Annotated in this window: 228 protein-coding genes and 1 tRNA gene; 63 read left to right on the top strand and 166 right to left on the bottom strand. The window is 43.6% G+C overall.

Going from position 1 to position 230,686, the window contains the following annotated elements; genetic code table 11:
• Positions 1-80 precede the first annotated feature (80 nt).
• The 33 genes from NHH16_RS03295 (at position 81) to rsfS (ending at position 28,815) form a co-directional block, all read left to right on the top strand.
• A complete protein-coding gene (locus tag NHH16_RS03295) occupies positions 81-1,139 on the top strand; it encodes a sensor histidine kinase (protein ID WP_262068173.1) in 1,059 nt (352 codons plus the stop codon).
• 8 nt (positions 1,140-1,147) lie between these two features.
• Positions 1,148-1,768 (top strand): response regulator transcription factor, encoded by a 621-nt coding sequence (locus NHH16_RS03290; RefSeq protein WP_262068172.1) that lies wholly within the window; start codon positions 1,148-1,150, stop codon positions 1,766-1,768.
• Between the two features lie 13 nt (positions 1,769-1,781).
• A complete protein-coding gene (gene coaD, locus NHH16_RS03285; RefSeq protein ID WP_262068171.1) occupies positions 1,782-2,285 on the top strand; it encodes a pantetheine-phosphate adenylyltransferase in 504 nt (167 codons plus the stop codon).
• Positions 2,275-2,898: an ATP synthase subunit B family protein gene (locus tag NHH16_RS03280; protein ID WP_262068170.1), complete on the top strand. Its 624-nt coding sequence runs from the start codon at positions 2,275-2,277 to the stop codon at positions 2,896-2,898. Before coaD ends, NHH16_RS03280 begins: the two co-directional genes overlap by 11 nt.
• A 261-nt stretch (positions 2,899-3,159) precedes the next feature.
• On the top strand, positions 3,160-4,611 hold the full coding sequence (locus NHH16_RS03275; RefSeq protein WP_262068169.1) for an aminoacyl-histidine dipeptidase: 1,452 nt from the start codon (positions 3,160-3,162) through the stop codon (positions 4,609-4,611).
• Between the two features lie 10 nt (positions 4,612-4,621).
• On the top strand, positions 4,622-5,995 hold the full coding sequence (locus tag NHH16_RS03270) for an RsmF rRNA methyltransferase first C-terminal domain-containing protein (RefSeq protein WP_416389385.1): 1,374 nt from the start codon (positions 4,622-4,624) through the stop codon (positions 5,993-5,995).
• Positions 5,989-6,657 carry an HAD family hydrolase gene (locus tag NHH16_RS03265; protein ID WP_262068167.1) on the top strand — a complete coding sequence of 223 codons (669 nt, stop codon included), beginning with the start codon at positions 5,989-5,991 and terminating at the stop codon, positions 6,655-6,657. The genes NHH16_RS03270 and NHH16_RS03265 overlap by 7 nt, the downstream gene beginning before the upstream one ends.
• Entirely contained in the window at positions 6,654-8,534 is a 1,881-nt protein-coding gene (locus NHH16_RS03260; RefSeq protein WP_262068166.1) for a YgiQ family radical SAM protein, read from the top strand. Before NHH16_RS03265 ends, NHH16_RS03260 begins: the two co-directional genes overlap by 4 nt.
• A 6-nt stretch (positions 8,535-8,540) precedes the next feature.
• A complete protein-coding gene (locus tag NHH16_RS03255; protein ID WP_262068165.1) occupies positions 8,541-9,320 on the top strand; it encodes an SDR family NAD(P)-dependent oxidoreductase in 780 nt (259 codons plus the stop codon).
• Positions 9,321-9,332: 12 nt separating this feature from the next.
• Positions 9,333-9,908: a hypothetical protein gene (locus NHH16_RS03250; protein ID WP_262068164.1), complete on the top strand. Its 576-nt coding sequence runs from the start codon at positions 9,333-9,335 to the stop codon at positions 9,906-9,908.
• Positions 9,909-9,915: 7 nt separating this feature from the next.
• Positions 9,916-10,929 carry an RluA family pseudouridine synthase gene (locus tag NHH16_RS03245; protein WP_262068163.1) on the top strand — a complete coding sequence of 338 codons (1,014 nt, stop codon included), beginning with the start codon at positions 9,916-9,918 and terminating at the stop codon, positions 10,927-10,929.
• Positions 10,887-11,420 (top strand): Holliday junction resolvase RecU, encoded by a 534-nt coding sequence (locus NHH16_RS03240; RefSeq protein ID WP_262068162.1) that lies wholly within the window; start codon positions 10,887-10,889, stop codon positions 11,418-11,420. Before NHH16_RS03245 ends, NHH16_RS03240 begins: the two co-directional genes overlap by 43 nt.
• Positions 11,421-11,499: 79 nt before the next feature.
• Entirely contained in the window at positions 11,500-12,717 is a 1,218-nt protein-coding gene (hisZ, locus tag NHH16_RS03235) for an ATP phosphoribosyltransferase regulatory subunit (RefSeq protein WP_262068161.1), read from the top strand.
• A 13-nt stretch (positions 12,718-12,730) separates the two neighbouring features.
• Positions 12,731-13,366: an ATP phosphoribosyltransferase gene (gene hisG, locus NHH16_RS03230; protein WP_262068160.1), complete on the top strand. Its 636-nt coding sequence runs from the start codon at positions 12,731-12,733 to the stop codon at positions 13,364-13,366.
• Positions 13,367-14,668, top strand: a complete 1,302-nt coding sequence (hisD, locus tag NHH16_RS03225; RefSeq protein ID WP_262068159.1) for a histidinol dehydrogenase — start codon at positions 13,367-13,369, stop codon at positions 14,666-14,668. It begins immediately after the preceding gene.
• Between the two features lie 2 nt (positions 14,669-14,670).
• Positions 14,671-15,255, top strand: a complete 585-nt coding sequence (gene hisB / locus NHH16_RS03220; protein WP_262068158.1) for an imidazoleglycerol-phosphate dehydratase HisB — start codon at positions 14,671-14,673, stop codon at positions 15,253-15,255.
• Positions 15,255-16,538 (top strand): bifunctional phosphoribosyl-AMP cyclohydrolase/phosphoribosyl-ATP diphosphatase HisIE, encoded by a 1,284-nt coding sequence (gene hisIE / locus NHH16_RS03215; RefSeq protein WP_262068157.1) that lies wholly within the window; start codon positions 15,255-15,257, stop codon positions 16,536-16,538. Before hisB ends, hisIE begins: the two co-directional genes overlap by 1 nt.
• Before the next feature lie 9 nt (positions 16,539-16,547).
• Positions 16,548-18,440 carry a TIGR03960 family B12-binding radical SAM protein gene (locus NHH16_RS03210; RefSeq protein ID WP_262068156.1) on the top strand — a complete coding sequence of 631 codons (1,893 nt, stop codon included), beginning with the start codon at positions 16,548-16,550 and terminating at the stop codon, positions 18,438-18,440.
• Positions 18,427-19,134, top strand: coding sequence for a TIGR03936 family radical SAM-associated protein (locus tag NHH16_RS03205; RefSeq protein ID WP_262068155.1), 708 nt, complete (start codon positions 18,427-18,429; stop codon positions 19,132-19,134). Before NHH16_RS03210 ends, NHH16_RS03205 begins: the two co-directional genes overlap by 14 nt.
• Entirely contained in the window at positions 19,109-20,011 is a 903-nt protein-coding gene (locus tag NHH16_RS03200) for an SPL family radical SAM protein (protein ID WP_262068154.1), read from the top strand. The genes NHH16_RS03205 and NHH16_RS03200 overlap by 26 nt, the downstream gene beginning before the upstream one ends.
• Before the next feature lie 9 nt (positions 20,012-20,020).
• Positions 20,021-20,497: a Cys-tRNA(Pro) deacylase gene (gene ybaK, locus NHH16_RS03195; RefSeq protein ID WP_262068153.1), complete on the top strand. Its 477-nt coding sequence runs from the start codon at positions 20,021-20,023 to the stop codon at positions 20,495-20,497.
• Between the two features lie 74 nt (positions 20,498-20,571).
• On the top strand, positions 20,572-21,891 hold the full coding sequence (locus NHH16_RS03190; RefSeq protein WP_262068152.1) for an aspartate kinase: 1,320 nt from the start codon (positions 20,572-20,574) through the stop codon (positions 21,889-21,891).
• Positions 21,892-22,072: 181 nt separating this feature from the next.
• Entirely contained in the window at positions 22,073-22,735 is a 663-nt protein-coding gene (locus NHH16_RS03185) for an amidohydrolase family protein (RefSeq protein WP_330643439.1), read from the top strand.
• A 4-nt stretch (positions 22,736-22,739) separates the two neighbouring features.
• Entirely contained in the window at positions 22,740-23,639 is a 900-nt protein-coding gene (locus NHH16_RS03180; RefSeq protein ID WP_262068150.1) for a DMT family transporter, read from the top strand.
• Positions 23,623-24,507 carry a DMT family transporter gene (locus NHH16_RS03175; RefSeq protein WP_262068149.1) on the top strand — a complete coding sequence of 295 codons (885 nt, stop codon included), beginning with the start codon at positions 23,623-23,625 and terminating at the stop codon, positions 24,505-24,507. The genes NHH16_RS03180 and NHH16_RS03175 overlap by 17 nt, the downstream gene beginning before the upstream one ends.
• Positions 24,508-24,632: 125 nt before the next feature.
• Positions 24,633-24,944: a 50S ribosomal protein L21 gene (gene rplU, locus NHH16_RS03170; RefSeq protein WP_262068148.1), complete on the top strand. Its 312-nt coding sequence runs from the start codon at positions 24,633-24,635 to the stop codon at positions 24,942-24,944.
• A gap of 25 nt (positions 24,945-24,969) precedes the next feature.
• Positions 24,970-25,302, top strand: a complete 333-nt coding sequence (locus tag NHH16_RS03165; protein WP_262068147.1) for a ribosomal-processing cysteine protease Prp — start codon at positions 24,970-24,972, stop codon at positions 25,300-25,302.
• 3 nt (positions 25,303-25,305) lie between these two features.
• Complete coding sequence (gene rpmA, locus NHH16_RS03160) at positions 25,306-25,590, top strand: 50S ribosomal protein L27 (protein ID WP_262068146.1); 285 nt, start codon at positions 25,306-25,308, stop codon at positions 25,588-25,590.
• An 81-nt stretch (positions 25,591-25,671) separates the two neighbouring features.
• Positions 25,672-26,952, top strand: a complete 1,281-nt coding sequence (obgE, locus tag NHH16_RS03155; protein WP_262068145.1) for a GTPase ObgE — start codon at positions 25,672-25,674, stop codon at positions 26,950-26,952.
• 19 nt (positions 26,953-26,971) lie between these two features.
• Positions 26,972-27,265, top strand: coding sequence for a ribosome assembly RNA-binding protein YhbY (gene yhbY / locus NHH16_RS03150; protein ID WP_262068144.1), 294 nt, complete (start codon positions 26,972-26,974; stop codon positions 27,263-27,265).
• A 3-nt stretch (positions 27,266-27,268) separates the two neighbouring features.
• Entirely contained in the window at positions 27,269-27,880 is a 612-nt protein-coding gene (gene nadD, locus NHH16_RS03145) for a nicotinate-nucleotide adenylyltransferase (protein WP_262068143.1), read from the top strand.
• Entirely contained in the window at positions 27,881-28,474 is a 594-nt protein-coding gene (gene yqeK, locus NHH16_RS03140) for a bis(5'-nucleosyl)-tetraphosphatase (symmetrical) YqeK (protein ID WP_262068142.1), read from the top strand.
• Complete coding sequence (gene rsfS / locus NHH16_RS03135) at positions 28,474-28,815, top strand: ribosome silencing factor (protein ID WP_262068141.1); 342 nt, start codon at positions 28,474-28,476, stop codon at positions 28,813-28,815. The genes yqeK and rsfS overlap by 1 nt, the downstream gene beginning before the upstream one ends.
• Before the next feature lie 68 nt (positions 28,816-28,883).
• On the opposite strand, the gene lexA is transcribed toward rsfS, so the two are convergent.
• On the bottom strand, positions 28,884-29,501 hold the full coding sequence (gene lexA / locus NHH16_RS03130; protein ID WP_262068140.1) for a transcriptional repressor LexA: 618 nt from the start codon (positions 29,499-29,501) through the stop codon (positions 28,884-28,886).
• A gap of 158 nt (positions 29,502-29,659) precedes the next feature.
• On the opposite strand from lexA, the gene NHH16_RS03125 reads away from it, so the two are divergent.
• The 3 genes from NHH16_RS03125 to NHH16_RS03115 all read left to right on the top strand — a co-directional run bounded on the left by NHH16_RS03125 (position 29,660) and on the right by NHH16_RS03115 (position 31,224).
• Positions 29,660-30,007: a LysM peptidoglycan-binding domain-containing protein gene (locus tag NHH16_RS03125; RefSeq protein ID WP_262068139.1), complete on the top strand. Its 348-nt coding sequence runs from the start codon at positions 29,660-29,662 to the stop codon at positions 30,005-30,007.
• A 159-nt stretch (positions 30,008-30,166) separates the two neighbouring features.
• Complete coding sequence (locus NHH16_RS03120) at positions 30,167-30,514, top strand: hypothetical protein (RefSeq protein ID WP_262068138.1); 348 nt, start codon at positions 30,167-30,169, stop codon at positions 30,512-30,514.
• The gene (locus NHH16_RS03115) at positions 30,511-31,224 is read left to right on the top strand and encodes a M15 family metallopeptidase (RefSeq protein ID WP_262068137.1); all 714 of its coding nucleotides are present in this window, start codon (positions 30,511-30,513) and stop codon (positions 31,222-31,224) included. The genes NHH16_RS03120 and NHH16_RS03115 overlap by 4 nt, the downstream gene beginning before the upstream one ends.
• A gap of 12 nt (positions 31,225-31,236) precedes the next feature.
• On the opposite strand, the gene NHH16_RS03110 is transcribed toward NHH16_RS03115, so the two are convergent.
• Positions 31,237-31,821, bottom strand: a complete 585-nt coding sequence (locus tag NHH16_RS03110; RefSeq protein WP_262068136.1) for a hypothetical protein — start codon at positions 31,819-31,821, stop codon at positions 31,237-31,239.
• An 83-nt stretch (positions 31,822-31,904) separates the two neighbouring features.
• On the opposite strand from NHH16_RS03110, the gene tnpA reads away from it, so the two are divergent.
• The 9 genes from tnpA to NHH16_RS03065 all read left to right on the top strand — a co-directional run bounded on the left by tnpA (position 31,905) and on the right by NHH16_RS03065 (position 40,226).
• The gene (gene tnpA / locus NHH16_RS03105; protein WP_262068135.1) at positions 31,905-32,315 is read left to right on the top strand and encodes an IS200/IS605 family transposase; all 411 of its coding nucleotides are present in this window, start codon (positions 31,905-31,907) and stop codon (positions 32,313-32,315) included.
• Positions 32,316-32,450: 135 nt separating this feature from the next.
• The gene (locus NHH16_RS03100) at positions 32,451-33,149 is read left to right on the top strand and encodes a Crp/Fnr family transcriptional regulator (RefSeq protein ID WP_262068134.1); all 699 of its coding nucleotides are present in this window, start codon (positions 32,451-32,453) and stop codon (positions 33,147-33,149) included.
• 70 nt (positions 33,150-33,219) lie between these two features.
• Positions 33,220-33,990 carry a formate/nitrite transporter family protein gene (locus NHH16_RS03095; protein ID WP_262068133.1) on the top strand — a complete coding sequence of 257 codons (771 nt, stop codon included), beginning with the start codon at positions 33,220-33,222 and terminating at the stop codon, positions 33,988-33,990.
• A complete protein-coding gene (gene asrA / locus NHH16_RS03090; RefSeq protein WP_262068132.1) occupies positions 33,990-35,006 on the top strand; it encodes an anaerobic sulfite reductase subunit AsrA in 1,017 nt (338 codons plus the stop codon). The genes NHH16_RS03095 and asrA overlap by 1 nt, the downstream gene beginning before the upstream one ends.
• Positions 34,999-35,790 (top strand): anaerobic sulfite reductase subunit AsrB, encoded by a 792-nt coding sequence (gene asrB, locus NHH16_RS03085; protein ID WP_262068131.1) that lies wholly within the window; start codon positions 34,999-35,001, stop codon positions 35,788-35,790. The genes asrA and asrB overlap by 8 nt, the downstream gene beginning before the upstream one ends.
• Positions 35,791-35,800: 10 nt before the next feature.
• A complete protein-coding gene (gene asrC, locus NHH16_RS03080) occupies positions 35,801-36,778 on the top strand; it encodes a sulfite reductase subunit C (protein WP_262068130.1) in 978 nt (325 codons plus the stop codon).
• A gap of 354 nt (positions 36,779-37,132) precedes the next feature.
• Positions 37,133-37,366, top strand: coding sequence for a hypothetical protein (locus NHH16_RS03075; protein ID WP_262068129.1), 234 nt, complete (start codon positions 37,133-37,135; stop codon positions 37,364-37,366).
• 992 nt (positions 37,367-38,358) lie between these two features.
• Positions 38,359-39,420 (top strand): tyrosine-type recombinase/integrase, encoded by a 1,062-nt coding sequence (locus NHH16_RS03070; protein ID WP_262068128.1) that lies wholly within the window; start codon positions 38,359-38,361, stop codon positions 39,418-39,420.
• Between the two features lie 59 nt (positions 39,421-39,479).
• Positions 39,480-40,226, top strand: a complete 747-nt coding sequence (locus NHH16_RS03065; RefSeq protein ID WP_262068127.1) for a tRNA 2-thiocytidine biosynthesis TtcA family protein — start codon at positions 39,480-39,482, stop codon at positions 40,224-40,226.
• Here NHH16_RS03065 and NHH16_RS03060 read toward each other — a convergent pair.
• The 31 genes from NHH16_RS03060 to NHH16_RS02910 form a co-directional block, all read right to left on the bottom strand.
• Entirely contained in the window at positions 40,177-40,695 is a 519-nt protein-coding gene (locus NHH16_RS03060; RefSeq protein ID WP_262068126.1) for a pentapeptide repeat-containing protein, read from the bottom strand. The genes NHH16_RS03065 and NHH16_RS03060 overlap by 50 nt on opposite strands.
• Before the next feature lie 266 nt (positions 40,696-40,961).
• Complete coding sequence (locus NHH16_RS03055) at positions 40,962-41,594, bottom strand: cytidylate kinase-like family protein (protein ID WP_262068125.1); 633 nt, start codon at positions 41,592-41,594, stop codon at positions 40,962-40,964.
• 65 nt (positions 41,595-41,659) lie between these two features.
• The gene (locus tag NHH16_RS03050; protein WP_262068124.1) at positions 41,660-42,574 is read right to left on the bottom strand and encodes an RluA family pseudouridine synthase; all 915 of its coding nucleotides are present in this window, start codon (positions 42,572-42,574) and stop codon (positions 41,660-41,662) included.
• A complete protein-coding gene (gene lspA, locus NHH16_RS03045) occupies positions 42,537-43,052 on the bottom strand; it encodes a signal peptidase II (RefSeq protein ID WP_316043920.1) in 516 nt (171 codons plus the stop codon). The genes NHH16_RS03050 and lspA overlap by 38 nt, the downstream gene beginning before the upstream one ends.
• Positions 43,053-43,062: 10 nt before the next feature.
• Positions 43,063-43,800 (bottom strand): YlmH family RNA-binding protein, encoded by a 738-nt coding sequence (locus NHH16_RS03040; protein ID WP_316043919.1) that lies wholly within the window; start codon positions 43,798-43,800, stop codon positions 43,063-43,065.
• A 27-nt stretch (positions 43,801-43,827) separates the two neighbouring features.
• Entirely contained in the window at positions 43,828-44,385 is a 558-nt protein-coding gene (locus NHH16_RS03035) for a cell division protein SepF (RefSeq protein WP_262068121.1), read from the bottom strand.
• Between the two features lie 30 nt (positions 44,386-44,415).
• Positions 44,416-45,105: a YggS family pyridoxal phosphate-dependent enzyme gene (locus NHH16_RS03030; RefSeq protein WP_262068120.1), complete on the bottom strand. Its 690-nt coding sequence runs from the start codon at positions 45,103-45,105 to the stop codon at positions 44,416-44,418.
• Between the two features lie 9 nt (positions 45,106-45,114).
• Positions 45,115-46,491, bottom strand: coding sequence for a biotin/lipoyl attachment domain-containing protein (locus NHH16_RS03025; protein ID WP_262068119.1), 1,377 nt, complete (start codon positions 46,489-46,491; stop codon positions 45,115-45,117).
• Positions 46,475-47,428, bottom strand: a complete 954-nt coding sequence (gene mnmL / locus NHH16_RS03020; RefSeq protein ID WP_262068118.1) for a tRNA modification radical SAM protein MnmL/YtqA — start codon at positions 47,426-47,428, stop codon at positions 46,475-46,477. Before mnmL ends, NHH16_RS03025 begins: the two co-directional genes overlap by 17 nt.
• A 4-nt stretch (positions 47,429-47,432) precedes the next feature.
• Complete coding sequence (locus NHH16_RS03015) at positions 47,433-48,404, bottom strand: D-alanyl-D-alanine carboxypeptidase family protein (RefSeq protein ID WP_262068117.1); 972 nt, start codon at positions 48,402-48,404, stop codon at positions 47,433-47,435.
• Complete coding sequence (gene mgsA, locus NHH16_RS03010; protein ID WP_262068116.1) at positions 48,388-48,783, bottom strand: methylglyoxal synthase; 396 nt, start codon at positions 48,781-48,783, stop codon at positions 48,388-48,390. The genes NHH16_RS03015 and mgsA overlap by 17 nt, the downstream gene beginning before the upstream one ends.
• Positions 48,780-49,943 carry an FtsW/RodA/SpoVE family cell cycle protein gene (locus NHH16_RS03005; RefSeq protein WP_262068115.1) on the bottom strand — a complete coding sequence of 388 codons (1,164 nt, stop codon included), beginning with the start codon at positions 49,941-49,943 and terminating at the stop codon, positions 48,780-48,782. The genes mgsA and NHH16_RS03005 overlap by 4 nt, the downstream gene beginning before the upstream one ends.
• A 10-nt stretch (positions 49,944-49,953) precedes the next feature.
• Positions 49,954-50,718: a nucleotide-binding protein gene (locus tag NHH16_RS03000; protein WP_262068225.1), complete on the bottom strand. Its 765-nt coding sequence runs from the start codon at positions 50,716-50,718 to the stop codon at positions 49,954-49,956.
• 21 nt (positions 50,719-50,739) lie between these two features.
• A complete protein-coding gene (locus tag NHH16_RS02995; protein ID WP_262068114.1) occupies positions 50,740-53,646 on the bottom strand; it encodes a penicillin-binding transpeptidase domain-containing protein in 2,907 nt (968 codons plus the stop codon).
• Complete coding sequence (gene mreD, locus NHH16_RS02990; protein WP_262068113.1) at positions 53,639-54,175, bottom strand: rod shape-determining protein MreD; 537 nt, start codon at positions 54,173-54,175, stop codon at positions 53,639-53,641. The genes NHH16_RS02995 and mreD overlap by 8 nt, the downstream gene beginning before the upstream one ends.
• Positions 54,172-55,038 (bottom strand): rod shape-determining protein MreC, encoded by an 867-nt coding sequence (gene mreC, locus NHH16_RS02985; protein WP_262068112.1) that lies wholly within the window; start codon positions 55,036-55,038, stop codon positions 54,172-54,174. The genes mreD and mreC overlap by 4 nt, the downstream gene beginning before the upstream one ends.
• Positions 55,039-56,061 (bottom strand): rod shape-determining protein, encoded by a 1,023-nt coding sequence (locus NHH16_RS02980; protein WP_262068111.1) that lies wholly within the window; start codon positions 56,059-56,061, stop codon positions 55,039-55,041.
• 2 nt (positions 56,062-56,063) lie between these two features.
• A complete protein-coding gene (radC, locus tag NHH16_RS02975) occupies positions 56,064-56,756 on the bottom strand; it encodes a RadC family protein (protein WP_416389383.1) in 693 nt (230 codons plus the stop codon).
• Positions 56,757-56,796: 40 nt separating this feature from the next.
• On the bottom strand, positions 56,797-58,398 hold the full coding sequence (locus tag NHH16_RS02970) for an NAD(P)/FAD-dependent oxidoreductase (protein ID WP_330643437.1): 1,602 nt from the start codon (positions 58,396-58,398) through the stop codon (positions 56,797-56,799).
• Complete coding sequence (locus NHH16_RS02965; protein ID WP_262068108.1) at positions 58,382-59,626, bottom strand: BaiN/RdsA family NAD(P)/FAD-dependent oxidoreductase; 1,245 nt, start codon at positions 59,624-59,626, stop codon at positions 58,382-58,384. Before NHH16_RS02965 ends, NHH16_RS02970 begins: the two co-directional genes overlap by 17 nt.
• Positions 59,627-59,656: 30 nt before the next feature.
• Positions 59,657-60,910 (bottom strand): methionine gamma-lyase family protein, encoded by a 1,254-nt coding sequence (locus tag NHH16_RS02960; RefSeq protein ID WP_262068224.1) that lies wholly within the window; start codon positions 60,908-60,910, stop codon positions 59,657-59,659.
• 17 nt (positions 60,911-60,927) lie between these two features.
• Entirely contained in the window at positions 60,928-61,863 is a 936-nt protein-coding gene (gene miaA, locus NHH16_RS02955) for a tRNA (adenosine(37)-N6)-dimethylallyltransferase MiaA (RefSeq protein WP_262068107.1), read from the bottom strand.
• A complete protein-coding gene (gene mutL, locus NHH16_RS02950; protein WP_262068106.1) occupies positions 61,860-63,746 on the bottom strand; it encodes a DNA mismatch repair endonuclease MutL in 1,887 nt (628 codons plus the stop codon). The genes miaA and mutL overlap by 4 nt, the downstream gene beginning before the upstream one ends.
• Position 63,747: 1 nt before the next feature.
• The gene (mutS, locus tag NHH16_RS02945) at positions 63,748-66,396 is read right to left on the bottom strand and encodes a DNA mismatch repair protein MutS (RefSeq protein ID WP_330643435.1); all 2,649 of its coding nucleotides are present in this window, start codon (positions 66,394-66,396) and stop codon (positions 63,748-63,750) included.
• A gap of 1 nt (position 66,397) precedes the next feature.
• Complete coding sequence (gene miaB, locus NHH16_RS02940; protein ID WP_262068105.1) at positions 66,398-67,828, bottom strand: tRNA (N6-isopentenyl adenosine(37)-C2)-methylthiotransferase MiaB; 1,431 nt, start codon at positions 67,826-67,828, stop codon at positions 66,398-66,400.
• Positions 67,825-68,019: a DUF4250 domain-containing protein gene (locus NHH16_RS02935; protein WP_262068104.1), complete on the bottom strand. Its 195-nt coding sequence runs from the start codon at positions 68,017-68,019 to the stop codon at positions 67,825-67,827. The genes miaB and NHH16_RS02935 overlap by 4 nt, the downstream gene beginning before the upstream one ends.
• Positions 68,000-68,560 (bottom strand): 5-formyltetrahydrofolate cyclo-ligase, encoded by a 561-nt coding sequence (locus NHH16_RS02930; RefSeq protein WP_262068103.1) that lies wholly within the window; start codon positions 68,558-68,560, stop codon positions 68,000-68,002. Before NHH16_RS02930 ends, NHH16_RS02935 begins: the two co-directional genes overlap by 20 nt.
• Positions 68,523-68,759, bottom strand: a complete 237-nt coding sequence (locus NHH16_RS02925; protein WP_262068102.1) for a DUF896 domain-containing protein — start codon at positions 68,757-68,759, stop codon at positions 68,523-68,525. Before NHH16_RS02925 ends, NHH16_RS02930 begins: the two co-directional genes overlap by 38 nt.
• A 17-nt stretch (positions 68,760-68,776) precedes the next feature.
• Positions 68,777-70,432: a putative polysaccharide biosynthesis protein gene (locus tag NHH16_RS02920; RefSeq protein ID WP_262068101.1), complete on the bottom strand. Its 1,656-nt coding sequence runs from the start codon at positions 70,430-70,432 to the stop codon at positions 68,777-68,779.
• Positions 70,433-70,443: 11 nt separating this feature from the next.
• A complete protein-coding gene (gene ybeY, locus NHH16_RS02915; protein WP_262068100.1) occupies positions 70,444-70,932 on the bottom strand; it encodes an rRNA maturation RNase YbeY in 489 nt (162 codons plus the stop codon).
• Positions 70,929-71,918 carry a PhoH family protein gene (locus NHH16_RS02910; protein WP_262068099.1) on the bottom strand — a complete coding sequence of 330 codons (990 nt, stop codon included), beginning with the start codon at positions 71,916-71,918 and terminating at the stop codon, positions 70,929-70,931. The genes ybeY and NHH16_RS02910 overlap by 4 nt, the downstream gene beginning before the upstream one ends.
• Positions 71,919-72,240: 322 nt before the next feature.
• Here NHH16_RS02910 and NHH16_RS02905 point away from each other — a divergent pair, with 322 nt between their 5' ends.
• Positions 72,241-74,733: a helix-turn-helix transcriptional regulator gene (locus tag NHH16_RS02905; protein ID WP_262068098.1), complete on the top strand. Its 2,493-nt coding sequence runs from the start codon at positions 72,241-72,243 to the stop codon at positions 74,731-74,733.
• Positions 74,734-74,823: 90 nt separating this feature from the next.
• On the opposite strand, the gene rlmH is transcribed toward NHH16_RS02905, so the two are convergent.
• The 14 genes from rlmH to NHH16_RS02835 form a co-directional block, all read right to left on the bottom strand.
• Positions 74,824-75,303 (bottom strand): 23S rRNA (pseudouridine(1915)-N(3))-methyltransferase RlmH, encoded by a 480-nt coding sequence (rlmH, locus tag NHH16_RS02900; protein WP_262068097.1) that lies wholly within the window; start codon positions 75,301-75,303, stop codon positions 74,824-74,826.
• Positions 75,304-75,308: 5 nt separating this feature from the next.
• On the bottom strand, positions 75,309-76,697 hold the full coding sequence (gene gltA / locus NHH16_RS02895; RefSeq protein WP_262068096.1) for an NADPH-dependent glutamate synthase: 1,389 nt from the start codon (positions 76,695-76,697) through the stop codon (positions 75,309-75,311).
• Complete coding sequence (locus tag NHH16_RS02890) at positions 76,697-77,587, bottom strand: sulfide/dihydroorotate dehydrogenase-like FAD/NAD-binding protein (RefSeq protein WP_262068095.1); 891 nt, start codon at positions 77,585-77,587, stop codon at positions 76,697-76,699. The genes gltA and NHH16_RS02890 overlap by 1 nt, the downstream gene beginning before the upstream one ends.
• A 123-nt stretch (positions 77,588-77,710) precedes the next feature.
• A complete protein-coding gene (locus NHH16_RS02885) occupies positions 77,711-78,892 on the bottom strand; it encodes an iron-containing alcohol dehydrogenase (RefSeq protein ID WP_262068094.1) in 1,182 nt (393 codons plus the stop codon).
• Between the two features lie 169 nt (positions 78,893-79,061).
• Positions 79,062-80,288 (bottom strand): FN3 associated domain-containing protein, encoded by a 1,227-nt coding sequence (locus NHH16_RS02880; RefSeq protein WP_262068093.1) that lies wholly within the window; start codon positions 80,286-80,288, stop codon positions 79,062-79,064.
• 39 nt (positions 80,289-80,327) lie between these two features.
• Entirely contained in the window at positions 80,328-81,998 is a 1,671-nt protein-coding gene (locus tag NHH16_RS02875; protein WP_262068092.1) for a formate--tetrahydrofolate ligase, read from the bottom strand.
• A 5-nt stretch (positions 81,999-82,003) separates the two neighbouring features.
• Positions 82,004-84,286 (bottom strand): FtsK/SpoIIIE family DNA translocase, encoded by a 2,283-nt coding sequence (locus NHH16_RS02870; RefSeq protein ID WP_262068091.1) that lies wholly within the window; start codon positions 84,284-84,286, stop codon positions 82,004-82,006.
• A 10-nt stretch (positions 84,287-84,296) separates the two neighbouring features.
• Positions 84,297-85,595, bottom strand: coding sequence for an O-acetylhomoserine aminocarboxypropyltransferase/cysteine synthase family protein (locus tag NHH16_RS02865; RefSeq protein WP_262068090.1), 1,299 nt, complete (start codon positions 85,593-85,595; stop codon positions 84,297-84,299).
• A 29-nt stretch (positions 85,596-85,624) separates the two neighbouring features.
• Positions 85,625-86,389, bottom strand: a complete 765-nt coding sequence (locus NHH16_RS02860) for a CFI-box-CTERM domain-containing protein (protein ID WP_262068089.1) — start codon at positions 86,387-86,389, stop codon at positions 85,625-85,627.
• A gap of 5 nt (positions 86,390-86,394) precedes the next feature.
• Positions 86,395-87,120 (bottom strand): YebC/PmpR family DNA-binding transcriptional regulator, encoded by a 726-nt coding sequence (locus NHH16_RS02855; protein ID WP_262068088.1) that lies wholly within the window; start codon positions 87,118-87,120, stop codon positions 86,395-86,397.
• Between the two features lie 3 nt (positions 87,121-87,123).
• Complete coding sequence (locus NHH16_RS02850; protein ID WP_262068087.1) at positions 87,124-87,915, bottom strand: hemolysin family protein; 792 nt, start codon at positions 87,913-87,915, stop codon at positions 87,124-87,126.
• Between the two features lie 20 nt (positions 87,916-87,935).
• Complete coding sequence (gene alr, locus NHH16_RS02845; RefSeq protein WP_262068086.1) at positions 87,936-89,099, bottom strand: alanine racemase; 1,164 nt, start codon at positions 89,097-89,099, stop codon at positions 87,936-87,938.
• A complete protein-coding gene (locus NHH16_RS02840; RefSeq protein ID WP_262068085.1) occupies positions 89,096-90,625 on the bottom strand; it encodes an NAD(P)H-hydrate dehydratase in 1,530 nt (509 codons plus the stop codon). The genes alr and NHH16_RS02840 overlap by 4 nt, the downstream gene beginning before the upstream one ends.
• A gap of 65 nt (positions 90,626-90,690) precedes the next feature.
• On the bottom strand, positions 90,691-91,344 hold the full coding sequence (locus tag NHH16_RS02835; RefSeq protein ID WP_262068084.1) for a redox-sensing transcriptional repressor Rex: 654 nt from the start codon (positions 91,342-91,344) through the stop codon (positions 90,691-90,693).
• 138 nt (positions 91,345-91,482) lie between these two features.
• On the opposite strand from NHH16_RS02835, the gene NHH16_RS02830 reads away from it, so the two are divergent.
• Positions 91,483-93,375, top strand: coding sequence for an ABC-F family ATP-binding cassette domain-containing protein (locus tag NHH16_RS02830; protein WP_262068083.1), 1,893 nt, complete (start codon positions 91,483-91,485; stop codon positions 93,373-93,375).
• Positions 93,376-93,434: 59 nt separating this feature from the next.
• Here NHH16_RS02830 and NHH16_RS02825 read toward each other — a convergent pair whose 3' ends face one another.
• The 12 genes from NHH16_RS02825 to mgtE form a co-directional block, all read right to left on the bottom strand.
• Positions 93,435-94,631 carry an NADP-dependent isocitrate dehydrogenase gene (locus tag NHH16_RS02825; RefSeq protein WP_262068082.1) on the bottom strand — a complete coding sequence of 399 codons (1,197 nt, stop codon included), beginning with the start codon at positions 94,629-94,631 and terminating at the stop codon, positions 93,435-93,437.
• A 10-nt stretch (positions 94,632-94,641) separates the two neighbouring features.
• Positions 94,642-95,853: a threonine ammonia-lyase gene (ilvA, locus tag NHH16_RS02820; RefSeq protein WP_262068081.1), complete on the bottom strand. Its 1,212-nt coding sequence runs from the start codon at positions 95,851-95,853 to the stop codon at positions 94,642-94,644.
• A 19-nt stretch (positions 95,854-95,872) separates the two neighbouring features.
• Positions 95,873-96,736 (bottom strand): signal recognition particle-docking protein FtsY, encoded by an 864-nt coding sequence (gene ftsY, locus NHH16_RS02815; RefSeq protein WP_262068080.1) that lies wholly within the window; start codon positions 96,734-96,736, stop codon positions 95,873-95,875.
• 5 nt (positions 96,737-96,741) lie between these two features.
• Positions 96,742-100,302, bottom strand: coding sequence for a chromosome segregation protein SMC (gene smc, locus NHH16_RS02810; protein WP_262068079.1), 3,561 nt, complete (start codon positions 100,300-100,302; stop codon positions 96,742-96,744).
• Positions 100,303-100,311: 9 nt separating this feature from the next.
• Positions 100,312-101,004: a ribonuclease III gene (rnc, locus tag NHH16_RS02805; RefSeq protein WP_262068078.1), complete on the bottom strand. Its 693-nt coding sequence runs from the start codon at positions 101,002-101,004 to the stop codon at positions 100,312-100,314.
• 51 nt (positions 101,005-101,055) lie between these two features.
• On the bottom strand, positions 101,056-101,289 hold the full coding sequence (acpP, locus tag NHH16_RS02800; RefSeq protein ID WP_262068077.1) for an acyl carrier protein: 234 nt from the start codon (positions 101,287-101,289) through the stop codon (positions 101,056-101,058).
• A 29-nt stretch (positions 101,290-101,318) separates the two neighbouring features.
• Positions 101,319-102,317, bottom strand: coding sequence for a phosphate acyltransferase PlsX (gene plsX / locus NHH16_RS02795; RefSeq protein WP_262068076.1), 999 nt, complete (start codon positions 102,315-102,317; stop codon positions 101,319-101,321).
• A gap of 100 nt (positions 102,318-102,417) precedes the next feature.
• Entirely contained in the window at positions 102,418-102,597 is a 180-nt protein-coding gene (gene rpmF / locus NHH16_RS02790) for a 50S ribosomal protein L32 (protein ID WP_262068075.1), read from the bottom strand.
• Positions 102,598-102,600: 3 nt separating this feature from the next.
• Positions 102,601-103,101, bottom strand: coding sequence for a YceD family protein (locus NHH16_RS02785; RefSeq protein ID WP_262068074.1), 501 nt, complete (start codon positions 103,099-103,101; stop codon positions 102,601-102,603).
• Positions 103,102-103,160: 59 nt separating this feature from the next.
• Positions 103,161-104,354, bottom strand: a complete 1,194-nt coding sequence (locus tag NHH16_RS02780) for an acetate kinase (protein ID WP_262068073.1) — start codon at positions 104,352-104,354, stop codon at positions 103,161-103,163.
• Positions 104,355-104,376: 22 nt separating this feature from the next.
• Positions 104,377-105,375, bottom strand: a complete 999-nt coding sequence (gene pta, locus NHH16_RS02775; RefSeq protein ID WP_262068072.1) for a phosphate acetyltransferase — start codon at positions 105,373-105,375, stop codon at positions 104,377-104,379.
• 137 nt (positions 105,376-105,512) lie between these two features.
• On the bottom strand, positions 105,513-106,850 hold the full coding sequence (gene mgtE / locus NHH16_RS02770) for a magnesium transporter (RefSeq protein WP_416389384.1): 1,338 nt from the start codon (positions 106,848-106,850) through the stop codon (positions 105,513-105,515).
• Between the two features lie 108 nt (positions 106,851-106,958).
• Here mgtE and NHH16_RS02765 point away from each other — a divergent pair, with 108 nt between their 5' ends.
• Entirely contained in the window at positions 106,959-108,155 is a 1,197-nt protein-coding gene (locus NHH16_RS02765; RefSeq protein ID WP_262068070.1) for a nucleotidyltransferase, read from the top strand.
• On the opposite strand, the gene NHH16_RS02760 is transcribed toward NHH16_RS02765, so the two are convergent.
• Genes NHH16_RS02760 through NHH16_RS02690 form a run of 15 tightly spaced genes read right to left on the bottom strand, consistent with a single transcriptional unit; the run spans position 108,148 to position 121,180 of the window.
• Entirely contained in the window at positions 108,148-108,999 is an 852-nt protein-coding gene (locus NHH16_RS02760) for a DegV family protein (RefSeq protein WP_262068069.1), read from the bottom strand. The genes NHH16_RS02765 and NHH16_RS02760 overlap by 8 nt on opposite strands.
• 16 nt (positions 109,000-109,015) lie before the next feature.
• Positions 109,016-110,380, bottom strand: a complete 1,365-nt coding sequence (locus tag NHH16_RS02755; RefSeq protein ID WP_262068068.1) for a PFL family protein — start codon at positions 110,378-110,380, stop codon at positions 109,016-109,018.
• Between the two features lie 23 nt (positions 110,381-110,403).
• Positions 110,404-110,676 carry an ACT domain-containing protein gene (locus NHH16_RS02750; protein ID WP_262068067.1) on the bottom strand — a complete coding sequence of 91 codons (273 nt, stop codon included), beginning with the start codon at positions 110,674-110,676 and terminating at the stop codon, positions 110,404-110,406.
• Positions 110,677-110,693: 17 nt separating this feature from the next.
• Positions 110,694-111,491, bottom strand: coding sequence for an MBL fold metallo-hydrolase (locus tag NHH16_RS02745; protein ID WP_262068066.1), 798 nt, complete (start codon positions 111,489-111,491; stop codon positions 110,694-110,696).
• A 16-nt stretch (positions 111,492-111,507) separates the two neighbouring features.
• Positions 111,508-112,101, bottom strand: coding sequence for a dephospho-CoA kinase (coaE, locus tag NHH16_RS02740; RefSeq protein WP_262068065.1), 594 nt, complete (start codon positions 112,099-112,101; stop codon positions 111,508-111,510).
• 17 nt (positions 112,102-112,118) lie between these two features.
• Complete coding sequence (gene polA / locus NHH16_RS02735) at positions 112,119-114,683, bottom strand: DNA polymerase I (protein WP_262068064.1); 2,565 nt, start codon at positions 114,681-114,683, stop codon at positions 112,119-112,121.
• 60 nt (positions 114,684-114,743) lie between these two features.
• The gene (locus tag NHH16_RS02730) at positions 114,744-114,974 is read right to left on the bottom strand and encodes a carbon storage regulator (RefSeq protein ID WP_262068063.1); all 231 of its coding nucleotides are present in this window, start codon (positions 114,972-114,974) and stop codon (positions 114,744-114,746) included.
• Positions 114,974-115,381, bottom strand: a complete 408-nt coding sequence (locus NHH16_RS02725; RefSeq protein WP_262068062.1) for a flagellar assembly protein FliW — start codon at positions 115,379-115,381, stop codon at positions 114,974-114,976. Before NHH16_RS02725 ends, NHH16_RS02730 begins: the two co-directional genes overlap by 1 nt.
• The gene (locus NHH16_RS02720) at positions 115,368-115,985 is read right to left on the bottom strand and encodes a DUF6470 family protein (RefSeq protein ID WP_262068061.1); all 618 of its coding nucleotides are present in this window, start codon (positions 115,983-115,985) and stop codon (positions 115,368-115,370) included. The genes NHH16_RS02725 and NHH16_RS02720 overlap by 14 nt, the downstream gene beginning before the upstream one ends.
• Positions 115,986-116,004: 19 nt before the next feature.
• Complete coding sequence (locus tag NHH16_RS02715; RefSeq protein WP_262068222.1) at positions 116,005-116,982, bottom strand: flagellin N-terminal helical domain-containing protein; 978 nt, start codon at positions 116,980-116,982, stop codon at positions 116,005-116,007.
• Between the two features lie 30 nt (positions 116,983-117,012).
• Positions 117,013-118,566 (bottom strand): flagellar hook-associated protein FlgK, encoded by a 1,554-nt coding sequence (gene flgK, locus NHH16_RS02710; protein ID WP_262068060.1) that lies wholly within the window; start codon positions 118,564-118,566, stop codon positions 117,013-117,015.
• Between the two features lie 12 nt (positions 118,567-118,578).
• Entirely contained in the window at positions 118,579-118,974 is a 396-nt protein-coding gene (locus tag NHH16_RS02705; RefSeq protein WP_262068059.1) for a hypothetical protein, read from the bottom strand.
• Positions 118,967-119,287: a flagellar biosynthesis anti-sigma factor FlgM gene (locus tag NHH16_RS02700; RefSeq protein WP_262068058.1), complete on the bottom strand. Its 321-nt coding sequence runs from the start codon at positions 119,285-119,287 to the stop codon at positions 118,967-118,969. Before NHH16_RS02700 ends, NHH16_RS02705 begins: the two co-directional genes overlap by 8 nt.
• A 47-nt stretch (positions 119,288-119,334) precedes the next feature.
• Positions 119,335-120,459, bottom strand: a complete 1,125-nt coding sequence (locus NHH16_RS02695) for a nucleotidyltransferase family protein (protein ID WP_262068057.1) — start codon at positions 120,457-120,459, stop codon at positions 119,335-119,337.
• A complete protein-coding gene (locus NHH16_RS02690; protein ID WP_262068056.1) occupies positions 120,413-121,180 on the bottom strand; it encodes a cell division ATP-binding protein FtsE in 768 nt (255 codons plus the stop codon). Before NHH16_RS02690 ends, NHH16_RS02695 begins: the two co-directional genes overlap by 47 nt.
• Before the next feature lie 87 nt (positions 121,181-121,267).
• Between NHH16_RS02690 and NHH16_RS02685 the strand changes: the two genes are divergently transcribed.
• Entirely contained in the window at positions 121,268-121,930 is a 663-nt protein-coding gene (locus tag NHH16_RS02685; protein ID WP_262068055.1) for a C39 family peptidase, read from the top strand.
• Here NHH16_RS02685 and NHH16_RS02680 read toward each other — a convergent pair.
• The 37 genes from NHH16_RS02680 to NHH16_RS02500 form a co-directional block, all read right to left on the bottom strand.
• Positions 121,894-122,256: a hypothetical protein gene (locus NHH16_RS02680; protein WP_262068054.1), complete on the bottom strand. Its 363-nt coding sequence runs from the start codon at positions 122,254-122,256 to the stop codon at positions 121,894-121,896. The genes NHH16_RS02685 and NHH16_RS02680 overlap by 37 nt on opposite strands.
• Entirely contained in the window at positions 122,253-122,618 is a 366-nt protein-coding gene (locus NHH16_RS02675; protein WP_262068053.1) for a flagellar export chaperone FliS, read from the bottom strand. Before NHH16_RS02675 ends, NHH16_RS02680 begins: the two co-directional genes overlap by 4 nt.
• Positions 122,619-122,641: 23 nt before the next feature.
• Positions 122,642-125,005 (bottom strand): flagellar filament capping protein FliD, encoded by a 2,364-nt coding sequence (fliD, locus tag NHH16_RS02670; RefSeq protein ID WP_262068052.1) that lies wholly within the window; start codon positions 125,003-125,005, stop codon positions 122,642-122,644.
• Positions 125,006-125,036: 31 nt separating this feature from the next.
• On the bottom strand, positions 125,037-125,501 hold the full coding sequence (locus NHH16_RS02665) for a late competence development ComFB family protein (RefSeq protein WP_262068051.1): 465 nt from the start codon (positions 125,499-125,501) through the stop codon (positions 125,037-125,039).
• Between the two features lie 9 nt (positions 125,502-125,510).
• Entirely contained in the window at positions 125,511-126,278 is a 768-nt protein-coding gene (locus NHH16_RS02660) for a ParA family protein (protein WP_262068050.1), read from the bottom strand.
• Between the two features lie 13 nt (positions 126,279-126,291).
• Positions 126,292-127,491 carry an EAL and HDOD domain-containing protein gene (locus NHH16_RS02655; protein WP_262068049.1) on the bottom strand — a complete coding sequence of 400 codons (1,200 nt, stop codon included), beginning with the start codon at positions 127,489-127,491 and terminating at the stop codon, positions 126,292-126,294.
• 1 nt (position 127,492) lies between these two features.
• The gene (locus NHH16_RS02650) at positions 127,493-128,398 is read right to left on the bottom strand and encodes a chemotaxis protein (protein ID WP_262068048.1); all 906 of its coding nucleotides are present in this window, start codon (positions 128,396-128,398) and stop codon (positions 127,493-127,495) included.
• A 12-nt stretch (positions 128,399-128,410) separates the two neighbouring features.
• On the bottom strand, positions 128,411-128,893 hold the full coding sequence (locus NHH16_RS02645; protein WP_262068047.1) for a chemotaxis protein CheD: 483 nt from the start codon (positions 128,891-128,893) through the stop codon (positions 128,411-128,413).
• Positions 128,886-129,494, bottom strand: a complete 609-nt coding sequence (locus tag NHH16_RS02640; protein ID WP_262068046.1) for a chemotaxis protein CheC — start codon at positions 129,492-129,494, stop codon at positions 128,886-128,888. The genes NHH16_RS02645 and NHH16_RS02640 overlap by 8 nt, the downstream gene beginning before the upstream one ends.
• Before the next feature lie 4 nt (positions 129,495-129,498).
• On the bottom strand, positions 129,499-130,209 hold the full coding sequence (locus tag NHH16_RS02635) for a flagellar hook-basal body protein (protein WP_262068045.1): 711 nt from the start codon (positions 130,207-130,209) through the stop codon (positions 129,499-129,501).
• A 16-nt stretch (positions 130,210-130,225) separates the two neighbouring features.
• A complete protein-coding gene (locus NHH16_RS02630; RefSeq protein ID WP_262068044.1) occupies positions 130,226-130,975 on the bottom strand; it encodes a flagellar hook-basal body protein in 750 nt (249 codons plus the stop codon).
• On the bottom strand, positions 130,956-131,744 hold the full coding sequence (locus NHH16_RS02625) for a sigma-70 family RNA polymerase sigma factor (protein ID WP_262068043.1): 789 nt from the start codon (positions 131,742-131,744) through the stop codon (positions 130,956-130,958). The genes NHH16_RS02630 and NHH16_RS02625 overlap by 20 nt, the downstream gene beginning before the upstream one ends.
• 11 nt (positions 131,745-131,755) lie before the next feature.
• Positions 131,756-133,813, bottom strand: a complete 2,058-nt coding sequence (flhA, locus tag NHH16_RS02620) for a flagellar biosynthesis protein FlhA (protein WP_262068042.1) — start codon at positions 133,811-133,813, stop codon at positions 131,756-131,758.
• A gap of 3 nt (positions 133,814-133,816) precedes the next feature.
• Entirely contained in the window at positions 133,817-134,878 is a 1,062-nt protein-coding gene (flhB, locus tag NHH16_RS02615; protein WP_262068041.1) for a flagellar biosynthesis protein FlhB, read from the bottom strand.
• Positions 134,879-134,893: 15 nt separating this feature from the next.
• Positions 134,894-135,667 (bottom strand): flagellar biosynthetic protein FliR, encoded by a 774-nt coding sequence (gene fliR, locus NHH16_RS02610; RefSeq protein WP_262068040.1) that lies wholly within the window; start codon positions 135,665-135,667, stop codon positions 134,894-134,896.
• An 11-nt stretch (positions 135,668-135,678) separates the two neighbouring features.
• Positions 135,679-135,942: a flagellar biosynthetic protein FliQ gene (locus tag NHH16_RS02605; protein ID WP_262068039.1), complete on the bottom strand. Its 264-nt coding sequence runs from the start codon at positions 135,940-135,942 to the stop codon at positions 135,679-135,681.
• Positions 135,943-135,960: 18 nt separating this feature from the next.
• Positions 135,961-136,626, bottom strand: coding sequence for a flagellar type III secretion system pore protein FliP (fliP, locus tag NHH16_RS02600; RefSeq protein ID WP_262068038.1), 666 nt, complete (start codon positions 136,624-136,626; stop codon positions 135,961-135,963).
• A gap of 4 nt (positions 136,627-136,630) precedes the next feature.
• Positions 136,631-136,966 (bottom strand): FliO/MopB family protein, encoded by a 336-nt coding sequence (locus NHH16_RS02595; RefSeq protein WP_262068037.1) that lies wholly within the window; start codon positions 136,964-136,966, stop codon positions 136,631-136,633.
• A 12-nt stretch (positions 136,967-136,978) separates the two neighbouring features.
• Complete coding sequence (fliY, locus tag NHH16_RS02590; protein ID WP_262068036.1) at positions 136,979-138,109, bottom strand: flagellar motor switch phosphatase FliY; 1,131 nt, start codon at positions 138,107-138,109, stop codon at positions 136,979-136,981.
• Positions 138,110-138,125: 16 nt separating this feature from the next.
• A complete protein-coding gene (gene flgC / locus NHH16_RS02585) occupies positions 138,126-138,557 on the bottom strand; it encodes a flagellar basal body rod protein FlgC (RefSeq protein WP_262068035.1) in 432 nt (143 codons plus the stop codon).
• An 11-nt stretch (positions 138,558-138,568) separates the two neighbouring features.
• A complete protein-coding gene (locus tag NHH16_RS02580; RefSeq protein WP_262068034.1) occupies positions 138,569-138,931 on the bottom strand; it encodes a response regulator in 363 nt (120 codons plus the stop codon).
• A complete protein-coding gene (locus NHH16_RS02575) occupies positions 138,924-139,934 on the bottom strand; it encodes a flagellar motor switch protein FliM (protein WP_262068033.1) in 1,011 nt (336 codons plus the stop codon). Before NHH16_RS02575 ends, NHH16_RS02580 begins: the two co-directional genes overlap by 8 nt.
• A 12-nt stretch (positions 139,935-139,946) precedes the next feature.
• Entirely contained in the window at positions 139,947-140,702 is a 756-nt protein-coding gene (locus NHH16_RS02570) for an OmpA/MotB family protein (protein ID WP_262068032.1), read from the bottom strand.
• Between the two features lie 11 nt (positions 140,703-140,713).
• Entirely contained in the window at positions 140,714-141,550 is an 837-nt protein-coding gene (locus tag NHH16_RS02565; RefSeq protein ID WP_262068031.1) for a motility protein A, read from the bottom strand.
• Between the two features lie 3 nt (positions 141,551-141,553).
• Positions 141,554-141,760, bottom strand: a complete 207-nt coding sequence (locus tag NHH16_RS02560) for a flagellar FlbD family protein (protein WP_262068030.1) — start codon at positions 141,758-141,760, stop codon at positions 141,554-141,556.
• A gap of 14 nt (positions 141,761-141,774) precedes the next feature.
• Positions 141,775-142,674 carry a flagellar hook-basal body protein gene (locus NHH16_RS02555; RefSeq protein ID WP_262068029.1) on the bottom strand — a complete coding sequence of 300 codons (900 nt, stop codon included), beginning with the start codon at positions 142,672-142,674 and terminating at the stop codon, positions 141,775-141,777.
• Positions 142,675-142,763: 89 nt separating this feature from the next.
• Positions 142,764-143,156: a TIGR02530 family flagellar biosynthesis protein gene (locus NHH16_RS02550; RefSeq protein ID WP_262068028.1), complete on the bottom strand. Its 393-nt coding sequence runs from the start codon at positions 143,154-143,156 to the stop codon at positions 142,764-142,766.
• Positions 143,157-143,174: 18 nt separating this feature from the next.
• Positions 143,175-143,690 carry a flagellar hook capping FlgD N-terminal domain-containing protein gene (locus NHH16_RS02545; RefSeq protein WP_262068027.1) on the bottom strand — a complete coding sequence of 172 codons (516 nt, stop codon included), beginning with the start codon at positions 143,688-143,690 and terminating at the stop codon, positions 143,175-143,177.
• A gap of 18 nt (positions 143,691-143,708) precedes the next feature.
• On the bottom strand, positions 143,709-144,635 hold the full coding sequence (locus NHH16_RS02540) for a flagellar hook-length control protein FliK (protein ID WP_262068026.1): 927 nt from the start codon (positions 144,633-144,635) through the stop codon (positions 143,709-143,711).
• 68 nt (positions 144,636-144,703) lie between these two features.
• Entirely contained in the window at positions 144,704-145,153 is a 450-nt protein-coding gene (gene fliJ, locus NHH16_RS02535; RefSeq protein ID WP_262068025.1) for a flagellar export protein FliJ, read from the bottom strand.
• Between the two features lie 9 nt (positions 145,154-145,162).
• Positions 145,163-146,464: a flagellar protein export ATPase FliI gene (gene fliI / locus NHH16_RS02530; RefSeq protein ID WP_262068024.1), complete on the bottom strand. Its 1,302-nt coding sequence runs from the start codon at positions 146,462-146,464 to the stop codon at positions 145,163-145,165.
• An 11-nt stretch (positions 146,465-146,475) separates the two neighbouring features.
• A complete protein-coding gene (locus NHH16_RS02525; protein WP_262068023.1) occupies positions 146,476-147,192 on the bottom strand; it encodes a FliH/SctL family protein in 717 nt (238 codons plus the stop codon).
• A complete protein-coding gene (fliG, locus tag NHH16_RS02520; RefSeq protein WP_262068022.1) occupies positions 147,176-148,201 on the bottom strand; it encodes a flagellar motor switch protein FliG in 1,026 nt (341 codons plus the stop codon). The genes NHH16_RS02525 and fliG overlap by 17 nt, the downstream gene beginning before the upstream one ends.
• Complete coding sequence (gene fliF / locus NHH16_RS02515; protein ID WP_262068021.1) at positions 148,179-149,777, bottom strand: flagellar basal-body MS-ring/collar protein FliF; 1,599 nt, start codon at positions 149,775-149,777, stop codon at positions 148,179-148,181. The genes fliG and fliF overlap by 23 nt, the downstream gene beginning before the upstream one ends.
• Positions 149,777-150,082, bottom strand: coding sequence for a flagellar hook-basal body complex protein FliE (locus NHH16_RS02510; RefSeq protein ID WP_262068020.1), 306 nt, complete (start codon positions 150,080-150,082; stop codon positions 149,777-149,779). Before NHH16_RS02510 ends, fliF begins: the two co-directional genes overlap by 1 nt.
• A gap of 11 nt (positions 150,083-150,093) precedes the next feature.
• Positions 150,094-150,486, bottom strand: a complete 393-nt coding sequence (gene flgB, locus NHH16_RS02505; protein WP_262068019.1) for a flagellar basal body rod protein FlgB — start codon at positions 150,484-150,486, stop codon at positions 150,094-150,096.
• On the bottom strand, positions 150,470-152,029 hold the full coding sequence (locus NHH16_RS02500) for a bifunctional diguanylate cyclase/phosphodiesterase (protein ID WP_262068221.1): 1,560 nt from the start codon (positions 152,027-152,029) through the stop codon (positions 150,470-150,472). Before NHH16_RS02500 ends, flgB begins: the two co-directional genes overlap by 17 nt.
• 294 nt (positions 152,030-152,323) lie before the next feature.
• On the opposite strand from NHH16_RS02500, the gene NHH16_RS02495 reads away from it, so the two are divergent.
• Entirely contained in the window at positions 152,324-154,138 is a 1,815-nt protein-coding gene (locus tag NHH16_RS02495; RefSeq protein WP_262068018.1) for a methyl-accepting chemotaxis protein, read from the top strand.
• Positions 154,139-154,174: 36 nt separating this feature from the next.
• On the opposite strand, the gene NHH16_RS02490 is transcribed toward NHH16_RS02495, so the two are convergent.
• Together NHH16_RS02490 and NHH16_RS02485 are read right to left on the bottom strand one after the other, a co-directional pair.
• Positions 154,175-154,441, bottom strand: coding sequence for an EscU/YscU/HrcU family type III secretion system export apparatus switch protein (locus NHH16_RS02490; RefSeq protein WP_262068017.1), 267 nt, complete (start codon positions 154,439-154,441; stop codon positions 154,175-154,177).
• Positions 154,428-155,837, bottom strand: a complete 1,410-nt coding sequence (locus tag NHH16_RS02485) for a hypothetical protein (protein ID WP_262068016.1) — start codon at positions 155,835-155,837, stop codon at positions 154,428-154,430. Before NHH16_RS02485 ends, NHH16_RS02490 begins: the two co-directional genes overlap by 14 nt.
• Before the next feature lie 119 nt (positions 155,838-155,956).
• On the opposite strand from NHH16_RS02485, the gene NHH16_RS02480 reads away from it, so the two are divergent.
• From NHH16_RS02480 to NHH16_RS02455, 6 genes are all read left to right on the top strand, one after another.
• The gene (locus NHH16_RS02480; protein WP_262068015.1) at positions 155,957-157,972 is read left to right on the top strand and encodes a chemotaxis protein CheA; all 2,016 of its coding nucleotides are present in this window, start codon (positions 155,957-155,959) and stop codon (positions 157,970-157,972) included.
• Between the two features lie 3 nt (positions 157,973-157,975).
• Positions 157,976-158,401 (top strand): chemotaxis protein CheW, encoded by a 426-nt coding sequence (locus NHH16_RS02475; RefSeq protein ID WP_262068014.1) that lies wholly within the window; start codon positions 157,976-157,978, stop codon positions 158,399-158,401.
• Positions 158,402-158,404: 3 nt separating this feature from the next.
• A complete protein-coding gene (locus NHH16_RS02470) occupies positions 158,405-159,223 on the top strand; it encodes a CheR family methyltransferase (RefSeq protein ID WP_262068013.1) in 819 nt (272 codons plus the stop codon).
• Between the two features lie 30 nt (positions 159,224-159,253).
• A complete protein-coding gene (locus tag NHH16_RS02465) occupies positions 159,254-159,832 on the top strand; it encodes a CheB methylesterase domain-containing protein (RefSeq protein ID WP_262068012.1) in 579 nt (192 codons plus the stop codon).
• Positions 159,833-160,057: 225 nt separating this feature from the next.
• Complete coding sequence (locus tag NHH16_RS02460; protein WP_262068011.1) at positions 160,058-160,900, top strand: flagellin N-terminal helical domain-containing protein; 843 nt, start codon at positions 160,058-160,060, stop codon at positions 160,898-160,900.
• A gap of 102 nt (positions 160,901-161,002) precedes the next feature.
• The gene (locus NHH16_RS02455) at positions 161,003-162,328 is read left to right on the top strand and encodes a glycosyltransferase family 2 protein (RefSeq protein WP_262068010.1); all 1,326 of its coding nucleotides are present in this window, start codon (positions 161,003-161,005) and stop codon (positions 162,326-162,328) included.
• Between the two features lie 65 nt (positions 162,329-162,393).
• Here the strand turns inward: NHH16_RS02455 and NHH16_RS02450 are convergent, their stop codons facing one another.
• The 11 genes from NHH16_RS02450 to NHH16_RS02400 all read right to left on the bottom strand — a co-directional run bounded on the left by NHH16_RS02450 (position 162,394) and on the right by NHH16_RS02400 (position 174,303).
• Positions 162,394-164,232 (bottom strand): aminotransferase class I/II-fold pyridoxal phosphate-dependent enzyme, encoded by a 1,839-nt coding sequence (locus NHH16_RS02450; protein ID WP_262068009.1) that lies wholly within the window; start codon positions 164,230-164,232, stop codon positions 162,394-162,396.
• A 34-nt stretch (positions 164,233-164,266) separates the two neighbouring features.
• On the bottom strand, positions 164,267-165,211 hold the full coding sequence (locus tag NHH16_RS02445; protein ID WP_262068008.1) for an ornithine cyclodeaminase: 945 nt from the start codon (positions 165,209-165,211) through the stop codon (positions 164,267-164,269).
• A 1-nt stretch (position 165,212) separates the two neighbouring features.
• On the bottom strand, positions 165,213-166,790 hold the full coding sequence (locus NHH16_RS02440) for a hypothetical protein (protein WP_262068007.1): 1,578 nt from the start codon (positions 166,788-166,790) through the stop codon (positions 165,213-165,215).
• A gap of 157 nt (positions 166,791-166,947) precedes the next feature.
• Positions 166,948-167,030: transfer RNA gene (locus NHH16_RS02435), tRNA-Leu, on the bottom strand.
• 63 nt (positions 167,031-167,093) lie between these two features.
• Complete coding sequence (locus NHH16_RS02430) at positions 167,094-167,753, bottom strand: hypothetical protein (RefSeq protein WP_262068006.1); 660 nt, start codon at positions 167,751-167,753, stop codon at positions 167,094-167,096.
• 55 nt (positions 167,754-167,808) lie between these two features.
• Positions 167,809-169,074, bottom strand: coding sequence for a diaminopimelate decarboxylase (locus tag NHH16_RS02425; RefSeq protein WP_262068005.1), 1,266 nt, complete (start codon positions 169,072-169,074; stop codon positions 167,809-167,811).
• The gene (locus NHH16_RS02420) at positions 169,055-169,783 is read right to left on the bottom strand and encodes a TrmB family transcriptional regulator (RefSeq protein ID WP_262068004.1); all 729 of its coding nucleotides are present in this window, start codon (positions 169,781-169,783) and stop codon (positions 169,055-169,057) included. Before NHH16_RS02420 ends, NHH16_RS02425 begins: the two co-directional genes overlap by 20 nt.
• A 165-nt stretch (positions 169,784-169,948) precedes the next feature.
• On the bottom strand, positions 169,949-170,767 hold the full coding sequence (locus tag NHH16_RS02415; protein ID WP_262068003.1) for a carbohydrate ABC transporter permease: 819 nt from the start codon (positions 170,765-170,767) through the stop codon (positions 169,949-169,951).
• Positions 170,768-170,784: 17 nt separating this feature from the next.
• Positions 170,785-171,693, bottom strand: a complete 909-nt coding sequence (locus tag NHH16_RS02410) for a carbohydrate ABC transporter permease (RefSeq protein WP_262068002.1) — start codon at positions 171,691-171,693, stop codon at positions 170,785-170,787.
• A 14-nt stretch (positions 171,694-171,707) separates the two neighbouring features.
• Positions 171,708-172,994 (bottom strand): ABC transporter substrate-binding protein, encoded by a 1,287-nt coding sequence (locus tag NHH16_RS02405; protein WP_262068001.1) that lies wholly within the window; start codon positions 172,992-172,994, stop codon positions 171,708-171,710.
• 19 nt (positions 172,995-173,013) lie between these two features.
• A complete protein-coding gene (locus NHH16_RS02400) occupies positions 173,014-174,303 on the bottom strand; it encodes a Gfo/Idh/MocA family protein (RefSeq protein WP_262068000.1) in 1,290 nt (429 codons plus the stop codon).
• A gap of 155 nt (positions 174,304-174,458) precedes the next feature.
• Between NHH16_RS02400 and NHH16_RS02395 the strand changes: the two genes are divergently transcribed.
• A complete protein-coding gene (locus tag NHH16_RS02395; RefSeq protein ID WP_262067999.1) occupies positions 174,459-175,391 on the top strand; it encodes an AraC family transcriptional regulator in 933 nt (310 codons plus the stop codon).
• Positions 175,392-175,404: 13 nt separating this feature from the next.
• Here the strand turns inward: NHH16_RS02395 and NHH16_RS02390 are convergent, their stop codons facing one another.
• Both NHH16_RS02390 and NHH16_RS02385 read right to left on the bottom strand, forming a co-directional pair.
• The gene (locus NHH16_RS02390) at positions 175,405-176,520 is read right to left on the bottom strand and encodes a phosphotransferase enzyme family protein (protein WP_330643427.1); all 1,116 of its coding nucleotides are present in this window, start codon (positions 176,518-176,520) and stop codon (positions 175,405-175,407) included.
• Positions 176,517-177,422, bottom strand: a complete 906-nt coding sequence (locus NHH16_RS02385; RefSeq protein ID WP_262067998.1) for a nucleotidyltransferase family protein — start codon at positions 177,420-177,422, stop codon at positions 176,517-176,519. Before NHH16_RS02385 ends, NHH16_RS02390 begins: the two co-directional genes overlap by 4 nt.
• Before the next feature lie 157 nt (positions 177,423-177,579).
• Between NHH16_RS02385 and NHH16_RS02380 the strand changes: the two genes are divergently transcribed.
• Positions 177,580-178,485 carry an AraC family transcriptional regulator gene (locus NHH16_RS02380; protein WP_262067997.1) on the top strand — a complete coding sequence of 302 codons (906 nt, stop codon included), beginning with the start codon at positions 177,580-177,582 and terminating at the stop codon, positions 178,483-178,485.
• Here NHH16_RS02380 and pyk read toward each other — a convergent pair.
• Positions 178,475-179,911 carry a pyruvate kinase gene (gene pyk, locus NHH16_RS02375; protein ID WP_262067996.1) on the bottom strand — a complete coding sequence of 479 codons (1,437 nt, stop codon included), beginning with the start codon at positions 179,909-179,911 and terminating at the stop codon, positions 178,475-178,477. The two genes, NHH16_RS02380 and pyk, sit on opposite strands and share 11 nt — an antisense overlap.
• Before the next feature lie 13 nt (positions 179,912-179,924).
• Entirely contained in the window at positions 179,925-180,803 is an 879-nt protein-coding gene (locus NHH16_RS02370) for a rhomboid family intramembrane serine protease (RefSeq protein WP_262067995.1), read from the bottom strand.
• A gap of 164 nt (positions 180,804-180,967) precedes the next feature.
• Between NHH16_RS02370 and NHH16_RS02365 the strand changes: the two genes are divergently transcribed.
• A complete protein-coding gene (locus NHH16_RS02365; protein WP_262067994.1) occupies positions 180,968-185,215 on the top strand; it encodes a 2-hydroxyacyl-CoA dehydratase in 4,248 nt (1,415 codons plus the stop codon).
• 93 nt (positions 185,216-185,308) lie between these two features.
• On the opposite strand, the gene NHH16_RS02360 is transcribed toward NHH16_RS02365, so the two are convergent.
• The 3 genes from NHH16_RS02360 to NHH16_RS02350 all read right to left on the bottom strand — a co-directional run bounded on the left by NHH16_RS02360 (position 185,309) and on the right by NHH16_RS02350 (position 189,430).
• Positions 185,309-187,393 (bottom strand): polyribonucleotide nucleotidyltransferase, encoded by a 2,085-nt coding sequence (locus NHH16_RS02360; protein ID WP_262067993.1) that lies wholly within the window; start codon positions 187,391-187,393, stop codon positions 185,309-185,311.
• A gap of 151 nt (positions 187,394-187,544) precedes the next feature.
• Entirely contained in the window at positions 187,545-188,429 is an 885-nt protein-coding gene (locus tag NHH16_RS02355; RefSeq protein WP_262067992.1) for a LysR family transcriptional regulator, read from the bottom strand.
• A gap of 53 nt (positions 188,430-188,482) precedes the next feature.
• Positions 188,483-189,430: a TDT family transporter gene (locus tag NHH16_RS02350; RefSeq protein WP_262067991.1), complete on the bottom strand. Its 948-nt coding sequence runs from the start codon at positions 189,428-189,430 to the stop codon at positions 188,483-188,485.
• A gap of 161 nt (positions 189,431-189,591) precedes the next feature.
• Between NHH16_RS02350 and NHH16_RS02345 the strand changes: the two genes are divergently transcribed.
• Positions 189,592-190,830, top strand: a complete 1,239-nt coding sequence (locus tag NHH16_RS02345) for a GGDEF domain-containing protein (protein WP_262067990.1) — start codon at positions 189,592-189,594, stop codon at positions 190,828-190,830.
• A gap of 49 nt (positions 190,831-190,879) precedes the next feature.
• Here the strand turns inward: NHH16_RS02345 and NHH16_RS02340 are convergent, their stop codons facing one another.
• The 13 genes from NHH16_RS02340 to NHH16_RS02280 form a co-directional block, all read right to left on the bottom strand.
• Positions 190,880-192,052 carry an NAD(P)-dependent malic enzyme gene (locus NHH16_RS02340; RefSeq protein WP_262067989.1) on the bottom strand — a complete coding sequence of 391 codons (1,173 nt, stop codon included), beginning with the start codon at positions 192,050-192,052 and terminating at the stop codon, positions 190,880-190,882.
• 104 nt (positions 192,053-192,156) lie between these two features.
• A complete protein-coding gene (rpsO, locus tag NHH16_RS02335; protein WP_262067988.1) occupies positions 192,157-192,423 on the bottom strand; it encodes a 30S ribosomal protein S15 in 267 nt (88 codons plus the stop codon).
• A 131-nt stretch (positions 192,424-192,554) separates the two neighbouring features.
• Positions 192,555-193,451, bottom strand: coding sequence for a bifunctional riboflavin kinase/FAD synthetase (locus tag NHH16_RS02330; RefSeq protein WP_262067987.1), 897 nt, complete (start codon positions 193,449-193,451; stop codon positions 192,555-192,557).
• A complete protein-coding gene (gene truB, locus NHH16_RS02325; RefSeq protein ID WP_262067986.1) occupies positions 193,451-194,365 on the bottom strand; it encodes a tRNA pseudouridine(55) synthase TruB in 915 nt (304 codons plus the stop codon). The genes NHH16_RS02330 and truB overlap by 1 nt, the downstream gene beginning before the upstream one ends.
• Positions 194,358-195,326 (bottom strand): DHH family phosphoesterase, encoded by a 969-nt coding sequence (locus NHH16_RS02320; RefSeq protein ID WP_262067985.1) that lies wholly within the window; start codon positions 195,324-195,326, stop codon positions 194,358-194,360. Before NHH16_RS02320 ends, truB begins: the two co-directional genes overlap by 8 nt.
• On the bottom strand, positions 195,316-195,681 hold the full coding sequence (gene rbfA / locus NHH16_RS02315; RefSeq protein ID WP_262067984.1) for a 30S ribosome-binding factor RbfA: 366 nt from the start codon (positions 195,679-195,681) through the stop codon (positions 195,316-195,318). Before rbfA ends, NHH16_RS02320 begins: the two co-directional genes overlap by 11 nt.
• A 16-nt stretch (positions 195,682-195,697) precedes the next feature.
• On the bottom strand, positions 195,698-198,427 hold the full coding sequence (gene infB, locus NHH16_RS02310; protein ID WP_262067983.1) for a translation initiation factor IF-2: 2,730 nt from the start codon (positions 198,425-198,427) through the stop codon (positions 195,698-195,700).
• 15 nt (positions 198,428-198,442) lie between these two features.
• Positions 198,443-198,754 (bottom strand): L7Ae/L30e/S12e/Gadd45 family ribosomal protein, encoded by a 312-nt coding sequence (locus tag NHH16_RS02305; RefSeq protein WP_262067982.1) that lies wholly within the window; start codon positions 198,752-198,754, stop codon positions 198,443-198,445.
• The gene (gene rnpM, locus NHH16_RS02300) at positions 198,741-199,013 is read right to left on the bottom strand and encodes an RNase P modulator RnpM (protein WP_262067981.1); all 273 of its coding nucleotides are present in this window, start codon (positions 199,011-199,013) and stop codon (positions 198,741-198,743) included. The genes NHH16_RS02305 and rnpM overlap by 14 nt, the downstream gene beginning before the upstream one ends.
• Positions 199,006-200,178 (bottom strand): transcription termination factor NusA, encoded by a 1,173-nt coding sequence (gene nusA / locus NHH16_RS02295; protein ID WP_262067980.1) that lies wholly within the window; start codon positions 200,176-200,178, stop codon positions 199,006-199,008. Before nusA ends, rnpM begins: the two co-directional genes overlap by 8 nt.
• 23 nt (positions 200,179-200,201) lie before the next feature.
• Positions 200,202-200,669, bottom strand: a complete 468-nt coding sequence (gene rimP / locus NHH16_RS02290) for a ribosome maturation factor RimP (RefSeq protein ID WP_262067979.1) — start codon at positions 200,667-200,669, stop codon at positions 200,202-200,204.
• A gap of 132 nt (positions 200,670-200,801) precedes the next feature.
• The gene (locus NHH16_RS02285; protein WP_262067978.1) at positions 200,802-203,042 is read right to left on the bottom strand and encodes a DNA gyrase/topoisomerase IV subunit A; all 2,241 of its coding nucleotides are present in this window, start codon (positions 203,040-203,042) and stop codon (positions 200,802-200,804) included.
• A 12-nt stretch (positions 203,043-203,054) separates the two neighbouring features.
• On the bottom strand, positions 203,055-204,977 hold the full coding sequence (locus NHH16_RS02280) for a DNA gyrase/topoisomerase IV subunit B (protein WP_262067977.1): 1,923 nt from the start codon (positions 204,975-204,977) through the stop codon (positions 203,055-203,057).
• A gap of 212 nt (positions 204,978-205,189) precedes the next feature.
• Here NHH16_RS02280 and rpsT point away from each other — a divergent pair, with 212 nt between their 5' ends.
• A complete protein-coding gene (rpsT, locus tag NHH16_RS02275; RefSeq protein ID WP_262067976.1) occupies positions 205,190-205,456 on the top strand; it encodes a 30S ribosomal protein S20 in 267 nt (88 codons plus the stop codon).
• 71 nt (positions 205,457-205,527) lie between these two features.
• Here the strand turns inward: rpsT and NHH16_RS02270 are convergent, their stop codons facing one another.
• The 18 genes from NHH16_RS02270 to NHH16_RS02185 all read right to left on the bottom strand — a co-directional run bounded on the left by NHH16_RS02270 (position 205,528) and on the right by NHH16_RS02185 (position 220,944).
• On the bottom strand, positions 205,528-206,169 hold the full coding sequence (locus NHH16_RS02270; protein WP_262067975.1) for an orotate phosphoribosyltransferase: 642 nt from the start codon (positions 206,167-206,169) through the stop codon (positions 205,528-205,530).
• Between the two features lie 94 nt (positions 206,170-206,263).
• The gene (ilvC, locus tag NHH16_RS02265) at positions 206,264-207,283 is read right to left on the bottom strand and encodes a ketol-acid reductoisomerase (RefSeq protein WP_262067974.1); all 1,020 of its coding nucleotides are present in this window, start codon (positions 207,281-207,283) and stop codon (positions 206,264-206,266) included.
• 12 nt (positions 207,284-207,295) lie between these two features.
• Positions 207,296-207,802 (bottom strand): acetolactate synthase small subunit, encoded by a 507-nt coding sequence (gene ilvN, locus NHH16_RS02260; protein WP_262067973.1) that lies wholly within the window; start codon positions 207,800-207,802, stop codon positions 207,296-207,298.
• A gap of 94 nt (positions 207,803-207,896) precedes the next feature.
• Positions 207,897-208,478 carry a helix-turn-helix domain-containing protein gene (locus NHH16_RS02255; protein ID WP_262067972.1) on the bottom strand — a complete coding sequence of 194 codons (582 nt, stop codon included), beginning with the start codon at positions 208,476-208,478 and terminating at the stop codon, positions 207,897-207,899.
• 16 nt (positions 208,479-208,494) lie between these two features.
• On the bottom strand, positions 208,495-209,208 hold the full coding sequence (locus NHH16_RS02250; protein ID WP_262068219.1) for a DUF554 domain-containing protein: 714 nt from the start codon (positions 209,206-209,208) through the stop codon (positions 208,495-208,497).
• Between the two features lie 11 nt (positions 209,209-209,219).
• Entirely contained in the window at positions 209,220-209,741 is a 522-nt protein-coding gene (locus tag NHH16_RS02245; RefSeq protein WP_262067971.1) for a cysteine hydrolase family protein, read from the bottom strand.
• 75 nt (positions 209,742-209,816) lie between these two features.
• Positions 209,817-211,205, bottom strand: coding sequence for a TrpB-like pyridoxal phosphate-dependent enzyme (locus NHH16_RS02240; RefSeq protein WP_262067970.1), 1,389 nt, complete (start codon positions 211,203-211,205; stop codon positions 209,817-209,819).
• 362 nt (positions 211,206-211,567) lie between these two features.
• Positions 211,568-211,924 (bottom strand): 50S ribosomal protein L20, encoded by a 357-nt coding sequence (gene rplT, locus NHH16_RS02235; RefSeq protein WP_262067969.1) that lies wholly within the window; start codon positions 211,922-211,924, stop codon positions 211,568-211,570.
• Positions 211,925-211,957: 33 nt separating this feature from the next.
• Positions 211,958-212,155, bottom strand: coding sequence for a 50S ribosomal protein L35 (rpmI, locus tag NHH16_RS02230; protein ID WP_262067968.1), 198 nt, complete (start codon positions 212,153-212,155; stop codon positions 211,958-211,960).
• A gap of 33 nt (positions 212,156-212,188) precedes the next feature.
• Positions 212,189-212,683 carry a translation initiation factor IF-3 gene (infC, locus tag NHH16_RS02225; protein ID WP_262067967.1) on the bottom strand — a complete coding sequence of 165 codons (495 nt, stop codon included), beginning with the start codon at positions 212,681-212,683 and terminating at the stop codon, positions 212,189-212,191.
• 211 nt (positions 212,684-212,894) lie between these two features.
• Positions 212,895-213,758 (bottom strand): DegV family protein, encoded by an 864-nt coding sequence (locus tag NHH16_RS02220; protein WP_262068218.1) that lies wholly within the window; start codon positions 213,756-213,758, stop codon positions 212,895-212,897.
• A 77-nt stretch (positions 213,759-213,835) separates the two neighbouring features.
• Entirely contained in the window at positions 213,836-214,351 is a 516-nt protein-coding gene (locus NHH16_RS02215) for a dUTP diphosphatase (RefSeq protein ID WP_262067966.1), read from the bottom strand.
• Positions 214,344-214,832 (bottom strand): anaerobic ribonucleoside-triphosphate reductase activating protein, encoded by a 489-nt coding sequence (gene nrdG / locus NHH16_RS02210; protein WP_262067965.1) that lies wholly within the window; start codon positions 214,830-214,832, stop codon positions 214,344-214,346. The genes NHH16_RS02215 and nrdG overlap by 8 nt, the downstream gene beginning before the upstream one ends.
• Before the next feature lies 1 nt (position 214,833).
• Positions 214,834-216,966, bottom strand: a complete 2,133-nt coding sequence (gene nrdD / locus NHH16_RS02205) for an anaerobic ribonucleoside-triphosphate reductase (protein ID WP_262067964.1) — start codon at positions 216,964-216,966, stop codon at positions 214,834-214,836.
• A 185-nt stretch (positions 216,967-217,151) separates the two neighbouring features.
• Positions 217,152-218,564: an alanine/glycine:cation symporter family protein gene (locus NHH16_RS02200; RefSeq protein ID WP_262067963.1), complete on the bottom strand. Its 1,413-nt coding sequence runs from the start codon at positions 218,562-218,564 to the stop codon at positions 217,152-217,154.
• Between the two features lie 260 nt (positions 218,565-218,824).
• Positions 218,825-219,673 (bottom strand): bifunctional 5,10-methylenetetrahydrofolate dehydrogenase/5,10-methenyltetrahydrofolate cyclohydrolase, encoded by an 849-nt coding sequence (locus tag NHH16_RS02195; protein WP_262067962.1) that lies wholly within the window; start codon positions 219,671-219,673, stop codon positions 218,825-218,827.
• A 13-nt stretch (positions 219,674-219,686) separates the two neighbouring features.
• Complete coding sequence (locus NHH16_RS02190) at positions 219,687-220,316, bottom strand: cyclodeaminase/cyclohydrolase family protein (protein ID WP_262067961.1); 630 nt, start codon at positions 220,314-220,316, stop codon at positions 219,687-219,689.
• Positions 220,317-220,332: 16 nt separating this feature from the next.
• A complete protein-coding gene (locus tag NHH16_RS02185; RefSeq protein ID WP_262067960.1) occupies positions 220,333-220,944 on the bottom strand; it encodes a DUF3841 domain-containing protein in 612 nt (203 codons plus the stop codon).
• Positions 220,945-221,096: 152 nt separating this feature from the next.
• Here NHH16_RS02185 and NHH16_RS02180 point away from each other — a divergent pair, with 152 nt between their 5' ends.
• The gene (locus NHH16_RS02180) at positions 221,097-224,243 is read left to right on the top strand and encodes an ABC transporter ATP-binding protein/permease (protein WP_262067959.1); all 3,147 of its coding nucleotides are present in this window, start codon (positions 221,097-221,099) and stop codon (positions 224,241-224,243) included.
• 89 nt (positions 224,244-224,332) lie between these two features.
• Here NHH16_RS02180 and lon read toward each other — a convergent pair whose 3' ends face one another.
• Positions 224,333-226,603, bottom strand: coding sequence for an endopeptidase La (gene lon / locus NHH16_RS02175; protein ID WP_262067958.1), 2,271 nt, complete (start codon positions 226,601-226,603; stop codon positions 224,333-224,335).
• A 167-nt stretch (positions 226,604-226,770) separates the two neighbouring features.
• Between lon and NHH16_RS02170 the strand changes: the two genes are divergently transcribed.
• Complete coding sequence (locus NHH16_RS02170) at positions 226,771-227,166, top strand: winged helix-turn-helix transcriptional regulator (protein WP_262067957.1); 396 nt, start codon at positions 226,771-226,773, stop codon at positions 227,164-227,166.
• Between the two features lie 91 nt (positions 227,167-227,257).
• On the opposite strand, the gene metA is transcribed toward NHH16_RS02170, so the two are convergent.
• The 3 genes from metA to NHH16_RS02155 all read right to left on the bottom strand — a co-directional run.
• Complete coding sequence (metA, locus tag NHH16_RS02165; protein ID WP_262067956.1) at positions 227,258-228,196, bottom strand: homoserine O-acetyltransferase MetA; 939 nt, start codon at positions 228,194-228,196, stop codon at positions 227,258-227,260.
• A 12-nt stretch (positions 228,197-228,208) separates the two neighbouring features.
• Positions 228,209-230,134, bottom strand: coding sequence for a threonine--tRNA ligase (thrS, locus tag NHH16_RS02160; RefSeq protein WP_262067955.1), 1,926 nt, complete (start codon positions 230,132-230,134; stop codon positions 228,209-228,211).
• A 54-nt stretch (positions 230,135-230,188) separates the two neighbouring features.
• A partial coding sequence (locus tag NHH16_RS02155) for a hypothetical protein (RefSeq protein ID WP_330643424.1) occupies positions 230,189-230,686 on the bottom strand: 498 nt, incomplete at its 5' end.

Below are 230,686 nucleotides of genomic sequence, written 5' to 3'. Positions count from 1 at the left end.
CATTCGTTGTACTTGTAGTATACTTTGGCCTTGTATATAATAGAAGTGTTGCAAGTAATAAGATGAGGGTGACATTTGTCATGATGATAATTATCGAACTAGGTATCTTGTTTATATATTGTTTGGGGAGTTTGTTCTTTACGAGAATAAGCGCCTCTTTTCTGGTAGCCCTATTGCTTCAAATTACCTATAGCTGCTTAGGGCAGTATCGGCAAGACAAGAGCTTTGCCATCCTCAGTACGATTATCTACGGAGTGTTTTCGCTTTTTTTACCAGAGGCATTGCTTTTTTTGCCTTTGCTCATTTATAATCTAGTAACGAAAGAGCAGCTGCTACTGACAGGCCCTTTCGTTTTGCTTTTCTTTTATTTCTGGCACGATACGGGTATATTCCCGATGATTTTCACCGGCTTTGGCGTTCTTCTTAGCCTTTTTATCTGCTATCAGAAGCGGCAGATGCAGGATTTACAGGAGCGCTATTATAAAGAACGGGATGAAGGCCGGGAGCGAGAACTACTCTTAGAGCAGAAGAATCAGGCCCTAAGTACAGGGCAGGATGCCGAGATTGTCATGGCCACGCTTACCGAGCGTAATCGGATCGCCAGAGAGATTCACGACAATGTCGGACATTTATTATCCAGAGGGATTCTCATGACCCAGGCACTAAAGGTAAGCGAAAAAGATTCCCAGCAAACGGAAGCGCTAGAGGCCCTAGGGGAGACTTTAACAGAGGCTATGAACTCGGTACGCAGTAGCGTTCACGATTTACATGAGGATTTCTTAGATTTAGACATAGCGGTTCGGGAGCTAGTAAAAGACTTTACCTTCTGCCCGGTTACCTTAGAGATTGGCAACCACGGTCATATTCCCCGGGATGTAAAGTATGGATTTTTGACCTCCATTAAGGAAGGACTTAATAATATCATACGACACAGTAAAGCAACGGAGGCGCGGATAATTATTCAGGAACACCCTGGCCTTTATCAGCTAATTATCAGTGATAATGGGCCAGTTATAAATGACGATGAAGAAAAAGGAATCGGACTTTTAAATATGGAAGAAAGAGTCCGAAATTTAAAGGGAACACTACGAATTTTAAGAGCCGAGGGCTTTCAAATTCAGATTGCTATCCCTAAATAGGAGAGCCCATGAAAATACTGATTATTGACGATGACAAACTGGTAAGTGGCGCCCTTAGCACCATTATTGGTGCCGCAGAAGATACTAGTGTGGTGGCAACTGGCAGTAGTGGTGAGGCGGCAATTGCTCTTTACGACGAGACGGCGCCCGATGTGGTGCTGATGGACATCCGGATGGGAGAGATGACGGGGATTGAGGCAGCGAAAAGAATCCTTGAAAAGGACAAAGAAGCTAAAATTTTATTCTTAACCACGTTTACCGATGGCGAGTATGTAACGGAAGCGATCACATGCGGAGCTAAGGGCTATATATTAAAGCAAGACTACGAAAATATCGTGCCGGCGCTTAGGGCGGTGTATTTAGGACAGACGGTCTTTGGTAGCGATATTGTGAAAAGTCTTCCAGAGCTTTTAAAGGGCGGTAAGAATTACGATTACGGCGCCAAGGGAATCAGCGAACGGGAGCTAGAAGTCCTTGAGCTAGTTAGCGAAGGGCAAAGTAATAAAGAGATTGCCGAAAGCCTTTATTTAAGTGAGGGCACGGTACGCAATTATATAAGCAGTCTGTTAGACAAGCTAGAACTACGAGACCGTACCCAGTTGGCGGTATTCTACTTAAAAAATAGCTAGGAGGAAGAGAATTATGAATAGAGCAGTATATCCAGGGAGTTTTGATCCTGTGACTTTCGGGCATTTGGACATCATTAAAAGAGCAGCTAGAAGAGTTGACGAACTAATTGTGGGAGTGCTGAACAACAATGCGAAAATTCCGTTGTTTTCAGTAGAGGAACGTGTTAAAATGTTAGAGGAAGTAACGAAAGATATAGAAAATGTGAAAATCGTACCTTTTTACGGTCTATTAGTTGATTTTTTAGAAGATGTAGATGCAGGTATGATTGTTCGTGGTTTACGAGCGATCACCGACTTTGAGTATGAATTACAGATGGCCCAGACGAATCACCGGATGAATCCTGAGATTGAGACCATCTTTCTTTCTACGAACGTGGAGTATTCGTACCTTAGTTCCAGTATGGTGAAGGAGATTGCGGAGTTTAAGAGGGATGTATCTCCCTTCGTGCCAGAGATGGTAGCCGGGAGACTTAAAGAGAAAATAATTAAAAAGGAGAGTGCACGAAATGAGCAGTAGAATTGAACAGATTATTGAAGAAATTGAGGAGTACATTGATAACTGTAAGTTCCAACCATTATCAAGTACGAAGATTATTGTAAATAAAGACGAAATCGACGAGCTTCTGCGAGAGCTGCGGATGAAGACTCCTGATGAGATAAAGAGATATCAGAAGATTATCGCTAATAAAGATGCGATTTTAGCTGATGCAAAAGCGAAAGCTGAAGCGATGATCGAAGAGGCGAAGGTACAGACGACGGAAATGGTAAGCGAGCACGAGATTATGCAGCACGCTTATACTCAGGCCAACGAGGTGGTAACCACCGCTTCTAAGCAGGCTCAGGAAATCCTCGACAACGCGACGAACGATGCAAACGATATCCGAGTAAGCGCCGTTCAGTACACGGACGACTTGCTAGCAAATGCTGAGGGCTTATTAGGCAATGCATTAGAATCTTATACCACCAAGTACGATGGCCTCGTAAACTCCCTACAGGAGAATTACGATACGGTTCGCTCTAATCGTGCAGAATTAGACGTGCCTCAGCGTTCTTCAAGAAGTGTTAGTACTAGCTATGAGGAAGAGGTTAGCGAGAACGATTTTCTCGATACCGATGAGGATATGCTATAAACATTCTTTAAAAGGTGATAAATAGAATTTGCGCTCGGCAAATTCTTGCGCCTTCGGCGTGTGCGGTTGCACAAAGTTCCTTTCGCCGAAGTGCGCATCCTTAGCGGAGCGCTTCTATAGTATTAGGAGATTTTTTAAAATCTTCTAATACATAGAATGAGGCTCTATATCCATAGTGGTATAGGGTCTTTTTTCCTTGCTTTTTGGGGCCAAACGTCTCATAATGGAAGAAGAATAAAATGGTACGGGAGGTAGAATTAAATGAGTGTTTTAAATGGGTATGAACCACAAGTAGTTTTTCATTATTTTGAGGAGTTGAATAAGATTCCTAGGGGGACTTATAACTGCCAAGCAGTTAGTGATTACTGTCTTAAGTTTGCGAAGGATTTGGGGCTTGATGCAAAACAAGACGAAACGTTAAATGTGATTGTAAAGAAGCTGGGAACAGTCGGTTATGAAAATGCAAAACCAGTTATTTTACAGGGACACTTGGATATGGTGTGTGAAAAGACACCGGAATCCACCCATGATTTTGAAAAAGACGGTATTGAAATGTACGTAGAAGACGGCTTTGTTAAGGCCAAAGACACGACTCTTGGCGCTGATAACGGCATTGCCGTTGCCTATATTATGGCTTTACTCGCCGCTAAAGACATCCCTCATCCACCGCTAGAGGTTCTCCTTACAGCGGATGAAGAGACCGGCATGTCAGGGGCGATGGGAATCGATATGACCCAGTTTGCGGGAACGAATTTAATTAACTTAGACTCTGAAGAAGAGGGGATTATTACGGCTGGCTGCGCTGGTGGGGTGCGGGGTGAATATCAGATTGACATTCGCCGAGAAGCGTATTCAGGAACCACCTTTAAGATTAAGATTCACGGCCTTTTAGGTGGCCACTCGGGCTCAGACATTCACCTCCAAAGAGGAAATGCCCACAAGATGATGGGACGTCTTTTAGACTTCTTACGCACAGATATTGATTTGCGCCTTGTAAGCGTGGATGGCGGTTCAAAGGATAACGTTATCTCTACCATCAGTGAAGCGCTCGTAGTCTTTCCTGAGAATGAACGAACGGCCCTAATTGAAAAAGTGGCAAAAATGAAAGCTATCTGGTTAGATGAGTTTATGGGTGATGAGCCAGGCCTTTGCGTAGAAGCTCTAGAAGTTTCCGAGAGGGCGTTTGAACCGATGACTAAAGAAAGCGGTGACCGGGTGATTGATGTGATGTTTGGTATTCCTAACGGCCCTATGGGCTTTTCTCGTAAGCTAAAGGGATTAACGGAGACATCGATGAATACCGGTGTTTTCAGCACTAGTACCCAACAGGTAACGGGCAAAGTTTTAATCCGGAGCTCTGTAGAATCTAAAATCGAAGAGATGAAAGCCCTTGTGAAAACGGTAGTAAAAGGATTAACGGGCGCGACAGTTAACTACCACGACCAGTACCCAGCTTGGCAATTTAGACCAGAGTCCGAGCTACGGGACGTGTTAGTTAAAGAGTACGAGAATCTATTTGGTAAGACACCAGAGGTTTCGACGATTCACGCTGGCCTTGAATGTGGCCTCTTTGTGGGTAAGAACCCTGCCCTTGACTGTGTTTCTATCGGTCCGGAAATGTTCGACGTCCATTCGGTCAACGAGCGCTTAAGCATCGCGTCTACAGAGACTACTTGGAAATATTTACAAAGCATATTAAAGAATTTAAGGTGAACATTAGATGATACAATTACCAGCTGCGTTTAGCGCCAAAATGAAGAGGATTTTACAAGGAGAATACGAAGATTACCTAGCTTGTTTTGACGATGAACGGCTATATGGACTGCGGGTAAACGAAGGCAAGATTTCCGTAGAAGAGTTTCTTGAAATATGTCCTTTTGAGCTACGGAAGATTCCGTGGATTCACAACGGCTTCTTTTACGACGGGGAAAGTGTTTCTCCGGCTAAGCATCCGTATTATCACGCTGGACTATATTATCTACAAGAGCCTTCAGCCATGACTCCGGCTAGTCGCCTACCGATCGAGGCTGGTGATAAGGTGCTGGACTTGTGTGCCGCACCTGGAGGGAAAGCTACTGAATTAGGAGCTAAGCTTAAGCGCACGGGAATGCTAGTAGCCAATGATATTAGCAATTCTCGGGCCAAGGGGCTTCTTAAAAACATAGAAGTTTTTGGAATTGGCAATGTCCTGGTTCTTTCAGAAGAGCCGGGACATCTTATAGAGTTCTTTCCCCATTTTTTCGATAAGATTTTGATTGATGCTCCTTGTTCGGGAGAGGGTATGTTTCGCAAAGACCCGAAGATGATCAAAGCGTGGAGTGAAGAATCTCCAGAATTTTTCGCAGGTCTTCAGCGGGGAATCCTCGCCCAGGCTCTAGCTATGCTAAAACCTGAGGGAATGCTGCTTTATTCAACTTGTACCTTTGATGAACGGGAAAATGAGCAAATGATTGAAGAGCTTTTAATTGCCCATCCTTCCTTAAGTCTAAAAAATATTACTCCGAATTATGAGGGCTTTACTAATGGCTTCGTTACCCTTACAAAGACCGAAATGCCAGAGATTGCTAAAAGCGTTCGAATCTTTCCTCATAAGATGGCAGGGGAAGGCCATTTTCTCGCCCTTTTAGAAAAGAAAGAAGAGAGCAGGCCCTTGAGCTATGAAGAGGCTACGTATCAGGGAAAACTGCCAGTGGAAGCGAAAGAGTTCCTCGATCTTTTAGGGATTTCTTTCGATAAGTCGCGGCTATCCCTCCAAAAAGAGCGTTTGTTTTATATGCCCGAGGGTGTACCAAGGCTGAAAGGACTGCGCTTCCTACGTTCCGGTCTCCTATTAGGAGAGTGTAAGAAGAATCGCTTTGAGCCCAGTCAGGCGTTAGCGATGTATCTAAAGAAAGAAGAGTATCCTTTCGTCCTCGATTTAAGTGCCACTGATGAGCGGGTTTTACGGTATTTAAAAGGAGAGACGATTGCTGCGCCAGAGTTAAGCGAAAAAGGGTATTATCTCGTCTGTGTAGACGGATACCCACTAGGGTGGGGAAAGCTTGTAAACCGAATGCTTAAGAATAAGTATTTACCAGGATGGAGAATGTCATGTTAACAGATAAAAATGCCGTAATCTTTGATCTAGATGGAACCTTAGTGGATTCTATGTGGGTATGGCGAGCGGTGGATGATGAATTTTTGGCTCGTTACAACCAAGTAAAGCCAGAGGATTTAGAGTCTCGTATGGAAGGGATGAGTTACCGGGAGGTAGCCCAGCTTTTTCTGGACTCTTTTCCTGAATTACCCCATGATTTGACCATGATTATGGATGAATGGCAGGAGATGACGTATACAAAATATTGCGAAGAGGTGCCCCTAAAGCCAGGCGTACCGGAATTTTTAGAGGCGATGAAAAGGGCCGGTAAAAAGATGGGGATTGCCACTAGCAACTCGGAGGAGCTAGCTAGGGCCGTTCTCGAAGCTAGAGGAATTGCCTCTTACTTTGACGCAGTCTGTACCGCTGATGAGGCGAGAAAAGGCAAACCAGCCCCAGATGTCTACTTGCTTGCTGCCAAAAAGCTAGCAGTTTTACCGGAGCGCTGTCTTGTCTTTGAGGATGTACCCATGGGAATCTTAGCGGGCAAAAATGCCGGGATGCAAGTGTGTACGGTAGCCGATGATTTTTCTAAAGAACAAATACAACGAAAACGTGAATTGGCGGATTACTATATTACCGATTACTTTGATGTAATGGAAGGGACTTTTGAGATTATATGAGCAAACAATTTTTGCCAATTACGAGAGCAGAGATGGAAGAGCGAGGATGGGACGAAGTAGACTTCGTCTACGTAAGCGGGGATGCCTATGTAGACCATCCTTCTTTTGGTGCGGCGATTATAACGAGACTACTTGAGTCCATGGGCTTTCGCGTAGGTGTCATCGCTCAACCAGACTGGCGCGACCCGGCTAGTATTGCAGTCTTTGGCAAGCCGAGGCTAGGTTTCTTTGTCTCAGCCGGCAATATGGACTCCATGGTAAATCATTACTCTGTCTCCAAGAGACGGCGTAGTAAAGACTCCTACAGTCCTGGCGGTGAGATGGGAAGACGTCCGGATTATGCCTGTGTGGTGTATGGGAACTTAATTCGCCAGACTTATAAAGATGCGGCAATTGTGTTAGGCGGAATCGAAGCCTCCTTGCGTCGTCTGGCTCATTACGATTACTGGTCAGGCAAGCTTAAGCGCAGCATCCTTCTAGATTCTGGCGCTGATTTAATTTCTTACGGAATGGGTGAACGCTCTATTAGAGAGATTGCCGAAGCCTTAGAAAGCGGACTTAATATTCGGGATTTAACCTTTATTCCGGGAACGGTTTACCGGACTAAAAGTTTGGATAATCTTTATGACTACACGGTGCTTCCAAGCTATCAGGAGATGAAGAAAGATAAGCTTCTATATGCAAAGAGCTACCAAGTACAAAACCAAAATACGGATCCTTTTACAGCCAAGATCTTAGTAGAACAGTATAAGGAGCAGGAATACGTGGTGCAAAACATTCCATCCGCTCCGCTTACCATGAGGGAAATGGACGCTTCTTACGGCTACCCTTATATGCGGACGTATCATCCAAGCTACGAAGAGACTGGCGGCATTCCGGCGATTAGTGAGGTGAAGTTTTCCCTAATTAGCAACCGAGGCTGTTTTGGTGCTTGTAGCTTTTGCGCCCTAACCTTTCACCAAGGACGTATTATTCAGGCCAGAAGCCATGAATCTTTGGTAAAAGAAGCGGAGAACTTTGTTTGGGAGCCGGATTTTAAAGGCTATATCCACGATGTTGGCGGACCGACAGCCGACTTCCGGGAGCCAGCTTGTGAAAAGCAAATGAAATACGGGGTTTGTAAGGATCGTCAGTGTCTGTTCCCTACGCCTTGTAAAAATCTCCAGGCAACCCATCAGGATTATCTAATCCTCTTGCGGAAGCTGCGGGAGATTCCTAAGGTGAAAAAGGTCTTTATCCGTTCCGGTATCCGTTTCGATTACGTGATGGCCGATAAAGACGATACGTTTTTTTATGAATTGTGTGAGCACCACGTAAGCGGTCAATTAAAGGTGGCCCCAGAGCACGTTAGCGATAAGGTGTTAGAGGTCATGGGGAAGCCGAAAAACCATGTGTATGAAGGGTTTGTTAAGAAATATAAGAAGATAAATAAGGAGATTGGGAAGGAACAGTATCTGGTACCGTATCTCATGTCTTCACATCCTGGTTCCGACCTTAAGGCGGCGATTGAATTAGCGGAATATCTGCGGGATTTAGGATATATGCCTGAACAAGTACAAGACTTTTATCCGACTCCGTCCACCCTTTCGACGGTTATGTACTATACCGGCGTGGATCCGCGTACTGGAAAATCCGTCTATGTGCCCAAAGATCCTCATGAGAAGGCGATGCAGCGAGCGCTTATTCAGTACCGCAATCCTAAGAACTACCATTTGGTAATGGAAGCCCTTAAGAAGGCGGGCCGAGAGGATTTGATCGGTTTCGGTAAAGGCTGTCTGATTCGCCCGGCTTACACTGGTAAGCCAAAGGGTAAAACCAAACCGCAAAAGAAAAAGACCATTAGAAACGTCCATAAGAAGAAAACGAGCAGGAGGTAAGAGCGTATGAGAATAGCAATCGTAACGGGAGCGTCATCAGGAATCGGTCGCGACTTTGTCAGAAATATTCCAAAAGTATACCGCCACTTAGATGAAATTTGGGTTTTTGCCAGGAGAGAAGACCGTCTTTTAGAACTTCAAAAAGAGCTAGAAAAGAAAAAGACGGTTAAGCTACGACTATTTACCGGTGATCTTATGAGAGACTATATCTATGAGCGTCTAGCAAAGGAGCTTGCCACAAATAACGCCGATGTGCGGATGTTAGTTAATGCGGCAGGCTTTGGTAAGTACGGTTTGATCGAGTCTTTAAAAGAAGAGGATATGCTAGGGATGATAGATCTTAATTGTCAGGCGCTAACGAAGATGACCTTAAAGGTTCTTCCCTTTATGTCAAAAGGCAGTCGTATCATTCAAATGGCTTCGGCCGCCGCCTTTACTCCCCAACCTTACTTTACGGTGTATGCAGCTACGAAGAGTTATGTAAAAAGCTTTTCCTTCGGTCTGCGTAATGAAGTGAGAAAAATGAAAATCAGCGTGACCTGCGTCTGTCCTGGCCCGGTGCGGACAGAGTTCTTTGGTCTGGCTGGTGAAGCTAGCAAATATACGAATCCGCGGATGATGACGACTAGCGTCCACGTGGTGAGAGAAGCGCTTATTGGCGCCATTAGAAGACAGGCCGTTATTACGGTGGGTCCTTATATGAAGGTTTCGCGAGTGCTTGCGAAATTTATTCCTGATGGGATTACGGCATATGGATTTCAGATTTTTAACAAATACAATAATTAGGATTGGTACTACATGAAGTTAATCAAAGGAACACATGAATACTTAAAAAGAAAAAAACGGTTATACCTGTTACTGACGATTCTTGAATTTGGTGTGGTTATTGGCTTGGTGGTAACTGGCATTATTGCTACCGGCGATCGCCTTAACGTCTTAACGGTAGTTGCTGCTGTAGGCTGTCTACCGGCGGCAAAGATGCTGGTGCAGTTTATCGTGATGATTCCCCACCGTTCTTTAGAAACTGAGAAGGTGGCGGAGCTAGAAAGTGAAGCAAATTATATTACTAAGATCTATGATCTGGTGATTACCAGCAAGGACCGTACCATGCCCATCCAAGTTCTTTGCCTGTATAACAATACCATTTGCGGATATTCTGAAAGTGAGAAGTTAGACCCTGATAAGACCGCTCAGTATTTGAAAGGCTTTTTGGAAAAAAACGGCTATCCCAAGATGACCGTTAAGATCTTTAAGGATTTTAAGGCGTTTTTAATGCGAGCAGAAGTTATGAATAACATTGCTACCGTTGAAAAGAAAGATTCGAGTCGCTATGAGAATAAGCTAAAGGCCCTCCTTCTTTCCCAATCACTCTAGGAGCACCATGAAAGAATTTACAATCGATGAGAAAAGAGCCGGTCAACGCTTTGATAAATACTTGCAAAAGCTATTAAAAGAAGCCGGGACCGGATTTCTCTACAAGATGCTAAGAAAAAAGAATATCGTTCTAAACGATAAAAAAGCCTCCGGGAAAGAGATTTTAGAAGCAGGCGATGTGATTAAAATCTATTTAGCCGATGAGACGTATGATAAATTTGCTGGCCCGCCCTTACGGGTTCCTTTAAAGACTAGCCCGAAGAAAGGCAGGCGCCTAGAGGTGATTTATGAAAATAAGGATGTCCTCCTTCTTAATAAGCCAAGGGGCGTACTGTCTCAAAAGGCCAAAGGAGGGGACTATTCTTTAGTAGAGATGCTAAGAGATTACCTGCTTGCTAGTCAGGCGCTTTCGCCTCAAGACTTACAGAGCTTTTCCCCAGGGATTTGCAACCGCTTAGACCGCAATACCTCTGGTCTTGTAATCGCCGGTGCTAGCGTCTACGGCCTGCAGCAGATGAGCGAACTGCTGCGTACCCGCCACGTGGATAAGTACTATTTAGCTCTGGTTCACGGCTGTCTTAAAGACTCCCTGACCATCAAAGGGTTTCTGACAAAAGATGAGAGGAAGAATCTCGTTACCATTTCGGAAACGGCAGGCGAGTCCTACATTGAGACGTATTATGAACCCTTAGCCTTTCGTGAAGACTTGACCCTATTAAAGGTTAAGCTCATTACCGGTAAGACCCATCAGATTAGAGCCCATTTACAAAGCATTGGTCACGGTCTTGTGGGGGATTATAAGTACGGTGGCAGCGTACGAAATGATAAGTATAAGAGGCAGTACGGTTTAAGTGCTCAGTTTCTTCATAGCTATGAAGTGGTCTTTCCCGAGCTACCGGAGCGTTTAAGCGATTTATCTAGACAAAGCTTTCAGGCACCGTTACCAACTCTTTATAAAACGATTTTGGAGGATATACAGTGGCAACATGGAATTCCCGCGGTCTCAGAGGTTCTACGCTAGAAGAATTCGTAAACCGCACCAACGAACGCTACCAAGAATGCAACCTAGCCTTAATTCAAAAGGTGCCAACCCCTATTACCCCGGTTCGCATCGATCAGGAGACCCGCCAGATAACACTGGCCTACTTCGATCAGAAGAGTACCGTTGACTATATTGGCGTGGTCCAAGGAGTGCCCCTTTGCTTTGATGCAAAAGAGTGCAACAACGGTACCTTTCCCCTACATAATATTCATCAACACCAAGTGGATTTTATGACGGACTTTGAAAAACAGCAAGGTGTTTCTTTTATCTTAATTTACTTTAGCAATAAGAATATCGCTTATTATATGCGTTTTTCGGAGCTTTCTACCTTTTGGGAGCGGGGCTTAAACGGTGGCCGAAAAAGCATCCGTTTTGAAGAGCTAGACGAGAATTATTTTCTCGAAGTAAAGAGCGGCTTCTTTATTCCGTATCTAGATGCGCTTAATCAAGATCTAAACCAGCGGCCTTAGCTTGACAATAAAGGAAGAAATACGTATAATAAAGAACGATTTAGCGTGGTAGCACGCTAAAGTGAAAGGAGAAATACCTATGAAACAACTGTTGCATACTCCGGAAGGTGTGAGAGATATCTATAATGGGGAATGTGGGAAGAAACTGGCCCTTGAGGACCGCCTCCACGAAACCTTAATGCATTATGGCTATACCGATATCCAGACACCAACCTTCGAATATTTTGACGTATTTCGTAAAGAAATCGGAACCATTCCTTCGAAAGAGCTCTATAAGTTCTTTGACCGGGAAGGGGAGACCCTGGTACTTCGTCCCGATTTTACCCCAGCGATTGCGCGGGTAGCGGCCACTATTTTTGCAGATGAAAAGATGCCGATTCGTTTATGTTACACTGGGAATACGTTTATTAATCACACCAGTTATCAGGGGCGGTTAAAAGAGAACACTCAGATGGGCGCCGAGCTAATCGGCGATGATAGCGCGGCTGCCGATGCGGAGATGATCGCTCTCGTTGCCGCTTGTCTTCTAAAGGCCGGCTTAAGGGACTTTCAGCTTAGCGTTAGCAACGTGGATTTTCTAAAAAGCCTAATTGAAGATGCTGGTCTTGATGAGGATCAGGAACAGGAACTAAAGGAGCTGATTAAGAATCAAAACTTCTTCGGTATCAACGAGCTTTTAGAGGGACTAACCGTTAGCCGTAGCGCCAAGGCGTCTTTTAAGCAGTTAGACGAGCTGGTTGGGGGCTATGAAATCCTAGAAAAAGCCCGGGACGTAGCCCCCAGTACCAAGGGGATTTTGGCGATTAAAAGATTGGAAAAAATATACGATATTCTGTGTTATTATGGAATGGAAAAATACGTTACCTTTGATCTAAGCATGAGTAGTGGTGCCTACAACTACTATACAGGAGTAGTTTTTAGAGGCTATACCTTTGGTTCAGGTGATGCAATTGTCAAAGGCGGACGTTATGACACGTTAATTGAAAAGTTTGGCAAAGAAGCGCCTTCCATTGGTTTTGCCATCGTGGTGGATGAACTCCAAAGCGCTCTTTCTAGGCAGCATATTACGCCGGTTCTACAGCCTGAGAAGACCCTTGTGTTATACGCTGGTGGTCGCGAGGAAGAAGGCATTCGCCTAGCCAGTGAACTGAGAGAAAAGGGTGAGCGAGTGGTGCTAATGAAAAAGGAAATGAGCAAGTCGCTAGAAGACTATCAAGAGTATGGACGAAGAAGTGAGATTTGCCAGCTTTATTACATCGCTCACGATAGAGACGTGACTGAGTATTCGTTATCGTAAAAAGGGGGAGACCATGAGGTATTTAACAATTGCCCTGACGAAGGGCCGCTTAGCTAGTTCGACGTTAGCATTATTTAATAAAATCGGTATTACTTGCGAAGAGATCGAGGATAAGAGCTCACGGAAGCTAATTTTTACCAATGATAATTTGAAACTTCGGTTCTTTCTGGCAAAGGGTCCCGATGTTCCTACTTATGTGGAATACGGAGCTGCCGATATTGGTATTGTAGGGAAGGACACTATCTTAGAAGAAGGACGAAGTGTACATGAGGTGTTAGACCTTGGTTTCGGAAAATGCCGGATGTGTGTCTGTGGAAGCGATAAGGGGAGAGAAGCGCTTAACTCTCGGGAACTGATTCGCGTGGCCACAAAGTATCCTAAGATTGCGAAGCATTATTTCTTTAATAAAAAACACCAGACGGTCGAGATTATTAAGCTAAATGGCTCCATTGAGCTAGCGCCCATCGTCGGGCTCTCGGAAGTGATCGTAGATATCGTCGAAACCGGCTCGACCCTCCGGGAAAATGGCCTAGGGGTTCTTGAAGAGGTTTGTGATCTTTCGGCGAGAATGATTGTAAACCCTGTCAGTATGCGGATGGAAAACGAACGCATTAAGGAAATGGTGAACAAACTAAAACAGGTGGTATAGATGAGAATACAAAGGATTGATGATAACAATAGCATCAGCGAAGTATTAGCTGCCCTTTTAAAACGTAGCCCTAATAATTATGGGGAGTATGAACAAGTGGTGGCAGAAATTCTCGCGGATGTAAAAGAGAATAAGGATCAGGCGTTATTCGCCTATACGGAGAAGTTTGATAAGGCACAGATTCAAGCGGGTACCATTCAGGTTAAGGACGCGGAGATTGCCGAAGCTTATGAGCAGACCTCGCCAGAACTAATCGCGATTATCCGTAAGGCGAAAGAAAATATTCTTGACTTCCACGGAAAGCAAAAGCAAAATAGCTGGATTGATACGAAAGAAAACGGCAGTATGCTAGGACAAAAGGTAACTCCTCTGGACCGAGTAGGCGTCTACGTTCCTGGTGGTAAGGCCGTCTATCCTTCTTCGGTACTGATGAACGTATTACCGGCGAAAGTCGCTGGTGTAGGTGAAATCGTAATGACCACGCCACCAGGACCGGATGGGAAAATTTCACCTCATACATTAGTCGCTGCGAAAGAAGCCGGAGTAGACGTGATTTATAAAGCAGGAGGAGCCCAGGCCATCGCTGCCTTAGCTTATGGTACCGAGAGCATTCCCAAAGTGGACAAGATTGTCGGCCCCGGTAATATTTTTGTGGCTCTTGCTAAAAAGGCAGTCTACGGTCACGTCAATATCGATGCGATTGCTGGCCCCAGTGAGATTTTAGTCCTTGCCGATGAAAGCGCAAATCCGCGTTTTATCGCTGCTGATTTATTGTCACAGGCGGAACATGATGAGCTGGCTTCGGCCATTCTCGTTACGACAGACGAAGGGCTAGCAGAGGCTGTATCTATAGAAGTAGACCGTTTTATAGAGGTCTTGCCACGCCGTGAAATCATTCAAAAATCTATCGATAACTACGGCTACATTCTGTTGGCGAAAAATGAAGAGCAGGCCATTCACATTGCCAATGAAATCGCCTCGGAGCATTTGGAAATCATGACGAAGCGTCCCTATGAGACAATGACCAAGATTCGTCATGCAGGTGCTATCTTTATCGGTGACTACGCCAGCGAACCCTTAGGAGATTATTTTGCCGGGCCCAACCACGTGTTGCCAACCAATGGAACCGCTAAGTTTTTCTCACCCCTTGGTGTAGATGATTTTATTAAGAAATCTAGTATTATCGGGTATTCTAAAGAAGCTCTGCGGGAAGTGTATAAAGACATTGAGAAATTTGCTATGGCTGAAGAATTGTCAGCCCACGCCAATTCGGTGACGGTACGTTTTGAGGAGGAAGAATAAGCATGAAGATAAGTGAAATAACGAGAGAGACAAAAGAGACCAATATTCAGTGCACCCTTAATCTAAACGGAACAGGGAAGACAGAAATCTATACCGGTATCGGTTTCTTTGATCATATGTTAGACGGGTTTGCCAGACACGGGCTATTCGACTTAAAGCTCAAATCTGTAGGCGATTTAGAGGTGGATTCACACCATACCGCCGAAGATACAGGTATTGTCTTAGGGACGGCGATTAAGGAAGCGGTAGAAGATAAGGCTGGCTTAAAGCGCTTTGGTCACTTTACACTACCAATGGATGAAACGTTAGTACTGTGTGCTCTTGATTTATCCGGACGGCCGTATTTGGGCTTTGATGCCAAATTTACAGTCGAAAGCCTAGGCGGTCTTGAGACAGAGCTGATCAATGAATTTTTCTACGCCTTATCCTATAGTGCCATGATGAATATTCATCTAAAGGTGCTGGAAGGGCAAAATAACCACCATATGGCTGAAGGGCTATTCAAAGCTTTTGGCCGGGCGCTTGATATGGCAACGACAATAGATGAACGGGTAAGCGGAGCCTGGACGACGAAAGGAAGCTTGTAATGGGTTTAAAACGAATAATTCCCTGCCTTTTTTTGAAAGATAAGAAGGCGGTTAAATGGTTTGATGACGAGACGGTAGTTGCCGAAAATGTCCTCGAACTCGTAAAAACATATAACGAAAATGGTGCCGATGAACTGCTCATTTTCAATCTAACCGACAATGAAGACGATAAGGATGAAGCGGTTCATTTTCTAAAGAAGATTAAGAAGAATCTCTTTATCCCCATGATTGTCGCCGGTAGCATCGACAACCTAGAAGACGTAAAGAAGGTTCTCTACGCTGGGGCTAACCGGGTGGTAGTCAATATGGCTAAGCCCAATGCAGATAAGCTGATAGAAGATGCTGCTACACGTTTTGGGAAAGAAAAAGTAGCCGTTTCGATTAACGATTTTGACACCATGTTTAAACATCAGCGTTTGATTAATGAATTTGCTAAGGACGTTCTCCTTCTTCACCAGATGGACCTTAATTCGGTGACCAATGTTAGTGAAAGTGAGCTAGTCGTCTTTACAAAGCTAGAAGATATGGACGTAGTACTTTCGTTTTTAGAAAACGAAAAGGTTCGCGGTGTAGTCGGCCCCGTCTTTAGCGCCGCCGATGCCAAACTGACGAAGATAAAAGATATCTGCGTAGAGCGGGGGATTGAAGTATCCTCCTTTGAGGCGAATATCGAATTCTCGGAATTTAAAACCGATGACCAGGGGCTAGTCCCTGTTGTGGTTCAGAACTATCGAACCCAAGAGGTCTTGATGGTAGCTTATATGAATGAAGAAGCTTACTATAAAACCATTAAAACGGGAAAAATGACGTATTACAGTCGCTCCCGTCAGGAATTGTGGGTAAAGGGCGAGACCAGTGGTCATACCCAGTACCTAAAGTCTCTGGATATCGACTGTGATAAGGATACTCTTCTAGCCAAGGTGGATCAAGTGGGAGCCGCTTGCCACACAGGCAGTCCCACCTGCTTTTACACCCGAATATCGGGAGAGACTGAGGCGACTTCCAATCCTCTATACGTTTTCAAACACTTGTATGACGTAATTGTGGATCGCCGGGAAAACCCGAAAGAAGGCTCATATACGAATTACCTATTTGATAAAGGGATTGATAAAATTCTGAAAAAGGTTGGGGAAGAAGCTTCAGAAATTATTATTGCCTCAAAGAATCCTAGCACCGAAGAAATTAAGTATGAGATCGCTGACTTCCTCTACCATATGACGGTTTTAATGGTAGATAAGGGCATTTCATGGGACGAGGTTATTAACGAACTAGACGATAGATAGGGAGATGTCATGAGAAAAACTGCACTCAGTGATGAGGTTTTAATGGCGGTAGAAAAGCCGGCCAGATACATCGGTAACGAAGTGAATTCCGTAATGAAAGATAAAGATAAAGTGGATATTCGCTTTGCCATGTGTTTTCCCGATGTTTACGAAATCGGGATGTCTCATCTAGGAATTCAAATTTTATATAATCTGTTTAATGCCAGGGAAGATACTTGGTGTGAACGAATCTATTCGCCGTGGTTTGATTTGGATCAGAAGATGAGGGATGATAACATCCCTCTCTTTGCGTTAGAATCCCAAGATCCGGTGATAGATTTTGATTTTTTGGGGATTACGATTCAGTATGAAATGTGCTATACCAATATTTTGCAAATTTTGGATTTAGCAGGCATGCCGTTGCGTGCTAAAGACCGGGATGAAAGCTATCCTCTTGTAATCGGCGGCGGACCTTGTGTATATAACGCCGAGCCGATTGCTGATTTCTTTGATTTTTTCTATATCGGCGAAGGGGAGACCTCATACGATGAACTTCTGGACTTATATAAAGACCACAAGCGTAAGGGTTACTCCAAAAAGGCTTTTCTTGAAGCCGTTGCCCAGATGCCAGGGATGTACGTACCGTCTCTCTACCAGGTGATTTACCACGAGGATGGTACCATTCAGGAGTTTGTAAAGCTTTCCGAGACGGCTCAGTTTCCCATTAAGCGCTTAATGGCTAGCGATGTGTCGACTCTCCCGTATCCAAAGGCACCGGTAGTGCCTTTTATTAAGGCTACCCAAGATCGAGTGGTTCTCGAAATTCAAAGAGGATGTATTAGAGGCTGTCGCTTTTGCCAAGCTGGGATGATTTACCGACCTGCTAGGGAAAAGGATGTGGAAGTTCTAAAGGAATACGCCCGAGAAATGCTAAAAAATACTGGCCACGAAGAGATTTCCCTGTCTTCTTTAAGCTCTAGCGATTACCATGCATTAAAGGAGTTAGTGACTTTTCTAATAGAAGAATTTAAAGATCAAGGAATTAATGTTTCCCTGCCCTCTCTACGAATCGATGCCTTTGCCTTAGATGTGATGAGCAAGGTCCAAGATGTGAAAAAGAGCAGTATGACCTTTGCACCGGAAGCGGGTTCTCAGAGACTTCGGGACGTGATTAATAAAGGGCTTACAAGAGACGATATCCTAAACGGTGCCGGTGAGGCTTTTGCCGGCGGCTGGACGAAGGTTAAGCTTTACTTTATGTTAGGACTACCGACGGAGACCACAGAAGATATGGAGGCGATTTCCGAACTAGCCGATGCCATCGCTAGACGCTATTACGAAATCCCTAAGGATGAACGGGTAGGTAAGTGTCAGATTACCGCCTCTTCCTCGTTCTTTATCCCCAAACCCTTTACCCCCTTTCAGTGGGCACCGATGTTGACTCGCGAAGAGTACCGCGAAAAGGCTCGTTTTGTTAAAGAAACCTTTAATCAGCAACTGAATCGCAAGAGTCTCCGTTATCAATATCACGATCCGGAGACCACGATTATCGAAGGCGTTCTCGCTCGTGGCGATCGTCGCTTAAGCAAGGTAATTGAAGGGGTTTACCGCCGAGGATGTCTATTTGAATCATGGACCGAACACTTTGATTATCAGGTCTGGGATGAGGAAATCACCCGTCAAGGATTGACCATTGACTTTTATAACCGCCGAGAACGCGGAAGTGATGAAATCTTTCCTTGGGACTTAATTGATATTGGCGTGACGAAGGGCTTTTTAATGAACGAATGGGAGCGGGCAAGGGAAGGAAAAGTTACGCTTAACTGTAAAGAAAGCTGCAGTGGCTGCGGCATGGCAAAAGAAATGGGAGTGGCAGAGGAAGATTCATTTCCGAAAAGGGGGGCGATCTGTGTTGAAAGTTAGGCTAAAATTTTCTAAAAATGGCGTAATGCGCTATATCGGTCATCTAGATTTGATGCGTTACTTTCAAAAGGCGATGCGCCGTGCAAATGTGCCCGTAGCGCTATCTGGCGGCTATTCCCCCCATATGATTATGTCTTTTGCCCTTCCTCTTTCGGTAGGACAGACGGCCGACGGAGACTATATGGATATTGCCCTAAGTGAAGAGATTGATTTTCACCAGACGATTGCGGATTTGAACCAGGTAATGGTGGAAGGAATAGAAGTACAGGATATCGTTCCCGTTAGCGATGACAGACGCCAAGGAGGGATGGCAATTGTGGCAGCTGCCTCCTATCTAGTTTCCTTTAAAGAGACTCAGGAAATCCCCGCCGATTGGAGCGAAAAGTGTCAATCCTTTATGGCAGAGGACGAGATTCGGATTGTCAAAAAGACGAAACGCAGCGAAAAGGAAGTGAATATTCGTCCCTTTATTTTCGAAATGAGAGTAGAGGAAGGCGGTATTTATCTGCTTTTAGCCGCGGGAAGCAGCGCTAATCTTAAGCCAGACCTAGTTTTAAAAGCGTTCCTAGATTATGTAGGCGCAGCTGTAGATACACCTATGCATTTTCACCGTCTAGATTTATACTATAGAGAAGCAGATGAGTTCAGAGCTTTAGGAGATGTGAAAGATGACAGGAAACGTTCCTTATCTTGATGCCAAAACGATTATCACCCGTGCCGGAAACCCTGGTGCGTGGTTTGGTATGGACTATAATATGAATATTTATCGGGGCTGTTCTCACGGTTGTATCTACTGTGATAGCCGTTCGGATTGCTATGAGATTACGAATTTCGATCAAGTACAGGTAAAAAGAAATGCGTTAAAGATTATTCGGGAAGAGCTTAAAAGGAAAAAAAAGAAGGGTGTGGTGGCAACAGGAGCCATGAGTGACCCCTACAATCCTCTAGAAAAAGACTTGGAACTTACAAGAGGCGCCCTTACGCTCCTCAGCGAGTACGGCTTTGGGGCAGCGATTGCCACAAAAAGCGGCTTGCTAGAAAGAGATATCGATATCTTAAAGAAGATAAAGGAAGAGGCGCCGGTTATCTGTAAGGTGACGATTACTACGGCAGACGATGAACTCTCAAAGCAGATTGAACCGGGAGCATCCACTTCTTTTGAACGGTTTGACTTAATTAGAGCCTTGGCAGATAACGATATTTTTAGTGGGATTTTATTAATGCCGGTGTTACCTTACTTGGAGGATACGCCGGAGAATATTAGAGAAGTGGTGCGCCTCGGGGCCGAATGCGGGGCTAAGTTCGTCTACCCTGCCTTTGGCATGACGCTGCGAGGCAATCAGCGGGAGCATTATCTTCATAAATTAGATACGCTTTTCCCTGAGAGAGGCTTAAGAGCTCAGTATCATGCCGAGTTCGGTACGAAATATCAGTGCGTTTCCCCTCGGGCGAAAGAGCTATGGCAGGCCTTTAAGGAAACATGTGAGGAAAAAAATATCGTTTATCGCATGAACGATATTATCGATGGTTATCAGAAACCGTATGAGATTCAGCAGTTGAGTTTATTTTAGGAGCTTAAGATGGCAAAAAAAGAGATGAAAACAAATGCTATGCGCATTTTAGAACGGGAAAAGGTTCCTTTTGAGCTGGTCACTTATGAGTGTGAAGAGTTTCACAGCGGTACGGAAGTGGCCAAGCTACTAGGGCAACCGGTAGATGAGGTTTATAAAACGCTAGTAACGGTCGGAAAGTCAAAACAATATTACGTCTTCGTTATTCCCACAAACGCCGAAATCGACTTTAAAAAGGCGGCAAAAGCGGTAGGAGAGAAGTCGCTAGAGATGATTCCTCTTGCGGATTTAACCAAGGTTACCGGCTATATTAGGGGCGGCACCACGGCCGTAGGCATGAAAAAGCAATTTCCCACGATTATACAAGAAGATGCAAAAGCAAAGACTTTGATTTATGTCAGTGGCGGTAAGCCAGGCACTCAGATGCAGCTTAGACCAGATGATCTATTGCGAGTTGCGAGAGCAAAGTACGACGATGTAATATAATTCTCTGTTGCGTTAACGTGCTACATAGGGTAAAATAAAAAAACAAAATTTATAAGAGGAATGAGGCAGGTATCATGATAAAAGTTGTAAAATTTGGTGGCAGTTCACTGGCAAGTGCAGAACAATTTAAAAAAGTTGGCAAAATTATTAAAAAGGATGAAGACAGACGCTTTGTCATTCCTTCAGCCCCAGGGAAACGCTTTCCTGATGATACCAAGGTTACCGACATGCTTTATAGCTGCTACGGTCAAGCGATGGTAGAAAATGATTTTGACAAGCAACTAGAACAGATAAAAGAGCGTTACAATGAGATTATTGCCGGTCTAGGACTCAGCCTTAAGCTAGATCAAGAGTTTAAAGTAATTAAAGAAAACTTTAGCAAGAAAGCCGGTAGGGGTTATGCCGCTTCTAGAGGTGAGTATCTAAACGGAATCATTATGGCGAATTATTTAGGCTATGATTTCGTGGATGCGGCAGAGGTGATTCGCTTTAAAGAGGATAAGAGCTTTGATGCAAAGACGACGAATACTCTTCTAGCCGAGTGTTTAAAAGGCAAGAAGAACGCCGTTATCCCCGGATTTTACGGTGCTAGAGAGGACGGTAAAGTAGTAACCTTTTCTCGAGGTGGCTCCGATGTTACTGGTTCCTTGGTGGCGCGAGCAGTCTTTGCTGATATGTATGAGAACTGGACCGATGTCTCTGGTTTCTTAGTATCTGATCCACGAGTAGTGAATAATCCCAAAGCGATTGAGGTGATTACTTACAGAGAGTTACGGGAGCTTTCTTATATGGGCGCTTCCGTGCTTCACGAAGAAGCAATCTTCCCTGTTCGCAAGGAAGGTATTCCCATCAATATTCGCAATACCAATTGCCCAGAGGATAAGGGAACTTTGATTGTTGAAGGTACCACGAGAAAACCTCGCTTTACCATCACCGGTATTGCCGGTAAGAAGGACTTTGCTTCCATTACCGTAGAAAAGGCCATGATGAATAACGAGATTGGTTTTTGTCGTAAAATCTTAGAGGTCTTTGAAAATAACGGCATATCTATTGAACATATGCCTTCGGGAATCGACACGATGACGATCTTCGTTCACCAAGACGAGTTTGCGGAGAAGGAGCAGAAGGTAATCGCTGGTATTCACCGAGCTGTAGAACCAGATTTGATTGAACTAGAGTCAGACCTTGCTCTAATTGCTATCGTTGGTCGCGGTATGAAGGCTACAAGAGGAACCTCCGGTCGTATCTTCTCTGCCCTAGCTCATGCCAATGTGAACGTGCGGATGATTGATCAAGGAAGTAGTGAGCTCAATATTATCGTTGGGGTTAGGAACCACGATTTTGAAAATGCTATTCGCGCAATCTACGATATCTTTGTTACGATTCAAATTTAAAGATAAAAGGAGCGAATGAAGGGGGGACGAATTGAGTCCCCTCTTTTAAAAATTTATGATAATTGATTTTCACACCCATGTTTTCCCTGATAAAATAGCTGAGAGAGCAATTTCAAACCTAGAAAATGTTTATGGTGGAAAAGCTTTTCTAAGAGGCAAAAAGAACGAACTGCAGGAATCAATGGAAAAAGCAGAGATTGATTTAAGTATCGTCTTACCGGTAGTTACTGATGTTCGCCAAACGGCTTCGGTAAATGAGTATGCGGTAGCGATTGCTGGCGATGGCCTTCTTTCTTTTGGTGGTATTCATCCAGAAGATAGTAATTATAAGGATACCCTTCGCCAGATACGACAATCCGGACTAAAGGGCATTAAGATACACCCTGACTACCAAGGTGTCTACATTAATGACCTGCGTTATAAACGAATTATTGAGCAGGCAACGATAGAAGACTTAATCATCGTTACTCACGCCGGCGTTGATCCTTTAAATCCTAAGGATATTCACGCAACTCCAGAGATGCTTAAAGAAGTAATTACGGAAGTCGCCCCTGAAAAGCTGGTCCTCGCTCATCTAGGCGGTTTTCAGTTGACGGAGCAGGTGTTAGAGTTATTAGTCGGCAGAAATGTCTATTTTGATACGGCGGTAATACTAGATAAAATGAGTGAAGAGCAGATTACGACTTTAATTCATCAGCACGGCGCTGATAAAATTCTCTTCGGTACCGATTCACCTTGGGCTGAACAAAAAACCTTTGTCGATATCCTAAAAAGCTTTTCGCTATCTGAAGAGACAAAAGCACGGATTTTTGCCGGGAATGCCCAAGCACTATTAGGAGTGTAGAATAATGAAGAAAGTAGCCCCCTTATTTATCATTGCCGCCACCCTTCTCTGGGCGGCAACGGGAGTTGTTACTCGTTATATAGCGACTACTGGTCTAACTACAGTGGAAATAGCCGCTCTTAGAGTGGTATCTTCGGCGATAATTTTCTTTATAATTCTTTTGCTTTTTTATCCCGATAGACTTAAAATCAAAGTTAGAGACTTAGGCTGGTTTGCAGGGATTGGTCTTGGAAGCCTTTTCCTTAATAACCTGGCCTATTCAGAGACCGTTCAGCGTGCCTCCCTATCTATGGCCGTGATTTTACTGTATACTTCACCTTTCTTTGTGACGATTATGGCCAGAATCTTTTTCAAAGAAAAGATTACCACTAGAAAGCTTTTCGCTTTAACCCTAGCTTTTATCGGTTGTCTCTTCGTAGTGGGAGTTAGCAAGGCGGGCCTAGAGGAAGGGATTGTGCTAACGATTCTGATTGGTATGTGTGCTGGGTTTGGGTTTGGCTTGTATTCCATTCTTGGAAGTGTGCTTCTTAAGCGTTATGATTCACTGACCGTGGCCTTTTACGCGATTCTATTTGCGGCTCTCGGAACCGTTGTTCTCACTAAGCCAGCAGCAGTAGTAACTACGTTAATGGCCTCACCTTCGAAGCTTCCGCTATGTATAATCGGTAGCTTTGTAACGGTAGCCCTGCCTTATATATGCTATTCTCTGGCGTTAAAGTATATGGAGGCTGGCAAAGCTTCCATCATTTCTTCCTTTGAGGTGGTGGCCGCTAGTCTTTACGGAGCCGTATTATTTGGGGAGCGGCTTCAGTTAAAAAATATTTTGGGAATTGTTTTGGTATTAACCGCGCTGATTTTGCTACAGTTAAAGCCTAAGGAGAGAGGAAATGTTAAAGAAAATTAGTCCGTTACTGGTTATCTGTTCTACCTTATTGTGGGGTGGGATGGGGATTGTTATTCGCTACGTGGGCACCATGGAAGCGAATACCTTTCAGATTGCTGCCATTAGACTTTTGATTTCAGCAGTCTTTCTAGTCCTTGTACTTTTAATTGTTGACCGTAATAAACTTAAAATCAAATTAAAGGATTTCCCCTGGTTCTTACTGACAGGGATAGTGTCTTTGTGTCTTAATAATATAGCCTATTCGGAGACGACCCGCCGAGCGAACCTTTCTGTGGCGGTGGTTCTCCTTTATACAGCGCCCTTTTTCGTCTTGATAATGTCTATTCTTATCTTTAAGGAGAAGCTGACCTGGATAAAAGCACTGGCGTTACTCCTGTCCTTTGTGGGGTGTATGTTTGTGGTAGGCGTCTTTACCAGTGGCATGGAAGTAAAAGCGACCACGATTTTAATCGGACTCGTAGCTGGGTTTTGCTATTCGCTTTACACGGTAATTGGTAAGGTCCTGCTTAAAAAATACGATTCCTTAACGATTGTTACGTATACGTTTATCGTAGCGGCGGTGACTTCTTCATTAATTGCCGGACCTAGCGCGACTTTTACGGTCATTAGTAATCACCCAGAGAAGCTACCGCTAGCGATTATCGGGAGTATTTTAACGGTGGCCCTGCCTTATATCCTATATTCAAAGGCGCTAACCTATATGGAAAGCTCTGCGGCCTCCATTATTGCCTCCTTTGAAGTGGTAGCAGCTAGCCTTTACGGGGTCGTTTTATACAATGAACACCTGCATATTACCAACATCTTAGGAATCGGGATGGTCGTTGGGGCTATTATCCTCTTAGAAGCGCGGTTTCTCAAAAAGAATTAGATTGCATTTGTTGTTGACAGTCATTCTTCCTGTATGATAAAATATACCAGTATGCCGCACGACGAGGTAGTAAGCATTGCGAAGCAATCACCATAGTCGGCGAGTAATTATTTAGGAGGTGCCATATGTACGCTATTATTGCAACAGGTGGTAAACAGTACAAAGTAGAAGAAGGCGACATCATCAGAGTAGAAAAGCTCGGTGTAGAAGCTGGAGAAACTGTTACATTTGATCAAGTATTAGGAGTTTGTAACAGAAAGCTTAAAGTAGGAGATCCTACAGTAAGCGGTGCAACTGTTGAAGGTACAGTAGTTGAAAACGGAAAAGGTAAGAAAGTTATCGTTTACAAATACAAACCTAAAAAGACTTATCACAAAAAGAATGGTCATAGACAACAGTACACAGCAGTAAAGATTGACAAGATCAACGTAAAATAGTCAAGCGAATAGAAGAGGATATAAGATGATCCGTATCACCGTACTTAGAAATGCAAAGAGAGAGATACTTGGTTTTGATTCTATCGGTCACGCCGGTTACGACGTGTGTGGTAAGGATATTGTGTGCTCAGCGGCGTCGATATTGATTATTAACACTATCAATGCCATTGAAAAGTTCACCAAAGACAAAATCAATTATGTCAATGATGAGTCCGAAGGCAAGTTGGAATTTCGCTTTGCCGGAACGCCTAGTAAGGAAGCTGATTTGCTTTTTTCTACTATGCTTCTGGGACTAAATGACTTGGTGCGTGATGAGAACTATTCTAAATACATTGAATTAACATACGAGGAGGTGTAAACCATGATGAAACTTAACCTTCAATTTTTTGCTCATAAAAAGGGAGTAGGTTCTACCAAGAACGGTAGAGATTCTGAATCAAAAAGATTAGGTGCGAAAAGAGCAGACGGTCAGTTTGTTAAAGCTGGAAATATTCTTTACAGACAAAGAGGAACAAAGATCCATCCAGGAGTTAATGTAGGTCGCGGTGGCGATGATACATTATTCGCTTTGGTAGATGGCATTGTTCGTTTTGAAAGAAAAGGAAGAGACAAGAAACAAGTGTCTATCCGCCCAGAAGCACAATAAGACTTTTAAGAAGCTCCGGATTTTTTCCGGGGCTTTTTTGTAAAGAAGCGCAGCTTTCATTGCAAAAAGAGAGGATACAATATGTTTGCAGATAGAGCAAAAATAATAATAAAATCGGGAAGCGGCGGCGAAGGCCACGTAAGTTTTCGCCGGGAGAAATACGTACCCAACGGGGGACCTGATGGTGGTGACGGCGGTCGCGGTGGCGATGTAGTCTTTGAGGTAGAAAAGGGACTGAATACCCTTGTAGACTATCGCCACAAACGAAAGTTTCGAGCCCAGGACGGAGAGCAAGGCGGTAAGCGCAACTGTAGTGGTGCTGCTGGCGCTGACCTTATTTTAAAGGTTCCCGAAGGCACCTTGATTAAGGATGCTGCTAGCGACAAGGTGATTGCCGATATGTCTGGTGAAAACACGCGCCAGATTATCTTGCGCGGCGGTCGTGGCGGCCTCGGAAATCAACATTTCGCCACCTCCACGATGCAGATTCCTAAATTCTCTAAACCAGCTGGCACCGGCCAGGAGATGGAAGTTAAATTGGAGCTAAAAGTCATCGCCGATGTGGGACTTATCGGTTTTCCAAACGTAGGAAAATCTACGTTTTTATCTCGAGTAACGAATGCCAAACCGAAAATCGCCAATTATCATTTTACCACTATTCGACCAAATCTTGGGGTAGTAGACCTTGAGGGTAAAGGCTTTGTCATTGCTGATATTCCGGGACTAATCGAGGGTGCTTCTGAAGGAGTCGGCTTAGGGCACGATTTCTTACGACACGTAGAGCGGACACGAATGATGATTCACATCCTCGATGCTTCTTCTATTGAAGGGCGCGACCCCGTTGAGGACTTCTATAAGATCAATGAGGAGCTTACTAACTACAACAAAGAGTTGGCCCAGCGTCCTCAAGTAATTGCGGCGAATAAAATCGACTTACTTTATGATAACAAGGACGAAGTCATTGCTAAGTTAAAAGCGGAGTTTGAGCCTCAAGGAATCCGAGTATTTCCTATTTCCGGGGTAACTGGTGAAGGGATTCATGAACTTTTGTATTTCGTTGCTGATAAGATTAGCACGATGGAAGTGAAACCGATTATCTTCCCACAGGAATACTTCCCCGAAGAGGAGCTGATTAATGTGGATCTTCCTTATACGATTGAAGTAGAAGATAATGTCTATGTGGTCGAAGGACCGAAGATTGATCGTCTATTAGGATACACAAATCTCGATTCTGAAAAGGGCTTTGCTTTCTTCCAAAGGTTCTTAAAGGATTCGGGAATTTTGGATGAATTAGAAGAAAAAGGAATTGAAGAGGGTGATACCGTTAAGATGTATGGTCTTCAGTTTGAGTATTTCAAGTAAAAGAAAGCAGGATAGATAAATGACAACGAAACAAAGAGCGTATTTAAAAGGCTTAGCGATGAAATTAGAGCCCGTTTTCCAGATTGGTAAAAGCAGTGTGACACCAGAATTCGTCACCGCCATCGATGAGGTTATCGCTAAGAAGGAATTAATAAAAATAAGCGTCTTAAAAAATTGCCTAGACGATCCTAAAGAATTGGCTCAGGTTATCGCTGAGCGCACCCATTCTCAGGTAGTTCAGGTCATTGGCAAGAAGATCGTTCTTTACCGTGAAGGTAAAGATAAGAACAAAAAAATCGATTTACCGAGGTAGTTTATGAGAGTTGGTATTATGGGTGGTACTTTCGATCCTATTCATAATGGACATCTACATATTGCGAAAGCCGCTTTGGCACAATTTTCTTTAGATGAGATTTGGTTTTTGCCTAATGGCAATCCCCCTCATAAGGATGCTAGCGTGATAAAATCTAAGGTGGCGGACCGGGTGGCCATGATTGCCTTAGCAATTGCTGACCAGCCATATTTTTTGCTGAATGAATACGAAAGCAACCGCTCAGACGTTTCTTATACGTATCAAACGCTAGAGCATTTTAAAAAGCAGTATCCCTATCACGAGTTTTACTTTATTCTAGGTGCAGATTCACTACAAAATCTAGAAAAGTGGAAGTGCCCGGAACGGGTCTTTGCCGCTGCTAATTTTCTCGCGGCCTACCGGGATGAAATGGATACACGCTCAGAAATGGAGGCTTGTATTCGCTACCTAGAGGATAAATATCAGGCCCATATTAGCCTGTTAATTGCTCCGCCGGTAGATATTTCTTCAAGTGATATCAGGGAAGCGCTAAAAGAAGGGCGCGAAATCACCGGTTTGGTACCGGATAAGGTCTATGATTATATTAAAAGCCAAGCTTTGTATAGGAGTCTTTAGATGAATAGGGAACTTAATGATTTGTCGGCAGAGATAAAAAAAGAATTGACGAAAAAGCGTTTTTTGCATACCGTTCGCGTAACTGTAACCGCTCAAGCTTTAGCTATGAGTTATGGTATGGAGACGGAAACGGCGGGGATTGCCGGTATCCTACACGACTGTGCCAAATGTATTCCCGACGATGAGAAGTTAAGTCTGTGTAAGCAGTATGGGCTTGGGATTAGCCCATCAGAAGCGGCGTACCCAGATTTGCTACATAGTAAATTAGGCGCTTTTCTAGCAGCTAAAAAATATGGGATTACGGACGAAGATGTCCTGGCAGCGATTACCTACCATACCACGGGACGTCCAGAAATGACGTTTCTAGAGAAAATCATCTTTGTAGCCGATTATATCGAGCCTGGAAGACCAGACTTACCGAAGATAACCGAAATAAGAGAACTGGCTTTTCACAACCTGGATAAATGTGTATACTTAATTATGGAAAACACCCTTAATTATCTGGAAGCAGAAAAGCAGACTATCGATAAAATGACCATTGCTGCTCGGGATTATTACCGAGAGCAAGTAGAGAAACAGGAGAGTATTGATTAATGGATGAATCAAAGAAAATGTTAGAAATTGCCTATAAGGCTCTAGAAGATAAGAAGGGCGAGAGCATTCTGGCTCTTGATATCACCGGCATCTCGATTGTGGCGGATTACTTTCTGATTACCAACGGTAATTCAGATGCTCAGAATCGCGCTCTAATGGAAGCCGCTGAAGAAGCTTTAGAAAAGGCTGGATATACCCCTAAGCAAATCGAAGGAAATCATCACAGTGATTGGGTTTTAATGGATTATGGCGATATTATTATCCATATTTTCACCAAAGAAAGTCGTGATTTCTTCGACCTTGCCAGAATCTGGAGTGACGGCAAAAGAGTAGAATTATAAATATACAAGGCATCATAAAAGGCGGGAACTTTCAATTTACGGAAAGTTCCCGCCTTACTTTTATACTTTTATCTAAAAAATCTAAAGACGCCAATTACTTTACCGAGAATCTCGACTTCTTGAACAATAATCGGCTCCATATCCGGGTTTTCCGGCTGTAAACGGAAAACGCCTTCTTCCTTATAAAAGGTCTTAACTGTGGCACCATCTTCAATCATCGCCACCACCATATCACCGTTGCTAGCGACATTGCCTTCTTCAACTAAAACCATATCACCGTCAAGAATACCGGCTTCAATCATACTTTCGCCTTTAACACGCAGCAAGAATGCTTGCTTATTACTTAGAAAATCCACAGGGATAGGGAAGTAATCTTCGATATTCTGTTCCGCTAGAATCGGATCACCAGCGGCTACACGCCCGAGAATAGGAATATTAGACATCTCACGACGATTGAAGTTAAATGATTCGTCTAAAATCTCGATTGCCCGGGGCTTAGTCGGGTCGCGTCTGATATAACCGTTCTTTTCTAAAGTTTCTAAGTGGGCGTGAACAGAAGAGGTGGACTTTAATTTTACCGCCTCACAGATATCCCGAACAGAAGGTGGAAACCCACGTTCTAAAATTTGTGATTTGATATATTCTAAAATTTCACTTTGCTTTTCGCTAATGGTACCTTTAGCCATATATTTGCCCTCCGCTTAATCTCTTTTTTTTAGTTTATCATAGCAGTCGTGTAAAAGCAAACAAAAGTTCCGAATTTATGTTCGATTACCTCTTGACAAACATTTGTTCGTTTGCTATATTCTTATTAAGAACATTTGTTCCTCGCGGAGGTAGTAAGATGAAAAGAGTAAATTCAAAACGTTCAACGATTAAAAGAAGAAGAGAAGTATATATTAGAAAAGTAATTTGTAGCCTAGTACTTATAGCGATATTTGCCGCTGTAGGCACCGGTTACAGTATAAAGAATGTTGAAGCTAAGGACAATGGCTTAGAAGTGGAAAAGTACTATAAGAGCATTCAGATTACTTCTGGAGACACCCTTTGGGATATTGCCAATGAATACCGAGGCAATCAAGAAATCAAGTCCTATATTAAAGAGATTAAAAAGATGAATAATCTAAAATCGGATCAGATAAATGATATGAGCTATTTGACCATAATGTACTATGAACAAGATCCAGCATAGATCAAATTTACCAAGGGCAATCTGTAAAAGGAGTGCCTTTTTTACTTACTAGGAAAGTCCATTTCATAATTTGTATCCCTTATCTTCATAAAATCTTCACTTTGGCACGCGTAATACTTAAGATACGTTCCCTATAATTAGCAATATAAGGGAGGAGTGATGATTGTGAAGATAAAGAAAGTAAATAAATATATAGCCGTCATAATACTCGTCTGTTTGTCATTCTTAGTTCTGGCCAATGCATTACTACGCCCTGTGAGAGCGGAGAGTGCCATTACAGGAACGAAACAACCACTAATTACGATTTCAATAGGAGATGAGTATGAACAAAGAAAAGAGAGGTTATCGCTTCAGGACTATTTCGAAAATAAAGCAAGCACTTATGAAAAGATTCCTCATCGTGGCTTTGCTAAGCTACTACAAACAGTGGGCCAGATAACGGAGCTCTTGGACATTCAAATGACGGTGAATAAAATCGTGCGAGAAATTATGCGAGGCTTCATATGAGACGACGTAATCGAAGGCTTAGACAAAAAAGACTTAGAATAGCAATGATTATTCTCTTAACCGTGTTAGTTATTGTGGCAACCTTTATGTTTATCTCTAAGCTTGTAGTTACAAAAACTAAGGCTACAGCGAAGAATATTACCACAGAAAGCACCAGTAAAGAGAATGACTGGAAATTAATTCTTGTAAATAGGGATAATTATATTCCTGAAGATCATACGGTGGAACTTATAAGATTATCAAATGGTGAGAGTGTAGATGCAAGAATTTACCCAGAACTCCAAGAGATGTTTGACGCCGCTCGCTCAGAGGGACTTAATCTTCTCGTAGTCGCAGGCTATCGCACCGAAGACGAGCAACAGCAGCTCCTTGTTCAAAAGAACGAGGAGTACATACATCAAGGATACTCCCGAACTGAGGCAAAGGAACTGGCCGAAAAGTGGGTAGCTATTCCCGGAACTAGCGAACACCAGCTGGGTATTGCAGTTGACATAAATGCCGACACTACCATAAGTTCAAGTGACACAGTATATAGCTGGCTTGCAAATAACGGACACAAATACGGCTTTATCAAGCGTTATCCCGAAAATAAAACCGCCATAACTGGTGTCATTAATGAACCTTGGCATTATCGATATGTAGGAAAAGAAGCTGCTAGTGAAATATATTCTAAGGGATTTTGTTTGGAGGAATACTTGGGTAAAAAGTAATTTAGGAAGTCACTATAGCTCTGACACCTTATTTTTAAAAATGAATAATGCAGTAGAAAAAGTAACAATAGCCACCAATAAGATTTGTGGCAGAGACTCTTGATTGGTAACGTTTTTACTGATAACCACTTGGCGAATAAAAATAACAAGTAGCGAAGTGACAATTGTTGTAGGTACAGATTTTCGAATCATGCCAATGATAAATGGCCATACTGATAGAATTGTACATACTATTACAGTGGTAATGGCCATTGGTGTCCAGGCTTTCAAGAATGATGTTGTGAATGTTCCTTTCAATAGATTGAAATATCTATCAACCCATATAATATAGACACTACAACAGATGTATCCAATTATAATTGAAATTGCCGTGTAAACCATAATAATAATGAGCTTGCTGGCAATCAGTTGGTATGGCTTTATAGGTCTTAGCACGTCGGATATTTGCCTTAATCCTTGCGGTAAGTTCGATTTCACGTTTTGTTTGGCTTTATGACCCTTCGTCATGACGGAGGCAAGAAAGCCTAAGTTCTCAAGGTAAGTATACAGTTCGGGCTCTTTCCTCTTAGATATTAATATTTGCTTCGATTTATACATATGGTTGACTCATTGATAACCCTTTGTTTCTATAGTATAATTATACCATTATCACAAACGGATGTAAAGGAGGAAAGGAACGTATGTTCAAGAAGAAAAATCAACCTTATTATACCAATAGGCACTCTTGTTTCCTGCTTCAATATCACCTTGTCTTAGTCACAAAGTACCGAAAACCGGTCTTGACTGGCCCAGTTAAAGATTATGTGTACCAGCTAATTAGAGAGATCTGTAATGAGCGAGGATACAATATCCTAGAGTTAAATGGGGAAGAAGACCATCTACATTTGTTATTTGAAGCTACACCTCAGATGGCACCAACGGAATTTGTCAATGTGATTAAAACTAAGACTGCAAGGTTCGCTAGGCGCGATTACCCAGCAGAAGTAGGAAAGTATTATTGGAAACCTTATTTTTGGTCAAGTAGCTATTTTGTTGCTACCGTTAGTGAGCAAAGTCTTACTTTAGTACAAGAGTATATTAAAAATCAGTAGCATTCACCCCCGCCCATGCAGGTTTTATGGACGTGGTACTCTGCTTACGATTATAGATAGAGTTGCGTGTTTGTATAATTTGAGTAATAATATAATTATCAGTGAGACTGGACAAATGGAGAATTGGAGGTAAGGATGGATAATAGAGAAGCTTTAAGAGAAAAAATTTTATCTTGTCATGCAATGAAAGATGTTCACATCTCTTCTCTAGTTGTCCTAAATGAATATGCCAAAATTCATAGGCTTAAGAAGGGTGAACATCTCTTTCATGACCGCGACACGGTAGAGAATATCTACTTCGTAACGAAGGGCCACGTCTCTTTGTATAAGCTCAATTATGACGGCAGTAAGAAGGTGATGTTTGTCTATGGTGCTAGGGAGATGCTAAATGAGGTGATTCTTCAGAATTGGACGGCTTCGATTAGCGCAGAAGCAATGGGTGATGCCGAAGTAATCTATTTTCCCCAAGAGATATTTCTCCAAGTAATGGAAGCGGATTTTGTCTTTACAAAAGCAGTCATGGATTCCATGGCAAAGAAAATCAGGCGATTGTACCGTCAACTTAAGAATACGACCGGGTCGCTTCGAGGCGATCGCCGAATTGCGGCCAAGCTATGGAAGCTTTCTCTCGATCATGGATGTCCTACGAAAGAAGGTGTGCGCATCGATTTAGAACTTTCCGTTACGTATCTTGCAGATATGTTGGGAGCCAAGCGGGAAACCGTCTCACGCCAATTAAAATTGCTTCTTGAAGAAGGTCTGATTATTCAAAAGAACGGTTATTTCACCGTTGTTGACCAAGATAAAATAAAAGAATACTTTGCTAGGCCGTGATATATATCACAGTAACCTCCTCATTCCCGTGTTATGCTACAAAAAACATGAGAGTGAAGGAGGTTTTTGTATGTACAAAGAAGAAGTAGATGCGGTAGCAGAGGGAGCAAAGAAAAAGGTGACTTTACTAAATAATAACCCTGTCGGCTATTTTATCGCTTCCATGCTAGCTGGAATGTATGTGGGCTTCGGTATCTTATTAATCTTTACCATCGGTGGTCAACTACAAGGCGCCCCTTACACAAAAATAATTATGGGGATATCCTTTGGCATTGCTCTTAGTCTAGTGGTTATCGCTGGTAGTGAGCTCTTTACCGGTAATAATATGGTGATGACCTTAGGCCTAATGAATCGCAAGGTAAGTCTGCTAGAAGCGATCAAGCTATGGCTCGTGTGTTGGCTAGGGAATCTAACTGGCTCTGTGTTGCTAGCGATTATCTTTTGGTTAACAGGATACGCTAAAGGAGATGTGGGTTCTTTTATCGCCACTGCTGCGGCCGCCAAGATGAGCGCACCTATTATTGAATTATTGACCCGAGGGATACTCTGTAATGCTCTCGTCTGTCTCGCAGTCTGGTGTGCTCTTAAATGCAAAAGTGAAAGCGGTAAATTAATTATGATCTTTTGGTGTCTCTTTGCCTTTATCACTTGTGGTTTCGAGCATAGTGTGGCAAACATGACCCTGTTATCGGTGGCACTGCTGGCACCTCTTGAGGCTGGTATCAGCTTAGGTGGTTTTTTCTACAATCTACTCATTGTAACTATTGGTAATATGCTAGGCGGTATTCTACTGGTGGCGCTCCCCTATCAGTTAATCGCTGGTAAGAAGGAGGTGGCCTAATGGGTTATCGTATGGACCAAGCCGGTATAAACCGGGTATTCAACGGACTAGCAAAAGAGTATCGACTCTTTGCGCCAAAATGCTTTGAGTACGAAGGCGCGTTTTCTGACACAGATTCCATTCATTACGGGGAAGTACAGACAATCGAAGAAATAGAATTAATGAAAAAAAGTAACCACAGCTTTAAGGATGCACTGTTGCCAATTTCGGAGACTCTATTTTACTTTACGGAAGATGAAGTCAAAGTGGCTGATGCACCAGCCAAAGGAGCACTTCTTTTTCTACGGAGTTGTGATCTTCACGCTTTAAAACGATTAGATGCTATCTATCTGCAGAATGGGGAAAAGGATTTTTATTATAAGCGGTTAAGAGACAAAATCAAGATAGTCCTAATTGGTTGTGAGCAGGCTTTTGAAAGTTGCTTTTGTGTAGATATGAACACCAATAGAAGTGAAAATTATGATCTTAGCTTAGATACAATCGACGGCGAATATTATCTCAATTGTCAGTTTCGTGAGTGGGATATGCTATTAAAAGAAAATGCTCTTGAAGAGACCATCGTAATGCCCAAGCATGTTACAGAAACGGTTACCAAAGTTCACGTTCCCGATAATTTAACGGCAGCTGTTGCCGCTAGTACTATGTGGGATGAATACGATGCCCGCTGTATCGCTTGTGGACGCTGTAATTTCAGTTGTCCCACTTGTACTTGTTACACCATGCAAGATATCTTCTATACCGATAATGGGAAAGTGGGAGAACGACGCCGAGTACAAGCGTCTTGTATGGTAGATGGCTTTACCGATGTGGCTGGTGGCGGTAGTTATCGCAAAAAGCATGGTCAACGGATGCGCTTTAAAACCTTGCATAAAATGCTAGACTTTAAGCAGCGCTTCGGTTATCAAATGTGCGTAGGTTGTGGCCGGTGCGATGACGTCTGTCCAGAATACATTAGCTTTTCTAACATCGTCAACCGCCTAGATTCTGCTACCCAGGAGGTGTCTAAGAATGAATAACGAATACATCCCTTTTTCTTCTGAAATACTAGAAGTTATTAAACATACAGATATAGAATATACCTTCCGCCTCGCTTATAAAGGAGAAGTACGCCCAGGACAATTTTTTGAAGTTTCCCTTCCTAAATACGGTGAAGCGCCTATCTCGGTTTCTGGAATTGGAGAAGAGTGTGTTGATCTAACTATCCGCCGAGTAGGGAAAGTTACCAACGAGATTTTCGAGCACTACGTAGGAGACAAACTACGCCTGAGAGGCCCTTATGGTAACGGTTTTGATATTGAGCAATATAAAGGTAAGGAGCTGGTTGTAGTGGCTGGTGGCACAGGGCTTTCACCTGTTCGCGGTGTAGTGGACTATTTTGCTTCCCATCCTGATGAAGTGGAAAGTATGACCCTAATTGCTGGTTTTAAAACAGTAAAGGATATTCTTTTTCTTGAGGATTTGGCAAGGTGGCGACAATCTATTGAAATCATTCTCACGGTTGATTGCGGCGAAGCCGATGCTGTTTGTCAAGTAGGACTAGTTACTGAGCATTTGCCAAAGCTTAAGAATAGAAACATTCAAAACGCTGCCGCAATAGTCGTAGGACCACCGCCAATGATGCGATTTACCTGTTTGGGGTTACTTGAGCTTGGTTACCTTGAAAGTAATATCTGGGTCAGCCAAGAACGCAAAATGTGCTGTGGTATCGGTAAATGCGGACATTGTAAGATTAACGATGTGTATGTATGTGTGGATGGTCCCGTCTTTAACTATACGAGAGCTAAACACTTAATCGATTAGGAGGTGAATTATGAGCCAAGATATCAATACTAAAAAACTTAAAAAGAACGCCTTTCGGGTAACGAAGGTGCGGGGCAAAACCGCTTCTCGTATTCGTATTCCCGGTGGTTACCTACCTGCCTCGCTTTTATCAGAATTGCAGGACATCGCTCAGACTTACGGCAACGGTTCTCTTCATATTACCTCCCGTCAGGGCTTTGAAATTCCAGGAATTGACTTTGCCGATATGCCTACCGTTAATGAGAAACTACAACCTCTCATTGAAACTCTAGAAATCAACCAAACTGCACCGGGAACAGGATATCCCGCTGCAGGAACACGAAATGTCACTGCCTGCATTGGTAACCGTGTCTGTCCTTATGGATGTTACGATACGGTAGGCTTTGCCTCTCGTATTGAAAAAGCGATTTTTCCTAATGACCTGCATTTTAAAGTGGCCTTAACTGGCTGTCCCAATGACTGCGCGAAAGTACGGATGCATGATTTTGGCATTATCGGCATGACCTTGCCTCACTTCGATGAAAATCGCTGCGTATCATGCAAAGCGTGTGAAAAATATTGCCGTCGCAAATCAGTACAAGCCATCTCGATGGTAAATGAACGCCCTGTTAGAAACGAAGAGAAATGTATTGGCTGTGGGGAATGTGTAATAAACTGCCCAATGCGCGCTTGGACTCGGGGAGAAGGAAGTAAGAAACGGTACCGCCTTACTTTATTCGGTCGCACAGGCAAACGAAACCCTCGCTTAGGGGAAGACTTTATCAAGTGGGCAGACGAGGAAAGTATTATCAAAATCATCCTTAATACCTACGATTATGTAGCTGAATATATTGACCGCGATGCCCCCGAAGGGAAGGAACATATCGGCTATATCGTAGACCGGACAGGATTTGAAGAATATAAAAAATGGGCTTTAAAAGATGTAGAGCTGCCATCAGAAGCAATTGTATACAGCCCTCTTTACTGGCACGGTCCGAAATATATGTGAAATAAGTTAATTTTTTAAAGAGAATAGGTTTATATAAACAAAAGCAGATACACCTTCATGGGAGTTGGAACCTCTTGAAAGTGTATCTGCTTTTGTTTACATGGTTTACTTGCTAACTGTGAGGGGTTATCGTTGCATAAAACAGATATTGAAAAAAATGGTAAAAGAATTTACAATATAAATAATTGGAAATGGGGTTTTTCGACCGCTACAAAAGTTGAACATACTGGCAAGGTAAGCCGATATATAACTAAGGAATTATATGATGTAATAGTCGGTCGCATGCAATCAAAGAAATGTCCAATAGCGGGGCAGAAGATAACGTACGTTGAGATGGACTATTAGGGGGAGCTTATGAAAAGTATTCAACGAAAAGACTTTGAAAAACAATTAAAGAAGCTTGCAAAAGAAAATAAAAAAACAAAGAAGATTGTCGCAAAACAAAAGGAACAGCTTGATAAAAAGATAATGAAGCAAGCGAAAAAACCTTATAAGGAACCTAAGAAAATATTGACAATGGAAAGAGTTTTTTTCTTTTACGCTGTTGTTATTGTTATCTTGTTAGTAGTATTTAAAATCAGATTGTAATGTACAAAGAAGAGAATGTTTAGAGCATTCTCTTTTTTTGTTGTTGACAAATTCGGGGTCCTCTTACTTGACAATAGCAACACTCAAACGTCAGTTTGTTGAAAAGGGGACGCGGTGGAAGGCAATCAGCCAGAGAGGTAAAGGCAGTAAATACAAGGGATACACCAATCTATACGTCAAATACAGCAGGTTTTATTAAAAGATTGCAAATGCTATTAAGAAAACGGGTATTTGCCGTACTAGATGGAAGAGTTGAACTTGAAATTCATGTGTCTGAACCCTTTAGAAAAGGGTTCCCTTTTGTTGATGTGTCGGCAACTGTCAAGGGCGGTACAGGTTTTATTGTACCGCTTGCCTTGCCCTTGACGTTGGATAGGGTTGTACGCTCTAAAAAAAGGAAAGGAGGGTTTCCCCCTTTCCGTGCCATGGGAGTGCAACTCCCTGTTGGGGTCAAGCAACCTTTGCTTGCTGGGGTTTGGGGCAAGCGCCCCTAGAAAAAACAAATAAAAAATTTAAACAAACAAACTAACATTTTTTAAAATCAACTAACAAACAAAAGAACATTAGCATTCATGATGCGTAGCATCATATCACGCATATTGCACACAACAAAACACACACATAAAAATACACAAATAATATAATAATATTGCTCAAAAAGGGAAATAACGCTTTTAGCGGTACATATAGCGCACTGGGCACGCGGGCGATTTTGGGGTGTTGGGGTCCCCTTGAGCGCGTGCGCTCGGTGCACTAGTGAGGTGCTAAATCGGGTTTGCCTATACTTGACAATAGCAACACTTAACAGTCACTTGTTAGAAAGGGGGTTGCACAAGCCAACACGTAGCTAGAGAGGTAAAGCTAGTAAATACAAGGGATACACCAATCTATACGTCAAATACAGATTTAGAGTAGACAGATAGGTGAAAACATGATATACTTAACACAATTACGTTAACCCCTGTATTTATCAGGACTTTGGAGGTATTCTTATGGCTGAAAAACTATCGTATCATCAAGAATTAACTATTAAATATACACTGCAGCTTCGTGAGGTTCTTAAAACGCTACCATCTTTTGCAAAGGATTATTTCCGGGCAATCGAACCGACTACATCAGCAAAAACAAGAATTAGTTATGCATATGACCTACGGGTATTCTTTAACTTCCTAAAGGAATGCAATCCAACGTATCGTAAATATTCCATGGAGCAATTTACACCGGCTGATCTTGATCGCATTCAAGCGGTTGATATTGAAGAATATATGGAGTATTTGAAGGTTTATAAGGATGAAAAAGGCGATATTCAGACGAATACTGAGAAAGGCTTGGCCCGTAAAATGTCCGCTCTTAGAAGCTTTTATGCTTATTACTTTAAGCGCCAGGTGATTAAAACCAATCCCACGCTATTAGTTGATATGCCTAAGCTTCACGATAAGGCGATTATTCGCCTAGATGCCGATGAAGTGGCCGAACTCCTTGATTTCGTAGAAAATGCTGGTAATACGCTGACCGGACAAGCGTTAACGTACTATAACAAAACCAAGGATCGGGATTTAGCCATCTTAACCTTGCTTTTAGGTACAGGAATTCGTGTCTCTGAATGTGTTGGTCTTAATATCTCTGATGTAGATTTTAAAAATAACGGCATTACCGTTACCAGGAAAGGCGGTAGCCAGATGGTTGTCTATTTTGGTGATGAAGTCGAGGCGGCTTTAATGAACTATTTGGAAGTAGTTCGTAACAATACCACTCCTCTTCCATCCGCTGAAGATGCACTTTTCCTCTCTACTAGAAGAACTCGCATGGGTGTGCAAGCAATTCAAAATATGGTTAAGAAATATGCAAAACAGGTAACCCCTAATAAGAAGATTACCCCTCATAAACTACGCAGTACCTATGGCACCTCACTCTATAAAGAAACCGGTGACATCTATCTAGTTGCGGATGTCCTTGGCCATAAGGATATTAATACTACTAGGAAGCATTATGCGGCTATTGATGATGAAAGACGCAGAAAGGCAGCAAATATTGTTAAATTACGAGAAGATTAAGCATTTTTATGCTATAATCTGCTTTGGAATTAAATTTAGATTGCTGAGGAAAAATTAAAATGAAAATGCAACAAATATTAAGTTTAACGCGAAAAGCCGTCGACGAATATAATTTAATCGAAGAAGGTGACCATATTGCTGTCGGTTTATCCGGTGGCAAAGACTCCTTGACCCTTCTCTATGCCATGAAGGGCTTGCAACGTTTTTACCCTAAAAAGTTTGAATTAAGTGCGATTACTGTGGATTTAGGTTATGACAATGTGGATTTTAGCGCTCTGGTTACAATCTGTCAGGATTTAGACATCCCTTATCAGATTGTCCCTTCGGAGATTGCCAAAATTCTATTTGAGGATCGTAAAGAAAAGAATCCTTGTTCACTCTGTGCGAAGATGAGAAAAGGAGCCCTGAATCAAGCAATTAAGGAGATGGGCTGTAATAAGGTGGCATATGCCCACCACAAGGACGATATTATTGAGACGATGCTACTCTCTCTTCTGTTTGAAGGTCGGTTTCACTCCTTCTCACCGAAGACTTACTTAGACCGTATGGATTTAACGGTAATTCGACCACTGATGTTTATGGACGAGGCCGATATTATCGGTTTTAAGAATAAGCAAGGACTACCCGTTGTGAAAAGTCCTTGTCCAATTGACGGCTATACAAAGCGAGAATACGCAAAGAACTTGGTAAAGCAGCTAAATACGGAACACCCTGGTGCAAAGCAGCGGATGTTCTCGGCCATTCTTAATGGCGATATTAGCGGTTGGCCACTTCGCCAATCACGTTCTCAAGATGACACTCAGTAAAGGTTTCCGTGGTATAATGAGCGCCTGTTAAGGATGCCTTAGTAAAGTCGCATTCTTTAAAAGAGGTCCCCGCAAGGTCACAGCGATTCAGAAGGCACTGCTTAAATTTACAGTTGTAAAAGTTGCAGCTTAATATCTGTGAATCGGAAAAATCCGTCATCGAAAAATCAATATTGCGAAAAGTACATTCTGTTAGGAGACATTGTCTAAGCGACTCGCCTTTTAATTTAAAGTTGGCGAGGGTGGCATTCGACAAGTCTCCTTCTTTCAATTGTTCAATTAAAAGTTCGATATGCCTTAGTTCTTTTAAGATAAAAGCCAGAACATAAGCTGGTGGCGTCTTGGCCCCCCTCTCCCAGTCCCTGATACTTGGTAAAGGAATAGGTGGGTCGATAATTTTAGATAGATCACTACCGGTCATTTGCAGTTTTTTTCTTAAGAAGATTACTTCTCTTATTTGTGCATTCATAAAACTTCCCTTTTTATAATTTACTATCTATTAGATAGTTTTAGTATACGATAAACAGTTTTACTATGCAACAGAAAGTATTTAATAATGATGTAAAATAGAATTTGCGCTGGGCAAATTCTGGCGCCTTCGGCGTGTGCATACGCACAAAATACATTACGCCGAAGTGCGCATCCTAGCGGAGCGCTTTTTATGTAACAGGAAAGTTCTTTGAACTTTCCTGTTACATAAAAAGCTGCGAATAAATCGCAGCTTTTAAAGGTTTATTATAAAATCACTTCTTTAAGACTTTCTTTGGTCTCTACTAATTTAAGGATGGCATCAGCGGTTCCGTCGATACCGAAGATAGAGCTATCGAGGCAAGCGTCGTAGGTCTCGGCATTTCCCCATTTTTTATTGGTGTAATAGTTATAATAGCTAGCTCTTTTCTTATCGGTCTTATGGATCTGCTCTCGCGCTTTTCCTTCTGTCAAATCGTAAAGACGGCTAATCCGCTTTACTTTCGCGTCCATATCCGCATGAATAAAGACACTTAAAACGTTATCGAATTCTTCTAGTGCATAGTCTGCACAGCGTCCTACGAGAACACAGGGACCTTCTGAAGCGATCTTCTTAATGGTCTCATATTGCGCTAAAAAGATCTTGTAGTTGATTGGCATATCAGAATAAGCGGTAGAATACCCTAAAGAATAGGTGTCCATTACCAAGGAATAAAGGAAACTACTACTCGGCTTTTCGTCGTGTGTCTCGAAGAGTTCTTCCGCCAAACCGCTCTCTTTTGCCGCTCTATCAAGCATTTCCCGGTCATAAAGCTTTATTCCTAACTTATCTGCCACTTTATAGCCGATTTCCCGGCCGGCGCTTCCGTATTGTCTACCGATTGTTATAATTGTATTCATAATCTGTACCCCCTTTATTGTTATCTCTATTATATAGCAAATAATGGTGAAAGGCTAGAGGCTAACTAGCCCATTATTTCTAAAAGTTTGCTAAAGTAATCCGGTAAGGGCGCTTCAATCTCTAAGTGTTCTCCCGTAGTCGGCTGAAGAACTCCAAGGATTCTCGCGTGTAGAGTCTGGCCTTGCAAGTTCTTAAAGGGCGCGTTCTTTGGCCCGTATAAAGAGTCCCCTAAAAGCGGGTGCCCGATACTTTTTAAATGGACGCGGATTTGATGGGTGCGGCCTGTTTCTAACTGACATTTAATGTAGGTGTAGTCGCCAAAGCGCTTAAGTACCTGAACGTGAGTCACGGCTTCCCTTGGCGTCTTAGAATGAATGCTCATTTTCTTTCGGTCTTTTATATCTCTGCCGATAGGCTTGTCAATGGTCAGGGTGTCTTCCTTTATATTACCCGTCACAATTGCCTCATAGACTCGCGTAATCGAGTGCTCCTTTAGTTGTTCTGATAAAGCAGCATGAGCCTTGTCATTCTTACAGACAACCAGTACACCGGTGGTATCCATATCGATTCGGTGCACAATTCCAGGACGGAGTTCACCGTTAATACCTGAGAGCGAATCCTTAAAATGATACATGAGGGCGTTAACCAAGGTGCCTGTGTAATGGCCTGGGGCCGGATGCACCACCATTCCTTTGGGCTTATTCACAAAGATCAAATCATCGTCTTCATAAAGAATCTCCAGTGGAATATCTTCCGCAGGGATTTCTGGCTCCTTAAGGGCAGGGATTTCTAAAGCTAGCTCATCTCCTGCCTGTAGGATATAGCTGGCCTTAGCTGTCTTACCGTTAATGCTTAAGCAACCGTCCTTAATTAGCTTTTGAATCCGGGAACGGGAAATGTCTTCCAACTCTTCGCTTAAAAACTTATCAATGCGCTCATTATCACTTTCTGCTACTGTGAAGTATTTTTTCAAGATCATCCTCCTTGTAGTAGAAAAAAATCAGTAATACTAAGACGATTACCGAAACGGTAACATAAATATCGGCAACATTAAAGATGGGAAAATCAATCAGCTTAAAATAGATAAAGTCAATAACGTATTGAAAGCGAAGGCGATCAATCATATTTCCCAAAGCCCCTGCCATAATAAAGAGAATACACGCTCTTAGGGGCAAAAATTGCTTCGTCAACGGCACGCGTCTAGCAAACATAACGAATAGAAAAATGACGACGATAAAGCTTATTAAAAAGAAAATAATTTTTCCTTGAAGGATACCAAAAGCGGCACCTGAGTTTTCTAAATAATAGAATTCTAGGACATTGTCAATCAGCACAACCGGCGCTTTATCTTTTAGAAAGTGCACTGCCAATACTTTTGTTAGCTGGTCGAGCGCTACCAAAGCGGCAAGGCCCAAACATGAGATGAGATAGTATTTAATTCTTGAGTTTTTTTCCATCATGCACTCCTTATATATACTTCAGAACTTGAATAATTTGCTTGCCTTTTTTAGAAGTCCCTTGGGAACCTAGGTATTTTAACCGCCCGTGGCCTCTCACGGAGATAATGTCGCCATCTTTAAGAGAATAGCCATTACTGGTGATTAACTTACCGTTTACATAGACCAGACCACCCTCGATTAAAGGGGTCAGCTTGCTTCTTGATAAGGGAAAGGCTGTTGCGAGCACCGCATCCAAACGGACGGATTTGACCGAACCGGAGATTTCCTGAGTACGCGGCTCATAATGAATGTCTGCTGTATCAAGAACCTGGCACTTAACGGAAGTATGTCGAACTTTTGAAAGTTTTTCACAGATAAAAGCGGCGATCTCCCGGGTGACAAAAATATACGTTACCGTCTCAGTAATCACGATATCACCGAACTTTTCTCTAACGACTCCAAGATTCATTAGCGAACCGAGGTAGTCGCGGTGGCTTAAGTCTTCCGCAAAGCGCTTATTCACCGGGGTGATGGCAAGAACTTGGAGCGGCGGCGATATTTCTTCATAATAAAGAGCATCAGGGGAAAATCTAGCCATCTGACGCTCTGGGTTATCATAGCCACCAATCAAAGTATAAGAACTGGCAAACAGCCCTTTCGGGGTGCTATGAAGTATATTCTGTTCATTAAGACCGAGAAAGTCAGAGTAAACGGCGATATTACGAGAATACGCCCACTCTGAAAGCTCAATCAAGCGATTTTGCAATAACTGCTCTTCCTTCGTCATATCAAATTAGAAGCGATTCCTCATTGAGGAATTGTCAAAAGAAGTATTTAAGAGATCTTGTAAATCTCCGGAAATATCTACGTTGCTTGGGGTTACTAGGAAGATATAGTTAGATATCTTCTGTAAATTACCACCAATGGCGAAGGTCGCCCCGGAAACAAAGTCAATAATCCGCTGAGAAACTTCAATATCAAGACCTTCCATATTTAGAATTACCGTTCTGCCTTCTAAAAGGGTCTCAGTAATCTCACGTGAATCTTCAACAGAAGTTGGTTTGATAACACAAACTTCCATGGATTTGTTGCTTTTACGCGGAGCACTAGAACGCATCGGGGTTACATTGTTCCCTCTGCCTGCTGGGCTAGAGGATGAGTAATCCTCGTCTTCATAATCGTCTAGCTTAGAACGACTACTTTTCTTGCTACCGCCGAAGAGGCTCTTTTTGGGCTTGTCTTCGAAGTCATCACTATCTACAAAATCATCGTCTTCATCAAAGAAGTCGTCTTCGTAGTCATCATCATCTGTCATCTTAATTATGTCTAAAAATTTGTCAAGAACTCCCATATTTAATACTCTCCTATATTAAGTGTATTATTAAGCATAATTTCTTTCACCGAAGATCTCTGTACCCACTCGAACCATGGTGGCACCCTCTTCAATAGCAATTTGATAGTCATTGGACATACCCATCGAAAGTATACTCACATTAACATTATCAAGGTTTTCCTCCTTGATGTCAACTAATAATTTGCGTAAAGTGGCGAAAACAGGGCGATTTTCCTCAGGATCGCTGACATAAGGGGCGATCGTCATCAATCCCTTCACCTCGATATTTGTAAATGATTGAAGAGATTTTACAAAGGGAAGCGTTTCTTCCGGCTTAAGGCCAAATTTGCTCTCCTCACCAGCCACGTTTACTTCGATCAGAATCGGCACCACTACCCCTTTTTTCTTCGCTTCCTTATCGATGGTCTCGGCGAGTCTTAGGGATTCCACTGAATGAATTAGGGCCACCTTATCGACGATATACTTCACCTTATTACGCTGTAAATGTCCAATCATGTGCCAACGGATATCCCCTGGCAAGCGTTCGCTTTTATCGTCCAACTCCTGAACCTTGTTTTCGCCAAAATCCCGGACACCTAAGTCGTAAACGCTTTTTACCACCGGAATCGGTTTGGTCTTACTGACGGCGATTAAAGTGATTTCTTCTAGGTTACGCCCGGCTTTCTCGGCTGCCTTAGCGATTTTTTCCTGTACTGCTTTTAAATTCTCGTTTATCATAGCTCTCCTTTAAAATACAACTTCATTCTCTACCACCGGACCACTATCAAGGGCGATGTGATCGTAATTGCTGATGCCGTAAGCGTTGCCACTAGTGACGATATAGTAGTCGTCATTCTTAGCCTTAACTTCGATTTTTCGAAAAGTGGCATACCCTCTATTGATATTGTAAACCCCTTCCAAATCTTTGGTCTTTTCTAAGGTATACGTTTCTTTCGAGGTGGTCTTTACCAAGGTCTTTTGATTGCTTTCGAAAACGGTAGGATCGATATAGGAAAGTTCTTTCTCCTCGTCCTTCGCGTAGATGTTTACCGGAACAAAGGTGGGATTGTCGCTGCCATTATCCACTAAAACACCAGTTGCTGTTGAATTACCGCCCTTTGTTAAATACTCATCAGGAACCTCGTAAAAACTTTTCTTTGTAACTGCCGATACGGGGATTTTAAGACCCTCGGCGTTGGCAAGGATTAAGTCTAAGTCCACGTAGCGCTCGTTATAGTAACGAACCATGCCTTTATTGAAGGATAAAATAGCAATATTTGCTTCCTTTTGAGTAAAGACCTGAATACCAGCAACATCCGTTACCCCATCTTTGGCAAACTTAACAGATACGCTTTTCTTATCGATTAATTCCTGAGCGGTATCATCATCAATTAAAATGGCTACTTTCCAGGCATCATCGGTAATAACCTTATAGACCGGGTTCGCTGCTTTAACCTGTTCTTGATCTAGCAGCTCTTCCCTTTGATACTCCTTCTTCTCAATCATGTCTTTTGTCAGCTCTTCTACGCTTAAGGTTTCATAACCGTCTATCTGATAGCTAATAATGCCTTCATGAGCCGCATTATAGAGATTTAAGCCCGGAGTTGCGGAAGCGCTTAAGCCATCGATTTGCATTTTTTTACTATTGGTCGAATTGGTCTCGAAGGCGGTGTCAATTGAGCCTTTCAGCTGATAGACATCACTAAAGCTAGAGGTCGTAAAATGACTGCTAAAGGCCTGAATCTTCGCATATAAATCCTCGCTTTGTTCTTTCGACAAATCATTGATTTCCTCTTCTTTAGCCTCGGCGAAAGTAAGCTTTTCATCAGTCATCGCATAAACCAGCGTCCGCGCGCCTACTCTTGAGCCTTCAACGGCCAGTTGGCTAACGTAGCCATCACGGTCGGTCTGGACAACCATCTCTTGGCGAAGGACTAAGCCGCTATAGGAGGTGTCGCGGTAAATCGAACCCTGCCTAACCTCGTAAATCGTCACATTCTTATCCATAAAGAAGGTAATGATGTTAGCAAAGATATAGAAAAAGGCCAACCCAAAAAGAACAAGGCCGATGTTAAACCCTGTTTTTTTGTGATATTTTTTTATGTTACTAACTGTTCCTGTCATTTATAAACTCCCTTACGGCACGACCGCCGAGATAATTACATAAATCCCCTTGTTTCGCCTGATAGGCGGCCATTTTATCATTAAACTCATCTTTTAGCTTCCACCAGCTTGTCTGCCAATTAGAAAAGAGGCAGTCCTGTTCCGGAATCCGGCTAAAAAGCCGTTCCACTACCATCTCCTTCTTTAGGTGACGGATAAAAAGAACTAAACGCTCTAGATATTCCTCCTTACTGCAAAGAGAAAGCTCGCCCTTTTCATATAGCTGGGCCAGTGGGGTGTTCTTAGCGATATAAAGAGAATGGATCTTGACGATATCGTTCTTCATCGCTGAAAGGACCTTGGCGGTCTCTAGCGCGTCCCGGTCTGTATCCCCTGGTAAATTTAAAATCACGTGGGTACACAAGGTAAAGCCATAGCTTTTAATAAGCTGGGCAGCCTCTAAATATTCTGCCAGAGAATGCCCCCGCTTAATCTGATCTAAGCTATGGTAGTTAACGGTCTGTAACCCTAGCTCAATGGTGACTTCTAAGTGGTGAAGTGCTGCCTGCTCCTTTAAGATATCCAAGTACGCGGCGGCGATGGCATCCGGTCTGGTAGAAACGGAAATCTCCACAATATTAGGAAAAGCTGCCGCCTCTTCGATATACTTGGCAAACTGGGATAACGGCAAATACGTATTCGTATAGTTTTGGAAATAAGCGATATACTTATTAGCCTTATATTTTTTCTGGATTATCGTTACTGTTCCTTCTAATTGGTCTTTCACGGAAAAGGTAGCCGCCATCGCCTCAAACCCTGTGCCTACGTCAGCGCAAAAGGAACATCCAGGTCCGTCTACTTTATTGGGGCAGGTAACGGGAATGTTTAGCGGTAGCTTGTAGACCTTCTCCCCATATTTTTCCTGCAAATAACGAGAATACGTCTTGTAATACTCCATGAAACTAACCTCTAGGAACGGTGGCAAACATACCGTTCATATTCTCATAGACCAGACTTTTATCGCCAGCCCCTAAGACTAGGCAAATATAAGGCTTGTCTTCTACGGTGCCATAAACCAAAAGACAGTTTCCGGCTTCATCGGTAGTGCCAGTCTTACCGCCTAAAATATGGACTCCTTGGGGCTCTTCCACATTCCCGTTTAAATAGTAAATCGTGGATTCCCACTCTTCCTCGCGGCTTCCGCTATTTACGTTCTCAATCGTAGGCTTGTAGCTTCGCTGCTCGATAATCTGACAAAAATCCGGTGAAGCCAGACACGCATTAAAGATTAAGTATAAATCATAGGGGGTGGTATAGTGATTAGGGTCATGAAGACCGTGAGCATTGACGTAATGGGTACTAGTGGCCATCAAAGAAGCGGCCTTATCATTCATCATCTGAATAAAATTTTCAATGGTCCCCCCTACGTGAAGTGCAATCGCATTGGCCGCATCGTTTCCCGAACTGATTAACATGCCGCTAAGCAGATCGCGCAAACTGATAACATCCCCTACCTGAAGGTTACAGACGGAGGAGTAGCTAGGAATATCTAAGGCTTCCGGGGTGATGGTCACCATCTCGTCGAGATTGCCGTTTTCGATGGCCACAAGGGCCGTCATTATCTTGGTAATACTAGCAGGATAAACCATTTGAAATAAATTTTGTCCGTAAAGGACTGTTTCTCCGTCTAAATCAAAGAGAGCGCTGCCACTTAAAGGACTGACGGGATTTACACCGGTCAAGTTCACATCTGTAGGGGCAACGCATAAGCCCGGGCTATACTTAAACTCATAAGTAAGCTGGGCTTTCGTAAACGTAGCTTGTTCATATGCGTGGATAACCTCGCTGGTACTGATGCTCTCCTCTTTCTGACAGCCAGAAAGCAAGAGTATCAAGGCTATGCAAAATACATAGACTTTATTTATAGATTTCACGCCAATCCAAATCTCCTCTATCAATTGCTAAGATAATCAGTTCTGCCGTCGCCAAATTAGTGGCCATGGGAATATTATACAAGTCACAAAGCTTGATAACATCATTTACCTCTGGCTCGTGAGGCTTCGGGTTTGTCGGCTCTCTTAAAAATATTAAGGCATCAATGCCATTTTGGGCAATCTGAGCGCCTAACTGTTGTTTTCCCCCTAGCGGTCCGGCTAAGTATTTGTGAATGGAGAGATTTGTTACATCCTCCACTAAACGCCCAGTGGTATCCGTGGCGAATAAATTATGTTTGCTAAGTATTCCGCGATAAGCAATGCAGAAATTCTGCATCAGTGATTTTTTTGAATCGTGTGCGATTAATCCTATATTCATTTCTTGAGTACCAATCCTCTCTTGCTATAGTTGCCTACTTGTAGACCAACATTCAGTACCATTCCTACGCCGGCAAATAAACTAACCACCGAGCTTAAGCCATAGCTGACAAAAGGAAGTGGTACTCCGGTATTCGGAAGTACTTGTGTGGCTACCCCAATGTTGATAAAACTTTGAAGACCTATCCAAGCGCCCACGCCGGCACAGATTAACTTGCCGGTAAAGTCAGGGCTTTTTAATCCTATTCTTATACATTGTATCACACATATTATTACTAAGGCAATAATCAGCATACAACCGACAAAACCTAATTCTTCACCGATAATAGCAAAGATAAAGTCCGTCTGTGGCTCGGCAATAAAATTACCATTTTTTACCGAGGCAGTAGTATTGCTATTTAAACCTTTGCCGGTAAGTTGTCCCGAACCAATAGCAATCACGGAATTGTTTTGTTGATAGGCTGTATCCGTAGCATACTCCTCCGGTTCAAAAAAAGCCATAATGCGATTGCGCTGATAAGGTTCGATAAGCTTCTGATCTTCCCTTACCACAATGCTGAGAAATATCACCGCTAGCGGAATAATCACCAGGAAGGCTCCACCGATGATTTTATAGCTAAGGCCACCAACAAAGACGATTGCCATCACAATCAGAAGCACCGTAATCGTACTGGACATGGAAGGTTCCTTATAAATCAAAAACGCAGGAACTAAAATCAAGATTCCCAAGCCCCCAAGAACCGGCCATGTATTTAGGCGCTCACGGTACTTGGTGATGTACGTAGAAACAAAGATAATCAGAAAAAGTTTAGCTAGCTCTGACGGTTGAATGGTAATTGGTCCCACATCGATCCAGCGCCTAGCCCCATTTACCACATTTCCAAAAAGTAGAACGAGAACCAAGGCGACATTAGTGACCCCGTAGATTATCCAATAGAATTTGGTAATCCATTTATAGCTGATAAGGGACATAATCGTCATTCCTACTACGCCTAAGCACACCCCCACTAATTGGCGTAGCTGAAGGCTTGGCCTTGCACTTCCAACTGCCATTATTCCAATTGCCGACAGGATAAGAACGCAAATGATAAGTATAAAATTATAATTACGAAAATCATAGGCTTTTGTCAGTCTACGAAAGGTTTTCTTTAAAGATTTCATAAATTCTCCACTACCATTTTAAGAATAATAGGCTGTTTTTGTTTAGGTTGATAAAAGGAATCTCTTCGCCTTCCAGACGTCGACTAATATTTTTTAAAGCTCGTGCTGACATTTTCTTACTATCGGCGCGAATTAGCGTTCCTTGTTCCATAGCGATATTTAAAGTATCTTCAAAAGGGATGATGCCCCAGACGTTAATGGGGAAACGCTCGCTCACTTCCTCAAGTGAAGGATAGACGCCCCTTTTAATTAAATCCTGACGAACCATATTAAAGATAATTCCCACTTCTTGGATTCTGTGCTCTCGAAAGATGCTGTAGATTTTATCAGCATTACGAATTCCCGTCTGGGTTATCGTGCTGACAATAAGCGAAAAGTCGCTTGCGTTTATCGCCATCTTTAACAGAGTCATACTTCCTACCGGCAAATCGAGAAAGATATAGTCATAGTGCTCTCTCGCTTCTTTTATTAATTCCTTAAAAGCTTCATCCTCGATGCAACTAGCATCCTTAGTCCAAGAGGCAGAAAGCAGCTGTAAATCCTCACAGTCCTGATGTGGAATAGCCGCCTCTAGTAACTTTATTTTCCCGGATAAAACATCCATAATATTAGTGGTAGCTAACACTTCGTCACCCATTAGTAAGTCCAGGGTACGTAGCCCCATATTTAAATCGATCAGTAAAACTTTCTTTCCCTGACGAGCATAGATGCCGCCAAGATTAAGGGCGATGCCCGATTTGCCTACACCACCGCTTCCCGATAGAAATGATATCACCTGTTTCAATAATTTTCTCCTTTAGTCGTTATGCGTAGAGTCTACAGAAACGCTCTTTGCGGCTCCGGTAATGACTTCCTCCCGTGGTTTTGTATTATAATAGATACTCAACATATCTCCCGCCACTTCGGCTGCATACGTGGAAGAATACCCGTTGGTAATCCGAATAGCAAATGATACTTCTGGGTCAGCTGCCGGGGCAAATCCCACAAAAAGAGCGTGGTCAGCACTGGTCTTGCTTTGCTGAGCTGTACCGGATTTTCCTGCTACGGTAATGCCGTTGCTAGTAAGGGAAGCAAAAGGTGCAATAAAGTTTTGGGGAATTACTTGCTCCATTCCCTGATGAACGCTATCCCAAGATGAATCGGCCACGCCTTCTACGACAGTCTCCTCTTTGTCGTCAAATTCTTTAACTACATTCTTATCGGTATCAGTCACATTATTTAAAAGAGTCAAGTCCTTAACCACTCCGCGATTGGCCACGCCACCGATATACTTTACTAGCTGGCTAGTGGTAAAGTTATTCGTTCCTTGACCAATCGCTGAAGGTACAGAGGCTTCATCGGAAATCTTCGGTTCACTCTCTGGTAGCTCCAACCCGGAGACTTCATCTAGACCAAACTGGGTGGCGTATTTCTTCAAGGTATCCGTTCCTAAAGAGGAAGAATATTGTTCCTCGCCTGTCTCGCTAGGCTCTAGGCTCATCTGGTAACCGGCCTCATAAAAGAAAATATTACACGAATGGGCAATCGCTCCCGTTACATTAAGAGCACCGTGTGCCCCAGGATAAATCCAGCATTTGGGATTAGGGTTTACTTTTTCATACGTTCCCGTACAGTTGACAATCGTACTGGTATCCACAACCCCTTCTGTTAAGGCCGCAATCGCCGTTACCGGCTTATATGTAGAACCAGGAGCCGTCGCTTCTTGCGTAACTTTATTATAAAATGGCGTACTTTGATCCTGAACTAGCTTATTGTAATAATTGGAGTCCATAGTATTGGCCAAGCGATTGTTATCATAACCTGGATAGGAGACACAGGCCAGTACGTTCCCCGTCTTGTTTTCCGTTAAGATTAGGGAACCGGTACAAGGCTCTAGGGCTAATTGTCCCGGCGTAATGCTTAGAGTTTCTATTTTGCCCCGTAAGAAATCATAAGCACCAAGAGAAGAATCCGCTAAGCGGTTGTACTGATCCTGATCAAAAGGCAGCACATTTTGCTCGTAAAGAATCATACAAAGCTGACGTCCCGTTACGGCTCCGCTCTTTATTAAATAGCGATAAACTAGCTTATTAAGGGTATTGTCATTATCGATCGCCTGAATTATATAATCCACTAGACTGTTGTATAGTTCGCTAGAGTCAGAATACTTGTTGGTGCTCTCTTCGGCCTGTATCTTCGAAGCGTCAATCCAGTTTTTGCCGATGGCGTGATTTAAATACGTATAGATATTGACGCTCCCCTCGTCGTGCCACTGTTTATAAACCTCGTCGTTGCGGTCAATTGCGGAACTTACCAGTATCTGATACCTAGAGGTTAAGACCGTGTCGGTAATATGATTTAGATACGCCTTTACCTCTTCACTAGAGCCCTCGTAACTAGCCGCCCCAGGATCCCTTAACAGAGCTTCTATCGCTCCTAAAACTTCGGCTTTTTTGCCCTCAAAAATGCCATTCACTTCTACTTCTGTTGCTCCCGCCCCCTCTTCTGTCATATGGCGGATGCTAAGAACGTCGTTAGACACTAAAGCGTCGTAGGCATCACCGATAGGCACGATAAGCTCGGAAGCATCTTCCACACTCTCCCGGTCGTAGTCAAGAATATTTCGCAGCCTAGATAGCAGTACTCCCGCCACTTCTTGCTCCAAAACATTATAGGCTGCCACCTGTAAGTCCAGATCTAGCGTTAAGTGAACGTCATTACCGGCCTTGGCTTCCTTAGTCTCGGCGGTTTCGACAATCTTACCTTCATTATCTACAAAAAGCTTAACACTTCCCGATTCGCCCTTTAAATACGTTTCCAGCTCGGCTTCTAAGCCGGACTTGCCAATCTCGTCCGTTAGAAAGTAGCGCTTTTGCTCGTCCTTTTCCATCTCGTTATACTCCTCTTGGGAGATACCACCGGTATAACCAATCACCGAGGCAAAAGCGTACGGCTCATTATAGCGCCTTAGGGATTCTTCCTTAATATCTACCCCTTGTAGATGGCTCATATTTTCCATGATTTCTGCCACCGTCTCCTTAGAAACGTCTTCAGCGATGGTGGTTTCGATATATTTCTGGAAACTGTTAAGGGAAATGGCGTAGCGGACGTTTACCAGCTTCAAGACCTGAGCCTTGTCCATTTTTTTCATATTGATGCCATATCCGTACTGTTCATTCGTACAAAGATACTTCATGATATCATCAGCAGTACTGTTTTGCTGTTCCTCGGAGAGGTCTTCAATATACGTCTTTCCATAGACATCGGCGATAAACCGTAACAGTTGCGTATCATTAGTAGCCACAAATTTATAGTTGTTGGCAGCATCTAAGATGATGCCAAAGTTATTAATGACCACGTCGCCGTTTCGCTCCACGATTTCCATCGTCGTTTGAATGGTCGCGTTTAGTTCCTTGTTGAAATCAACTAGGCTATCGTATTCGCCGTTATCTTCAATAGTTACTGAATAGGCCAATTCGTTATAGGCGATGATCTTTCCATTGCGGTCGTATATATTCCCCCGTGTCCCCCCCGTATTTTTAGTCTTTTGAATCTGCATGGTAAACCCGTCCAAGTATTCCTGACCATTCACGATTTGTAGCACAAAAAGACGTCCTATCAGAATGACAAATAGGACAATAATTATAAAAATAGCAACTAAGAGACGGTTAGCAACAATCCCTTGAAGACGGTTTTTAGCATTTGTAAATATTCGTTTAAACAAATCGACTAGCACTCCTTTGTTCGGCACTGGCAAGACGGTGACTAATATAAAGAATAATCGGGTATAAAACAATGGCAATCACCATCGTATAGATTGTTTCTGGTAAGATAATCCGCAGTAAATAATACCCAAAGCGAAAATCTCCGGCTAGCATAAAAGCGATAAAATAAAAAACTAGACCGTAGGCTAAATCACTAAGGGAAATTAAGATTATCGGCAATTTAATATCGTCGTCGAAGAAAATTCGACTAAAGATGCCATTAATGTATCCTAGTAAAGTATAAAAAATCATATGAAAACCGGCTACCGTACCAAAGGTATTATCTAGCAAAAAACCGGCGAAAAAACCCACCAACATCCCCGTTCTTTTGCCCCCCATAAATCCATAGGCTGACACCAAGATTACCAAAAGATTCGGTTTGATCCGGGCAAACGTTAAATGAGGAAAAAGACATGTTTGCAAAATATAGCAGACAAAAACGATAAGACCAGTAATCAGTATTCTTTTTACATTGAATCGCTTCTTCATTCGCTCTCCTTGCTTCCTACTAAATCCTCTTTTGTCTCGGTAATCACTAGCACCTCGTAGAGAGTACTAAAATCTGCCACCGGTGTAATATAGCCAGATCTGGTCAAGTTATTGGCATCGACCTCAATTTCCGATATCTTACCGATTAACAGCCCCTGAACAAAGTAAGGGCTAATATGAGAAGTTACCACTTCATCGCCAATCTTGACTTCGTTATCGTTATTCGCTAGTTTCTCAAAGCGAATTTTGCCACTGGCGATATCCTGCAAGTCTCCCCGAATCACACACGTATCGGAAGTAGTTAGCACCATGCCGCTAATATTCATATTATTAGCGATAATCGTCTCCACTCGAGCCGTATTTGGCGTTACTTCCGTAACAATCCCCACCAGTCCTTGACCGGCTAAGACGTTGGCATTGACCTTTATGCCGTCATTTGAGCCCTTATCGATAGTAAAGTCCGCGTACCAATTTGAGGAGTTATTGGCGATAACCCTAGCACCTACCTTCTCGTAATCCAAATAGTTATCATCAAGCTTAAAAAGCTCCCGCAACCGTTCTAGTTCAAAGGTGTCTTGACGCAAAGTGGTATTTTCGTTCTTTAACTCCTCCACTTGCGCTTCTAAATGTTGATTTTTTTTCTGAAGTTCCTCTAACGTTTGGAAGTTATCCTTTAAGTCCGACGTCCATTTCCCAATTTTGCTGACCCCTTCTTGAAAGGGAAGGACCGTATAGGCAGTTAAGTAACGCAGCGGCGTCTTACCGCCGGTGACGCTGTCCACCGTGATAATCAGGAGGGACACCAGTATCAAAATCAAGAGCCAGTATTTACTTTTTACTCGATGTCTGTTCTTCTTTTCCATTTATCTCATCCACCTGTAGCCTTCATCAATCATCGAATACGCCAATGTCTTTAGTTCTTCGGAATTAATAATTTTCTTAAGTCCTTTTACCACGCTAAGAGCTGGTTTCGGAGCACACCGGGTCCGTAAGTTAATCGTGCGACCAATATAGCGGTCGATACCCACCGTTTCCGCCACGCCACCGGTTAAGATAATCCCGGTCTTAATAATCGATTTTCGCACCTCAGGCGGCGTTCTATCAAGAATGGTATAGATGCCTTCTAGGACCTCCGCTAAAGACTCTTTCACGGACGCTCGCACCACATTTACCGTAATGTTCTTTTGCATTGGTAAGCCCGTAATCAGATCCCGGCCTGCCACCATGGTGCCAAGACCGCTATCATCGGTAAAAACGTTAAAGTTCTTTCGGAGGTTTTCTGCGGCTTTTTTACTAATTAAAAAATCCTGTGAACGCTTAATTAAATTGATAATCCCCTGATCTAGATGGGAACCGCCGACCTTAATTAAACGATCAAGAACAATGCCTCCTTCGGCGATTACCGAAATCTCGGTGGTCTCCCCGCCTAGATTTACCATCATTAACCCCTTCGTCTTCGCCACATCCAGATTAAGACTTACCCCATCTGCAATGGCCCGCTCCACAATATTTACCTCGCCCGCCTTAGCATTGGAGTGGATAACCAGATCGAAAAAGGCTTTCTTTTCTACCTCTGTCACATCAGTAGGCACCGCCACTACGTATTCCGCTCCCTTTGCATAGGACGAGGAACGCTTTAATAAGGTCGCCAGCAGAAACTGCAGGTTATCAAAGCGAGAAATCGCACCCTCTTTCATCGGATAGACGACCTCAATCGCATCAGGAACCCGTCCGTACATATCATCAGCCTCTTTGCCCATGGCGATTACTGTCCGTTTATCTTCAATCGCCAGCACGGTTTTCTCACTCCAAATTTTATCACTTTTTTTATCGTAAATCTTAATCTCGGTGGAACCAAGATCAAGACCAAATACGTTTTTTGACATAGTTACAGTTTCTCCTCTTGCCTAAAGCTTACATAGCGACAATCACCAATGATAATATGATCTAGTAATTCGATTCCTAGGAGCGTACCGGCTTCCTGTACTCGTCGGGTTACCTTAATGTCCTCGCGACTAGGAGTCGGGTCTCCGCTAGGATGGTTGTGAAGTAAAATAATGCTCACCGCCCCAGCTCCGAGAGCTTCAAGAAAAATCTCTCTCGGTGAGACGAGACCAGCGTTAACGGTACCGACAGAAATATCCTTTTCGGCAATTAACGCGGCTTTGGTATTAAGCATCAATAACTTTAAAATTTCCCGAGACTGATGCCGCAAATCTTCCATGTAATGGGCAGCAACTGTTCGGGGTTCATTAAAGCACAAAGGTATCTTTGTGCGCGCTTTCGAGAGTCGTTTGCCAAGCTCAATTAGGCACAGAATTTGGATGGCTTTCACACTGCCAATCCCTTTTATTTTAAGGAGCTTTTCATATGAATAGCCATGCAGGTCTAGAAGACCTGTCCGCCCCTGACCGTATAGAATACGCCCGGCTAATTCTAGGGCATTCTCTCCCTTGGTGCCGCTTCTTAGAATAATGGCTAAAAGTTCCCGATCACTTAGGGCTTCTCCACCGTATTGGTGAAACTTTTCATAAGGCCGTTCAGGGGTAGCCAACTCTCTCATTCGATTATTTTCTTTCATTTCATAATTTGAATTCGTACTAATTCAAGTTTCTATTTTATCATATTCGGTAACGGCTTGCAATAAAGCTGGCTACCCGCAGGCCATCCATTCCGGCCGAGGTGATGCCACCGGCGTATCCTGCCCCTTCTCCGCAGGGATAAAGCCCTGCTAAGTTCGAGATACCCTCTTCATTTCGCTCGATTCGCACCGGCGAAGACGTCCGGCTTTCTACTCCTGAGAGGATGGCTCTAGGGTCGTCAAACCCTTTTATTTTACGGCCAAAGGCTTCTATCCCTTCCGTTAGCGTCTCTTTTATCTCCTTGGAAAAAAGTTCATGGAGAGGGGCCTCTTTATAGGCACCTTTAATTTGCGGAAGAAAGCCTATAGACTCGCCATTCATTTGATTATTCTTAAAATTTTCATAAGTTTGAATTGGTACGCTACCCTTTCCGAGAGAAAAAGCCTTGGCTTCAAGTTGACGCTGATATTCTACACCGGCTAAGACATCATTACCGGGGAAGTCTTCTGGGGTAACGGTCACGACAATGGCCCCATTGGCATTTTTCCCGTCTCTAGCTGCGTAGCTCATACCGTTTACAGCAATTTTTCCCTCTTCCGAAGAGGCGTTTACCACATACCCGCCTGGACACATACAGAAGCTATAGATGCCGCGGCCGTTTTTAGCTGTCGTGGCCAGTTTATAATTTGCCGCTGGCAGAGCATACTGCTCATAACCCCTGCCGTACTGAGACAAATTAATTAACTCCTGTGGGTGTTCGATTCTTAATCCGACGGCAAAAGCCTTAGGGCTCATCTTCACCCCTTCCTCTTTTAAGGTATAAAATGTCTCACGAGCACTGTGACCAGTGGCGAGAACGGCAATGGTACAGGGAAGGGTCTGCGTTTTCCCCGTCTTAACATGAAGTAGCTTTAGTCCTGTAAGGGACTGCTCCTTCTGAATAAAGCCCGTTACCTTCGTGTCAAAGCGCACTTCGGCGCCTAAGCGTTTGATTTCCTCACGCATATTCTTTACAACTGTGACTAGGATATCCGTACCGATATGGGGCTTTTGCTCATAAAGAATTGCTGGCGGCGCGCCAAAGCGGACAAAGGTCTCAAGGACAAAGCGCCCCATTCCCGTTTTGTCCTTAACTAACGTATTCAACTTCCCATCGGAAAAAGTCCCGGCACCGCCTTCGCCAAATTGGACGTTGGAATACGGGTTTAATTCACCCGTTTGCCAGAAGTTGTCTACTTGCTCTATGCGCTCGTCCACCCGGCTCCCCTGCTCCAACATGCAAGGCTTAAAACCGGCCTTGGCTAGCGCTAGGGCCGCAAAGAGGCCGGCCGGTCCGCTGCCGATAATTACTGGCCGATCGGTTAGCTCCTCACAGCCGGTTACCGCCATATCATAGCATTTGCGTTCTGGATTAAAAACTAGGTTCTTTACCTTTTTAAATCGCTCTCGTCTTTCGTCCTTTAAACTGGCATCTAAAGTATAGACGTAGAATAGCTCTGGTTTTTTACGAGCATCTAGGGAGCGCTTGACAATCTCTAGGGAAAGGATTTCTTCTACTACTACTCCTAGTTCCCTAGCCGCAATCTCGTTTAGCGAACGGGTCTCTTTTAAGCTTACCTTTAAATTAGTAATTCGAATCAATGGTTTCATCCTTTCTCACTGCCATTCGCCCCGCGATTATACCACTGGTAAAGGCGAAATGGAGGTTGTACCCACCACAAAGGCCATCCACATCAAGTAACTCTCCGGCTATATATAAGCCGTCCACCCGTTTTGATTTCATTTCTAGAGGGTCTACTTCCGTTGTCAGAACACCGCCGGCACAGACCTGAGCGCTGGCAAAGCCTTTGGTGGCACGAATGGTTACGGGCATAGCTTTTACCGTCCGCAAGAGGGTAGTGATTTCTTCCTCCCTTAGCTCATTTGCCAAACGACTTTTCTTAATTCCCGCTAGGGATAAAAGCGCTTGAATCAGTTTTTCTGGCAATAAGGAATTGAAAATCCCCGCTACCGAAAAATAGGGGAAGCGCTTGATTTGTTCCTTAAATCTTATCATTACTTCTTCATCAGGGTATTCGGGAAGAAAATCCAGTTCGATAATGGCGCGCTTCTTGGCTTCTAAAGCCTTGCTAACGTGCCGGCTTAACTGAAAAATCATAATCCCAGAAAGACCGTTATCGGTAATTTGTAACTCTCCCACTGAAGTATAGTTCTCACATCCGGCAATGTGACAGGTAGCCCGTGCCCTTGTCCGGACACCGCTGGCTTTAGCCAGAACCTTGCCACTAGTTAAAAGGGGGACTAACGCCGGTGTGACGCAACTCACGTGATGCCCCATTTCTGTGGCCAGCCCATAGCCACTTCCGTCTGAACCCAGTACCGGGGCCGCCTGCCCACCAGTAGCCAAAATTACCCGGTCAGCGTGAAAAACTTTTCCCGCGTCAATGATAAATTCTGCGCCCTCTTTGTGAATCCTCTTCACAGAATTGTTATTCTTAAGAGTAACACCTAGATGAAGACACATCCGCTTAAGGGCGTCTTTTATTGCCGCCGCTTGTTCTGAGCGGGGGTAATAGTATCCCTCTTTTACTACGGGAACCACGCCTATAGAATCCATAAACTCCAGTAAAACGTCGCGACCGTTAGCAGCAAGAAAAGTTTCGATAAACGCGGGATCATCACCATTGTAAAAGGAAGATGTGATTTCCTCGTTGGTAAAATTACATCTTCCATTCCCGGTGGCTAAGATTTTCTTGGCCACATCTTCTTTCCTCTCGTAAACTGTAACTAGCGCACTACTATTTTCTCTTTTCGCGCTAATGGCGGCGGCAAGTCCCGCCGCACCACCACCAATAATGGCAATTCGCATCTGTTTTCCTCCTAGCATAAGAGATATGTTTTAAAGAGTAACGAGTCCTGCTTTTACCAGATGATCAAGGGAAGAGATAATCCCTAGCTTACTGTGAGCCCAGGTCAGTCCTCCTTGAAAATAGACATTATACGGCTCCTTAATCGGACCGTCGGCGCTTAGTTCAATGGATGACCCTTGAATAAAGGCGCCTGCCGCCATAATCACATCGCAGTCGTAACCAGGCATGGGCCAAGGCTCAGGGGTTACGTACGCATCCACCGGAGCAGCGGCCTGAATTCCCCGACAAAAAGCAATGACTCGCTCTTTATTTTCTAAAGTTACCGCTTGAATAATATCGTAGCGCTCCTCGCTGCCGTTTGGAACTACCGAAAAGCCTAGTTTTTCGTAGATGTTCGCCGCAAAAATAGCACCTTTAAGGGCGCTGGCAACCACCGTGGGGGCAAAGAATAGCCCTTGGTAAAAGCTCCGCATCACATCAAGGGAAGCACCCACTTCTTTTCCCAGACCCGGCGTCGTTAGGCGATATGCCGCGTTCTCCACGCAGTCGGCGCGACCACAGATATAACCGCCGATAGGTGCCAGACCGCCACCAGGGTTTTTGATTAGCGACCCCACCACCATATCTGCGCCCACTTCGCTAGGCTCTGTTTTCTCTACAAATTCACCGTAACAGTTATCTACCATGCAGATAACATCCTCGCGAATACCTTTAATAAATGCGATTAACTCGCCAATCCTGGCCACCGATAGCGTGGGTCTGGTCTGATATCCTTTTGAACGCTGAATGGTAACGAGTTTCGTCTTCTTTGTAATCGCTGCTTTTATTCCTTCATAATCAAAGCTACCATCCGCTTTTAAGTCTACTTGACGATAAGAAATACCGTATTCTGCTAAAGAACCCTTGGCTTCTTTGATACCGATAACCGAAGCTAACGTATCATACGGCTTTCCCACCGGCGAAAGAAGTTCGTCACCGGGACGTAAGTTGCCAAAAAGTGCCGTACTTAGGGCATGGGTTCCGCAGGCGATTAACGGGCGGACCAAGGCATCCTCTGTCTTAAATAGGCTAGCGTAGACTTTTTCTAGCGTATCTCGGCCTACATCGTCGTAGCCGTAGCCACTGGCGTAGTGAAAACAATCGGCATTGACCCGATTATCCTGCATCGCCTTGATTACTTTTAGTTGATTGTATTCCGCAATTTCATCGATTTTTGCAAACCGCTCTTTCAAATCCGGTAATACACCTTCACAGTAAGCTGCTACACCGGGGTCTATTTTCATCTCTTCGTATAGATTATTCATGCTAAAATTTCCTTTGTCTTTTCTAGTATGGTGGCAAACTCCTGCCCATCCTTTTCTACCATAATCACCTCTTTTTCCCGGCGGAACCAAGTAAGCTGACGCTTAGCAAAGTGCCGCGTATCTCGCTTAATTAGGTACACTGCCTGAGAAAGAGGAATTTCACCATCTAAGTAGGCAAGAATTTCTTTGTACCCTAATCCTTGCATAGATACTTGTCCTTTGTGATAACCTTTGTCCCTTAAACCTTTTACTTCTTCGACTAGACCAGAGCTTAGCATCTGCTCTACCCGCTGGTCAATCCGTTCATACAGCACCTCTCGGGGCAGATTTAGGACAAAGTAGCGATAATTATAAGGGGATTCTTTTTGGCGTTCCCGGTCATTGTGCACCGATATTTTTTCGTGATTTAACTCCCAGTACTCTAGTGCCCGAATCACCTTTTTCACGTTGTTCGGATGAATGGTCGCGGCCGACTCAGGGTCTACCTCCTGGAGACGCCTATGTAGGGAGTCATTCCCTTCTTTGATAGCAAGGTTTTCTAACTCTTTACGAACCTCTCCCTTAGAAGCCTCTTCACCTTCTGGGGTAAAGTCGATATCGTATAAAAGGGCTTGGATATAAAAGCCTGTACCGCCAACAATAATTGGTACCTTGCCCTGGGCGTAAATCTCCGCTAAGGCTTCCGTTGCCATTTCTTTAAAGCGAGCCACGTTAAAGTCTTCACTGGGATCGAGAACGTCCACTAGGTAATGAGGAACGCCCCCCATCTGTGCCGCAGATATTTTGGCAGAGCCAATGTCCATCTGGCGGTAGACCTGCATGGAATCGGCGCTTATTATACTGCCACCGATGGCCTTTGCTAACGCAATCGATAATTCAGTTTTTCCAACAGCCGTAGGCCCTGAAAGCACTACTAATGGTTTTTTTCTCATACTATCCTTTTAAACTTCTTTTCTATTTCCCGCTTCGTCATGGCGATAATCGTCGGACGTCCGTGAGGACAATGATAAGGATTATCTAATTTCAACAATTCATCAATCAGTTCCCGCATCTCTTTCTCGTTAAGCTGCATATTGCCTTTAACTGCTGCTTTACAAGATATACTGGCAATCTTTTCATCAATCAGAGAAGTGGTTGTGCGTCTGTTAAATTCCTCAGAAAGCTCATCTAGCATTTCGAGTAAAAGGTCCTTTTTCCCAACGGAAAACAAATTGCCGGGAACGCCGCTCACTTTATAGCTATCCGGTCCAAAGGCTTCTATTTCAAAACCGATTTTAAGAAAACTATCTAGGTTTTCCTGAAGTAACTGAGCCTCCTTCATACTTAAGTTCAGTACAATTGGCGGCGAGATCATCTGGGTGGTATAGTCCCGATTTCTCATTTCTTTTAACGTTTTCTCATATAAAACTTTCTCATGAGCCGCGTGCTGATCGATAATATAAAGGCTTTCCTGATACTGAATTAACCAATACGTCTCAAAGAGCTGGCCGATAAACTGATAGGTGCTAGCTGCTTTTGGCTGAATAAACTTCTCTTGAAAAAGATTAAGCTGTTCGTTTACTTCCGGCTTTTCCCGGATGACTTCAGGCATCGACCAAGAAGGTGCTACCCCTTCCTCCCGTTCAGGAATTGGTGGTGCTACCTGTGTCTTCTCATGGTAGGCACTGACCCGGCGCTTCATCTCCTCCAAGTAATATTCAAGGTCACGCTCTTCTTTTGCTGGTGGCGCTTCTCTAGTAATCGTCGGTGCCGCATTCAGCACTGACTCACCGCTATTCTCGGCGGTGGTTTTAACTGGCAAAGGCGCTTCCACTTGGGGAATATGCTCTTCTATTTTGAGAGTTTGATGAACAGCCTCATAGACGTCTTCATACACCTGCTGAGTATTGGCAAAGCGGACTTCCATTTTCGTCGGATGCACGTTTACATCCACTAACTCCGGATCGCAACTTAACAGAAGACAGGCAAAGGGATAACGGTGCTGCATCGTGTACTCTTTATAAGCGTCTTCAATAGCCTTGCTAATCAAGTTGCTCTTAATATAACGACCACCTACAAAGAAGTTTTCAAAATTCCGGTTTCCCCTATTAATACTTGGATTCCCTACGTAACCAGTTACCTGCAAGTTCTTACCGGTAAAAGTGACCGCCCGAATATTACTAGCCACCTCCCTACCATAGAGGTGATAAATCACGTCCTTTAAATCACCACTTCCGGTGGTGTGGAGCTTTACTTGATTATTATTGATAAATTGAAAGGATATCTCCGGATGAGAAAGGGACAGCCTTGTCAACAAGTCGCTAATATGGGAGGCTTCGGTAATCGGCGTCTTTAAAAACTTACGTCTAGCAGGCGTATTGTAAAAGATTTGCTGAATCTCAAAGGTTGTTCCATTCGGTGCCCCTACTTGACTAAGTGATGCTTCACTGCCACCGTTTATTTCATATAAAGAGCCATAATCCCTATCATGGGTCTTTGTGGTTAAGCGAACCATGGAAATCGCAGCAATACTCGATAAGGCTTCCCCGCGAAAGCCGAGGGTCGCAATCGTCGTCAGATCTCCGGCATCGCTGATTTTACTAGTAGAATGGCGCAAAAAAGCTTTGCGGATATCCTCTTCGGCAATTCCCTCGCCATCATCGATGACCCGTATCGAACTGATGCCGCCATCGGTTATCTCTACGGTAATCGTCGTCGCCCCAGCATCAATGGCATTTTCTACCAACTCTTTAACGATGGATGCAGGACGCTCTACCACCTCACCGGCGGCAATTTTATCGATTGTTATTTGATCTAATACATTTATCTTTGCCATCTTACCACCTGTTTTTTAGCTTGTTTTGGAAACGATGGAGCATATTAAGAGCTTCTAGAGGCGTTAAGGACTCCGTATCTAGCTCTTCAATCTCCTTTAGGACATCATCATCGGTTACGGTATCAAAAAGGGACATCTGACTTAGATCCACCTCGTCGTAGAGGGGTTTCTTCGTCCGACTCTTTCTACCGGCATTTACCTCAATATCCTTAATTTTATTGGTTATGTCCGCCTGGTCTAGCTCGTTAACGATGACCTTGGCCCGTTCAATTACACTACTGGGTACCCCAGCCAGCTTCGCCACCTGAATACCGTAGCTTTTATCGGCACCGCCCTTCACTATTTTTCTCAGAAAGACGATATCGTCGCCTTTTTCCTTAACGGCGATACAGTAATTATTCACATTCTCGATTTTGCCCTCCAGTTCCGTTAACTCGTGGTAATGGGTGGCGAAGAGGGTCTTTGCTCCAAGGAGTTTGCTGTCGCTAATATGCTCCACCACCGCCCAAGCGATACTAAGACCATCAAAGGTACTGGTACCACGACCGATTTCATCTAAAATGAGAAGGCTCTTACTGGTGGCATTGCGTAAAATGCCAGCCACCTCGGTCATCTCAATCATAAACGTACTCTGCCCTGAGGCCAAGTCATCAGAAGCGCCGACTCGAGTAAAGATACGGTCTACCAAACCGATCTTGGCACTTTTTGCGGGAACGAAGGAACCGATTTGGGTCATCAGCACAATCAGAGCCGTTTGTCGCATATAGGTGGATTTACCCGCCATATTTGGACCGGTAATTACCGAAATCCGCTGCTTCTTATCGTTGAGATACGTGTCGTTGGGAATAAAGCTGCCTCCCGGGATCATTTTTTCCACTACCGGATGACGACCGTCCTTGATATCTAGTTCTCCGTTTTCATTAATCGTCGGACACACGTAATTATTCTTTTCGGCCACGTAAGCTAGGGAACAGAGAACATCCAGCGTAGCTACCGCCTTCGCGCTTTTTTGAATCCGCACAATATTATCGGCAATGGTCCGGCGAATTTCCTGAAATAACTCATATTCCAAAGCGTAGAGCTTATCTTCGGCCCCTAAAATCGTGTCTTCTAGCTCTTTTAGTTCAGGAGTGATATAGCGCTCAGCATTAGCAAGTGTCTGTTTTCTCGTGTAGTAATCCGGGACCTGTCCCTTATAGGAATTGGTTACTTCTAGGTAATAGCCAAACACCTTATTGTATTTTATCTTGAGGTTCTTAATTCCGCTCTTTTCTCGTTCCTCTTCTTCTAGTTTAGCTAACCATTCCTTGCCTTCACTTTTGGCTGCTCTTAAGCGGTCGACTTCCTCGTTATAACCTGTCCTGATAATCCCGCCCTCTTTCATGGCAAGAGGCGCTTCTTCCTGAATACCGTTTGCCAGTAAATCGTGAAGGTCTCTAAGATCATCTAGCTCGTCTTCTAGTTCTACTAATAACGGCGCCGAAAACTCTCCCAATAACCCTTTGATAAAAGGTAGCATGTAAAGAGAATTCTTAAAAGCCAGTAAATCCCGGGGATTGGCACTACCAAAGACTACCTTACCGATTAGCCGCTCAAGGTCATAAATAGGTCCTAGGTACTCTCGCAATTCTTCTCGGTTAATCATTTGGTTTTTTAGTTCTTTGACGCTTTCTAAGCGCTTCGTAATCAGTTCTTTAGAAAGGAGTGGCTCTTCGATGTATTTCCGTAAAAGCCGGGCACCCATAGCCGTTTTCGTCTTATCTAACACCCATAGAAGACTTCCTCTTTTTTGTTTTTCTCTTAGTGTTTCCACCAACTCAAGATTTCGCCTCGTGGCATTATCAAGAATCATATAGTTGCCTGTCGTATAGACCGAAATTCCGGTAATATGGGATAAATCCGTTTTCTGGGTCTCCTGGAGATAAGAAAGCAAGGCGCCAGAGGCGATTTTAGCACAGGCAAACTCTCCTAATCCCAAGCTATCCACAGTACTTACTTTGAACTTTTCAAGCAACACCTTTGTACAGATGCTTTCGCTAAAATACCAGGAATCTAAGGTAGAAACGCTAGCATCACAGCGATTTTCCAGCTCTTCCTGGGAAATACTACTCATATGTAAAGATTCGTTGCAAATCACTTCTGAAGGCGCGTATTTACAGATTTCATCCAAGGCCTTGTCGCTACTATCAAATTCCGTTGCAAAAAACTCACCTGTCGTTACGTCTGCTAAAGCCAGACCAAAACGATCCGTCAAGTAAACGATAGCACACAGATAATTGTTCTTCGTCTCATCAAGAGCCGCCGTATCTAAGTTGGTACCGGGAGTAACGATTCTGACCACTTCCCGCCTAACTAGACCTTTGGCTTCCTTGGGGTCTTCTACTTGCTCACCGATTGCCACCTTGTAGCCTTTGGCTACCAGACGACTTAAATAGCTATCCACCGCGTGATAAGGAACACCGCACATAGGGGCCCGCTCTTCTAGTCCGCAGCTCTTTCCTGTTAGGGTGATTTCCAGCTCTTTCGAAGCGGTAATCGCATCTTCAAAGAACATTTCATAAAAATCACCTAAACGGTAAAAAAGAATACAATCAGGGTATTCTTTTTTTGTTTCCATATATTGTTTCATCATGGGAGTTAATTCTGCCACTTTATTCTCCTTGTTCAAGTTTTTCACCGAGGTAATAGAACCCCTTACATTCGCTGAGTTTGACGGGAACAATCTGACCGATCAAATCCTCACTGCCAGGAAAATGCACCAGTAGATTGTTGCTTAAGCGTCCTGTTAGGTACTGAGGATCGTGCTGATTCACTTCTTCTACGAGAACATCCAGTACCTGCCCTGTAAAACGCTGTGTCCGCTCGTGAGCGATCTCCTGTACCTCTTTTAAGAGACGGTCAAACCGCTCTTTGGCGATATCTTCGGGAACTTGATCCGTCATCGTCGCCGCTGGTGTATTGCTTCTTTTCGAATACAAGAAAGTGAACGCGCTATCGTAGCGCACCTCTTTTACCACCGCTAACGTTTCTAAAAAGTCTTCTTCCGTTTCCCCAGGGAAGCCAACGATAATATCCGTGGTTAGGGATATATCCGGTATTTTCTCCCGAAGCTTCTTCACTAAGGTAAGATAACCCTCTTTCGTATAGATTCGATTCATCTTCTTCAAAACCCGACTACTACCCGCTTGGACCGGTAAGTGCAAATGATTGCAAATCTTTTCTTCTCTGGCCATTACCTCAATCAGTTCATCCGATAAATCCTTGGGGTGGGAAGTCATAAAGCGAATCCGCTGAATTCCAGGGATGGCAGCAATCTGCTCTAGTAGTTTGGCAAAGGTAATCTCTTCGGGGAGACCTCTCCCGTAGGAATTGACGTTTTGGCCTAGTAGCATGATTTCGACTACGCCTTCACTAGCTAATCTTTTGATTTCGCTAAGAATAGCCTCCGGACGCCTTGAGCGCTCCCGGCCGCGAACGTAAGGAACGATGCAATACGTGCAGAAATTATTACAGCCAAACATAATATTAACCCCTGACTTAAAGGGGTACTTGCGCTCTGTTGGCAAGTCTTCCACTATTTTATCCGTGTCTTCCCAGATATCGATAATCATATCTTTTGATTCAAAACGCATAACCAAAAGTTCCGCTAGCTTATAGACATTGTGGGTACCAAAAATCAAATCCACAAACCGGTAGCTATCCTTTAGCTTGTTTACCACTAACTCCTCTTGCATCATACAGCCGCACAGACCAATCATCATGTGGGGATTTTTCTTTTTAACTGGCTTTAGTCGTCCCAACCGACCATACACCCTGGTATTGGCGTTTTCTCTGACCGTACACGTATTAAAGATGACCAAATCAGCCATCTCTTCGCTACTTTCTTCATAACCGATTTCTTCTAAGACACCGAGAAGCTTCTCCGAGTCTTTAGAATTCATTTGACAACCGAAAGTTGTTATACAAGCCCTGGGCGTTCTCCCGAGCGCCTCCCCTAACTGACGGACGTAGGTTCTGGCCTTATCTATAAAATAATATTGTCGATCCGGTTCGTTAACCGGCACCATCTGTAATGTACTCATATAAATTGATTCCTCTTTTCATCATAAGTGTAATTGATGAGAGCTAACCTATCGACTAGCCCCTGCTTATCTAGGTTACGGTCCTCACAGAGGGCATCTAAGCTTGGATAAAAATCACGAAGATCGGTATTAATTACGCTTAAGAGCATCACCGGATCGCTGGGCAAAACTTTAGTTACACACACACTCATACATCTCCTTCTGGGTAAAAATTAAATCTAAGGGTACATCTCGTGCATCCGTTGGTACCCGTTCTATTCTTTGCAATTCATAGGCAAGGCCTATTTTGTTCATATTGTTATGGCTGGCAAAAAAGCGATCGTAATAACCGCCACCATATCCTAAGCGTCTTAGTTCTTTATCAAAGGCTAAAAGGGGCGTGATCACTAGACCTTCCTCTCCTTGATACGCTTCCCGCGAAAGAGGCTCACGGACGCCGAAATGCCCAAGTTCTACCTGGTCTAATGCCCGTAACCGATAAAAAACCATCTCCTGCTGACAGACTTTGGGAATATACACCTTCTTCCCTCTTCGTAAGCATTCGCTAATCAGCAAATCTGTACCCACTTCATCCGGTAAACTTAAGTAGCACAGAATGGTTTCACTCTTTATAAAGAACGGATGCTCGTATAGGCGCTTATGAATCTCCAGGTCCCATTGCTGGTGATCGGCAACGGGGACCTGGGCTCTCTTCTTAAGAGCAATTGTTCTTATCTGTTTCTTTGCTTCCATATTTTTCACCTAGGTCCGTAATGGAGCCATCCGCTTCCTCAATCGAAATATTATTAAGCTGAGAGCGCAGATTTGCTTTAAAGCTCTCGACGTACTCCTTGCGCAAAACCTTTTGTTCCTTGCGCTCTTCCTCGGTTAAACCAACATCTTTCGCTTTATGATAGAGCTCATTAATGCGAGCTACTTTTTTGTCATCCATAGTATTATCCTACTTTCCTAACGATACAAGTGTAATTTGCGACATATTTTTATCAACAGGTGTCCCTTTGGCATTCCCTTCATTTCAGACTCCTTGATTCCCCCAAGGAGAATCAAGACCACGAAATAAACGATTACGGCGACCATGCAGGTAATCAGCGTTGCCACTTTCCCTGGTAGGAAAAGCTCCAGGACAAGCTGAGAAAAGAAGGCGATAATACCCATTATCGCTGCTGAAATCCCGGGAATCACATACGTTCGCTTCTTTTCCTGAACGTAACCGATATAGCGGCGCACGTCCTTGGCATTTAGATAGCTTGCCGTCATCCCGTAGATAATACGGCTAATAATCACGCCATAGATGCCCAGCTTTAGCACCACCAACATAAAGAGTTGGGCTACCACATAGACAATCAAGGCGATAAAGGCATTCTTAACCGTTGCCCCCATCTCATCGATTCCCTGGAGAACGGCGTTAGAGACCATCATATAACCGAAGAACAGAATAGACAGTGCCCCTACTCGGAGCATATTGGCCGCTAAGGTATTATCCCCAGAAAAGAGCAAGTCGAGAATCGGCCGCGCCAGCACGAAAAGAGCCACGGCGCAAGGTATCATTACGATCATATTAAAGCGATACGTACTTTCAATTTTACCGAAGACCTCTTTCTTATTTCGAGTTTGCATAGATGCTACCAAACTGGGAATAAAAGAGGCCGCTAGAGCGGAACCGATGGAAATAGGCACAGCGATTAAGGTGGAATAGCGCCCACCAAAAACACCGTAAATATCGATATAGTCTTTCTTCGCCATTCCCTGGGCGGCCATTACGTTATTAAAAATCGTCCCATCTAGGAAGTCATTCATATTGGTGATGGTGGCACTAATCAAAATAGGGGTAATCGTTAGCAGTAATATCTTTAGAATATAGCGGGTATCCTCGCTTTTTTTCGTTCCATCCCGCTTCATTTTTCGCTTAAAATACTTCTTATACGCCACAAATACCAGGAGCATAAAAAGTAAGGCGACGAAGGCTCCTAGGACCGTACCGATGGTACCGCCGGCAGCGCTGTAAGCTGCGCCATAAGAAGTACCTTCAGCGGTTTTTCCTAATTTCTTCCCAATGTTAAAGAGCACGTAAGCTCCGGCGATACTGGCGATAGCGTTAACAATTTGCTCAATAATCTGGGATACGGCCGTTGGTACCATCGAGCCAATCCCCTGAAAAAAACCACGAAGCGTTCCCAGCACAGACACCACAAAAATACAGGGCGCTAAGACGCGAATCGCATATACGGAAAGGTCTGATTTCATAACCACCGAAGCCAAAGTATTTGCAAACAAAAAAAGAAGGATGGAAACTGCCCCGCCAACACCTACGGCTAAAGACATAGCACCCCTGAATACTTTGTATGCGTTTTTATACTGTCCTTTGGCAATTCTTGCCGATACCAGCTTCGAAACAGCCAGTGGTAAGCTATAAGAGGTTAGCGTCCAGAAAACAATATAGATGCTAAAGGCCATGGAATAATAGCCGTTTCCTTCTTTTCCTAAGATATTATTAAGAGGTACCCGGTACACGAGACCAATGATTTTGGTGATAATCCCCGCTACCGCGAGAATCGATCCCTGTACCAGGAAATCATTACTTTTATTTTGCTTATTGCCTGCCATAGTTTACTCCATTAACGTCTAATTTCCAGAAAGTCGAGAATCTCTTTTTGCTTCTCTTCCATCACTTTCCGTTCCCCTTCTTCTAAATGGTCATATCCTAGTAAGTGTAACACAGAATGGATAATTAGAAAAGCGTATTCTCGCATCGACTCATGCCCATACTCGGCGGCTTGAGAGAGCACTTTTTCCTTGGAAATTACAATATCGCCTAGTAGCAATTCCCCCGATTCAGGATTGAAGGACAGATGCTCTTCGGCGGTAAAATCGAGAGGCACTGCAAAATCATTCATAGGAAAGGACAAGACATCCGTCGCCTTGTCGATTTCCCTAAATTCTTTATTTAAGCTCTTTATCTGCTCGTTATTCGTCAGCAGTAAATTAACCTCACACTCAAAAGGAACGCTTAAGTAGTCTAGCGCTCCTTCTATTACCGCGAAAGCGGTCTCTTCCCCATCTAATCCTAACGATATCTCGCTTTCATCTTCATAAAATAAGGTCATCGTCTTCTTCCTCTCGCTCTCTCTTTACCCTTTGTTTGCTTTGCCTCATAATTCTCGTAAGCTTTGACAATTCGCTGTACCAGCGGATGTCTCACTACATCCTTAGAAGTTAATGTGCAAATTCCAATATCATCGATTCGCTCCACTACCTTAATGGCTGTATCCAGTCCTGATAGCTGTCCTTTTGGCAAATCCTTCTGGGTCAAATCGCCAGTCACAACTACTTTCGAACCAAAGCCGATTCGCGTTAAAAACATCTTCATTTGCGCCGGTGTAGTATTCTGAGCTTCATCGAGAATAATAAAGGCGTTGTCAAGAGTCCGTCCCCGCATATAAGCTAAAGGCGCTACCTCAATTAAGCCTTTTTCCGAATTGCGGATAAAGCTTTCTGCTCCCATAATCTGATACAAAGCGTCATATAAGGGACGCAAATAGGGATCAATCTTACTCTGTAAATCTCCAGGCAAGAACCCCAGCTTTTCACCGGCTTCGATTGCCGGCCGGGTCAGGATAATTCGACCTACTTCATCTTTTTTAAAGGCGTTTATCGCCATGGCCATCGCAAGATACGTCTTTCCTGTACCAGCTGGTCCCACTCCAAAGGTAATCATATTCTTTTTGATGGAATCGATGTATTTCTTTTGTCCTAAGGTTTTCGGTTTGATCGGTTTTCCTTGTAAGGTGTGGTTTACCACCTCACTATCGATATCCACAAGACTCTCATTACTTCCTTCCATTACGAGAGATAGAGCGTAATCAACATTTTGCTCGCTGATAATATTGCCCTTTTCCGATAGCGCTACTAGTTGCTCTAGAACCTTTTTGGCGCTGATTGCGTGATTTTCTTCACCCATTATTTTAACGATACCATCCCGCATAATCAAAGTAACCCGCAAGGTCCGTTCAATCTTTTTAGCGAAGACATCGAACTCCCCAAAGACATTGCTTTCGTGTTGAGCGGGAATCGTGGTGGTTATATCTGTCATGAAACATCCTTCTTTCGTAAATTCGTTACTACTATTCTACTTAAAATTTGCTGATAATACAAGAAAAAAGACTCTTTCGCTATCAAGGAAAGAGTCTTTTTTCTCATATGGTCTACTAATCTTATTTGGGGATAAGTGTAGGTGTGACATACCAATGTTCACATGGACCATAAGACAGTTTTACTGTCTGAAGTCATTATATTAGCTTCTCCTAAGTTAAGAAGTGCCCCTTTGTCACTTTTTACTTAATTTATCACTACCCGTTTGGGTAGTTTTTTGCAAAAGCTCTATGGTAGTATGGGATTATAAAGGAAGTGATTTAATGAATTATAAGATAAAAAGACCGAAGCTAGACGAGCTTTTAGAAAAGTCTTTATCTACCCCGCTAACCACGGTAGTGGCCGCTCCCGGTTACGGAAAGACCACTGCAGTTACCAGCTTTGCTGAAAGCGTAGACATTCCCGTTCTCTGGATAACCCTATCTGAACTGGACAATGACCGCGAATACTTTTGGAAAAGCTTTATTCACGCTGTTACCGTTTCCGATGAGACGTACGCCAGGCATTTTGAAGGCCAGTCCTTTCCTACAGACACGGAGAATTTCTTAACTATCTATTTAAACCTATTAGAGCAAAGAGATACCCTGATCCAGGATGTATTAATCGTTTATGATAACTTTGAACTCCTAGAAAACCCTGATATTATGTCTTATATTGGGAAAAACCTAACGCTTACCAACCTACGTTTGCATCATATTCTTATTAGCAATGAGAAGATGGATAAGGTCAAGAACCCTTTTTACATGCAATACTTAACCCCAGGAGACTATAACCGCATTACCGAGGCTGACTTGATTTTCAACGTCGATGACGCCGAAAAACTCCTCTCCCTCTACAACTTAGAAGGTGGTGAATATAGCGCTACGGAACTGGTGGAGCGCTCGGATGGTTGGCCAATTTTTATCTCCCATTACTGTGAATGCGGAAATATTAATAAGACTTACTTAGTCTTATACGAGCTTTTTGAAAACCACTTTTTTAGTAACTACCCGCTTTCTATGCAAATGGCCCTAATAAAAATCTCCATCCTTAGCGACTTTGATTTAAACTTAGCAAACGAGGTCCTTCGGAGCGAAGGAGACGAAACCTTAACAAGTCTTACCAGAAATATCTTTATCTACTATAATTTCGATTTAGAAACCTTCCATATGCAGAAGGTTTATCGTCATTTTTTGCAAAACAAAATTATTATTTTCGACGAAGAAGAACGGCGGCGTATCTGGAACCTAGCCGCTGACTACGCTCTTCGAAACGATAACCCTGATGGCGCTATCGAATACTACATGTTGGCGAAAAACTTCGAAAACTTATTGGAGTGCCTTTCTGAGGCTCGAGACACTCTCCACTGTGTCTCTAAATCTGCCAATATTCAGGCTTTCTTTAGCGAAACGCCTTCGGGACTAAAAAAGAATAATCCGCGAATCGACTTTTATATTGCCTACACCTACGTAAGCTGTAGTCAAGTAAACTTTGCCAAACTTAAATTTGAGGAGCTTTTAGACGAAGAATTGTTAAAGAAAGTGCCCAATCACAAGTTGATTGCGGAAATCCACCGCTCTCTTGCCGATATCAGTCTTATCAAAAATAACCTAGAGGGCATGGAGCACATTCAGAAAGCCGCTGCGATTGTCGAGCGTGAATTGCCAGTCTTTACCCAATCTCCTAGTATGGTGGATGAAAACCACCTCTTCTTTTTGCCTGATGGTGATGAACATACTCCGAAAGACATGATTGCCTATATAGACCAATATATGTGTTATCGAAATATCGTTTGTAAAAATAGCGATTTTGGTTACGAACACCTCTTTGAAGCAGAAGCCTTTTACTATAGCGGCAAGTTTCGCGAAAGCAAGGTGGCGGCCAAGTTGGCAATTTCTAAGTCCCTGTTAATAAAGCAGTATAATATCGCCATGCAAGCACACTACCTGCTCTCTCTAATCGCTTTATCGGAACGGGATTACGCTACTATGTTCCAAGAGGCAGAACAGATTAACAATTACTTTACCCACGATGAAGCCTCGCCTTATCGCCAACTTAGAGACATTTTAAATGCCTCCTTTTACCTAGAGGTAGACGACTCCCAGCGGATTGAGTCCTGGATAAAGGAAAATAACTTTGATGCCTACGAAGAACATCCGCTAAAGAAAGGACGTAATTATTTAGTCGGAGCCATCTATAATCTCCATATTGGCGATTATTCAAGAGCCCATACAATGCTCTTTCAAATGGAACCCCTTTTCGAGCAGAAAGGACTCTGGGTTTTACGGGTCTACTACTACTTGATTAAAAGCATTTTTTTCGCAAATGAAAAACAACGAGAAAAATCCGTATCCTATTTCGCCAAATTGTACCAGATGATTTATAAGTACAATCTCTATATGCCCGTTGTGGAACTAGGCGCCCTAGCGCTACCAGCCATCAGTATGGCTAGGCTCCCGAATCCCTATGACTTTAACTACGAGTGGTTAAAGGATTTAGAGTCGAAAACCAGAGCCGGGGCAGAAAACCGCAAAGGCTTACAGGCGGCCTACAAAAACGACCAAAAGAAGCTACAGCACAATGTGTCTAATTTAACCAAGCGAGAACGCAACGTTCTCTCCCTGCTCTCCCAGGGCTATACCCGTAATGAGATCGCTGAAGCCATGGGAATTTCCATTAACGGCGTAAAGAAATTCATCAACTCTATCTACAACAAGCTAGGTGCCAAAAACCGCGCCGATGCCATTTACATCGCCACCCAAAACCACATCATCTAAAATCCGTCCCAACCGGAAGCATCACGCTTCGCGAAAATCGAAAAAAAAGTGTGTCCCCACCGGAGGTGAGGTCACACTTTTTCTTCATTTTTACTTATGATAAGGTTCGTTATTTAAAATTTTATAGCTACGATATACCTGTTCCAAAAGAATTACGCGCATCAGCATATGGGGAAAGGTCATATTGGAGAAGCTGATTTTCAAATCGGCTCTCGCTAGCACTTTCGACGATAATCCTAGGCTGCCACCGATCAAAAAGACCAGATGGCTATTGCCTTCTAACATACGCTTCCCGATTTGCTCCGATAGCTCTTCTGAAGAAAAAATCTTGCCTTTAATCTCTAAAGCAAATACGTAAGCATCGTCTTTAATATAAGAGAGCATTTTTGCGCCTTCTTTATCCTTCGCTTTTTCCACATCTGCCTTTGAAGCGTTAATATCTGTCTTTTCATCAGGTACTTCGATAATCTCTAGAGTGGCAAACTTCTGTAACCGTTTGCTGTACTCAGCGATTGCGTCCTTTAAATACTGTTCCTTCAACTTGCCAATGGCAATTATTGTAATCTTCATAGTTTTTATTTCTGCGATAGAGCCTCGTCGATTCCCTTAGCGCCAGCCTTACCAGCTCCCATTGCTAAAATAACCGTAGCTGCACCTGTAACCGCATCTCCTCCTGCAAAAACAAAAGCCTTAGACGTTTGTCCTGTTTCATCATCTGCCACAACACACTGTCTTTGATTAATCTCTAAGCCCTTAGTGGTAGAGGCAATCAAAGGATTTGGAGATGTTCCCAGAGACATAATAACTGTATCGAGCTCGATTACAAACTCTGAACCAGGAATTGGCACTGGACGACGACGTCCAGAAGCATCCGCTTCTCCTAATTCCATCCGGATACATTTCATGCCTGTAACCCAGCCTTTATCATCAGCGAGAATTTCTATCGGATTCGTTAATAAATCGAAGATAATTCCCTCTTCTTTCGCGTGATGTACCTCTTCTACTCGAGCCGGTAACTCTTCTTCGCTACGACGGTAGACGATATGCACTTCTGCACCTAGGCGAAGAGCCGTTCTTGCAGCATCCATAGCTACGTTACCACCACCGACAACAGCGACTTTTTTGCCAGCAGCAATCGGGGTATCATAGTTATTATCGTAAGCTTTCATTAAGTTGCTACGAGTTAAGTATTCATTGGCCGAGAAAACGCCGTTAGCGGTCTCACCAGGGATGCCCATAAACATCGGTAGACCAGCACCAGAGCCGATAAAGACAGCTTCAAAGTCTTCCTCTTCCATTAACATATCAATCGTCGTTGATTTACCGATAACCACGTTGGTTTCGAATTTAACACCAAGCTCTTTTACCTTCTCGATTTCCTTCTTAACCACTTTATCCTTAGGTAAACGGAATTCAGGAATGCCGTATACAAGTACACCGCCGAGTTCGTGCAAGGCTTCAAATACAGTTACCTCGTAACCTGCCTTAGCCAAATCGCCAGCGGCTGTAAGACCTGCCGGTCCCGAACCGATAACGGCAACTTTATGGCCATTGGTCTTCTCGGCTTTCTTAGGTGAAATGTTGTTCTCTAAAGCGTAGTCAGCGACAAAGCGCTCTAACTTACCAATAGAAACAGATTCGCCCTTTATACCTCTCACGCATTTGGCTTCACATTGTGATTCCTGTGGACAAACGCGGCCACATACTGCTGGCAAGGCTGAAGACTTACCAATTTCTTCGTAAGCGCCCTCAATATCGCCATCCTTTACTTTCATAATAAAGCCAGGAATATTAATTGCTACCGGACACCCTTGAATACAACGAGCATTCTTACAATTTAGGCAACGAGTGGCTTCGTCCATTGCCTCTTCTTTATTATATCCGTAACATACTTCTTCAAAATTTGTTGCCCGCACCTTAGGATCTTGTTCTCTTACAGGTGTGGCTTTTAAAATATCTGCCATTATTCGTCACCTCCACAATTACCACAACCGCCATGATGGGTGTCGCCTTCTTTTTCTTTTAGCCAAGCTCTGCCCTCAGCTGTTTTATATAGGGTCTGACGCTCCATTGATTCATCAAAATTAACCAGGTGACCATCAAACTCCGGTCCATCAACACAAGCAAATTTAATCTCATCGCCAACATGTAAACGGCAAGCGCCACACATACCGGTACCGTCTACCATAATTGGATTCATGCTAACAACCGTTGGTAAATCAAGCTTTTTGGTAAGTAGACAGACGAATTTCATCATAATCATTGGTCCGATGGCTACGCACACGTCGTATTTCTTGCCCTCTTCGCTCACTAACTGCTCGATTTTGGTAGTCACCATTCCTGAATGACCGTAAGAGCCATCATCTGTACAAGGATAGTAATTTCCCGCCACGGCCTTCATTTCATCCTCTAAAAGTAACATGTCTTTCGTCTTTGAGCCCACGATTACATCCGCTTCCACACCGTGTTCGTGTAACCATTTCACCTGTGGGTATACCGGCGCGGCACCAACCCCACCAGCGACAAAGAGAATCTTCTTTTTCTTCAGCTCTTCTAAATCTTCCGTAACAAATTCTGAAGCCACACCTAGAGGTCCTACGAAGTCTTTAAATGAATCGCCTTCTTGTAAACGAGACATCCGCTCTGTGGATGCGCCGACAATCTGGAAAACGATGGTAACTGTCCCAGCTTCTCTGTCGTAGTCACAAATAGTAAGTGGTACTCGTTCACCAATTTCGTCAATCTTAACGATTACAAATTGACCTGGTTGACAGTGACGAGCCACTCGTTCTGCTTTCACATCCATAAGATATATCATGTCTGCGAGCTTTTCAGCCTTTACTATCTTATACATTTCTTTCCTCCTACTGTAAAATATTCTACACTTTATAATACGTTATTGTTAGCTAAATATCAACCAGATTAACAGGAAAAAAGGACATGTTTTCACACGCCCTCCTCTCTTGTCTTATCTTTTTTAGAAATTCACTTCCTCACCGTAATAAATAGCGATAAATAATTTTTCCATGGTTTCCGGATCGATTTCCCTTGGATTTGAACCGGTACAAGCATCCGCAACGGCATTCACAGAGATTTCACCAACTTTTTCTTTGAATTCTGTTTCCACAATACCAAAGTCTTTTAAAGTTGAGGGAATGGATAATTCTTTATTCATCTCCTGGATGCGCTCGCAAAGCGCTTCCATTAACTCAGTATCACTCTCACCGCTAAGACCAAGGCGTTTGGCAATAAACGCGTAGCGCTTAAGAGCCTCCCCGTTTTTGGCATTATATTTGATTACGTAAGGAAGATACATAGCATTTGCTAGACCGTGAGTAATGTGACCTGTAGAAAATGCCGCACCCGTTTTATGGGCCATTGAATGAACGATTCCTAGTAAAGCATTAGAAAATGCCATTCCCGCTAAGCACTGACCGTAATGAACGTTTTCTCTAGCGGCTTCTTTACCTTTATAAGAGTCAAGTAAATCCTTATTCACAATCTCGATAGCTTCCATTGCTAAAGGATCGGTGAAGCAGGAATGGAGAGTCGACACGTACGCTTCTATTGCATGGGTGAGAGCGTCCATACCCGTATATGCCACCTGATTAGCTGGAAGATTGGCAACCAAATCTGGATCGACAATCGCCACATCTGGAGTAATATTAAAGTCTGCTAAAGGATATTTAATACCTTTGGCATAATCGGTAATAACGGAAAAAGCCGTAACTTCTGTAGCCGTTCCTGAAGTTGAGGGAATTCCCACAAATTTTGCCTTCGTTCTTAGTTCTGGGAAGTTAAAGGGGATACAAAGCTCTTCAAAAGTAGTGTCTGGATATTCATAAAACGCCCACATCGCTTTGGCCGCATCAATTGGGGAACCACCGCCAATGGAGACAATCCAGTCCGGTTCAAATTCCTGCATTACTTTGGCGCCTTTCATTACCGTCTCAACGGAAGGATCTGGCTCAACGCCCTCGAATAGCTTGACTTCCATGCCCGCTTGCTTTAGATAGTCCACCGTTCGCTCGAGAAAGCCTTGCTTCTTCATGGAACCGCCGCCAACAACGACAATCGCCTTCTTACCTTTTAAATTCTTCAGTTCCTCTAAACAACCTTTTCCGTAATAAATATCTCTTGGTAACGTAAATCTACTCATATGCTTGTCTCCTTTTCGTTTATTTGGGTTTCTCGTCCTTAAGTATACTCCTGTTAAATATTAAACACAATAGATAATTTATTAACATTCCCTAAACAACAGGTATAAAAAAAGTACACTTTTCTCTCGTGAGCTTGCTCTTAAGAGATAAAGTATACTTTTCTTCTTACTAAGGTTCATAAATATAGTTTCTGGTAGTGATAGCACTGAGCTTTCCTCTGCTATCGACCAAAACCGCCTTAAAAATCGTCGTACCCTCAGGCATGTCAATCGGTCCCTCATACTTAATTGAGCCGTTTGTAGGATCCGATTTATCTAGGGTATAAAAAGCTGTATACCCTTCCGGAACGACAATTTCGATTTTGGTCGGCTCATCATACTGTCCCGTAGAAGGCTTAACGGAAGGTGCATCGACGATTGGCAATTCGATAGTATAGACCTTCGCTACCGCCACTGAAGGGATATCTTCATCGTTAACGGCAATGGCCGTAATCGTAGTGTCCCCTTCATTGTTAATCTGGATAGGTTCGGTGTATTTTGTGGTATTTTCAGCACCTACAACAGGCTGTGAGCCGTCTACTGTATAGTAAATGTCCTCGTCATCTGCGGTCAAAGAGAGCTCCTGTACCACATCATAAACCACACCTTCATCTAGACTAAACTCTGGCACCGCTATTAAATATTTGCTAAGTTTATCCTGCACTTTCTCTGGTGCGCCAGAGAGTAAACCGGGAATTTTTGCCTGCTGATCTGTATCCAAGTAGAACAAGATGTATGCTTCGTAGATATCCACATTATCTGGATACTCACCGATGGCTTTGCTAAACACGGCTTCGGCTTGCTCCAAGTCATCTTGAGCTAGAAAAACTTTGGATAATCCAGTGTAAGCTTCCGGCTTTTCTGGCTTTTTGCCGATAGCTTTATTGAAAGCAGCGATGGCTTCGTCGTACTTCTTTTCTTCTGTTAAGGAATAGCCTTTTTTTACAATGCCAGTATAGGAATTGCTATAAATCAACAAACCGGCAACCACCAACACCACCGCGAGAACCGCCATGGTGATTAAAAGAATCCGTCTTCGCTTTTTCTTCTGGGCCTTTCTTTTGGCAATCTCCGCTTTTCGCAAATCCCTAGGACTAATGGTGCGCGTCCGGCGCCCACCAGAGGTGTTGCGTCTTGCTTGGCGCTTCTCACCGCCATACGTATTATTTAAAACTACCGTTTCCAAATAATCATCATCGCCAGCTAAGTTATCTTCACCGGCTAAGGAATCCTTAATCTGAGCCTCTAACACATCATCTATTGGATTATAATCAGGGACAATCCTGGCTTCTCGGCCACAATGGGGACACTTAAGTGAATCGCCATCGATCTGGGTCCCACAATATTTACACTTCATCTATTGTAAACCTCCAAAACATCTATAAAGTCATCTCCCTTAGAATAGCCCAACAATCTCACCGACCCCGTTTACATCAATATTATTTGCCGCTGGCACTTTCGGTAACCCTGGCATCGTCATCACCGTTCCCGTCAGCGCCACCACAAATCCCGCACCTGCACTAACGTATAACTCCCGAATATGTAAAGTAAAATCCCTTGGCCGACCAAGTAGCGTCGGATCATCTGAAAGGGAATACTGATTTTTGGCCATACATACTGGTAAATGATCAAAGCCTAAGCTCTTAAGACGGGCTAACTGCTTCGAAGCCGCCACTTCAAACTGGACATCTCCTGCCCCGTAAATTTCTGTCGCCACCTTCTTAATCTTCTCTTCTAACGGTAATTCGGCGTTGTAAAGAGGTGCAAAGTTAGCGTTTCCTTCTTTTAGAACGGCTTTCACTTCATCTGCTAAAGCAAGGCCACCTTCGCCGCCTTTCGCCCACACTTCTGATAGCGCGAAACGACAGCCTTTTTCTTCACAGAATTTTTTCACAAACTCGTTTTCTTTTTCTGTATCACTCACAAAGGCATTTAAGGTAACTACGACTGGCACATTATATTTATGGAGATTCTCGATATGTTTCTCCAAGTTAACGATCCCTTTGGCTAGGGCCTCTAAGTTTTCTGTATTTAAATCTTCTTTTGCAACCCCACCATTATACTTCAAGGCTCTAATTGTTGCAACTAAAACAACGGCATCCGGCTTAAGCCCCGCCACTGGACATTTAATATCAAAGAACTTTTCAGCGCCTAAATCAGCGCCAAACCCGGCTTCCGTAATCACGATATCGCCTAGTTTGAGGGCAGCTTTCGTCGCCTTTATGCTGTTACAGCCGTGAGCGATATTGGCAAAAGGACCACCGTGAACAAAGGCCGGCGTATGCTCTAGGGTCTGAATAAGATTCGGCTTAAGGGCATCCTTTAACAGTGCTGCCGCCGCTCCCGTCGCCTTAATATCGGCAACGGTCACCGGTTCATTTTTATAGTTGTAGGCCACAATGGCGCGACCGATTTTCTCTTTTAGATCATTCAAATCGGTAGCCAGACAAAGGATGGCCATAATTTCTGTCGCCACCGTAATGACGAAGTGATCTTCCCTGACTACACCGTCCATCTTATTACCTAAACCGACAACCACATTTCTAAGGACCCGGTCATTCATATCAAGGCACCGCTTCCAGACGATTTGTCTGGGATCAATCCCCAATTCGTTTCCTTGTTGAATATGATTATCAAGCATGGCGGCGATTAAGTTATTGGCAGAAGTAATGGCGTGGAAGTCTCCTGTAAAATGTAAATTTAAGTCTTCCATCGGCACCACTTGGGCATATCCGCCGCCAGCAGCCCCACCCTTTATGCCAAAGCAAGGACCAAGGGAAGGTTCCCGAAGAGCGATTACTACCTTTTCCCCTTGTTTCTTTAAAGCATCACCAAGACCCACCGTGGTGGTAGTCTTTCCTTCACCGGCCGGCGTGGGATTGATAGCCGTGACTAGCACAAGTTTTCCCTGGGCTTTTCCTTCAAGCTTATTAAGGGCTTCATCAGCCACTTTTCCTTTGTATTTACCGTAGAGCTCAAGATCGTCCTCTTCAAGACCTAACTCTAGCGCTACCTCTTTTATCGGTTTTAATTCACTCTCTTTTGCAATCTGAATATCTGATTTCATCTTTTTTACTCCATTCCTTCAAATTCCTGGATCGTCATTAGAATTTTCCGCGGTTTTGTACCTTCTTCTCCGCCCACGACCCCAGCTTCGTGTAACTGATCCATAATTCTGGCTGCCCGGTTAAAGCCAATCTTAAAGCTTCGCTGCAACATACCGATGGAGGCCTTCTCCTTTTCGATAATCAAGCGTCCTGCCTCCGTAAAATAGGCATCACGGCCATCACCATCCTCACCACCAGTAATACTTGTGGTACTATTCGTCGTCTGCGTGTTTACCTGCTCCACAATCTCTTCATCATAGTCTAACACCTCATTGTGCTGCTTTAAGAAGTCCACCACCTTTTGCACCTCTTTATCGGAAACGAAAGCCCCTTGTACCCGGACCGGCTTTTGATAGCCCGTGGGATAAAACAGCATATCTCCTTTACCTAGAAGCTTTTCCGCACCATTCATATCGATAATGGTTCGGGAGTCCACTCCAGAAGTTACACTAAAGGCAATTCTTGAGGGCATGTTGGCTTTAATCAGCCCGGTAATAACATTAACCGATGGTCGCTGAGTCGCTAAGACCAAGTGAATGCCGGCGGCTCTAGCAAGCTGCGCCAAACGACAAATCGCTTCTTCCACATCTCCCGGCGCCACCATCATCAAATCCGCCAACTCGTCCACGATAACGACGATTTGCGGCATTTTAACCGGATCACCTTCTTCACCCTTTAAAGTAGTGGTCATCTTATTATAAGAAGCCATATCCCGCACCTTATATTCAGCAAATAATTGATACCGTCGATTCATCTCAGCCACCGCCCAGTTAAGAGCACCTGCCGCCTTTTTAGGATCGGTAACAACCGGAATAAGTAAATGGGGAATACCATTATAGACACTTAACTCTACCACCTTGGGATCGATCATTAAGAATTTCACATCATCTGGATGGGCACTATAGAGAATGCTCATAATCAGCGTATTAATACACACCGACTTACCCGAGCCGGTAGCCCCAGCAATTAAAACATGAGGCATCTTGGCAATATCGGCAACGATAATCTTACCAGCAATATCCTTACCGGCGGCAAACGCAATCTTCGACTTCGTCTCCTTAAAGGCCTCGCTTTCAAGCAGATCGCGAAGCATGACGGTGGCGTTAGACTTATTGGGAACCTCAATCCCCACCGCTGCCTTCCCAGGAATAGGCGCTTCAATCCGGATGTCAGGAGCCGCCAGGTTAAGTTTTATATCATCAGCTAAAGCAACGATACGGCTTACCTTGACCCCCATCTCCGGGTGAAGTTCATACCGCGTAACCGAAGGGCCACAACTGACGTTAGTCACCCGTACATTCACCCCAAAATTATTGAGAATCTCTTCTAGCTTCGTCGCTGTCTCCCGCAAATCAGCATCAGAGATACCGGTATCACCAGTCCCTCTCTTAAGCAGATCAAGGGGTGGCATCGCGTAGTTTTCATTTGTCACTGGCGTACTGTTTATTTCTACCTTTTCGGCCACATTCTCGTTCTTTGCTGGCTTACTCTTAGGAGGTGTCTGTTCGGCTCGGTTAATCACAAAGCTTGGTTCACTAACCTCTTCTTTTGCCACTTCCACTTCCGGCACTGTCGCTTCCTTGGCTTCAAGCTCTCTAAGTTTTGGTGCCTTTGTTTTCTCTTCCGTTAGTGTGGTTGCAAAAGAAACACCTCTTGCTTTTTTATCCGCTCGTTTTAGAGCAGTGGTCTCGCGGCGGATACGAGACGTTTCCCGGCGGGCATCGATATCCTCTTTGGCTTTTTCATAGGCAAAATCACTGCCCGACTTTACCCCTTTTAGTAACGATTTGCCAGTCAAAATAATAATACAGATGATCAGGCCAACGATAACCACCACGTAGCTACCGATGGTTCCAATGGCTGGCACAAGGCCAGAAACAATGATATTTCCTAAAAAACCACCCTTACTATCTACCAACGAGAGAAAGGTGCACAGCAGGAAGATAATCACCGCCACCACGATTAGCCGCGGAACCACACCTTTTTTCCCCCGATTGGAGATCAAAAAGGCGACGGAAACAAAGAGCACAATCGGAAAAATGTAAGCTATTAAGCCGAAAACGCCGATTAAACCGTTCTTAACCATATCACCAGCAAAACCGCCTACCCCAAAAACACCTAACATTAATAAAACAGCGACAGCCAAGGTAGCCCAAATGATAATCTCCCCGTAGAGATACGTTTCCTTCCCTGTCTCTTTCTTTTTAACGCTTTTCTTTCTTGTTGGTTTCGCTTTCTTTGTTGCCATTTTTTCTCCCCTAATTTATTGCTTTATTTAACGCTTGTTCGATGTCTTCAATTAGATCATCCACATTCTCGATGCCGACACTCAAGCGAATCAAATCCTTCTTAATGCCACCCTCTTCTAACTCCTGATCGCTCATCTGACGATGGGTGTGGCTAGCCGGATGCAAGACGCAGCTCCTAGCATCCGCCACATGGGTAACAATAGCGATTAGCTGTAGATTATCCATAAACCTTTCTGTCCCCTGCATATCGGTCTTAAGGCCAAACGTCAAAACGCCGCAGCTTCCCTTTGGCAAGTACTTCTTCGCTAAGTCGTAGTAACGATCCCCTTCTAAATCCGGATAGTGAACCCAGGCCACTTGCTCGTGATTCTTTAAGTATTTAGCAATTGCCAGAGCGTTTTCGGTATGTCTGGCCATCCGCAGATGCAAGGTTTCGATACCGATATTGAGTAAAAAAGCATTCATCGGCGCCTGAATAGAACCTAAGTCGCGCATTAATACCGTAGTGGCTTTTGTAATGAAAGCGCCCTTTCCAAAACGTTCGGTAAAGACCACTCCATGATACGTCTCATCTGGCGTCGTCAGTCCTGGAAACTTGTCCGCGTATTTATCCCAATCAAAATTACCGCTATCGACAATCGCTCCACCAACACTGGTAGCGTGACCGTCTAAGTATTTTGTAGTCGAGTGGGTAACGATATCCGCACCCCACTCAAAGGGCCGACAGTTAATCGGCGTTGGAAAGGTGTTGTCAACGATTAAAGGCACCCCGTGGGCATGAGCAATCCGCGCAAACTTTTCGATATCTAAAACGGTAAGCGCTGCATTAGCAATGGTCTCCGCAAAAACTGCCTTCGTATTCTCTTTAAAGCAAGCATGAATCGTTTCATCATCGGCATCGGGATCCACGAATGTGGCTTCAATCCCCATCTTCTTTACCGTGTTGGCAAAAAGGTTGTATGTGCCCCCGTAAACTTGGGAAGCACAGACAAAGTGATCACCGGCCTCGCAGATGTTAAAGAGGGCGTAAAAGTTAGCTGCTTGTCCAGAAGAGGTTAGCATCGCTGCTACTCCACCTTCTAAATCGCAGATTTTTGCCGCCACATTATCGTTGGTGGGATTTTGTAACCGGGTATAAAAGTAACCCGCCGCCTCTAAGGCAAAAAGCTTACCCATTGCTTCCCCAGAGTCGTATTTAAAAGTCGTGCTCTGCACGATTGGCATTACCCGGGGTTCACCGGTGGCTGGCTGATAGCCGGATTGTATACACTTCGTTTCAATTCGATATTCTTTTCTGTTTTCGCTCATGCTTGTCCATCCTCATTCTTTAGTCTTTTCTATGAGGGTAAATACTTACCCCGTAAACCATTTACCATGGCCTTATACTTATCTTTACAACCTTCGTAGTCACCGCTGGCAATCGCCTCTAGGCAAGGAAGTAGCGATTCTTCATAGATTTCTCCATATAACTCTTGGCGGTTTTTCTGCATATCTAGCATCATCACCAATACGGGAGCAATCTCGTAGTACTCTTCCACTAACGCGCGGCCATCTAGTGAATGCATCAAATACGTATCCCGGTAGTTTCTAAGGATTTCTAACTCCTGACAGTTATCCGGTTTCCCTTGCTCTGCGCAGACCGCCGTGGTGATGTAACAGAGCTTTTTCTTAAAGCCACCGCTAATATCTTCATAGGTAGATGTCTGCAAGGTTAACCCTGTCACTTTCTGCCCATTCCACTGCTTTACTGTTTCCTCAGCAATCTGCTTACAGAATGCTCGGTCGCCGTAACGGATGGCAGGAATTACGTAAGCTGCCATATTCATATTAAAATCAATTTGCTTGGCATTTAGTTGGTTTTTCGACATTTCTGCCGTTTTGCTTTTTGCATATTCAGGAATAACCGCGCCGAATTCTTTAATAAGCACCGGCTGCTGTTCTTCATCTGCTGTATAGATGGCCTCCTCAATTAACCGTAGATTTTCACTATGGGCATCCATCATATCGCTAAACGTCTGCTCGTACGTCTTGCTCTTAAAACTCTTGGTCTTAGGTAGCATCTCGTCAAACAGGGTGCGTAACCCTTGTTTTAGTTCTTCCATCCTGATTATTCCTCCCAGTTGTGGTACACATCCTGTACGTCGTCATCTTCTTCTAACATATCCAGTGTCTTCGTTATATTCTTAATATCCTCGCTATCGCTTAGCGTCACAAAGGTTTGCGGAATCATGGTAACACTGGCCATCACCATCTCTACCCCGGCTTCTTCTAACGCTTCTCGCACCCCGCTAAAGTCATCAGGAGCGGTAGTGATTTCGTAACTATCATCTTCTTCTACAAAATCATCGGCTCCGGCATCTAAGGCTAACATCATCAGTTCATCGGCGTCCTTCTCCCAGGAGTTCTTATCGATGATAATCTGCCCTTTATTGTCAAACATAAAGGCAACACAGCCAGGTGTACCTACGTTACCGCCACCTTTGGTAAAAGCATTCTTGACGTTTGACGCGGTTCGGTTTTTATTGTCCGTCAAAGTCTCTACAATAATCGCTGTACCATTTGGCCCATAGCCTTCATAAGTGATCGCCTCGTAGGTAGAAGGGTCCGAATCCGCTCTCTTAATATTCCGTTCAATCGTATCATTGGGCATATTATTCGCCTTAGCCTTGGCGATTACATCTCGCAGTCGCCGATTGATACTTGGGTCTGAGCTTCCTCCTTCTTTAACGGCTACTGCCAGTTCTTTTCCGATTTTCGTAAAAATCTTCCCCTTAGCCGCATCATTTTTTTCCTTTTTATGTTTAATATTGGCAAATTTTGAATGTCCAGACATTACTTAAACTCCTATCTTTTCAATTTTAACTTTATCAATGGTATTGTTATCCATCCCGAGAATTGTGAACTTATAACCGTCATAAAGCACTTCACAGTGCTCATCGGCACTGGGAATACGATCCAGTTCATCAATTAAAAACCCGTTCAAGGTCCCGTAATCCTCTTTCTCAAAGGTCAGAGGAATCAGCTCCTCTACTTCTTCAAGTTCTGTCAGCCCATCCACCACGTAACTACCGTCACCTTGGGGTGCAACTTGTTCTTCCTCTTCGTCGTGCTCATCGAGAATATTGCCCACAATCTCCTCGAGAATGTCTTCCATCGCCACCAGACCTGAAGTCTGACCGTACTCATCGAGAACGATAGCTAGGTGATTCTTCTCTTCTTGCATCTGCTTAAAGACAGAATCAATATTCTTCGTCTCCGGGATAAAACTTACCATCCGTGGTAAATGCTCTAAATCCTTTAGCGCCTTCTGGCGCAAGTCTTCGTTTAAAAAAGTGGTCATTGCATCCCGCAAATGCATAATGCCGACAATCTCGTCAATGCTATCTTTATAGACGGGAAACCGAGAATATGGAGCCTGAAGCATGGTATTAAGTGCTGCTTCTAGCGTAATCTCTTCATCTAAAGCGATAATATTCTTACGATGAGTCATAATATCCTTGGCGTCTTTGGAGACGTATCTAAAAATGTTCTTCACTAGGCCAAGAGCCTCTTGAGTGATTTCTTCATTCATCTCCTCTTCTTCTGCGAACAAATTCTTCATTCGCTGAAATATACTGCCATCTTCCATACGTTCTTTCTTACCTCCTGCTAAAAGTAACTACGCTGGGAAATCACCTTCCCCTGCGCGATGTATTCTCTAGGAACACGTTTACTAATATCACATACAAATTCGTAGTTGAATCGTCCGGAGAGCTCACTTAAGGTGTCAACGGACAAACAACCCCTACCATTATACCCTACAATCGTCACTTTGTCATATAAAGATACGTCAGGAATGTCGCTTACATCTACCATAAACATATCCATACAAACCCGGCCCAGAATCGGTGCCTTCTGTCCCTTGATTAGAACATACCCTTTTCCCGAAAGGCTTCTAGGATACCCATCCGCGTAGCCAAAAGGAACCACACCAACTTTCGTCTCTCTAGTGGTGGTGTGTGTCCGTCCATAACTGATAGGCGAACCTGCTGGTAAAAGCTTAACTGAAGCTAAGTGACTGGTGATTTCCATCGCTGGTTTTAAAGGCACCGCTTGTTGCCGTACGTCTTTTGACGGATATAAACCGTAGGCCGCAATACCGCTGCGGACCAAATCGAAGTTTGCTTCCTGGTGGTCAATAATACCGGCGCTATTTGCTGTATGGTGATTGGCAAAGGTAACGCCCATTTTTTTAAGTTCCGCAATCCCGTAGTTATATTTTTTTAGTTGTTCACCGGTAAAGCTTTTATCGGTTTCATCGGCGGCAGCAAAATGGGTATAGACCCCTTCTAGGACGATTTCCGGCATCTCTTTAAGATTCGCAATTGCCGAAAGACCGGTCGCATCTACCGGAAATCCTAAGCGCCCCATCCCTGTATCTAGCTTAATGTGAACCTTAACGGGTTTTCCTAGTTCCCTGGCTACCGCTACCACTTCATCAATGGCGAGGGTATCGTACATCGTCAGGCTCAAATCCTGGTTGATTGCTTCTGCAAATTGCTCAGGAAAGGTACAACCGAGAATTAAAATCGGCTGAGTAATGCCGCCATTTCTAAGACTGAGCGCCTCATCGAAAGAAGCGACGGCAAAGCCCCATAAGCGTTCATAATCGGCCATATGTTTTGCAATTTCTAAAGCTCCGTGTCCATAACCATCCGCTTTAATCACGTTAATAAAACGAGTGCCTGGTTTCGTGTTTGCCATTAGACTCTCAATATTTCCCCTGATTGCGTCTAAATCGATGCGGGCTAGCGCCCTTCTGTACTCCTTCATTCTTTCCTTCTCCTCTCTAATTCCTTGATACACCTACCTATTTCCGGTAATAAATCCCGAGCCATCACTCCGGACATTCCCCATTTCTCACTGGCCTCTTCTCCGGCCTTACCGTGAATATACACCCCCGCTAGCACTTGTTCATAAAAGCTAGAGGCGTCTTTTACCTGTTTGCTGCCAGCACTAATTAGGCCACTTATCGTTCCCGCTAACACGTCCCCACTGCCAGCTTTTGCTAGCCCAGCATTGCCACTAGTATTCACCACCAGCCGCTCTCCTAGTCGATAACTTATGGTTACGCTGTCTTTTAGGACCACCGTACACTCATATTTCTTACAAAAATTTATAATAACAGACTTCCGCTCACTCTTAATGGCGTTCACACTCTTCCCCGTTAAGCGCTCCATCTCCCGTAGATGAGGAGTTAGTATCCGATTCCTCCCTGGCAAAGTAGCCATCAGTCCTGCCTCTTCGCTAATAATTCTTAAAGCATCGCCATCGATAACAAGAGGCTTATTTGTATGGGTAAGGACGTAGCTAACGATCTGCCTGCTGTCCTGACTAAGTCCTAGACCGGAGCCCATCAGAATTACATCGGCCCAGGCTAGGGCCTCCTCTAAAGACTCTTCCTGATACGTCTGGTACGTCTTCATAATCCCCTCATAAAGTAAGCTTTGGAGAATCACTCGGTTGTCTTCATGGGTATAGATTTGTACCAAACCGGTTCCGCTGCGATAGGCGCTCATACCGTTTAAGAAGGCGGCCCCGGCCATGCCCTTAGAGCCAGCGATTATTAGTAGTTTGCCGTAGGTTCCTTTATGGCTATCCCTTAAGCGTCTTGGTAGCATCTCTGCGTACTCTTTCTGAGTATGCGCAGCCGCCACCTCTTTATCAGCTGCAAATAGAGATTCGGTAATGCCGATATCTATAGGGATAACCTTTCCTGCCCACTCTTTCCCTGGATAGAGAAATAGACCCAGCTTAGGACACTGCACCGCGATGGTTATGTCCGCTTTAAAAGCTGCGCCTAATATTTCACCGCTGCCGGCGTGTATTCCTGAAGGCAGATCAATCGCTACCTTTTTACCAGAATAATTATTAAGAGTGTTGATCAAATTCTGGTAAGGCCCCGATAATTCCCGGTCAAGCCCCGCCCCAAAAAGAGCATCGACAATTACCGTATACTCTTCTTCAGCTAAAGTCGTCTGAAAATCCACACCCGCCTCTTGGGATTTGTCTTTCTGGTAACGGCTCTCAGCCGTTAACTTCTCTTCCTTACCCCAAAAGAGGATTTGGGGAGTATAGCCTAATTCTTTCAGCATCCACGCCAAGGCAAACCCATCACCACCGTTATTTCCGGCACCACAAACAAGAAGGACTCTCGTCAAATCGAGACCTTCTGCCACCAGTTGCGATAGCACTCCTCTCGCAGCTGCCTCCATCAAGCTTCTTCCGGATATCTGTAACTCGTTAATCGTATATTGATCCGCTTGCTTTATTTCCTGTCCTGTCGGCAAATAGTTCATTTTTCCTCCAAAACGAATCACAACGTGTAGAGACTTTGGTCTTTACACGTTGTTCCGGTTTTCTCTTAGTTATCTTTTTGGTAAGCGTGTTCACCATTTTGCTTGAGGCGATATGACAGCTTCATCAAGCTCTCCGACAAGTGTACATTCTCTACCATCACACTTTCCGGCACCGCCAAATCCGTGTGAGCAAAATTCCAAATCGCTTTTATCCCTGCCTCCACTAAGTGGCTAGCCACATCGGTAGCATGCTCTTTCGGAATCGTAAGAACCGCTATCTCCACATTGTTTTTGGCGATAAAATCTTTCAGTTCATCCATCATTCGCACGGGAATCCCGCGGATAGTCACATCTTCCATGACCGGATTATTATCAAAAATACCGCGCAAAATAAACCCGCGCCGTTCAAAGGTCGTGTAATTTGCTAAAGCCTGTCCTAAATTACCGGCACCGATAATAATATAGTTATGGTTAACATCTAGTCCCAAAATCTTACCGATTTCTGTATATAAGTATTTAACGTTATAGCCGTATCCTTGTTGACCAAAGCCACCAAAGTTATTTAAATCCTGACGGATCTGAGAAGCCGTCACCTGCATCCTCTTACTCAGCTCATTGGAAGAAATTCTTTCGATATCATCTTCTAAGAGTTCCCCTAAATATCTGTAATAGCGTGGTAATCTTGTGATTACAGCTTGTGAAATTTCTCTTTCTCTCACGCTTTTGTCCTCCCGTTTATTTTCTATCAACAATTATATAGAAAAGGCCTTCATAAGTCAACTAGCCTGTGGACGCGCTCTTGTTTTTTTCTTCGTACTCGGTATAATAAGAGAGACAAACTTGGAGGTTATTTATTTATGATCCTATCTGTACAAAAATTAAGCAAAAGCTTCTTAGACGAACCTCTGATTAAGGAGGCTTCTTTCCATATAGAGGACTATGAAAAAGTCGGACTTGTAGGCCCTAATGGCGCTGGTAAGTCAACGTTACTAAAAATGCTAATTGGCGAAGTCCCTTTTGACGAGGGCACCGTCTCGCTAGCAAAAGGCAAATCCATGGGCTATCTCTCCCAGTATCAAGAGGTTACTGGCGGACTCTCCATCTATGAGGAAGTAAGTAGCGCCAAAAAAGAGGTCATGGCGTTGGAACAGCGCTTGCGCCAATTAGAAAAAGATTTAAAAGCCCTAACCGGCGATGACCTCGAAGCCGCCTTAAAAGAATACCACAACTTGACCACGGCTTTTGAAAATGCCGATGGCTACGCCTTAAAAAGTGAAATCACCGGGGTCTTAAAGGGGCTAGGCTTTACCGAGGACGAATTTACCAAAAGCGTCCAAACCCTCTCGGGCGGACAGAAAACGCGCGTGGCACTAGCTAGACTTCTCCTTTTAAAACCTAATCTTCTGCTTCTTGACGAGCCTACTAACCACTTGGACTTATCATCCATTAGTTGGTTAGAAACTTTTTTGATGAATTACCGGGGAGCCGTTATTATCATCTCTCATGACCGCTACTTCCTTAACCGAGTGGTTAGCAAAATTTTAGACTTAGAACAGCAAAGCCTTTACTGCTACTCCGGTAACTACGAGGCCTTTGCCGAAAAGAAGAAAGCCAGACGGGCGGCCGAATACAAAGCGTATCTTAAGCAAGAACAGGAAATCAAGCACCAAGAAGCCGTTATCGAAAAACTAAAGTCCTTTAACCGGGAAAAATCCATTAAGCGGGCGGAAAGCCGGGAGAAAATGCTGGCAAAAATCGAGCGTCTCACCCCGCCGACGGAAGAAAATTTGAAGATGAATATCACCTTGCAGGCGGCCTCTAGAAGCGGTAACGACGTCTTAGAAGTCAGCCATCTAAAAAAGAGTTTTGGGAAAGAAGAGCTCTTTCACGATTTGAACTTTCAGATTAAACGGGGCGAAAAGGTTTCCATTATCGGAGATAACGGTACGGGAAAAACGACGATTTTAAAGATTATTAACCAGCTTCTGATGGCGGACGGGGGCACCTTTACCTTAGGCGCCGGCGTGGAAATCGGTTATTACGACCAAGAGCACCATCTCCTACACGGTGAGAAGACGGTCTTTGAAGAAGTGGGCGATACGTATCCGGATCTAGATAATACCGAAATTCGTAATGTACTAGCTGCCTTTCTTTTTACCGGTGATGATGTCTTTAAACTAGTTAGCGCGCTCTCTGGTGGTGAAAGGGGACGGCTGTCCTTAGTGAAGCTGATGCTTAGCGAAGCCAACTTTCTCATCCTCGACGAGCCCACTAACCATCTGGATATGGATGCTAAGGAAGTCCTTGAAGAAGCCCTTAATAACTACGACGGTACGGTACTCTACGTCTCTCACGACCGCTACTTTATCAACCATACCGCCACCAGAATTCTCGAATTAAAGAATGAAACTCTTTATAGCTACCTCGGAAATTACGATTACTATCTAGAAAAGAAAGAACAGCAAAAGGCCATCTGGCAAGCAGAGAACGCCCAGGCACCAACCGAGGTCTCCAAAAGTAAGCTAAGCTTTGAGGAGCAAAAGCAGGAAAAGGCTGCCCAGAAACGCCGGGAGAATGAAATCCGCCGGGCTAGCGAACAAATCACCGTTACCGAAAGGCGCATCGAACAGATTGATGAACTTCTAACCCAAGAGGAAGTCTATACCAATTCCCTTAAATGCCGAGAGCTTGACGAAGAAAAGCGGGAACTTGAAGAAAAGCTTCTGGAGCTATACGAAATCGTATTATAATTACGAATATGTACAAAAAAGCGACGCCAAGAAAATAATCCTGGTATCGCTTTTTTTCATTATAGGGCTTTCGCCACTTCTAAGATAAAGTCTTCACTATTTAAAATAGTCGGGTTCTCTAAAGAGGTGATGAGGGCCAAATCTTTGGTCATCTTTCCACTCTCGATAGTGGCTAAGGTCGCCGCTTCTAGACGATCGGCAAAGGCCATCAGTTCCTGATTGTTATCTAGCTCGCCTCTTTTTCGCAGAGCGCCGGTCCAGGCAAAGATGGTAGCCACAGAGTTGGTCGAGGTCTCTTTGCCCTCTAGGTGCTGATAGTAGTGTCTCTGTACGGTACCGTGAGCCGCTTCGTATTCGAAATAGCCTTCTGGGGAAACCAGCACCGAGGTCATCATAGCCAGGGAGCCAAAAGCTGAGCTTACCATATCGCTCATCACATCACCGTCGTAATTCTTACAAGCCCAGATAAACCCGCCTTCTGCTTTCATCACCCGGGCTACCGCGTCATCAATCAAAGTGTAGAAATACTCAATTCCCGCCGCCGCAAACTTATCCTGATACTCTGCTTCAAAGATTTCGGCAAAGATATCTTTAAAGGTATGGTCGTATTTCTTAGAAATCGTGTCCTTCGTGGCAAACCACAAATCCTGTTTAATATCCAGAGCATATGCAAAACAGCTTCTTGCAAAGCTAGCGATGGACTCGTCGGTATTGTGCATACCTTGAATAATTCCCGCTCCGGTAAAGTTATGAATGAGCTCTGTCTCGGTGCTGCCATCGGCCTTCGTGTAGAGGAGCTCTACCTTTCCCGGTCCGTCGATAATCATTTCTGCATTTTTATACACATCCCCGTAGGCGTGTCTGGCAATCGTAATCGGCTTCTTCCAGTTCTTTACGCAAGGTTCAATTCCTTTAACCACGATGGGGGCGCGAAATACCGTCCCGTCAAGAAGGGCACGAATGGTTCCGTTAGGACTCTTCCACATCTCTTTTAAGTCGTACTCATCCATCCGGGCGGCGTTAGGGGTAATGGTCGCACATTTAACCGCTACCTTATATTTCTTAGTGGCTTCGGCAGCAGCTACCGTCACCTGATCATCGGTGGCATTACGGTGCTCTAACCCTAAGTCGTAGTATTCTGTCTGCAAATCGAGATAGGGAGTAAGCAAATGCTCTTTAATCATTTGCCAGAGGATCCTGGTCATCTCATCTCCGTCCATCTCTACTAGGGGGGTTGTCATTTGAATTTTGCTCATCTCGTTCTCCTTAAAATTGTACTCTGATTTCTTTTGGTTTTAAACCCTCATCGCTGAGTGCTTTCATAATCTCTAATTTATGTTCGGTGCCAAAAGCCTCCATGGTAATCCGTAGTTCTACGGAAGCGTTCCTGTTGATACTAACGAACTGGTTATGATCTAGACGAATAACATTTCCTTTTGCATTCGCCACTGTCTGAGCCACCCGCACCAACTCTCCTGGCTTATCCGGCAACAGCACCGAGACAGAAAAGATCCGGTCTCGCTGAATAAGGCCGTGTTGGACGACAGAGGACATGGTAATCACGTCCATATTGCCGCCGCTAATTACACAAACCGCTTTCTTGTCTTTCAAATCAAGCTGCTTTAAAGCCGCAACGGAAAGTAGTCCCGAGTTTTCGGCAATCATTTTGTGATTTTCCACCATATCGAGGAACGCTGTTACTAGTTCGTCGTCTTCTACTGTTACTAGCATATCGATGTTCTCTTTCGCATAGGGGAAAATATTCTCGCCAATGCACTTAACGGCCGTACCATCGGCAATCGTATTGGCGCTTTCTAATGTAACCGGTCCCTCAGCCTTAAAAGCAGCCGTCATACTAGCTGCCCCTGCTGGCTCGACGCCGATGGTTTTGATCTTGGGATTTAGCATCTTGGCCAGAGTCGCTACCCCACTTGATAGACCGCCGCCACCAATGGGCACGATAATATAGTCTACCGTCGGTAGCTCTTTCACGATTTCCATGGCAATACTTCCTTGGCCACAAGCTACGTCTAAATCATCAAAGGGATGGACAAAGGTCATCCCGCTCTCCGCAGCCATCTGCTTAGCATATGCGCAGGCGTCATCGTAGACATCGCCGTGAAGCACCACTTCGGCCCCGTAGCTCTTCGTTCGGTTGACTTTGATTAGGGGTGTAATGGTGGGCATTACAATAACCGCCTTTAACCCATACTTCTTGGCCGCGTAGGCTACTCCCTGAGCGTGGTTGCCGGCAGAAGCCGTAATCAGCCCCTTCTCCCGTTCACTAGCGGTCATTTGACTAATCTTATAATAAGCGCCGCGTACCTTATAGGAACCGGTATACTGCATATTCTCTGGTTTAAGATACACCTTCCCCCCGGTATTTTCACTATAAAACTCGCTGTAGACTAGTTTCGTCGGGGTGGTAACCTCCTTCACCAGTTCGCTGGCTTCTTCAAACTTTTCTAAGGTTAACATTCTCTCATCCTTCTTTCTCTTATGCAAATAAACGTTCCACGAAGTCATCGGCATCAAAGCGTTTTAGGTCGCTGACCCCCTCGCCAACGCCGATATACTTAACCGGTAGATGGAGCTCAGCTTCAATCGCTACCGCAATTCCGCCCTTAGCAGTACCATCCATCTTTGTCAAAATCACTCCCGTCACATCGGTTACCTCGCTAAACTCTCTAGCTTGCGCTAGGGCGTTCTGTCCGGTGGTTGCATCCAGTACCACCAAAGTTTCCTTTTTTACATCCGCCAATTCCTTATCAATAATACGGTTCAGCTTTCCTAGCTCGTCCATCAGTCCTCGCTTATTGTGCAGCCGTCCCGCCGTATCGCAGATTAAGACGTCCACGCCTCTGGCTTTCGCTGCGCTAACAGCATCAAAGATCACACTACCAGGATCGGCACCTTCCGCTGCGCTTATCATTCCGGCGCCAGCACGCTCGGCCCAAGTCTTTAGCTGCTCCGTTGCCGCCGCCCGAAAGGTATCCGCCGCCGCCAAAAGCACTTTTTTTCCAGCGTCTTTATACTGACTGGCCAGCTTACCGATGGTGGTGGTCTTTCCCACCCCATTCACACCGATAACCAAAAGTACGGCTCTGCCCTCTTCAAAATCATAAGCGTCATCGCGAACTTCCATCTGCTCCTTAATGGATTCCTTTAACAGTTTTTTACAGTCCTCCGGCGTCGTTACCCGGGCTTCTTTCACCTTGTTTCTAAGTTCTTCCAAGATAGTATCGGTAGCTTCCACCCCGATATCTCCCATAATTAAAGCCTCTTCTAACTCTTCGTAAAACTCCTCGTCGATTTTCGAAAACGCACTAAATACACTGTCTACAAACTTCTTAAATATCATTTTCTCTACTCCTCCAATTCATCTTCTAAAAGACTTACAGAAACCAGCGCCGAAACGCCTTTTTCCTGCATCGTAATTCCGTAGAGACGATCGGCTGCCGTCATCGTTCCCCGGCGGTGAGTAATCACGATAAACTGGGTATTTTTCGTCAGCTTATGCAAGTAATTGGCAAAGCGACCCACGTTGCTGTCATCAAGAGCGGCCTCAATCTCATCGAGAAGGGCGAAAGGCGAAGGCTTTAAGTTCTGGATGGCAAATAATAGGGAAATCGCAGTTAACGCCTTCTCTCCACCGGATAGTTGCATCATGTTCTGCAGTTTCTTTCCTGGTGGCTGGGCGATAATCTTAATCCCGGCTTCCAGAACGTCTTCGTCTTCCACTAGTTCTAAGGTACCTTTACCGCCTCCAAAAAGCTCTTTAAACACTGTATCGAACTCTTCTTTAATCTTGGCAAATTGCTCGGTGAACTGCTTCCGCATGGCTTCATCTAGCTCGGCGATAATCTTCATCAGCGTCTTCTCAGCTTCCACCAAATCATTGTGCTGATTATTTAAGAACTCATAGCGCTCTGATACCTGTTTATAGTCTTCAATGGCATTAACATTGACGTCTCCTAACTTGCGAATTTCGTTCTTAATCTCCGTTATTCGGCGGCGCATCTCCTTTAAGTCTGTCAAATTCTCATCCCGCATCTGGGTCGCAGCGTTAAGAGTAATCTCGTATTCATCCCACATATACTCAATCTGCTTTTCCACCGATTGCTGATAAGATTCTTTTCTCGTTTCCAGGCGATAGATTTCTTTGTCTAGCTCCGCTAGGTGAGCCGATATCTCTTCCCGTTTTTCCAAAAAGTCCTTATTTTTAGCATTTAACTGATCTTTCGTCGCCACCTTATCGGTAATGGCTTGATTAATCTCCGCAAAAAGCTCCTTAGAATCCTCGATGGTCTGACGGATGTCGGCAATCTCCTTTTCCTTCTCTTCGATTTCCTTACCCGCGCCTTCTTTAGAAGCCAGTAGCGCTTCCAAGTCACCGGTGTGCTTCGCGATTTCCTCTTGCACCCGGTTGACGTTCTCATCAATATAGCCTACTTCTTGGGACGCCGCCGCATAAGCTAAATTAGCTTCACCCGCCTTTTGCCTGCACGCGCTTAAGTTTTCCTGAGCAGTAACAAGACCCGCGTTCAACTCTTCAATTTTAGCATTTAAGTCGCTTTCCAAGTTCTTAGAACTATCTAGGTCTACTTGAATGGAATCCTGATTAAGAGCGATTTCATTTAGTTTTTCATTTACCTCGTAAATTTCATCTTGTTCTATTTTCGTCCGTTTTTTCAGGCTATCAATTCGCCCCTTAATACTTTCAATGCTTAGCATAATCGTATTTTGTCTAACGAATTCCTCTTTCAGTCCTTCGTTAATACGATCAATGGCGGCAAAGGCACTGCCTCTCCTGGCGCGAATACTTTGTACTTCCTTTTCGGCGGCTTCTAGTTCCTGCTTTAGCGTAACTACCGTCTTTTCAAATTCTTCTATCTCTCGCCGGCGGCTAAGAAGGTTACTAGAATTTCTAAAAGCACCACCTGTCATCGAGCCACCAGGATTGATCAACTCGCCCTCTAGGGTTACTAGCCGCAAAGACTGATTATACTTTCTCGCAATCTTTGAACCCACTTCAATATCTTTAACCACAATCGTTCTACCAAGCAGAAATTGAGACAGGGTTTCGTATTTATCCGCCACTTTAGCCAGAGAACTAGCCACACCGATGACTCCCTCTTCTTTTAAGACCGCTTCTCCGGGACTGTATCTATTTGGTCGAATGGAGGTTAAGGGTAAAAAGGTAGCACGACCGAATTTGTTTCTTTTAAGAAAAGCAATCATCGCCTTGGCGGTTTCCTCGTCCTTGGTAACAATATTTTGAATACTGCCACCAAGAGCCGTCTCTATCGCCACTTCGTAGTCCTTATCCACCTTGATTATATCGGCAACCACCCCGATAAGACCGGGATTCTTTGCCTTTTCATCCATCACCTTTTTAATACTATTGCCGTAACCGTCATAGCGTTCGGTAATATTCTTTAAAGACTCTAGCCGAGAGTGTTCCCGGTGATACGCTTTTTGACCGATCTGGAATTTATCGTTTTCCTTCTTAAGCTGCTCTTCTAGCGTCCTAATTGCCTGTTCATGAGTCTTGATTTCCTGTTTGCGCTCTTCGATTACCTGGGTAACCTGCTCGTATTCCCGTTGTTTACTCTGCTGTTCCTTTTGCTGAGTGCTAATCTCTCTAAGCTCTTCTTCAATGGACTCACCAATCGCTAGCTTCTTGTTGCTAAGCTGTTCCCCTAGCGTGGTATACTCCTGAATCTTCGCCTGAGTAGACGCCCTAGAGCCTAAAAGCTCCATAATATTGCTTTTACTGGTTTCAATCTCGTGAGTATCCGAAGCTATCGCCGTCTGCACTGCCAAAAGTTCTTCTTTTGCTCGCTCCTCTGCCGCCTTTTTTTCAGTTAAGCGCTGCTTGAGGGTTTCCTTATCGGCCTGGAGTTTGTCTAACTGACTTTTTCGTTCCTCAATCTCTTTTTGAATCTCCTGGTGGCGTTCCTCAAAGTGTTCGTCGGTGGCCTTCGCTGAGCGGATTTGTTCCGAAAGAAGCTCAATCTGGTTTTCCAGCTGGCCTTTTAACAGCGTGGTTTCATTTAGCTGCTTTCTGGAAGTCTCGATATCGTGTTCGATCTCTTCAAGCTGCTCTTCGATTTCTTGGTAGAGAGATTTCATCTTGGCCTTCTTCTGAGCACTACCCTCTAAATCGTCTTGAGCGATGGTAAGGTTCTCTTCAATCCGACTAAGCTCGTCCTTTAAGCGGGCGTTTTCTAACAAGAACATATTAATATCGTAATTCTTTAGTTCATCTTTTTTTGCTAAATACTCTTTCGCCTTAGCGGCCTGCTTTTCTAAAGGCCCCACTTGTATTTCTAGTTCCGATAAGATATCCCTAACCCGAACTAAATTCGCTTGTTCCGACTCTAATTTCTTTAGAGACGCGTGCTTTCTTCTTTTAAACTTAACAATACCTGCGGCTTCGTCGAACAGTTCACGACGCTCCTCAGGCTTTCCACTTAAGATTTTATCAATTTGTCCTTGGCCGATAATTGAGTATCCTTCTTTACCGATTCCCGTATCGTAAAACAATTCGTTAATATCTTTTAACCGACAGCTACTGCCATTCAGCAGATAATCGCTTTCACCCGAGCGATATAGCTTTCTCGTAACCGTCACTTCTTCATAGTCGATGGCCAGCTGGTGATCGGAATTATCTAGGGTAATAGCCACCGAGGCGTAAGATAAGGGTTTGCGATTCTCCGTACCGGAGAAAATCACATCGGTCATGGCGCCCCCTCGAAGTTGTTTGATTCGCTGTTCGCCGAGAACCCAGCGAACCGCATCCGCTACGTTACTCTTACCACTACCATTGGGACCCACAATCGCGGTAATCCCATTGTGAAAATCAAACTTTATTTTGTGGGCAAACGACTTAAACCCCTGTATTTCAATACTTTTAAGATACATATGGTGCTCCTATCCCTTAGTTTCTTTCAGCGAGGCAATGGCGTTATAAGCCGCTTGTTGCTCCGCTGCCTTCTTCGTGCGACCCTTGCCGCTACCATAAACCTCACCATCGATTAAGACTTCCGTCTCAAAAGACTTATCGTGATCCGGTCCCTCTTCACCGATAAGGCGATAATCAATCGCCCGGTTGGTCACACTTTGAACCATCTCTTGTAGGATAGTCTTGCTATCATAAAAGAGCTTTTTTTCGTCAATATCATTTAAAATCATCTTATGGATGAACTCTTTTGCATTAGCAAGACCACCATCCAAATACACGGCCCCGATAATCGCTTCTAGGGCGTCGCTGGTAATGGACTCCCGCTCCCGGCCGCCGGTGGCATCTTCGCCCTTCCCTAAAAAGAGATAGCTGCCTAAATTAATCTGCCGGGCACAGTAAGCCAGTGCCGGTTCACAGACGATGCTGGCTCTTTGCTTCGTCAGCTGACCTTCCGGTAGTCCTGGGTTTTCTTTGTAAAGGTATTCACTAACTACTAGCTCAAGCACCGCATCCCCCAAAAACTCTAGGCGCTCATTACTTGCTTCTTTACGTAAATGCTCTTCGTTAATGTAAGAACGATGAAATAACGCTTGTCTTAGCAAGTCAATATTCTTAAAACGATAACCGATGATTTCAACCAATTCATTTAACATTCTTTGCATAATATCCTCACAAAAAGGAAGCCCGCTTAAATTCGGGCCCCTTTGCAATACCTAATCTCTAGTTGCGTTTTGAATCTGTGAAACCGCATCGCCAACGGTAACAATCTTTTCGGCGTCGTCGTTGTCAATCTCAATGTTAAACGTCTCTTCAATCCCCATCACAATTTGGAAAATATCTAAGGAGTCCGCTCCCAAATCGTCCACAAAAGCGGTCTCCATCGTAATCTCGTCCTTATCAATGCTAAGTACATCGGCAATAATGTCTTGTAATTTTTCAAATTCCATTTTGTTTCCTCCTTCGTAGCCTCTAGCGTCTATAGCGCTTCGGCAATCTTTTCACTGATTTTTTGTTGTTTAAACGTAATACACTGACCTAACGCGTTCTTTATCTCTTTATGACTGGCATTACCGTGAGTCTTTACAACTAGACCGTTAAGTCCTAAAAGGGGCGCGCCGCCGTGTTCGGTGGCATCAAAGTCCTTCATGGTTTTCTTTAAGGCATCTTTAATAAGTAGCGCTCCTATCTTACTTTTAAAAGTGCTCATTAATCCCGTCTTTATCTTCTTTAAAAAGACCGAACCGACCCCTTCGTAAAGTTTAATAATTACGTTACCGGTAAAGCCCTCACAGACGATGACATCCACTGCACCTTCAGGAATCTCACGAGCTTCTACGCTCCCCACAAAGTTAATGCTAGGTTCTTCCTTCAGAAGCGGAAATGTCTCTTTAACCAGGGCATTTCCCTTCTCTTCTTCTGCTCCCACGTTGACAATCCCCACCTTTGGGTTCTGAATACCCACGACGTGTTCCATATAGATCGATCCCATCTTGGCAAACTGCACCAAGTGTGCCGGTCTGGCATCCACATTGGCACCGCTATCAATTAGCAAAGAGATACCGGTAGCCGTTGGCATAATCGGTGCCATCGGTGCCCTGTCAATCCCTTTCACGCGGCCTACGATTACTTGACCACCTACGAGAATCGCTCCCGAACTACCGGCCGAGACAAAAGCATCCGCACGGCCTTCTTTAACTAGCTTCATGCCGACAACAATGGAAGAATCCTTTTTCTTCCGAATCGCATTCACCGGCGGTTCGGCGGTCTCGATAACCTCTGTGGCATTTACGATACTTATTTTATCCTGTGCATATGGCATCCCCTCTAGGGTCTTTTTAATCACTTCTTCCTGACCCACTAGCAAAACCCGGAGATCGGCAAATTCATTAATCGCTGCCACTGCACCCTTTATAATCTCCACAGGGGCATTGTCACCACCCATGGCATCAAGAGCTACCGTTGTTATTTCGCTCATCTTATATCCTCCTTATGTCACTAGAGATAATTTTACTAAAATCACGGCTAAAAAGCAAGGAAACTCCCTTTGATTTCTCAAAGGGAGTTTATCTTCAGCATTAGTCTACGCTAATAACTTCTTTTTTGTTGTAAGAGCCGCATGCTTTACATACTCTATGAGGCATCATTAGTTCTCCGCATTTGCTGCATTTCACTAAGTTGGGCGCGCTCATTTTCCAGTTCGCTCTTCTCTTGTCTCTTCTAGCTTTAGAAGACTTATTCTTTGGACAAATTGACATAGGTTACACCTCCTTAAACAGATCACGGATAACTGACATTCTCGGGTCCAAGCCTGTATCTTCACAGTCACATTCCCCTACATTTAGGTTTTGACCACAAGTGCCGCACAGACCCTGACAGTCTTCCTTGCAAACAATCTTAGTCGGCCACCCTATGAAAAGCTCATTTTTAACCAGCCTCTCAACATCTAGGCAATATCCGTCTTTTTTAATTATTTCGTCCTCTTCTGGAGCCGCTACGTCAATTAGCTTGTCCGCTTCCACGGTCACATTAATCGGCGTATCTTCTAGACAACGATCACAAGCAGCGATAATTTCAAAATCGCCTTTCGCTTTCACCTTAATCTTACTCTCACCGGCATACTCTATTTCTAGGGCGAGCGGTGTATTTGCAATAAGGGGATACTGATCGCCATCGAAAGCAAAAAACTGGCTTTCTACGGTCACTTCCTCTTTAACCTGGTTGTGATTTTCTCCTAGGACTTTCGATAAATTCATTAACATATTGGTACTCCGTAAGTGCACCTAGATAATTATAGCAGAATCAGAACATTTGTCAATCATTATTGCAAAAGACTTACCGTCTCGCGACAAATAGCTAATTCTTCATCGGTAGGCACTACCCAAACTTCAACTTTAGAGTCTTCTGTAGAGATACGTTTTTCCTCTCCCCGAAGACCAGTATTTACTTCTTTATCAAGCTCTACACCTAAATAACCTAAGTATTCCATCACATCGCTACGAACTAAATCGTCGTTTTCGCCGATTCCCGCAGTGAAGGCGATAAAGTCCACACCGTTCATGGCAGCTACGTAAGAACCGATATACTTAGCCACGCGATAAGCGAACACTTCCATTGCGATTGTCGCTTGGTGATCGCCTGCTAATCTCTTCTCCGTCAAATCACGGAAATCCGAAAGACCACCAGAGATTCCGTATACGCCGGACTTCTTATTTAACACATTCATAATCTGGGCGATATCTAAGCCTTCCTTCTTATTAAGGAACTCAAGAATTGCCGGATCCACATCTCCAGATCTAGTCCCCATCGCTAGACCTTCAAGAGGGGTTAAGCCCATTGAAGTATCCACTGATTTGCCGTTTAACACGGCACAAACGCTAGCCCCATTACCTAGGTGACAAACAATGGTCTTCATTTGCTCATATGGTTTGCCCGCAATCTCCGCGGCCCTTTTAGAAACGAAGCTGTGGCTCGTTCCGTGGAAGCCGTAGCGTCTCACTTTGTATTTCTCGTAATACTCGAATGGTAATCCGTAAATGTACGCGTGTTCTGGCATTGTTTGATGGAAAGCCGTATCAAATACCCCTACCATCGGTGTGCCTGGCATAGCTTCCTGACAAGCCCGTACGCCCGTTAAGTTAGCCGGGTTGTGAAGCGGCGCCAAATCGTTACAAGCTTCTACCCCTTTAATAACTTCTTCATTAATTACTACCGAACTAGAGAATTCCTCTCCACCGTGTACCAAGCGGTGCCCTACCGCACTAATCTCGTCAAGGCTTTTTACCACGCCGGTAGCCTCGTTCATTAACGCCTCTAGTACAAAAGCAATGGCTTCTTTGTGAGTAGGCATGTCTTTTTTCGATTGCTCTTTCTCGCCGCCAGTCTTTTTGTAAGTTAAGGCTCCATCAATCCCGATTCTTTCGCAAATTCCTTTTGCCAGTGTTGCTTCTGTCTCCGCGTTGATTAGTTGGAACTTAAGTGATGAACTCCCACAGTTAATAACTAATACATTCATTTTTTCTTTTCCTCTCTTTGTTTTAATCAACCATTGATTGAACGGCGGTGATTGCTACCACGCCTTCAATATCTTTTGCACTACAACCACGAGATAAATCGTTTACCGGTGCAGCGATTCCCTGAGTAATCGGTCCGTACGCTTCCGCTTTCGCAAATCTTTGCACCAATTTATAACCGATGTTACCAGCATCAAGATCTGGGAATATCAGAACGTTTGCCCGGCCAGCCACTGGCGAATCTGGAGCTTTTTGAGCGCCTACTTCCGGAATAATCGCGGCATCTAGTTGGAACTCACCATCGATTAACAAACCTTCTGGCTTATTCGCTTGAGCGATTTTCGTTGCTTCTACCACCTTATCAACGTCAGGGTGCTTCGCACTACCCTTGGTTGAATGAGACAATAAAGCTACCACTGGATCTTTTCTCACAAAAGTTCTAAAGGATTCCGCTGCGGATAAGGCAATGGATGCTAATTTTTCAGCATCGGGATTTTGCTCTAGACCACAATCGGAAAAGACGAAAGTTCCGTCTGATCCCAGACTCGTATCCGGAACTTCCATCAAGAAGAAAGTTGATACCAGCTTCGTTCCCGGCTTTGTTTTCAGAATCTGTAGCGACGGTCTTAGCACGTCAGCCGTTGAGTGACACGCTCCCGAAACCATACCATCAGCATCGCCCATCTTCACCATCATAACCCCAAAGTAAAGATAATTTTCTTTTAAAAGCTTGGTCGCTTCTTCTTTCGTCAACCCTTTTTTCTGTCTTAGTTCCACCAACTTATCGATGTACGCATCTAATTTGGCAAATGTCTTCGGGTCGATAATAGTCGCCCCAGTCACATCAAACATGCCTTTATTAGCAGCGATTTCTTCGTCGCTCCCAATAATTACTAGGTTGGCAGTTCCATCTCGTAAAATCGCCTCTGCTGCTTCGTACGTTCTAATGTCTTCTGATTCCGGTAATACGATTGTCTTCTTGTTGGCCTTAGCTTTCGCCTTAATCTCGTCAATAAATCCCATGATTTAAAAGACTCCTTTCTACTGGTTGTATATAATCACATTAATTATAATCAAACTATTATCTAAAAACAAGCCAGTTTACCTACATATTTTGTGTATTTTTCGGTACAATCGTCGTTATTATTTTCACATGGCGGTTATATATGAAAAATTGCGGTTACAATGGCGAAGTACACCGTTACCGTACTGATATCGACTAAGGTAGAAATCAGCGGCGTCGCCATAATCGCCGGATCGAGACCAACCCGTTTGGCAAAGAGGGGCAAGGTACACCCCACAATCTTGGCAATCACAATGGTACAAGCCATGGTCAGCCCAATTGCCAGTGCTGTTAGTGCTCCCCCTTGACCCATCAGTAAAATCCGCACACCGTTTACCACGGAAAGAATCAAGCTGATAATCAGGGCTACCCGCACTTCCTTAAACATCACCTTTAACACATCGTTTAGCTGAATCTCACCCACCGCCAGTCCGCGAATCACTAGCGTCGAACTCTGGGAACCACAGTTTCCGCCAGTTCCCATTAGCATGGGGATAAACCCGGCCAGTTGGGGCATTACCGCTAACGCCATCTCATAATGACCCATAATCATTTGGGTAACCGTGGCTGAAAGCATTAAAAACAAAAGCCAGGGCAAGCGATTCTTCACGTGTTCAAAAACCGTGGTCCCAAAATAAGAATCCTCATTCGGCGACAAACCGGCCATAATGCTAATGTCCTCGGTGGTCTCTTCCTGAATTACCTGCATCGCATCGTCAACAGTAACAAGACCCACCATGCACATTTCGTGGTCCAAAATAGGTAGCGCAATCAGTCCGTACTTATTGATAATCCGGGCCGCATCTTCTTTATCATCCGTCGTCTGGGCAAAAATCAGATTCGTATCCATCACGTCTTCAATCAGCCGGGATTCACTGGTGGTCAAAATCTCTTTTAAATCCACCTGACCAATCAACCGACGTTTCTCCGTAACGTAGCACGTATAGATTGTCTCCTTATTAAGGCCCACTTGGCGAATCTTTAAAATCGCTTCCTGGACCGTCATCTCTTTTCTAAGCGCGATATAATCCACCGTCATAATACTTCCGGCACTATCTTCCGGATACTGCAAAAGGGTATTAATCTGCGCTCGTTTTTCGGCGTCGATGGATAATAGCAAACGATCTACCACATTGGCTGGCATCTCTTCTAAAACATCTACCGTATCATCGATATACATCTCTTCCATCACTTCCTCAAGCTCCTGCTCCGTAAGAGCGTTAATCAGCTCTTCCCGCATGTCTGAGTTCATGTTGGTAAAGGTCTCCGCCGCCTCTTCTTTCGCTAGCAAACGAAAAATAAGCACCCTTTCTAGTGGCTCTAATTCCTCTAGCATTTCTGCCAAATCCACAGGATGCATCTGTTCTTCTAATTCTTCTTTTAATTTCTTGTATTGGTGAGCGTGCAAAAGTTCTAATACCCGCTCTTTATTCATTTGCATATCCATAACCGCTCGACCTCATTTGGAGTAAATGCTCCTAATTTGCGTTACTCTCATTTCTTTAGTATAATCAATTTCAAGCTTTTAAACAAGGAGTTTTAGATGAAAACTGTCGGATTAATCACAGAATATAACCCTTTTCACAACGGACATAAATACCATATAGAAGCGGCCAAAGCACTCGCTGGCGCCGACTACGTGGTCGTCATTATGAGCGGCGACTTTGTTCAGCGCGGCGAACCGGCGCTAATCCCTAAGCATCTACGTGCAGAAATGGCATTAAAAGCCGGAGCGGACCTGGTTATCGAACTACCGCTCACCTTTGCCACCGCTAGCGCTGAGCGCTTTGCTTTTGGCGCGGTCTCCGCTCTCCATAAGCTTGGTGTCATCGACTTCCTCTGCTTCGGTAGCGAAGCGGGACAGATCACGCCCCTTCAGGAAATCGCTAGGACTTTAAACGAAGAACCTATCCTCTACCGGGAAGCTCTCCAGGAGAACCTAGCTCTTGGTCAGCGCTTTCCCCTAGCCCGGGAACACGCCCTAAGCACGTACTATCAGGGACAACCCGAACTAGTAAAACATCTCAAAGAGCCTAACAACATTCTGGGAATTGAATACTTAAAGGCTCTCCTAAAACTAGGCAGCTCCATCACTCCCCTAACGACGAGAAGGCAGGAGTCCGGTTATCACGACCTAACTCTAGCGACCACCTATAGCTCAGCCACCGCTTTGCGAGCGCTTCTTAACGACCAAGGGCTAACCTTTGGTTTTTTATCTCAGGTTCCTGAGGAAATAACTATGCTCTACCAGGATAATTATAAGCGGCGCTTTCCTGTATACCCTGATGACTTCTCGCTGCTACTAAGAGCCGCCCTTTTAAAAACCAGTAGGGATGAACTAGCGACCTATGCGGATATCGGCCTCGAACTGGCGAATACCATCTATCGCCAGCGCAATCACTTTCGCTCTTTTTCTGATTTCGCTGACCTTCTTACTACGAAGAACTACACCCGTACCCGGATAATGCGCGGGCTCTTACACTTACTACTAGATATTCGGAAGGGCGACCAAGAGACGGAGCCTCCCTCTTTTCTTAGAGTTCTCGGCTTTAATCGAAACGCCCAAGAGCTATTAAAAGAAATCAAGAAAAAAGGAAAGGTTTCTCTCCTGACAAAAATCGGCGATACCCTTCCTAAAAAAGAAATCTACGCTTCTAATCTATACGAAAGCGTAGTTTCTGATAAGTTTTCGGTTCCCTATCTGGAAGAACACGAAAAATCTCTGGTCTTTATTAAATAACTTTCGAACAGGCAATCGCTAGTGCCCCTTGGCCGATGTGACTCGTCACACTAAGGGATAAGGGGTCCATAATTAGCGGATAGCCAGGAAAGCGTTTTTCCACCTCTTCCTGCCATTCCTTTGCCACTTCCTCGCTACAGGTATGAGCGAGAGCCATATGCACCTCTTGCCCGCGAAAACGACCGTGTAAATCCTTTTCGATGGCATCTAGCATAATCTTCTTTCCGTTTTTTCGACCTCTGGCTTTCGCAAAAGCATCCAATTTACTTCCTTGAATCTGCAGAACCGGTTTAATCTTAAGGACCGTACCGATTGCGGCTCCCGCAGCCGTTACCCGGCCACCCTTTTTCAGGTATTTGAGCGTGTCCACCATAATATAAATACTGGCTTCTAACCGTTCCTTAATCAAAGTCTTTTCTACTTCATCAATGCTTCGCCCTTCTTCGATCATCTTCATCCCATCGAAGATAGATTGCTTCAAGGTTACGGAGATTCGGTGGTTATCAATTACCCGCACTCGGTTATCGAAATCTTCAGCTAGCATCAGCGCCGTTTGGCAAGAACTACTAAGTCCGCTGGACATAGGAATATGCAAAATATAATCAAATTCCTTTAAGATCTCCGTCCACAAATCCATAATATCAGCCACGGCCGGTTGAGAGGTGAAGATCTCCGCATCCGCCTCCTGCTTTTCATAAAACTCTTCTCTGGTAATAGAAATCTCTTCGTAAAAAAGTTCTTCATCTATGGCAAAGGGCATGGGCACCACAAAAATCCCCATTTCCTTTGCTTCTTGTTGCGTAATGCCGCTGTTGCTATCTGTTACAATTGCAATTCTATCCATACCAAACCTCTCTTTGCTAGTTCTTGAACGAATGTATCGGCGCTGGAATTCGGCCCTGACGATTTACAAAACGACTACAGTCGAATTCGTTCACCGGCATAACGGGAGCATACCCCAAAAGTCCACCAAATTCAACGATTTCTCCAACGTCTTTACCGATTACCGGGATTAGTCGCACCGCTGTCGTCTTCTGATTAATCATGCCGATCGCCATTTCATCGGCGATAATGCCGGAAATGGTGGTCTCTTTTGTCTTTCCCGGAATCGCAATCATATCAAGACCGACGGAGCAAACACAGGTCATCGCTTCTAGCTTTTCTAGGGTAAGTGCACCGGCATTAACCGCATCGATCATCCCTTGATCTTCACTTACCGGAATAAACGCCCCACTTAATCCGCCTACGTATGAACTAGCCATAACGCCGCCTTTTTTAACTTGGTCGTTTAGGAGGGCTAGGGCTGCTGTCGTTCCCGGAGCTCCCACCTTCTCTAAGCCGATTTCTTCAAGAATCTCCGCCACACTATCGCCAATAGCCGGTGTTGGTGCCAGCGATAAATCCACGATGCCAAAAGGTACTTTTAAGCGCTTTGAGGCTTCCTTAGCTACCAATTGACCGACCCGAGTCACCTTAAAGGCTGTCTTTTTGATGGTTTCGCAAAGCTTTTCAAAACCTTCACCGCGCACCCCTTCGATGGCGCGCTTAACTACACCAGGACCGCTAACGCCTACGTTAATCACCGCGTCCCCTTCAGTAACCCCTAAAAACGCCCCTGCCATAAACGGATTGTCATCCGGTGCGTTACAGAAAATCACTAGCTTCGCACAACCTAGGGAGTCTCTCTCCTTGGTCGCTTCCGCCGTCGCTTTCACGATTTCGCCGCTTAGGCGCACCGCGTCCATATTAATCCCTGTCCGCGTACTCCCTACATTAACAGAGGCACAGACTCGCTCGGTAGCTGCAAGAGCCCCAGGAATTGCCCGTATAAGAAGCTCATCGGCTCTGGTCATCGCTTTCGATACTAAGGCCGAAAAGCCACCGATAAAGTTAACCCCCACCGTAGCTGCCGCTTTATCTAGCGTTTTCGCTAGTTCTACGTAATCGTCCGTGCTCTTACAAGCCCCTGAGCCCACTAGCCCGATCGGGGTGATGGAAATCCGCTTATTGACTATGGGAATGCCAAATTCAGCTCCGATTTCGTCGCCGGTCTTAACTAAATCTTTGGCTAGCGTCGTAATCTTTTCGTATATATTCTTTTTGAGAACCTCTAAATCCCCACTCATACAATCCAGTAGGCTAATGCCTAAAGTGATGGTCCGAACATCGAGGTTTTCATTTTCAATCATCTGGTTTGTTTCGTTTACTTCTTTAAAATTAATCATCGTTACTCTTCCTTTTTCTAGATTTATAGGCGGTGCATCTTTTCGAAGATCTCTTCTCTCTGGCAGTGAATCGTAACGCCGATTTCGCCCCCTAACACTTCTAGGTCACGGCTTACTTCATCAAATTTCTTTGCGCCGTTTTCCATATCTACAATCGCCATCATATTAAAGAAGCCGTCACGAATCGTCTGACTGATATCGAGAACATTGATCCCGTTATCGGCCAGATAATTGCACACTCCAGCGATGATTCCCACTTTATCTTTACCTACAACTGTAATTACACACTTCTTCATCTTCTCTCTCCTTGTAGCTATACTGTTATTATCTCGGAAACGGTGTCTCTACGAGCCACCATCAGCGGCAAATCCTCGCCGCGGTAACCGCTCTCACCCATGGTAATCTCCAGCTTAACCGTCTCATAAGCCAGCTCTTCGTAGTTGTTTTCCTTACTCAAATGTCCCAACAGAATCCCCTTTATCTTATCATTTAAGATACTGGATAAAAGCCGTCCTGAGGATTCGTTAGAAAGATGGCCCTTCTCGCCCATTACTCGCCGCTTCAGGGGATAAGGATAGGGGCCTAATTCTAGCATCTTCACATCGTGATTCGCTTCGATCAAAAGGGCGTCTAGACCTTGGAGATTCTCCACGATATAATCATCATAAAAACCTAGGTCAGTGGCTACTGCCACCTTGGCCTCCCCCTTTTCCATCCGGTAACCACAAGGCTCTTTGGCATCGTGACTGATGGCAAAGGGATGGACGTTAATCTCGCCTAAGCAAAAATCACTATCGATTTCCACGATATTTAACAGGCCCTCCGGCATCTTACCGATGCTATTACAAGCGGAAATCCCCGCCACCGTGCCGGCGGTGGCATAAATCGGCACGCCAAACTTGCGACTAAAGACACCCAACCCTTGGATGTGATCGATGTGCTCATGGGTAATCAAAATCCCGTCAACCTCCTCCCCCTTAACGCCTAGGTGATGAAGACCGGCTTCGATTCTTTTCTTACTAATTCCCGTATCCACCAAAAGGTGGGTGTGGTCGTCTCCCACGTAGATACAGTTCCCACTACTACCACTGGCAATGCTGCATAATCTCATACTTATCTTTCCTATTCTAATTAAAATTCTTCATAATGGCATCAATTTGGTAGCACGCTTCTAAAAAGGTGCGGTTATTATCGATTACTCGATCACACAGTTTAAAAAATTGCTCTTTCGGCGCCTGGTTTTTCATAATCGACGTCACCTTTTCGGTATCGTAGCCTCGGTTAAACTTTAACCGTTTCATCCGATTTTCGTCGCTGACATAGATGTACCATATCTCGTCGCAGATTTCCTCGTAATGAGCTTCTAGAAGTAGCGCGGCCTCGATAAAGAAATAATTCGTGTTTTTCTTACGTTCCTTTTCAATTAAGCGATTAATTTCTTCTTTCACTAGCGGATGGGTAATTTGATTTAACGCATCTAGCTTTTCCTGGTCGTTAAAGACGATGTTCGCCAGCGCCTTCCTATCGATTTCTCCCTTTTCATCAAGAATCCCGTCACCGAAATAGTCTACAATGGGCCCGTAGCACTCTTTGCCTTTTTTCTGCAACTTTTTTGCCACTTCATCGGCTTTAACGATAGTTGCCCCGTATTTGTCGTGTAAATATTCCAAGACATCTGACTTTCCTGAACCGATTCCACCGGTAATTCCAATTACTTTCATAAGTCATCGCTCCTTTACTACTTCGCTTCATACCAATTGTGCCCGATACCTATATCAATTACAAGAGGTACTTCTAAAGTTACCGCTCGCTCCATATGCTGGTGTAAAATTTCTTTCACCTGCTCAACTTCGCTTTCGTAAGCTTCGATTAAAAGTTCATCGTGAACCTGTAAAAGCAACCGTGATTTTAGTCCGGCGCTTTTAATCGCTTCATTTACCTGAATCATAGCAATTTTCATAATATCTGCAGCCGTTCCTTGAATCGGTGCATTCATCGCCACCCGCTCGCCAAAGGAGCGCAGGTTAAAATTACTTGATTTAAGTTCGGGAACCGGTCGCCGCCGATGAAAAAGGGTGGTCACGTAACCGTCCGCTTTCGCCTTTTCTACCTGCCCATCTAAAAACTTCTTAATTCCCGGATACGTCTGGAAGTAGTTCTCGATATACTCCTGGGCTTCCTTCCTGGTAATACTTAAATCCTCACTTAATCCGTGAGCAGAAATCCCATAGACGATTCCAAAGTTTACCGCCTTAGCATTCCGGCGCTGAAGCTCGGTAACCTCCTCAAAAGGCACGTGAAACACTTTCGCGGCGGTCAGACGGTGAATGTCTTCCGCCTCTTTATATGCGCTAATCAGCTGCTCATCACCAGAGTAATGAGCCAGAATTCGTAACTCAATTTGCGAGTAATCCGCATCCACAAAGGTATACCCTGGTTCCGGGATAAACACCTTGCGAATCAAACGTCCCAGTTCCATACGAATAGGGATATTCTGCAAATTCGGTTCGGTGCTGGAGATCCGACCAGTCGCTGTAATCGTCTGGTTAAAGGTTCCGTGAATCCGCCCATCACTGCCGATATAGTTTGCTAGCCCATCTGCATACGTGGATTTAAGCTTAGCTAATTGCCGATATTCCAAGATTTTACTAACCACCGGATATTCTGGCGCCAACTTTTCTAAGACCCCGGCAGCCGTCGAATATCCGGTTTTCGTTTTCTTGCCGTGTGGCAAACCTAATTTATCAAAAAGGATTTCTCCCATTTGTTTGGGCGAGTTAATATTAAACTCTTCACCTGTCTCGGCATAAATCTCTGCCTGTAACTGCTCGATTCCTAGGGCAAGCTTGTCGCCGTATTCTTTAAGGGTAATGGCATCTACCTTGATTCCCGCTTCCTCCATATCCTCTAGGGTAAAGACAAGGGGCATTTCCACCGTATCATAGAGCTCGTCCATCTGGGTTTCTTTTAATTTCTTTCGCAAAATTTCTTTCGCGTTACTCACCGTGTACGCCTCATAGCAGAGGAGTAACTCGGGGTCTTGCTCATCAATCACTAAATCTAAGTGTTCCTGAGCGACATCCTGAAAGGTATAGTCATTCTTTAAAGGATTTAGAAGATAAGCTGCTAGCGAAACATCAAACCACGATTTATCCCTTGGGACACCGTGGAATTTAAGCAGTTTCTTTACGTCGAAGGCGCAGAACTTTCCAGGCTTAGATAACGCCTGGACAAAATAGGGCAACAAAAGCATCTCTGTCATTGGGTTATTAAGAGGAACGGCAAATGCTTCCCCCTGATCACTAATGGCAAAGCCTATATCCTTCTGGTAAGCGACCCCAAAGCAGTCGTTCTTTAGATTCGCTAGTGCCGTCTGTATTTCTTTCTCATCGGTAATAACGCGAAATTTCTTCGCAATATCATTAACGATTGGCGCCACCGTAAATTTCGGCAACAAATTCTTGAACTGTAAATCCTGGAAGTAGACGTAGGCCTCTTCCGTAAAAATATTGTTAAGCTTAGCGCCCTCCAGTTCAAAAGGGAAGTCCGCCGTCACGTTAATCGTCGCCAGTTCCTTACTTAAAACCGCTAAATCATAGCGCTCATCTAACATTTTTGACGCCCGAGGCGGTTTGACTTCAGCGCGGTGGGCATAGGCGTTTTCGATACTTTGATACGTAGCGATAATCTTCGTCGCCGTCTTTTCCCCTACCCCTGGAAGTCCAGGAATATTGTCTGAAGAATCCCCCATAAGGGCCTTCACATCAATGAACTCCGAAGGGGTAACCTGGTACTTATCTTTTACATCCTTGGCATAATACTCTTCTATTGTGGTTTGTCCTTTAGACGTTTTGGGGATCTTAATCTTTACAGTATCGGTGGCCAGTTGTAGCAAATCCTTATCCCCTGAAAGCACCACCACTTCCTTATCCGCACTACTACAGCGCCTTGCCAGTGTCCCGATAATGTCATCCGCTTCAAGTCCTGCCTGCTCAACTACCGTTATGCCCATCGCTTGTAGCACTTCCTTCATTACGGGAACTTGTTCGCGAAGCTCTTCTGGCATCGGCTTTCTGGTGCCCTTGTACTCTTTATACATCTTATGACGAAAAGTAGGCTCCGAACGATCAAAGGCAACCGTTAAATAGGAGGGCTTTTCCTCCTCAATCGTCTTTAAAAGAATCGTAATAAAACCATAAATAGCATTTGTATGAAAACCTTTTCCGTTTGTCAAAGGGGGGAGTCCATAAAATGCTCTATTTAGAATACTGTGTCCGTCTATTAATAAGATTTTATCAGCCATATTTTCCTCTTTATTTTATCTTCAGCTACAAACTTCAGTATAACACAAATGACAATCCCTTTAAACTAGGGATTGCCATTCTTTCATTTTTTTCGTAATATCCACATCGACCGCCTGGGCTGCTTCTTGGTTAAAAGCAATCGCCTCAGCTAGTTCACCGCGGAGAATTTTCACTTCTCCTGGAGCCTCTATTGCCAGCTTTACACTGTCCGCTCCTACCTCAGTAACAGTAAGGCAAATATCCTCGCCGATTAATATTTTTTCACCTTTTTTGCGTTGTAAAACTAACATTACGCGCCCCCTTTCTTCGTTAACTCCTCTAAGCTGACGCGCATACTGTAATCATTACTATCTAAGATTACTTGCAAACCTTGCCGGTTCTTACTATTAAACACTAACGGGCACTTCAGATTGACGGTACTCTTTCCAAAGGGCTCTTTAACCACACAGATCACATAATATGAAAGTTCCTCTTCCGACGTGGTACCTAACTTCTCATAATCACCTTGTGTGAGCACTGGCTCATATTCTTCTAACAAAAAGAAGGGATTCATAGCGATAAATTCTAGTTCCTCGTTCTCCACACACTGTAGACTAATGATAGCATCATTCTCTTCGCTTATCGGTACCGGGATATATTCTCGGTACTCGCCAAAGCCCAAAATCCCCTCTGGGAATTCCACCTTAAGCTCTTGCATCTATCTGCTCTCCTGACTGTTGCTCACTATTTCCAGTAACATAAACCGCATCACCGATATACTCTATAAGTACTTCCGGATATTGTAACACAGTTAGCTGTATATCTCCAGGGATAAACTCGATAACCCCCTCTTCTATTTTGGCATCGAAATGTAACTTGTCCATTTCATAATGAATGGTCAAAGACGGCTCTTCCCAATCAATCTTAGGTCCCGTGCGTGGGGTGAACGTTAGCTGAAAGTCACTTGAAGGCAAAGGATTTTCCGCATTCCACATCTGCTGCAAGGCGGCCCCTTTATCTCCTGGTTTCGCCGCTAATAAATACTGCCCTCTTCTCGCATACTTGGCGATGGTCTCATAGACATCTTGCCGGCCTTTCGCTGCCGCATTCGCTATAGACGTACGTACACTAGGAGAAATGGAGTTACGCATTTCAAAATTATCAAGACGCAACTTGATAGGCTTACTTTTAATCTGCAAGCCCCCACCTTTTTCACGGGTAATCTCAAGCTCTGCGGTGCCTCTTTTCATTTCTAGTCTGGCATTATCTACTCTCAGTTCATATTCTATGGGAATAGATGTAATCTTTATTAGTTGCTCCACGTTCTCCCTCCTCTCCCTTTTAATTGAGGAAATCTAACAATGATGGGCTCAGAACATTGGTCCCTACCTTAAGGGCCGAATTGTATACGTAATTGGCCCAAGAATAGTTGGTAATCGCCTCAGCGCCATCAATATTTACGGTAGTATCAAATTGAGTGGTCAAATTAACCTTTTCCGTTTCCAAGCGATTTACCGTCGTCTCTAGAAATTTAGAGCGTGACCCGATAACCGCTAGCTGATCTTTAAGTTCATTACTGCCTTTGCCAAACTGGGTCCATAACTGTTCGTATTTCTCCCGATCAAATTCCTCTTGCTCTAAAAGCTCCGCCATCTCACCCGCAAGGGAAATCAAGTTTTTATTAACCGTGCCTTCTCCTTGTCCAAAGCCTACGGCATTAATGCCTGGGAAAGATGTATTAAACGCACTAGACGAGATGATTCCTCCCTGCTCGTCGAAGCTTAAACCAAAACCTAAATCAATATAGGAAGATTCTTTTGACATCTTTAGCAGCTCGTCTTGTACGCCCGGGTCATTTACATCCAACCCTCGGTAGAGTACCTTTCCGTCCTTTAATTCAAAGGGAGGATTTTTAGCGTCATTACCAGCTAAGACAAAGGCATTCCCAAACTTTGTATTAAGGGCAGCAACCATGGCTTGTTGCATTTCCCTAAGGCTCGTGGCATAAGCCTCTCTTCCTTCGACTCCTTTCGTATCGTCAATTGCTGAAAGGGCATAGTTTTTATCAATCTCGGTGACAATGTCATTGAGTTGCCGCAGGGCATCTTCTTGATTGTCTTGCCAATTCTGCGTGTTTTTTGCCGACTCTATATTCTCTTCGTTACGCGCATAACGGGCACTTAAAACCGCGGCTTTTGCCGCCGCTGCCGGATCTTCATAGGAGCGCATGAACTTTCTTCCGGTTTCTACTTGTAGTCTTGCTTTTTCTAATCCACCTAAAGTAGAACCTAAATTATTCATATAATTTCGTCTTATCATACTATTGGTGATTCGCATATACCCTCCCTATTACCTTCCGACCACGCCGGTTTCATTAATTAATTTATCTAATATTTGATCAAGTGTTGTCATCAATCTAGAGGCAGCATTATAGGATTGCTGGTAGCGCATCAAATCCATAACCTCTTCATCCATGCTAACCCCTGACACGGCATCCTTGGAATTCTCGATTTGTCCTAATACCGTTAAGTGATTGGTTAAGATGGCCTGGGTCGCCTTACGGTCAATCGCCTGGGTATTTGCTAAATGATCATACCCGCCTTCTATCGTCCCTTCAAAAACAACATTTCCGTCTGCATTCACAAATTGATGCTTATCTGAACTTAACGCGTTAAACATCTTAAGAACGTTCTCATAGGCAGAACTTCCTTCGACGTTTCCATTTTCATCAGGCTGACAAAGCGTTATGCCAATTTCACCGTTCATCCAAGCTTCAGACAATTGAATATTCTCGGCGGTAAACGTATCCGCACCATCTTTCTTAACAAAGAGATCCTTATTTGTGACGGAACCATCGGGGTTCTTGATGGCATTTAGTTCATTCATAGTTGTGGCTAACTGATTCACAAAAGAATCGAACATTTTTTCATAATAGCCAACCCCTTTCACACCGGATCCGTCAAAGGCGCCTGCTTGATTCAGCATATCCAGATTACCTTTTAGCACACCATTGCGTAGGAGATCCGTAATATCCTTGGCTTCGCCGTCACTTCCTTTAAAGCTAAGGCTCACAGGTATTTTACCGTCATTATCATCTAGGGTAAATTCTCCCATCTCGTTATCAGAAATCAACAAATGCTCTTCTCCACTGCCATCTCTAAAGGTAACCTCAAGGACATCTAGTGGTACACCAGTAGAGGTATCCGTGCGATACTTTACATTGATCGGTAAATACGTCGCCAGATCATCTAGCAGAGCATTTCTTTGATCCTGAAGTTCGAGTGCTGGGCTCCCTAGTACTTGAGCATTCTTGATCGACTCATTAAGCTCCACAATTCTTTCTATACAAGAATTCAGATTTTTCAAATCACTGTCTTGTAACTGAGAAATCAGTTCCTCTTTGAGCCCATTTATATCCTCGGCCTTTTGGTTAATTAGATTCATAAGGACTTGCATGTTGGATTTCAATAGTGCTTCCACGCTTTGCTCGCCGGCGTTTTCTGGATTAGCCATCTCTTTTAGCTGCTTTAGCACCTCCCCTAAAGCATCTTTGATTCCCGAGGAATCGGTTTCGTCAAAGATATTACCAATCTGTTCTAATATTTTATCGGTAGCATCAGCCGTCCCCACTTTGGCAATCTGATTTCTAAATTGAATATCTAAAAAAGGATCGCGAATCTGGGAAATCCCTGTCATCATCACACCCTGTCCGACCTTCATATCAAAAGGAGAGCTGGAATAACTTGCCCCCACTGGGTTGATGCTTGCAAGATCTAGGCGTTGTCTAGTAAAGCCGTACGTATTGATATTCGAAATATTGTGTCCCGCAATATCTATTGCTCTTTGGTTAGACATTAACGCTAATTGAGCCATATTAAATCCTGAAAACGTTGATCTTATCATTCCTCTTCCCCTCTATGCCTTATGATTAATCTGATTCGTAGTCATATTATTCAAATGCCGCAATTTTACCTGTAACAGCGTACCTGTATCCTCATGGATTCGACTAAATATTTGAATTTCTGTACTTAGTTCCTCGAAAATAGGGATAAACTCTTTTCGGCTTGAAACATCCATTTTTTCTAATATTTGTGTGAAAGAAAAACCCTCGTAACCGCATTCATCAAGAGCCTGATCCTTTATCCGTTCAAGGCCCCGTAACTTCATAACTGCTGACTGCTCTCTGATAATGCCTTGTTCAACTTGGGATAATTTATTCGCTGCTACCGCTTCCATAATTTCCTCTTCAATTTTAGAAATTTTTCGAAACTGCTCGCTTAAGGCCTGTATGGCCTCTTTCAATTTATTCATCCTTATTCATTCCCCCCTGAAGCAAAATACGTTTCGCAATTTCATCGATGTCAATTTGATACGAACCCTCAGCAATTTGCCTCTTTAGACTCGTTATCTTATTGCTGTCAGTGCCTTTAAGAGTCTCTAGGCGAACCTTCTTCGTTAATTCCTCAATTATTTGCTTCTCGTCTGGTGTACTTTTTTCTTTTGAAAGCAAAACCTCATCAAACTGTTTGCTTCGTTCCATCTTCATACCCTCGTTTACGTTCTTCTTATCTGTAGAAAGAGAATTAGCACAGCGGTGTTTGAAACTATCATTTGATATTCTCATAAGCTCTTCCTCCTTTTCAATCATCTTACTTAGTTTATCGGCATTCTTTATTTTTTATTAACCTTTTTTGCAATAATTTTATCTTTACGTAAACGCACTCCTCTAAGAAGCCAACAAAAAGGTAATAAAGGAGGAACATACCGCAATATCCGATACATCGCTTGCATGTATTCTAGGTTGGGAAACAAGATTTCCAGCCGTTCCCGGCGTCGCTTTTTTTGTAATTTTCGCTGATAGATATCCACTACCTGCCTAACTAACGGTAATAATTTTTCACTTTGTACTCGCCCACTTTCTCCTTTCGTCAAAACGTAGGCCTCCATCTCAGTAAGTATGGCATCCTCCCAATCATCCACAAAACCGTCATACCACAGTGCTGATAGTTTCGTTATATACTCGGGAAAGACGCCCATTTTCAGGCGCTCACTCTCTTTACTAAGATAGCCCCAATCCAATGTTTTATATAGTGCTCGGTAAAAACAGCGGTAATCCAACAAAAGTCCCATATCCATATCGCCCTTAGCATAAGCTTCCGCTACACATGCAAGTAAATATAGGTAGAACTCTTCTGGTTCAAACCCCCGGACGTATCTATGAGCACTCAGAGTCACATACTGTTTCAAGGGAATATTGAAGTATTTAGAAAATTGCTTATTAAGAAATTCCAGACGGGGATAAAAAGTGATACACAGTCCCGGTTCCTTTTTAAAAGAAAGGGGCTGCTCCTCGGAAAAATCCAAATCCATCATAATCGCTCTCACGGCTTTACAATCTCTTTGGTCAACCAAGAAATTTACACTTGATAACGGTCGCATTTCCGGACGGGGATAGTAAACTCGAAGAATATAGTCCCCAAAAAGAACACAGTCTATCCGCGCTTTCTCAAGCGCCTCTAAGATCCGCGGAACCTGGGCTGTATAATGTCCCTCTAAAGACACCGCCTTATGATAAATCTTGGCAAGTTTTTCTTTCCAAGGGTCAAGCTCATACGCCTCCGTTCCCAACAGACAACAGTAGGCAATGCTCCCAACATTATGATATATGGCCAACTTATACAACTTTTCCCAATCGGGATCTTGTTCAAATTTGGGCAGCTCTTGTTTACTAAGAATAGCTTCAATTAGCTTAATTAGGCAATCCGCCTCGTAGGTTCTGATACTGTCTTCTCTCATTGTAAACTCTCTTCTCTGCAAATACATCCATGGCTTTTGACGAGTAAATACTATTCTTCTCGTCAGCAACCACTACTCCTGAGACTAACGTAATAACTCGTTTCTTCATTATCGTCACCAATTCTCGGGAATGACTAGCTACAATCATAGTAACTCCCATTCGGTTTAATTCATTTAGCAAACACATCATATCCCAAGAAGCATCTGGGTCGAGGTTGGCCGTTGGTTCATCAATCACCAAAATCCGCGGGTTAATTACTAAAGCTCTAGCTAGCATTACCCTTGCCGCTTCCCCTCCTGACAACTGGTTTGGGTACTGTTTCGCGCAGTGACTGATACCAAGCGTCGCCATCGTCTGCGTAACCCGCTTTTTAATCCTGCTAAAAGGTTGCTCCGTTGCATACATCGCTAAACTAATATTTCCCCGCACGTCTAGATCTGGCAAAAGACCGAGTTCCCTTTCCATAATGCCAAACTGACGACGAAAAAGAGGCAACTTTCCCTTCGGAATTGCAGATAAACATACACCACCTACGGTAATCGTCCCTTCGCTTTTCGGCATCTGCGCGCTTACTAGTCTTAACAAAGTGCTTTTCCCAGAACCACTCTTACCAACAACGAAGACGAACTCGCCTTTTTCCACGGCAAATGAAGCGTTTTCCAAACCAATGCCGCCATTGTCGTATATCTTACTCACATTTTCAAATACAATTTCTTTCATTGCTCCCCTATCCTTTCCTAATTCTTAACTTTTCACCCCTTTTAGCCGACAATCTATTTATAGAGTATTTTGCAAAGGAGACTGAAGATGCAACCATATAAACGCTTACTATTATGTTTAGGCCTCTCACTAATCGGCCTCTCTCTTCCACATATAAACGCCCTAGCTCCTAGCGGGGCTATCGCTCTAGCCTCCCCGCGCGAATGGCAAGAGCCACCTAGCGGCAGCGAAAAAATAATTCCGCTAACGGCTTATTCACAACTCGACCCTCAGTGGGCTTCTTATCTATACGGAAACGTGGACCCACTTTCCACTCACGGCTGTGGTCCTGCCGTCCTAGCAACCGCCATCAGCACGTTAAATAAGCAGGTCGTAACCCCACCTGAAGTGGCTAGTTGGTCAAGCACTCACGGTTTCTTTAGTCCCGGCTTTGGTTCTGCCCATGAACTCATCCCTAGCGGCGCGAAGGCCTATGGCTTAAAAGTGGAACACCTTCCTAGCATTACGACTGAAAGCCTACGCTTAGCCTTAACTTACGACAAACTGCTTATCTTTCTCATGGGTCCTGGAAACTTCACAAGTAGTGGTCATTTTATCGTGGTTAATGGGTATGACGCAGATGGACAGTTTATCATCTTTGATCCCGCAAGCCCTGAACGAACTAGCATACGTTGGTCAAGTGAGCTACTCCTCTCCCAGCTTCTTACCACCGCTTACAGCGGTGGTCCCATCTGGGTCTTATCGAAGTAAAAAGAATCTTTACCCGCTATCTTCGTATTAAGGTGTTGATCAAGGGCAACTGTTTTGCGCCACACTTGAAGCATATAATCATTACATTCTTCTATCTGTTTTTCTAATTCTTCCTTTTTTTCTCTGGGTAAGTTCGCTAACCCTTCCCGAATCTCCTCATCAATGGTAGCGATGGTTGCTAATTCTTCCCCTCGCATATCGAGTACCATTTGAATGACAACCGTATCGTTATTTCCTATGGCCTCGCCTAGCTCTCTTGTGAGCCGCCACACTTCATTTAAGTGGCGGCTTTTCATTTGGTAGTGACCGATAATATCTTTTCTCATGCCGACTTACCTGCTACCTCAAAGGCCTCTCTAAGTTCAATAACCAAAGGCAAAATTTCCTCGACCACCGTAGCCTTACGCCCCGACTTTAGACGACTGAGTTCAAAAATGAAAAAATCGTACATTCGCGCTAATTCATAGCTTAATTCATACTCAAAATTAAGACACTCTTTAAAATATTTCACAATTTCTACACTACGATCAACAGACTCTTCAAACAGTTCATACTTCTTTCCGTCCAGAGAAATCTCCGCACGACGTAATCTCTTTATCAGCTCATCGTATAAAACAATTAGCAATTCCTCTGGTGTCATGGTCAAAACGGATTGCTCCTTGTACTGGCTATAACCTCTTTGCTTCATCCTTGCTTATTCCCCTTTCTGCTCTACATAGAAAACATCTGACTTAAGTAACTACTTTGAGAGTTCATTTGTGAAACCAAAGATTCCAGTGACGAAAACTGCTTGATATAACGATCTTGTTCCATTTTAAGTTTATCGTTCAAACGACTAATATACGTGTCGAACTCAGTCACTTGACTTAAATAAGTGTTCTTAAGCATGGAAAGCGGGGAATGAGGACTTCCCGCCCGTTCAACAAGGATTCCCTTAGTAGCACCTGTCATGGATGCGTATTTATCAAAGGTTGTCTTCAGATTCGTCATTAGTCCCGCACCACTGCCGCCAGCATTTGATAAAGCATCTCTAATCTTACTAGGGTCTAGGCTCATCGCCTCCTTAAACTGCTCTTCATCAAAGACCAATTTGCCATTGTCGGCATAGTTCGTTGACACCGATATGCCGATTTCCTTAAACATTTCACGCATATCGGCAGGGATAACAAACCGCAATTCGTTGGTTAACGATCTTAAATCCGTATCACCAAAGAGCAAGCCTTCTTGAGCTTTCTTTTCCCACTCTTCTATCTGTTGCTCTGACATTTCGGCTTTTTGTTCATCAGACAGAGGGGAGTAATCCCGATTTGGTTTTTGCTTAACTTCTCCATTGACTAAAGCCAGAATTTCATTAAACTCATCGATCATCTCTTTGACCGCTTTAAGAGCTGCGTCCGTATCCGTTTTTGCCTCAAAGGTAATCGCTTCCACCTCTTTTAGAGGGTTCCCTGATTCGTCATAGCCAAACGTGCCGTTAACAGTAACGTTTAAACCATCTAAGGAAAAACTATTGCTACCGCGCACCACCGTGGCAACTTCATCGCTTCCGGCATACTGTACACGGATTACCGCATCCGTTCCCGCTTGCACATCATAGTCTACTCCGGCCTCGCCAAAAAGCGCCTTTGCTAGGTCGCCACCAAGGTCAATATCACCACTAGCACCTGGTCGCGTTGACTTAATAACAAATTTATCGCCGCTTTCTTGATAGGAAATATGAATCCCTAAATCTTTATTGCTGTTTATTTCGTTAATAATTGAGGAAACCGAGCTATTTTCATCAAACTTTTCCGGATCAAGGGTAAAGGTGTCACTTCCGTTGCTAATCGTTAAAGGCATCGTTAGCCCGCTACCAAAATTCAACCCTGAATCCTTTAAGCTAGCCGAGAGCTGTAACCGGTTAGAAGCCCCAGAGGCAATCCCCAAATATCCATTTTCTCCTAAAAGGCTCGCATCACCACCGCTAATCTTGATAATAGAGGTGGCATCTGCTTCCCCGTTTGGAGTGATTGTCTGAAATGTTAAGGAGCTTTTATCACCAGTGCTATTTTCCTTTAAATCGGCTTTGACTCGCCCTCTACCAAAGGCGTCATCAAGGCCTTTTTGGAGGTTTGCAAGCACATCATCCATCGTCGCTTGGCTATCGTACTCGCCAAGTTTAATCGTTTTTGTCGTACCGTTATACGTAAATTTAAGACTCTTCCCGCTAAGTTCGCTAGCAACCGTTACCTTCTCCGTTAACTCAGCATCATTCACTGCCGTCAAACCGTCCGCCGTAACCTTCTTTCGTTCATCGTCTAAATCTTTAAGGGACTCACCCTCGTCTAAAAAACCTAAATCGACCAACACATTCCCCGTGCCGCCAACAATCTCTAGGGCGTTACCACCACTAGAGATGTTTTTAAACGTAAACTTTCCTGCCTCTTGAGTTACACTCATAACATCGGCTAGCGTCTGGTCTGCCCCTACTTCTACCTGCTCTAGCGCTTTATTTATCGCCATCGCAGCTTTTTCAGGCGTTGAATAATCATATTCGCCTCCTTGAGGGAGCTTAACTGCGTACTGTTTGCTTCCATACTTCAAATAGATGCTATCGCCACCGATTACATCCCGGGTTATCTCCGTTCCTAAATCATTTACCATTTCACCGGTTGTTAAAACTTGTTCCGTTACCGGGCGACTTGAAGACGCCTGGGCATTTTTGGCCAAGGTCTTAACCCCAAGAATCGAAAACATTTCCGCTGAGCTAGCACTACCACTTACCGAGACGAATTTACTATTCGCTCCTAAAGCCGTAATCTGATTACGCGAAAAAAGTTTTCCCGAAAGTAAACTTGTTGAAGAGGACAGGGAGAGAAATTTATTACTAAATTCATACATTTTGTTCGTAATTCCCTGTACCGCTTGCTGTTTCCACAAAACTGACTGTCGTTTTCCCTTTTGCGCAGCAATTTTTGCTCGCGTGGCATAAGTCATTCCCTCTATCAGAGAATCCCGGTCTAAGCCACTTGCTAATCCACCGTATCCAGATAACCCACTACTTCCTGTCGAACCTAATCCATTGATTGTCGCCATAATCAAACCCTCCCCATTCTAACTTTTCTCTTTAATTATCGGCATGATGTGGCGTTTCCATAACCTGCCTTCCCGCTTTCATTAATTCAATGGAAATATTACCTTCGTATTTTCGAGAATAATAGTTCAGAAGGGGCGATACCTCCTCCTTCTTAGCAACTACGTATTTCGCATCTAAACGGGTCAACGAAAGCGCCATCACATCCACGGTACACCTGGGACAGGTACACATTTCTAGCTTATCCATATAATAGCGAACGTTATCTTTAACTAGCTGTTCCATAACGTTAATAACAACGTAATTTTTGGGCGTCTTCATTAGCGACTCCTCTTGTTCTACGCCTGCTTCTTGTTCTAACGATTCCTTGATGGCATCTGCTAATTCATGATTCGCTTCCTCGGTGGTAACAACTGCCGAATTGGTAGTATCTGCCATCTCTTCTCCCGTTGAAAGTAAATTCAACACATGATCCGTCTTGTTTGTTTTCTTAGCCATAAACCCCTCCTAATTACATATTTTTTCCATCGTTTCGGCCACGAATAATTGATAATCATAAGCTGGCTTTGACTTTGGTGAATAATCAAAAATACTGACTCCATGTGCTGGTGCCTCGGCTACCACCACGCTATTACTGATTTTTGTATCAAATACCTCTGTGCCAATCTTTTCAGCAACCGTTTTTACCATCTCTAACACATCCTTCGACAAATTCGTCTGCTTAAAGTACTTTGTCATTAAAATCCCTAATACCCGTAACTCTGGGTTAAGAGAATCTTGCACCCCTTGAATGGTTTCTTTTAACTGCATCAGCCCAACTAAGCTTAAAATCTCGGCCGCCATTGGTATTATCAGCTCATCCGCTGCCGTATATGCATTAAGGGTAAGTATATTTAAAGCTGGGGGTGTATCAATGACAATAAAGTCATAGTTATCGGCAACCTCATCCAGCATATTTTTTAGAATCAAATTTCGCTCTTCACCTTTTAGAGATAACTCCATTTCACTTAGTAGAATATTTGAGGTAATTACATCACCATAATATTCGGTATGACGGATGGCCTCTTGTAAGGAAATATCCCCTTTAAGGACCTCGTACATGGTATACCCTTCTTCAATATTTACTCCCAAACTAAATCCCAGGTTTCCTTGAGGATCCAAGTCGATGGCTAATACACGTTCACCACTCTTTTTAAGGCCTACCACAAGGGCTGCTGAAGATGTGGTTTTCCCCACCCCACCTTTTTGATTTGTTAAGACAATTACTTTTGCCATCCTCTTCATCCTCCTACCGACTATATTCCACCATCAAAGTACTCCAAATATTATTTACACTCTCAATACAATTTAAATATGTCTGTGCCAGTAAATAAACCGGCACCCCTAACTCTCCCGCTCTTTTTTTACATTCTTCCCAGTTTGAGCGCTCGTAAGCTAAGACAAGATAATAAATATTCCCCGGCATTCCCTCCCGTTCAATTAGCCCCATACTCACATCCTGATTCAGGGGGATTCCTGATAGAATCTCTTCAAAATCCCCTTCTACCATGTATTCCATTGCCGAAAACATGCCTATTAGGTAGGCATCATTCGCACTTACTTTACAACCTTTTATATAATGGACAAGTTCGGCCGCGTACTTTGCACGAATGAAGGAGAGCTTAAGAATTTCCTCAGCTGCCTGACCATTGCTGCTTAGCTTAAAGCTCATCATATAGGACCACTGTTGAAGCTTACGAAGCCCAATCGTAACAAGGGCTTGGAGGACGGAATCCGTTCGTTTGCGTAGGGCAAAATAAGCGGAATTGACCATTCTAAGTAAAGCATAGGTCAGCCCGGCATCTCTTTTTACAATTCCTTCTAAGACCGACATCCTCGGTTCATCGCTCATAACTTCAAGCATAAACTGATAGAAATTGCCTTGTAAAAATTCTACTTTATCAACCTTCGTGACTAAGGTGCTGGCGATAAAGTTGCCTTCTAGATAATCAGCGCCTGTTTCCACCGCTGCTTCATACAGTTCTTTCGTTTCTATTTCACAGGCTATACATTTCTTATTAACAAGATGTAAGTCTCTGATTAGGCGAAGCTCACGAGAGGAGCGGCTATCGATCCAGATATAATCGATATACGAATTTAAGCACATATGTTCCTGCTCGTACTCTGTCACTCGCGTTGCAAAAAGATATCCCGCATCATATAGCTCTTCTACTAAAGCTACCAAACTATCCGTTACTTCTATCTGTCCGCCTAGGTTAATAACTATCTTTCCCGGTTCAAAAAGCCGAATCGTTTTCCGCAGGATGGGTTCTGTGGGAAAAGGTACGAAGGTGATTTTTTCACTAATAAACTTATTACTATTATTGAGAAGAAAATCCATTACCACATCCGTACTCTCGTCCTCTTGTTCGGGAATATCTAAGTGATATCCCAGAATCATCCCTGTTTCTGCTACCTTTATCGCTCTGCGAACAATACATCTATCCATTTTAATTTCTCCGATTAAGCAATTCGTCAATTACGTCCACTAGTAAACCTATCTCCGGCTTTGAAAGCTGTTCATCTGCCCCAACCTCTTTCCCTTTGATGGACATTTCCGGAGTAATTAGAGAAGAAAAAATAACGACTGGTATTTTTTTAAGAACGCTATCATCTTTAACCAGCTTCGTTAGGCGGTGACCGTCCATCATCGGCATTTCAATATCTGTAATCAGAAGATCAGCCCTTAACTCGCCATTCTCCTTTCCTTCCTCTAAATAAGTGTAGGCATCTTTTCCGTTACCAAATTTCGTAATCTTAGAATAGCCGGCCTTTCTTAATGAGTCTTCTATCATCCGGGTGAGCAGTACGGAATCTTCAGCCATTACTAAAGAATATTGACTCCTATCCGTTCCCTCATAAACCGCAACTTCCTCCGTCTGAATGCCCGTTTCCGGAGCAATATCAGCCGTTATTTTTTCAAAATCAAGTATCGTCACTAACTTCCCGTTTATCTCTGCGATCCCGGTAGCAATTCCGTCTTCATCATTTTTAAGTGTTGCATCCGGTTTACTAATGTCTTCCCACGAAATTCGTTCAATCCCTACAACCCCCTCCACGCGAAAGGCAATGTTAAGCTTATTAAATTCCGTCACCATAAAAATATCAATATCCGTTGGTGTGGTTTTCTTGCCCGTCAGATAGTGAGGTAGATCAATGACTGTAAGCAGCTCCTCTCTTGGTTTAAAGATTCCTTCTACAGAAGGATGAGCATGAGGAATTTCCTTAACCTCATCGGCCCGCATAATTTCTCGCACTTTTGCCACATTAATACCATAGAGTTCATCATAGATAGTGAACTCCATGATTTCGATTTCGTTTGTACCGCTTTCTAATAAGATTTCTGCCTTTTCCATACCTATACTCTCCTACATAATTATTTCTGCTAATCCATGGGTTCTGATCTGTACCACTCCCGTCGCCGCCTCTACTCTCATTGTTCTAGCAATGGTGCCACCTACTTGTGCATTAGAAATTCGCAACCCTTCACTTTGCAAAATTTTTTGTACACATTCAAAGTTGCGTTTCCCAATATTAGCCACCGGACTATTTCCTGGCAACTGAAACATCTGCGCTCCCCCTGCCACTTTACAAACGTAACGACTTTTCGCTCCCCCTTGAAGGCTAAGAATTCGCAGCGTCTCTCTAATCCCCGAGTCCGCAAATTTGTATACGTGTTCGTTACTAACTTGATTGCTTTCAGGTAGTAAAATATGCAAAAGAGCCGTCAACTTTATAAGCGGATCGTGGAAGCTGACACCAATACAAGAACCCAAAGCATAGGTGATTAAACTTCCCGTCTCTTTCACAAATTTCATATCGGCAATACCAACACACAAATCCCTATTCATAGCGACCCACCAATTTCTCTGTCAATGTTTGTAAAGAGGCAATGTCAGGGACCATCATAAAACTGCTATCAAATTTCTTTTCCTCAATGATAAAATTACCCGTAACCATCATGATTTTATCCGTTTCATACCCCAGCATGGTCATCGGAACGCTGAGGATGGCTCCTAGCATATCTCTTGAGATAGCTGGAGGCGTGACTTGAATATCCATTTGCGCTAACCCTGCCAGCGCATTGATATATGCAGAAATCACAATATTGCCAACTTCCGCTAAGGCCGATAAAGCGATGTCTTGTAGGTCTTCATACTCTTCAACTTCCACCCCTAACATAGGACCAATAATTTGATTAATTAAATCTTTGCGCATTAAGAAGAGCATCATCCCCTTCATCTCTCCTGACAATGTGGATAGAACACAGAGAATTTCTTCTTCAAGATTACCCGCTTCCTCTAAGGCTTCATTAAAATCTAAAAACCGCACATCAGGTAAACTAATTTTAACCTTCCTATCTAGTAAGGCCGATACCGCCGTCGCCCCATGAGCCGTCCCGATACTGCCAACCTCTCTTACCACGTCTAATGTCTGCTCATTCATATCCATCCCGTTATCCCCTTAATTCATTAATTGTCTGTTCCACCTCATCTGCTGTCTGTACCATCTTAAGCACGTAGGAATACGCTCTTGAAGCCTCGATAGTATCTGCCATCTCTTTAGCCAAATCTACATTAGACATCTCCAAATACCCATTTACCAGCTGGGCATCCACTACTAAAGTCGCATTCCCGTTTTTTTCCACCGGTGCAAACTCATTATTACCAATACTTAACATCCCATCGGTATTAGCAAAATCATAAACGGCTGGCTGGCGAGAAAGCTCTCCTTGATTGACACGAATGGGCTGCCCCTGACTATCTACTACAAATTTGCCTGAGTCGGTGACCAAATAAAACCCATCACTTCGTCTTGACTGTCCAAAATGACCATTACGTGTGTAGGTCACTTCCCCCGTCTGAGGATCTTGGAGCTTAAAAAAGCCCTCCCCATTAATAGCAAAATCCAATGCTCCGCCACTAACATGAAAGCCAGACCCACTAAAATCCGTGGTAATATGGCTATGCAGCGCTCCCGTACCTGCGGTTAAATTCGTCACCTCGCCCGCTCTATCTCGTTGATTGTAATAGAGCATGTCCTGAAAAGAAGAATTCTTCGTCTTATAGCCGTAGGTATTTACATTGGCTATATTGTTAGAAATCACATTCATCCGCTCTTGCTGTGTCTTTACCCCTCTTATACCTGTATAAAATGATGTATCCATCTTTCGCTCTCCCCTTCTAATTCACCCCTAGATTATTTACTATCTTCCCAATCAGTTGATCGTACATCCGCATCACTTGGGCATTACTTTGTAGCGAGCGCTGAGCACTCATCATCTCCGACATTTCCACAACAGCTTCTACATTGGAATACTCCAACGCATTTTGAACTACTGTCGCCGTCGCCACGGTCCCCTCGCCACTCGCTGTAAAGACACCATTGCCTGATTTCGTTAGCATTTCGTCTTCATTTTCAAAAGCAACCACTTTAAGCGTTCCCATATTCGCGCCGCTTTCATTGTATATATTCCCCTTTTGATCAACTTGTATTTTATCGGTCCCAAGATAGATCGGTCCGTTACTCCCTTGGACTCTCCCCACTCCTTGCAAGCAAAGATAACCGGCGCCATCGAGAGAAAAAGATCCATTCCGTGTATACACCATCCCCTGAGCTGTATTTACTTGAAAAAACCCTTTCCCACTAAGGGCAAAGTCAAGCGGGCTCGTACTTTGGCGAAACCCTGCCTCCGTGTAATCCACATAGTTGCGATCAGCTGTGACAATGCGATTCATCTGTCCGAGAGGCGTTCTTATATTTTTCACATTGTTACCACTACGATAAATCAATTCTTCCTGAAACGTTTTTGCTACAAACTGATCTCGTTTATAACCAGGCGTAGAAACATTTGCCATATTATTGCTAATCACATTTAAATTTCTCGTTTGGGTCAGCATCCCTGAAGTCAAATTATAAAATCCCTGAAACATATTCCCTCCTCATCTGCTTCCTATTAACCATATACTCTTTCAATTTATTAATAGCTTTTGCGTGAATTTGTGATACCCGCGGCTCACTCACTCCAATCACCTCCGCTATCTGCTTCATGTTTAGTTCCTCTTCATAATAGAGAGAAACAACTAGCTGTTCCGCCTCCTTTAAAGACGTAATTCCTTGTTTGAGCATCTCTTTTAATTCATTATCAAGAAGACTTGCCTCTGGTTGCTCAAAACGATTTGTTGAAGCAACTTGAGTTCGGGAAAAATTATCCGCGGTTTCCTCAAGCACCATATCTAAGGATAGTATTGCTGAAAGATTTTCTTTTCCCATTACGCTGATTAACTTATCCTCCGGCATCTCGAGAATATCCGCCAGCTCTGTTATCGTCGGTTCCCTACCGTAATCCGCAAAAAACGTATTTCTCTCTCTTTCAAGATCACGCAAACTTTTTCTCAGTCCCCGCGGAACCCAGTCTTGCTTTCTTGCTAGGTCAATCACCATGCCCCGGATTCGTTTTGAAACATACGTTTCAAATTTCGCATTCTTAGACTCATCGAATTTATCGATAGCTCCCATCAGAACAATGACTCCTTCGTTAATAATGTCATCTAATTGAGCAAACCCGGCAAAGACATCTCGCATTTGAATGGCAATACTTCGTACAATATAGAGATAACGCATGGTTAACTCTTTTTTGATCTTGATATCGCCTGTAAGTCGATACCTGACTAATAATTCTTCATTTGTATAATCCAACATCTGCTCCCCCCTTACATCGTGATATTGTCAATTGCTTGTATCTGTACGTTGCCGGCTATTTCATTAAAAGCAAGTACATGTACACTCGGATAAAACTGTTCTAACAACTGATACAAATGTGCGCGAATCACCTGACTAGTCAGGACGACCGCCTCTTGAGATAGCTCTTGAAACTTCTTAACCTCTTCTCCTAGTTGAGCTAACAAACTCTGCATCACTTCCGGTCTAACCGCCAAGTATGCTCCCCCCTCACTCTTTGCCAGACTTGCGACTAGCTCCTTCTCAAGCTCCGAATCAAGAGTCACCACTCTAAGTTGACCCCCTTCGCAGAACTTTCGTGTGATGGTACGCTTTAGCGCGCCTCTAATTTTCTCGGTCACGCTATAAATATCTTCCCCAGGAACCGTACTATCAGCAATTGTTTCTAGGATCGTTTCCATATCTTTAATAGGGATTCCCTCTTTGAGAAGTCTCACTAAAATCTTTTGGAAGTTTCCATATGAAATAATTCCCGGCACCACTTCTTCAACAAGCTCTGGCGCTTGTTGTTTGATATTTTCCAATAATTGCATCGTTTCTTTACGATTCAGCAGTTCGTAGGCGTGTTGTCGAATCGTTTCCGATAGATGAGTAATCATTACCGATAAAGGATCTATAACGGTATAACCAAATACCTCGGCCATCTCACGATTTTCTGGCAATATCCACTTGCTAGGAATACCATAGGCGGGCTCCAGCGTTTCAATCCCATCAATAGATCCGCCTGGTTCACTAGGTTCTAGCGCCAGGTAGTGATCTACCAAGATTTCTCCTTTGGCCACCTCTTCTCCGCGTACCTTGACGACGTATTGATTCGTATTTAAATTGGCACTGTCTCTCAGTCTAACAGAGGGAACTACAAACCCCATTTCCTGAGCAAACTGACGACGGAAAATAACGATTCGATCGATCATTTTCCCACCGGTGGTTTCATCAATGAGAGGAATTAAGCTATAGCCAAACTCCATCTCGATTGGCTCCACTTCAATAAGAGAATAAATATTGTTAATATCCCGAAAGTACTCCTCCTCTGGTAAATCTGGCATAGCCTCGGGGATACTCTCTGGCGCGTCGATAAACTCACTGCCTTCTTCCATGCGTTTGTGCAAGCGGTACCCCAGCATAATCAAAGATAGGGCTCCTAATGCTAGAGGAATCTTTGGCATACCTGGCACTAATAGTAAAACCATCAGTACTGCCCCTGTCATAATAATCGCTCGCGGCTGCGCCAAAAACTGTTTGGTTACATCCGTATTTAGACTTCCCTCTGACACGGCTCTTGTTACAATCATGCCCGTGGCTGTAGATATTAGAAGTGCAGGGATCTGAGAGACCAAGCCATCACCTACCGTAGCAATTGAGTACACTTGTAACACTTGTGTTAACTCCATTTGGGATTGCACTAGACCGATGACAGAACCGCCAATTAGATTGACCGCAGTAATGATGATCGACATTACCGCATCCCCTTTTACAATCTTTGTGGCACCATCCATTGCTCCATAAAAGTCTGCTTCACGTTGGATCTTTCCGCGTCGCTCTTTGGCTTCTTGTTCATTTATTAGACCGGCACTTAAATCTGCATCGATCGCCATTTGCTTTCCTGGCATCGCATCAAGGTTAAAGCGAGCGGCCACCTCGGCGACGCGTTCGGCTCCTTTTGTAATAACTATAAACTGAACTAACACAATGATAATAAAGACAACGAATCCCACAATTACATTCCCTTGAAGAACAAAGTCTCCCATGGATTTAATCACGGCCCCTGCTTGTCCTTGATTCTGGAGAATATTCTTCGTCGAAGACACGTTAATGCCGATACGAAAAAGCGTAGTAACAAGGAGTAAAGACGGAAAAATAGAAAACTCCAAGGGCTCTTTGATGTTCATACTAATCAGTAAAATCATCATCGAAACAGCAATATTTATAATAATCATGACGTCTAGCATAAACGGCGATAACGGGATGATTAAAAGTAGAACGATCACCACCACAAATACCGCTACTGCATTGTTGGCTAACCTTTTCATGTGTTACCTCAATTCCTTATTAATCTTTAATACCTGCACGAGTATTTCCGCTACGGCCGCATAATAGTTAAGCGGAATCTCTCTATCAATTTCCGCCTCTGCGTATAGCCCTCTGGCTAATGGCTTATCTTCTATACAGACGACGCCGTGCTTTTCTCCCATTTCCACAATCCGCAAGGCTAATTCCGATTGCCCCTTTGCTACCACAATAGGCGCATTATGAAGGTCTTTATCATATTTAAGGGCAACTGCATAATGAGTTGGGTTTCTAATAATAACATCTGCCTCTGGTACAGCCTGCATCATCCGCATCCGCGCTCTTGCTCTTTGGGTTTCCTTAATTTTGCCTTTGATTTCCGGATTCCCCTCCGTCTGTTTGAACTCTTCTTTTAGCTCTTGCTTACTCATCATAATCTTTCGCTCATAATCCCAGCGCTGAAACAGATAATCGAGAAAGGCCACTACTGCAAAAAAGAGACAGACACGCGTTATCATACCCATCATCATCTCGAACATAAGCTCCCCTGCGGCGACAATTGACATATCCATCGTCCGCATGACCGAGACGCTGTTGTCTTTTAAAATAGAAACTAAGATAAAGGCAAGGATAACTAGTTTCAATAAGCTCTTTACCAGTTCTACAGCATTTTTCATCGAAAAGAGTCTTTTGATCCCCTCTAAAGGATTAATCTTTGAAAACTTAGGACGAAGACTTTTGGTAGCAAAAAGAAAACGCGTCTGCACCCCGTATGCAAGAATACCTGCTACCATACAGATAATTCCCAGCGGTAAAACCCCTATCGCCGTCGCCTTAAGCAATTCATTGCTGAGGATGGCTAAACTATCCTGATTTAAATCCGTCATTTCCCCTGACAAGACGATAAAGCGTTTCATAAAGGCGTTTACACTGTTATACATATAAGGAAAGAGACTTTTCAAAGCGTAGAAAGAACAAAAGATTAAGACCACGCTAACAACGTCTTTACTAAGGACGACGTTTCCTTCTTTTCGTTCATCTTTGCGCTTCTTCGAAGTGGCTTTTTCGGTTTTATTATCTGCCGCCATTTTCCCTCTCCTTTGCTAGGCCCTTAAAGTCGTTAGAACCTCTTTCAGCGCCAATAGCAGTTCGTCTATCACGCCGTTTAAATAATTCCCTATCGGCGAGACCATCGTAATTAAGATGACAACTCCGATAATCACTCGTAACTGTATACTAATGACAAAAACGTTAACCTGGGGAACGATCCGCATGAGCATCCCCACTGCTACCTCTGCCAAAAATTCAAAGACGATAACGGGCAAGGCTAATTTCACCGCTAGCACTACACATTGTACGAAAATCATCACGATTGCTTCCGCCGTCTCTTTCCCGATGGTAATCCCGCCATAAGGAACGATTCTTGACGATTCTCCGATAATTCTTATCAGTATCAGATGACCGTCAATGGCAAAAAATAAGAGGTAGTAATATATTTGCAGAATATTCCCCGTTAAGGCCACTTGCGTTCCATTCTGAGCGTCATAGACTGTCGCCATGGAAAGTCCCATTTGAAAATCGATTACCGCGCCACTATAGGTAAGTACCATTTCAAACACTTGCATCACAAAGCCAAGCGCAAAGCCAACGGCAAATTCTTTAAGCAGTAAGATTCCGTATACGAGAGCACCGTTCACTTCTAGCTGCGAACTTACCGCACTCGGATATAAGCAGTAACCTAGCATAAAAGCAAAGGCAGCTTTAAACGGGGCGGGAATATCTTTTCTTCCCAACACCGGATTTAAAAAAACAAAACCGAAAACCCTCATTAGTACTAAGGTAAAAAACATAAACTCTGGGGTGTTGCTAATGAGCATCCTACACCTACCTAACTAGCGATCATGCTAAATATATAGAGGGTGAATTCCTGTAAGCTTTTTAACATGCTGCTTCCTGTCACTACCAAAAGTATGCCGATAACAATCAACTTCGGAACGAATGTCATCGTTTGTTCGTTAATCTGAGTGGCCGCTTGAATAATCGAAATAGCAATTCCCACCACCATACTAATTAGCAAAATTGGCCCTCCCAGTTTTGCTGCCATAATAAACAGACGATACAAGACATCCGTAATCTCTCCTGTCGTTAACATTTCCTAAGTCCTCCTTCGTCAGTAGTTAAAGCTTTTTACGATGGTTGAAAATAAGAGTTCCCAACCATTTAAAGTGACAAATAGTAACAATTTAAAAGGCAAAGCAATGGTTGCCGGGGGCAACATAATCATCCCCATGGACATTAAGGTACTTGAAACGATAATATCTATTAGCAAAAACGGTATAAACAGCAGCAAACCTGCCATAAATCCTCGCTTAAGCTCACTCGTCATAAAAGAAGGTATCACTACTGTCAAGGGGATTTCGTCCGTTTTTTTCTCTTCGTATTTCTCTCCTGCCATCTCGGCAAACATCTTTAGACTGCTTTTTTCCGTTTGCTTTAGCATGAATTCCTTTAAAGGTGCCTCTGCTAACACAAGAGCCTCTTCTTGAGTGATGCTACCTGCTTGGTAGGGCTTATACGCCTGAGTTTCAATCTCCTTTATTACCGGATTCATAATAAACAGCGTCAAAAACAAGGCGATTCCCACTAAAACCATATTGGGTGGCGCCTGTTGCACGCCTAAGGCATTCCTAGTAAAAGAAAGAATAATAATTATCCTTACGAAAGAAGTCATCATTATAACGATCGAGGGCAAGAGCATGATAACGGTTAAAGTTACCAGAATCTCTAACGAAGGTGTTTGTTCACCATTGATATTTACAAATGCATTGCTGTCCATATAATTACTTCTTTCTCATCACTATCTTATCCATAAGTTTCTTAAAATCTGGAGTTTCCATCTCTTTAGCAGAAAAGGGGAGTTCCTCTATCGTATCCATTTTCTCTAAGACGGTAATGCCGCTAGCACTAACTCCTAACAGTAAATACCCCGCTTTCACCTGAACAATAATTAATGATCGGTCCTGGCCTATAGGAAGCTGTTCTATCTGCTTCATATATTTACCACCGCCTCGTACGTTGCCGATCTTGGTCAAACTACGAGTACAAAACCAAACGAAATATAAAAAAGCACAGACTAACAGTAGCGTTCCTACCGCGGTGATTATTTCCTTAAACATACCTTGCTCCCTCTACTCGACGGCCATAAATTCTTTCGCCAGAATTTCCGTAATTCGCACCCCAAAGTTATCTTCCACCACGACAACATCGCCTTTCGCAATACATTGACCGTTTACGTATAGGTCAACAGGCTCTCCTGTTAGCTTATCCAGCACAACTAAAGAGCCTTTATTCAACTCTAAGATGTCTTTAACTAACTTCTTTGTTCGCCCTATCTCTACCGATATTTCCATCGGTACCCCCATAATCAATTCCATGTTTTCCCCTTGCTGAGCTGGTGTTATCATTCCGTTGCCAATATTTAGATTGGGTAGCGGTGCGGTTTCAGCATTTATTTTCCTCGGTTCGTGGGCATTCATTTGGGCTTGCATCAGTTGAATCATATCTTTAATCGCTGACAATACTTCGCTATCATTATTCCCACGGGGCGCTTCGACTGGAACACGCGGCGGCTCAACTTCTGCCTCTTTTACCACTTCTACTCCTTCTTCTTTCGCCTCTTTGATAACCGGTGGCTCAGTCCCTTCCTCATTTGGCATCTCCAAATTCATATCCTGAAAGAAGCCGGCAACTAATTCTTTGGCCATCTCTAAGGGCATGATATTGATGAACTCGCTGTTTAACTCATCGCCTACTTGCAAATTAAAATTAATAACCGCTAACTGTTCGTGACCTTTTAAATACCGTTCCTTATATTCATCCACCTCATCAACGGCAAAAGGTTGAGGTGTGGAAATATTTACCTGGTGAGTCAATAACTCGGATAAGGCCGTGGCAGAGGCTCCCATCATTTGATTCATCACTTCGCAAATGGCACTGACTGTCATCTCATCTAGCACAAAGTCCGCTGCTGGTATATCGGACCCCATGAGAATTGACACAATGACGCGAACATCTTCTTGCCTTAGCAACATGACATTGCTGCCAGTTAACCCTTCGACGTATTCGATGCCGACCCCGACCGCCGGGTCCATATGATCAAAAACCAATTCTTCTTTGTCCATAATCGTTACAACCGGAGTCGTAATTACCGCACGTCGATTTAGCATATTGGAAAGCGCCGTAGCCGAAGCCCCTAAACTTATATTTAGAATTTCACCTATGGCATCCATTTCCATGGTGTTTAGCTTGTTGTTTTCCATGTCTATAACCTACTTTCTACTTGCCGATTTCCAAGGCTTTTTGCGCCATTGTTCGGACGGTGTTAAAGGCCGTGATATTGGCCTCATACGCTCTTGTTGCCGCCATTGCATCTGCCGTTTCTTGCACTAAGTCGACATTGGGCATCATCAAATACCCTTCTTCATTCGCATCTGGGTGGGACGGATCATACACCGCTTTTAAAGCACTCTCATCTTCTATAATTCCCGTTACTTGAACCCCACCCGTTTGCTTCGCTGTCGCGGCTCTTTGAAGCGCACTGCGAAAATCACTTTTTGCTTCTAATTGCACCAATTTCCGCCGATACGCAGTTCCTGCTTCCGTTCTTGTTGTTTCTATATTTGCGATATTTTCTGCTACTACATCTAAACGCAAACGCTGAGCCGTCATTCCCGAAGCGCTTATATTAAGTGAACTTAAAAACGACATCTCTTTTCCCCCTACTTACCAACGATTTTTTCAACTGTATCGATGATTCTCTCTGGTTTGAATGGTTTGACGATAAAATCTTTTGCTCCTGATTTGATTGCATCAATAACCATCGACTCCTGTCCCATTGCTGAACACATCACCACGTTGGCGTTGCTATCAATGCCCCTAATTGCTTTTAAAGCCTCCAGACCGTCCATGTTTGGCATGGTAATATCCATTAGTACTAGGGCGGGCTTTTCTGCTTGATACATCTCTAGTGCTTCCGCTCCATCACCGGCCTCGCACACATCTGTGTACCCACCTTTTGCCAAGGTGTCTTTCACCATCATTCTCATAAACGCGGCATCATCAACTACCATAATTTTACTCATTTCCCTCTACCTCTTTCTTTATATTCTTATCAATCTTAACGGCGGCATGCTTTTTATACGCCCCCAAGTCACATTCAAACCAAGGTTGCTCTTCCACATACAAGGTAAGCGTGGCATCTTTGCTTTTCTTCAAATCAATCACATCTCCTGGACGCATACTACAGATATCGCTTAGAGATAACATAGCCTTTCCAAGCTCTGCCTTTACAGTTAATTCGGTATCTCTAATTTTCTCAAGAATTAACTTGCGTCCATCTGGAAGACCTTCTTCATAACTACCGGATTCCCTTCGCTTATCGATAACGGCAAAAACATTTGCTAACAGATTCCCCGGAATACAAATCGTCAGCCGCCCCATCACCTCATTCATCTTTACATTGATTAAAACAATGACAACTGGCGATTCCCCTGTCACCTCTTGAAACATTCCCATATTTGCGTCAAATTCTAGGTTGCCAGTACTAATTTCAAGATATTGGCTCCAAGCTTCTCCCGTAATATCTAGAAGATACTGCATCATTTTCTCATAAAGACGCTTCTCGATTTCCGTATACGTATAGCCCACTACTGGACTTTCGTCACATTCACTTCCGCCAAGAAGACGGTCGATCATTCCTAGCATCAGTCCGGAACTCATATGACTCACAATCGGCGGCGCCTTTGACTTATCTGGTAGATAAAGTGGCTGAAGAACGATGATATCGTTATCACTAAGAGCATTGCTAAATTCGAAATAGCGCTGTTCCTCCACCGAGACCACTTCCATTTCACAATTTGCTCGTAGAACCGAGTTGACTCGTGAGGCAGCCATCCGTGTATAATTGTCATAAATTCCGTTGATAACTTTAAGACGATCCTTCGTGAATTTCTTCGGACTGTAAAAATCATATTTTTTGTATTCTGGTTTTGCTATCTTCTCATCCGTATCCTCTGACTTTGTGGACGGACTGTCCATTTCACTTAGCAATGCGTCAATTTGACTCTGCGTTAACACTTCAGCCATGCTTATCTACTCCTAATATACTTGTTCGTAGTATTCTTCCAAACTCTTCTCTACAGATCCTGTCTTCGTAATTAAAATCTCTACTCGGCGATTCAAAATTCGCTCCTCCTCAGTGCCAAATCCGGCAATTGGGCGATGCTGACCATAACCGATACTAACTAGTTTGTCCGCACCAATAATCCCTTTTTGTTGTACGTATGCTACTACCACTGCCGAACGATTTGCTGAAAGCACTCTATCGTTCATAACCTCATTTGGAATCTGGGGATCAGCCTGGGTCGTATGCCCTAGTACTTGTATCTCTTTAATTGCCTCTGCCGCTGGATGAATGGCGGAAGAAAAGGCATCTAATACGTGACGTCCCTCTTCCCTTAAAACGTAACTATCACCGTCGAAAAACACGCTGTCACGAAAAGAAATAAATTGCCATCCATCTCCCATCGACACTTGAATCGCCGAAGAATCCCCTATGTTTTCCTTGATATCGAGAAGGTTGTCATATAATTCCTCGAACTGAGTGTCCACTTCCGTTGTGTTCACTCCTGGGACATTTTCCGTCCCTTCCTCTTCGGTACCTTCTTCTGTGACGATTTGCGAGGCTTTTGCTGCTTCTGGATTCATACTCTTTACTAGGTTCTCCCACTTTACTTGATCCACACTAGAAATCGAATAGAGTAGTACAAAGAAACACAGAAGAAGCGTAACCATATCGCCATAAGTATCCATCCAACTGCCGCCTTCTTCAGGTTTTTTATCTCGCTTCTTCATCTGCTTCCTTTCTATGCTTCCGCACTCTTTTGTTTGCCACCGGCTTTCGCCTTGCCTTTGTTTGCCCCTTTGCCTTCAAGCAGTAACCGTTGTCTTTTTTGTGGCAGTAAAGAGACCAGTTTTTCTTTCACATTTTTCGGATTCACACCTGCTTGAATATCCATAACGCCTTCAATAATGATTTGCTTATACAAAACCTCTTCTTCATTACGAATTCGCAATTTTTTAGCAATCGGCGCAAAGATAAGATTCGCTAACATACATCCGTAAAACGTAGTTACCATTGCCACCGCCATGTTTTCTCCTAATGAGGAGGAGGAACCTTCCGACAAATCCATACTTTTTAACATATTGATAAGACCAATCAGCGTTCCTATCATACCGAAGGCAGGAGCATAGGCGGCCGCCTTATCATAAATAGCCGCCTCTTCCTCGTGTCTGCCAATCATCGAATCCAGCTCCATCTCTAGCATTTCCCTCGCCTTGTCTGGCTCCGTAGCATCCACAACTAACATAATTCCTTGTTTGAAGAAAGGATCCTTTAGTTTGTTCGCCTTTTCCTCTAGGGCTAGCAGACCATTCTTTCTAGCTATCTGAGCAAACTCCACTAAATCATTGATAACCGGCTCCACTTTATACGCCTTCCCACTAATTAATTTTTTCATGTGGGCCCCTACATTTTTCAACTTACTGAGAGGAAAACTAGCGATAACAGCACATATTGTGCCACCCACAACAATGACTACACTCGGTGGGTCAATAAAGTTATCTAACTTCCCACTACCCATAATGCCGTTCACGATAAAGGCAATCCCACCTATAATGCCGATAATTGTTGTAATATCCATAAACTAAGCCTCCCTCCTCTCTTTAATCTCCGCGTAAGACTGTTGGTGAAACCGGATCGTCCGAGCCATGATTTCGTCCTTATCTTCTACGACAATGTGATACTTCCCATTCATCATGATGATTTTTGATTCTGGTATCAACTCGATGTACTCGATTTGCAAGGAATTAATCAAGATAACTTCACCATTGATTTTTGTTAGCTCAATCACAATCTCTCTCCTACTTATCTTTTCATGTTTACGAGCTGCTCCAGCATTTCATCAGTTACCGTAATTATCTTCGTATTTGCTTGATACCCTCTTTGCGTGGTAATCATATTGGCCATATCCGTTGACAAGTCGACATTAGACATTTCCAAATAGTTACTGAGGATTTCGCCGGTCGCTCCGGTAGTAGCAATGCCCGATACCGCACCTGCATTCTCACCGATATCGTATAAGTAACCGCTACTTTGACTCAAGCCGTTAGGGTTTGTAACCGAGGCGACTGCTAGTTGACCGATGGTAATCGTCTCAGAGTCTTCCGTCACACAGGTGATGGAACCATCCGCCTTAATCGTATACGAAGCGATTACGCTCCCGCCTTCTTCCCCATCAGGTACAGGTGCCTTAATCGGGACTAGCTTCGAGGTGTCAAAGCCTTCCGCATCCTCGCCGGCATTAGGTGCAAAGCCGTACACGTAATTCCCTGAGGCATCGACCAAATACCCATTATTATCCACCGAAAAAATTCCAACTTTTGATAAAGACAAACCGCTTTTACTGATATCATCTGCCGAAATTTCCCCTTCTTTCATAGGACCTACGATAAAGAACCCGGTACCATTAATCATGCAATCTAAACTTCTACCCGTATAACCCCAGCTACCCGTCGCAAAATTGGTAGTAATCGATCCCATATTTACACCGTAACCGATTTGCGAAGCATTGACACCACCGCTACCACCATTTGCAACATTTCCTCCCGTTGAGTTCACCATATTTTGATACATGGCATCTTGGAAATTTGCCGATCTTGTTTTATACCCCCACGTATTAACGTTCGCGATATTATTACTAATTACATCCATTTTTGATTGATGTGTCCTAAGTCCTGCAATTGCAGCATACATTGATTTAACCATGTTATTAACTCCCCTTTTTTATTTGATTGTTTTGCCATACTGTAGTGACCATAAGGGTCCTAACAATCTATCTCCTTATCAAGGACCGATTAGATTAATACGGCACTGTCTATATTCGTAAAAATACTTTCTCGCATCTCGGCAGCGTTCATAGCTGTTACCACTCGATTATGAGCTACATCGACGATAAACGCCTTGTCCGTTCCGATAATCGCCACTTCTTTAGCTCCTTTTTCTTTCGCCTTTGTTACGGCTTCGTTAAGCTCTTTCATCAGGTTTTGGTTTAGAATTAAGCCGCGTTCCTTTATCCGTCCCAGCGCATGTTTAGAAAACTCAACACCTGCGGATAGTTGTTTCTCTTGGAGCAAATCCGAAAAATTTGTAGCTTGTAATCTCGCCGCCACTTGCATTCCCGATTTCGCTGTCGTTAGATACCGAAGCTGTAAATCCTTCGCACTGGTTAAGCCATCTAAGCTTCCCATTCCATCATCTCCTAACGCTTATTCTGTTTCTGGTATTTCTTCCGGTTTTTCCTCTGGATCTTTATCTGGATCTAAGAAGTCCTCTGGTACCTCGCCGATAGTCATAATCTGCGACAGCGAATACGCTTTTCCATTTACAAAAATAATTGGATTATCGCCCATAATAAGGCCTTCTATTTTCCCTTTTGTATGTTCTCCAGTAAATTGACCTGTCAATTCATCCACTTCCGCCATAACCACCTCCTTACCTACTAATGAATTTGCATAGGTAATGGTATTGACTTGTGACATTTGGGTGATAGCCGAAATCATTTGCGTTTGTACCATTTGTGCCATCATTTGGCTAGTATCCATAGGATTATCGGCATCTTGATACTGTATTTGCGCGGCTAATAATTTATAAAAATCATTAATACTAAGTCCTCCACCGGAGCCTGTCCCGGCAATTGACATCGCCCCGCCGCCACCAACTGTTCTTGTGGATACTTGATTCGCATAATTCGTAAATCCCGTCACCCCTGAAATATCTGGCATTTCCTTTTCCCCCTTTACTCAAAGTAACCCTAAGCGCAACTGCTGTAAAAAATCATCTTCCCGGGTTTCTTGTTGCTTCTCGTTCTTATTTTTTTCCTGTTGCCCTTTTTGGTTTTGCTGTTGTTCTTGCTCCAGATAATCCGGCGCTTGTGACTCTGTCACCACTTGGCACGGTGTGCCTAAGCGCTCTTGAATTAGTCCTGCTAAGTTAGGCGCTTCCTGAGTCAAGACTTTAAGAGTCGACGCCTCTTCGCAGAAAACCGAGACAATCGTGCGTCCCTGCTCATCATACGTAGCTTTTATGGTAACTTCCCCAAGATGAGCTGGCTTTAGCTTAATTTCAAAATCTCTAATCTCTTGTTTAAGCTTTTGCGCGGTCACCTCTGGCAGCTCCTGCAAGGTCACGACAGGCTTGCTCTTCGTGTAGGAACTTTCTTGCAAAACTGGTTGTTCGCCTGTCTTTACGGTAAACATCTCTTGATGAGCACCTAATTCCACCCCGTCTACTAACCTCTCTTTCGGCTCGTCCTGATTAGCGAAAACCTCTGGTCTAGACACTTGTCTTGCCTCCGGCCTTTCCTCCGGCCTTGCCTCCGGCTTTTCAACTGAAAGAATTGACTCTTGTTCTGAAGCAATGGTTGTTTTCGGATTCTGTTCCACAGCCTTTCCGGATAACTCGGCAACCTGTTCTGGTACAACCTGGTTCGCAAATACTCGTTCGCCTGCAAACGTCTTCATTTCTGGCTGTTTAAGCTGCGGAATGGGAATGCCTATACAGCCGGCTATATCCGGCACTACGACTTCTTCGCTCTCTACTTCCGCCTCGGACTGGAGATTTAAAAGTTCTCCGAATTCAACTACTGGATTAGTTGCTATCGTTTTTTTGGTAATGCTCCCCTTTTGAAATAGCAATCCATCCGCTAGACCTGGAATAACCTGATTCATACTCCTTCCTCCTTCCCCTCGTATTTTTATAGTTAAACAATTGCTCAAGCAATCACTTACTACCCCTCTTAGGCACCCTTCTTTTGGTGCATGATGCTAGCGATGAACTCTTCTAATTCCCGTTCCTCATTTTTTTTCAAAGTTTCTGTATATTCGGTTAATCGCTTTCCTTTAAGTAAATCAAAGGAAGCTGTTTCTTGTTTTGCCACTACCACTTCTTCCCGCTTTTTTTCTTCCTTTTGTCGAAGCAAAGTGAGTAGGTATTCTTCAAGAGCAATGCTTTGACGCAAAGTTTTGCAATAGTCTTCATAGGCTCTTAAATTATTAATCGTCGTACCTGAGCGTTTGACCTCTTCAAATTCCTTAGACGTTTCTTGATACTTTTCCTCTAGCCGCTTGATACTCTCCTCTTGGCGTATAATCTCATGAAGAATATTTGCGTGTTCATTACGTAGATTTCGTTCGATTTGCGACTTGAATCGCAATACCTTTTCTAATGAGAATGAAAATTTTTTCATTTGTCCCCCTTATGTAAGAATTTTCTTCATTATGCTTACAGTCTCACTCCGTGTAAACGTATCTTCAATTTGCTGCCTACATAGATTATTAATGGCTTCTATCTTGTTAATCGCCTCATCGAGCTTGGGATTTGTCCCTGCTTTATAGGCGCCAATCGCAATCAAATCTTCGTTCTGCTCATAAAGACTGATAATATCTCGAATTTTAGCGGCTAATTCTCGATGCTCCGCTTCCGTAATTTGGGTCATTAATCGCGAGATACTAGCACTAATATCAATTGCCGGAAAATGACCACGGTTAGCTAATTTTCTCGTTAAGACAATATGGCCATCCAGAATTCCTCTAACGGTATCCGCTACCGGTTCATTGGTATCGTCGCCCTCTACTAAGACCGTGTAAACTCCGGTAATTGAGCCCTTTTCAAACATCCCACTTCGCTCTAAAAGCTTCGGAAACTCAGCGTAAATCGACGGCGTATACCCCCGCGCGATGGGAGGTTCTCCCGTTGCCAGGCCGATTTCCCGATGCGCCATTGCAAACCTAGTCAAAGAATCCATCATCAGTAACACATTTTTGCCTTGATCCCTAAAGAATTCCGCGATTGTGGTTGCCACTAGCGGACATTTCATTCGCATCATTGCCGGTTGATCTGACGTAGCTACCACCAAAATGGAACGCTTCATCCCCTCTGGACCTAGGTCCTTTTCAATAAACTCACGTACTTCCCGGCCTCGCTCACCTACTAAGGCAATGACGTTTATATCCGCTTCCACGTTTCTAGCAATCATCCCTAAAAGTGTACTTTTACCCACGCCACTTCCTGCAAAAATACCAATTCTTTGTCCTTTACCTACGGTGTTCAAGCCGTCAATAGCCTTTACGCCAAACCCTAGCTCTTCGCGAATGGGTGGTCTACTTAGAGGATTAATCATGGTATTTTCCACATAGTAATACTGTTCCGATTCAAAGGGTCCTTTATCATCCAAAGGATTCCCTAGGGCGTCGATTATGCGGCCTCTAAGAAAATTGCCAACTGGTATTTTTAAGCGTTTCTTCGTATTGGTAACGTAGCAGCCAGAGCCTACTCCTTGCATGCTTTCATATGCCATTAGCTGTAGTTTATCGTTGCGGACACCGACTACCTCGGCTGGTATTTCTTTTTTTAGATCACCGTTTTGTACCATAACAATATCGCCGATATTCGCACTGCCGCCACTTGCTTCTATCGTCATTCCGGTAATATTTTCTATCCGCCCAATATGGTTCATGGTTTTTCCGTTTTTAATAATCTCCGGAATTTGTTGTAACATATACGCTCCCCTTATATCCGTGCATTCTCCACAAGATCCTTTATATTCTCTAGCTGGGTCTTTACACTAGCATCCACAATTTCTTCTGGGGTTTCGATATAACAACTTCCCAGTTCGTCTTCCTCAGAAAGAATTACTTTAACATTGTCGGAAAGGGTTCCCAGTTCGTTTAGAAATTTTCGGTCCCCAGTTACCGCAAGTGGTTTTCCGCCACTGCCAATATGGATTTTGGCCCAGGCGGTCTTCTTCATTCGCGAGATCGCCGATAGTACCATCCGTCTAACCACATCTTCACTCGCCCTTAAGCTTGTTTGGAGAATTTTCTCACCAATTGCTAACGCGATATTCTTAAGGTCTTCGACGTGTTGCTCGACGTACTTTTCTTTAATGTTTTCCAGATCCTTGATACAATCGCGAACACTCTTTTCAAGCTCTCCATTCATTGCTCTTATTTGTTCAATGCCTTCTTGCTCTGCCCTCGCTTTCCCCTCTTCATACCCTTTTGCTAACCCTTCCTCGTATCCTGCGCGACGGGCCTCATCAAGGATAGCGGCAGCTTCGGCCTTGGCCTTTTCCATAACTTCCTCTGCTGTTTGATTTAAAACGGAAGCTTCTTCTGGGACCAACTCTATTCTATTTTCGTCACCTGAGTTATCCGCGCCGCTATAGAAATCCGGGTAGAGGATATGAGGTGCAATCTCTTTAAAATTTTTATGCAATGATATCATCTTTACCACCCTTGCCTAATACCAATTCCCCTTCTTCATCTAATTTTCGAATAATCGCCACAATTCGTTGCTGCGCTTCCTCAACATCCCGAAGCTTCACGTTAACTGTTACCTCTAAGTCAGACTGTATCGTCTCGGACATTCGTGAAGACATGTTAGCAAAAAATATACCCAGCATTTCCTGGCTGGCATTTTTAAGAGCGTAGACAACATCCTTCATATCGCACTCTCTGATAAAACGCTGAATCGAACGATTATCCATCCCAAGAATATCTTCAAAGACAAACATTTTCTTGCGAATGGTTTCCGCTAAGTCTGGATCTTCTTGCGACATGGCATCAAAGATTGCCTTTTCACTGCTGCGATCCATATGGTTCATTACCCCGGCGATATAATCGATACCACCAATCGTCATAAAGTCGGTGGTCAAGATACTGTCAAATTTCTTCGCCAATTCCTTCTCAACTAGCTTTATCACTTCTGGAGAGGCGCTTTCCATGCGCGCAATGCTCTCTACAACCTTTAAGCGCTTTTCATCGGACAAGTTACTAATAAGCTCCGCTGCCTGGTTCGGATCCACATAGGAAAGAACTAAGGCTATCGTCTGTGGACGTTCGTGCTGTAAAAAGCTAATTAGATTTTTCGTATCCCCGCGTTTGATAAAATCAAAGGAACGCCCCTTCATGTGTTTGCCAACTTTTTTTAGAAGCTCTTGAGCCACCGATTCGCCATAGGCCTTTTCTAATACCGCCCTTGCATACTCCATTCCGCCATCGGTAACCACTTTTTGCGTTAGACATGTTTTGTAAAAGTCATCCAGTACTTTTTCTGTTTGCTCTGCTTCCACATGACCTAATCTAGCCACCTCTAAGGTTAGTTTTTCGACTTCGTCTTCGTTTAAATACTTGTAGACTTTTGACGCTTTTTCTGCCCCCAGCGCAGCAATCACTGCCGCTGCCTTCTGGCCAATATTCAACTTATCTTGTCTACTCTGGCGAGTCGCCTCCATCTTGTGTTCCTCCGTTTAACCAATTCCTAATCATCTGGGCTGATAATTCTGGATTATCATCCACAAATCCCCTTACATTTTCTCTTAATTCTCGGCTTTTCTCATTTTTCATATTTAGAATTTCCGGGTTTAAAGTGTTGTCAGGAATAATAAATTTTTCAAACTCCTCATCCTCTGGATGTCTTTTTTTTCGTCGTTTCGAAATAATGATAATAATAGCGATTAGAAGTAAAAGTACACCGCCGGCAATGGCTATAAGCGGCCATTTATTCTTTATTTTCTCAATGAAAGCATCTGCCACTACACTTTTCTCCTCTACCTCTTCCTTTTGATGAAAAGGAGCGTTTACAATCGTGATTTTGTTTTGCCTGTCGGTAGCGGCAATTCCCGTAGCATTCCCTACGAGATCTCGCAGTTGATTCATATTAAGCTCCAGCAACGTGTCGCTATTGATAGCAATTGCAATGGTCATATCCTTAAGAACACCTGGATCAATCTCGCCTAGCTCTTTAATCTGGTTAACGAGAAAATCTCGGGTTGCACTTTCGCTTAGCGCTCCGCCATTTTCATCGGTAGTGCCGGCGTTATATTCACTTTGATCGGCATTGGCCTCTGTCCCGGTTACACCACCTGCAGAAGCCCCGCCACCACTCACATCTCGCGTGGTACTTTCACTAGCGATAATCCCTTCTTTATCTTCCTCACTGATTTTTTCCGGTGTTTCGTAAGTAGTTGTCTCTCGAACCACTTTTTGCATATCTACGGTTCCTCTAGCAGATACGCGAATATTCTCGCTACCGTAAAAAGGACCAAGTACGTTTAATACCTTCTGGGTTAACTGCGCTTCGATTAGCCGCGCAATTTCTTCAGCAACATTTCCCGAGGTGGTACTACTGCTAGCCCCCCCAACAGAAACCTCAATTCCGTTTCCGTCAAAGACCGCCACATTCTCCATTTCCATACCGGGAACACTTTTAGCCACTAAGCGCTGAACTGCAGAGGCTTGCTTTTCCGAAGGCGAACCACCATCATTCATCATTACAACCACCGAAGCGGTGCCACTTGGTTCGTCACTGCTATCACTAAGTACGTACTTATCCTCTTCATTTAACGCGATCGTCACTTTCGCATCCTTTACGTCATCAAACAAACGAATGGTTGCTCCTATGCGGTTTTGCAATTCATAAAGCTTATACGTTTGCTTTTCGGAATCCGTAGTCATCCCGCCTGCGTTTGCAGTAAAAACATCGTAGGCAAATCCATTTTTTGGATAACCCTCTGCCGCTAAATCCGCCCTTGCTTGATCGGCATCTTCTTCAGGAACTTTAATCGTACCGCTTTCGTCGTACTGATAATCTACTCCGGCCTCTCCAAGCTTAGCAATAATCTGATTCGCTTCATCTTGGGTGATATTAGAATATAAAACCGTAAATCTTTGTTGATTTAAAATCGCTGCAACAACAATTGCTAGCACTAAGATCCCAAAGAAGGTCGCAACAAAAGTGATTTTGGTTTTTCGATTGTATTTTTTTAAAAATGCCGTTGCTTTATCTTTGTATTCCTTAAACTTATCCATTATATTCCCATTCGCATCAATTCGTTATACGCTTCTAAAGCTTTGTTTCGCAACTGAACCAGCATATCCACCGCCAATTGGGCTTCCGAGGCTGCCACCTGCACCGTATGAGCATCGTCAATTTGTCCCGTCGCCAGTAAATATTGTTGATTTGCCAAGTTGTTTTCCGCCTCTTTAACCGTCCCAATCGCTTCCTCAAAGACACTTTTAAATAATCCTTTTTCACCTTGTGAATTCTCCTGTAAACGGTACAATTCACTAATGCTAGATGTCGGTGTGGTTGATCTAATAAACTGTGCTTCCATCTTCTCGCCCCCTATTGTCCCTTAATTACGGTACTTAATCTTGCAATATCTTTGTTTACGCTTTCGATCCCGTACTGGTACTGTAACGCTGTCCGCGTTAGTTCAATCATTTGTACTTCTGTGTTCACGTTATTGCCATCTAGCTTAGCTGATTCCCCGTTGTTTTCTTTTACCTGATATCTGGCGCTGCCAATCGCTAAGCTTGCCTCCCGGCCACTTTTCTTTGCTGTCGCCTTCAATTTGTTTTGATAGCTCTCTTCAAATGTAATATACTTTGATTTGTATCCCGGGGTTTCTGCATTCGCAATATTATCACTCGTCACTTTCTGCTTTGCCCACAGATAATCCAACGACTTGCTCATCATATTGATAGAATTTCCCCAAAGATTATTCCCTACACTCATGCGTTTCCTCCTTCGCGCTTAACAAATACTTTTGTTCAAATTCAGCAACCGGTAACGGTCTATCAAAGAGATATCCTTGACCTAATTTGCAACCAAAGCGTTTCAAAATTGCCTTTTGCGAGATATTCTCAATCCCTTCAGCCACGGTATGAGACGTTTCTAAGCCCATGCACATTTGGAGAACGTATGCCGCAATTGTTCGGGCCTTTGATTTACTTTCAATCTGATCCACTAGGCTTTTATCTAATTTAATTTCATTAAAATTACCGATCGAAAGAATCGCTAGGTCGGAATAGCGGGACCCAAAATCATCTAAAGATATCCGAAAGCCTTCTCGTTGTAGATTTTCTAAAAGCGCTCTTAACTCTTGGCGTTCTAAAAGACCAATGCTCTCCGTCACTTCAATGGTGATTAATGACGGATCAATGCGATACTTATTGCAAATTTCACACACCTGCTTCACAATCCCTGAGACCATCATGGTTACTCGCGAGAAATTCACGGACACATTTCCTGGATTTAGCCCTTGACTCTGCCACTTATGCAAAAGTTTACAAACCTTTTCCAGCATATGGAGATCCATATAGTTGATAATCCCTTCGCTTTCATACTTTCCCACAAAATCAATGGGCGGAACGATTTTCCCCTCTTTCGTACGATACCGTACCAGTGCTTCCGCACCGCCAATTTTCTCCGTTTGCAAATCAATTTGCGGTTGTAGATAAACCAAAAAGCGGTCATCGGCTATATCCTTCAAAAGCTTTTCCGTAAGCTTTCCTCTAAATTTATTTCCCGAACCCGGATTCTTCTTATGAGCATTCAATTTGTTAACCCGCAGGCGGTCACCGGTATTGAGAATTTGCTCTTCAATATCGACTTGACCGCTGTGCCAAGTAGCACCTATCGATACTTGGAACTGCTCATCTTCTACGGTTTGCTCAAGCAACCGCTGCTCCTGCTCTCGAAATTCTTCTTTCGTAATGCTTTGAGCAAATACTAAGAACTCATCTTCACCTGTACGGTACACCGGATCAGAGAAGGCATTTTGCAAAACATTGGCCGTGTACTTTAGCATAGAATCGCCCCATAGGCGACCAAAGTCCCGATTAATCCTTCTTAAATTGTCAATATCCACAATCAAAATCCCAAAGTTTTTTTCATTTGACACCTTAATCTCGGCTATTTTTTGCACATATTTTTTTCGATTAAACGTTCCCGTTAAATCATCGTGTTGCTGAAACGATATATCACGAGCAATGGTTAATCGATATTTTTTTCCATCCAAAGTAATTGCCATCTCTTGTACGGCAATCGGTATCCCCAGACTTTCACTATATATCTCAAATTCATAGTGCTCTGAGGCAGATGTAGTTTCGTTTTTGGTGTTTTTTTGATATGGTGCTGACACCATTTCAGTAAGACGGAAACGTTCCTCAATCTTCTCACCTTCTTGATTTAGGTAATAGATCTCCGAACCATCCCATTCAGAAATGCAGACAACGTCCCCCGACGTCATCTTACTAGATGCTTTCCCCTCTGGCATACTCACAATTACACACTCCCCCATTTTTTGTGTTTGCAAATTCCTTGCTAGATCATATATTAAATTTGTCACTCCCCAAAGATATCTATAGTATATATCTTTAAATCAGACTACATTTTTTTCTTTTTAAAGTCAATAAATCAAATATTTTTCTCTGTTTTGCAGGAAAATTTTTGAATTATTTTTTTTCGTTTCTTATTTTTTGTGCAATTTCACATACTAAAATCACTTATAAATTTGCGGACGTTGACGATATTCATGTTGTGAGTATATTTTTTAGAAAAGAGGGGAATTATGTTAAAACTATTAAAACGTAACCAACAAACCGTTAAAGCTCGCCTGATTAGTGCCTTTATCTTAATCGCTATCCTCGCTAACCTTTCTGGCGCTCTAGGCTTTTGTCTCAACATCTGGATGAACGACACCTACAATGAAGCCCTTAAGAACTACGGCTTTGCTTTAGCTGATATTGGAGAAAGTCGTACTGCCATTGCCGATGCTAAGGCTGATTTATATGCCGCTATAGCTTCTACAAAAGCTACCGACAGAGAAAAGGCACAAGAACTAACCAAGAATAATTTAGATCATTTAGATGCTCTTAATGAAACCATCAAAAACGGCATTGTTAGTGCGAAAGTAGAGGAACAATACCTTGCGTACACTCAGGTCTATGAGAGCTACCGGGACACTCTAAGTGCCCTTGCAGGCAAGGTTGGCGCGACAACTTCTCAAGCAGAGCTAGAACTTTTAGAAGCACAGGCTCATGAAACCATCGAGCCCCTTTACCAAGACGCCATGACCACTCTTGGAGCGATGACTGAGGATAAGAAAAGTTCCGGAAATGAAGCCGTTGGCGAATTAGACGCTACTTCAAATACTATCTCCTATATTGCTATCCTCCTATTTGTAATCTCCATTGTGGCCATTGTCGTTATTACTATCCGCCTAAACAAAGGCATTGCCGCACCTGTAAGGGCGTGTGCAAAGCGTTTAGATGCTTTGGCCAAAGGGGACCTTTCCTCGCCTGTGCCAAAAATGAAAGGCTGCACGGAAATCATCGATATGCAAGAAGCCTCTATAACAATTGTTACTACCTTAAAAGGTATCATCGGCGATGAGCAGAAACTTTTAGGGGGAATGAGCGAGGGTGACTTTACGGTTAATTCCGAATGTGAAAATCTATATGTGGGTGATTTCGCCCCCCTATTAGACTCGATCAAGGGCATTTGCACCCGCTTAAACGGTACCTTGGCGCAAATTGCTGAAGCCGCTATTCAGGTGGATTTAGGCGCTGATCAAGTGGCAAGTGGCACCCAAGCTCTCTCCCAAGGCGCTACCGAGCAAGCCAGCTCGGTGGAAGAACTGGCGGCCACAATAAACGAAATTTCTACAGCCGTTGTCGCCAATGCCAAACACGCGACTAAGGCCAATGACCTTGCCACAAAAGCCGGCGAGTCGATTCTTGAAGGCAATCGACAAATGAACGATATGACCGCTGCTATGGCCGCCATCGGTGAAGCTTCCGGTGAAATCGGCAAGATTATTAAGACGATTGAGGACATTGCTTTCCAAACGAATATTCTCGCTCTTAATGCAGCCGTTGAAGCGGCGCGCGCTGGTTCTGCAGGTAAAGGTTTTGCCGTCGTTGCTGATGAGGTTCGCAATCTGGCCGGGAAAAGCCAAGACGCTGCCCAAAATACCACTGCTCTTATTAAAAATGCCATCGCCGCTGTAGAAAATGGTACCCAAATTGCCGGGGCAACGGCAAAGGCCATTGATCAAGTCTCTTCTCATACTAGCGGCGTTGTCGATTTAATTAACGACATTTCCACATCTTCTAAAGAGCAAGCCGATGCCATTGCCCAAATCACCCAAGGTGTGGATCAAATCTCTAGTGTCGTCCAAACAAACTCGGCAACCGCCGAAGAGGGTGCCGCCTCTAGTGAAGAATTGTCCGGACAGGCTCGACTTCTTAGCGAATTGATTGGCAATTTTAAAATCAATGACAAACGCAGCCAAGACAAAAAACGCTTTAAGGCGCTAACAACACCGGAAACAACGGAATACGTCTATGAAGAACGCTTCACTGGAAGCGATGATAAGTATTAAAAAAAGTGCCAGAGAGCGATTCTCTGGCACTTTTAACTATTCTTCTTGAAAATCAAGGAAATACAAATAGATATCTATCACTACTTGGTAAAGCTCTTCGGGAATCTCCATCCCTAGTTCCAATTGCGTAAGAAGTGTCGCTAGAGAATTATCCTCATATATCGGCACCCCTGCTTCGGCCGCTACTTTCAGCATCTCTTCCGCCACATATCCCATCCCCGAGGCAACGATAACCGGTGCCATATTCTTTTCCGTATCATAATTAAGGGCAACTGCTTTGTGCTTGCTATTATATTCTGACATTCACACTATTCTCCTTTTCCATAATCTGCGGAAACGCCTCCGTTAACGGGATCGCCGGTTTACCTGTCTCCACGTATAGCTCCTCTGCTTCTAGGCCGTTTTTTGTGATTAGCTTTGTCAAATCGGTACGCACCGTTTCCAGTTTGTCTTTAACTTTTTCTGGTGCATTTAGCTGCATTTTTACTTTTCCATCTTGATGATATAAAAACAAATCAAACTTGCCTAGCTGATCAATGTCAAATTTAACAAGGCACTTGCTCCCTCTTTTACCAGGGCTTTCCTCGCTTGTTTTATCCGCATCAGGATCCACCCACATTTCACTAAACCTTACCTTGCCATCCGCTTGATAGGGAATCAGCGTATGCAAAATAGGCATATAGACACTTTCATTTACGATCATCGCCTGGAGAATATCCTTATACATCTGTTGTTGCTCTTTTCCCGCTTTCCCAGTTACACCCGCGCTCACAAGTTGCCGGAATTTTTCCACCCACTTCTGTTCCTTTTTTGCCTTCTCATAATCGCTATTTGCTAGTACCTGTAAAATCGCCGAAGGATTCGCCCCTGCCAGATATTTTTGCATTCCTTGGAACTTCATTAATTCCGCAAACGCCTCTTCCACTCGCGTAGGCGCTCCGTTTTCACATCTACCCAGCAGATTTCCTAAAAGCGCTGACAAATCTCTTAGACTACCTCTTTCATTCATGCGGGAAATATAAAGATTTAAAAATGGCAGCACCTTATCCCTTAGTACCTGCAACTCAGATGCCATCTCATCTTTTCCAAAGGTAAGACCAGACGTTAACTCAGCCAATTGCATCTTTGCATCTTTATACATCCACTTGTCAATGCTCGCCAAGGTATATCTTATACTTTCAAGCAGACGCGGCGTTTCTGCCATATCGGTATAACGCCGAAGAAACTCCAGGACCCCCGCTTTTAATTCCAAAGGTTCTTCACCGTTTAAAACTTGTCGTAAGATTCCGAAAAAAGCGCCACTAAACCGAATAGAAGTCTGCGCATTTCCCTTTAGCTGAGCAAGTCTTTCTTCAGGACTATCCGTAAGCGCATTCACAAATTCTTCTGTCATTGCGATAAACTCAGCTGGTGAATTGCCAATATCCTGACTGTTTAAACTATCAAACACTTTCGTCAAACTCTCTGTAAGACTAGGGCTCTCGTGAAGCTGCTTGATAAAATTCCCATAGTTGGATTCATAGCGAAACTTACTGACACTGCCCTCCCCTAAGGCTTTGTCTTGTTCTAGCGGTGCCCCTTTCTCATCCTTACTAGCTGCCTCCGCCGTATTTTCCGTATTTCTCAGTCCTTTGTTCTTAACCGGAGCCGTCTTCTCATAGCCGCTAACCGGTGTTGTGACTTTTAAAATATTTGTCATATTTTCATCCCCAAATTTCTTATTTTTTATCAACTTCTGTCGATATACTATCTGTACATTATCATACGGATTCTTTTGATGCAAGTTGGAAAAAAACAAATAACCGAGGTATAAAAAATATGGATAACGTAAATGACACCCTCTTAGAGGCCTATCTATTTGAAACGGATTCTCTTCTGGCAGAGCTTGATGATTTGCTCATCAGCGCCGAGCAGGAAGGGACTTTTTCTGTAGATGAAACCAACCAAATATTTAGAAATATGCACACTATCAAAGGCTCGTCAGCAATGCTTGAATACCACTCGCTAATGGAAATCGCTCATCATATCGAAGATCTCTTCTTCTATATTCGCGAAAATGGTATGGATAGTTTAAGTGGCAAACAACGAAATCAACTCTTTGAATTAATGTTTGATTCAATGGACACTCTCCGACTAGAGTACGAGAAAGTGAAAGCGGATCTCCCGCTATCCCAGGATACAGACGGCTTAACCCTAAAAATAAATACCTTTATCAAAAAATTAAAGGGCGAAGCCCTACCGACTAAGACGGAGGTAGATACCATCGATGACAAGCATAGCTATCAAGTGTTAATAAACTTCGACACCGACTGTGGCATGGAAAACCTACGTGCCTTTATGCTTGTAAGCGCTCTAGAAGGCGAGGGCCTTGCTTTTACCTATTCGCCGAAAGATGTGGAAACAAACGCTGCCTCTTCAGAAACAATTATTGACCAAGGCTTTAAGCTTTTCTTTGACAGTGAATCCTTAGCAAAAGAAGCGATTGAGACCATCAAAAATTCCGGAAGCATTCGCTCCTATGAATTAATTCAACCTAAGCTGGCAGCTATAACTGAAGATGAGCCCAGTGTGACCGCTGAAGTAAACGAGGCAAAGCCTGAGAAAGCGATACCAAAAGCAAATATAAAACAGGATTTAATCAATGTAAGCCTTAACAAGCTAGACAAATTAATTGCGGTGGTTGGAGAGATTGTGATCACAGAATCTATGGTAGTCGCCATCCCTGAACGCCTGGGCCTTAAGGATGATAGCTTTCTAAAATCCGCCCGGCAACTTCGCAAACTAACCGATGAACTTCAAGATATTGCCATGTCCCTAAGAATGGTACCCGTCTCTGGCGTCTTTCAGCGAATGAATCGCATTGTTCGCGATATGAATAAGAGTCTTGGTAAAAACGTTAAGCTTACCCTTATCGGCTCCGATACCGAGGTAGATAAAACTATTGTGGACGGGATTTCCGATCCTTTAATGCACATTGTTCGCAATGCCATCGATCACGGTATCGAAAGCCCGGAAGCGCGACTACAAGCCGGAAAGGAAGAACAACCAGAAGTCACTCTTAGTGCGAGCCACACCGGCAGCGAAGTAATTATCACCGTTACCGACAATGGACAGGGAATGGACACCGAAGCCATTCTTAAAAAAGCCGAGAAAAATGGACTGCTCACCAAACCAGCCGACGCCTATAGCAAGAAAGAGATTCTTTCTCTCCTGATGCTTCCTGGATTTTCGACAAACCATGAAGTGACCGAATATTCCGGTCGCGGCGTGGGTCTTGATGTGGTCAAAAAGAATGTAGAGTCTATCGGCGGTACGGTAATTATTACCAGCGAACAAGGACAAGGAAGCACAACCACTTTAAAGATTCCGCTTACCTTAGCTATTGTTGACGGCATGGACGTCTCTGTCGGAAAAGAAATATTCACCTTGCCCATTGCCAACATTAAGCAATCTTTTAAAGCTACCAATACCGATGTTATTCGCGATGCCAAAGGCCAAGAGATAATCAAGTATCTTAATGACTTCTTTCCCGTTGTGAGGCTGCGAGATTTGCTTCAACTAGAAAACGGCGTAACGGATATGGAAGATGGCATTCTAATCTGGGTTGAATCTGGAGAACACTCTTACTGTCTCTTTGTTGATAACTTGATTGGTGAACAACAAGTTGTGGTTAAGCCTTTGCCTACGTATCTGAATAATTTTAGAATTAAAGACTACGGAATCAGCGGTTGTACCATTCTTGGAGATGGAAGCATCAGCATTATTTTAGATGTTGGCGGGATTTACTCCGCTTTCACCGGCGACCAAAACACAAGAAATATAAGCGAGGTATAAAACATGAAAAGCTATCTTACTTTTACCACCGACAACTTAACCTTTGCCGTTGCCACTGATTATGTGGTAGAGATTATCACGAATTACCAAATCCGTACGGTTCCAAAATCGCCTAATTTTATCTCAGGCATTATTAATCTTCGGGGACAAATTATCCCGGTTATGGATATGCGTCTTCGACTCGGCAAGGATTTTCTGCCCTATACGGAAGCTACCTGTATCGTTATCTTAGATATTGATAATGAGCTAATTGGGCTGGCAGTAGATACTGTCCTACAGGTTCAGGATTTAGATGATACTGCGGTTTCTCCGCTACCAACACCAAAATCAGAGGAACTAGCAAATCAACTCCTAACGATAGCAACCGACAAAGTGGCGCTAATACTTGATGCCGCTTCCCTTCTAGAAGTAGACACCCAAGGAGAATAAACCATGATAGATATCTCCAATCGCGATTTCACGCGCTTAGTCACCTTTATTAAACACAACTACGGAATCAACTTAGCAAATAAGCGCCAGCTAATTATGGGGCGCCTTTCGCCCATGTTATCGCGGCTTGGCTATGCCAATTTTACGGATTATATTGACTACATTATAACTACTGAACATAAAAGTGACATCGATCAACTGCTTAATCGCTTGACCACCAATTATACGTTCTTTATGCGAGAGGTAAACCACTTTGATTATTTTAAGGACACCGTGCTCCCTCAACTAGTGGCTAACAAAAAAGACCGCACGCTAAGTATCTGGAGTGCCGGCTGTTCCTCGGGCCAAGAGCCCTACACGCTTTCGATGCTGATGAAAGAATATTTGGGATCTGATTTTGATAAGTGGGATACCCGCATTCTCGCTACCGACATCTCAATGAATGCCCTTTCTCTAGCGGCCAAAGGGATTTATTCTGAAGATGCTCTTAAAGATATGCCAAACGGGTTTAAAAGTCGTTATTTCCGCCCACTTACTAACAAAACCGACTATCAGGTGATTAATGAAATTCGCGAAAATGTAATCTTCCGCACCTTTAATCTGATGGACCCCATCCGCTTCAAGCGTCCCTTTGATGTGATTTTCTGCCGCAACGTGATGATTTACTTCGATAAAGATACGAAAGAAGATCTCTGTAGACGCTTTTACAATGCCACCTATCCTGGTGGTTATCTCTTTATCGGTCACTCCGAAAATTTGACTAACAAAGATTTGCCTTATGAGCATATAATGCCCTCTGCTTACCGTAAACCCCTTCGTTAGTTTTACCTATGACTTGTGAGGATACCTACTATGTTTAAGAACAATCTTGAAATAATCGCCATCGGCGCCTCTACTGGTGGTACGGAAGCCACCGTAAAGATATTAGAGGCCTTGCCAGCCGCAATTCCCGCAATAGTAATTACTCAGCATATGCCTGAGGGTTTTACCCAGATGTATGCTCAGCGTTTGGATAAAATCTGTAACTTTCAAGTAAAAGAAGCCCGTGATGGCGACTGCCTTACCCCCGGCTTGTGCCTCGTAGCGCCTGGTGGCCAGACCCATATGAAGATCGTCCGGATTGGCCCCCGCTATTTCGTACGGCTTCTAGACGAGGAAAAAGTAAACTGTCATCGACCCTCTGTCGACGTCCTCTTCCACTCTGTGGCTAAATACGCCGGTCCAAATGCTCTTGGTGTCATTCTAACCGGTATGGGGAGCGATGGCGCGAAAGGTCTTCTAGAGATGAAAAAAGCTGGCGCTTATACCATCGGCCAAGACAAAGCCTCCAGTGTGGTCTACGGCATGCCTATGGTCGCCCACGACCTAGGTGCTCTTTGCACCCAAGCACCATTAGATTCCATTGCCAATCTAATCATCAATCGCCTCTAAAAACTCATGAAGCCCTTATAAATAGGCTGTTTTCATGAGTTTATATTTTTTTTAGATTTAAATACTTATGTTTTCTAATCCCCAGACGATAATCTATTTGAACACGAATAAAGCATAAACAAAAGCACTTCATTCGTGGACGACGCGTCTACAAAATAAGTAACTAAGAAACTGACACTCCGGGAAAGGGAATTCCCGGGAACACAATTCAAGGAGGAATTATTTATGAGAATTCAACACAACATTACTGCAATCAACTCTTACCGTAACTTAACAAACAACAACTCTGCTGTTGGCAAGAACTTAGAAAAGCTTTCTTCAGGATACCGCATCAACCGCGCTGGTGATGACGCTGCCGGTCTTGCTATCTCTGAGAAAATGAGAGCTCAAATCACTGGTCTTGAAACCGCGCAAAAGAACTCACAGGATGCCGTTTCTCTAATCCAGACAGCGGAAGGTTCTCTAACAGAAGTTCACTCTATGCTTAATCGTATGGTAGAACTTGCAACTCAATCAGCCAATGGTACTTATGAAAATAAGGTTGATAGAGAGGCCATGGAAGCCGAAGTTACTGCATTAAAAAGTGAAATTAACCGTATTGCTGATAGTACAAACTTTAATGGTAAAAAACTACTAGATGGCTCTTTATCTGCTGATGGCCTTACTTTACAAGTTGGTGATACCGCCGATACCTTTAATCAGATCACCGTTACAGTGGATAGTATGAAAACTGCCGACTTAGGTGTTACTGACGCTAAACTAGATGCCATTACTATTGCTAGTCAGACTGGTGCCTCTGCAGCAATTGATGTTATTAAAGCTTCAATTAATCAAGTATCTACTCAAAGAGCCGGTCTTGGTGCGCTGCAGAACCGTATGGAACACACCATTAACAACTTAAGTGTCAATGCTGAGAACATGACGGCTGCTGAAAGTCGTATTCGTGACGTTGATATGGCTAAGGAAATGATGGCTTATACGAAGAACAATATCCTGATTCAATCTTCGCAGGCTATGCTTTCACAAGCGAACTCTCTTCCTCAGGGCGTTCTTCAACTATTGCAATAATCTTTATAATTACCCTTTTACCTCATGGCAAAAAAAGCCATGAGGTATTTTTTTTAACTCTTATCTAATCCAATTTGTAGCCGATAATAATAGTAGACACATTTGTATGATGGAAAGGATTTAAATATGCTTATATCGCAGTGCATGATTGTAAAAAACGAAGAAAAAAATATCGAAAGAGCTCTGACTTGGGCCAAGGACATTGTATCGGAACAGATCGTAGTAGATACCGGCTCAACCGATAAAACGGTGGAAATCGCCAAATCTTTAGGGGCAACGGTTTTTGAGATTCCTTGGGAAAACGATTTTGCAAAAGCAAAGAACTTTGCTATTGATAAGGCTAAAGGTCAGTGGATTATCTTTTTTGATGCCGACGAGTATCTGCAAACTCAAGCGGAGGCACATAACCTTAAAAAGCTTCTCCCCTCTGTATCTCGTGAATTCGTTGCCATTTCAAGCCCTTTGATAAATCTCGATGATAACCATGATCCAATTTCAAAAATATCACAAGTTCGAGTTTTTCGTAACCAAGATAAACTAAGATACGCTGGGCTTATTCATGAAAATCTCTCCACTTCTGATAATAGTAAAGTCAAGGGTTTACATGTTGATAATTGCTTTACGATAATGCACACGGGGTATTCTGCCTCTGAGCGAAAAGACAAAGATAAAGGTCGACGAAATACCGAGATGCTAAAAAAACTTGTTCAAGATAAACCTAGCGACTACAACGCTAAAGTATACTTCGTAACTGACGCCTTAAGATATGGATTCGTAGCAGAACTTGATCCAATATTATCCGCAATTTTTGAACCTGTAAATTACAAAACAATTTTACCTTCTCTACGTATATATCTGGAAACATGTCTACTCCAAGAGTTTACTGACTCTCCACTTCCTGATAGTGAAGAAAGACTTCTTCAAATCTATCATACTGGCATGAGTTGGAATGCCTCTCATCCAGATTATGATTTTCTTTTAGGCAACTGGTATCGTAAGCAAGAAGATTTAGCAAAGGCCAAAAGCTATTTCGCCAGAGCCTATGATAAACTTCTGACCTACGATGGAATTTTACCAATTGTTCTCCCTTCAAATATGGAAGGTTTGTGCCTGATACTCCTTACTCTTTGCAAGCAAGAAAAGGATGCGCCAGGTGTCGTTAAATATGCTATTGCTACCTTGAAAATAAACCGCTATCATACAAAAACGTTAATGATTCTATTAGAATTGCTTCGTAGAGAAATTCAGGATGATAACAGTGCTTTAAAAGTGTTAAATATTCTTAGCAGTATCTATGACTTCTCCAACTACAAAGACCGAATACTCGTCTTCACCTGTATCGAAAGCGTAGGAATTTCTCCCTTAGAAAAGGCCTTTCGTTATCGCATGACCAAAGAAGACTTTACCCTCTTGAATAACACTCACTAAAAAACTAGCATAGATGATTATTTTAAATCATCTATGCTAGTTTTTTAGAATATCTGCTAGTTCAATTAACTAGCTACATACAGATGTCTTTCACCTATCTTCGCTTGTAAGGCCTTTAACAGACGATTATTATCGTTAGTATTTCTAATAGCCACGCGAATATACCGTTTCTCTTCCCCATCCAACTTCCCTCGTAAATCCTTTATTAGAATATTATCTGCTACTAATAAAGCCTTCGTCAAGGCTGTAGCTGACATATCTGCTGTTATTTCTGCCATTACATAGTTTGCCTGAGAAGGAATCACTCTAAGACCAACTATCGTTTCTAGCTCCTGTACAAATCGTCTTCGTTCGATTCTAAACTTCTCAAGCGCCAACAAATAATCTCCCCGATACTTCTCTTCTATCTGCAAATAAAATTCCGCAAATGAATTTATATTCCAGATAGCTACATCCTTTTTAAGCTCGCTTATCCCTTTAATATCGCCTGATGCCAACACTCCTAACCGCAAACCTGGGACTCCATAAGACTTTGAAATACTTTTCATAACATACAAATGTGGATTTGCAACGAATATCTCTCTCTTAATAAGTGTTGCATCCTCTTCATCGGCAAAATCTACGAATGACTCATCTACTAATAACTTGATTGCCTTCTCCTTGGTCCAAGTAAGAAGCTTTAGCATATCTTCTTTCGGAATATAATTCCCAGACGGATTATCTGGATTAATTAGGATAAGATTATCAATTGGATGCGCATCAAAAAACCTCATCAAATCCTTAACACCATAGCGATAGTCATTATTGTCAGGCCAAAAACATACCAGCTTAGCCCCATCGTAACGATGAGGGTACTCTTCAAAGGTTGGGCGTACAACTCCAACTTTACCTGTTAAGCTACTCATCCAAGCTTTAATTAGCTCCGTAGCCCCATTTCCGACGATAATATTATCTGAGCACACCCCAAAACTTTTAGCCGCAAGAAGAGAATTCACCTTCATCCCCGAAGGATATTGGGTTAGCAATTTCTCAAAATTTGCTTTAATTTCATCCATCAATCTCTGTGGCGGGAAATAAGGATTTACTAGATAACAAAAATCTAGTAGCTGTGGATAACGCCAATAACCACCATAGCGCTCTTGTAGTCTGGTTACTCTTTCCTGCTCACCGACAGCGAACATCGACTCAGCAATATCAAGATCCTGGACATCATCGATTTCATACCAAAGTTGTCCATTTAGTCGTTTTGCTTTGATTTCTGGACAATCAAGCATCGTAATAACACGCAAAACCTGTTCATAATACTCATTTACACCTAAGGCTTCTTGATACGCTTCAAGAAATGGAACGTAAAAACTTGCCGAGAACTTCTGACTAAACTTATAGATATTTACCGTTTTATAGTAGTCGCCAATTTCTGCAAACTTAAACTGTTTACCAGGAATAAACGCTTCAATGCTATCATCATCTCCTAGCTTTACACACGTTCCGTCCATCCAACTCTCGTACTTATCAACTAAGGCTAAGGTCTCTCGCGGATCATCCAGAAGCGCTTCTATTACTCTGTTTTCAAAAATCAAATCTGACTCTAATAGCAAGGTATCTTCTTCCTGAAGGTAACTCTTTGCCAAGGCCAAAGAATAAATATTGTTAGTCTTATGATAGAGCGAATTATTAACGTATACGATTGGCGTCTTAACCTCAAGTGAGGAAATATAATCTATCAACCTTTGTCCTTCATAGCCAATAACGATCACAATCCGCGAGAGATGCTTTTCATCCAACTGCTTGAGCATCCGTTCAATCATCGTCACACCATTTACTTTCACCATACACTTAGTATTATCATAAGTTAAATCCTTTAAACGCTTCCCCATACCTGCCGCCAATATAATTGCCTGCATAAACCTTCTCCCCCTAGACTGTTCCTCTATTTTCTCAAATCCAAAACTTTTCTATCGGTTCCCCTAATTTCAAATTCATAATATTTCCTTCTTGAATTATCATCTGATAGATGTGGGCTGCATAATTAATATCATGAATCGCCAGTCCAATGTTATACGCTAATATCCTCTCTGTATCACTTTCCCGTCCTCGTGCTCTGCCCTTAACTAGCTCCTGAATCTCAGCAAAATATTTAAACTTCTCAAAATTCTGAAAATGATGAACATGTCCATAGTCATCTGCATACACCTTGTCAAAAAACAAGTCACAATTTGTAAACCCTCGAGTATGTACAGGAACTACTAATACCCCCTCATCAAAGCAATCGTCTGAACATATGTCTTTTTGAAAATGAGTTACACAAGAAACGACTACCTCTGATCCTTTTATCACTTCCTCTTGGGTTTCTATATAAGAAAACTCAAGATTTGGATGATTTGCAAACCTCTCCACAAAAGCCTTTTCTTGTTCTTTATACTTCAAAAGTTTAACATGTATTTTCTTATCACCTATTAAGGAGGCAAGCACTAGCAAAGTTGCCCTCGCCGTATTCCCTAACCCAAGCATTGCTATTGTTGAGAATTCTCTTCTAGCTAGCTTTAGAATGGAATGAGCTGCTACTGCACCTGTTCGCATTGCCGTAATCCAGTTCCCATCCATAAGAGCAAGAAACTCACCTGATTCCATGTTTAAGAGTAAAATCTTACTATCGAGGCTTGGCTTTCTTTCCGGATATCGATTAACCACCTTTACTCCGCCCCAAGAGCTGTTCAAAAAACATGGCATAACATTACAAAACACTCCTTCTTTTGGCTGTAAACTAATCTTTGGCGGAAGTGTTGCCTTTTCCTTGTTTTTAATTGTCTCTTCAACCCACTGAAAACAAGTAACGGGATCAATATTTAGTTTAATGATGTCATCAAATGTAACTATTTTCATTCTATCCCTCCATACATCGTTCTAAGATGGTACTCCCACAACTCGGCTTGGGAAAAACTGCAATTAGCGAAAACAATTCTTTCTTTTTATCAGCAAAGAATTGGTATGTCTGCGAGTATGTTGGTAGAACTAAATAATCTAGCAAGCCATTAAGACACGAAGTACTGTCCTCAGAAACAATAGTTAAATCATCTTCATGAACTGCTGATTCCCGATAATGATTTGCACTACGCTCCAAAAATTCTTCGAAGCTATAAGTTTTTTGATCACTTACAAGGTTTACATCTTGATACATTATAAACTTGCCTGTCAAACCATACAGGGAAACTACGGCGCTGTGATCTCCATAATACGCATCTGACCAGAGGATTGCTCGGTACGAATCTGGCGTGTCGTCATAAATCCCTCTCTTTTCCTGACAATACTCCGTGACAATTTCTTGGTATTCGTCGTATAAATCTGGAAGCATGCTTTTATACGTTTCCCCTGTTAAAGGATGAGGTCGCCACCAAAGCACAACATCCTCGCGTTTGTTAAACAATTCAATAACAGAACGTAACTTTTTAAGATACCGTTCGCCACCTTTAAGGTGAGCACCAACCGAAGTATTATAGAGAACGATCTTTTTATTTCTGTTACCCGTTCCTTTAATTAACTGTTGCCACGAAGAAGGAAGTGGTTTATTTTTAAAATCAATATTTTCAAGAATATCAAATTTAGGACTACCAAGAGCGATAAATTTATCCTCTGGGACTCCAAATGCTTCACCGTAATTATTTTCATTTACAAACTCAGTAAACTCGCGAACGTATGTCTCTCTTACTCTTTCGGATTGAACAAATACCTTATCGGCATACACCGTTCCTTTTGTTACGCAAAAATGCTTCGCAACGTCTCCAACTGTAACAAAATAAGGTACATACACTAACAAATCCGTATAATCCTTTAGCTTTTCACTGTAGTAATCGGGATGAATACTGGTAACTCGATTTCCATCGTCATAAGGCGAATGAATAAAAATAATGTCTGGGTGCCGAGACTGGATATCGTATTCCTGCCAATCCGTAATCTTAACATCCGTATACAAATCCCCTTCATAATGCATTTGTCCCAGGGAACCATCTGGCTGCTTATCATAATAAGGAATAGGGCATACATACGTCTCACATTGCGGATTAGCCATTGAAGCCTCCCAAATGGTTTGTAATGAATCCGCCATTGATACTTTATATGGTAGAAACAAAACTTCCATGTGATTTGGCTGCAGCTCGCTACGAATGCTGTTTTCTATTCCTATTAACTGTTTTCTAATGGCCTTAAGGATTGTCTTTGAAGGTTCTTGACTAAACTGGTAAATCGCTTCGCAACATTCTATCAATAACGCTACTGTCTGTGTCCCCTCTCCACAAATAGACTCGATGTACTCTCCCATTTTAATTGCAAAATTCTGGCAATCTGCCAGAAGGTTAATCATACTATCATCTATTTGCTTTGCTTCAAACAAACGAACAAGCTCCTCATATGCTTCCTTTAATGTCTGGCACAATTCCAAAAGTTGCTTCTGCTGGTGTCTACGCATTCTTTTCTCCCCTTTAATTACAAAATATATCTTTAATATCGACACCTTTGCTTATATTCTTAAGTAATTTGCCCTTTTTTTGCTCCTTTTCTTTTTTTTACAATAAAAAAGTTGCCGCAAACCCTTTAAATTCAAGGTTTTTAGCAACTTATTTGACTGCGGATGGTGGGACTTGAACCCACACGATGTCACCACCGCAAGATTTTGAGTCTTGTGCGTCTGCCATTCCGCCACATCCGCATGGCAATCTTGGTCACTCGGACCAAGATTTATTCTACCACAAACTTATTTTCAATTCAACAATTATTCAACAAACATTTTCGAATCTAATTCACCAAGCTCCGCTTCATCCACGTAATAGACATTGTTATCATCTAACTTCACATGAAGGGTCATTGTCTCTTCCTCGCCATAGGTTGGTGATTCGAGATTTTCTTGCAACATCTCCAGATAAATCTGGAAGCCCATTTGCTGGATGTCATCTTCGGTGATCTCACCGTTAAGAAGTTGTTCGCTTATTTTATCCACATCTAAGCGGCTGTAAAGCTCTTCTTCAAGGCTGCTGGTTATCTCGTCGATTTTCATCTGAAATGGTTTGAAAGATACGGTAACTTCAAAGTCCTTATCCTTCTTTTTGGCTTCAACCACCTTATACTCTGCCTTCTTCATCATTGCCACTAGCACATTATTAAGCTCTTCTTCAATTTCGGCGTTTACACCTAGTGAAGCAAAGTTAGCCTCATCAAGAACGGTTTGCACGTTCTCATCGTAAAGCTCCTTAGCTTCTGCTTCTGTCTTCTTCGTGTACTTAATGTAGTCGGCAAATTCCTCTTTGTAACTAGAGTCTAATACTCCCGTTACGTATCCTTTTGCATCTTCTTCACTCCAACCGCCACAAGCAACTAGAGACAGTGACAGTGCCATTAATAGCACCATACCTACAATTTTTTTCATTACTTTCATGTTCCTTTTCTTCCTTTCATTCCTTTTGCTTTTTCCCTCAAACCATTTACATGATTTATTTCAGTTTATCATAGTACTCACTAAAATCAAAGGTAGCAAAATAGTCGCTTGGCTTTTCGGCGCGGCGGATAAGCTTAACGCTACCGTCTTCCTTAAGAAGCAATTCTGCTGATTTTAGCTTACCATTATAGTTATAGCCCATGGAGTAGCCGTGAGCACCCGTGTCGTGAATTACTAAGTAATCACCCATCTCGATCTCAGGAAGCATCCGGTCAATCGCAAACTTATCGTTGTTTTCACAAAGAGACCCGGTGATATCGTATTTTTTATCGGCCATATCTGCTTCTTTTCCTAATACCGTTATATGGTGGTAAGCGCCGTACATGGCTGGTCTCATTAAATCTACCGCACAAGCATCGACCCCAATATAGTCTTTATACGTATTTTTTTCATGGATGGCTTTGGTAACTAAACAGCCATAAGGACCTAGCATAAAGCGTCCTAGCTCCGTGTAGATAGCCACATCGCCCATGCCCGCAGGGACTAATACTTCTTCGTACACCTGACGAACCCCTTCACCAATCACTTTAATATCATTGGCCTCTTGGTCTGGTGAATACGGTATACCAATACCGCCCGATAGATTAATGAACTTGATTTTTACTCCCGTTTCCTTTTGCAGGTCGACAGCCACTTCAAACAGCAGCTTAGCTAGGGTCGGATAATACGCATTTGTCACCGTATTAGAGGCTAGGAAGGCGTGAATACCGAAGTTCTTAGCACCTTTTTCTTTCAGTATTTTAAAGGCTTCAGTAATCTGGGGAGTCGTCATGCCATACTTGGCATCCCCGGGATTATCCATAATAGCCGTACTGATTTTAAAGAGGCCCCCGGGATTATAGCGGCAGCTAATCGTCTCCGGAATCTCTCCTATCGCCTCTTCCAAAAAGGGAATATGGCTAATGTCATCTAAATTGATAATGCCCCCTAACTGGTGGCAATACTGATAATCCTTCGCCGGAGTGTCATTAGAAGAGAACATAATGTCCTCGCCCTTTAACCCCATAGCATCGGCAAGCATTAGCTCGGTGTATGAAGAGCAGTCTACGCCACAGCCGTATTCGCTAAGAATCTTAATCAGATAAGGATTAGGGGTAGCTTTAACGGCAAAATACTCCTTGAAACCTTGGTTCCAAGCAAAGGCTTCCTTCATCTTCTCCATATTCTCCCGAATCCCTTTCTCATCATATAAATGAAAAGGCGTGGGGTAGGTTTTTACAATTTCTTCTACTTTTGTCTTACTAATAAATGTCTTTTTCATCTTTCTTACCTTCCTTTAATGCTAATAATTTTATCTCGTTTGCCAATGCTTTCTTATATAGATCAACAAAATACTTTTGTCCGGAATACAGACAAGTATTATCGCCACCCTCTCCGTATTCACCGGTCATCACGAACCGTGAATCGACAATTAGACCAACACTTGTCTTTCTATCCTCACCGTAGTAAATCTTAAAGTGAGGCATATTCACCGGCTGATCCGTGATAATTACTACCTTCTTATGCTGAGCCTTAAGGATTTCTAACTCGCCAATAAAATTAAGAAGAAAACTGCGATTACAAGAAATGTACGCGCGCTCCGTCGTCTCTAGCAGCAGATTTTTCATCTTATCCAGAATATTTACCTCTCCCTCGATGGTAATATACCCTTCCGTCTCCTGCTTCTCATCCGGCGCGTGCTTAACTAACCAACTTTTCGCCTCTTCTAAGTGACGTAAATGATTTTTACAAAATTCATCGATCTTCACCGGTGCATACTTCTTCGTCTTTCCCTCATAGGCGAGATAGGCACCACCTTTTTCCGTTAAACTAGCTAATGAATTATAGGCATTTGACCGGGAAATTCCCAGTTGCTTAGCCACCTCATACCCTGTCGTCTTCCCCTCACCTAACAAACACTGATAAATAGCGGCCTCTTGCCTAGTAAGCGAAAACATCATTAGCGTTTCCACAAAGCTTCTCTGAACCATTTGACATCCCCCTTTTTTTGTATTTGATTTCTTATTGGTACATTCAAGTACTACTATATAATTAAATCGCTACCGTGTCAAATAAAATGATGATAATTATTCGCAAGAAAGCCGATGTTCCTTACGAAACATCGGCTTTCTTATCAAGATCTGCAACTCGTATCACTATCCTTTTACTCCTGTATGAGCGACTCCTTCAATAAACTGCTTCTGGAAGATAAAGAACAGCACAATCAAAGGGATGACAGCTAAGACCGCTCCTGCCATCTGGGCCGGAAAGTTGGTCGTATATTGGCCCTGAAGGGACGAAAGGGCTGGACCTAGAGTCATCTTCTTTAAAGATGAATTAACAATCATCGGCCACATAAAATCATTCCAAGCGAATTTAGCGGTAAAGATGACTAAAGAAACAATCCCTGGTTTAACAAGGGGCAGCATCACCCGTCCAAAGATCTGGAAACGGTTCGCCCCGTCTAATAGCGCCGCCTCTTCTAGTTCCTTCGGCAAAGACATAAAGAACTGCCGCATTAGGAAGGTGCCAAAGGCACTAAATAAGTTCGGTAAAAACAGTGCTGGCAGTGTATCTAGAAGTCCTAACTTCTGAATAATCAGGTATTGCGGCATCAAGAATATCTGACCTGGCACCATCAAGATTGAAAGCACCAAGATAAAAAGCAGATTTTTCCCGGGAAACTGAAGTCTCGCGAATGCATAGGCAGCTAAGGTACAGATTGCCACCTGAAAAAGCACGGTAATCACCGTTGACAGCAAGGTATTCATAAATACCTGAGCAAAGGGAATGGTCTCCATTATCGTCGAATACGCTTCCGTAGTAAACGTCTGTGGTAGCACCGTTGGTGGAATCTGCATGGTTTCTCCCTTGGTCTTAAAGGAGGTTAGAACCATCCATAAAAAAGGAAATGCGGTAATGCCCACACCTAAAAGTAACAAGAGGTGAGTAATTGCCTTATTTCGTGTTTTCATCAGCTAAAACCTCCCTTCTAATCATAATTAACCCATTTCTTCTGCCCAATCATCTGAATCGCCGTAATAATCAGGATTACCACAAAGATTAGCACGGAAATTGCTGCCGCATACCCTTTTTGTCCATAATCAAAGGCATTTCGGTAGAATAGCATGACCACTGTTTGGGTACTTTCAAAAGCCATGGAGCCTTTGCCTACCATCATGTAGACCGTGTCAAACACCTGAAAACCACTGATGATTGAGGTGATTAAGACGAAGAAAATCGTCGGACTTAGAAGGGGAATGGTAATGGCGAAAAACTGCTTAACGGGACCAGCACCATCAATGGCTGCTGCTTCGTAATAGGACTTTGACACTCCTTGTAGACCGGCTAGCAAGATAATCATATTGTAGCCCACAACCATCCAAATCCCTACTACCATAATGCAGTATAGCGAGGTTTTCGGGTCTTGCAGCCACTCCCGTGCGGATAAGCCAAATGCTCGTAATATGGCATTTAGCACACCGGACTGACCGTTAAAAATCCACTTCCACACCAAGGCGACAGCCGCCGCCATGGTTACGGAAGGTAGAAAATAAATCGTTCGATAAATGGACTTTCCTTTTATTTTGGTATTAAGAAGTGCCGCAATGAAAAGGGATAAGCAAATACTGACCGGCACTACGATTAACACGTATTTAAAGGTATTCCCCAGTGACTGCCAAACCGCCTTATCTTGAAACATCTTAATGTAATTATCAAAGCCGGTAAACGTAGCTACATTAAACTTGTTCACATCATTAAAGCTAAACCAAATATTTTGAATAAATGGATATACATAGAATAAGAGAATACCGGCTAGCAGTGGTAGGATAAAAAGATAAGCTACCAGCCAATCTTTCTTTTCTCTCTTCGTTGCTTTCTTCTTTATCTTTTTGGACATAGTCTCACCTGCTCTTATTCCATCGTCCCTAGTAACTCGTCTGCTGAGATTTTAAGCTCTTTACAAACCTCTTCTAAGCTCTCTTCACCTGCATACGCTAACTTAAGCTTAGATAGTTCCAAATCGTATAACTCTGCCGCAACCTTGCATACTGGAAGGGGAACGGCTTTATCAGCATGATTGGTATAAGCTGCCAAATTAATCTCTTTGTTTGAATCAGCAAAGAAGTGTTGGGCATCGTTACGTGCGGAAATGACGGTCCCGGCTTCTCCTTGAAGCTTCATCGCCTCTTCGCTCATTAACCAAGCCACAAATTCCTTGGCTTCTTTTTCGTGCTTTGTACCTTCAAAGACAGCGTATCCCAGGCCATTAATTACATTTGGCTCCTCCCCGTTAAACTCTGGAAATTCGACTAGGTCAATACTTTTATTAATGGCGTCGTTGGTTAAGTACTCTGGTGTCATATAAGATCCTGCCAAGACCATTGCTGTCTGACCAGCACCGAATAAAGTATCTGCCGAGGTTTCTGCAAGTACAGAAGAGCTTGGCGATAATCCTTGGTCGATCATATCGATCCAACACTGAATACCTTCTTGGGTCTTCGGGTCAGCGTAGCCGGTTTCCGTCTTATCGTCATTTAAAATCCAGCCACCGTTTGCAAAGACGGTAGGATAATACCATGTCTGGAAGTCTACAGGACAAACAAAAGGATACACTCCTTCTTCAAGGCCAGCCTCTTTAAGCTCTGTTGCTGTCGCTACTAAGTCCTCATAGGTCCAGTCATCGGTTGGATACTCCACCCCAGCTTTGTCAAAAATGTCTTTGTTATACCATAAAGCGTTCGTATCGAAATCCTTTGGTAGGCCAATTTGCTGGTCAGAGAAATTATAGGCTTCCACTAACGCTTCTGGGTAGTTTTCTTCAAGGGCTACCTCTTCTGCCACATCGGATAGATCCTTCAAGATTCCTCCATCAAAATAGCTTTCTGCATGCAAAACATTAATCCAGAAAACGTCTGGTGCCGTACCACCTGCCGCTGAAGCTTCCAATTTAGTCCAGTACTCTCCGCCCTTATAAGGTGTGATTTGCACCTCAATATTTACATCTGGATGCTCGGCTTCATACGCAGCAATTGCCTCATCGTAAAACGGCGATTGCTTTACATCCCACATCCCTAGGGTAATCGTCGTTTTCCCGCCGTCGCTCTTCTCCTCTTTCTTGCTTCCACAACCTGCCATCATTCCCACAGTCATAACGCTTACCATAAGCAATGCAACAATTTTTAAACCTCTCTTTTTCATCTGTTTTTCCTCCGTTTTATTATTCTTCACGATAGCTATCTAAATAAACCACATTGCCGCTGTGCTTCCGAGACTCTTCGGCGGCAAAGGCCAAATAGTGACTTTCTACGGAATCCTCAAGAGCTGTTGTTTGACTGGAAGCTTCCTTTTCCCCACTTAAAATATCAAGGAAGTCTTCAACCAAACGAATATCGCCACCCCCATGACCGGAAAAATCCGTTGCCAACTTGGCAACATCCACGATCTCTGGCTCTTTTCCAAAAGGCATCACCGTAATCAACTTACTCTCCATATCAGCAATAATCTCACCCGTTGTCCCCATCAACTTGCAGTAGCGAGAATTGGTTGCTGTAAGTCCACACATGGTAAAACTAATAGTACTGCCATCGGTCATCTTTAGATTTAGCACCTGATGATCGACCACATTGTTGTCACAGTGGTAGACGCATTTTCCATAAGGGCCTTCCTTAATTGCTTCTAAAATCGATTCTTCGGTTGGATGAAGTGATAAAATATCTAGCGGCCAGGTGGTATGTCCGCTACGAATCCCGATTTTCTTATCATCCATATATATTTTTTCCGCATCGAAAGGACAGTTTTCTTTTGCTTGACACCCGTCCATGCAGCGTAAGCTAGCACCTGCTGGAGCCTTTTCTGCCTTAAATAGATACGTGTCACCGTAAGAACTTACGGATTCACAACTCTTACCGGTTAACCAGAGATACATATCCATGTCGTGGCAACACTTCTGTAAGATCATCGGGCTTGTTGTCTCCGAGTTATTCCAATTGCCCCTAACAAAACTGTGTGCTTGATGGTACCACCCCACGTTTTCGATGGCCATAACCGAGACCACCTCCCCGATTGTGCCCGCGTCCAGCAAGTCCTTAAGCTTTTTAAAAAAGGGCGTATAGCGGAGCACGTGACAAATGATTACCCGGCGGTTATACTTCTTTGCGGCTTTCACAAGCTCCTTACACTCTTGGAGACTTGGCGAGATGGGCTTTTCTAACAGCAAGTCATAGCCTTTTTTTAGCGCCTGAAGCGCTTGCGGTACGTGTTGGCGATCTTGAGTTGTAATAAACATCGCATCGGCTAGGCGCTCTTCTTTAAGCATCTCCTCAGCGCTGGCAAAACACGCCTCTTTCGGTACGTGGTAGCGTTTTGCCACTTCCTCTACCTTCTCCGGATCCACATCTGCGATAGCGACAATCTCCATCTTATCGGGATATTGCTCGGCGACCGGAGCGTAACTGTCTTTCCCGCGGCTACCAAGACCGGCTAAGGCAACCTTCATTTTTTTACTCATTTACAAATTTCCTCCTTTGACATCCTGTTGGACAAATCATTGTGTAATTTGTAATTAGTATACGGGTATTTACCTCTTGTTTCTTATCTATTTATCCGATGAACTTGTTATATCGTCCAAGTCCTGTTATAATTTCCTCTAAGGAGAATTATAAAATGACTTATATTAAAACGAAGATTACGAGCGAAATACAAATCGATGAACTAATCACGGTTCACTATTTTGAATATATGAAAGATTTTTACTTTAAGGGCGAATCCCACGATTTTTGGGAATTCATGTTTGTCGATCGCGGTAGTATGCTAGTTAATGCCGATCAAGTAACCATCCCCTTAGAGGCCAATGACATTATCTTTCACGCCCCTAATGAGTTTCACTCCATGCGTTCCACTGGGCGCATCCCGCCTAATATCGTGGCGATTTCTTTTACGAGCACCAGTCCTATCATGAATGAGTTTATCCACCGAACCTTTACTTTGGATGAGTGGGAAAAAGCCTTGATTACCAAGATTTTAGAAGAAGCGAGTTCTGCCTTTGCCTCTCCGCTTTACGAACCTAGCGTTGAATCCATAACCTTAAGTGAGCAGGCGGATTTTGGGTGTTTGCAGCTGATTAAAAATCACCTTGAGGAACTACTTATTCTCATTAAACGCAATCATCTTGACGGAGCTACCAGTCCTATTCTCAAAGATAAGAAACCCTCCCACCACTCGCGCAACCAGCAACTAAGCACCTATGAGCAGATCCAGGAATATTTAGATTTTCACATCTGTGAACCCTTGACGGTAACGGACATTTGTGAGCACTTTTCTCTTAGTCGCTCTACACTTCAGGCCTTGTATCATCAGCATCATAATTGCGGCATAATCGACACCTTCCACCGCTTAAAGTTAAATCGCGCCAAAGAGCTTATCCGCAGCGGTCGGATGAACACTACCGAGATTGCCATGTTCCTCGGCTACAGCTCCCTCCAACACTTTTCCCGGATGTTTAAAAAGTATAACGGAATCCCTCCTAGTCAATATACCCATTCGGTTAAACATATTAATGAACAAGTCAAGAAAACACCTCCTAGGAATCGTTCCTAGGAGGCGTTTTCGCCTATCCCTTTAGCTCGCTAATTATCTTTTCCATTTCTGAGCTTTTGTCTTCCATATCCTGTAACAGCTTAAACTGAGTACGGGCTCTATCAAGGTTCTGCCCCGAGCGCTGGGTTTTAAAGTACGTGTCGCCATTAAGATAATCCGTTAGAAAGCGCATCCCGCACTCAAACGTCATGGTCCTCGCTCCCAGTGGTAACAACTCACATTCTCTGGCTGTCAGCCCACCATTTGCCCCTTCTAAATAGCCTTTGGCATATACTTTAAATAGTTCCAAATCACAGCTCACTTTGCTTAAATCACGCTCATCCTCGGCACCGGTGTTGGCACCAAAGCGAATCGAGTCACCAAAATCGTTAACGGCCAGTCCTGGCATCACTGTATCTAGATCAATTACACAGATCCCTTTACCTGTTCTATTATCAATCATAATATTATTTAATTTCGTATCGTTGTGGGTTACCCTTAGCGGAATTTCTCCCTGTGTTTGATACCCTTTTAGTTCCTTCGCTAGCGCTTCTCTACTAAGGATAAACTCACACTCCGTGCTTACTTCCTGGGCACGGTTCTTAATATCAGCTGCTAAAGCATCCTTAAAGTGTTGGAGGCGAAGTTCGGTATCGTGAAAGCCCACAATGGTCTCCGCTAAAGTCTCGGCGCTATACCCAGCCAAAACATTTTGAAAGCGACCGAAAGCATACCCACTTTGATAAAAGTCCTCCTCACTTTCTACCGCGTCAAAACTGGTGGCATCGGTAATAAAGATATAAGCTCGCCAATAGTAGCCTAAGCTATCTACGTAATAGACTTCCCCCTCTTTCGTCGGAATTAGATTAAGGGTTTCCCGGAAAGGATCCCCTCCTCTTTCTCTGATAATCTTATTCATATAACTAGTGACACCTTCGATATTCTTAATAACCTCTACCGGTTTCAAAAATATATCACTATTGAGACGCTGGAGTATTACCTGCAACCTTCCCATCTTCCCGATTTCGAAGGTTACCAGAAATGTATCGTTAATGTGGCCGCTTCCATAAGGCCTTACAGCCGTCACCTCCCCTATAAAGTCAAAGCTACTAAGTACTTCTCCCATTTCCTCTTCGCGTACCTTATTCACTCTGAATACCTCCCCTTTTGTCTTAATTCTCTTAGTGCCTCTACCACTTTTTCTTTGTCCTCGTGATAAGTCACCCCATACCACTGTTCTGATGTTTGCAACACCTGGACGCTGGCCTTTTCTTCGGCAATCAAGCGACTCACCACCGTTGGCAAAAAGAATTCTGCCTTCAAAGGATTTTCAGGAACTTGATAGTCTAGGAAGTCTTTAAATGCCTTCTGAATCTCACCCACGATGCTTTTGGAGAACCCCCAAAAATTCATAGACACTAAGGTGTCTTTCGGCAACTCGAAATACTGATTCTTTTCTTGATAACAGATTTTATCGTCCTTAACCTCTATTTGGGTCCGCTCAACCACACTTTCAAGCTGACCCTGTTTATCAACTTGACAGACACCCCGAGAAACATACCCGTGCTCTGTAACCGTCTTATTCAGTTCATAGGCCACCATTCCATAGCGATACTTCTCATTATCCTGAGTATTTGCTAAAAAATTCATGATTAGGGTAAAAGCCTCTTCTCCGTAATAATCATCAGCATTAATTACGGCAATAGGACCTGTAATATAAGGCTTTGCGCAAAGAACTGCATGAGCCGTCCCCCACGGCTTAACCCGTCCCTTAGGAAGATCGTATCCAGGTAAAAGCTTACTTATCTCTTGATAAGCGTAGACCACTTCCATCTGCGCTTGCACCCGCTTCCCTATCTTCTCTTTGAATTCCTCGGCGAACTCTTCCTTAATTACGAAAATCACCCGTTCAAAACCGGCCTTCCTGGCATCAAAGAGTGAGTAATCAAGAATCGTTCGCCCCATCTCATCTACAGGATCCATCTGTTTAAGTCCACCGTAACGACTTCCCATTCCGGCGGCCATTATTAATAAGCTTGGTTTTTCCTTCATCGATACAACCATCCTTTCTATCTTTGCTCGTATTTTAGTATAAGAAAGAAAAGATTTCTTTAGACGAAAGCATCACTTTTTTGCACGATTAGCAAATTTTGTTTGCACTTTACATTATTGTTGTTATAATATGCTTATCTTATTAAGGAGGTGTCTGATGGCGTATTTAGGGCTTGATTTTGAAAATGTAATTACTCTTGGTAAAATCTACAGTATTCACTATTTCGAATATATAAAAACGTTCTCTTTTAAAGGCGAAAGTCATGATTTTTGGGAATTCACCTACGTAGATAAAGGTGAAGTAAATGTGGGAATGGGCGACAAAAAACTCTCCTTGAAGCGCGGTGAAGTAGCTTTTCACGCTCCCGGAGAGTTTCACAGTATTGAAGCTAACGGTGTTGTTGCCCCTAATTTAGTTGTTATTTCTTTTGCCTGTGCCGACGCCACTATGGATTTTCTCAGTCAAAAAGTTCTCCGGGTCGACGACCGCGAACGGGCCTTGCTAGCAGAGCTTATCATCACTGCCAAACAACTCTTCGCCAGTCCTTTAGACGACCCCTATCTGGAAAACATGGCCTTTGTAGATAATCCACCTCTAGGTAGCCAGCAACTAATTAAAAATTACTTAAGCGAATTTCTAATTCGGCTTCTTCGCCGCCATACTGTCCCTAAGCGCAATAAAGAACTCAGCCTTCCTGGACACTTTCTCGAAAAGAATCTCACCTCTAGTGAACAACAGACCTTAACGAGAATTATCGCCTACTTCGAGGCACATCTTCAGGAAACCCTGACGGTTGCCACAATCTGCGGGGACAATTTGATTAGCCGAAGCCATTTGCAAACACTTTTTACCAAGGCTACGGGAAAAAGCGTAATTGCCTTTTATCATGCCCTAAAAATAGATATTGCTAAGCAGATGATTCGGGAATCCGAACAGAACTTCACCGAAATCGCGGAAAGCCTTGGCTATTCTTCTGTTCATTACTTTTCTCGGCAATTCAAAGCAATCACGGGGATGTCCCCTTCAGAGTATCTGCACTCTCTGCTTGCTCTTACTGAATAACGGCTATTTTCATGGTATTACTTACACCCTCTTCGCTAATACGGGTATTGATTGCTGGGATTCCGGCTGTGATAATCACCACATCCCCTGTCTCTAGATGACCTTTCGCTGCAATCAAATCAATACTGGCTTTGCAAAGTTCTTCTGTACTTTTACATTCAATTCCCTTAATGGGGATAATGCCCCAGAAGAGCTGCATCCGTCTTAAGGTTCGTTCATTCGGCGTGATGCCAAAGACCCTTGTAGCTGGCCTAAACTTAGAAACCAGTCTCGCCGTTGCCCCGGAATTGGTCGGGGTGATAATACAAGCTGCATTTAGATTATAAGCCGTCGATACGGAAGCGTGACCAATGGCACTGGAGATACTCTTCATGTGCATATCTTTGGCCTTATTAAGAATATCGTCATAGTCAATATGGGCTTCGGTACTCTCCACGATATGTACCATCATTCTCAGCGCTTCGATGGGATATTTTCCCTGAGCTGTTTCCCCGGAAAGCATAACCGCATCGGTGCCATCATACACAGCTGTTGCAACGTCTGTTACCTCTGCTCTTGTCGGGCGTGGGTTACGCATCATAGAATCTAGCATCTGGGTAGCGGTTATTACCGGACGGTAGTTTTCATTACACTTCCTAATAATCTTCTTTTGAATATACGGTACATCCTCTGCGGGAATCTCTACGCCCAAATCACCTCTAGCAACCATAATGGCATCGGCGCTACGAATAATTTCGTCGATGTTTTTGATACCTTCCATATTTTCAATTTTCGCGACAATGGGAATATACGGTGCATCAAGCTCTGCTAAAAACGCCCGGATTTCCAAGATACACTCGGCATTTCTAACAAATGAAGCGGCAATAAAATCGATATCTTGAGAAACGCCGAATTTAATATCATCTTTATCCTTCTCCGTAATGGCTGGTAATCTGACCGGCACGTTTGGCACGTTAACGCCTTTTCGCTCACCGAGCTCACCACCATTGGTAATGGTACAGTTAATATCGTTTTTCTCCACACCGGTAACCTTTAAACCGATCAAACCGTCATCAATTAAAATCACGCTACCTTTGGATACGTCATCTTTCAAACCTTTATAGGAAATGCTGACTTTCTCACTCGTACCCTCTACCTCATCGGTCGTCAATACGAATTTCTTACCTGTCTCTAGTTGAACTTTCTTCCCGTCTTTTAAGAGTCCTGTACGAATCTCCGGTCCCTTTGTATCAAGCAAAATAGCCGTTGGTTTACCTTCTTCTTCGCGAATTTGCTTCAGCATATCCATGCGACCTTTTTGCTCTTCATGATCGCCGTGAGAAAAGTTAAAACGAGCAATATCCATTCCTTTTTTTACTAAGGAGCGCATCAGCTCAGGATCATTTGTGTTGGGTCCCATGGTACAGATAATTTTTGTCTTCTTCATTCGTATTCCTTTCTTATTCAACGTGTTTATGTGTAAATAAATGCTCTTGGCAATACTCATAATTGCCATGGCACTTTGAACAGTACCTAAATTCTAGGTTCGGATTATCAAGCTCCGTTTGCCCACAAACAGCACATTTGTGCTTGGCCCCGCCTTCGTAGGTCTTACGCTCCCGGACCGCTTGATTAATTTTGTTTTTATAATTTACTTTTCTTTTTATCTGGCTTGGCCGGAAGCGGCTATTCTTACGTGAGCTTAAAAAGTAGATAATAAAGTTAAGTAGCGAAACCACTACAGCTAAGGCTTGTCCTCGGTAATAGACTCCATTTATTCCGCCACCGTAAGCCGGCAAAAAAGCCTGCAAAATCGCCCACCCAAGATAAGCTGCGTCAAGAAGTGCTAGCCACTTGACCTTTACGGGAATGACGAAAAACAGTAAAAACTGGGTCTCTGGATAAAGAGAAGCAAACACTAAAAAAAGCGACATAGAAATATAAGTGGTGCCAAAGCCGACACTATAGATCCCTGTGCCCGTTATAAAATACATAATAAAGGCCGCGATAACGGTGAATAACATTCCCGAAAAATAATAGAGATTAAAGCGAAAAGCTCCCCAAGCAGACTCAATACTACGTCCAATAAAGTACGCCATATAAAGAGACAGTAATATCCAAAACAAACTATAGGCTGGCGGCATAAAGATAAAGGTTACGAGGCGCCAAACCTGTCCCTTCAAAATCATGGCTGGATCTAGAGCTAACCACTGAAAATAAAACTCTGGATTCAACATGTGCAAAAGAAAGCCAACCCCGTAGATGATAACGATATAAAGCATTAGGTTGGTAATCGCATAACGACCAAATTTTTTTTCTAATTTATCTAACCAATTCATTCGCATCTCCTCTTCATTCTTACCCTAGAATACTACAACGAGAGGCTCTCTTTGTCAAATCAATTACAATTTGTGTTTTACTTTAATCTAATGTATAATATGTAAAGTTGTAGCAAAATACATATTTATATGAAGTAACTGTTTAAAATAAAAGGAGTTTTTTAATGAATAAAAGGAACTATACACTAGGAATTGATATTGGCTCGACCACGGTAAAGATTGCCATTCTTAACGAAGATAAGGAAATGATCTTTTCCGACTACGAACGCCACTTTGCCAATATTCAAGAAACCCTCTCTGATTTACTCGGACGGGCCATCTATAAACTGGGTCCTCGGGCAGTCTCACCGGTCATCACTGGTTCTGGTGGGCTAACCCTAGCAAAGCACTTAGAAGTCCCCTTCGTTCAGGAGGTAGTTGCCGTCTCTACCGCCCTCTCTGACTATGCCCCCCAAACGGATGTAGCCATTGAGCTAGGTGGTGAAGATGCGAAAATAATCTATTTTGAAGGTGGTAATGTGGAGCAGCGAATGAATGGTGTTTGTGCCGGTGGTACAGGCTCTTTTATTGACCAAATGGCCTCTCTTTTACAGACCGATGCCGCTGGCCTAAATGAGTACGCCAAAGATTATAAAGCTCTCTATTCGATTGCTGCCCGGTGTGGCGTGTTTGCCAAATCTGACATTCAGCCTCTAATCAATGAAGGGGCTGCCAAAGAAGACTTAGCCGCCTCTATTTTTCAAGCGGTTGTTAACCAGACTATTTCCGGTCTTGCCTGTGGTAAGCCGATCAGAGGTCACGTTGCCTTTCTCGGGGGGCCACTCCACTTCCTCGATCAATTAAAAGAAGCCTTTATCCGCACCCTAGAGCTAGATGACGAGCATACGATCGCTCCTTATCACTCCCATTTATTTGCCGCTATTGGCTCTGCCCTTAACTCAGATCAGACCACGGTTATCTCCTTAGCCGAGATGCAAAACAAACTACTGGGCAAAATAAAAATGGAGTTTGAGGTGGAGCGCTTAGAGCCTCTTTTTGCTACCGAAAAGGATTACCAGGAGTTTGAAGACCGTCACCGTAAGCACCAAGTCCCTATGAAAGATTTATCTTCCTATCAAGGCAAAGCTTTCCTAGGAATCGATGCTGGTTCAACCACGACAAAAGCGGCTTTAGTCGGTGAAGATGGAACTCTTCTCTACTCTTTTTATCGCAACAACGAGGGAAATCCTCTTGGTACGACCATCACCGCTATTCGCGAGATCTACTCTCAGATACCGGAGGGGGTGGAAATTGTCCGCTCCTGCTCAACCGGCTACGGGGAAGCGCTTATTAAGGCAGCCCTACTTTTAGATGAAGGGGAAGTGGAGACGGTCTCTCACTACTACGCTGCCTCTTTCTTCGAGCCGAATGTGGACTGCATTATCGATATTGGCGGTCAAGATATGAAATGCATCAAAATTCGCAACCAAACGGTCGATAGCGTTCAGCTTAATGAAGCTTGCTCCTCTGGCTGCGGTTCCTTTATCGAAACCTTTGCTAAATCTCTTAACTTTGAAGTAAAGGACTTCGCCCACGAAGCGCTGTTTGCCAAAAATCCCATCGATCTAGGCACCAGATGTACCGTTTTTATGAACTCAAAAGTAAAACAAGCCCAAAAAGAAGGTGCGGAGGTTTCTGATATTTCCGCGGGGCTGGCTTACTCCGTGGTCAAAAATGCTCTATTTAAAGTAATCAAGGTCTCCGATGCTTCTGAACTAGGTAAGCATATTGTAGTACAGGGCGGAACCTTTTATAATACCGCCGTTCTTAGAAGCTTTGAAAAAATCGCCAATTGTCACGCCGTTCGCCCTGATATTGCTGGTATTATGGGGGCTTTTGGCGCGGCGTTAATCGCTAGAGAGCGCTACGAAGACGGTATGGCAACCACCATGCTTCCCATTGGCGAAATCGAGAATTTGGAATACAAAACCACTATGACCAAATGTCGCAAGTGTACCAATACTTGTCGCCTCACCATCAACCACTTTAGCGGCGGTCGCAAATTCATCACTGGGAATCGCTGCGAGCGGGGACTGGGTAAAGAAAAGCGAGAGAACAAGCTCCCTAATCTCTTTGAATATAAGCTTAAGTGTTACTTTGATTATCCGGCGCTTTCGGAAGCAGAAGCCACTATGGGAACCATTGGTATCCCTCGCGTTATGAACATGTATGAGAATTATCCATTTTGGCATACATTCTTTACGAAGCTAGGATTCCGGGTAGTCTTAAGCCCTCTCTCAACGCGAAAAATATACGAACTGGGAATCGAATCCATCCCTAGCGAAAGTGAGTGTTACCCGGCTAAATTGGCCCATGGGCATGTCCAATGGCTGATTAATAATGGCATTCGTGATATCTGGTATCCTTGTATTCCTTATGAGCGTAACGAGTTCCCTGAGGCGCAGAATCACTACAACTGCCCCATCGTCACCTCCTATCCGGAGAATATTAAGAATAATATCGATGCGATTATTAACGGTGAAGTGAATTTTATGGCGCCTTTTATGTCCTTTAAAGACGAACAAACGTTATCTTCTAGGTTAGTAACCGAACTAGGCGCTTCCTATAATCTTCCTGCTAGTGCTGTAAAGGCAGCTGTACACCTTGGCTTTAAGGAACTGGAAAACGCCCGGGAAAAGATGCGCAGAAAAGGCGAAGAAACCGTTAAATACTTAGACGAAAACGGCTACCGCGGTATCGTCTTAGCCGGTCGTCCTTATCATATCGACCCCGAGATTAACCACGGTATCCCAGAGCTGATTAACGACTACGACATCGCCGTCTTAACAGAAGACAGTGTCTCTCACTTGGCAAACGTAGAGCGTCCTTTAAACGTCATGGATCAGTGGATGTACCACTCGAGACTCTACGCTGCCGCTAATTATGTGAAGCAAAAGGAAAATCTGGATTTAATCCAGCTCAACTCCTTTGGCTGTGGTCTCGATGCCGTTACTACCGATGAGGTGTCTGATATCCTCATCGGCTCCGACAAGATCTACACCTCTCTTAAAATTGATGAGGTTAATAACTTAGGTGCTGCCAGGATTCGCGTGCGTTCACTCCTAGCTGCCATCAAAGTACGGGATAAGCGCAAAGAGAAACGAGAAATTCATAGTTCTGCCATTACAAAAATTCCTTTTACTAAGGAAATGAAAAAGAATTATACGATTCTCTGCCCCCAAATGTCACCGATTCACTTTAACTTATTAGAACCAGCCTTTACCTCTAGTGGTTACAACCTAGTAGTACTGCCTAATGATAATAAGCAAGCGGTAGACGTTGGCCTTAAATATGTAAATAATGACGCCTGCTACCCATCGCTAATGGTAGTCGGACAAATAATGGAAGCTATTCTCTCCGGTGAATACGATACCGAACACATTGCGGTTGTCATCAGCCAGACCGGTGGCGGTTGCCGAGCCTCTAACTATATCGGTTTCATTCGCCGGGCGCTAAAAAAAGCCGGCTACGAGCATATTCCAGTAATCTCTGTGAACTTAAGCGGTCTTGAGAAAAACCCCGGCTTTAAGATTACGCCTATGCTAGGAATACGGGCAGTCTATGCCGCTATCTTAGGTGATGTTTTTATGAAATGCCTTTACCGGATGCGACCCTATGAGCAAGAAGCTGGTTCTGCCAATAAACTGCACCAAGAGTTAGAAGGAAAATGTATTGCCTTTATTAAAAAACGCTACCCCTCAAGAAGAGAGTTCTCTAAACTCTGCCGGGAAATCGTCGAAGCTTTCGACGCCCTTCCCATTACTGATCAGGTCAAACCAAAGGTGGGTATCGTCGGTGAAATTTTAGTAAAATTCTTGCCGGCTGCCAATAACCATCTGGTGGAGCTCTTAGAAAAAGAAGGCGCCGAAGCCGTATGCCCTGATTTGATCGACTTCTTTATATATAGCTTCTATAACCAAAACTATAAAGTAAGCCATCTCGGTTTCAAAAAGATGAAAGCGATCAGTGCAAATATCGGCATAAGCGCCCTAGAATGGCTGCGTTCTCCGGCCTCTAAAGCGCTGGCGGCAAGTAAGCACTTTACGCCGCCGGCGAAGGTCGAACACCTGGCGAAGATGGCAGAGGATATCGTCTCCATCGGCAATCAAACAGGGGAAGGTTGGTTCCTGACAGGAGAAATGTTAGAGCTAATCGAAAGCGGTGTGCCGAATATCGTCTGCACTCAGCCCTTTGCCTGCTTACCAAATCACATCGTCGGCAAAGGCGTTATCAAAGAGCTTAGACGCTTGCATCCTCTCTCAAATGTAGTCGCTATCGACTTTGACCCAGGTGCTAGCGAGGTTAACCAGCTTAACCGCATTAAACTAATGCTTTCCACTGCTAATAAGCACTTAGAAGCAGAGTATTCATAAGTTATAATGGGCGCCACTAGGCGTACAAAAAAGAACAGTCAAGTAAAGCGGTTTCGCATACTTGGCTGTTCTTTTTAACTTTTCATATTCCCTTTATTTTACGTCTTTAATGCTGAAAGACATTCTGCCCATCTTATCTTTTCCAAGGCAAACCACTTTAACGTGATCTCCTAAAGTTAAGACATCTTCTACTTTATCGATACGCTCTTTGGAAATCTTCGAGATGTGAACCATTCCCTCTTTACCTGGAGCAAACTCGATAAAAGCACCAAAGTCTTTAATACTAACCACTGTTCCTTCAAGAACCTGACCTGCTTCATAATCCGTTACGATAATGGAAATCAAGCGTTTTGCTTCTTCCATATCTTCCTTATTGACACCACAGATAGAAACACGACCTTCGTCATTAATATCAATCTTAACCTCACAACGTTCAATTAAGGTGTTGATGGTCTTACCTCGTTGTCCAACCACTTCGCCGATTTTCGCCGGATCAATCTCCATTTGAATAATCTTCGGTGCGTACTGGCCAACCTCTGGGCGTGGCTCGGCAATACATTTGTTCATAACTTCATCTAAGATAAAGGTACGAGCCTTTTTCGTGTTTCTAATGGCCTCTTCCACAATCGGTCTGGTCAAGCCGTGAATCTTAATATCCATCTGAATAGCCGTAATACCTTTATGGGTACCGGCTACCTTAAAGTCCATGTCGCCAAAGAAATCTTCTAATCCTTGGATATCCGTTAAAACGATGTAGTCGTTTTCTGTCTCACCGGTTACCAGCCCGGCAGAGATTCCGGCAACAGCTGACTTAATCGGTACTCCTGAAGCCATTAATGACATCGAGGAAGCGCATACAGACGCTTGAGAAGTGGAACCGTTAGACTCAAAGGTCTCCGATACTGCCCGAATAGCATAAGGGAACTCACTCTCGCTAGGAAGCACAGGTATAATCGCTTTTTCCGCAAGGGCACCGTGACCGATTTCCCGACGTCCCGGACCTCTTGAAGGTCTCGTCTCACCAACTGAATAAGATGGAAAATTGTACTGATGCATATAGCGCTTAGAAGTCTCTGCTTCATCAAGACCATCTAATCTTTGAGCCTCTGATAAAGGTGCTAGCGTCGTTACGGTACAGATTTGGGTCTGTCCTCTCGTAAACATCGCTGAACCGTGAACCCGTGGTAATAAATCGGTCTCTGCTGCTAATGGTCTAATCTCATCAATCTGACGACCATCTGGACGCTTATGATCCTTTAAGATCATCTTACGTACCGTCTTCTTCTGGTATTGGTAAACAGCCTCATCAAGCACTTTTAACCATTCTTCGTTCTCGGCAAAAGCCTCTTGTAGGCGGTCTTTAATACTCCGAATATTCTCTTCACGCACTTGCTTCTCGTCTGTGAAAACAGCAACTTCCATCTCTTCTTCTGGAACGATTTTCTTGATTTCGGCAAAAAGCTCAGCCGGAATTTCACAGCTTTCGTAAGCATGCTTTGGCTTTCCACACTCAGCCACGATGGTGTCGATAAAGTCAATCACCGTACCGTTCATAGCGTGAGCGGCGTAGATAGCTTCAATCATCTTATCCTCAGGAACTTCATTCGCTCCCGCTTCGATCATAATGACTTTTTCCTTTGTGGAAGCTACGGTGAGCTCCATATCGGAGTTCGCCTTTTGCTCAGCCGTTGGGTTGAAGACGAATTCATCGTCCACAAGACCTACTTGCGTCGTCGCAATCGGACCATCAAAAGGAATATCGGAAATGCTCGTGGCGATTGCCGAACCAAGCATAGCGGTAAGCTCTGGTGAGCAGTCCTGATCCACACTCATTACTAAACTCTCTAGAGTTACATCGTTGCGATAATCTTTCGGAAATAAAGGACGCATTGGTCGGTCAATTACTCGGTCCGTAAGAACGGCTTTCTCCGAAGCCTTTCCTTCACGTTTTTGAAATCCTCCGGGGATTTTACCAACCGAGTATAGACGCTCGTTATACTCGACACTTAAAGGAAAGAAATCGATTCCTTCACGTGGCTTTTCTGAAGCCGTTGCCGTTGATAATACCACGGTGTCACCATAGTGCATTAAGACCGCACCGTTTGCCTGTTTTCCTACTCTGCCGACGTCCACTCTCAGCGGGCGACCAGCAAGCTCCATTTCAAATTTTTTATACATAGGATTCTCCTTTTAAGATAATAGCAAACTACGTTCGAAACTACTGAAAAAAATACTTATCCCCAGACAAATATCTTTTTCAGTGGTCTCGATCCGTAAGTTTTGCCCATAACTGCTTTATTATAGCATATCGTGCCGTTAAAGAAAAGCGCTAAAAACTTTCTAGAAGAGCAAATAAATGGCTTAGTTGCTCACTCTCCCATAAGCTGCTTCCCTCTCGGTAAATATACGAAAAGTTCCGGACAAAACGCTTCTTTAAAGGAATCTCTACTACTTTTCCCAAGGCTAATGAATTCTCAGCTGATAATCGTGACACCAAAGACAGACCTAAATCGTTTGCCACCATTTCAATATTTTCGCCATTTGTATGACACATGCGGATTTGATGGGCGCTTAAACGCATGGTGCGCATAAAATCCATTTGCTCTTGGCGGGTTCCCGATCCCTGTTCCCGCACAATCCAAGCTTGCCGACTAAGCGTAGCCGGCTTTAAATCGCTAATTAGAGTGGCTAAGTAAGGGGAACCGATTAAAATCATCTCATCCTCGTAGAAATTCTGGCGAACAAAGGGAAAGTACATATCCCGTCCTTCAATTAACCCTAGATCAATCGTCCCCTTATCTAATAACGAGCATATCTTTTTTGTATTGCCTATCGTCGTGATAATCTCTAACCCTGGAAGCTCCTCTTCTACCAACTTCAAAAGCTTTGGCACTAGGTAGTTGCAAATGGTGTGACTGGCCCCTACCCGCACCCGGGTAACTTCTTCCCGGTCCTTATTATTAATCACTTCAATGGTCTCATCTAAAAGGCTGAGCATGTCCTTGCAACTGGCAAACGCATACTCTCCCGCTTCTGTCAGACGGATACTATTACCCACCCCGCTTTTTTCAAATAGGGCCACACCGCCAAAAAACATCTCTAATCGTCGCACTTGCTGGGAAATGGTGGGCTGTGAAAAGGACATAATCTCTGCCGCCTTCGTATAACTGCCAACCTCTGCTACTGCTACAAACGCTCGCATTTCTTCAAACATATCGCCACCTCAAAAACCATCTTTTCTAGTTAACAAACCAACTTTACCACACTTTACCTTGGTTTAAAAGTCGAAATGCCCAGCCCCTGTTCTCTTTGCTCGAAGAAAATAAAATTGAAGTAACGAATCAAAGCATAGACCACGAAGATAACCGCAATTATCGTTTCGGCCTTTACCGCCACCGCGAGAACCGAACTGTGAATCCCTCTAGCAATCAGCTCCCCATTGGTAAGCTTTAACTCCGTCGCCGTAATGACAAGGGGAAACGTTAGGGACGCGTAGCTAGGGAAAAAAGTTTTCGTTAAGAGCTTCGGCAGCATCGCTAATACTAGTAGATAGAACAATTGCCCGACCACCATTAAGGTGATAATGACTAGGAGGGACTTGTCGGCGATGGCTTTATGATACCCAACTAGACAAAGGTTCGCCGGAGCCGCAAAAATACAAAATAAAAGCTTGGAAGCACTCTCCATATTGCGAACCTTTAGGTAGCGATAACTTACAAGCACCAATAAGGGGACGTAAGCGATAAAGCCAAACCAAAAGATTACACTCCCTAAAGCTTCCGTATGGAAATCTGGAGAAGTTACGCTCGCAATAATAATCCCCACGTAGACAATATAATAAGAGGCATGAACATTTTCAATTTTTAACTTGATGACAAAATTGTATGTAAAATACAGCATTAATGCGATATGCAAAGCGATTGCCACGTACCAAAGCCAAAGGGTTCCAGGAATATGAAGGGCCGCGCCATAGCCTGCTAATAGCATTAAGGACATGGGAAAGGTCCCTAAAACACTGGCGAGAATCGGGTTTCTAAGAGCTTCTAGAAGCGCTCCCTTATCCCAAATCATTTTCGCTATTAATACCAGGGCTAACACGGTCCCTAAAGTACCACAGAACCATTTAATCGCTGGCGAAAAACTCTCCAATAAATTTCCTAATCCTAAGACTCCAAGCATTACCCCACTTAGGGGAAACGGTATTTTCTTTAACATGATAGACATCCTCCATGACTTCTCTTTACTGAAAATACTATAGCATTCGTCCTATGTTCCTGCATAATTAATTATTTTAATTCTCTTATAAATAAATTGAATAATTGACCACAATAAAGCCCCTATGATAGAATGAAGGAAATACTTTGAAAGGAAGAAGGATGAATATTATCGAAGCGAAAAAGAAAGACCACAAGGCCAGAACAATAATAATTGCTCTCCTCCTTTTCTTTGCTGCTTTGTTGTTTGCGGCGGTGCTATTTTTAGAAAATACCAATACCAGAAAGCAACAAGAACTTTTAAAAGACAGCATTGAAAACCAGCTTCGCTCCATTACTTTAGCCGCTAGAGATCTAACCTCGCCCGAGCTAATCGAAAGTTATGACAGCGAAGCAGATATTCATAAAGACGAGGATACCTTCATCGAATTTCGTCAGGAACTACGGACCCTTGCTAAGAACACCGGTGCGGATTACATCTATATTCTTAAGTATGTGGATGGCGAATGCATGTTTATTATGGATACCGATGAAGAAGACGAATCGGTCTTTATTCCCTACGAACCAGCAGCCGTTCACGAAGAAGCATTTGCGGGCAAGATTGCCAGTGGCGTAATGAACGTGGAGGATGAATACGGTAGCTACAACACCGCCGCCGCTCCCATTATGCACAATGGTCAGATTATCGGCATTATCAGTGTGGATATCGAAGACCACTACATCGAAGAAAGTATTAATCAGGCAAACCAGGTGTTTATCGCTCTCGTGGCGGTTATTTCCGTGATTTTGATTGCCATGATTAGCCTTATCGTTTTCTTGATGTACCGAGTGAACCGGATGCAGGAGCAACTGCGAATCCTTGCTCACCACGATACCGTTACCGGTCTCCCTAACCGTCAATACTTACTGGACGTATTAGACGAAAAGATGAAACACAAGAAAAGCTTTGCCTTGATCTTCATCGATCTGGATAACTTCAAAACCATTAACGATACCGCTGGTCACGATACTGGGGATGAAGTCCTTAAGATGGTCGGTAAGTATCTCGATCACACGAAGAAGAACGTTACGGCTTTCCGGCCTTCTGCTGGACACCTTAACATCGCTGCCCGGGTCGGCGGTGACGAGTTTATTCAAGTCGTGGATCATATCGAAACCGTCGAACAAGCAAAGAAGCTAGCCACAGATCTCTTAGAAGGCTTTCAGGGATCTGAATTCGCCCACTACCGGGAGAAGTACGGCTTAGGTATGTCCATTGGCGTGGCTCTCTATCCTGAGCACACCAATAACTACCATATTCTGATTAAGTATGCGGATATCGCTATGTATCACGCGAAACACGGCGGCAAGAATGCCTACCGTATCTATGAAGAGACCATGGCGCCCAAAGATGAAAAATAAGATTATACAAAAAAAGAACTGCCAGCCAATAGCAGTTCTTTTTTTACTTTTATATTCTAGCTACACCGCTATCTCTAGCTGCTTTTGCCACCGCCTCAGCTACCGCTTTTGCTACGTCCTTATTAAGGGCGCTAGGAATAATGTATTCCGGCGAAACTTCCGCCTCTGTGACAAAGCCGGCAATGGCTTTTGCCGCAGCTATTTTCATCTCATCGTTAATATCGCTCGCTCTAACGTCTAGAGCCCCTCTAAAGATACCTGGGAACGCAAGCACGTTATTAATTTGGTTCGGGAAATCACTACGTCCTGTACCGATTACCGCCGCCCCAGCAGCTTTCGCTAGGTCTGGCATAATTTCCGGAGTGGGATTGGCCATGGGGAAAAGAATAGGATCTTTCGCCATTGACCTAACCATTTCTTCCGTTACTGAATTCGGTGCAGAAACGCCGATAAAGACATCCGCCCCTACCAGGCAATCGGCAAGTGTACCTTTTTTCATCTCCCGGTTAGTTATCTTCGCCATCTCTTCTTTTTCTTTATTCAGTCCGTCCCGGCCTTCGTAAATAGCGCCCTTACGGTCTGTCATAATTACATTTTTAAGTCCCATGGCAATTAGCAATTTAATAATCGCAATTCCCGCTGCTCCGGCGCCACTGGTAACCACCTTAATATCTTCGATCTTGCGACCGGTAAGCTTTAGCGCATTAAACATCGCGGCTAAGGTTACTACAGCCGTGCCGTGCTGGTCATCGTGGAAAATCGGAATATCGCATTCTTTCTTTAGACGCTCTTCGATTTCAAAACAGCGTGGAGCTGAAATATCCTCTAGGTTAACACCACCGAAGCTACCTGCCGTCAATTTAATCACATTAACAATATCATCAACTTCCTTTGAGCGAACGCATAGAGGGAACGCATCCACATCGGCAAAAGCTTTAAAAAGGGCACATTTACCTTCCATAACCGGCATTCCTGCTTCCGGTCCGATATCGCCTAGACCGAGAACGGCTGTGCCATCGGTAACCACGGCTACCAAGTTATGACGTCTCGTAAGCTCATAGCTTAATTCTACATCCTTTTCGATAGCCAAACAAGGAGCGGCGACTCCAGGAGTGTAAGCAATTGACAAATCGTCCTTATTATCTAAAGGGACCTTCGAAACCACTTCGATCTTTCCGCCCCATTCTTTATGTTTTTTCATTGCTTCTTCTTGGTAATCCATGTTCGTTCTCCTTTTCGTTTTTTTTATTATTCTAACACTTTAATCAGGAAAAAGCGACAGCAGTCCCTATATTTAAGGGGCACGCCATCGCTTTTGCATCAAAATTATTTTCTTAATCCAAGTTGCTCGATTAAAACACGGTATCTTGCAATATCTTTCTTCTTAAGATAAGCAAGTAATCCACGTCTTTGACCTACCATCTTAAGAAGTCCTCTTCTTGAGTGGTGATCTTTTGGATTCGCTTTAAAATGATCTGTTAAATCATTAATTCTTGCCGTTAAGATAGCAATTTGTACTTCCGGTGAACCTGTATCACCTTCTACCTTACCGTAAGTCTTGATGATGTCCTCTTTCATTTCTTTTGTAATCATCGAATTTTCCTCCTTATATTTCTCTAATGTATCCCCACATACTAAGTAGCGGTTGGAGTTTCCAACTACCGAATATGGGTTCTAACACCGTATTAATATAGCATAAAGCATAGTTTATGTAAAGCGCAAATTCATTTTATGTCCTGAGCGATGGCTTCCTTTAATTCCTCAAGGGATGAAAATTTCTTCTCCGGACGTTTAAAGCGCCGTAAGCTCACACCTATCTCTTCCCCATAAGCATTTCCGGAATAATCAAACAGGAAACTTTCCACCAGTATCCGGGTATTTTTCTCCACCGTCGGCTTCACTCCGATATTCGTAATTCCCCGGTACTGCTTTCCCGATACGGTAACCTGACTTTCGTAAACTCCAAAAGGCGGTAAGACCTTCCCTTCTAGGGGGTGTACATTAAGCGTAGGAAAGCCCAAGGTGCGGCCGATATGATTGCCTTGTTCTACCACTCCCGTATAGCCGTATTCGTAACCCAACAGGCGGTTAGCCTGCTGGATGTCTCCAGCTTTGATCAGACTCTTAATAACGGTACTACTAATCACCGTCTCCCCGTCCTTAAGATTGGGAATTATAATCGTCTGAAAACCGTAACGCTCACCCAGTGCCTGTAAGGTGTTGATATCACCGCTACGCTGGGTGCCAAACCGAAAGCCATCACCTACCACCACATACTTCGCGTGAAAGATTCCCTGAATCACATCTCTTGCAAAAATCTCTGGGGTCATCTGGGTAAGCTTCTTGATAAATGGCGCTTCCACCAAATAATCTACTTTTCCTTCGAGCCGACGCATCCGCTCGCTTCTCGTCATCAAGAGCTCTGGCTTAATCCCCATCACTTGCCATACCGGGGTGAAGTCCATGGCGCAAACTACGCTTTTAAGTCCCTCTAAGCGACTCAGCTCGCCAATTTTAGCAATTAGTTCTTGATGTCCTCTATGCAAACCATCAAATTTTCCAATGGTTAATGCCGTTTTTTCCTTTTTGTCGTAACTAAATAAGTCCTGAATGTGTTCCATTAGTCTTCTCTCTTAGCCTCACTATCGTAAAACATCTTATGTACTTTGAGGCGCTGTTTGTCCTCTTCATATAAACCGATAAATTCGCCGTCCTCATTATATAGCCGCACCCGTTCTCCTACTTGCACTGGGTCGATTGACGCTTCCGCAAACGTAAGCTTATTTCCGTTATATGCAAGGCTTTCAAATTCCCGCTTAACGACCCCTGCTGGGTACCTATCAAAGACCCGGTCAATAGGGATTATTCGCTTTTCTAAGTGGCCCTCATCAATTAACCTTGCTAGCTCACCGAGGCGAATGCTATCAGCAAGGGTAAAATTTGCCACCGCTGTTCGCTTCAGCTTATTCATCGCCCCGCCTACTCCTAGCTCTTCGCCAATATCGTGACATAAGGTACGAATATAGGTCCCCTTTGAGCACCGGATGCGAAGGCTTACTCTAGGTAGATTCATCGCCAAGATATCGATCTCGTAGATATTCACCTCTCGGGCTTTACGTTCAACTGTAACCCCTTCCCGGGCGAGCTCATACAGCTTCTTACCGTTTACCTTAAGGGCCGAATACATCGGCGGCACCTGAGCATACGTTCCCAGATAGCTCATAATCACCCCTTGTACCTGTGCTTCCGTTAAAGCGCTAATATCTCTTTCTTTAAGAAGCATGCCCGTAGTATCTTGAGTGTCGTAGCTAACCCCTAAGAGAAGCTCGGTCTCATAGACCTTCTCTTTATCGGTTAAAAGGCCACAAACCTTCGTAGCTTTCCCTAAACAAACAGGTAGCACACCTGTTGCCTCAGGGTCTAGTGTACCCGTATGTCCGATTTTGCGCTGTCCTATCATGCCTCTAAGCTTGGCCACCACATCGTGTGAGGTATACCCTTTTTCTTTATCAATAATCAGAATTCCGTTAATCACGAGCGTTTCCTTCTAATTCTTTTAGCTGTTCTGCCACGAATTTCGTAACGTTGTTGGTTATATCATGGGCCGTCCCCGCCATATTAAAGCCAGCGGCTTTCTTGTGCCCACCACCGCCAAAGTAAGCGGCGATTCGGTTAACATCCACGATATCTTTGGAGCGCAAGCTCACCTTAAAGTTCCCCGGCTCCAGTTCGTACATAAAGATTGCCACTTCGACCCCTTCCGTCACCCGCATTTGGCTGACAATGCCTTCAAAGTCACCAGGGTTAACCTCGTAGAAATCCATCACCCGGCGGCTAACGCTGCCGGCAATCACTCTACCGTCTAGTAACAGAAAGCTCTCTAGCAAGGTCCGCCCGAGAATTTGATTCTGGGCATACGTTTTTGCATAAAACGTTTCCGAGATAATCCGCGGAGCATCAATCTCTTTGGTAATCAAAAACGCCGCCGCCTGAAACGTTGACGGTGCCACATTGGAATACTGGAAAACCCCAGTATCGTGAACGATACCTAAGTAAATAGCCTGAGCAATCCCCGTATCAATCTCATCTTTATCCAGCAAATCATACACCAGTTCCGCAGTGGAACTGGCTTCTGGATAGATATAGTTGACATCAGCAAAGGCATTATTGCTTTCGTGATGATCAATACACAGCGTGCGCTTAGCTTTATCAAATAACGGTAAGGTAAAGCCTAAACGCTCTCTATCCCCACAATCTAGACTAATAAACAAGTCGTATTCTTTCTCTCCTGTAACCTCGTGCTTAATGTCCTCTATTCTCTGTAAAAAACCAAACGTCTTCGAAAAACGCTGTAAATACACATCCACCTTTACTTCTGGATAAACCTTTGTTAAGTAAAGGTACATGCCGAGGCATGAACCAACACAATCACCATCCGGGCGGATGTGACCGCCGATGGCGACGGTTTTTACCCCATCTAATACCTTAGTTAACATCGTCATCTCCTTTGATTACATCGTCGATTTTCTTCGACATAGCTACTCCGTATTCAATTGACTCATCGAGCAAAAAGGTAATCTCTGGCGTATTGCGCATATTGATACTGCGAGCCAGTTCACTACGGATATAACCGTGAGCGCTTTTTAGTCCTTTAAGAGTATCTTCCTTTTGCTTTTCATCACCAAGAACGCTGACGTAGGCTTTCGCCGTCTTTAAATCAGGTGCCACTTCGGCGTGGGTAACCGTTACCCACTCCGACACTCGCGGATCTTTTACATTCCTGATAATAGTCGTCAATTCTTTAGCCACCTCATTATTTACACGGGTATTTTTAATACTTCTCTTCTTCATTTATTTCACCTACTTATTATCTAGGTACTTCCACCATTTTATATGCTTCTACTTGATCTTCTTCTTTCACATCGTTAAACCCTTCAAAGACAAGACCGCACTCATAGCCAGCCCGTACTTCCTTCACATCGTCCTTAAAGCGTTTCAGAGACGCTAGCTTACCTTCAAAAATCAACTCGCCCTCACGGGTAACCCGTACAGAGCAACCCCGTTCGAACGTACCGTCTAGCACATAGCCACCAGCAATTGTTCCCACGCCTGAAGCCTTAAAGGTCTGACGCACCTCTGCGTGACCTAAAACGGCCTCTTCAAAGACAGGGTCTAACATGCCCTTCATAGCTGCTTCTACGTCTTCAATCGCACTATAGATAACTCTATACAGGCGAAGATCAACGCCTTCTCTCTCGGCGCTTTCTTTAGCCGAAGCATCCGGACGGACGTTAAAGCCGATAATAATCGCATTGGAAGCCGAGGCTAGGCTGACATCGGATTCGTTGATCGCACCCACACCACCGTGAATGATTTTTACTACCACTTCGTCATTTGATAATTTTAATAAGCTTTGTTTAATCGCTTCCACGGAGCCTTGGACGTCTGCTTTAACGACGATACCAAGCTCTTTCAAGTTACCTTCTTTAATCTGCTCAAAGAGAGCGTCTAGAGACACCTTCGTCTTCGTATCATCCAGTAGTCGCTCTTTTCCTTGTGAGATGAAAGTAGCCGCAAAGTTCTTCGCTTCCTTATCATTTGCACAACCAACAAATACTTCACCAGCATTCGGCACATCACCTAGTCCGAGAATCTCTACAGGCATTGATGGTCCTGCTTCTTTCACGCGGCGTCCCAAATCATCCATCATCGCTCTCACCTTACCAGAAGATGCACCGGCAGCTATACTATCGCCTACTCTTAGTGTTCCCTTTTGTACTAGGACGGTTGCCACCGGTCCTTTTCCTTTATCTAATTCAGCTTCGATAACGAGACCACGAGCCCGTCTATTAGGATTCGCTTTTAATTCTAAGACTTCTGCTGTTAGCAGAAGCATCTCCATCAACTCGTCGATACCTTCTCCTGATTTTGCCGATACAGGTACAAAGACGGTACTACCGCCCCAATCTTCCGGAATCAATTCATACTCTGCTAGCTCTTGTTTTACTTTATCGATATTGGCACTTGGCTTATCCATTTTGTTAACGGCAACTACGATTTCTACCTTCGCCGCTTTCGCATGGTTAATTGCCTCCACGGTCTGAGGCATTACCCCATCATCAGCCGCAACTACCAGAATGGCAATATCCGTTGAAGAGGCCCCTCGCATCCGCATGGCGGTAAAGGCTTCATGTCCTGGCGTATCAAGGAAAGTAATTTTTTCCCCCTTTACATCCACAACGTAAGCACCGATATGCTGAGTAATACCACCGGCTTCGCGGTCAATTACATGGGTATTACGAATGGCATCAAGAAGGGACGTCTTACCGTGGTCAACGTGACCCATAACACAAACAACCGGTGGGCGTTTGACCATCTTGCTTTCGTCTTCTTCCTCTTCTTTTAGAAGTTCTTCGATTACATCGACTACGACTTCTTTCTCACATAGAACATCGAACTCTAACGCGATCTCTTCGGCGGTAGCATAGTCGATTTCCTGATTCACAGTCACCACTTTCCCTTGCAGGAATAATTTCTTCACGATTACTGAAGGAACGATCTTCATCTTTTCTGCTAAAGCCTTAATCGTCAAGATTTCAGGAATGGTGATTGACTTGATTTCCTCTTCTGGTTTTACTTCTTTTGCCTTTGGCTTTTCAATTACCGGCGCCACAGCATCTTTGCCCTTGCCTTTGCCTTTCTTGCCATCAGCAAAGCGATTATCGTTCTTACGGAAATCATCTTTTCCTTTGCCTTTGCCCTTATTTACTTTTTTATTATCAACAATTGGTGCAGCTACTGGTGCACTTCCTGCCTTATCTCGGCGTTCACCTGGTCGATTGCCGCCGCCTGGACGATTCATGGCTTGACCGCTACCGCTAGTACCCCGCTGGTTATACGGTCTCTGATTGCCGCCACCTGGACGTGACTGACCTTGGCCCTGAGGACGTGACTGACCTTGCCCCTGAGGACGCGACTGACCTTGGCCCTGGGGACGAGCTTGGCCTTGCCCCTGAGGACGTGCTTGACCTTGGCCCTGAGGACGCGACTGACCTTGCCCCTGAGGACGCGACTGACCTTGCCCCTGAGGACGTGACTGACCTTGCCCCTGAGGACGTGCTTGACCCTGGCCCTGAGGACGTGACTGGTTAGTGCTACCTTGGGCAACCGACTTCGTTTGCTCGCTAGCTCCCGTGGGTGCCGCTTTCGCCGGTGCTGGTTGCTTACTTGGACGTCCATTATCAGCCTGTACCGGGCGAGCACCAGGACGCATTCCCGAATGGGCACTGCCGCCTTGTGGCCTTGTCCCGCCTTGACGTCTCTGACCGCTTTGATTTCCAGTGTTTTGCGGTCTAAAGACGTGAACGATATTCTTCTTTTTAGGGACTTCTTCCTTCGCCGGTTCTGCCTTTGGTGCTTCTGCCTTCGGTGCTTCTGCCTGCTTACCGAATTTATTGCGAACGGCCCCTGCCGCGTCGTCTTCAATGCTGCTCATGTGGCTCTTCACCTCGATTTTCCTATCAGCAAGGTAATCCATAATATCCTTACTCTTCACATCTAGTTCTTTTGCTAATTCATGTATTTTAATTTTCGACATATAACTCTCCTTTATTTAGTTTTTTAGTCCCGCCTGCGACCTGATGCTTTTAGCAAAGCCCTCATCGATGATAGCTAAGCTTGCCCGCATTTCCTTACCGATTGCTCGGCCAAGGGACTCTTTATCACCGAATTCGATCATCTCTACATGGCGATATTCGCTCATGTTACGAAACATCTTCTTCGTGTTTTCTGAAGCATCGCTAGCAACAATCACCAGCTTCGCTTTTCCGGATTTTATCTCTTTTTCTGTCATAAACTCACCGCTTACGACTTTACCCGCCTTCATCGCCAACCCGAGAAGGGATAGTACTTTATTTGGTACCAAGATTTTCCATCTCCTTTTTTAGCTCCTCGTAGACAGCCTCAGGAATCGGCGCTTTAAACGAGCGTTCTAAGCCTTTGCTTCTGATCGCCTGATTTAGACAATCGCTATTTGCACAAAGGTACGCACCGCGACCATTCTTCTTGCCCGTCGCGTCTAACGCATATCCGAGCTCTTCGTTTTTCACAACGCGAATCAGCTCCTTTTTCGGCTTCAATTCCTTACAGCCAACACAGAGCCGCATGGGGATTTTTTTACTCATCTTCTGCTGCTACCTCATCAAATACAATTTCTTCACTATCTTCGTCGTAACCTTCGCCTTCTTCATCGTAATACTCTTCTTCAAACACACCTTCTGAATAGTTCATATAGTCTGCTGGAAGCTCTCCTGATTCAATCGCTTGGGTTTCGTTCTTAATATCAATCTTAAAGCCTGTTAATCTAGCGGCCAGACGAGCGTTCTGCCCTTCCTTGCCAATCGCCAGTGACAACTGATAATCCGGGACGATGATGCTAGCGGTCTTCTCATCCGGATCGGCGGCAACGGAAATCACCTTAGCCGGAGAAAGGGCGTTTTCAATCAAGATTGCCGGGTTGTCCGACCAGTTGATAATATCGATCTTTTCGCCTCGCAGTGCTTCCACAATGGTATTTACCCGAGAGCCGTTAACACCGACGCAAGCGCCCACTGGATCCACATCAGGATCGTTTGACCAAACGGCGATCTTCGTCCGGCTACCTGCCTCTCTGGCAATGCTTTTAATCTCCACAACCCCGTCTTTTACTTCGGTCACTTCGGCTTCAAATAAGCGCTTTACTAGCTCTGGATGGGTTCTCGACACGATAATCTTCGGACCCTTCGTCGTATTCTTCACTTCCACTACGTATAGCTTGATCCGCTCTGTGGGCTCAAAGTGTTCGCCTTTTACCTGCTCACTTTCGGTTAACAAGGCATCGGCTTTACCTAAGTTGATGGAGTAGTTATTGCCAACTTTTCGCTGAACCACGCCGGTTACAATATCTTTCTCTTTCTCAAAGTACTGATCGTACACAACTTTTCGTTCTTCCTCGCGGATTTTCTGCAAGATTAGGTTCTTTGCGTTCTGAGTGGCGATTCTACCAAAAGACTTTGATTCAATCGGCACTTGACAGATATCGCCAAGGTTTAGGTTCTTATCGATTTTCTGAGCATCCTCTACACTGATTTGCTCTAACTCGTCTTCCACCTGCTCCACTACTTCTTTTTTGGCAAACACTTTGTAGTCAAAGGTTTCGCGGTTCATCACCACTTCCACGTTATCGGCTTTTCCAAAGTGATTTTTACAGGCGTTAATTAAAGAATTCTCAATCGCATCAAGCAGTGTCTCTTTGCTAATATCCTTTTCCTTCTCTAAAATGTTTAACGCTTCTAATAGCTCTGTGTTCATTTTTTCTATTCTCCTCCTGTTATTTAAAAATGAAAGGCCAAACGGATTAAGGAAATATCCTTTTTCTCAAAAGTGACTTCCTGACCCTCTTCATCGGTTATCGTTACTGTATTTTCATCATAGGCTCCGAGAATTCCGAAGAATTCTTTTTCGCCGTCAATCTGCTTATACGTATGTATTTCTATTTCTTTACCTAGACTGCGCTTAAAGTCCTTCTCTTTCTTTAAAGGGCGCCCCAGTCCGGGAGAACTCACCTCAAGAATATACGCATCGCCAATGTAATCGTCCTCATCGAGAATCTCTGAAAGGGCTCTACTTACTAGCTCACAATCATTGATGGTAATCCCACCTTCTTTGTCCACGTACGCTCGTAGGTAAAAGGTTCCACCTTCTTTAACGTACTCTACGTCTACCAATTCAAAACCTGCTTCTTTTACAATCGGTAGCAGTAAGGACTCTGTCTTTTGTTCAATCATTTCTTTCTTTGACATCTTCGTCTCCTTACACTATTCAGTTTTTCACGTAAATCTCATGAAAAAAGTGGACCTAAGGCCCACTTTTTTGCAACGTTTCTATGTAACTATAGGAAAGTATAGCACGATTCCTTAGTAAAAGCAAGGCTTTTACCCCCTCTGCTTAACCCCTTGAGTATCTCTGTTTCCAAGCTTTAGACGGTTCAGGCTTACTTCTTTGCCCTTATATCGTCCTTTCGTCTCCTGACCTTCTTTAGTCAAATAGACTTTATCCACAAAATCCTTGGCGCCTAGCTTAATTCCGCGGATGCCCACAGCGCCTTTCTTCTTCTCACTGACTTGTTCCGCCGGGAACTTAAGGAAATAGCCTTCCTTTGTCTGAAGAACCACGTGATCAATCGGCGTCAAAATGCCTACATACTTCAGCTGATCTTTCGCGTTTAGCTTTGTCGCGGCAATGGTCCGTTTGGCCACCAAAAATTCCGTTCCGCTAACCTGCTTAATCATGCCGCCTTCGGTAACAAATAAGAACTTACCGATTCGTAGCTGATTCTCATCGCACATATAGACGATTTTCTCTTCGCTACTGCTATAATTGCTAACGTTATCTATCGGTACACCCTTATCTCTAAATTTGCCAAAGGGCAAGTCTAAGACTTTTACCTGATGCATTTTCCCTGTATTAGTAAAGAAGCAAATCTTCCCGATATTCATACAGTAGATAACGTACTTATTTTCCTTATCGGCAGCTTCCTTGTTACGCTCATACGTGCCCACATCCACCACCTTGGAATAACCGAAGCGATCCATTAAGAAGACCACTTCCTGTTCTTCGATCTTGGTTTCTTCAAAGACCACTTCTTCCGCATTCTCAATCGCCGTACGCCTCGGTCTTGCATACGTTTTCTTAAGCTCTTTTAATTCACCGATAATAACCTTGGCCATAGAGTCGTAGTTATTTAAAATATCTTCGTAAAGAGCAATGTTCTTTAGGGTATTCTCATGCTCTTCTAAGAGCACCTCTAACTCTAGACCAATCAGCTTGGCTAAGCGCATATCGAGAATCGCCCCTGCTTGCCGGTCGGTAAAGCGTAGCATGGCTGCCATCTTCTTCGAGATACTGGACTTAAAGGTGATATTCTCCGTTACCCCTGCCGTCATACAAGCCTTTGCATCTTTTAGGTCCTTAGAACCTCTAAGAATCTCGATAATTAGATCGATTACATCGTAAGCTTTGATCAAACCTTCCTGAATCTCTTTCCGATCTTTTTCTTTAGCTAATAAGGTATTATATTTACGGGTCGCCACATCAAACTGAAAATCCACATGGTGTTCGATAATCTGCTTTAAACTTAGGACTTCCGGCCGCTTATCCACTACCGCTAGCATATTGACACCAAAGGTATCCTCTAAGCGCGTCTTCTTGTAGAGCATATTTTTCAGATTCTGGACATCCGCTCCTCTTTTTAGCTCGAAGACAATCCGGATGCCATCCTTAGACGATTGGTTAGATATATCTACAATATCCGTCGTTTTCTTAGAATCGATAAGATTTCCCACATCGTTTAAAAACTTACCGATACCAGCGCCAATCATGGTATAAGGAATTTCGGTTACTACCAATTGCTTCTTGCCACCCTTTAGCTCTTCCACCTCGACCTTGCCGCGAATCTTTACCTTGCCGGAACCCGTTTCATAGATTTGCAAAAGTTCATCCTCATTCACCACAATGCCACCAGTGGGGAAATCCGGGCCCTTTAGATAAGACAAAAGCTTCCGATCGGTAATGTTTTCATTTTTCATATAGGCGATTACGGCATCCACCACCTCGCCCAAGTTATGAGTAGGGATACTAGTAGCCATGCCGACAGCAATACCTTCTGCCCCGTTTACCAGGAGATTTGGCAAGCGTACCGGTAACACCTCTGGTTCTTTCTCCGTCTCGTCGAAGTTGGGAACGAAGTCCACCACGTCCTTATCTAAATCGCTCAAAAATATTTCTTGAGAAACGCGAGCAAGACGGGCCTCTGTATAACGCATAGCCGCTGCGCCATCGCCTTCAATAGAACCAAAATTGCCGTGGCCATCCACTAAGGTAATCCCTTTTTTAAATTCTTGCGCCATCACTACTAACGACTCATAGATTGAGCTATCGCCGTGTGGATGGTATTTACCCATGGTATCACCGACGATACGGGCGCACTTCCTATAAGGCTTATCGAACCGAATCCCCAGTTCGTGCATATCGTATAAGGTCCTTCTTTGCACCGGCTTAAGACCATCCCTAACATCAGGAATAGCCCGCGCCACAATTACGCTCATAGCGTAGTCAATATAGGACTTCTTCATAACCTCCGAATATTCGGTACGAATGATTTGTGTGTCTTTCATATAGCGTCTCTCCTAAACATCCAGTTCTGCTTCCTTCGCATTCTCATAAATAAAGCTACGTCTGGGCGGCACTTCCGAACCCATCAGCATCTCGGTCACCCCTGTTGCCATTCTAGCATCTTCTATCTCTACTAGTTTAAGAAGACGGGTCTCTGGATTCAGGGTTGTCTCCCAGAGCTGGTCAGCGTCCATCTCACCTAACCCTTTATACCGCTGCAAGGTAAAAGCACCTTTTTGCCTTTCTCGGTATTTTGCCAAGGCTTGATCGTCGTATAAATACTCCTCCTCACCTTTACTCGGCATAGCCTTGTAAAGAGGTGGCATCGCAATATACACGTGTCCCTGGAAGATAAGTTCTGGCATAAAACGATAGAATAACGTCAATAAAAGCGTCGAAATATGCGCCCCATCCACGTCCGCATCCGCCATCACAATAATCTTGTCATAGCGCAGTTTTTCAATATCAAAATCATTGCCATAGCCTTCGGAAAAGCCACAGCCAAAAGCATTTATCATCGACTTTATCTCAGCGTTAGCTAGCACCTTATCGATACTGGCCTTTTCCACGTTAAGGATTTTACCACGAATTGGCAAGATTGCTTGAAAATCACGATTTCTAGCCGTTTTGGCTGAACCGCCTGCCGAATCTCCCTCGACGATAAATATCTCACACTTTTTCGGGTCTCTGCTTTCACAGTTCGCTAGCTTCCCGTTGCTATCAAAAGAAAAGCGCTGCTTCGTAAGCAAATTGGTCTTGGCTCGCTCCTCGGTTTTTCTAATCTTCGCGGCTTTTTCCGCACAGCTTAAAATCTTCTTCAGGATCTCCACATTGCGGTCAAAGTATAGCGTGATTTCATCACTAGTCACCTTACTCGTCGCTTTTGCGGCATCCGGATTATCTAGCTTCGTCTTCGTCTGACCTTCAAACCTAGGATCGGGATGCTTAATCGAGACAATTGCCGTCATCCCGTTACGGATATCGGCACCGGTAAAGTTGGCATCCTTTTCTTTAAGAATGCCTAATTCCTTCGCATATTGATTCATAATCGTCGTGAAGGTTGTCTTAAATCCCGTTAAATGGGTCCCGCCTTCTGCGTTGTAGATATTGTTACAGAAGCCTAAGATGTTCTCGTGGAACTCGTTCACATACTGGAACGCCACTTCCACCTCAATCCCCTCTTCTGTCCCCTTATAGTAGATTGGTTCGTGAATCGCTTCTTTTTTCTTATTTAAGTCCTTAATAAAACCAAGGATTCCCTTCGGCTCGTGATAGACGATATGTTCCTTTTCTTCCCCTCGTAAATCCTCAAAGATAATGGTTAATTTCGGATTCAAATACGCGGTTTCATGAAGGCGGCTCTTCACATCCTCTGCCCGAAACTTCGTCTTCTCGAAAATCGTATCATCTGGCAGAAAATTAACCTTCGTTCCCGTCTTTTTCGTCTTTCCCAGAGTGGGCAACAAGCCACCTTCTAAGGCTATCGTCGGTTCACCCCGCTCATAGCGATCATGGTAAATATATCCGTTTTTGCTAACCTCAATGTCTAGATAAGCCGATAAAGCATTGACTACCGAAGACCCCACTCCATGCAAGCCCCCGCTGGTCTTATACGCTTCGTTATCAAACTTACCACCGGCATGCAAGGTGGTAAAGACAATTCGCTCTGCACTAATGCCCTTGGCGTGCATCTCTACCGGAATTCCTCGGCCATCATCCACGATTGTTGCCGAACCATCCGCCTCTAACGTAACCTTGATTTCATCGCAAAACCCTGCTAGATGCTCATCTACCGCATTATCCACGATTTCATAGATTAAATGATTAAGACCCTTCGTTGAAACACTCCCGATATACATCCCCGGTCGTTTCCTAACCGCTTCTAGTCCTTCTAATATCGTGATGCTCGATGCATCATATGTCCCCTTGTTTGCCATCTGCGCCTGTTCCTTTCGTCATTTTCGTTCTAATTCTAGCACAAAATATAGGCCTTATCAACGAAATTCTCCCTCTATGTAGTACTTCCGGAAAAATCCCTTGACAGAGCCGCCGCGGTTTCTTATAATGAATGAGTATGTTTATCGGTGACTCCCGTGTCTGTCAACCTTAAACACTTAAAATGATAATTAATAATATGGAGGTGGATCAGTTGGCTAATATCAAATCCGCAAAGAAAAGAATTTTAGTAAATGAAACGAAAGCTGCAAGAAACAAAGCGATCAAATCAAAAGTAAAGACCGCGGTTAAGAAAGTAGAAGCTGCCGTAGCAGAGAAAAATGTAGATGCTGCTAAAGAAGCTCTTAAAGTAGCTATTGTCGAAGCGACAAAAGCACAGAGCAAAGGCGTTTATCACAAAAACACGGTTGCTAGAAAAGTTTCTCGCTTAACAAAAGCTGTTAACGGGATTGCAGAATAATTATAAAGATTAAAGGAACTACCATCCCCGTCAGATGGTAGTTCCTTTTTATATAAGAGAGGTGTGTCCTCCTATAGCATGGAGTAACCGAAGCTATTTACCATTGCGTCTAGCTTCTGCCCTTTGGCACACAAGGAGCACTCGCCTGCGCTATAAGACTGATAATCAGCCACTTCTTTTTGGCTAAAGATGCTGTGAACAGGCAGTCCTGCCACTTTATTAACAGCGCTAAAGACTGCACACACACCGCTCACCCGTCCTTTAAAATAGATGACCGCACTAATCGCTCTTAGCATACTCTCACCGGTGGTAATACTACCTGAGAGAATGAGCACATCCTTCCCTTCGATCATACGCTTGGTATTATCTCTAAAGATCATCTGTCCTCTATTGATCACCTCTGGCGTAACGACCGAGATATTCTCTCCGCCGTTCATATTACCTATCCCATTGGCTGAGAGCATCTCTGCCATAAAGGCGCCTATTAGCTCCGTCCCATCCACGCAGACAATCGTATCCACCTTGGTACTAAGGGAGTAAAACTCCACCAGGACTTTCGCTGTCTCTCTGGCGTTATTCATCCGGCACGTAACCGTGGAGATATCAATGTAGGTGTTGACATGTGCATGTTCACTAGCAAAATGCCCTTTCATAATCTTGATTCTTGATTTTGGATTTCTTGGAGAACGCAAATCTTGAAGTTTAAATTCCATATTCTGTACCTCCTTCACCTCTTTTTTCTATTTTACCAAGATTTAGACAAAAAGAAAAGCTTCTCTCTACTGAAAGAAGCTTTTCAAAACGTATCTAGTTGTTGATTAATTTATCTTTGTCACTCCAGCTATATAGGCTACGAATTTCTTTACCTACCTTCTCTACTTCATGCTCTGCCGCAATTTTGCGCATTGCTCTAAAGTGAGCCTGACCGCCTGCTGGCGACATATCTAACAAGAATTCTTTAGCGAAAGAACCGTCTTGAATGTCTGTTAAAACTTTCTTCATCGCCTTCTTAGTATCTTCGGTAATCACCTTTGGTCCAGTGATATAATCGCCGTACTCAGCAGTGTTAGAAATGGAATAACGCATACCTTCAAAACCTGATTCGTAGATAAGATCCACAATTAGCTTCATTTCATGAACACATTCAAAGTAAGCGTTACGTGCATCATAACCGGCTTCTGTCAAAGTTTCAAATCCTGCTTGCATAAGCGCACATACGCCACCGCATAGAACCGCTTGCTCACCGAAAAGGTCGGTTTCGGTCTCGGTTCTAAAAGTTGTCTCTAAGACACCGGCTCTCGCGCCGCCAACACCAGCTGCATAAGCTAAGGCTTTGTCTAACGCTTTTCCTGTAAAATCTTGTTCAATAGCTACAAGACAAGGTGTTCCCTTACCGGCAACGTATTCACTTCTAACGGTATGTCCCGGTGCTTTCGGAGCGATCATCGCAACGTCTACATTGGCTGGTGGTACGATTTGGCCAAAGTGAATGGCAAAGCCGTGAGCAAACATCAGCATATTCCCCTCTTCTAAGTTTGGCTCAATCGATTCTTTGTACATCTTGGCTTGGCTTTCATCATTGATAAGAATCATGATGATATCCGCTTTCTTTGCCGCTTCGGCAGCTGTATATACGGTTAGCCCCTGCGCCTCTGCTTTCGCCCATGACTTGCTGCCTTCATACAATCCGATAATCACATTGGCACCAGACTCTTTTAAGTTAAGCGCATGAGCGTGACCTTGGCTTCCGTAGCCGATAATCGCAATTGTCTTTCCCTCTAATAATGCTAAGTTACAATCTTCTTGATAAAAAATTCTTGCTGACATAAGTAATCTCCTTTATTCGTTATATTCGCTGAACGCGATACCCTCAGTTCCTCGGGAAAGCCCCGTAATCCCCGTTCTGGCGATTTCGAGAATCTCATACCCCTTCGCTAAGCGCAGAAATCCATCAAGTTTTGACTGGGTTCCCGTTAGCTCAACAATCAACGACTCTTCTTCCACATCGACAATCTTCGCTCGGAAAATCTCGGTTAGAGAAATCATCTCCGCTCTTTGGGCCGCATTAGCAGCTACCTTAACGAGAATCAACTCTCGGTTAACCGCTTTCTCTGGCTCTAGCACGTGAATACTGATAACATCCTCAAGCTTACGAACCTGCTTTTCGATTTGCTCAAGAATAAGTTCATCCCCTGAGGCCACAATCGTAATCCGTGTATACTTTGGATCCGTGGAAGCCCCTGCCGTAATCGAATCAATGCTATACCCTCTTCTACTGAAGAGTCCGGAAATTCTACTTAACACTCCCGGATTGTTGTCTACTAATAGCGAATAAGCTCTTTTCATATTTTTACCTCTACTTTAAATTGTCTTTGGATAAAAACAGAGTGCGTTCTGTTTTTTAATCTTATCAAGATTATATCCTTGTGTCAACTGCTTTTTAATATCTCCGACAAAATAGTCCGTGACGGTTACAATACCCATAAATAATGCCGTGTCCTCGTAAATGAAAGCGCTTTTCTGGCGCCTGTTCAGGATACAGCTTGAAAAATTCCAGTCTGTCTTCGGTAAGGGCGGCTAAAAAGGATAAATAATGCTCCTTGGTCATTGGGTGCTCTACGCGGACGAGATAGTCATCCTCGATTCGCTCCGTTATGATTTCATGACCGAGAATCGCCTCGCCCTCTTCAGGAAAAAGCTCGATGCCACAGCAGGTAACGCTAATTTCGCCCAATGAATGAATCACATTGCCACACACCGGGCAAACATAAAATTTTAATTTCTTCATATTGCCGGCTATATTTTCATTTTTAATCACCACTCCGGTAAGTAGCACAGACACTCCTATTTGCAAGGCCTTCGCTAAGTCTTCCAGTACCCCGATATCCGGGTAACCTCTTCCTGTCTCCCACTTAGAGACCGCCTTATCGCTCACGGAAATCTTCTCCGCTAACTCTCTTTGGGTAAGCCCAGCCCTCTCTCGCAAACTTCTAATCGTCTCTGCCGTTACGTATTTATCCATAATCTCCTCTTATCTTCTAGAAAAACATCGCATAAAGAATCGCTACCACAATCGCTGGCAACATCCCGGCAATCTTTAACTTAAGACCGGGTATCTCCAGTAGATTTATCCCGATACAAAAAATAAGCATATTACCCACAATCGCGATATTCGTCAGCATACCAGCTGTCAAAACAGGCTCAATAACCTTTGCCAAGCAGGTAATACTGCCCTGAATAATCACTAGAGGAATCACCGAAAATAACGTTCCCACCCCAAAGGTCGAAGCGAGAATTAAAAGCAGCACCCCATCAAGAATCGCTTTCGTATAAAGCATAGTCGGGTCTTGATTAATGCCGTCGTTAATGGCACCTACCACCGCCATGGCACCGATACAAATCGTTACCGAAGCCGTTAAAAACCCTTCTGAAAAGCCGGTGTCTCCGCTTTTGGCAAATCTATTTTTTAGAGCTTCTGAAATCTTTTCTAAGCCCTCTTCAATTCTGAGAACATTACCCAGTAAGGCGCCCACCACCAAAGAGATAACCGCCATCATGCTCCCGCTAAAAGTCGCTTCTTGACCTTTAATAGAGAGCATCCCCTCTAAGGTTCCTGAAAGACCGATGAAAAGTACACATACACCTAAGGCTTGCATAATGGTTTTCTGCAAGCCTTCTCGTAGTCCCTTTTTCAAAACCAAACCTAGCGCCCCACCGCCAAGTACTGCTAATGCATTCACTAGCGTTCCCATTCCTGCCACGCTTATAGTCCCTCAATCTCGATTTGACACATTTTCATCGCCTCTAAAGCGTTCTCGTGACTACACTTACTGACCCCAGCACAGCAAGATGCATCTACCGTGATCGGCAGTTCCGGTAAAAAGCTACGAATTACTAACGCGTTAGAAATTACACAAATATCCGTGCAAACACCGATTAATGTTACACTCTCAATTTTCTCAGCTTCATTCATCTCTACCAGTTTCTCAGCTAAAAAACGACTTCCAAACGTAGGCTTATCAATCGGTTCTTCTTTCACATACTCTTTTAATCTACTATTAATTTCCCAGCCTTTTGTTCCTTTTAGACAGTGGCACACCGGCAAACTCATCCCCTCACGAGAGTCTAGATACGTCTTCTCATGAGTATCTCTCGTGAAAAGGACTGTCCCTTTAAAATTCTTTATCTTCTCTTCTACATTCGGCAAAATGGCCTGCGCCTCTTTCGTCCCGAGACTTCCATCAATAAAATCATTTTGCATATCGATGACAACTAAAACATCCATAATCCATACCCCTTTCGTTGTAGCACAAAAGCCACTACCCTAATTCTAGAGTAATGGCTTTTACTTGTCAAATGATTATAATTTCGGATTGTTATAACCGATAATACCGTCGAAACTTGCCTGTAACTCCTCATCTGTAGGAACGTAATCGCTCATTTCGCCGTTGTGGAACTTCTCGTAGGCTTTCATATCAAAGTAACCCGTTCCCGTCAAACCAAAGAGAATCGTCTTCTCCTCGCCGGTCTCTTTACACTTAAGTGCTTCATCGATAGCTCCCTTAATTGCGTGTGCGCTCTCCGGTGCCGGCAGTGTACCTTCTACTCTAGCGAATAACTCAGCCGCCTCAAATACCTCTGTTTGCCCTACTGATCTGGCTTCGATTAACTTATCCTCAAAGAGCTGCGACAAGACACTGTTCATACCGTGGTAGCGGAGACCACCCGCGTGGTTTGGTGAAGGCATAAAACCGCTTCCTAGAGTATACATCTTCGATAACGGACACACCTTTCCCGTATCGCAGAAATCATAAGCGTAAACGCCTCTCGTTATGGAAGGACAAGAAGACGGTTCAATAGCAATAAACTGATAGTCTTTCTCCCCTTTTAACTTTTCTCTAATAAAAGGAGCCATCAAACCACCTAAGTTTGAGCCACCACCGGCACAACCGATAATCACATCTGGACTGATTCCGTATTTATCCATCGCTGCCTTTGCTTCAAGACCGATAACCGACTGGTGTAACAGCACCTGATTAAGCACACTTCCTAAGACGTAGCGATATCCGTCTTTACCTAAGGCCACTTCCACCGCCTCCGAAATTGCACAACCAAGACTGCCACCAGTACCTGGATGCTCTGCTAAAATCTTTCTACCCACTTCTGTAAATTCAGAAGGCGAAGGTGTAACTTGCGCACCATACGTCCGCATAACCTCCCGGCGGAACGGCTTTTGTTCATAGGAAACCTTTACCATATATACCTGGCAATCTAGATCAAAGTAGGAACACGCCATCGAAAGTGCCGTTCCCCATTGTCCGGCTCCCGTCTCCGTAGTCACACCTTTAAGCCCTTGTTTCTTCGCATAATACGCCTGAGCGATAGCCGAGTTAAGCTTATGGCTACCACTGGTATTATTACCCTCAAATTTGTAATAAATCTTCGCCGGTGTCTTTAATTTTTCCTCTAAGAAATAGGCACGCACTAAAGGTGCGGGACGATACATTTTATAAAACGCGATAATCTCCTCTGGAATATCAAAAAACGCGGTCTGATCATCGATTTCTTGCTTTACTAACTCTTCACAGAAGACAACGCTAAGCTCCTCCTGAGTCATAGGCTTTAAAGTCGCTGGGTTTAGTAGCGGCGCTGGCTTATTCTTCATATCCGCCCGAATGTTGTACCACTGCTTTGGCAGTTCACTCTCTTCTAAATAAATTTTGTAAGGTACTTCATTGTTCTTTTTCATTATACGTACTTCCTTTCGTAAAGTGAGGTCTGGCAAGGAATTTTGGGTAATAAAAAAACTCTCATCCTTGCTTAAACTGATGCAGGGACAAGAGTATTACACTCCTGCGGTGCCACCCGGCTTGATGTCTCCATCCACTCTTAAACGACAACCTCCAAAGTCCATTCACGACGACGTTCCCGCTGCACTCTCACCACCTGCAACTCTCTTTTTTGAGAAACTTGTCGAAGCTACTACTCTTCTTCACTGGTTAATAGTCACTTTATCACATCAAAGCGCCAGTGTCAACCGGAAGCATCACGCTTCGCGAAAAAGACAGCCAGTACCTAAAAGTACTGACTGCCTGAAATCCTATCTTTTATTTAAGCGATTTTTTCTTTCGCAAGCTCTGCTAATACAGCAAAACCTTTCGCATCGTTAACTGCTAATTCAGCTAACATTTTTCTGTTCATCTCCACACCAGCCACTTTCAAGCCGTGCATGAATTTGCTGTAAGAAAGTCCGTTCATTCTTGCCGCTGCATTGATACGAGCAATCCAAAGAGTACGCATTTGGCGTTTTCTTTGCTTTCTACCAGCGTATGAGCTAGCAAGTGCCCGCATAACTGATTGCTTTGCCACACGATATTGCTTCGAACGAGCTCCTCTATATCCTTTTGCTAATTTTAAAACTTTATTATGCTTTCTTTTGGCGTTCATTCCGCCCTTAATTCTTGCCATTGTCTAATCCTCCTTCATCATCTGTACCAAATCTTATAGATACGGTAAAACCTTCTTCATGTTCTTTACGTTTGTTTCATCCGTAATAATTGCTTTTCTAAGATTTCTCTTTCTCTTTGCAGACTTCTTCGTCAGGATATGGCTTTTATATGCTTTCATTCTTTTAAGCTTTCCTGTAGCAGTTTTCTTGAAACGCTTTGCAGCGGCTCTGTTTGTCTTAATTTTTGGCATTGGTATTTCCTCCTTTATTCTATATCGTTGCCCTTACTTCTTCTCCGTCAAAGTCATACTCATACTACGGCCTTCCATCTTTGCCGGTTTTTCAATTGTGGCAATGTCTTCTAGCTTTGCAGCAAAATCGTCAAGAACCACTTTGCTCTTATAGGCATGAGCCATTTCTCTTCCGCGAAAACGTAGCGTAACCTTCACTTTATTACCCTTACCAAGGAACTTTCTCGCATTGTTCATCTTCGTATTGAGGTCATTAGCTTCAATGTTCGGTGAAAGACGAATTTCTTTTAATTCAACCGTCTTCTGCTTCTTCTTGTTTTCTTTGTCTTTTCGGGCAAGCTCATATTTGTATTTTCCGTAGTCAATAATCTTTACTACTGGTGGGTTTGCCTTTGGTGAAATCTTAACCAGATCGAGTTCTGCTTCATCTGCCAACTTCTGGGCATCTCGTGAACTCATCACTCCTAATTGTTCGCCATCGCTACCGATAACACGAACTTCTTTGTCTCTGATTTGACCGTTAATCATTAAATCGCTAATCGCTTTATACCTCCTAAAATAAAAAAAGTGAGTGCAAGGGCACCCACTTCAATATACGCACAAAAAGACGCTTGGTCTTTATCTCGTTATATTTGACGCGTAGTCGCCCGCTTGCGCTACGGTGAGAGTGGATACTCTGCTTTGTTTTGTCTTGACAACATTAATAATCTATCACATTAAGAAAGCCTTGTCAATCCTCTTATCTGAATTCTCCTAAGTTAAACGTGGCCACTACACCTGGGCCAGTATGACCACCGATTACCGTACCGATATTATTAATCAGGATATTCTCAATCCCCATTTCGGTGCGAATAAGATCCGCTACGTAATTAGCATCATCAAGGCAATCTCCATGAGTAATCATAATGATATCATTGCTAATACCTTTCGACTGCTCTTTGGTCATCTCCACGATTCTCTGTAGAGACTGCTTTCTGCCCCGTTTCTTTCCGATGACAGCTAGCTTCCCTTCGTTATCCACATGAATCATCGGCTTAATTTGAATCGCACTACCGATAATTGCCGAAGCCTTCGAAACCCGACCGCCCCGGTGAAGGTGTCCGAGATCATCCACCGTAACATTGTGACATATTCTCAGCTTATTCTCTTCTACCCAGTCTTCCACCTGCTCTAAGGTCTTGCCAGCATTCTTCTGCTTTACTGCATAATAAAGGAGCAAAGCTTCTCCTAAGCACGCACATAAGGAGTCGATCACTACAATTTTCCGCTCCGGAAATTCTTCGCTAAGCTCTTCTGCCGCCATGCGACAGCTGTTACAAGTACCACTAAGGCCCGAACTAAAAGCAATGTGAAGCACATCCTTACCTGCCTCTAGAAGTGGGCGGAAAATTTCTTTTGCCTCTTCCGGATTCACTTGCGACGTCTCCGCCATATGACCTTCCCGTAATTTTGCAAAAAATTCTTTCGGCGATAATCCTGCCATATCTTCATAAGTTTTGCCATCGATTGTATAATGAAGGGGAATAACGGTTATATTTCGTTCTTCTAACCATTCTTTAGGCGCATCTACTGTACTATTACACGTGATTACATAATCATTCATTCTACTCATTGCCTCCATCTGCACATTTACGCCCTTCATTATAATACTTTCTTCTCACAATGACAACACTGAATCCACTACCGCGTGGTACTTCCAAAACCACCATTTCGACTTGTGGCAACATCGTCATCTAAAGTAATGCCATATTCCATAAAGATCCCTTGCATAAAACCGCTACCAGCTTCTAATTCAACCGTCTTCTCCTCGTTGCTATCATTGGTAATCTTTGCAAAGATATGACCCTCGTTATCCGAGAAAAAATAATCACTGTCGATAATCCCCACCGTGTTATTTAACTGTAAGCGGAATTTGAACCCGAGGCCGCTTCTTGGATAACACTGGAGCACCCAGTTTTCCTGCATCTCCACCCGAATACCAGTAGGGATTTTCGCTGTCTTCCCCGGTCTTAACAGAAGCGGTACCGGAGTAAAAAAATCGTAGCCAGCCGACCCCTTCGTTGCCCTTTGTGGCAGCTTAATATCCGCGTAAATCCTTTCAATTTCTTGATCGTCAATCGCCCCGAAAGAGTCCCGAAAGCCCTCTTTAAACTGTTCTAAGGACACCTTGTGAAACTGTCCGATTCGCTTAGTCATACAATACCACCATTCCCACCTCAAGGGTGTTTTTTACATCGATCACCATCTGATTGGCACTGCCTTTCCAGTGTAGCAGCACATCTTTTTTACTCTCTTCAAACTCCCCGTCAACAACTACATCTAAATATTTTACAATTTCATATTCTTTTACCTTATCCCAGGTGTCACCGGTATAAAGCCAAATCGTCTTATCAGGATAACGAGCCTTAATTTCCCTCGCCAGCTCCGTCACATCCGCAATATTCGCTGGATGAAGAGGATCGCCACCGGAAAAGGTTAGTCCACTAACATAGTCCTTATCCAGTTCGTCAAACACCTCTTCCTTCGCTAATCTATCAAAAGGGAGGCCGCCGCTAGGATCCCAGGTAATAGGGTTTTGGCAACCTTTACAGGCGTGCGCACACCCTGCCACCCAAAGCACTACCCGTAGGCCTTCTCCGTTTAACATATCGTCTTTCGTTATATTGTGATATCGCATCCTACATACTAACCCTTTCTGCAATTTCTTCCATCTTCGCCTCGTTAAGACGCGTATCTCCCTTTACCCGGGAGTATGAGAGGTAACCGTTCATCCGCTCTATTTTCGTCAGATTCTTGCTACCGCACTCCGGACACACTTCCATCGAGAGCTCCTCATGTCCACAGTCATCGCAGTAGCTTAAAGAAAGGTTTACCCCTTCATAATAACCCTTATCCATCGCTCTATGGACTAGAGTCTTCATCGCCTGCATATTATAACCGATAGGATATTTTACATACTGAATCTTACCACCGTTACAAAGGTCCCAGAAGCGCCCCTCAAAATCCTGCTTCTGAATGGGCGTAATATCCTCCGTCACGTGACAATGGAAACTGTTACTAATATACTCTCTATCCGAAACATTTTCAATGATACCATACTTTTTGCGGAACTGTTTTACCTGAAGACCGCACAGACTCTCAGCTGGCGTCCCGTAAATCGCGTATAGCCGGCCATCCTCTTGCTTATATTCTTCAATCTTCTCGTTAATATGGCGCATCACGTCTAAGGCAAATTCGCCGTCCTCAGCTAGCGATTTGCGATTATGCAACTGTTGTAACTCATTCAGTGCCGTAATACCAAAAGAAGCCGTGGCTGATTTAAGAAGGGGCTTAATCTTATCATAAAGACCTAACTTACCCCCATAAAAACCGCCTTCACAGTAGGCAAGCGGATTGGTGGAAGCTCGCATCTCTCCTAGGTACGCATAGGTCCGCAAATGCAGCTGTCTGATTAGCTCTAGGTAATAGTCTAAGACTTTATAGAATTCCTTACCCTCTTGCTTAGCCTTCGCGTAAATCATCGGCAAATGCAAGCTAATCGCGCCAATATTGAAGCGGCCAACAAAGACTGGTTGGTCCTGATCATCTGCCGGTGTCATCCCACCTCGCTCATACCAAGGCGAAAGAAAGGCACGACAACCCATCGGGCTAATTACCTTTTTATACTTCTTATACATGCTCGAAACGTAACCTTCACCGGTCAGGCTTAACCAGTCTGGATACATAGTCTTAGCCGAGCACTCAATTCCTGCTTCAAACACATCTTCTAGCGGTTTTCCTGGTCCATGCAACTCTTCATCATATAAAAAGACGATTTTCGGGAAGAGCACCGGGCGCTTATGCCCTTTCTTACCCTGGCCTTCTTTTCGCACTTCTAACATCTTGATGGTTGCTAGCTTACCGAACTTAGTGGTATTAATTCCTGTCGTCACCGTGATAAACGGATAATCTCCGCGACTTGACGAAACGGAATTAAACTTGTACTCCCAGCCCTGGAACCCTTGTTCCATTTCCTTCTCAAGATCTGCCCAAGCCACCTTTTCCACCATATCTTTATCAAGGCCAAGAGCGGTATACTTCTCGATATACTTGTTGTAAGATTTCTCCGCATAAGGTGTTAGGATATCATCTACACTTGGCACCGTAAAACCACCGTATTGCTGAGAAGCCGCACTTAAAACAATATCGCCAATAACATCAAAGGCCGTATCTAGGGTCTTCGGTTCGTTATACCAAAGATTTCCCATTTCAAAACCACCGCTTAGAACTTCCTTAACATCAAAGAGGCAGCAATTCATCGTATCCCGTCTCGCTGACATATCGTGAACGTAAATATAACCATCACGAAGCGCTTGAATCTCTTCAACTGTCAGGAAAAACTTCTTATATAACTCCTTATTGAGCTCATTAAAAATCAGGCTCCGCTTGGTAGATACCAAAGCACTGTCCGTATTACTATTTTCTTTATCCCCAATGTACATAATCGACTGACTTTTCTTATAGACATCGTCAAGCATCTGCACAAAATCTTGCTTATAATTACGGTAATCTCGGTAGCTCTTAGCCACCGTGGCATTTACCCGCTCAAGCGCCCCTTCCACCACGTTGTGCATCTCCGCAATCGGAATCTCCACTTCGCCCATGGAATCCACCTGCTCTTCCACAAACTTGCAGATAAAGCCCAACTCTTCATCTGTAAATTTAATTAAAGCTCGGTAAGCTGATTTATTAACCGCTACCACTACTTTTTGTACATTAAAATCTTCCTTTGTTCCATCTTTCTTAATAATCCATACATCTTTCTCTAACATACCGTTTCCTTCTCCATTTCTTCTATATCTAGTGATATGCAACTTAAAAATCACAATATCGTGTGTTCTTTCTAATACTATCAAACTCAGATAAACACGTCAACGATTCTAGGCGATTTTAAATATTAAAAAAGCATAAAAAAAGTGCCTCTGCCCAAGGCAAAAGCACTTTTAAAACAAACAACTTAAACTGCATTCATAGCACTCTCTTTAGAGTCATCAATAATCGGTACTGGTGTTGTATCCTTCTTATCAAGATCGTTGATATACTCTTTCGTCGTTCTGGCTATATCATTAGATAGGAGCAAGATCGCCACCAAGTTCGGGATTGCCATTAAAGCGTTTAACGTATCCGCAATTAACCATACTAGATCAAGGGCAACTACTGGTGCAATCGCCGCTACCGCAATATAAATTATCCGATAAACCAGCAATACTCTACTACCAGCAAAGTATTCCACACAACGCTCACCGTAGTAAGCCCAACCAAGAATAGTCGAATATGCGAAAGAAATAATACCTAAGGTTAAAATAATTGGTCCAAGATAAGGAATCTGTTGGAAAGCCAGTGATGTTAAAACACCACCATTAGAAACTTCATCAGCATTGATGGTTGGGTTCTTCATAATTGTGGAAACCAGTACTAGACCGGTCATCAAACAAACGACTACTGTATCCCAGAAAGTACCTGTAGAAGATACTAATGCCTGACGAACAGGGTTTCTTGTCTGAGCAGCTGCGGCGGCGATTGGCGCCGAACCCATACCAGACTCATTTGAGAACAACCCTCTAGCAACTCCGTAACGCATCGCTGCCATCAAACCACCACCTACAAGACCACCAGCAGCGGCTCCAGGTGTAAAGGCCAACTTACAAATCGTTGCAATAGCTGGGCCGATAAAGTCATAGTTCATAACTAAGATAATCAAACAGCCAATCACATAGAAAATAGCCATAAACGGAACTAACTTCTCACATACTTTAGCGATTGATTTGATTCCCCCGAAGATAACGACAGCTGTTAGAATTGCAATAGCCACACCAACAATCCAACCAGGAACGCCTAAGTTCTCATCAAGAACCGTTGCAATTGCATTAACCTGTGTTGCACAACCGATACCAAAAGATGCCAAACCACCAAAGATTGCAAAGAGTAAACCTAACCATTTCATGTTAAGGCCACGTTCTAGAGCGTACATCGCTCCACCTTGCATACGACCATCTTTCGTCTTAACCCGGTACTTAACAGCGATTAAAGACTCCGCATACTTTGTAGCGATTCCGAATACGCCAGTCAGCCAGCACCACAGTACCGCTCCTGGTCCACCAAGCGCAATCGCGGTCCCCACACCGATAATATTACCGGTACCAATCGTTGCTGCTAAAGCGGTGGTTAGTGCGCCAAACTGAGAAACCTCACCTTCGGCATCAGGGTCAGCGGTAACCGATAACTTAATACCTTTAGAAACCGTCTTCACCTGAATGAAGCCCAAACGGAATGTCATAAAGAGATGGGTACCAAATAAAAGGATAATCATTGGCCAGCCCCACACCACTCCATTAATAGCGCCTACTGCATTATTAATAGCATCAAACATAAACTTCCTCCTTCTCTCAATTAAATGATTACACTCTAATAACTACCCTCAGTTTATTATATTTTTCTTAATATTGCAACTTCTTACTAAAACGAATACACAATTTCATCACAATTCACAAATAGTTTGTTAATATTCCGACACACTCAACTGTAATTATTTAATAACCTGTTGCAAATTGACGGTTTCAGTCTTTAAAGTTTGTTAATTTTTTCTTAATGTTTTGCATTTTTTGGTACAATTGCCTACAATTCTCTTTCTTAGCTCAAAGAAAAAGCCGCTTGAATCGTATGGCTTGCTAATACCGAGGTGGTCACACTCCCGGCGCCGCCAGGAACAGGACTGATAAAAGAAGCCTTCGGCTCTACCTCGTCAAAATCCACATCACCGATGAGTTTGCCTTCTGCATTCACATTAATCCCCACATCCACTACCACTGCTCCCTCTTTTATCATCGAAGCTTTCACCAGTTTTGCTACCCCTACTGCCACCACGAGGATATCGGCTCTACGAAGAACCTGATCTAAATCCTTCGTCTTTGAATGACAGATTGTCACCGTGGCGTTTTCTCCTAACAGGAGGATAGAAAGAGGCTTGCCCACAACCGTGCTGCGCCCAAGGACCACCACGTTTTTTCCCGCGATTTGGATGCCGTAATGCTTAAGCAGCAAGACCGCACCTTCCGCCGTACAAGGCGCGTAGCCGGTATGATCGCCGCTAAACACCTTGCCCATATTCGTCGTGCACATCCCATCTACATCTTTTAATGGATTAATATTGGCTTTCACAAAGTCTTCGTCCAGTTGTTTGGGTAAGGGCTGAAACACTAAGATTCCGTGAACTTCCGGGTCTTCATTAAGCTCCAAGAAAGCACTTTCGAATTCCCCTTTCTCTACGTCCTTAGGAAAAGCGCACACTCGAATAGCCACACCGGCGCCTTCGCAGCGTTTAATCGCTCCTCTTTCATAAGCCATATCATCGGGACTTTCACCCACTCGCACAATCGCTAGTGTTGGTGTTACCCCTTTCGCCTTAAGCTCCCCCGCCTGGGTATACAGCCCTTCTTTCATGGCTTTTGCCACTTCCATGCCCTTCATCAGTGTACTCATGTCTTTTGCTCCTTTACTTTCCAATTTTCTTATCCACCAAACTACAAACTACATCTCTAATCTCCTTAGAGCGCTGAATCATCCGCCGAGTAGTGTGGTTAAATTCTTCCTTAACGTATTCATCGGTCATCGCTTTTGTATTGATAAAGATATTAAGGGATGCGGTCTCAAGAGCCGCCTGTCCTAATAGCGCCGCCGCTCCTACATCACTTACCGCTAAAGTACTGCCATTCTTTGCTAAAAACTCCAGACGCATAAGAATATGTAACATTTCCTCCATCATTGCCATTGGCGCCTCGCACGCCGTACGCAGAGCCACCTCCATCACCTCTTGCTTTTCTTGCTTCTGTTCTAGTGTCTCCACCGGCATACCATACGCTTTAGAAAGCGGCAAGAAGCCAGCAGCATCCTCATCCACCAAATGGATTAACTTCTTTTTATGGTTTTCAATCTCTTCTAAGATTGTAATCACTTCCTCTTCCACAAAGGCGTATTTCTTCTTACCAATCGTTAAGTTACAAACCATTTGCCCTAAGGCACCGCTTAACGCGCCTACTAGAGCCGCTGCGCCGCCGCCGCCTGGCACCGGTTCCTTTGAGGATAACTGTTCAATAAATTCTATTGCTGTCTGTTCTAACATCATCTTTTATCTTTCTCCTTTACATTTTCCCTGGGGTTGTTCCTTCTATTAATTCGCCGGGGCGGACAATTTCCTTCACCCACTCTGCCTTTATCTCCCAAATATTGCCACACACATTGAAGATGGTCCACTTATCAATTTCAAACACACGCTCCCAGCTCTCTTTAATTCGCTGCTCTTCTTCCGGATACTTTCCTTTTAGCTTACCGACCAAAAAGTCAAACCGACTGCTAGCGCCCAAGGCTTTTATATGCTCACCATAAGCTGCGCCATCCTCCTCGTCCTTAGGAATATAAATCCGATTTAAGACAAAGTCCCACTTATATTCGTCAAAATACACCACTTGAGACTGGGGCACCTCTAGCACATACACCACTGTGCCTTCAATCGGTCGCAAACAGTTCGCCTTATCAATGGAGCACCAAATCGAAGCCTCCACGTCCTCGGGCTTTGGCACTCTTCGCGCCGCCTCTTTTGTAAACCAGTCGTAGGATTCTAAAAACAAGGGCGCAATATCGCCAAAATGCATCTCCACATAGCGGCGATTATTAATAATTCGTCCGTCTCTTTCTAGGGCCAAAAGCGTCTTGTCATTCTGTCTCGTATAAAGTTTCACCGTTTTTTCTTCCATAATATAACACCTCCCGAAGCACTCCTTCCCCATTATTATACTGCATTTCGTGAATTATTGGTGAATTATTCCTGATAATCGTTGTCATTATTTCTCACAAAACCTATAATAGAAAGTTAGAAGACTAATTATTTTTTTAATCAGGAGTGTATATGCTAAAAATAACCGATATCCATAAATCCTACGAAACCGCCGGTTTTGTACAAAAAGCTCTAGACGGTGTTTCTGTCACCTTTAGAAGCAATGAATTTGCTGCTATTTTAGGTCCTTCTGGCTCTGGCAAGACCACCCTTCTAAATGTTATCGGCGGCCTTGATCATTACGATAGCGGCGACTTAGAGATTGACGGAATCTCCACTAAGAAATATAAAGATAAAGACTGGGACGCCTACCGCAATAACCGGATCGGCTTCGTCTTTCAAAGCTATAACCTAATCCCCCACCAAACCGTCTTAGCAAACGTCGAGCTAGCCCTAACTCTAAGCGGTGTTTCTCGAAAAGAGCGCCGAGAACGGGCCAAGGAAGCTTTAGCTGAGGTGGGGCTTGCGGACCACATTCGAAAGCTCCCTAGCCAACTAAGCGGCGGTCAAATGCAGCGGGTAGCGATTGCTAGAGCGCTGATTAATGACCCCGAAATTCTCTTAGCCGATGAACCAACTGGGGCTCTTGATACCAAGACCAGCACCCAGGTTATGGACCTGCTTACGCAGATTGCCAAGAACCGGCTCGTCGTCATGGTCACCCACAACAATGAACTAGCTGAGGATTACGCTACCAGAATTATTAACCTTAAGGACGGACAGATTCAATCCGATACCGATCCCTATACCCCTGGCGAAAACGAAACGCCTATAGGCGAACCGCCCAGGAAGGTGCGGATGTCCTTTTTGACCTCCGTCGCCCTCTCCTTCAGTAATCTTAAAAGCAAGCTAGGGCGTTCCTTTATGATTGCTCTGGCAGGCTCCATTGGGATTATCGGCATTGCGGCGATTCTCGCCCTTGCCAACGGCATCAACGATTATATAGTCGGGATTGAACAAGATACCATGAGCCTTTATCCCCTTACGATTCAAGAATCCGGTCTGGACCTATCAAGCCTTTTAGGCGAAGGCGCTAGTGAAAGCGAGGAAAAAAATGAGACCAAGGAGACTGCCAATACCAACGATACCGAAGTAACCGCCGAACAAAAACCGGTTCGGGAGTGGAATTTTGTAGAGTCCATCTTTAATTCCCGAAGCCAAAACGACTTAAAAAGCTTAAAGACATATATAGAAAACAACGAGAAGAAAATTAAGCCCTATACCAAAAGCATTGAATATAAGTATAACGTTACCCCTCAGATTTACTTACCGGACACCGATACCGAGATAGCCCAGGTAAATCCCGATACACTGATGAATACCTACACCGGCGGCGATACCGGCATGAGCCAGATGTTTAGCTTCGGCTTTAGTACTGGCACCAGCATTTTCTCCCAACTTCCTACAGATGCGAAGATGTATGAGGATCAATACGATGTTAAAGCCGGGCGCTGGCCAGAAGGGGCTGATGAAGCCGTACTCGTACTAGGTCATGGCGGAAGCATCTCTGATTACACTCTCTACTGCTTAGGTCTTCGCGACCGGCAAGAGCTAAAAGAGATGCTTGAGATTTTTGCCACCAATAAGGATGAGGATATCGAAGTCGATAGTAAGCAGCCAAACTATACGTATCAGCAGCTGATGGAGCCTACTTTTAAAGTCGTAAATCCCAGTGACCAATATACGTATGACGAAGAATACAAGGTTTGGATTAACCGCGCCGATAACGCAAAACACATGGAGAGCGTTTTCGAAAAAAGCATGGATCTAAAGATTGTCGGCGTCGTCGAGCCTTTAGAAGACTCAAGCTCTGCCCTTTTGACCATCGGGGTTAACTACACCCCCGATCTGGTGGATACTTTAATGAGGGGGGCCGCTACAAGTGATATCGTCAAGAAACAGCTAGCCTCACCCGAAATCAATGTCTTAACTGGCAAAACCTTTGCCGATGAAAATGCGGAGGAACCTGCTAGCCTAACCGATTTTATCACGGTTAATGAAGATAAAATTAGAGCAGCCTTTAACGTAGACACTTCCAAGTTAAATATGGACTTTAATGCCCTTAATAATATTACCCTTGATACTTCTGGTCTGGCTCTGCCGGCTCTTAACTTACAAGAGCTTACTGATGCCCTCGCTGGACAGGTAAATATTCCAACGGAAGCTCTAACGGCTATTCTTGACAACTTAATGCTGGACTTTATCGATTACGCGGCTGATAAAGGCGCAACTACTCCTGAAGATATCATAGCGCTTTTTCCTGAGTACATCGCCCTGCCAGAAGTTCAGGAAAAACTAAACCAAGAGATTAGTACCGTGGTTGCTGATTCTCAGATTCAGGAAAAGGTAACAGGAATCCTACAAAACTACTTAAGTACCACCGTGGGATCCTATCTCCAGAATGCCCTAACTACAATCCAGACACAACTAGCTGGACAAATTGCTGGGCAGCTACAAGCGGCGCTTAGCACCTTGCCCGCCCAAATGCAAAACGCTTTAAGCATCGACCAAGAAATGCTGACCTCTGCTTTCGAAATGAAAGCTTCCGAGGAAGACATTATGGAGCTGATGAACGCCTTGATGAACCCAACCAGAAGCACTCTGGAAAACAATCTAACCACTCTCGGCTATGCAGACCCTGAGGCACCCTCACAGATAAACCTTTATTCAAAAGATTTTAAATCCAAGGAAAGTGTGGATACCTTCCTGAAAAATTATAACGCTGAAATGGAACAAAGCGGCGCTGACGACAAAGTCATCAGCTACACCGATTTGGTCGGCACCATGATGTCTTCCGTTACCTCCATCGTAGATACGATTAGCTACGCGTTAATCGCCTTTGTCTCCATCTCCCTCGTGGTCTCTTCCATAATGATCGGTGTCATCACCTATATCTCCGTGCTAGAACGGAAGAAGGAAATCGGCATCCTTCGGGCCATCGGTGCTAGCAAGGGCAATATCCGTACTGTCTTTAACGCCGAGACCTTAATTATCGGCTTCGTCGCCGGCGCACTCGGTATTGGCATCACTTACATTATGAGCTTTATCGCCAATATCATCGTTTATAACCGCTTGGATATTAAGAACATTACGAATCTACCAATTACGGCGGCCTTCGTCCTTATTCTTATCAGTATGTTCCTGGCCTTTATCTCTGGCCTAATACCGTCTTCGGCAGCAGCTAGAAAAGATCCGGTAGAGGCCCTTCGAAGTGAATAAAAGCAATATAAATTTAAAACAGCGAGCTATTCTATAAATCTTAGAATAATTCGCTGTTTTTTTTCGATGATAATATATTATCTACTTTTCTATCCCAGAGCAATCCCTAAGACTTCATCAATGGTTTTTACCGTTTTGATTTCTAACTTATCTTTAACCTCATCGTCAACATCTTCCAAATCAATTTCATTATCATCGGGAATCAATACCGTCGTTACTCCCGCTCGCTGAGCTGCCATCAGTTTTTCCGGAAGACCACCAATCGGCATTACCTTCCCTCTTAGGGAGATTTCACCGGTCATAGCCAGTTCTGGTGATATCGCTTTTCCTTGAATAAGTGACGCTAGTGCAGTAGTTAAGGTGATTCCCGCCGAAGGGCCATCCTTTTTCACAGCACCTTCAGGAATATGAATGTGAAGATCATTTTCCTTGAACAAATCCGCCTTATCTGGATAGATGGACTTAACCAAGCTAATTGCAACTTTTACCGATTCTTCCATAACGCTCTCTAGCTGTCCGGTAATAATCACTTTACCGTTTCCTGGAGTAAACATGGTCTCGATAAACAAAATGTCACCACCAGCGGCTGTCCAGGCAAGCCCTGTTACAATCCCCGGTTTCTTCTCTTTGATTATCTTTCCATGTCTAATCGGTTTTGCATCCAGATACGCTTTCACATTGTCTACTGTTACTGTGATTTTGTCTTCCGTTCCCTTTACTAGCTCAACCGCGGTAATCCGGCACAGTGTATCTAATCTCTTTTTCAGTCCTCTTACTCCCGATTCCATCGTATAGTTTTCAATAATGCTCATTAGGGCATCATCTGTTATCTCCAAATGTTTCTCATTTACACCCATTGCCTTCATTGCTTTCGGAAGCAAATGCTTTCTGGCAATCTGGAACTTATCCGTAGCCGTATAACCTTGGAACTGAATCACTTCCATCCGGTTAAGTAGAGGCTCGGGAATCGTCTCTAGAGAGTTAGCAGTACAGATAAACATAACGTTTGATAGATCATAAGGAACGTTCATGTAGTGATCCGTAAACGTATGGTTTTGTTCTGGGTCTAGCACCTCTAACAGCGCACTGGCCGGATCTCCGTGATAAGAAGAAGCGATTTTATCCACCTCGTCTAAGACTACCACCGGATTAGACACCCCACTTTTACTGATTCCATCCATAATTCGTCCCGGCATCGCCCCGATATAGGTACGTCGATGTCCTCTAATATCCGCCTCATCTCGTACCCCGCCTAGACTTACACGCACGTATTCGCGCTTAAGCGCCTTAGCGATATTTTGTCCAATACTTGTCTTTCCTGTTCCAGGAGCACCAATAAAGAGTAAAATAGAACCCGATTGCTTCTTCTTTAGATTCATAACCGCAATCTGTTGAATCACGCGGTCCTTCACCTTTTCCATACCAAAGTGCTCTTCATCTAGGACTTCACTGGCATAATCCAAATCAATCTTCTTCGCCTTCTCTGTCTCCCAAGATAAGCCGGTTACGAAGTCTAAGTAATCGTACAAAATACCGTACTCACTGCTATTCTGGCCTTCTTGCTTCATACGGTTCAAAACCTTATTCGCTTCTTTTCTCGCAACGTCATTCATCTTCGAAGCTTCGATTTTCTTCTGAAACTTCTGAATATCCGATACATTCTCCGGATGCATCTCATCTAGTTCTTTCTGTAGATAATCCATCTGTTTCTTAATGGCCGACTCTCGGTATAATTTCTGATAATCCTTATTCGTCACCTCATTAGCTTCTTGATTCAGATTGGCAATTTCTAAGGCTTCATATAAAACTTTTTCAATCATCTGCGAACGCGTTAACTTACTGTCCTCGCGAATAATCTCGTAGCGCTCTTCATTACTTAAGGTTAGCCACATAGAAACAGAAGAGGCAATCTGTTCAAAAGAAGTCCAGCGAGCTAACACGACCGCCGCCATTTGTCCTCCTTGAAACTGCTTAGCATAATCTAATGTAGCTGCTTTTATCTGACGTAGTCTCCCCTTAAGCTCCTCTTCGTCGATATCATTTACATCTTCTCTTTTACTGATTGATAATTCGATGTCACCATTTTTCCCAATGTAGACATCATCAATATTCACTCTTTTCTCAGTTTCAATGGCTGTATAGTTTTCAAATTGAGATTTCCCTACAACACCAGAGACACCGACCTGATAAAAGCTCTCAGCATTTAGCGTTTCCTCTGTTTCCGGCTTTTTTAAAAGCAGTAAGATTACTTTCTCTCCTTCTTTAATCTCCTGTAGATTCTTTTCACTTATTTCATCATTTAGGATATAAGTTGTCGCCTCCGGCAAAACTAATTTATTATAGACAGGTATAACTATCATTTAAACTCCTCCAATTTTAATTTATTCCAAAAGCTTGCTTTCTCTTGGTATATTTATTATACTAAGCTTAAATTCTTTTACAAGTACGCAATTATTTTTGACTTAGTATAGTGTTCTATACCAAGTATAACAGTTGTAACTAAGAGCTAGTTTATGGAGGAATCAAGATGGATGTCAAAAAAATGATACAGAACATGACCTATGAGGAGTTTATCCATAGCTTTCATTCTGCTCAGCCAGAAATCTGCGATAAAACTCAAGAAAACGGTGATTGCGAAATGATGCACGCCCTACAAATCCTCAGCGGAAAATGGCGAATGTCGGTAATTTACGAGCTTTCTAAGCAAAAAGCTTACCGTTTCGGGCAGTTAAAACGAGCGATTCCTGGAATTACCAACACCATGCTGACAACGATTCTTCGAGAATTAGAGGAATATCGTATTGTCTCTAGAAAGCAGTTTAACGAAATCCCCCCTCACGTTGAATACTCTCTCACCCAGAAGGGAAAGGATTTATTCCCACTCTTTTTTGAGATGATTAAGTGGAGTGCAAAATACTCTTAATTTATACGCTAACCGAAAGCGCCACCCTTGGCGCAAAAAAAGCGACAGGGCGCCGAACGCCACTGTCGCTTTTAAAGTTTTAAGTGATTAACTACCGTTTCAGACCATTAAAATCAGGCGCACCAACGAAATCAAACGGAGTTATCTGATAGACGTAGTAATTAAGCCAATTGTTATATAAATGGTCACAATGGGACCGCCAGGTAAGCAGCGGCTTATTTTCCGGGTCATCGTCAGGATAGTAATTAACCGGCACCTTGATTGGTAAGCCTTTGGCTAAGTCTCTTTTATACTCACCATCTAGTGTTAAACGGTCGTACTCTGGATGACCGGCGACAAAGATTTGTCTCCCGCCCTCAGCCATAATCAAATGAGCTCCTGATTCCCGTGATTCTGCCATTAACGTCAGGTCTTTATGAGCCTTCACTTCGTCTAAAGAAACCGTAGTATAGCGTGAATGAGGTGCCAAGAACACATCGTCAAAACCACGAACCAAGGGATACTTGCGGTTAAGAACCCGGTGTTTAAAAACGCCAAAGAGCTTTTCTTCCAGAAGTTTCTTTTGGATGCCGTAGTGGTAATAAAGACCAGCCTGGGCACCCCAGCAGATATGCATGGTACTGGTGACATTGGTCTTCGTCCAGTCCATGATTTTTGTCAATTCATCCCAATAATCCACCTCTTCAAAAGGCAGTTGTTCTACCGGCGCACCGGTAATAATGAAACCGTCGAATTTTTCATCTTTAATCTCTGCATACGTTCGGTAGAACTTATTTAGATGACTCGTTGACGTGTTCTTTGATTCATGAGTCGACATGCTCACAAAATGAACGTCTATCTGTAGCGGCGTGTTGGACATACAACGAAGAATTTGTAGCTCCGTCTCTTCTTTTAACGGCATCAGATTAAGCATCCCGATTTTGATTGGACGAATATCCTGATGGGTCGCTCTGTGCTCGTCCATCACGAAAATATTTTCTTTCTCTAAGATTTCTCTAACCGGCAGATCATTTTGTACACGAATCGGCATATTTTACCCCTCTTAATCTTCTTTTACTACTTCTCTAATCTCTTTACTAGCGATTTCCGAAAGAATTCCGCTAACGAAATCGTCAAGACGCTTGCCACCTTCATCACCAGCAAAACGACTACGTACAGAAACCGTCTCTTCCTCTTCTTCCTTGGCACCTACCACCAACATATAAGGTACTTTTTTCATCTGCGCGCTCCGGATTTTATAACCGATTTTCTCGGCACGGGTATCGATTTCTGCGCGAATACCATGCTTTAGAAGCTCTTTTAACACCTTTTCACCGTAATCTTTGAACTTATCGGAAATCGGCAGAATTTTTACTTGAACTGGGGCTAACCATGTTGGGAAAGCTCCGGCAAAATGCTCGATCAAGATTCCAATAAAGCGCTCGATGGAGCCAAACGCTACTCGGTGAATCATAATCGGACGATGTTTTTCGCCGTCGTCACCTGTATATTCCAGTTCAAAACGCTGAGGCATCTGCATATCTAATTGAATGGTTCCACACTGCCAAGTTCTACCTAGAGAGTCCTCTAGATGGAAGTCTATTTTAGGTCCGTAGAAGGCACCGTCGCCTTCGTTAACCACATAATCTAGTTCCATTTCATCGAGAGCGTCACGCAGGCCTTTGGTGGTCATTTCCCAATCTTCATCACTACCCATACTGTCTTCTGGGCGAGTAGAAAGCTCCACATGGTATTTAAAGCCAAACAGGCTATACACTTCATCAATTAACCTGGTTACCCCTTTGATTTCATCTTTAATCTGCTCTGGCGTCATATAGATATGGGCGTCGTCTTGAGTGAAGCAACGTACCCTAAAGAGACCGTGAAGTGCACCTGATTTTTCGTGGCGATGAACTAGGCCAAGCTCTGCCATTCTTAGCGGGAACTCACGGTATGAATGAGGTTCGTGCTTATAGGTAAGCATCGCTCCCGGACAGTTCATTGGCTTAACAGCGTACTCTTCATCATCAATCGTAGTTGTATACATATTATCTTTGTAGTGATCCCAGTGTCCACTGGTGAGCCAGAGCTCCTTATTAAGGATAATCGGCGTGTTAATCTCCACATACCCTTCTCTAGTGTGCAACTGCCGCCAGTATTCTAGAAGGGTATTCTTAAGGAGCATACCGTGAGGAAGGAAAAACGGAAAGCCCGGTCCTTCATCTCGCATCATAAATAAGTCTAGCTCTTTTCCTAGCTTTCTGTGGTCACGTTTTTTGGCTTCTTCAATTCGCTCTATATATTCTTCTAGCTGAGCCTTCTTCGGGAAAGAAGTGCCGTAAATTCTTGTCAGCATTTGGCGATGCTCGTCGCCGCGCCAGTACGCTCCGGCAAGAGACGTCAACTTAAAGGCCTTTACTTGCTTGGTGCTCATTAAATGAGGTCCAGCACAAAGATCAACAAACTCCCCTTGCTGATAAAAGCTTATAATAGCATCTTCTGGCAGATCTTCAATTAGCTCTACCTTATAGGGTTCATTTTTCTCCTTAAAGAAGGCGATAGCCTCATCTCTTGGCTTGGTAAAACGGGTAATTTTTAAGTTCTCCTTAACGATTTTTTTCATCTCGGCTTCAATTTTCTCTAGATCTTCTTCAAGGAAAGGCTCATCCTTTTCCATGTCGTAGTAAAAGCCGTTCTCAATCGCTGGTCCAATTGCTAACTTCGTCTCTGGCCAAATTCTCTGTACTGCTTGAGCCATAATATGAGCCGAAGTATGATGAAACGCATGAGCACCATCCTCAGAATCAAAGGTAAGAATCTCTAACTCCGCATCTTCACTTACTTCATCTCGCAAATCCACTAGCTCGCCGTTTACCTTACCAGCCGTTGCCATTCTTGCAAGGCCTTCACTAATATCGCTGGCAATTTCATAGACTGACATTGCTTTTTCATACTCTTTTACTGATCCGTCTTTTAAAGTAATCTTCATCTTTTTTATAGCAAGGATACCCCATCTAAAACTTAGGTGGGGAGGAATTGCATCCTATGCTAGTCTCCTTTCTGTTAATAGAGAGCTCCTCTGCTCTAACAATCTTATTTTTTTGTATCCAACGCTCTTATGGATGCTCGTACCGTCTAATAAACGGATGTCAAAATATCCTGAACTCCGTCTGCCAAATACAAAACATTCTTTGTCTTCGAACTTTACTTTGTCGAACAACTGAAAGCCTTGTACATATCGAGGTGCTTGATTATTCTTACGTACACCCTTCTTAGGGTTTGCCTTATGCAAGCTGCGGTTATTACATCTAACGAACTTTTGATTATAAACAACGCCCAAAGGTTCTGCTAACGGATTATCACTAATGCATCTTGCGTCAACGGCATGAGTTTTCTCTAAGCCATTGTTTATCCGCACGTACTTTGTGATATATCCGTAAGTCATACTTACATTTGGATACATCTCCTTTAGCTTGTTGAAAAAGGCCCATCGCATAATCCCCATAAAAGCAGCATCTCGAAAAGATGCTCCTCTCTTTAG

The organism is Ohessyouella blattaphilus, from assembly GCF_024721265.1.
GTDB classification, from domain to species: Bacteria; Bacillota; Clostridia; order Lachnospirales; family Lachnospiraceae; genus Aequitasia; species Aequitasia blattaphilus_A.
The sequence above is the reverse complement of the archived record's forward strand: the minus strand, read 5'-3'. Positions and strand labels throughout refer to the sequence as shown.

Bases quoted from the DNA above. Each gene is read 5' to 3' on its own strand.
- NHH16_RS03295 (WP_262068173.1), top strand. From the start codon at position 81: ATGATGATAATTATCGAACTAGGTATCTTGTTTATATATTGTTTGGGG.
- NHH16_RS03290 (WP_262068172.1), top strand. From the start codon at position 1,148: ATGAAAATACTGATTATTGACGATGACAAACTGGTAAGTGGCGCCCTT.
- coaD (WP_262068171.1), top strand. From the start codon at position 1,782: ATGAATAGAGCAGTATATCCAGGGAGTTTTGATCCTGTGACTTTCGGG.
- NHH16_RS03280 (WP_262068170.1), top strand. From the start codon at position 2,275: ATGAGCAGTAGAATTGAACAGATTATTGAAGAAATTGAGGAGTACATT.
- NHH16_RS03275 (WP_262068169.1), top strand. From the start codon at position 3,160: ATGAGTGTTTTAAATGGGTATGAACCACAAGTAGTTTTTCATTATTTT.
- NHH16_RS03265 (WP_262068167.1), top strand. From the start codon at position 5,989: ATGTTAACAGATAAAAATGCCGTAATCTTTGATCTAGATGGAACCTTA.
- NHH16_RS03260 (WP_262068166.1), top strand. From the start codon at position 6,654: ATGAGCAAACAATTTTTGCCAATTACGAGAGCAGAGATGGAAGAGCGA.
- NHH16_RS03255 (WP_262068165.1), top strand. From the start codon at position 8,541: ATGAGAATAGCAATCGTAACGGGAGCGTCATCAGGAATCGGTCGCGAC.
- NHH16_RS03250 (WP_262068164.1), top strand. From the start codon at position 9,333: ATGAAGTTAATCAAAGGAACACATGAATACTTAAAAAGAAAAAAACGG.
- NHH16_RS03245 (WP_262068163.1), top strand. From the start codon at position 9,916: ATGAAAGAATTTACAATCGATGAGAAAAGAGCCGGTCAACGCTTTGAT.
- hisZ (WP_262068161.1), top strand. From the start codon at position 11,500: ATGAAACAACTGTTGCATACTCCGGAAGGTGTGAGAGATATCTATAAT.
- hisG (WP_262068160.1), top strand. From the start codon at position 12,731: ATGAGGTATTTAACAATTGCCCTGACGAAGGGCCGCTTAGCTAGTTCG.
- hisD (WP_262068159.1), top strand. From the start codon at position 13,367: ATGAGAATACAAAGGATTGATGATAACAATAGCATCAGCGAAGTATTA.
- hisB (WP_262068158.1), top strand. From the start codon at position 14,671: ATGAAGATAAGTGAAATAACGAGAGAGACAAAAGAGACCAATATTCAG.
- hisIE (WP_262068157.1), top strand. From the start codon at position 15,255: ATGGGTTTAAAACGAATAATTCCCTGCCTTTTTTTGAAAGATAAGAAG.
- NHH16_RS03210 (WP_262068156.1), top strand. From the start codon at position 16,548: ATGAGAAAAACTGCACTCAGTGATGAGGTTTTAATGGCGGTAGAAAAG.
- NHH16_RS03200 (WP_262068154.1), top strand. From the start codon at position 19,109: ATGACAGGAAACGTTCCTTATCTTGATGCCAAAACGATTATCACCCGT.
- ybaK (WP_262068153.1), top strand. From the start codon at position 20,021: ATGGCAAAAAAAGAGATGAAAACAAATGCTATGCGCATTTTAGAACGG.
- NHH16_RS03190 (WP_262068152.1), top strand. From the start codon at position 20,572: ATGATAAAAGTTGTAAAATTTGGTGGCAGTTCACTGGCAAGTGCAGAA.
- NHH16_RS03185 (WP_330643439.1), top strand. From the start codon at position 22,073: ATGGAAAAAGCAGAGATTGATTTAAGTATCGTCTTACCGGTAGTTACT.
- NHH16_RS03180 (WP_262068150.1), top strand. From the start codon at position 22,740: ATGAAGAAAGTAGCCCCCTTATTTATCATTGCCGCCACCCTTCTCTGG.
- NHH16_RS03175 (WP_262068149.1), top strand. From the start codon at position 23,623: ATGTTAAAGAAAATTAGTCCGTTACTGGTTATCTGTTCTACCTTATTG.
- rplU (WP_262068148.1), top strand. From the start codon at position 24,633: ATGTACGCTATTATTGCAACAGGTGGTAAACAGTACAAAGTAGAAGAA.
- NHH16_RS03165 (WP_262068147.1), top strand. From the start codon at position 24,970: ATGATCCGTATCACCGTACTTAGAAATGCAAAGAGAGAGATACTTGGT.
- rpmA (WP_262068146.1), top strand. From the start codon at position 25,306: ATGATGAAACTTAACCTTCAATTTTTTGCTCATAAAAAGGGAGTAGGT.
- obgE (WP_262068145.1), top strand. From the start codon at position 25,672: ATGTTTGCAGATAGAGCAAAAATAATAATAAAATCGGGAAGCGGCGGC.
- yhbY (WP_262068144.1), top strand. From the start codon at position 26,972: ATGACAACGAAACAAAGAGCGTATTTAAAAGGCTTAGCGATGAAATTA.
- nadD (WP_262068143.1), top strand. From the start codon at position 27,269: ATGAGAGTTGGTATTATGGGTGGTACTTTCGATCCTATTCATAATGGA.
- yqeK (WP_262068142.1), top strand. From the start codon at position 27,881: ATGAATAGGGAACTTAATGATTTGTCGGCAGAGATAAAAAAAGAATTG.
- rsfS (WP_262068141.1), top strand. From the start codon at position 28,474: ATGGATGAATCAAAGAAAATGTTAGAAATTGCCTATAAGGCTCTAGAA.
- lexA (WP_262068140.1), bottom strand. From the start codon at position 29,501: ATGGCTAAAGGTACCATTAGCGAAAAGCAAAGTGAAATTTTAGAATAT.
- NHH16_RS03125 (WP_262068139.1), top strand. From the start codon at position 29,660: ATGAAAAGAGTAAATTCAAAACGTTCAACGATTAAAAGAAGAAGAGAA.
- NHH16_RS03120 (WP_262068138.1), top strand. From the start codon at position 30,167: ATGATTGTGAAGATAAAGAAAGTAAATAAATATATAGCCGTCATAATA.
- NHH16_RS03115 (WP_262068137.1), top strand. From the start codon at position 30,511: ATGAGACGACGTAATCGAAGGCTTAGACAAAAAAGACTTAGAATAGCA.
- NHH16_RS03110 (WP_262068136.1), bottom strand. From the start codon at position 31,821: ATGTATAAATCGAAGCAAATATTAATATCTAAGAGGAAAGAGCCCGAA.
- tnpA (WP_262068135.1), top strand. From the start codon at position 31,905: ATGTTCAAGAAGAAAAATCAACCTTATTATACCAATAGGCACTCTTGT.
- NHH16_RS03100 (WP_262068134.1), top strand. From the start codon at position 32,451: ATGGATAATAGAGAAGCTTTAAGAGAAAAAATTTTATCTTGTCATGCA.
- NHH16_RS03095 (WP_262068133.1), top strand. From the start codon at position 33,220: ATGTACAAAGAAGAAGTAGATGCGGTAGCAGAGGGAGCAAAGAAAAAG.
- asrA (WP_262068132.1), top strand. From the start codon at position 33,990: ATGGGTTATCGTATGGACCAAGCCGGTATAAACCGGGTATTCAACGGA.
- asrB (WP_262068131.1), top strand. From the start codon at position 34,999: ATGAATAACGAATACATCCCTTTTTCTTCTGAAATACTAGAAGTTATT.
- asrC (WP_262068130.1), top strand. From the start codon at position 35,801: ATGAGCCAAGATATCAATACTAAAAAACTTAAAAAGAACGCCTTTCGG.
- NHH16_RS03075 (WP_262068129.1), top strand. From the start codon at position 37,133: ATGAAAAGTATTCAACGAAAAGACTTTGAAAAACAATTAAAGAAGCTT.
- NHH16_RS03070 (WP_262068128.1), top strand. From the start codon at position 38,359: ATGGCTGAAAAACTATCGTATCATCAAGAATTAACTATTAAATATACA.
- NHH16_RS03065 (WP_262068127.1), top strand. From the start codon at position 39,480: ATGAAAATGCAACAAATATTAAGTTTAACGCGAAAAGCCGTCGACGAA.
- NHH16_RS03060 (WP_262068126.1), bottom strand. From the start codon at position 40,695: ATGAATGCACAAATAAGAGAAGTAATCTTCTTAAGAAAAAAACTGCAA.
- NHH16_RS03055 (WP_262068125.1), bottom strand. From the start codon at position 41,594: ATGAATACAATTATAACAATCGGTAGACAATACGGAAGCGCCGGCCGG.
- NHH16_RS03050 (WP_262068124.1), bottom strand. From the start codon at position 42,574: ATGATCTTGAAAAAATACTTCACAGTAGCAGAAAGTGATAATGAGCGC.
- lspA (WP_316043920.1), bottom strand. From the start codon at position 43,052: ATGGAAAAAAACTCAAGAATTAAATACTATCTCATCTCATGTTTGGGC.
- NHH16_RS03035 (WP_262068121.1), bottom strand. From the start codon at position 44,385: ATGGGAGTTCTTGACAAATTTTTAGACATAATTAAGATGACAGATGAT.
- NHH16_RS03030 (WP_262068120.1), bottom strand. From the start codon at position 45,105: ATGATAAACGAGAATTTAAAAGCAGTACAGGAAAAAATCGCTAAGGCA.
- NHH16_RS03025 (WP_262068119.1), bottom strand. From the start codon at position 46,491: ATGACAGGAACAGTTAGTAACATAAAAAAATATCACAAAAAAACAGGG.
- mnmL (WP_262068118.1), bottom strand. From the start codon at position 47,428: ATGGAGTATTACAAGACGTATTCTCGTTATTTGCAGGAAAAATATGGG.
- mgsA (WP_262068116.1), bottom strand. From the start codon at position 48,783: ATGAATATAGGATTAATCGCACACGATTCAAAAAAATCACTGATGCAG.
- NHH16_RS03005 (WP_262068115.1), bottom strand. From the start codon at position 49,943: ATGAAATCTTTAAAGAAAACCTTTCGTAGACTGACAAAAGCCTATGAT.
- mreD (WP_262068113.1), bottom strand. From the start codon at position 54,175: ATGAAGAAGCGATTCAATGTAAAAAGAATACTGATTACTGGTCTTATC.
- mreC (WP_262068112.1), bottom strand. From the start codon at position 55,038: ATGGAAAAGAAGAACAGACATCGAGTAAAAAGTAAATACTGGCTCTTG.
- NHH16_RS02980 (WP_262068111.1), bottom strand. From the start codon at position 56,061: ATGTCAAAAAACGTATTTGGTCTTGATCTTGGTTCCACCGAGATTAAG.
- radC (WP_416389383.1), bottom strand. From the start codon at position 56,756: ATGAAAGAAAATAATCGAATGAGAGAGTTGGCTACCCCTGAACGGCCT.
- NHH16_RS02965 (WP_262068108.1), bottom strand. From the start codon at position 59,626: ATGCGAATTGCCATTATTGGTGGTGGTGCGGCGGGACTTGCCGCCGCC.
- NHH16_RS02960 (WP_262068224.1), bottom strand. From the start codon at position 60,910: ATGAAAATAGACCCCGGTGTAGCAGCTTACTGTGAAGGTGTATTACCG.
- miaA (WP_262068107.1), bottom strand. From the start codon at position 61,863: ATGAGAAAAAAACCATTAGTAGTGCTTTCAGGGCCTACGGCTGTTGGA.
- mutL (WP_262068106.1), bottom strand. From the start codon at position 63,746: ATGGCAAAGATAAATGTATTAGATCAAATAACAATCGATAAAATTGCC.
- miaB (WP_262068105.1), bottom strand. From the start codon at position 67,828: ATGAGTACATTACAGATGGTGCCGGTTAACGAACCGGATCGACAATAT.
- NHH16_RS02935 (WP_262068104.1), bottom strand. From the start codon at position 68,019: ATGAGTGTGTGTGTAACTAAAGTTTTGCCCAGCGATCCGGTGATGCTC.
- NHH16_RS02930 (WP_262068103.1), bottom strand. From the start codon at position 68,560: ATGGAAGCAAAGAAACAGATAAGAACAATTGCTCTTAAGAAGAGAGCC.
- NHH16_RS02925 (WP_262068102.1), bottom strand. From the start codon at position 68,759: ATGGATGACAAAAAAGTAGCTCGCATTAATGAGCTCTATCATAAAGCG.
- NHH16_RS02920 (WP_262068101.1), bottom strand. From the start codon at position 70,432: ATGGCAGGCAATAAGCAAAATAAAAGTAATGATTTCCTGGTACAGGGA.
- ybeY (WP_262068100.1), bottom strand. From the start codon at position 70,932: ATGACCTTATTTTATGAAGATGAAAGCGAGATATCGTTAGGATTAGAT.
- NHH16_RS02910 (WP_262068099.1), bottom strand. From the start codon at position 71,918: ATGACAGATATAACCACCACGATTCCCGCTCAACACGAAAGCAATGTC.
- NHH16_RS02905 (WP_262068098.1), top strand. From the start codon at position 72,241: ATGAATTATAAGATAAAAAGACCGAAGCTAGACGAGCTTTTAGAAAAG.
- rlmH (WP_262068097.1), bottom strand. From the start codon at position 75,303: ATGAAGATTACAATAATTGCCATTGGCAAGTTGAAGGAACAGTATTTA.
- gltA (WP_262068096.1), bottom strand. From the start codon at position 76,697: ATGGCAGATATTTTAAAAGCCACACCTGTAAGAGAACAAGATCCTAAG.
- NHH16_RS02890 (WP_262068095.1), bottom strand. From the start codon at position 77,587: ATGTATAAGATAGTAAAGGCTGAAAAGCTCGCAGACATGATATATCTT.
- NHH16_RS02885 (WP_262068094.1), bottom strand. From the start codon at position 78,892: ATGAGTAGATTTACGTTACCAAGAGATATTTATTACGGAAAAGGTTGT.
- NHH16_RS02880 (WP_262068093.1), bottom strand. From the start codon at position 80,288: ATGAAGTGTAAATATTGTGGGACCCAGATCGATGGCGATTCACTTAAG.
- NHH16_RS02875 (WP_262068092.1), bottom strand. From the start codon at position 81,998: ATGAAATCAGATATTCAGATTGCAAAAGAGAGTGAATTAAAACCGATA.
- NHH16_RS02870 (WP_262068091.1), bottom strand. From the start codon at position 84,286: ATGGCAACAAAGAAAGCGAAACCAACAAGAAAGAAAAGCGTTAAAAAG.
- NHH16_RS02865 (WP_262068090.1), bottom strand. From the start codon at position 85,595: ATGAGCGAAAACAGAAAAGAATATCGAATTGAAACGAAGTGTATACAA.
- NHH16_RS02860 (WP_262068089.1), bottom strand. From the start codon at position 86,389: ATGGAAGAACTAAAACAAGGGTTACGCACCCTGTTTGACGAGATGCTA.
- NHH16_RS02855 (WP_262068088.1), bottom strand. From the start codon at position 87,120: ATGTCTGGACATTCAAAATTTGCCAATATTAAACATAAAAAGGAAAAA.
- NHH16_RS02850 (WP_262068087.1), bottom strand. From the start codon at position 87,915: ATGGAAGATGGCAGTATATTTCAGCGAATGAAGAATTTGTTCGCAGAA.
- alr (WP_262068086.1), bottom strand. From the start codon at position 89,099: ATGAAGGAGTACAGAAGGGCGCTAGCCCGCATCGATTTAGACGCAATC.
- NHH16_RS02840 (WP_262068085.1), bottom strand. From the start codon at position 90,625: ATGAACTATTTGCCGACAGGACAGGAAATAAAGCAAGCGGATCAATAT.
- NHH16_RS02830 (WP_262068083.1), top strand. From the start codon at position 91,483: ATGATCCTATCTGTACAAAAATTAAGCAAAAGCTTCTTAGACGAACCT.
- NHH16_RS02825 (WP_262068082.1), bottom strand. From the start codon at position 94,631: ATGAGCAAAATTCAAATGACAACCCCCCTAGTAGAGATGGACGGAGAT.
- ilvA (WP_262068081.1), bottom strand. From the start codon at position 95,853: ATGTTAACCTTAGAAAAGTTTGAAGAAGCCAGCGAACTGGTGAAGGAG.
- ftsY (WP_262068080.1), bottom strand. From the start codon at position 96,736: ATGATATTTAAGAAGTTTGTAGACAGTGTATTTAGTGCGTTTTCGAAA.
- smc (WP_262068079.1), bottom strand. From the start codon at position 100,302: ATGTATCTTAAAAGTATTGAAATACAGGGGTTTAAGTCGTTTGCCCAC.
- rnc (WP_262068078.1), bottom strand. From the start codon at position 101,004: ATGCAAAGAATGTTAAATGAATTGGTTGAAATCATCGGTTATCGTTTT.
- acpP (WP_262068077.1), bottom strand. From the start codon at position 101,289: ATGGAATTTGAAAAATTACAAGACATTATTGCCGATGTACTTAGCATT.
- plsX (WP_262068076.1), bottom strand. From the start codon at position 102,317: ATGAGCGAAATAACAACGGTAGCTCTTGATGCCATGGGTGGTGACAAT.
- rpmF (WP_262068075.1), bottom strand. From the start codon at position 102,597: ATGTCAATTTGTCCAAAGAATAAGTCTTCTAAAGCTAGAAGAGACAAG.
- NHH16_RS02785 (WP_262068074.1), bottom strand. From the start codon at position 103,101: ATGTTAATGAATTTATCGAAAGTCCTAGGAGAAAATCACAACCAGGTT.
- NHH16_RS02780 (WP_262068073.1), bottom strand. From the start codon at position 104,354: ATGAATGTATTAGTTATTAACTGTGGGAGTTCATCACTTAAGTTCCAA.
- pta (WP_262068072.1), bottom strand. From the start codon at position 105,375: ATGGGATTTATTGACGAGATTAAGGCGAAAGCTAAGGCCAACAAGAAG.
- mgtE (WP_416389384.1), bottom strand. From the start codon at position 106,850: ATGAATAAAGAGCGGGTATTAGAACTTTTGCACGCTCACCAATACAAG.
- NHH16_RS02765 (WP_262068070.1), top strand. From the start codon at position 106,959: ATGAAAACTGTCGGATTAATCACAGAATATAACCCTTTTCACAACGGA.
- NHH16_RS02760 (WP_262068069.1), bottom strand. From the start codon at position 108,999: ATGGATAGAATTGCAATTGTAACAGATAGCAACAGCGGCATTACGCAA.
- NHH16_RS02755 (WP_262068068.1), bottom strand. From the start codon at position 110,380: ATGATTAATTTTAAAGAAGTAAACGAAACAAACCAGATGATTGAAAAT.
- NHH16_RS02750 (WP_262068067.1), bottom strand. From the start codon at position 110,676: ATGAAGAAGTGTGTAATTACAGTTGTAGGTAAAGATAAAGTGGGAATC.
- NHH16_RS02745 (WP_262068066.1), bottom strand. From the start codon at position 111,491: ATGAGATTATGCAGCATTGCCAGTGGTAGTAGTGGGAACTGTATCTAC.
- coaE (WP_262068065.1), bottom strand. From the start codon at position 112,101: ATGAAAGTAATTGGAATTACCGGTGGAATCGGTTCAGGAAAGTCAGAT.
- polA (WP_262068064.1), bottom strand. From the start codon at position 114,683: ATGGCTGATAAAATCTTATTAATAGACGGACACAGTATTCTAAATAGA.
- NHH16_RS02730 (WP_262068063.1), bottom strand. From the start codon at position 114,974: ATGTTAGTTTTACAACGCAAAAAAGGTGAAAAAATATTAATCGGCGAG.
- NHH16_RS02725 (WP_262068062.1), bottom strand. From the start codon at position 115,381: ATGCAAGAGCTTAAGGTGGAATTCCCAGAGGGGATTTTGGGCTTTGGC.
- NHH16_RS02715 (WP_262068222.1), bottom strand. From the start codon at position 116,982: ATGATAAGACGAAATTATATGAATAATTTAGGTTCTACTTTAGGTGGA.
- flgK (WP_262068060.1), bottom strand. From the start codon at position 118,566: ATGATAAGATCAACGTTTTCAGGATTTAATATGGCTCAATTAGCGTTA.
- NHH16_RS02705 (WP_262068059.1), bottom strand. From the start codon at position 118,974: ATGAATAAATTGAAAGAGGCCATACAGGCCTTAAGCGAGCAGTTTCGA.
- NHH16_RS02700 (WP_262068058.1), bottom strand. From the start codon at position 119,287: ATGAGAATATCAAATGATAGTTTCAAACACCGCTGTGCTAATTCTCTT.
- NHH16_RS02695 (WP_262068057.1), bottom strand. From the start codon at position 120,459: ATGAGAGAAGACAGTATCAGAACCTACGAGGCGGATTGCCTAATTAAG.
- NHH16_RS02690 (WP_262068056.1), bottom strand. From the start codon at position 121,180: ATGAAAGAAATTGTATTTGAAAATGTGAGTAAGATATACGACAATGGC.
- NHH16_RS02685 (WP_262068055.1), top strand. From the start codon at position 121,268: ATGCAACCATATAAACGCTTACTATTATGTTTAGGCCTCTCACTAATC.
- NHH16_RS02680 (WP_262068054.1), bottom strand. From the start codon at position 122,256: ATGAGAAAAGATATTATCGGTCACTACCAAATGAAAAGCCGCCACTTA.
- NHH16_RS02675 (WP_262068053.1), bottom strand. From the start codon at position 122,618: ATGAAGCAAAGAGGTTATAGCCAGTACAAGGAGCAATCCGTTTTGACC.
- fliD (WP_262068052.1), bottom strand. From the start codon at position 125,005: ATGGCGACAATCAATGGATTAGGTTCGACAGGAAGTAGTGGGTTATCT.
- NHH16_RS02665 (WP_262068051.1), bottom strand. From the start codon at position 125,501: ATGGCTAAGAAAACAAACAAGACGGATCATGTGTTGAATTTACTTTCA.
- NHH16_RS02660 (WP_262068050.1), bottom strand. From the start codon at position 126,278: ATGGCAAAAGTAATTGTCTTAACAAATCAAAAAGGTGGGGTGGGGAAA.
- NHH16_RS02655 (WP_262068049.1), bottom strand. From the start codon at position 127,491: ATGGATAGATGTATTGTTCGCAGAGCGATAAAGGTAGCAGAAACAGGG.
- NHH16_RS02650 (WP_262068048.1), bottom strand. From the start codon at position 128,398: ATGGAAAAGGCAGAAATCTTATTAGAAAGCGGTACAAACGAAATCGAA.
- NHH16_RS02645 (WP_262068047.1), bottom strand. From the start codon at position 128,893: ATGAATAGGGATTTGTGTGTTGGTATTGCCGATATGAAATTTGTGAAA.
- NHH16_RS02640 (WP_262068046.1), bottom strand. From the start codon at position 129,494: ATGGATATGAATGAGCAGACATTAGACGTGGTAAGAGAGGTTGGCAGT.
- NHH16_RS02635 (WP_262068045.1), bottom strand. From the start codon at position 130,209: ATGGATACATCATTTTATACAGGTATAAGAGGGGTAAAGACACAGCAA.
- NHH16_RS02630 (WP_262068044.1), bottom strand. From the start codon at position 130,975: ATGTTTCAGGGATTTTATAATTTGACTTCAGGGATGCTGACCCAAACG.
- NHH16_RS02625 (WP_262068043.1), bottom strand. From the start codon at position 131,744: ATGTTGGATTATACAAATGAAGAATTATTAGTCAGGTATCGACTTACA.
- flhA (WP_262068042.1), bottom strand. From the start codon at position 133,813: ATGAAAAGGTTAGCCAACAATGCAGTAGCGGTATTTGTGGTGGTGATC.
- flhB (WP_262068041.1), bottom strand. From the start codon at position 134,878: ATGGCGGCAGATAATAAAACCGAAAAAGCCACTTCGAAGAAGCGCAAA.
- fliR (WP_262068040.1), bottom strand. From the start codon at position 135,667: ATGCTCATTAGCAACACCCCAGAGTTTATGTTTTTTACCTTAGTACTA.
- NHH16_RS02605 (WP_262068039.1), bottom strand. From the start codon at position 135,942: ATGTTAACGACAGGAGAGATTACGGATGTCTTGTATCGTCTGTTTATT.
- fliP (WP_262068038.1), bottom strand. From the start codon at position 136,626: ATGGACAGCAATGCATTTGTAAATATCAATGGTGAACAAACACCTTCG.
- NHH16_RS02595 (WP_262068037.1), bottom strand. From the start codon at position 136,966: ATGTTTAAGGAAATAATCACCGCGGTAGGAACGCTACTGTTAGTCTGT.
- fliY (WP_262068036.1), bottom strand. From the start codon at position 138,109: ATGGAAAACAACAAGCTAAACACCATGGAAATGGATGCCATAGGTGAA.
- flgC (WP_262068035.1), bottom strand. From the start codon at position 138,557: ATGTCGTTTTTAAGTTCACTTAATATAAGCGCTTCGGGAATGACGGCT.
- NHH16_RS02580 (WP_262068034.1), bottom strand. From the start codon at position 138,931: ATGAGTAAAATTATGGTAGTTGATGATGCCGCGTTTATGAGAATGATG.
- NHH16_RS02575 (WP_262068033.1), bottom strand. From the start codon at position 139,934: ATGGCTGAAGTGTTAACGCAGAGTCAAATTGACGCATTGCTAAGTGAA.
- NHH16_RS02570 (WP_262068032.1), bottom strand. From the start codon at position 140,702: ATGAAGAAGCGAGATAAAAAACCTGAAGAAGGCGGCAGTTGGATGGAT.
- NHH16_RS02565 (WP_262068031.1), bottom strand. From the start codon at position 141,550: ATGGATATTACAACAATTATCGGCATTATAGGTGGGATTGCCTTTATC.
- NHH16_RS02555 (WP_262068029.1), bottom strand. From the start codon at position 142,674: ATGGTTAAATCAATGTATGCTGCAATTGCAGGACTTAGGACACATCAA.
- NHH16_RS02550 (WP_262068028.1), bottom strand. From the start codon at position 143,156: ATGGGAAGCTTAGATGGCTTAACCAGTGCGAAGGATTTACAGCTTCGG.
- NHH16_RS02545 (WP_262068027.1), bottom strand. From the start codon at position 143,690: ATGCCAGATATTTCAGGGGTGACGGGATTTACGAATTATGCGAATCAA.
- NHH16_RS02540 (WP_262068026.1), bottom strand. From the start codon at position 144,635: ATGAATCAGGTTATTCCAGGTCTAGCGGATGGATTGCTATTTCAAAAG.
- fliJ (WP_262068025.1), bottom strand. From the start codon at position 145,153: ATGAAAAAATTTTCATTCTCATTAGAAAAGGTATTGCGATTCAAGTCG.
- fliI (WP_262068024.1), bottom strand. From the start codon at position 146,464: ATGTTACAACAAATTCCGGAGATTATTAAAAACGGAAAAACCATGAAC.
- NHH16_RS02525 (WP_262068023.1), bottom strand. From the start codon at position 147,192: ATGATATCATTGCATAAAAATTTTAAAGAGATTGCACCTCATATCCTC.
- fliG (WP_262068022.1), bottom strand. From the start codon at position 148,201: ATGGAGGCGACTCGCCAGAGTAGACAAGATAAGTTGAATATTGGCCAG.
- fliF (WP_262068021.1), bottom strand. From the start codon at position 149,777: ATGGATAAGTTTAAGGAATACAAAGATAAAGCAACGGCATTTTTAAAA.
- NHH16_RS02510 (WP_262068020.1), bottom strand. From the start codon at position 150,082: ATGGAAGCACAGTTTATTAGATCAACCACACCGACATCTAGCATTAGT.
- flgB (WP_262068019.1), bottom strand. From the start codon at position 150,486: ATGAGTGTAGGGAATAATCTTTGGGGAAATTCTATCAATATGATGAGC.
- NHH16_RS02500 (WP_262068221.1), bottom strand. From the start codon at position 152,029: ATGCCAGAGGGGAAAGCATCTAGTAAGATGACGTCGGGGGACGTTGTC.
- NHH16_RS02495 (WP_262068018.1), top strand. From the start codon at position 152,324: ATGTTAAAACTATTAAAACGTAACCAACAAACCGTTAAAGCTCGCCTG.
- NHH16_RS02490 (WP_262068017.1), bottom strand. From the start codon at position 154,441: ATGTCAGAATATAATAGCAAGCACAAAGCAGTTGCCCTTAATTATGAT.
- NHH16_RS02485 (WP_262068016.1), bottom strand. From the start codon at position 155,837: ATGACAAATATTTTAAAAGTCACAACACCGGTTAGCGGCTATGAGAAG.
- NHH16_RS02480 (WP_262068015.1), top strand. From the start codon at position 155,957: ATGGATAACGTAAATGACACCCTCTTAGAGGCCTATCTATTTGAAACG.
- NHH16_RS02475 (WP_262068014.1), top strand. From the start codon at position 157,976: ATGAAAAGCTATCTTACTTTTACCACCGACAACTTAACCTTTGCCGTT.
- NHH16_RS02470 (WP_262068013.1), top strand. From the start codon at position 158,405: ATGATAGATATCTCCAATCGCGATTTCACGCGCTTAGTCACCTTTATT.
- NHH16_RS02465 (WP_262068012.1), top strand. From the start codon at position 159,254: ATGTTTAAGAACAATCTTGAAATAATCGCCATCGGCGCCTCTACTGGT.
- NHH16_RS02460 (WP_262068011.1), top strand. From the start codon at position 160,058: ATGAGAATTCAACACAACATTACTGCAATCAACTCTTACCGTAACTTA.
- NHH16_RS02450 (WP_262068009.1), bottom strand. From the start codon at position 164,232: ATGCAGGCAATTATATTGGCGGCAGGTATGGGGAAGCGTTTAAAGGAT.
- NHH16_RS02445 (WP_262068008.1), bottom strand. From the start codon at position 165,211: ATGAAAATAGTTACATTTGATGACATCATTAAACTAAATATTGATCCC.
- NHH16_RS02440 (WP_262068007.1), bottom strand. From the start codon at position 166,790: ATGCGTAGACACCAGCAGAAGCAACTTTTGGAATTGTGCCAGACATTA.
- NHH16_RS02430 (WP_262068006.1), bottom strand. From the start codon at position 167,753: ATGAAAGTAATGAAAAAAATTGTAGGTATGGTGCTATTAATGGCACTG.
- NHH16_RS02425 (WP_262068005.1), bottom strand. From the start codon at position 169,074: ATGAAAAAGACATTTATTAGTAAGACAAAAGTAGAAGAAATTGTAAAA.
- NHH16_RS02420 (WP_262068004.1), bottom strand. From the start codon at position 169,783: ATGGTTCAGAGAAGCTTTGTGGAAACGCTAATGATGTTTTCGCTTACT.
- NHH16_RS02415 (WP_262068003.1), bottom strand. From the start codon at position 170,767: ATGAAAACACGAAATAAGGCAATTACTCACCTCTTGTTACTTTTAGGT.
- NHH16_RS02410 (WP_262068002.1), bottom strand. From the start codon at position 171,693: ATGTCCAAAAAGATAAAGAAGAAAGCAACGAAGAGAGAAAAGAAAGAT.
- NHH16_RS02405 (WP_262068001.1), bottom strand. From the start codon at position 172,994: ATGAAAAAGAGAGGTTTAAAAATTGTTGCATTGCTTATGGTAAGCGTT.
- NHH16_RS02400 (WP_262068000.1), bottom strand. From the start codon at position 174,303: ATGAGTAAAAAAATGAAGGTTGCCTTAGCCGGTCTTGGTAGCCGCGGG.
- NHH16_RS02395 (WP_262067999.1), top strand. From the start codon at position 174,459: ATGACTTATATTAAAACGAAGATTACGAGCGAAATACAAATCGATGAA.
- NHH16_RS02385 (WP_262067998.1), bottom strand. From the start codon at position 177,422: ATGAAGGAAAAACCAAGCTTATTAATAATGGCCGCCGGAATGGGAAGT.
- NHH16_RS02380 (WP_262067997.1), top strand. From the start codon at position 177,580: ATGGCGTATTTAGGGCTTGATTTTGAAAATGTAATTACTCTTGGTAAA.
- pyk (WP_262067996.1), bottom strand. From the start codon at position 179,911: ATGAAGAAGACAAAAATTATCTGTACCATGGGACCCAACACAAATGAT.
- NHH16_RS02370 (WP_262067995.1), bottom strand. From the start codon at position 180,803: ATGAATTGGTTAGATAAATTAGAAAAAAAATTTGGTCGTTATGCGATT.
- NHH16_RS02365 (WP_262067994.1), top strand. From the start codon at position 180,968: ATGAATAAAAGGAACTATACACTAGGAATTGATATTGGCTCGACCACG.
- NHH16_RS02360 (WP_262067993.1), bottom strand. From the start codon at position 187,393: ATGTATAAAAAATTTGAAATGGAGCTTGCTGGTCGCCCGCTGAGAGTG.
- NHH16_RS02355 (WP_262067992.1), bottom strand. From the start codon at position 188,429: ATGTTTGAAGAAATGCGAGCGTTTGTAGCAGTAGCAGAGGTTGGCAGT.
- NHH16_RS02350 (WP_262067991.1), bottom strand. From the start codon at position 189,430: ATGTTAAAGAAAATACCGTTTCCCCTAAGTGGGGTAATGCTTGGAGTC.
- NHH16_RS02345 (WP_262067990.1), top strand. From the start codon at position 189,592: ATGAATATTATCGAAGCGAAAAAGAAAGACCACAAGGCCAGAACAATA.
- NHH16_RS02340 (WP_262067989.1), bottom strand. From the start codon at position 192,052: ATGGATTACCAAGAAGAAGCAATGAAAAAACATAAAGAATGGGGCGGA.
- rpsO (WP_262067988.1), bottom strand. From the start codon at position 192,423: ATGATTACAAAAGAAATGAAAGAGGACATCATCAAGACTTACGGTAAG.
- NHH16_RS02330 (WP_262067987.1), bottom strand. From the start codon at position 193,451: ATGGAACACATTCAGGACTTATTTAGTTACGACAAAAAGGAAAAAACG.
- NHH16_RS02320 (WP_262067985.1), bottom strand. From the start codon at position 195,326: ATGTTAACTAAGGTATTAGATGGGGTAAAAACCGTCGCCATCGGCGGT.
- rbfA (WP_262067984.1), bottom strand. From the start codon at position 195,681: ATGAAGAAGAGAAGTATTAAAAATACCCGTGTAAATAATGAGGTGGCT.
- infB (WP_262067983.1), bottom strand. From the start codon at position 198,427: ATGTCGAAAATTAAAATACATGAATTAGCAAAAGAACTAGATGTGAAG.
- rnpM (WP_262067981.1), bottom strand. From the start codon at position 199,013: ATGAGTAAAAAAATCCCCATGCGGCTCTGTGTTGGCTGTAAGGAATTG.
- nusA (WP_262067980.1), bottom strand. From the start codon at position 200,178: ATGAACACAGAGCTATTAGAAGCGTTAAACATTTTAGAGAAGGAAAAG.
- rimP (WP_262067979.1), bottom strand. From the start codon at position 200,669: ATGTCAAAGAAAGAAATGATTGAACAAAAGACAGAGTCCTTACTGCTA.
- NHH16_RS02285 (WP_262067978.1), bottom strand. From the start codon at position 203,042: ATGAAAGACACACAAATCATTCGTACCGAATATTCGGAGGTTATGAAG.
- NHH16_RS02280 (WP_262067977.1), bottom strand. From the start codon at position 204,977: ATGGCAAACAAGGGGACATATGATGCATCGAGCATCACGATATTAGAA.
- NHH16_RS02270 (WP_262067975.1), bottom strand. From the start codon at position 206,169: ATGGAATTTAAACTTCAAGATTTGCGTTCTCCAAGAAATCCAAAATCA.
- ilvC (WP_262067974.1), bottom strand. From the start codon at position 207,283: ATGTCAGCAAGAATTTTTTATCAAGAAGATTGTAACTTAGCATTATTA.
- ilvN (WP_262067973.1), bottom strand. From the start codon at position 207,802: ATGAAAAGAGCTTATTCGCTATTAGTAGACAACAATCCGGGAGTGTTA.
- NHH16_RS02255 (WP_262067972.1), bottom strand. From the start codon at position 208,478: ATGGATAAATACGTAACGGCAGAGACGATTAGAAGTTTGCGAGAGAGG.
- NHH16_RS02250 (WP_262068219.1), bottom strand. From the start codon at position 209,208: ATGGGAACGCTAGTGAATGCATTAGCAGTACTTGGCGGTGGGGCGCTA.
- NHH16_RS02245 (WP_262067971.1), bottom strand. From the start codon at position 209,741: ATGGATGTTTTAGTTGTCATCGATATGCAAAATGATTTTATTGATGGA.
- NHH16_RS02240 (WP_262067970.1), bottom strand. From the start codon at position 211,205: ATGAAAAAGAACAATGAAGTACCTTACAAAATTTATTTAGAAGAGAGT.
- rplT (WP_262067969.1), bottom strand. From the start codon at position 211,924: ATGGCAAGAATTAAGGGCGGAATGAACGCCAAAAGAAAGCATAATAAA.
- rpmI (WP_262067968.1), bottom strand. From the start codon at position 212,155: ATGCCAAAAATTAAGACAAACAGAGCCGCTGCAAAGCGTTTCAAGAAA.
- infC (WP_262067967.1), bottom strand. From the start codon at position 212,683: ATGATTAACGGTCAAATCAGAGACAAAGAAGTTCGTGTTATCGGTAGC.
- NHH16_RS02220 (WP_262068218.1), bottom strand. From the start codon at position 213,758: ATGAATGATTATGTAATCACGTGTAATAGTACAGTAGATGCGCCTAAA.
- NHH16_RS02215 (WP_262067966.1), bottom strand. From the start codon at position 214,351: ATGACTAAGCGAATCGGACAGTTTCACAAGGTGTCCTTAGAACAGTTT.
- nrdG (WP_262067965.1), bottom strand. From the start codon at position 214,832: ATGCGATATCACAATATAACGAAAGACGATATGTTAAACGGAGAAGGC.
- nrdD (WP_262067964.1), bottom strand. From the start codon at position 216,966: ATGTTAGAGAAAGATGTATGGATTATTAAGAAAGATGGAACAAAGGAA.
- NHH16_RS02200 (WP_262067963.1), bottom strand. From the start codon at position 218,564: ATGTTTGATGCTATTAATAATGCAGTAGGCGCTATTAATGGAGTGGTG.
- NHH16_RS02195 (WP_262067962.1), bottom strand. From the start codon at position 219,673: ATGAGTACACTGATGAAGGGCATGGAAGTGGCAAAAGCCATGAAAGAA.
- NHH16_RS02190 (WP_262067961.1), bottom strand. From the start codon at position 220,316: ATGATGTTAGAACAGACAGCAATAGAATTTATTGAACAGTTATCCTCA.
- NHH16_RS02185 (WP_262067960.1), bottom strand. From the start codon at position 220,944: ATGGAAGAAAAAACGGTGAAACTTTATACGAGACAGAATGACAAGACG.
- NHH16_RS02180 (WP_262067959.1), top strand. From the start codon at position 221,097: ATGCTAAAAATAACCGATATCCATAAATCCTACGAAACCGCCGGTTTT.
- lon (WP_262067958.1), bottom strand. From the start codon at position 226,603: ATGATAGTTATACCTGTCTATAATAAATTAGTTTTGCCGGAGGCGACA.
- NHH16_RS02170 (WP_262067957.1), top strand. From the start codon at position 226,771: ATGGATGTCAAAAAAATGATACAGAACATGACCTATGAGGAGTTTATC.
- metA (WP_262067956.1), bottom strand. From the start codon at position 228,196: ATGCCGATTCGTGTACAAAATGATCTGCCGGTTAGAGAAATCTTAGAG.
- thrS (WP_262067955.1), bottom strand. From the start codon at position 230,134: ATGAAGATTACTTTAAAAGACGGATCAGTAAAAGAGTATGAAAAAGCA.